Annotated in this window: 206 protein-coding genes, 1 other RNA gene and 3 pseudogenes (1 of these 210 only partly in view); 103 read left to right on the plus strand and 107 right to left on the minus strand. The window is 67.3% G+C overall.

Translation table 11 applies throughout. The features are described from left to right. Positions 1 to 440, plus strand: a 440-nt coding sequence (locus ASD72_RS12315) for an IS3 family transposase (protein ID WP_155944625.1), incomplete at its 5' end; no start/stop codon positions are given. Here ASD72_RS12315 and ASD72_RS12320 read toward each other — a convergent pair. After that, positions 423 to 1,178 carry a hypothetical protein gene (locus ASD72_RS12320; RefSeq protein WP_162250385.1) on the minus strand — a complete coding sequence of 252 codons (756 nt, stop codon included), beginning with the start codon at positions 1,176 to 1,178 and terminating at the stop codon, positions 423 to 425. The two genes, ASD72_RS12315 and ASD72_RS12320, sit on opposite strands and share 18 nt — an antisense overlap. 56 nt (positions 1,179 to 1,234) lie before the next feature. Then, on the minus strand, positions 1,235 to 1,966 hold the full coding sequence (locus tag ASD72_RS12325; protein WP_056880262.1) for a hypothetical protein: 732 nt from the start codon (positions 1,964 to 1,966) through the stop codon (positions 1,235 to 1,237). Positions 1,967 to 3,156: 1,190 nt separating this feature from the next. Between ASD72_RS12325 and ASD72_RS12330 the strand changes: the two genes are divergently transcribed. Next, the gene (locus ASD72_RS12330) at positions 3,157 to 4,263 is read left to right on the plus strand and encodes a mechanosensitive ion channel domain-containing protein (RefSeq protein WP_081420319.1); all 1,107 of its coding nucleotides are present in this window, start codon (positions 3,157 to 3,159) and stop codon (positions 4,261 to 4,263) included. A 130-nt stretch (positions 4,264 to 4,393) separates the two neighbouring features. On the opposite strand, the gene ASD72_RS12335 is transcribed toward ASD72_RS12330, so the two are convergent. The 6 genes from ASD72_RS12335 to ASD72_RS12360 all read right to left on the minus strand — a co-directional run bounded on the left by ASD72_RS12335 (position 4,394) and on the right by ASD72_RS12360 (position 12,252). Further along, positions 4,394 to 4,723: a DUF3325 domain-containing protein gene (locus ASD72_RS12335; RefSeq protein ID WP_235578005.1), complete on the minus strand. Its 330-nt coding sequence runs from the start codon at positions 4,721 to 4,723 to the stop codon at positions 4,394 to 4,396. Beyond that, a complete protein-coding gene (locus tag ASD72_RS12340) occupies positions 4,716 to 6,386 on the minus strand; it encodes a PepSY-associated TM helix domain-containing protein (RefSeq protein WP_056880265.1) in 1,671 nt (556 codons plus the stop codon). The genes ASD72_RS12335 and ASD72_RS12340 overlap by 8 nt, the downstream gene beginning before the upstream one ends. A gap of 16 nt (positions 6,387 to 6,402) precedes the next feature. Next, positions 6,403 to 6,711, minus strand: coding sequence for a hypothetical protein (locus tag ASD72_RS12345; protein ID WP_056880266.1), 309 nt, complete (start codon positions 6,709 to 6,711; stop codon positions 6,403 to 6,405). A 30-nt stretch (positions 6,712 to 6,741) separates the two neighbouring features. Further along, the gene (locus ASD72_RS12350) at positions 6,742 to 8,919 is read right to left on the minus strand and encodes a TonB-dependent siderophore receptor (RefSeq protein ID WP_235578006.1); all 2,178 of its coding nucleotides are present in this window, start codon (positions 8,917 to 8,919) and stop codon (positions 6,742 to 6,744) included. Positions 8,920 to 9,119: 200 nt separating this feature from the next. Beyond that, complete coding sequence (gene fdhD, locus ASD72_RS12355; protein WP_155944626.1) at positions 9,120 to 9,905, minus strand: formate dehydrogenase accessory sulfurtransferase FdhD; 786 nt, start codon at positions 9,903 to 9,905, stop codon at positions 9,120 to 9,122. A 40-nt stretch (positions 9,906 to 9,945) separates the two neighbouring features. Further along, positions 9,946 to 12,252, minus strand: a complete 2,307-nt coding sequence (locus ASD72_RS12360; RefSeq protein WP_056880680.1) for an FdhF/YdeP family oxidoreductase — start codon at positions 12,250 to 12,252, stop codon at positions 9,946 to 9,948. A gap of 169 nt (positions 12,253 to 12,421) precedes the next feature. On the opposite strand from ASD72_RS12360, the gene ASD72_RS12365 reads away from it, so the two are divergent. Together ASD72_RS12365 and hemN are read left to right on the plus strand one after the other, a co-directional pair. Next, positions 12,422 to 13,669, plus strand: coding sequence for an MFS transporter (locus ASD72_RS12365; RefSeq protein ID WP_056880681.1), 1,248 nt, complete (start codon positions 12,422 to 12,424; stop codon positions 13,667 to 13,669). Positions 13,670 to 13,714: 45 nt separating this feature from the next. Further along, on the plus strand, positions 13,715 to 15,121 hold the full coding sequence (gene hemN / locus ASD72_RS12370) for an oxygen-independent coproporphyrinogen III oxidase (RefSeq protein WP_056880268.1): 1,407 nt from the start codon (positions 13,715 to 13,717) through the stop codon (positions 15,119 to 15,121). Between the two features lie 597 nt (positions 15,122 to 15,718). Here the strand turns inward: hemN and ASD72_RS12375 are convergent. The 9 genes from ASD72_RS12375 to ASD72_RS12415 form a co-directional block, all read right to left on the minus strand. Next, positions 15,719 to 17,221, minus strand: coding sequence for a transporter (locus ASD72_RS12375; RefSeq protein WP_056880269.1), 1,503 nt, complete (start codon positions 17,219 to 17,221; stop codon positions 15,719 to 15,721). A 51-nt stretch (positions 17,222 to 17,272) separates the two neighbouring features. Further along, a complete protein-coding gene (locus ASD72_RS12380; RefSeq protein WP_155944627.1) occupies positions 17,273 to 17,776 on the minus strand; it encodes a hypothetical protein in 504 nt (167 codons plus the stop codon). A gap of 1 nt (position 17,777) precedes the next feature. Beyond that, positions 17,778 to 18,476 (minus strand): C39 family peptidase, encoded by a 699-nt coding sequence (locus ASD72_RS12385; RefSeq protein ID WP_056880271.1) that lies wholly within the window; start codon positions 18,474 to 18,476, stop codon positions 17,778 to 17,780. Next, positions 18,473 to 18,895: a hypothetical protein gene (locus ASD72_RS12390; RefSeq protein WP_235578007.1), complete on the minus strand. Its 423-nt coding sequence runs from the start codon at positions 18,893 to 18,895 to the stop codon at positions 18,473 to 18,475. The genes ASD72_RS12385 and ASD72_RS12390 overlap by 4 nt, the downstream gene beginning before the upstream one ends. 118 nt (positions 18,896 to 19,013) lie before the next feature. Then, positions 19,014 to 20,540, minus strand: a complete 1,527-nt coding sequence (locus ASD72_RS12395; protein ID WP_200948891.1) for a hypothetical protein — start codon at positions 20,538 to 20,540, stop codon at positions 19,014 to 19,016. Between the two features lie 212 nt (positions 20,541 to 20,752). After that, a complete protein-coding gene (gene crcB, locus ASD72_RS12400; protein WP_056880684.1) occupies positions 20,753 to 21,157 on the minus strand; it encodes a fluoride efflux transporter CrcB in 405 nt (134 codons plus the stop codon). Positions 21,158 to 21,181: 24 nt separating this feature from the next. Then, positions 21,182 to 22,549 (minus strand): replication-associated recombination protein A, encoded by a 1,368-nt coding sequence (locus tag ASD72_RS12405; protein ID WP_056880272.1) that lies wholly within the window; start codon positions 22,547 to 22,549, stop codon positions 21,182 to 21,184. Between the two features lie 33 nt (positions 22,550 to 22,582). Beyond that, positions 22,583 to 23,206: an outer membrane lipoprotein chaperone LolA gene (lolA, locus tag ASD72_RS12410; RefSeq protein WP_056880273.1), complete on the minus strand. Its 624-nt coding sequence runs from the start codon at positions 23,204 to 23,206 to the stop codon at positions 22,583 to 22,585. A 101-nt stretch (positions 23,207 to 23,307) separates the two neighbouring features. Next, a complete protein-coding gene (locus ASD72_RS12415; RefSeq protein ID WP_056880274.1) occupies positions 23,308 to 25,671 on the minus strand; it encodes a DNA translocase FtsK in 2,364 nt (787 codons plus the stop codon). 289 nt (positions 25,672 to 25,960) lie between these two features. On the opposite strand from ASD72_RS12415, the gene trxB reads away from it, so the two are divergent. The 6 genes from trxB to ASD72_RS12445 all read left to right on the plus strand — a co-directional run bounded on the left by trxB (position 25,961) and on the right by ASD72_RS12445 (position 30,602). Then, complete coding sequence (gene trxB / locus ASD72_RS12420; RefSeq protein ID WP_056880275.1) at positions 25,961 to 26,914, plus strand: thioredoxin-disulfide reductase; 954 nt, start codon at positions 25,961 to 25,963, stop codon at positions 26,912 to 26,914. 22 nt (positions 26,915 to 26,936) lie between these two features. Then, positions 26,937 to 27,821, plus strand: coding sequence for a metallophosphoesterase (locus ASD72_RS12425; protein ID WP_056880276.1), 885 nt, complete (start codon positions 26,937 to 26,939; stop codon positions 27,819 to 27,821). A 10-nt stretch (positions 27,822 to 27,831) separates the two neighbouring features. Next, positions 27,832 to 28,959: a GNAT family N-acetyltransferase gene (locus ASD72_RS12430; protein ID WP_056880277.1), complete on the plus strand. Its 1,128-nt coding sequence runs from the start codon at positions 27,832 to 27,834 to the stop codon at positions 28,957 to 28,959. Positions 28,960 to 28,988: 29 nt separating this feature from the next. Continuing rightward, the gene (aat, locus tag ASD72_RS12435; protein WP_056880278.1) at positions 28,989 to 29,735 is read left to right on the plus strand and encodes a leucyl/phenylalanyl-tRNA--protein transferase; all 747 of its coding nucleotides are present in this window, start codon (positions 28,989 to 28,991) and stop codon (positions 29,733 to 29,735) included. A gap of 86 nt (positions 29,736 to 29,821) precedes the next feature. Further along, positions 29,822 to 30,040: a translation initiation factor IF-1 gene (infA, locus tag ASD72_RS12440; protein ID WP_055943174.1), complete on the plus strand. Its 219-nt coding sequence runs from the start codon at positions 29,822 to 29,824 to the stop codon at positions 30,038 to 30,040. 196 nt (positions 30,041 to 30,236) lie between these two features. Then, positions 30,237 to 30,602: a hypothetical protein gene (locus ASD72_RS12445; protein WP_056880279.1), complete on the plus strand. Its 366-nt coding sequence runs from the start codon at positions 30,237 to 30,239 to the stop codon at positions 30,600 to 30,602. Between the two features lie 78 nt (positions 30,603 to 30,680). On the opposite strand, the gene clpA is transcribed toward ASD72_RS12445, so the two are convergent. Together clpA and clpS are read right to left on the minus strand one after the other, a co-directional pair. Then, the gene (gene clpA / locus ASD72_RS12450) at positions 30,681 to 32,960 is read right to left on the minus strand and encodes an ATP-dependent Clp protease ATP-binding subunit ClpA (RefSeq protein ID WP_056880280.1); all 2,280 of its coding nucleotides are present in this window, start codon (positions 32,958 to 32,960) and stop codon (positions 30,681 to 30,683) included. A gap of 152 nt (positions 32,961 to 33,112) precedes the next feature. Then, positions 33,113 to 33,433 (minus strand): ATP-dependent Clp protease adapter ClpS, encoded by a 321-nt coding sequence (gene clpS / locus ASD72_RS12455; protein ID WP_056880281.1) that lies wholly within the window; start codon positions 33,431 to 33,433, stop codon positions 33,113 to 33,115. Positions 33,434 to 33,540: 107 nt separating this feature from the next. On the opposite strand from clpS, the gene ASD72_RS12460 reads away from it, so the two are divergent. From ASD72_RS12460 to hflD, 4 genes are read left to right on the plus strand one after another with little or no spacing between them, the layout of a single operon-like run. Further along, the gene (locus ASD72_RS12460; RefSeq protein ID WP_155944628.1) at positions 33,541 to 34,023 is read left to right on the plus strand and encodes a hypothetical protein; all 483 of its coding nucleotides are present in this window, start codon (positions 33,541 to 33,543) and stop codon (positions 34,021 to 34,023) included. Beyond that, the gene (locus ASD72_RS12465; RefSeq protein ID WP_056880283.1) at positions 34,024 to 34,485 is read left to right on the plus strand and encodes an NUDIX hydrolase; all 462 of its coding nucleotides are present in this window, start codon (positions 34,024 to 34,026) and stop codon (positions 34,483 to 34,485) included. It abuts the gene before it with no gap. Continuing rightward, on the plus strand, positions 34,482 to 35,600 hold the full coding sequence (gene mnmA / locus ASD72_RS12470; RefSeq protein ID WP_056880284.1) for a tRNA 2-thiouridine(34) synthase MnmA: 1,119 nt from the start codon (positions 34,482 to 34,484) through the stop codon (positions 35,598 to 35,600). The genes ASD72_RS12465 and mnmA overlap by 4 nt, the downstream gene beginning before the upstream one ends. Next, positions 35,597 to 36,208: a high frequency lysogenization protein HflD gene (hflD, locus tag ASD72_RS12475; RefSeq protein WP_056880285.1), complete on the plus strand. Its 612-nt coding sequence runs from the start codon at positions 35,597 to 35,599 to the stop codon at positions 36,206 to 36,208. The genes mnmA and hflD overlap by 4 nt, the downstream gene beginning before the upstream one ends. A 64-nt stretch (positions 36,209 to 36,272) precedes the next feature. On the opposite strand, the gene acnB is transcribed toward hflD, so the two are convergent. The 3 genes from acnB to ASD72_RS12490 are packed head-to-tail and all read right to left on the minus strand — an operon-like array spanning position 36,273 to position 39,544. Further along, positions 36,273 to 38,879, minus strand: coding sequence for a bifunctional aconitate hydratase 2/2-methylisocitrate dehydratase (gene acnB / locus ASD72_RS12480; protein WP_056880286.1), 2,607 nt, complete (start codon positions 38,877 to 38,879; stop codon positions 36,273 to 36,275). Positions 38,880 to 38,939: 60 nt separating this feature from the next. After that, positions 38,940 to 39,341, minus strand: a complete 402-nt coding sequence (locus tag ASD72_RS12485) for a type II toxin-antitoxin system VapC family toxin (RefSeq protein WP_056880287.1) — start codon at positions 39,339 to 39,341, stop codon at positions 38,940 to 38,942. Continuing rightward, positions 39,338 to 39,544, minus strand: coding sequence for an AbrB/MazE/SpoVT family DNA-binding domain-containing protein (locus ASD72_RS12490; protein WP_056880288.1), 207 nt, complete (start codon positions 39,542 to 39,544; stop codon positions 39,338 to 39,340). Before ASD72_RS12490 ends, ASD72_RS12485 begins: the two co-directional genes overlap by 4 nt. Positions 39,545 to 39,770: 226 nt before the next feature. Between ASD72_RS12490 and acnA the strand changes: the two genes are divergently transcribed. Then, positions 39,771 to 42,536, plus strand: a complete 2,766-nt coding sequence (acnA, locus tag ASD72_RS12495; protein ID WP_056880289.1) for an aconitate hydratase AcnA — start codon at positions 39,771 to 39,773, stop codon at positions 42,534 to 42,536. Between the two features lie 66 nt (positions 42,537 to 42,602). On the opposite strand, the gene ASD72_RS12500 is transcribed toward acnA, so the two are convergent. Further along, on the minus strand, positions 42,603 to 45,059 hold the full coding sequence (locus ASD72_RS12500; RefSeq protein WP_056880290.1) for a prolyl oligopeptidase family serine peptidase: 2,457 nt from the start codon (positions 45,057 to 45,059) through the stop codon (positions 42,603 to 42,605). A gap of 160 nt (positions 45,060 to 45,219) precedes the next feature. Between ASD72_RS12500 and ASD72_RS12505 the strand changes: the two genes are divergently transcribed. Further along, positions 45,220 to 45,681 carry a hypothetical protein gene (locus ASD72_RS12505; protein WP_155944629.1) on the plus strand — a complete coding sequence of 154 codons (462 nt, stop codon included), beginning with the start codon at positions 45,220 to 45,222 and terminating at the stop codon, positions 45,679 to 45,681. A 3-nt stretch (positions 45,682 to 45,684) separates the two neighbouring features. On the opposite strand, the gene ASD72_RS12510 is transcribed toward ASD72_RS12505, so the two are convergent. Further along, entirely contained in the window at positions 45,685 to 46,116 is a 432-nt protein-coding gene (locus ASD72_RS12510) for a nuclear transport factor 2 family protein (protein WP_235578008.1), read from the minus strand. Between the two features lie 124 nt (positions 46,117 to 46,240). Here ASD72_RS12510 and ASD72_RS12515 point away from each other — a divergent pair, with 124 nt between their 5' ends. Both ASD72_RS12515 and ASD72_RS12520 read left to right on the plus strand, forming a co-directional pair. Continuing rightward, entirely contained in the window at positions 46,241 to 47,920 is a 1,680-nt protein-coding gene (locus ASD72_RS12515) for a long-chain fatty acid--CoA ligase (RefSeq protein ID WP_056880292.1), read from the plus strand. 269 nt (positions 47,921 to 48,189) lie between these two features. Beyond that, the gene (locus ASD72_RS12520) at positions 48,190 to 49,056 is read left to right on the plus strand and encodes a crotonase/enoyl-CoA hydratase family protein (RefSeq protein WP_056880293.1); all 867 of its coding nucleotides are present in this window, start codon (positions 48,190 to 48,192) and stop codon (positions 49,054 to 49,056) included. Between the two features lie 194 nt (positions 49,057 to 49,250). On the opposite strand, the gene ASD72_RS12525 is transcribed toward ASD72_RS12520, so the two are convergent. From ASD72_RS12525 to prfB, 4 genes are all read right to left on the minus strand, one after another. After that, positions 49,251 to 51,440, minus strand: coding sequence for an ATP-binding protein (locus ASD72_RS12525; protein ID WP_056880294.1), 2,190 nt, complete (start codon positions 51,438 to 51,440; stop codon positions 49,251 to 49,253). Between the two features lie 3 nt (positions 51,441 to 51,443). Further along, positions 51,444 to 52,583 (minus strand): two-component system response regulator, encoded by a 1,140-nt coding sequence (locus tag ASD72_RS12530; protein ID WP_056880686.1) that lies wholly within the window; start codon positions 52,581 to 52,583, stop codon positions 51,444 to 51,446. A gap of 357 nt (positions 52,584 to 52,940) precedes the next feature. Then, positions 52,941 to 54,452, minus strand: coding sequence for a lysine--tRNA ligase (gene lysS / locus ASD72_RS12535; RefSeq protein WP_056880295.1), 1,512 nt, complete (start codon positions 54,450 to 54,452; stop codon positions 52,941 to 52,943). A gap of 100 nt (positions 54,453 to 54,552) precedes the next feature. Then, a protein-coding gene (gene prfB, locus ASD72_RS12540) for a peptide chain release factor 2 (protein ID WP_155944630.1) occupies positions 54,553 to 55,678 on the minus strand; the annotation gives its coding sequence in 2 pieces (ribosomal slippage) (positions 54,553 to 55,602 and positions 55,604 to 55,678; 1,125 coding nt in all). Between the two features lie 129 nt (positions 55,679 to 55,807). Between prfB and ASD72_RS12545 the strand changes: the two genes are divergently transcribed. After that, entirely contained in the window at positions 55,808 to 57,730 is a 1,923-nt protein-coding gene (locus ASD72_RS12545) for a GGDEF domain-containing protein (RefSeq protein WP_162250386.1), read from the plus strand. Between the two features lie 54 nt (positions 57,731 to 57,784). Here ASD72_RS12545 and recJ read toward each other — a convergent pair whose 3' ends face one another. From recJ to hrcA, 15 genes are all read right to left on the minus strand, one after another. Further along, positions 57,785 to 59,506 (minus strand): single-stranded-DNA-specific exonuclease RecJ, encoded by a 1,722-nt coding sequence (recJ, locus tag ASD72_RS12550; RefSeq protein ID WP_056880298.1) that lies wholly within the window; start codon positions 59,504 to 59,506, stop codon positions 57,785 to 57,787. After that, positions 59,503 to 60,456, minus strand: coding sequence for a hypothetical protein (locus ASD72_RS12555; protein WP_056880299.1), 954 nt, complete (start codon positions 60,454 to 60,456; stop codon positions 59,503 to 59,505). Before ASD72_RS12555 ends, recJ begins: the two co-directional genes overlap by 4 nt. A 6-nt stretch (positions 60,457 to 60,462) precedes the next feature. Continuing rightward, positions 60,463 to 60,942, minus strand: a complete 480-nt coding sequence (greA, locus tag ASD72_RS12560; protein WP_056880300.1) for a transcription elongation factor GreA — start codon at positions 60,940 to 60,942, stop codon at positions 60,463 to 60,465. Beyond that, a complete protein-coding gene (carB, locus tag ASD72_RS12565) occupies positions 60,939 to 64,184 on the minus strand; it encodes a carbamoyl-phosphate synthase large subunit (RefSeq protein WP_056880301.1) in 3,246 nt (1,081 codons plus the stop codon). Before carB ends, greA begins: the two co-directional genes overlap by 4 nt. Positions 64,185 to 64,202: 18 nt before the next feature. Continuing rightward, a complete protein-coding gene (locus ASD72_RS12570; protein WP_162250387.1) occupies positions 64,203 to 66,101 on the minus strand; it encodes a S9 family peptidase in 1,899 nt (632 codons plus the stop codon). Between the two features lie 73 nt (positions 66,102 to 66,174). Then, positions 66,175 to 67,308 carry a glutamine-hydrolyzing carbamoyl-phosphate synthase small subunit gene (gene carA, locus ASD72_RS12575; protein ID WP_056880303.1) on the minus strand — a complete coding sequence of 378 codons (1,134 nt, stop codon included), beginning with the start codon at positions 67,306 to 67,308 and terminating at the stop codon, positions 66,175 to 66,177. 226 nt (positions 67,309 to 67,534) lie between these two features. Beyond that, positions 67,535 to 68,254 carry a 4-hydroxy-tetrahydrodipicolinate reductase gene (gene dapB, locus ASD72_RS12580; RefSeq protein WP_056880304.1) on the minus strand — a complete coding sequence of 240 codons (720 nt, stop codon included), beginning with the start codon at positions 68,252 to 68,254 and terminating at the stop codon, positions 67,535 to 67,537. Positions 68,255 to 68,299: 45 nt separating this feature from the next. Continuing rightward, positions 68,300 to 69,616 carry an EAL domain-containing protein gene (locus ASD72_RS12585; RefSeq protein WP_081420322.1) on the minus strand — a complete coding sequence of 439 codons (1,317 nt, stop codon included), beginning with the start codon at positions 69,614 to 69,616 and terminating at the stop codon, positions 68,300 to 68,302. A 135-nt stretch (positions 69,617 to 69,751) separates the two neighbouring features. Beyond that, the gene (locus tag ASD72_RS12590) at positions 69,752 to 70,462 is read right to left on the minus strand and encodes an MOSC domain-containing protein (RefSeq protein ID WP_056880305.1); all 711 of its coding nucleotides are present in this window, start codon (positions 70,460 to 70,462) and stop codon (positions 69,752 to 69,754) included. After that, positions 70,459 to 71,574, minus strand: a complete 1,116-nt coding sequence (locus ASD72_RS12595; protein WP_056880306.1) for a prephenate dehydrogenase — start codon at positions 71,572 to 71,574, stop codon at positions 70,459 to 70,461. The genes ASD72_RS12590 and ASD72_RS12595 overlap by 4 nt, the downstream gene beginning before the upstream one ends. 17 nt (positions 71,575 to 71,591) lie before the next feature. Beyond that, entirely contained in the window at positions 71,592 to 73,478 is a 1,887-nt protein-coding gene (locus tag ASD72_RS12600) for a DUF3857 and transglutaminase domain-containing protein (RefSeq protein WP_155944631.1), read from the minus strand. Positions 73,479 to 73,588: 110 nt separating this feature from the next. Next, positions 73,589 to 74,710, minus strand: a complete 1,122-nt coding sequence (gene dnaJ / locus ASD72_RS12605) for a molecular chaperone DnaJ (protein ID WP_056880308.1) — start codon at positions 74,708 to 74,710, stop codon at positions 73,589 to 73,591. Positions 74,711 to 74,804: 94 nt separating this feature from the next. Beyond that, positions 74,805 to 76,727, minus strand: a complete 1,923-nt coding sequence (gene dnaK / locus ASD72_RS12610; RefSeq protein ID WP_056880309.1) for a molecular chaperone DnaK — start codon at positions 76,725 to 76,727, stop codon at positions 74,805 to 74,807. 110 nt (positions 76,728 to 76,837) lie between these two features. Then, positions 76,838 to 77,359, minus strand: a complete 522-nt coding sequence (gene grpE, locus ASD72_RS12615) for a nucleotide exchange factor GrpE (RefSeq protein WP_056880688.1) — start codon at positions 77,357 to 77,359, stop codon at positions 76,838 to 76,840. 41 nt (positions 77,360 to 77,400) lie between these two features. Continuing rightward, positions 77,401 to 78,450 (minus strand): heat-inducible transcriptional repressor HrcA, encoded by a 1,050-nt coding sequence (gene hrcA, locus ASD72_RS12620; protein WP_056880310.1) that lies wholly within the window; start codon positions 78,448 to 78,450, stop codon positions 77,401 to 77,403. Positions 78,451 to 78,577: 127 nt separating this feature from the next. On the opposite strand from hrcA, the gene recN reads away from it, so the two are divergent. After that, positions 78,578 to 80,245 carry a DNA repair protein RecN gene (gene recN / locus ASD72_RS12625; protein ID WP_056880311.1) on the plus strand — a complete coding sequence of 556 codons (1,668 nt, stop codon included), beginning with the start codon at positions 78,578 to 78,580 and terminating at the stop codon, positions 80,243 to 80,245. A gap of 105 nt (positions 80,246 to 80,350) precedes the next feature. Here the strand turns inward: recN and fur are convergent, their stop codons facing one another. Next, a complete protein-coding gene (gene fur / locus ASD72_RS12630; RefSeq protein WP_056880312.1) occupies positions 80,351 to 80,755 on the minus strand; it encodes a ferric iron uptake transcriptional regulator in 405 nt (134 codons plus the stop codon). A 102-nt stretch (positions 80,756 to 80,857) separates the two neighbouring features. Here fur and bamE point away from each other — a divergent pair, with 102 nt between their 5' ends. Continuing rightward, a complete protein-coding gene (bamE, locus tag ASD72_RS12635) occupies positions 80,858 to 81,250 on the plus strand; it encodes an outer membrane protein assembly factor BamE (RefSeq protein WP_056880313.1) in 393 nt (130 codons plus the stop codon). A gap of 9 nt (positions 81,251 to 81,259) precedes the next feature. Here the strand turns inward: bamE and ASD72_RS12640 are convergent, their stop codons facing one another. Then, positions 81,260 to 81,511: an RnfH family protein gene (locus tag ASD72_RS12640; RefSeq protein ID WP_056880314.1), complete on the minus strand. Its 252-nt coding sequence runs from the start codon at positions 81,509 to 81,511 to the stop codon at positions 81,260 to 81,262. Position 81,512: 1 nt separating this feature from the next. Beyond that, positions 81,513 to 81,941 carry a type II toxin-antitoxin system RatA family toxin gene (locus ASD72_RS12645; protein WP_056880315.1) on the minus strand — a complete coding sequence of 143 codons (429 nt, stop codon included), beginning with the start codon at positions 81,939 to 81,941 and terminating at the stop codon, positions 81,513 to 81,515. A gap of 41 nt (positions 81,942 to 81,982) precedes the next feature. Between ASD72_RS12645 and smpB the strand changes: the two genes are divergently transcribed. The 6 genes from smpB to ASD72_RS12670 all read left to right on the plus strand — a co-directional run bounded on the left by smpB (position 81,983) and on the right by ASD72_RS12670 (position 87,120). Beyond that, positions 81,983 to 82,471, plus strand: coding sequence for an SsrA-binding protein SmpB (gene smpB / locus ASD72_RS12650; protein ID WP_056880316.1), 489 nt, complete (start codon positions 81,983 to 81,985; stop codon positions 82,469 to 82,471). 187 nt (positions 82,472 to 82,658) lie between these two features. Next, positions 82,659 to 83,012, plus strand: a transfer-messenger RNA (tmRNA) gene (ssrA, locus tag ASD72_RS20640). Between the two features lie 111 nt (positions 83,013 to 83,123). Further along, positions 83,124 to 83,774, plus strand: a complete 651-nt coding sequence (locus ASD72_RS12655) for a DUF3348 family protein (protein WP_056880689.1) — start codon at positions 83,124 to 83,126, stop codon at positions 83,772 to 83,774. A 16-nt stretch (positions 83,775 to 83,790) separates the two neighbouring features. Beyond that, on the plus strand, positions 83,791 to 85,866 hold the full coding sequence (locus tag ASD72_RS12660) for a DUF802 domain-containing protein (protein ID WP_155944633.1): 2,076 nt from the start codon (positions 83,791 to 83,793) through the stop codon (positions 85,864 to 85,866). Continuing rightward, on the plus strand, positions 85,863 to 86,510 hold the full coding sequence (locus ASD72_RS12665; RefSeq protein WP_056880317.1) for an OmpA family protein: 648 nt from the start codon (positions 85,863 to 85,865) through the stop codon (positions 86,508 to 86,510). Before ASD72_RS12660 ends, ASD72_RS12665 begins: the two co-directional genes overlap by 4 nt. Next, positions 86,500 to 87,120 (plus strand): DUF2894 domain-containing protein, encoded by a 621-nt coding sequence (locus tag ASD72_RS12670; RefSeq protein ID WP_056880318.1) that lies wholly within the window; start codon positions 86,500 to 86,502, stop codon positions 87,118 to 87,120. The genes ASD72_RS12665 and ASD72_RS12670 overlap by 11 nt, the downstream gene beginning before the upstream one ends. Positions 87,121 to 87,617: 497 nt before the next feature. Here the strand turns inward: ASD72_RS12670 and ASD72_RS12675 are convergent, their stop codons facing one another. Then, positions 87,618 to 88,880, minus strand: coding sequence for a DUF1343 domain-containing protein (locus ASD72_RS12675; RefSeq protein WP_056880319.1), 1,263 nt, complete (start codon positions 88,878 to 88,880; stop codon positions 87,618 to 87,620). A 138-nt stretch (positions 88,881 to 89,018) separates the two neighbouring features. Between ASD72_RS12675 and ASD72_RS12680 the strand changes: the two genes are divergently transcribed. Continuing rightward, positions 89,019 to 91,088 carry a hypothetical protein gene (locus tag ASD72_RS12680; RefSeq protein ID WP_235578009.1) on the plus strand — a complete coding sequence of 690 codons (2,070 nt, stop codon included), beginning with the start codon at positions 89,019 to 89,021 and terminating at the stop codon, positions 91,086 to 91,088. A 48-nt stretch (positions 91,089 to 91,136) separates the two neighbouring features. Here the strand turns inward: ASD72_RS12680 and ASD72_RS12685 are convergent, their stop codons facing one another. Next, complete coding sequence (locus tag ASD72_RS12685) at positions 91,137 to 93,500, minus strand: Tex family protein (protein WP_056880321.1); 2,364 nt, start codon at positions 93,498 to 93,500, stop codon at positions 91,137 to 91,139. A 154-nt stretch (positions 93,501 to 93,654) separates the two neighbouring features. Between ASD72_RS12685 and pip the strand changes: the two genes are divergently transcribed. Beyond that, positions 93,655 to 94,599 (plus strand): prolyl aminopeptidase, encoded by a 945-nt coding sequence (gene pip / locus ASD72_RS12690; RefSeq protein WP_056880322.1) that lies wholly within the window; start codon positions 93,655 to 93,657, stop codon positions 94,597 to 94,599. Between the two features lie 51 nt (positions 94,600 to 94,650). Here the strand turns inward: pip and ASD72_RS12695 are convergent. The 4 genes and pseudogenes from ASD72_RS12695 to alr all read right to left on the minus strand — a co-directional run. After that, a pseudogene (locus ASD72_RS12695) lies at positions 94,651 to 95,223 on the minus strand (OmpA family protein); the annotation flags it as partial. Between the two features lie 209 nt (positions 95,224 to 95,432). Continuing rightward, positions 95,433 to 96,893: a wax ester/triacylglycerol synthase family O-acyltransferase gene (locus ASD72_RS12700; protein WP_056880323.1), complete on the minus strand. Its 1,461-nt coding sequence runs from the start codon at positions 96,891 to 96,893 to the stop codon at positions 95,433 to 95,435. 59 nt (positions 96,894 to 96,952) lie between these two features. Next, the gene (locus ASD72_RS12705; RefSeq protein ID WP_056880324.1) at positions 96,953 to 98,371 is read right to left on the minus strand and encodes a deoxyribodipyrimidine photo-lyase; all 1,419 of its coding nucleotides are present in this window, start codon (positions 98,369 to 98,371) and stop codon (positions 96,953 to 96,955) included. Positions 98,372 to 98,400: 29 nt separating this feature from the next. Then, positions 98,401 to 99,594 (minus strand): alanine racemase, encoded by a 1,194-nt coding sequence (alr, locus tag ASD72_RS12710; RefSeq protein WP_056880325.1) that lies wholly within the window; start codon positions 99,592 to 99,594, stop codon positions 98,401 to 98,403. A 390-nt stretch (positions 99,595 to 99,984) separates the two neighbouring features. Here alr and ASD72_RS20980 point away from each other — a divergent pair, with 390 nt between their 5' ends. Beyond that, positions 99,985 to 100,386, plus strand: a complete 402-nt coding sequence (locus tag ASD72_RS20980) for a hypothetical protein (protein ID WP_056880326.1) — start codon at positions 99,985 to 99,987, stop codon at positions 100,384 to 100,386. A gap of 3 nt (positions 100,387 to 100,389) precedes the next feature. Here the strand turns inward: ASD72_RS20980 and ASD72_RS12720 are convergent, their stop codons facing one another. The 5 genes from ASD72_RS12720 to ASD72_RS12740 form a co-directional block, all read right to left on the minus strand. Beyond that, the gene (locus ASD72_RS12720) at positions 100,390 to 101,790 is read right to left on the minus strand and encodes a replicative DNA helicase (protein WP_056880327.1); all 1,401 of its coding nucleotides are present in this window, start codon (positions 101,788 to 101,790) and stop codon (positions 100,390 to 100,392) included. A gap of 202 nt (positions 101,791 to 101,992) precedes the next feature. Then, positions 101,993 to 102,442 (minus strand): 50S ribosomal protein L9, encoded by a 450-nt coding sequence (gene rplI, locus ASD72_RS12725; RefSeq protein ID WP_056880328.1) that lies wholly within the window; start codon positions 102,440 to 102,442, stop codon positions 101,993 to 101,995. A gap of 98 nt (positions 102,443 to 102,540) precedes the next feature. Further along, positions 102,541 to 102,771, minus strand: a complete 231-nt coding sequence (gene rpsR, locus ASD72_RS12730; RefSeq protein ID WP_056880329.1) for a 30S ribosomal protein S18 — start codon at positions 102,769 to 102,771, stop codon at positions 102,541 to 102,543. 11 nt (positions 102,772 to 102,782) lie between these two features. Further along, positions 102,783 to 103,211: a 30S ribosomal protein S6 gene (gene rpsF / locus ASD72_RS12735; RefSeq protein WP_056880330.1), complete on the minus strand. Its 429-nt coding sequence runs from the start codon at positions 103,209 to 103,211 to the stop codon at positions 102,783 to 102,785. A 175-nt stretch (positions 103,212 to 103,386) separates the two neighbouring features. Continuing rightward, positions 103,387 to 103,725, minus strand: a complete 339-nt coding sequence (locus ASD72_RS12740) for an iron-sulfur cluster assembly accessory protein (RefSeq protein WP_056880331.1) — start codon at positions 103,723 to 103,725, stop codon at positions 103,387 to 103,389. 111 nt (positions 103,726 to 103,836) lie between these two features. Here ASD72_RS12740 and asnS point away from each other — a divergent pair, with 111 nt between their 5' ends. From asnS to ASD72_RS12835, 19 genes are all read left to right on the plus strand, one after another. Then, entirely contained in the window at positions 103,837 to 105,237 is a 1,401-nt protein-coding gene (gene asnS / locus ASD72_RS12745; protein ID WP_056880332.1) for an asparagine--tRNA ligase, read from the plus strand. Beyond that, positions 105,237 to 105,542 carry a hypothetical protein gene (locus ASD72_RS12750; protein ID WP_056880333.1) on the plus strand — a complete coding sequence of 102 codons (306 nt, stop codon included), beginning with the start codon at positions 105,237 to 105,239 and terminating at the stop codon, positions 105,540 to 105,542. The genes asnS and ASD72_RS12750 overlap by 1 nt, the downstream gene beginning before the upstream one ends. Further along, a complete protein-coding gene (locus ASD72_RS12755) occupies positions 105,539 to 105,847 on the plus strand; it encodes a hypothetical protein (RefSeq protein ID WP_056880334.1) in 309 nt (102 codons plus the stop codon). Before ASD72_RS12750 ends, ASD72_RS12755 begins: the two co-directional genes overlap by 4 nt. Positions 105,848 to 105,854: 7 nt before the next feature. Next, on the plus strand, positions 105,855 to 106,484 hold the full coding sequence (locus ASD72_RS12760; RefSeq protein ID WP_056880335.1) for an FMN-binding negative transcriptional regulator: 630 nt from the start codon (positions 105,855 to 105,857) through the stop codon (positions 106,482 to 106,484). Positions 106,485 to 106,554: 70 nt separating this feature from the next. Then, positions 106,555 to 107,343 (plus strand): SDR family oxidoreductase, encoded by a 789-nt coding sequence (locus ASD72_RS12765; protein WP_056880336.1) that lies wholly within the window; start codon positions 106,555 to 106,557, stop codon positions 107,341 to 107,343. Positions 107,344 to 107,385: 42 nt separating this feature from the next. Beyond that, a complete protein-coding gene (locus tag ASD72_RS12770; RefSeq protein ID WP_056880337.1) occupies positions 107,386 to 108,807 on the plus strand; it encodes an aldehyde dehydrogenase in 1,422 nt (473 codons plus the stop codon). Positions 108,808 to 108,822: 15 nt separating this feature from the next. Then, a complete protein-coding gene (gene can / locus ASD72_RS12775; protein WP_056880338.1) occupies positions 108,823 to 109,497 on the plus strand; it encodes a carbonate dehydratase in 675 nt (224 codons plus the stop codon). Beyond that, a complete protein-coding gene (locus ASD72_RS12780; RefSeq protein WP_056880339.1) occupies positions 109,490 to 109,885 on the plus strand; it encodes a RidA family protein in 396 nt (131 codons plus the stop codon). The genes can and ASD72_RS12780 overlap by 8 nt, the downstream gene beginning before the upstream one ends. A 1-nt stretch (position 109,886) precedes the next feature. After that, entirely contained in the window at positions 109,887 to 110,435 is a 549-nt protein-coding gene (locus ASD72_RS12785; RefSeq protein ID WP_056880340.1) for a 3-hydroxyanthranilate 3,4-dioxygenase, read from the plus strand. A gap of 24 nt (positions 110,436 to 110,459) precedes the next feature. Continuing rightward, on the plus strand, positions 110,460 to 111,074 hold the full coding sequence (locus ASD72_RS12790; RefSeq protein ID WP_056880341.1) for a hypothetical protein: 615 nt from the start codon (positions 110,460 to 110,462) through the stop codon (positions 111,072 to 111,074). Between the two features lie 89 nt (positions 111,075 to 111,163). Next, positions 111,164 to 111,805 (plus strand): nucleotidyltransferase domain-containing protein, encoded by a 642-nt coding sequence (locus ASD72_RS12795; RefSeq protein ID WP_155944637.1) that lies wholly within the window; start codon positions 111,164 to 111,166, stop codon positions 111,803 to 111,805. Beyond that, complete coding sequence (locus ASD72_RS12800; RefSeq protein ID WP_056880342.1) at positions 111,789 to 112,196, plus strand: hypothetical protein; 408 nt, start codon at positions 111,789 to 111,791, stop codon at positions 112,194 to 112,196. Before ASD72_RS12795 ends, ASD72_RS12800 begins: the two co-directional genes overlap by 17 nt. Positions 112,197 to 112,275: 79 nt before the next feature. After that, complete coding sequence (locus ASD72_RS12805; RefSeq protein WP_056880343.1) at positions 112,276 to 113,286, plus strand: amidohydrolase family protein; 1,011 nt, start codon at positions 112,276 to 112,278, stop codon at positions 113,284 to 113,286. A 58-nt stretch (positions 113,287 to 113,344) separates the two neighbouring features. After that, positions 113,345 to 114,619 (plus strand): kynureninase, encoded by a 1,275-nt coding sequence (gene kynU / locus ASD72_RS12810; RefSeq protein WP_056880344.1) that lies wholly within the window; start codon positions 113,345 to 113,347, stop codon positions 114,617 to 114,619. Between the two features lie 76 nt (positions 114,620 to 114,695). Beyond that, positions 114,696 to 115,025, plus strand: a complete 330-nt coding sequence (locus tag ASD72_RS12815) for a GIY-YIG nuclease family protein (RefSeq protein WP_056880345.1) — start codon at positions 114,696 to 114,698, stop codon at positions 115,023 to 115,025. Positions 115,026 to 115,037: 12 nt separating this feature from the next. Further along, on the plus strand, positions 115,038 to 116,411 hold the full coding sequence (locus tag ASD72_RS12820; protein ID WP_056880346.1) for an NAD(P)/FAD-dependent oxidoreductase: 1,374 nt from the start codon (positions 115,038 to 115,040) through the stop codon (positions 116,409 to 116,411). Continuing rightward, positions 116,408 to 117,847: an exodeoxyribonuclease I gene (gene sbcB / locus ASD72_RS12825; RefSeq protein WP_056880347.1), complete on the plus strand. Its 1,440-nt coding sequence runs from the start codon at positions 116,408 to 116,410 to the stop codon at positions 117,845 to 117,847. Before ASD72_RS12820 ends, sbcB begins: the two co-directional genes overlap by 4 nt. Before the next feature lie 78 nt (positions 117,848 to 117,925). Further along, a complete protein-coding gene (locus ASD72_RS12830; protein ID WP_056880348.1) occupies positions 117,926 to 118,612 on the plus strand; it encodes a DUF2461 domain-containing protein in 687 nt (228 codons plus the stop codon). A gap of 16 nt (positions 118,613 to 118,628) precedes the next feature. Next, on the plus strand, positions 118,629 to 119,171 hold the full coding sequence (locus tag ASD72_RS12835; protein ID WP_056880349.1) for a DUF2939 domain-containing protein: 543 nt from the start codon (positions 118,629 to 118,631) through the stop codon (positions 119,169 to 119,171). A 99-nt stretch (positions 119,172 to 119,270) separates the two neighbouring features. Here the strand turns inward: ASD72_RS12835 and ASD72_RS12840 are convergent, their stop codons facing one another. From ASD72_RS12840 to ASD72_RS12855, 4 genes are all read right to left on the minus strand, one after another. Next, positions 119,271 to 120,197: a 5'-nucleotidase gene (locus tag ASD72_RS12840; RefSeq protein ID WP_056880350.1), complete on the minus strand. Its 927-nt coding sequence runs from the start codon at positions 120,195 to 120,197 to the stop codon at positions 119,271 to 119,273. A 40-nt stretch (positions 120,198 to 120,237) separates the two neighbouring features. Further along, positions 120,238 to 120,729 carry a hypothetical protein gene (locus ASD72_RS12845; RefSeq protein WP_056880351.1) on the minus strand — a complete coding sequence of 164 codons (492 nt, stop codon included), beginning with the start codon at positions 120,727 to 120,729 and terminating at the stop codon, positions 120,238 to 120,240. Positions 120,730 to 120,848: 119 nt separating this feature from the next. Further along, positions 120,849 to 121,616 carry an NAD kinase gene (locus ASD72_RS12850; protein WP_056880352.1) on the minus strand — a complete coding sequence of 256 codons (768 nt, stop codon included), beginning with the start codon at positions 121,614 to 121,616 and terminating at the stop codon, positions 120,849 to 120,851. A gap of 82 nt (positions 121,617 to 121,698) precedes the next feature. Then, positions 121,699 to 126,768: an NAD-glutamate dehydrogenase domain-containing protein gene (locus tag ASD72_RS12855; RefSeq protein ID WP_081420325.1), complete on the minus strand. Its 5,070-nt coding sequence runs from the start codon at positions 126,766 to 126,768 to the stop codon at positions 121,699 to 121,701. Between the two features lie 301 nt (positions 126,769 to 127,069). Here ASD72_RS12855 and ASD72_RS12860 point away from each other — a divergent pair, with 301 nt between their 5' ends. From ASD72_RS12860 to ASD72_RS12880, 5 genes are all read left to right on the plus strand, one after another. Further along, a complete protein-coding gene (locus ASD72_RS12860) occupies positions 127,070 to 127,780 on the plus strand; it encodes a TetR/AcrR family transcriptional regulator (protein ID WP_081420326.1) in 711 nt (236 codons plus the stop codon). Further along, positions 127,777 to 128,958 carry an efflux RND transporter periplasmic adaptor subunit gene (locus ASD72_RS12865; RefSeq protein ID WP_056880353.1) on the plus strand — a complete coding sequence of 394 codons (1,182 nt, stop codon included), beginning with the start codon at positions 127,777 to 127,779 and terminating at the stop codon, positions 128,956 to 128,958. Before ASD72_RS12860 ends, ASD72_RS12865 begins: the two co-directional genes overlap by 4 nt. A 15-nt stretch (positions 128,959 to 128,973) precedes the next feature. Beyond that, positions 128,974 to 132,141, plus strand: a complete 3,168-nt coding sequence (locus tag ASD72_RS12870) for an efflux RND transporter permease subunit (protein ID WP_056880354.1) — start codon at positions 128,974 to 128,976, stop codon at positions 132,139 to 132,141. 329 nt (positions 132,142 to 132,470) lie between these two features. Then, positions 132,471 to 133,616 (plus strand): efflux RND transporter periplasmic adaptor subunit, encoded by a 1,146-nt coding sequence (locus ASD72_RS12875; RefSeq protein ID WP_235578010.1) that lies wholly within the window; start codon positions 132,471 to 132,473, stop codon positions 133,614 to 133,616. A gap of 13 nt (positions 133,617 to 133,629) precedes the next feature. Continuing rightward, positions 133,630 to 136,833 (plus strand): efflux RND transporter permease subunit, encoded by a 3,204-nt coding sequence (locus ASD72_RS12880; RefSeq protein WP_056880356.1) that lies wholly within the window; start codon positions 133,630 to 133,632, stop codon positions 136,831 to 136,833. 50 nt (positions 136,834 to 136,883) lie between these two features. On the opposite strand, the gene ASD72_RS12885 is transcribed toward ASD72_RS12880, so the two are convergent. Continuing rightward, on the minus strand, positions 136,884 to 137,267 hold the full coding sequence (locus tag ASD72_RS12885; RefSeq protein WP_056880357.1) for a helix-turn-helix domain-containing protein: 384 nt from the start codon (positions 137,265 to 137,267) through the stop codon (positions 136,884 to 136,886). Between the two features lie 126 nt (positions 137,268 to 137,393). Here ASD72_RS12885 and ASD72_RS12890 point away from each other — a divergent pair, with 126 nt between their 5' ends. Then, positions 137,394 to 138,290 (plus strand): NmrA family NAD(P)-binding protein, encoded by an 897-nt coding sequence (locus tag ASD72_RS12890; protein WP_056880358.1) that lies wholly within the window; start codon positions 137,394 to 137,396, stop codon positions 138,288 to 138,290. Between the two features lie 60 nt (positions 138,291 to 138,350). Here ASD72_RS12890 and ASD72_RS12895 read toward each other — a convergent pair whose 3' ends face one another. Together ASD72_RS12895 and ASD72_RS12900 are read right to left on the minus strand one after the other, a co-directional pair. Continuing rightward, positions 138,351 to 140,225, minus strand: coding sequence for a DUF885 domain-containing protein (locus ASD72_RS12895; RefSeq protein WP_056880359.1), 1,875 nt, complete (start codon positions 140,223 to 140,225; stop codon positions 138,351 to 138,353). A 169-nt stretch (positions 140,226 to 140,394) separates the two neighbouring features. After that, a complete protein-coding gene (locus tag ASD72_RS12900; RefSeq protein ID WP_056880360.1) occupies positions 140,395 to 141,543 on the minus strand; it encodes an acyl-CoA dehydrogenase family protein in 1,149 nt (382 codons plus the stop codon). 130 nt (positions 141,544 to 141,673) lie between these two features. Between ASD72_RS12900 and ASD72_RS12905 the strand changes: the two genes are divergently transcribed. The 4 genes from ASD72_RS12905 (at position 141,674) to ASD72_RS12920 (ending at position 147,682) form a co-directional block, all read left to right on the plus strand. Continuing rightward, positions 141,674 to 142,603: a metalloregulator ArsR/SmtB family transcription factor gene (locus ASD72_RS12905; RefSeq protein WP_056880361.1), complete on the plus strand. Its 930-nt coding sequence runs from the start codon at positions 141,674 to 141,676 to the stop codon at positions 142,601 to 142,603. Beyond that, on the plus strand, positions 142,600 to 143,685 hold the full coding sequence (locus tag ASD72_RS12910) for a homocysteine S-methyltransferase family protein (RefSeq protein ID WP_056880362.1): 1,086 nt from the start codon (positions 142,600 to 142,602) through the stop codon (positions 143,683 to 143,685). The genes ASD72_RS12905 and ASD72_RS12910 overlap by 4 nt, the downstream gene beginning before the upstream one ends. Further along, positions 143,682 to 146,369 (plus strand): methionine synthase, encoded by a 2,688-nt coding sequence (gene metH / locus ASD72_RS12915; RefSeq protein WP_056880363.1) that lies wholly within the window; start codon positions 143,682 to 143,684, stop codon positions 146,367 to 146,369. The genes ASD72_RS12910 and metH overlap by 4 nt, the downstream gene beginning before the upstream one ends. A 119-nt stretch (positions 146,370 to 146,488) precedes the next feature. Next, positions 146,489 to 147,682 carry an MFS transporter gene (locus tag ASD72_RS12920; RefSeq protein ID WP_056880364.1) on the plus strand — a complete coding sequence of 398 codons (1,194 nt, stop codon included), beginning with the start codon at positions 146,489 to 146,491 and terminating at the stop codon, positions 147,680 to 147,682. Positions 147,683 to 147,687: 5 nt separating this feature from the next. On the opposite strand, the gene ASD72_RS12925 is transcribed toward ASD72_RS12920, so the two are convergent. The 5 genes from ASD72_RS12925 to ASD72_RS12945 all read right to left on the minus strand — a co-directional run bounded on the left by ASD72_RS12925 (position 147,688) and on the right by ASD72_RS12945 (position 151,558). Continuing rightward, a complete protein-coding gene (locus ASD72_RS12925) occupies positions 147,688 to 148,314 on the minus strand; it encodes a DUF2058 family protein (RefSeq protein ID WP_056880365.1) in 627 nt (208 codons plus the stop codon). A gap of 39 nt (positions 148,315 to 148,353) precedes the next feature. Continuing rightward, positions 148,354 to 148,590 (minus strand): SlyX family protein, encoded by a 237-nt coding sequence (locus ASD72_RS12930; protein WP_056880366.1) that lies wholly within the window; start codon positions 148,588 to 148,590, stop codon positions 148,354 to 148,356. Further along, entirely contained in the window at positions 148,580 to 149,932 is a 1,353-nt protein-coding gene (locus ASD72_RS12935) for a UDP-glucose/GDP-mannose dehydrogenase family protein (RefSeq protein ID WP_056880367.1), read from the minus strand. Before ASD72_RS12935 ends, ASD72_RS12930 begins: the two co-directional genes overlap by 11 nt. A gap of 43 nt (positions 149,933 to 149,975) precedes the next feature. Continuing rightward, positions 149,976 to 150,860: an FKBP-type peptidyl-prolyl cis-trans isomerase gene (locus ASD72_RS12940; RefSeq protein ID WP_235578018.1), complete on the minus strand. Its 885-nt coding sequence runs from the start codon at positions 150,858 to 150,860 to the stop codon at positions 149,976 to 149,978. A 134-nt stretch (positions 150,861 to 150,994) separates the two neighbouring features. Then, a complete protein-coding gene (locus ASD72_RS12945; RefSeq protein WP_056880369.1) occupies positions 150,995 to 151,558 on the minus strand; it encodes a glutathione peroxidase in 564 nt (187 codons plus the stop codon). Positions 151,559 to 151,692: 134 nt separating this feature from the next. Between ASD72_RS12945 and ASD72_RS12950 the strand changes: the two genes are divergently transcribed. From ASD72_RS12950 to ASD72_RS12980, 7 genes are read left to right on the plus strand one after another with little or no spacing between them, the layout of a single operon-like run. After that, positions 151,693 to 151,953: a hypothetical protein gene (locus ASD72_RS12950; protein ID WP_056880370.1), complete on the plus strand. Its 261-nt coding sequence runs from the start codon at positions 151,693 to 151,695 to the stop codon at positions 151,951 to 151,953. 3 nt (positions 151,954 to 151,956) lie between these two features. Then, positions 151,957 to 152,319, plus strand: a complete 363-nt coding sequence (locus ASD72_RS12955; protein WP_056880371.1) for a GntR family transcriptional regulator — start codon at positions 151,957 to 151,959, stop codon at positions 152,317 to 152,319. Further along, positions 152,319 to 153,197, plus strand: a complete 879-nt coding sequence (locus tag ASD72_RS12960) for an ABC transporter ATP-binding protein (protein ID WP_056880372.1) — start codon at positions 152,319 to 152,321, stop codon at positions 153,195 to 153,197. Before ASD72_RS12955 ends, ASD72_RS12960 begins: the two co-directional genes overlap by 1 nt. Further along, positions 153,194 to 154,192, plus strand: coding sequence for a hypothetical protein (locus ASD72_RS12965; protein WP_056880373.1), 999 nt, complete (start codon positions 153,194 to 153,196; stop codon positions 154,190 to 154,192). Before ASD72_RS12960 ends, ASD72_RS12965 begins: the two co-directional genes overlap by 4 nt. Before the next feature lie 59 nt (positions 154,193 to 154,251). Next, positions 154,252 to 154,911, plus strand: a complete 660-nt coding sequence (locus tag ASD72_RS12970; RefSeq protein WP_056880374.1) for a hypothetical protein — start codon at positions 154,252 to 154,254, stop codon at positions 154,909 to 154,911. 25 nt (positions 154,912 to 154,936) lie between these two features. After that, positions 154,937 to 155,779 carry a DUF4097 family beta strand repeat-containing protein gene (locus ASD72_RS12975; RefSeq protein WP_056880375.1) on the plus strand — a complete coding sequence of 281 codons (843 nt, stop codon included), beginning with the start codon at positions 154,937 to 154,939 and terminating at the stop codon, positions 155,777 to 155,779. 16 nt (positions 155,780 to 155,795) lie between these two features. Continuing rightward, positions 155,796 to 156,461, plus strand: a complete 666-nt coding sequence (locus ASD72_RS12980; protein WP_056880376.1) for a DUF2884 family protein — start codon at positions 155,796 to 155,798, stop codon at positions 156,459 to 156,461. Between the two features lie 44 nt (positions 156,462 to 156,505). On the opposite strand, the gene ASD72_RS12985 is transcribed toward ASD72_RS12980, so the two are convergent. Continuing rightward, positions 156,506 to 157,927 carry a class II fumarate hydratase gene (locus tag ASD72_RS12985; RefSeq protein WP_056880377.1) on the minus strand — a complete coding sequence of 474 codons (1,422 nt, stop codon included), beginning with the start codon at positions 157,925 to 157,927 and terminating at the stop codon, positions 156,506 to 156,508. A gap of 138 nt (positions 157,928 to 158,065) precedes the next feature. Here ASD72_RS12985 and purB point away from each other — a divergent pair, with 138 nt between their 5' ends. From purB to pilH, 12 genes are all read left to right on the plus strand, one after another. Next, entirely contained in the window at positions 158,066 to 159,433 is a 1,368-nt protein-coding gene (gene purB / locus ASD72_RS12990) for an adenylosuccinate lyase (protein WP_056880378.1), read from the plus strand. A 21-nt stretch (positions 159,434 to 159,454) separates the two neighbouring features. Continuing rightward, positions 159,455 to 159,853: a VOC family protein gene (locus ASD72_RS12995; RefSeq protein ID WP_056880379.1), complete on the plus strand. Its 399-nt coding sequence runs from the start codon at positions 159,455 to 159,457 to the stop codon at positions 159,851 to 159,853. Beyond that, positions 159,850 to 160,755 (plus strand): subclass B3 metallo-beta-lactamase, encoded by a 906-nt coding sequence (gene bla, locus ASD72_RS13000; protein WP_056880380.1) that lies wholly within the window; start codon positions 159,850 to 159,852, stop codon positions 160,753 to 160,755. Before ASD72_RS12995 ends, bla begins: the two co-directional genes overlap by 4 nt. An 85-nt stretch (positions 160,756 to 160,840) precedes the next feature. Continuing rightward, positions 160,841 to 162,091, plus strand: a complete 1,251-nt coding sequence (locus tag ASD72_RS13005) for a cupin domain-containing protein (protein ID WP_056880381.1) — start codon at positions 160,841 to 160,843, stop codon at positions 162,089 to 162,091. Beyond that, complete coding sequence (locus ASD72_RS13010) at positions 162,088 to 162,996, plus strand: GNAT family N-acetyltransferase (RefSeq protein WP_081420328.1); 909 nt, start codon at positions 162,088 to 162,090, stop codon at positions 162,994 to 162,996. The genes ASD72_RS13005 and ASD72_RS13010 overlap by 4 nt, the downstream gene beginning before the upstream one ends. A 188-nt stretch (positions 162,997 to 163,184) precedes the next feature. Beyond that, a complete protein-coding gene (locus tag ASD72_RS13015; RefSeq protein ID WP_056880382.1) occupies positions 163,185 to 166,013 on the plus strand; it encodes a 2-oxoglutarate dehydrogenase E1 component in 2,829 nt (942 codons plus the stop codon). A 51-nt stretch (positions 166,014 to 166,064) separates the two neighbouring features. Continuing rightward, positions 166,065 to 167,276, plus strand: a complete 1,212-nt coding sequence (gene sucB, locus ASD72_RS13020) for a dihydrolipoyllysine-residue succinyltransferase (RefSeq protein WP_056880383.1) — start codon at positions 166,065 to 166,067, stop codon at positions 167,274 to 167,276. A gap of 151 nt (positions 167,277 to 167,427) precedes the next feature. Then, the gene (gene lpdA, locus ASD72_RS13025; protein WP_056880384.1) at positions 167,428 to 168,879 is read left to right on the plus strand and encodes a dihydrolipoyl dehydrogenase; all 1,452 of its coding nucleotides are present in this window, start codon (positions 167,428 to 167,430) and stop codon (positions 168,877 to 168,879) included. Between the two features lie 107 nt (positions 168,880 to 168,986). After that, a complete protein-coding gene (locus tag ASD72_RS13030; protein ID WP_056880385.1) occupies positions 168,987 to 169,580 on the plus strand; it encodes a TIGR00730 family Rossman fold protein in 594 nt (197 codons plus the stop codon). Positions 169,581 to 169,846: 266 nt separating this feature from the next. Beyond that, the gene (locus tag ASD72_RS13035; protein ID WP_056880695.1) at positions 169,847 to 170,140 is read left to right on the plus strand and encodes a GIY-YIG nuclease family protein; all 294 of its coding nucleotides are present in this window, start codon (positions 169,847 to 169,849) and stop codon (positions 170,138 to 170,140) included. 104 nt (positions 170,141 to 170,244) lie between these two features. Further along, positions 170,245 to 171,240 (plus strand): YhdH/YhfP family quinone oxidoreductase, encoded by a 996-nt coding sequence (locus ASD72_RS13040; protein ID WP_056880696.1) that lies wholly within the window; start codon positions 170,245 to 170,247, stop codon positions 171,238 to 171,240. Positions 171,241 to 171,344: 104 nt separating this feature from the next. Further along, entirely contained in the window at positions 171,345 to 171,737 is a 393-nt protein-coding gene (pilH, locus tag ASD72_RS13045) for a twitching motility response regulator PilH (RefSeq protein ID WP_056880386.1), read from the plus strand. A 63-nt stretch (positions 171,738 to 171,800) separates the two neighbouring features. On the opposite strand, the gene cfa is transcribed toward pilH, so the two are convergent. From cfa to ASD72_RS13060, 3 genes are all read right to left on the minus strand, one after another. Continuing rightward, a complete protein-coding gene (cfa, locus tag ASD72_RS13050) occupies positions 171,801 to 172,919 on the minus strand; it encodes a cyclopropane fatty acyl phospholipid synthase (protein ID WP_056880387.1) in 1,119 nt (372 codons plus the stop codon). 7 nt (positions 172,920 to 172,926) lie between these two features. Further along, positions 172,927 to 173,739 carry a DUF3298 and DUF4163 domain-containing protein gene (locus ASD72_RS13055; protein WP_056880388.1) on the minus strand — a complete coding sequence of 271 codons (813 nt, stop codon included), beginning with the start codon at positions 173,737 to 173,739 and terminating at the stop codon, positions 172,927 to 172,929. Between the two features lie 99 nt (positions 173,740 to 173,838). Then, complete coding sequence (locus ASD72_RS13060) at positions 173,839 to 174,132, minus strand: GNAT family N-acetyltransferase (protein WP_056880389.1); 294 nt, start codon at positions 174,130 to 174,132, stop codon at positions 173,839 to 173,841. A 198-nt stretch (positions 174,133 to 174,330) separates the two neighbouring features. Between ASD72_RS13060 and ASD72_RS13065 the strand changes: the two genes are divergently transcribed. Beyond that, a complete protein-coding gene (locus ASD72_RS13065) occupies positions 174,331 to 174,534 on the plus strand; it encodes a hypothetical protein (protein WP_056880390.1) in 204 nt (67 codons plus the stop codon). Positions 174,535 to 174,678: 144 nt separating this feature from the next. Here ASD72_RS13065 and ASD72_RS21330 read toward each other — a convergent pair whose 3' ends face one another. From ASD72_RS21330 to ASD72_RS13080, 3 genes are all read right to left on the minus strand, one after another. Continuing rightward, on the minus strand, positions 174,679 to 175,356 hold the full coding sequence (locus ASD72_RS21330; protein WP_200948895.1) for a hypothetical protein: 678 nt from the start codon (positions 175,354 to 175,356) through the stop codon (positions 174,679 to 174,681). A 79-nt stretch (positions 175,357 to 175,435) separates the two neighbouring features. Further along, positions 175,436 to 176,053: a rhomboid family intramembrane serine protease gene (locus ASD72_RS13075; protein ID WP_056880391.1), complete on the minus strand. Its 618-nt coding sequence runs from the start codon at positions 176,051 to 176,053 to the stop codon at positions 175,436 to 175,438. 7 nt (positions 176,054 to 176,060) lie between these two features. Next, a complete protein-coding gene (locus tag ASD72_RS13080) occupies positions 176,061 to 177,728 on the minus strand; it encodes an MFS transporter (RefSeq protein WP_056880392.1) in 1,668 nt (555 codons plus the stop codon). Positions 177,729 to 177,942: 214 nt separating this feature from the next. Here ASD72_RS13080 and ASD72_RS13085 point away from each other — a divergent pair. After that, positions 177,943 to 179,631, plus strand: a pseudogene (locus tag ASD72_RS13085) (M14 family metallopeptidase); the annotation flags it as partial. A 146-nt stretch (positions 179,632 to 179,777) separates the two neighbouring features. Here the strand turns inward: ASD72_RS13085 and ASD72_RS13090 are convergent. The 3 genes from ASD72_RS13090 to ASD72_RS13100 form a co-directional block, all read right to left on the minus strand. After that, a complete protein-coding gene (locus ASD72_RS13090) occupies positions 179,778 to 180,530 on the minus strand; it encodes a glutathione S-transferase family protein (RefSeq protein ID WP_056880394.1) in 753 nt (250 codons plus the stop codon). Between the two features lie 51 nt (positions 180,531 to 180,581). Then, positions 180,582 to 181,466: a ZIP family metal transporter gene (locus tag ASD72_RS13095; protein ID WP_056880395.1), complete on the minus strand. Its 885-nt coding sequence runs from the start codon at positions 181,464 to 181,466 to the stop codon at positions 180,582 to 180,584. Positions 181,467 to 181,586: 120 nt separating this feature from the next. Next, positions 181,587 to 182,192 (minus strand): YdeI/OmpD-associated family protein, encoded by a 606-nt coding sequence (locus ASD72_RS13100; protein ID WP_056880396.1) that lies wholly within the window; start codon positions 182,190 to 182,192, stop codon positions 181,587 to 181,589. Positions 182,193 to 182,308: 116 nt separating this feature from the next. On the opposite strand from ASD72_RS13100, the gene ASD72_RS13105 reads away from it, so the two are divergent. Genes ASD72_RS13105 through dbpA form a run of 4 tightly spaced genes read left to right on the plus strand, consistent with a single transcriptional unit; the run spans position 182,309 to position 185,517 of the window. After that, positions 182,309 to 183,088, plus strand: a complete 780-nt coding sequence (locus tag ASD72_RS13105; protein ID WP_056880397.1) for a YbaY family lipoprotein — start codon at positions 182,309 to 182,311, stop codon at positions 183,086 to 183,088. A gap of 43 nt (positions 183,089 to 183,131) precedes the next feature. Beyond that, on the plus strand, positions 183,132 to 183,671 hold the full coding sequence (locus ASD72_RS20645; protein ID WP_235578020.1) for a ribonuclease domain-containing protein: 540 nt from the start codon (positions 183,132 to 183,134) through the stop codon (positions 183,669 to 183,671). Next, positions 183,668 to 184,102 (plus strand): barstar family protein, encoded by a 435-nt coding sequence (locus ASD72_RS13115; protein WP_056880398.1) that lies wholly within the window; start codon positions 183,668 to 183,670, stop codon positions 184,100 to 184,102. Before ASD72_RS20645 ends, ASD72_RS13115 begins: the two co-directional genes overlap by 4 nt. Before the next feature lie 38 nt (positions 184,103 to 184,140). Next, positions 184,141 to 185,517, plus strand: a complete 1,377-nt coding sequence (dbpA, locus tag ASD72_RS13120) for an ATP-dependent RNA helicase DbpA (RefSeq protein WP_056880399.1) — start codon at positions 184,141 to 184,143, stop codon at positions 185,515 to 185,517. A gap of 164 nt (positions 185,518 to 185,681) precedes the next feature. Here dbpA and ASD72_RS13125 read toward each other — a convergent pair whose 3' ends face one another. After that, positions 185,682 to 185,891 carry a cold-shock protein gene (locus tag ASD72_RS13125; protein ID WP_056880400.1) on the minus strand — a complete coding sequence of 70 codons (210 nt, stop codon included), beginning with the start codon at positions 185,889 to 185,891 and terminating at the stop codon, positions 185,682 to 185,684. 308 nt (positions 185,892 to 186,199) lie between these two features. Here ASD72_RS13125 and ASD72_RS13130 point away from each other — a divergent pair, with 308 nt between their 5' ends. From ASD72_RS13130 to ASD72_RS13140, 3 genes are all read left to right on the plus strand, one after another. Further along, positions 186,200 to 186,757, plus strand: a complete 558-nt coding sequence (locus ASD72_RS13130; protein ID WP_056880401.1) for a YaeQ family protein — start codon at positions 186,200 to 186,202, stop codon at positions 186,755 to 186,757. Between the two features lies 1 nt (position 186,758). After that, positions 186,759 to 187,940: an NAD(P)/FAD-dependent oxidoreductase gene (locus tag ASD72_RS13135; RefSeq protein ID WP_255357654.1), complete on the plus strand. Its 1,182-nt coding sequence runs from the start codon at positions 186,759 to 186,761 to the stop codon at positions 187,938 to 187,940. Between the two features lie 69 nt (positions 187,941 to 188,009). Next, positions 188,010 to 189,626 (plus strand): carboxylesterase/lipase family protein, encoded by a 1,617-nt coding sequence (locus ASD72_RS13140; protein ID WP_056880403.1) that lies wholly within the window; start codon positions 188,010 to 188,012, stop codon positions 189,624 to 189,626. Between the two features lie 3 nt (positions 189,627 to 189,629). Here ASD72_RS13140 and ASD72_RS13145 read toward each other — a convergent pair whose 3' ends face one another. The 4 genes from ASD72_RS13145 to ASD72_RS13160 form a co-directional block, all read right to left on the minus strand. Next, positions 189,630 to 190,616 carry an LLM class flavin-dependent oxidoreductase gene (locus ASD72_RS13145; RefSeq protein ID WP_056880697.1) on the minus strand — a complete coding sequence of 329 codons (987 nt, stop codon included), beginning with the start codon at positions 190,614 to 190,616 and terminating at the stop codon, positions 189,630 to 189,632. Positions 190,617 to 190,700: 84 nt separating this feature from the next. After that, complete coding sequence (locus tag ASD72_RS13150) at positions 190,701 to 191,372, minus strand: glutathione S-transferase (RefSeq protein ID WP_056880404.1); 672 nt, start codon at positions 191,370 to 191,372, stop codon at positions 190,701 to 190,703. Between the two features lie 44 nt (positions 191,373 to 191,416). Further along, on the minus strand, positions 191,417 to 192,976 hold the full coding sequence (locus ASD72_RS13155) for a YdiU family protein (RefSeq protein WP_056880405.1): 1,560 nt from the start codon (positions 192,974 to 192,976) through the stop codon (positions 191,417 to 191,419). A gap of 5 nt (positions 192,977 to 192,981) precedes the next feature. Next, entirely contained in the window at positions 192,982 to 193,731 is a 750-nt protein-coding gene (locus ASD72_RS13160) for a sulfurtransferase (RefSeq protein WP_056880406.1), read from the minus strand. Positions 193,732 to 193,819: 88 nt separating this feature from the next. On the opposite strand from ASD72_RS13160, the gene ASD72_RS13165 reads away from it, so the two are divergent. From ASD72_RS13165 to ASD72_RS13175, 3 genes are read left to right on the plus strand one after another with little or no spacing between them, the layout of a single operon-like run. Then, positions 193,820 to 194,191 carry a metalloregulator ArsR/SmtB family transcription factor gene (locus ASD72_RS13165; RefSeq protein WP_200948896.1) on the plus strand — a complete coding sequence of 124 codons (372 nt, stop codon included), beginning with the start codon at positions 193,820 to 193,822 and terminating at the stop codon, positions 194,189 to 194,191. Further along, a complete protein-coding gene (locus tag ASD72_RS13170; RefSeq protein ID WP_056880407.1) occupies positions 194,188 to 194,640 on the plus strand; it encodes an SRPBCC domain-containing protein in 453 nt (150 codons plus the stop codon). The genes ASD72_RS13165 and ASD72_RS13170 overlap by 4 nt, the downstream gene beginning before the upstream one ends. A gap of 36 nt (positions 194,641 to 194,676) precedes the next feature. Beyond that, positions 194,677 to 195,237, plus strand: coding sequence for an SRPBCC family protein (locus tag ASD72_RS13175; protein ID WP_056880408.1), 561 nt, complete (start codon positions 194,677 to 194,679; stop codon positions 195,235 to 195,237). Between the two features lie 3 nt (positions 195,238 to 195,240). Here ASD72_RS13175 and ASD72_RS13180 read toward each other — a convergent pair whose 3' ends face one another. Next, the gene (locus tag ASD72_RS13180) at positions 195,241 to 195,603 is read right to left on the minus strand and encodes a DUF6164 family protein (RefSeq protein WP_056880409.1); all 363 of its coding nucleotides are present in this window, start codon (positions 195,601 to 195,603) and stop codon (positions 195,241 to 195,243) included. A gap of 78 nt (positions 195,604 to 195,681) precedes the next feature. Between ASD72_RS13180 and ASD72_RS13185 the strand changes: the two genes are divergently transcribed. After that, a complete protein-coding gene (locus ASD72_RS13185) occupies positions 195,682 to 196,116 on the plus strand; it encodes an FKBP-type peptidyl-prolyl cis-trans isomerase (protein WP_056880410.1) in 435 nt (144 codons plus the stop codon). A 139-nt stretch (positions 196,117 to 196,255) separates the two neighbouring features. On the opposite strand, the gene ASD72_RS13190 is transcribed toward ASD72_RS13185, so the two are convergent. Beyond that, on the minus strand, positions 196,256 to 197,845 hold the full coding sequence (locus tag ASD72_RS13190) for a serine hydrolase (RefSeq protein ID WP_056880699.1): 1,590 nt from the start codon (positions 197,843 to 197,845) through the stop codon (positions 196,256 to 196,258). A gap of 97 nt (positions 197,846 to 197,942) precedes the next feature. Between ASD72_RS13190 and ASD72_RS13195 the strand changes: the two genes are divergently transcribed. Then, the gene (locus tag ASD72_RS13195; protein ID WP_056880411.1) at positions 197,943 to 199,205 is read left to right on the plus strand and encodes a TIGR03862 family flavoprotein; all 1,263 of its coding nucleotides are present in this window, start codon (positions 197,943 to 197,945) and stop codon (positions 199,203 to 199,205) included. A 174-nt stretch (positions 199,206 to 199,379) separates the two neighbouring features. On the opposite strand, the gene ASD72_RS13200 is transcribed toward ASD72_RS13195, so the two are convergent. Genes ASD72_RS13200 through ASD72_RS13210 form a run of 3 tightly spaced genes read right to left on the minus strand, consistent with a single transcriptional unit; the run spans position 199,380 to position 200,630 of the window. Then, positions 199,380 to 199,592 (minus strand): hypothetical protein, encoded by a 213-nt coding sequence (locus ASD72_RS13200; protein ID WP_056880412.1) that lies wholly within the window; start codon positions 199,590 to 199,592, stop codon positions 199,380 to 199,382. Between the two features lie 3 nt (positions 199,593 to 199,595). Then, positions 199,596 to 199,940, minus strand: a complete 345-nt coding sequence (locus ASD72_RS13205; RefSeq protein ID WP_056880413.1) for a RidA family protein — start codon at positions 199,938 to 199,940, stop codon at positions 199,596 to 199,598. Between the two features lie 30 nt (positions 199,941 to 199,970). Continuing rightward, positions 199,971 to 200,630: a DUF998 domain-containing protein gene (locus ASD72_RS13210; protein WP_056880414.1), complete on the minus strand. Its 660-nt coding sequence runs from the start codon at positions 200,628 to 200,630 to the stop codon at positions 199,971 to 199,973. Positions 200,631 to 200,808: 178 nt separating this feature from the next. Here ASD72_RS13210 and ASD72_RS13215 point away from each other — a divergent pair, with 178 nt between their 5' ends. Further along, positions 200,809 to 201,900 carry a diguanylate cyclase gene (locus ASD72_RS13215; protein WP_056880415.1) on the plus strand — a complete coding sequence of 364 codons (1,092 nt, stop codon included), beginning with the start codon at positions 200,809 to 200,811 and terminating at the stop codon, positions 201,898 to 201,900. 63 nt (positions 201,901 to 201,963) lie between these two features. Here the strand turns inward: ASD72_RS13215 and ASD72_RS13220 are convergent, their stop codons facing one another. From ASD72_RS13220 to ASD72_RS13245, 6 genes are all read right to left on the minus strand, one after another. Then, positions 201,964 to 203,745 (minus strand): GGDEF domain-containing protein, encoded by a 1,782-nt coding sequence (locus tag ASD72_RS13220; RefSeq protein ID WP_056880416.1) that lies wholly within the window; start codon positions 203,743 to 203,745, stop codon positions 201,964 to 201,966. Positions 203,746 to 203,816: 71 nt separating this feature from the next. Next, entirely contained in the window at positions 203,817 to 204,101 is a 285-nt protein-coding gene (locus ASD72_RS13225; RefSeq protein ID WP_155944639.1) for a hypothetical protein, read from the minus strand. A gap of 152 nt (positions 204,102 to 204,253) precedes the next feature. Next, complete coding sequence (locus ASD72_RS13230; protein ID WP_056880418.1) at positions 204,254 to 205,045, minus strand: SAM-dependent methyltransferase; 792 nt, start codon at positions 205,043 to 205,045, stop codon at positions 204,254 to 204,256. Between the two features lie 38 nt (positions 205,046 to 205,083). Next, positions 205,084 to 205,647 carry a GNAT family N-acetyltransferase gene (locus tag ASD72_RS13235; RefSeq protein ID WP_081420332.1) on the minus strand — a complete coding sequence of 188 codons (564 nt, stop codon included), beginning with the start codon at positions 205,645 to 205,647 and terminating at the stop codon, positions 205,084 to 205,086. 40 nt (positions 205,648 to 205,687) lie between these two features. Beyond that, positions 205,688 to 206,128, minus strand: a complete 441-nt coding sequence (trxC, locus tag ASD72_RS13240) for a thioredoxin TrxC (RefSeq protein ID WP_056880420.1) — start codon at positions 206,126 to 206,128, stop codon at positions 205,688 to 205,690. A 32-nt stretch (positions 206,129 to 206,160) separates the two neighbouring features. Next, the gene (locus tag ASD72_RS13245; RefSeq protein ID WP_056880700.1) at positions 206,161 to 207,513 is read right to left on the minus strand and encodes a M24 family metallopeptidase; all 1,353 of its coding nucleotides are present in this window, start codon (positions 207,511 to 207,513) and stop codon (positions 206,161 to 206,163) included. A gap of 146 nt (positions 207,514 to 207,659) precedes the next feature. On the opposite strand from ASD72_RS13245, the gene ASD72_RS13250 reads away from it, so the two are divergent. After that, on the plus strand, positions 207,660 to 208,733 hold the full coding sequence (locus ASD72_RS13250) for a tetratricopeptide repeat protein (protein WP_056880421.1): 1,074 nt from the start codon (positions 207,660 to 207,662) through the stop codon (positions 208,731 to 208,733). A gap of 54 nt (positions 208,734 to 208,787) precedes the next feature. On the opposite strand, the gene ASD72_RS13255 is transcribed toward ASD72_RS13250, so the two are convergent. The 6 genes from ASD72_RS13255 to ASD72_RS13280 all read right to left on the minus strand — a co-directional run bounded on the left by ASD72_RS13255 (position 208,788) and on the right by ASD72_RS13280 (position 213,075). Beyond that, entirely contained in the window at positions 208,788 to 209,225 is a 438-nt protein-coding gene (locus tag ASD72_RS13255) for a hypothetical protein (protein WP_155944641.1), read from the minus strand. A 171-nt stretch (positions 209,226 to 209,396) separates the two neighbouring features. Further along, the gene (thpR, locus tag ASD72_RS13260; protein ID WP_056880423.1) at positions 209,397 to 209,990 is read right to left on the minus strand and encodes an RNA 2',3'-cyclic phosphodiesterase; all 594 of its coding nucleotides are present in this window, start codon (positions 209,988 to 209,990) and stop codon (positions 209,397 to 209,399) included. A 128-nt stretch (positions 209,991 to 210,118) separates the two neighbouring features. Continuing rightward, positions 210,119 to 211,000 carry a helix-turn-helix domain-containing GNAT family N-acetyltransferase gene (locus tag ASD72_RS13265; protein WP_056880424.1) on the minus strand — a complete coding sequence of 294 codons (882 nt, stop codon included), beginning with the start codon at positions 210,998 to 211,000 and terminating at the stop codon, positions 210,119 to 210,121. A 50-nt stretch (positions 211,001 to 211,050) separates the two neighbouring features. Further along, the gene (locus tag ASD72_RS13270; RefSeq protein WP_056880425.1) at positions 211,051 to 211,641 is read right to left on the minus strand and encodes a DUF6151 family protein; all 591 of its coding nucleotides are present in this window, start codon (positions 211,639 to 211,641) and stop codon (positions 211,051 to 211,053) included. 103 nt (positions 211,642 to 211,744) lie between these two features. After that, the gene (locus ASD72_RS13275) at positions 211,745 to 212,674 is read right to left on the minus strand and encodes an HDOD domain-containing protein (RefSeq protein WP_056880426.1); all 930 of its coding nucleotides are present in this window, start codon (positions 212,672 to 212,674) and stop codon (positions 211,745 to 211,747) included. A gap of 134 nt (positions 212,675 to 212,808) precedes the next feature. After that, a complete protein-coding gene (locus ASD72_RS13280) occupies positions 212,809 to 213,075 on the minus strand; it encodes a DksA/TraR family C4-type zinc finger protein (protein WP_056880427.1) in 267 nt (88 codons plus the stop codon). 390 nt (positions 213,076 to 213,465) lie between these two features. Here ASD72_RS13280 and ASD72_RS13285 point away from each other — a divergent pair, with 390 nt between their 5' ends. Both ASD72_RS13285 and ASD72_RS13290 read left to right on the plus strand, forming a co-directional pair. Then, a complete protein-coding gene (locus ASD72_RS13285; RefSeq protein ID WP_056880428.1) occupies positions 213,466 to 214,323 on the plus strand; it encodes an AraC family transcriptional regulator in 858 nt (285 codons plus the stop codon). 79 nt (positions 214,324 to 214,402) lie between these two features. Then, positions 214,403 to 215,488 carry a serine hydrolase gene (locus ASD72_RS13290; RefSeq protein WP_081420334.1) on the plus strand — a complete coding sequence of 362 codons (1,086 nt, stop codon included), beginning with the start codon at positions 214,403 to 214,405 and terminating at the stop codon, positions 215,486 to 215,488. Positions 215,489 to 215,506: 18 nt separating this feature from the next. On the opposite strand, the pseudogene ASD72_RS13295 reads toward ASD72_RS13290, so the two are convergent. From ASD72_RS13295 to ASD72_RS13305, 3 genes and pseudogenes are all read right to left on the minus strand, one after another. Further along, positions 215,507 to 216,433 (minus strand): annotated as a pseudogene (locus tag ASD72_RS13295) (M14 family metallocarboxypeptidase). 63 nt (positions 216,434 to 216,496) lie between these two features. Beyond that, complete coding sequence (locus ASD72_RS13300) at positions 216,497 to 217,819, minus strand: type II CAAX endopeptidase family protein (RefSeq protein WP_155944643.1); 1,323 nt, start codon at positions 217,817 to 217,819, stop codon at positions 216,497 to 216,499. Then, a complete protein-coding gene (locus ASD72_RS13305) occupies positions 217,809 to 218,261 on the minus strand; it encodes a hypothetical protein (protein WP_155944644.1) in 453 nt (150 codons plus the stop codon). Before ASD72_RS13305 ends, ASD72_RS13300 begins: the two co-directional genes overlap by 11 nt. 142 nt (positions 218,262 to 218,403) lie before the next feature. Between ASD72_RS13305 and ASD72_RS13310 the strand changes: the two genes are divergently transcribed. Both ASD72_RS13310 and ASD72_RS13315 read left to right on the plus strand, forming a co-directional pair. Further along, on the plus strand, positions 218,404 to 219,246 hold the full coding sequence (locus ASD72_RS13310) for an MnmC family methyltransferase (protein ID WP_056880431.1): 843 nt from the start codon (positions 218,404 to 218,406) through the stop codon (positions 219,244 to 219,246). An 81-nt stretch (positions 219,247 to 219,327) separates the two neighbouring features. Beyond that, entirely contained in the window at positions 219,328 to 219,927 is a 600-nt protein-coding gene (locus ASD72_RS13315; RefSeq protein WP_056880432.1) for a DUF1579 domain-containing protein, read from the plus strand. Positions 219,928 to 219,940: 13 nt separating this feature from the next. Here ASD72_RS13315 and ASD72_RS13320 read toward each other — a convergent pair whose 3' ends face one another. Both ASD72_RS13320 and ASD72_RS13325 read right to left on the minus strand, forming a co-directional pair. Beyond that, the gene (locus ASD72_RS13320; protein WP_056880433.1) at positions 219,941 to 220,918 is read right to left on the minus strand and encodes an AraC family transcriptional regulator; all 978 of its coding nucleotides are present in this window, start codon (positions 220,916 to 220,918) and stop codon (positions 219,941 to 219,943) included. Between the two features lie 2 nt (positions 220,919 to 220,920). Next, positions 220,921 to 221,466, minus strand: coding sequence for an OsmC family protein (locus tag ASD72_RS13325; protein ID WP_056880434.1), 546 nt, complete (start codon positions 221,464 to 221,466; stop codon positions 220,921 to 220,923). A 229-nt stretch (positions 221,467 to 221,695) separates the two neighbouring features. Here ASD72_RS13325 and ASD72_RS13330 point away from each other — a divergent pair, with 229 nt between their 5' ends. From ASD72_RS13330 to ASD72_RS13340, 3 genes are all read left to right on the plus strand, one after another. Beyond that, on the plus strand, positions 221,696 to 222,529 hold the full coding sequence (locus ASD72_RS13330) for a class I SAM-dependent methyltransferase (RefSeq protein WP_056880435.1): 834 nt from the start codon (positions 221,696 to 221,698) through the stop codon (positions 222,527 to 222,529). After that, entirely contained in the window at positions 222,526 to 223,356 is an 831-nt protein-coding gene (locus ASD72_RS13335; RefSeq protein WP_056880436.1) for a class I SAM-dependent methyltransferase, read from the plus strand. Before ASD72_RS13330 ends, ASD72_RS13335 begins: the two co-directional genes overlap by 4 nt. A 162-nt stretch (positions 223,357 to 223,518) precedes the next feature. Then, positions 223,519 to 225,318, plus strand: coding sequence for a PHB depolymerase family esterase (locus ASD72_RS13340; protein ID WP_200948897.1), 1,800 nt, complete (start codon positions 223,519 to 223,521; stop codon positions 225,316 to 225,318). Between the two features lie 21 nt (positions 225,319 to 225,339). Here the strand turns inward: ASD72_RS13340 and ASD72_RS13345 are convergent, their stop codons facing one another. Beyond that, positions 225,340 to 226,662 (minus strand): alpha/beta fold hydrolase, encoded by a 1,323-nt coding sequence (locus tag ASD72_RS13345; protein WP_056880438.1) that lies wholly within the window; start codon positions 226,660 to 226,662, stop codon positions 225,340 to 225,342. Positions 226,663 to 226,884: 222 nt separating this feature from the next. Here ASD72_RS13345 and ASD72_RS21250 point away from each other — a divergent pair, with 222 nt between their 5' ends. Together ASD72_RS21250 and ASD72_RS13350 are read left to right on the plus strand one after the other, a co-directional pair. After that, the gene (locus tag ASD72_RS21250) at positions 226,885 to 227,037 is read left to right on the plus strand and encodes a hypothetical protein (protein WP_164490778.1); all 153 of its coding nucleotides are present in this window, start codon (positions 226,885 to 226,887) and stop codon (positions 227,035 to 227,037) included. Further along, positions 227,034 to 227,475, plus strand: the 5' portion of a protein-coding gene (locus ASD72_RS13350; protein WP_056880439.1) for a YaiI/YqxD family protein. 29 nt of this gene lie beyond the right edge of the window; only the first 442 of its 471 coding nucleotides appear in the window; it begins with the start codon at positions 227,034 to 227,036; the stop codon falls past the right edge of the window. The genes ASD72_RS21250 and ASD72_RS13350 overlap by 4 nt, the downstream gene beginning before the upstream one ends.

Here is a 227,475-nt window from a genome sequence, read left to right on the forward strand (position 1 = left end):
TGTACTTGGCCGTGGTGATCGACCTCTACTCGCGCGCGGTCATTGGTTGGTCGATGAAATCCAGCTTGGCGCGCGAACTGGCGATGGATGCACTGTTGATGGCCATCTGGCGGCGCCGCCCCACTTCGGAGGTTGTCATCCACTCCGACCAGGGCGTGCAATACGGTAGCGACGACTGGCGTCGCTTTTGCCGCGAGCACGGCTTGGAAGTCAGYATGAGTCGTCGCGGCAACTGCTGGGACAACTCAGTSGCTGAGTCGTTCTTCAGCAGCCTGAAGAAGGAGCGCGTACGCGGCAGGGTCTATAGCAGTCGCGAAGAAGCGCGCAGTGACGTGTTCGATTACATCGAGGTTTTCTACAATCGACAGCGCCGCCATGGACATCTGGGAGGCCTTGCGCCAATGATGTTTGAGGCGGTTAACTCAAAACAAAGCCCCTAACCGTCTACGAAAGCGGGGGCGTACCACTTTGATGGCGATGTCTGTGTTACCGAACATGCCGCGCGCCATCGTATCGTTGTAACGCGGCGCCCAATGAAGCTTGTCCGCGCTAGCCACGATGTACGCGTAAGGCGAATGTTCAAGTCCGCCGGAGTCGATGATTTCCTTGCGCACTGCCTGGCTGGTCGCATTCGCCTGCGTGTCCACAGCCTGTTGCACGGCATTCTTGGCCGACGCACCAATCGCCGCATTGCCCTTCAGCGTGACTTCTACGTCGAGCATGTCCCGATGGACGTGGTCGGAAAAGCGCCGGGTGATCTGCTCTCTTTCACTGAGTAAAAGCAACATCTTGCGGCGTTGCGACTGCCGATTGATCGGATCCTGTTCGGCAACATAGGGTCGCCAGCTGGCCCTCAGCGCGGCGGTATTGCTCTTGATGAGAAACGCAGTCTGGGCATAGAAGCGCACGATCTCGTCAGGCAGCTGAGCCTGACTTATGGCGGCCGCTTCCAACTGGAGCCTCTCGCTACTTCCATCCTTGTGTTTGGCCGCTTCAAGGGCATAGGCGCGGGCGGCATTGGCATAGACCTGATAGTGCGAGTGCTCAACATCGCGGAAGCGTGTTTCGATGTCTCGATCGGTCTCTGAGACGATCCCAGGAACCACCTTCTCAAGGCGGTCACTGTCGGCCAGCTCTGAGATCATGGCCGGATTAAGTACGCCCACTTCGATCTTCAACGAGGCGCACCCTGTCATCCAAGCCAGGCATACGGCCACTATGGCAAGGCGAGCGATCATCGTTCGGTACTCCCGTGCCGGTTGGCGGCGAACCACGCCTGGGCCTCATCAAAGCTCTGGAATCCCGTGGGTCCGTAACCGTACCCGGACGCGATGGTGTTGAGCACCCTGAGCAGAGACCGCCGAGTCACATCCTTATTTGGAGCCGCGTCACCGGGCAGCTTCTCCATGACCTTGGCGAGTTCGTCAGCGGTAGCATTGGCCATGCTCGTGGTCGCCCTATTGACGGCATGATCGCGCTGCAGGGCGTCGCGATTGACTAGGTTGGTGATTGCATCGGCAACGACCTGATTCTCACCGAACTGGCCAATTGCCTGGGTGACGCTGGAGGCGTTCGTGCTCAGGATCATCACGAAGGCGCCGTCTTCAGCCGATGGGTTCAATGGCTTGAAGGTATCGCCACTGCCCGGCAATTTCTGGCCTTCCTCAAACAACTTGCCTACACCGGTGGCGTCAGCGGCGGTTTCTTTTACCTTGACCTCATTAAAGAATAGGTCTACCGCGCGCTCGTCATAGTAGCCCGACACATAACGCGCTGACGTCATGGCACCGTAGCCGGTGACCTTCAAGCGGTAGTAGTTGGTAGGCGCCTTGGTTATGGGATCCAGCGACTGGAAGTAGTGGGTTTCCTCGAAGGTCGTCGCACACCCGGCCAGGGCGGCCGCCAGACCCGTGCCCAACAGCGTCTTTGCCAAGAACGTGCCGTTTCTTGCCCCTTGGATGCTCATCGATCCCCCTGGCTGGTGTCCCCTTAACCGATCAGACGCAACGAAGGACACGAACCGGTCGCAGTAAGCACGCTTATCTATGCATTCGTTGGCACGAGTCTTGCGCCTTGCGCGCAAGTAAACTCATTTACCGATTGAGCCCTGGGAGGGGAGCACTTGTGCCGCACGCCTTTGTTTGTCACCTCTGACCAGGCGCTCGTGCTGGCCAACTTCACTCGCGTGGATGCCAAGGTCTACTGAGACATACGCCTTGGCCCAGAAATCTGACAATAAGACGGCGACGATCTACGTCGCCGATCATGGCAAGTGGCTCGCCAAGAATGAGGTCCTGACAAGACAGTTGTAGAGGCCGGCTTCGATGTCTGCAAACCCTGATAACACTCTGGGTGAGCCGCTGGATTGATAAGACTCTGGTTGCGTACGGCATCGCCATTTGTCGGCAACGGCGAGTCTCTGAGGCGTGAGCAGGCGGGTCGGTTCTATGACAGACAAGTTGCCCTATGGGTTCTTTACCGCCGATTGCGGGGCATCTTGTAAGCACATCGCCAAGCTGTGCGGCAATTGCCGTCACCTCATCAACATCGCGGCAAGTTGTTGGCTGCAAAAAGGGCAACAACTTGCCCTTCAATTTCACCAGAATTAACTGGATCAAGCACTTAGGAATGGGGCGATTTCAGCGCGTCAGACAGCGAAGTGGGCTGGCGGGCCCGGCTTTGGGGCTGGTTCCTGAAAGGACCTCCCCGTGCCGATAAGCCCTCCAAAGGAACCTTGGAGGCTTTCGCATGTTGATGGACCAACCCCCGTGCTGGCGGCCCGGTCCGAATCGGAATCCCCGCGCTTTGGCGCACTACAACCGCGTCGTGCACGGCCACACTGAACTTCGCGCCGACTGGGCGCGGCAAGCAAGCGGCGCGCGAACAATAGACCGGCAGGACGTCCGTCTTGCGGATTCCTGGTCCGCGCAAGGACGATCCCGGACATCGCTTTCCAGTTCGTCAGTAAATCTACTGGCTCAAACTGCGTTTCTTTACTTGTCGTTGGCGGACAAGTGAAGCGTCGCTCCGCGATACGATGGAATCCGCAATTCGCACGCGGGCACCGGTACTGCCCCTGCCCCGCTGCCACCTCTCGCGTGACGCTTCGCTTTGTTACGGAGACAGGCATGCCGGCTCGCCATCGAGGACGCACGCATGGACATCCCACGGCCCTTGTACGCAATCATGCTCGTGGTCCCGGCGCCAGACCACGGTGGAACGGTCTCCAGGCTGTTTTCCTACCGGCCGTTCGACTCACTGGGTTGGGATGTTTCCGTTGGGAACCTCGTGGCGGCCTTGATTGCATTGGTCGCGATACTTGCAATGTCGTCGCTTGCCCAGGCACTTCTCAAGCGTTACGCGAGATCGCACGAGGGCGCGAACCAAGCGTCCCTCTACACGCTTTCACGGATACTGCACTACGCGATCACGGTCGTCGCCATCCTGGTCTCGTTCCACGTTGCCGGCATACCCATCAGCCAACTCGCCGTGTTCGGCGGCGCACTGGGGGTGGGTCTCGGATTCGGATTGCAGGCCATCTTCAGCAACTTCGTGGCCGGACTTATCCTGCTTTTCGATCGCTCGCTGAAGGTGGGCGACTTCGTCGAGCTGGATGGCGACACGCGCGGCGTCGTCCGCTCCATCAACATCCGGTCGACACGCATCACCACCAACGACAACATCGATGTATTGGTGCCGAACTCCGAGTTCGTGACCAAGCGCCTGGTCAACTGGACCCACGCATCGGAGCACCGGCGCATCCGTGTTCCCTTCGCGGTCGGTCCCGACGCCGACAAGGAACTGGTCAAGAAGGCCGCGCTCGAAGCTGCGTCGCGCGTCCCCTTCACCTTGTCGATGGAAGGACGGCGGCAACCGCAAGTCTGGCTCGAGAAATTTGGTGATAGCTCGTCGGACTTCGTTCTTGCCGTCTGGCTGACGGAAGCGGCGGCGCGGCGGAACTCCGCGATACGTGCCGCGTATACCTGGGAATTGGATACCGCATTGCGCAAATACGGTATTGCCGACTCGCCTTCGCAACTGGTGGTCCATCTCAAGAGCATGTTCGACTTGAGCGGAAATGATGCCGTTGAAGCCTTCCGCGGAGCCGGCACGCACCAGCAACGATCCAGGGAATCGAACAAGGCCTACCTGGCGCCCGAGGAACGGGAGATCCTTTCGAGAAACGATGCGAAGGAAGATGCACGACTCGACATGCAGGAGGACGCAGAAGCGTTGCCCGCGACCCCGCCTTCCCAGCCTTGAATGCTCACCCTTCGCGCGATCGCGCGAATCGCCTTGAAGTCGTGAGTGCGGAAACCCAGTGGATCTCAACGTCGGCCATCAGAAGAATTTCCGGCACGACTTCCCTACCGGTTGAGGCTTTGTAGTGCGATCACCGAGACCTGATCCACGGCGCCAGTAAGCGCAGCCACTGCGGTCGCCAGCTCAGGGTGAACGCGACGATCAGTGCGGCGCCCGCCAGTGCCATGAACCACACCAACACCGCCATCGTCGCGTGATCGGCAGCCAGGCACAGCGCGAATGCGGTGAGCAGCGCTGCGCTGCCGAGCCAACGCAGCCACTTCAGCGTCGTTGGTGACGGCACGTGATTCCAGGCCTGCTGCGCGTGGACCTGCATCGAGAGCGCCAGCCAGCCCATGCCGGCGCCGCTGGCGATCAGGGCGAGTGACAGCAGGCTGCCGTGGGATGCGGGATCAGGCACGCGCTGCCTCCCGCGGAGTCGCATGGCCCTGCCCGGCCTGCTGTGCGCGGCGGCGAAGTTTGACGGCCGCGAGGATGGCGATCACGCCGACCGCAAGGATGAAGAGATCGACGCCGGCCACCGGCCAGTAACCGTGTGACAGCGTACGAAACAGGTGATCGCCCGTCGTCACCCAGTTCAGGACCACCACGGATGCCGCCAGTACGGCAATCGCCCAGCACTGTTTGCGCCATGCCGGATTCGCCAGGCCACGCGCCACCGGCGCGCTGCGCAGGCCCGCATGGATGAAGGCCAGTGCCCAGGTGCCCCAGAACGCGTACCGCTCCCAATCGCCACGTGCCGGCAGGTCTTCGGGCAACAGGCGGTTGGCGGCCAGGATGCCGAGCGTCGCCAGTACCATGCCGGTCACCGTGGTCACCGCGAGCGCATCGACGATCCGCGCGCCCTGGCTGCCCATCTGCGCATGCTGGCGCTTACGCTTCTCCACGAAGAAGACGAAGCCGGTCGCGATGCACACGGCGCCCGCAAGACCGCCCAGCACGTACAGCCAACGCAGCAGCCAGTGGCGGAAGTGCTGCAGGTGCAGGCCGGTCAGGAACTCGGCCATGCGGCCGACCGGGGTGGCGGCAGGATCCTCGCGGATCAGTTCGCCGGTGGCGGCCTTGAAATGGATGCCGTCGCCGACCAAGGCGATGCGGTCGGTGCCCGCGCGGTACACGCTGACGTAGCCGTTGGCGTCGCCGACATGCTGGAGCACCAGGAAGCCAACCTCGCCCGCCTTGTCGTTGGCTTTCCAGCGGTGCTGCGCTTCGGCGACCATCGCGTCGACATTCGCCAGGCCCGCGGGAACGCCTGCGCGCTGGTGCGGCAGGCCGGTTTCGCGTGCTTCCACTTCGGCATGCAGGTCGTGCAGCTCATGCAACTGCGTGTGGCCCAGCGGGAAATAGTAGGTCGCCGCGAAGATCAGCAGGCCGGTGAGGGCGAAGAAGAAATGGAACGGCAACGCCACCACGCCGGTGAGGTTGTGCAGGTCCAGCACGCTGCGCAGGCGTGCCTTGCCCGGGCGGAAGGTGAAGAATTCGCGGAAGATCTTGCGATGCATGACCACGCCGCTGACCAGTGCGGCGAGCATCACCAGCGCGGACAGGCCCACGATGAAGATGCCCAGGTTCTTCCAGTCCAGCGTCAGGCTGTAGTGCATCGGATAGAAGAATCCGCTGCCGATCTTCAGGCGGTCGTTCGGCAACGGCGTTCCGTCGCGCGGATCGATCGTGGTGTCCGCCCAGATCGCTTCTTCGGGATCCTTCGCGTTGGGCACCTGGTAACCGGCGAACAGCGCGAGCACCGGGTCGCGGTGCGTGGTGTAGGCACTCCAGTTCACCACGGTGTCGAACCGTTCCGGCATGGCGCCGTTGACGCGCGGCGCCATCGCATCGATGGCTTTCTGCGTGGGCTGCATGCGCTCGAATGCCGGCCGCAGCACCTTCTCGAAGGACGGCATGGGTTGCGGCTCGATGCGCGTGCTGGGAATCGCCCAGCGGTCGATCTCGCGATCGAAAACCGACAATGCACCGAAGAAGAACGCCGCCATCAACACGAAACCCAACACCAGGCCGAACCAGGTGTGGAGCCAGGCCATGGCCTGTCGGAAGCTCTGGAACATGATGCCCTCCCCTGTCTCAGACCAACAGGGACTGCACGAAGGAGCCGGTGGCCGCGAGTGCGCCGCCACCGACCACCGTCACCAGCCACACCCAGCGCAGTCGACGCGCGGCGAACGCCCACAGGAATACGCCGAGGAACGCCAGCACGCCGATCATGCTGCCGAGGAACTCGGCGTCATGGAAGTCCATGCCGGCGGCGACCATCAGGCTGGCGCCGGTGGCGACGACGCCCCAGGCGAACGCGTAGCCGCCGAAGATGGCGGCCGCCACGCGGGCAATGACCTGCGCGCGTGGCGAACGGGAGGGAATCGCAGTGGTGGACATGGTGGCGTCGGCTACCTTCTTGCGGATGGATCAGAAACGGTATTCCAGGCTCAGCGACCAGTGGCGCGGCGCGCCGTAGTAGCCGATCTGGTACAGCGTGTTGATGTACTTCTCGTCGGTCAGGTTGCCGACGTTGGCGCGCAGGGTCGCATTCTCCAGGAAATCCCACGCCGCGAACGCGTTCAGCACCGCATAACTGCCCTGACGCACGGTCTGCTGCGTGTAGCTTTCGACGTTGGAGATGGCGCTCTGCCAACGGCCGCCGAGGCCGAACGAGAAAGCCTCGTAGCTCGGCAGGCGGGCGCTGAGCATCAGGTTGGCGGTGCGGCGCGGCACCCAGTTGTAGGTCAGCGTGCCTTCTTCGCCGTCCATCTTCAGGTGCGTGTAGCCGAACACCAGGTCGAGATGGTCGGTGAGCTTGCCGGTGGCTTCGAACTCCCAACCCTTCGATTCCACGTCCTTGGCGACGTAGTAGTTCATCAGGGTGTCGGGGTTGTAGCCCTGGTAGGTCGCCAGCCCTTCCTGCTTCGCGGAGAAGTACGCGAGCGTGGTCAGCAGGCGGCTGTCGAGCCACTCCGCCTTCAGGCCGGCCTCGTAGTTGACGCCCTTCGAAGGTGCCAGATAGAAGCCGTCGAAGTCGCGCTGGTCCTGCGGCTGGTAGATGTCCGAGTAGCTGACGTAACCCAGGATGTTCTCGTTGAAATCGTAGGTCAGGCCTGCGTAAGGACTGGTGTTGCTTTCGGTCTCGGCGAACGGCACGCCATCGTTGTTGCCGTCGCGGTGGTACTCGGCGAAGTTGACGCCGACGATGGCCTTGAAATCCTCGGTCAGCGCGATGCGGGTGGCACCGAACGCGCGCTTCAAACGCTGGTTGAACTCGCTCGACGGCACCTGCGCGCCCCATACCGGTTCGGGCACGGCGTCGCCCGCGTACGGGAAGCCGGGAAGCGGGCCGAACGCGGGCGAATCGAACGGGGCCGGGTTGTACCAGTAGCCCTGCTCGCTCTCCGACTGGCTGATGCCGAACATCGCTTCATGCTCGCGTCCGAACAACTGGAAGCGGCCGTTGAGGGTCACGTCGACCAGATCCGATGTCAGTTCGTCCTGGCCCTTGTAGGCCCAGCCCAGGAGACCGGTGCCGGTGACGGGGTCCAGGCCGGTCATCGAGTAGGCGAAGAACAACTCGTCGTCGTTGTCGCCCTTGCGGTGGTTGTAGGTCGCCTTCAACTGCCAGTTGTCGCCCAACTGGTGCGTGTATTCGACGAAGGCCGTCTGCGTGTTGGTGTTCCAGTATGTCCAGTCCACCGTGGCGGAGGCACCCACGTCCCATGACGGCTGCGTGCCATCGGCGTTCACGAAGGGCAGCGCGCCCCACATGTTGCCGGTGGTGTCGGCCTGCTGCCACGAGTAGCCGAATGCGAGCGTTCCGTTCTCGCCGATCTGGCCGTCGATCACCGCATAGCCGAAGGTGCGTTCGGTTTCGAAATCGCGGAGGTAGGAATCGCCCTCCTCGCGCGCCACCACCACGCGACCCGCCCAGGTACCGACATCGTTGAACGGCATGGAGTAGTCGAACTCGACGCGGCGCTCGCCCCAGGAGCCGACCTTGACGCCCACCTTGCCCTCGGCATCGTTGGTCGGGCGCTTGCGCACGTAGTTGATCGTACCGGCCGAGTTGCCGACGCCGGTCAGCAGACCGTTCGCGCCGCGGATCACTTCCAGCTTCTCGTAACCGAAGGCGTCCATCGCACCGGTGGCGATGCCCCAGTCGTTGGGCATGCCGACGCCGTCGATCTGCGTGCTCTTGATCTCGAAACCGCGCGCCAGGTAGTTGGTGCGGTTGGTCTCCCACTCTTCCACCTGGATGCCGGTGGCCAGTCGAAGGGCGTCGTTCAAGCTGTCGGCGCCGAACTGGATCATCTGTTCGTTGCTGACCACGCTGATCGACTGCGGCGTTTCCTTGATGGCCAGGTCGAGGTTGGTCGCGCCGTTGCTGACGCGGTTGGCGCGCTGGCCACGCACCAGCACGGTGTCCAGATCGGTCGCGGTCACGTCGGCGGTCGCCTGTGCTCCCGAGGCTTCCTGCGGTGCAGCGGACGCGACCAGTGGTCCGCTGGCAAGCGCCAGGCAGATGGCAACGCGCAGCGCATTGGGGAGCAAGGACGCGATGGTATCGGAAGGGGCTTGCGGGCGATTCGGCATGGACATGTGGGTATGGGAGGCTGTGGGAGATGGCGGCGCACGCTCACGCGCGCCGATGGCGCGTCGCTCGGCGGCGCGTCGTCAGCGCAAGTGGCGAAGCACCTGTTACTCCTATTAGATGCGAATGATTTTCATTTTGCAAGCGACCTGAACAGGCGCCCGACGTGCGGCCGTGCGGAAACGCGCGGCAAATGCCTCGTCTCCGGCTACGGCTGGCCCAGGGGCTGGCCCAACAGCCGCTGCGGATGGCTGTAGATCACGTGCCGTCCCACCCGCGTGAAGCCCACCAGGGTCAGCCCGCATCCGCGGGCCAGATCGACCGCCAGTGCGGTGGGTGCGGACATGGCGGCCAGCAGTGGAATGCCCGAAGCCGCGGCCTTGGCGACCATCTCGTAGCTGGCGCGGCTGGTGATGAGCGCGAACCCTTCCGCAGGATCCATCCCTTCGCGCGCCATCGCGCCGATCAGCTTGTCCAGGGCGTTGTGACGGCCGACATCCTCGCGGACCAGCCGCAGCCGCCCATCACGGTCGGCCCAGGCGGCCGCATGGATGGCGCCCGTCGCCGCGTTCAGGGGCTGCCATGCGTCGATGGCGCTCAAGGCCGCTTCAAGGGCGTCGACGTCGATGTCCGTTCCCTGCCCCACCGCTTCGGGTTGTTTGATGACATCTTCCAGGCGCCGGTGGCCGCAGATTCCGCAGCCGCTGCGCCCGGGAAGCCAGCGGGCATCGTCGTCCGGCGGACGACGGGGCAACGGTTCCCGTGTGTGGAGGTCGAGCTGGATCCCTTCGAGCAAGGTCTGCATGCCGACCGAAGCCAGTCCGCCGATCGCGATGCCCAGTTCCGTCAGCGCGAAGCCATGGGCGAAGTCCTCCAGGTCGACGGGAGTCGCCATCATCACGGCCAATGGCTCGCCATTGACGTGGATCGCGAGCGGAATCTCCTCGGCCAACTGGTCCTGCAGCGGCGTGGCGACTCCATCGCGGACGTCCATGACACCGCGTCGCGCGAGCCCTGGGGTGTGAGCGTTGCCTTCAGTCGACATCGGCGCTGGTATCGCGCGATCTGGTGATCCGCACGGGAATGGATTTGTACGCGGGCGTTCCCGACTGCGGGTCGTGGCTGTCCAGTGGCACCAGCCGGTTGCCTTCGGGGTAGTACATCGCCGCCGATCCCCGAGGCAGGTCGTACCGGACTGCCGTGAAGCCGGACACGCGGCGTGGCGCAGCATCGCTGCCAGGTACATGCGATTCGATGTCGATGCGGTCGCCGTGCCGGAGGCCACGCGCAGCCAGGTCGTCGGCGTTCATGAAGACGACATCCCGTCGCCCGCTCACGCCGCGATAGCGGTCGTCGAAGCCGTAGATGGTGGTGTTGTACTGATCGTGCGACCGGAGGGTGGTCAGCGTGAGCAGATCCTGCGCGCCCGAAGGGTCTTCGTTGAGGCCTGGCGCCACCAGGAAACGCGCCTTGCCCACCTTGCCCCAGTCGCGTTCCGATGCGCCTATGTACAGGCGGAAGCCGCCGGGCTGGCGCACGCGTGCGTTGTAGTCGCTGAAGATCGGGAACACGGCCTCGATGGCGTCGCGGATGCGGTCGTAATCCTCCACCAGCCAGTTCCAGTCCACCTTCGTTTGCGGAAGCGTGGCGCGCGCGATGCCGGCGACGATGGCCGGTTCCGACAGCAGGTGTTCGGATGCCGGCGCGAGCCCGCCTTGCGAGGCATGCACCATCGACATCGAATCCTCCACCGTCACCGACTGCAGCCCGCCCGCCTGCACGTCGCGCTCGGTGCGCCCGAGGCAGGGCAGCAGGAAGGCCTGCCGCGCCGGGATCAGGTGCGAACGATTCAACTTGGTGGCGATGTGCACGGCCAGGTCGAGGTTCCGCATGGCCGGGAGGGTGGTCTCGGGATCGGGCATCGCCACCGCCAGGTTGCCGCCCATGCAGACCAGCGCACGCGAACGTCCGTCGCGGATCGCGCGTACCGCCTCCACCGCGTCGTGGCCGTGCGTCAGCGGGAACTCGAAACCGAACCGCTGCCTGATCGCATCGACCAGCGCCTGCGTGGGTTTCTCGGTGATGCCCACGGTACGGTCGCCCTGCACATTGGAGTGGCCGCGGATGGGCGCGATGCCGGCGCCTTCACGGCCGATGTTCCCGCGCAGCAGCAACAGGTTGGCCATCTGCTGCACATTCTGGGTGCCGCGACGGTGCTGGGTCATGCCCATCCCGTAGCAGATGATCACGCGCTCCGCCTCCGCGTACAGCCGGGCGGCAGCGGAGATGTCATCCCGCGACAACCCCGACTGTTCGACGATATCGTCCCAGGCCGTGTTCGCCAGGTCCTCCCGCAAGGCGTCCAGCCCTTGTGTGTGCTCGGCGATGAAGGTGTGGTCGAGCAAGCCAGGACCGCCTGCGGCCACGTCTTCGGCATCCGCGTCGAGCAGCCACTTCATCATGCCCTTGAGCAGGGCGAGGTCGCCGCCGATCTTCACCTGGTAATACGTCTGCGCGATCGGCGTGGCGCGGTTGGTGAGCATCTCGGCCGGGTCCTGCGGCGACGTGAATCGTTCGAGTCCACGTTCACGCAACGGATTGACCGCGATGATCGGCACGCCGCGCCGTGAGATCTCGCGCAGCGTGCCGAGCATGCGCGGATGGTTGGTGCCCGGGTTGTGGCCGAAGCTGAAGAGCGCGTCGCAGTGTTCGAAGTCCTCGAGCGTCACCGTGCCCTTGCCGACCCCGATCGATTCCGGCAAACCGACGCTCGTCGCCTCGTGGCACATGTTCGAGCAATCCGGGAAGTTGTTGGTGCCGTACTCGCGCACCATCAACTGGTAGAGGAAGGCCGCCTCGTTGGACGTTCGGCCGGAGGTGTAGAACTCCGCCATGTCCGGATCCGGCAAGGCACGAAGCGCTTCGCCGATGCGGGCGAAGGCGTCTTCCCAGCTGATGGGGACATAGCGATCCGACGCCGCGTCGTACGCCATCGGATGGGTGAGCCTTCCTTCGTCCTCCAGCGCGTGGTCATTCCATGTCCAGAGCTCGGACAGCGTGTTCGCGGCGAAGAGCGCAGGCGTGGCGCGCTTGCCCGTGGCCTCCCACGACACGGCCTTGGCGCCGTTCTCGCAGAACTCGAAGGAGGAGGTGTGCCGCGGGTCGGGCCACGCGCAGCCGGGGCAGTCGAAGCCGGTCGGTTGGTTGACGCGGCGTAGAGCGGAGGTTTCGCGCCCGACGGCCATCTGGCCCTTCACCGCGCGCGCGACCGCCGCCAGCGCGCCCCAGCCGCCGGCCGCACCGTCGTATTCGTCGATTCCCGGTACCTTGCGCTCACTCATCGGGATCTCCTGCGGCATATCGGCGAAACATCGCGGAAGGATACTCCAACGCCTGCGTACGACAGGCTGGAAAGGAGATGCCGTCGCGCGTGAACTGCCCGCTCAGGATCGCATTGCTAGCATGCGCTGTATCCCCTCGCGAGAACGCCGCACCTTCGTGCTTCGCCTGTTGCTTCCCCTCACTGCGTTGCTGGCCAGTGTCGCCCTGTTGCTCGGCGGCAACGGCCTGTTGGGTACGCTGCTTGCGGTTCGCAGCCAGACCGAGGGCTGGGGTGAACAGACGACGGGCCTGGTGATGTCGGGCTACTTCGTCGGGTTCTTTCTCGGCACGTTCACCGCACCACCGCTGATACGGCGCGTCGGCCACATCCGCGCGTTCGCCTTCCACGCCGCGCTCGCCGCGGCGGCGGTGCTCGTGTTCCCGCTGTGGGCGCATCCTGTCGCGTGGATGGCGTTGCGCATCGTCACCGGCGTGGCGCTCGTGGGCCTATGTACGGTGATCGAGAGTTGGCTGAATGCGCAGTCGGCGCCGGAGCACCGCAGCCGGGTGTTCGGCGTGTACATGGTGGTGTCTTTGCTCGCACTTGCCGCGGGGCAATTGCTGCTGGATCTCCAGCCGCCGCGCAGCCCCGTGCTCTTCAGCGTGGTGGCCATCCTGTTCGCGCTCGCCATCCTACCGGTCAGCGTCACCCGGCTCTCACCGCCGCCCATCGCGGGGGCACCCCGCGCCCGCATCCTGCAGATGTGCCGCACGGCGCCGAGCGCCGCTGCCGGCGCGCTGCTCGCAGGCGTGGCGCTCGGGGCGTTCTGGGGGATGGGGGCCGTCTATGCCGCGTCGCTGGGGCTGGACCGCGCCGGCATCGGTGCGTTCATGGCGGCCACCATCCTCGGCGGCGCCGCCTTGCAGCTGCCCATCGGCCGGCTTTCCGATCGCGGCGATCGTCGCAGCATGCTGGCCGGCGTCGCGGCGTTGGGTTCGACGGTCGCCCTCTGCACGCTGCGTCTGGATACCGGTGCGCACGGTAGCGTGCTCGCGTTGTTCTTCCTGTTCGGCGGGCTGGCGTTCGCGCTGTACCCGCTGGCCGTCGCCCATCTGCTTGATCGCCTGCCGCCCGAGCAACTGCTCGCAGGTTGCAGCGCCCTGCTGCTCCTGAATGGCATCGGCGCCGCCATCGGTCCTGCGGCTGCCGGCCTGGTGATGGAACGCTGGGGGGCCCCTGCCCTGCCCGTCTTCTTTGCCGTCACGCTGGCCCTCCTGGCGCTGATCGCCGGCGGACGCCGCCTGTCGAAGGCGCGCCGCCTGCTTCATCCGGCACGCTTCCACCCCATGGTCAGGACGACACCGGTTGCGCTTGAACTGCTACCCGAGATTCCGGACCTTCCGCCGCGCCGGGCTCACGATCCGCGTTCGAATTGATCCCGATCAATGCACGGGCAAGGGCCCCGCCCTAGCCTGTGCGTCATGGGCACCGTCTCTCCTTCCCCGCTGTTCGACGCCGACCTGCTGCGGCGCTACGACACGCCGGGACCGCGCTACACCTCCTATCCGACCGCACCGCAGTTCAGCGGGACGTTCGGCGCGCAGCAGTTGCGTGAACACGCGAGCGCCAGCAACCAGGCCGAGCATGCGCGGCCGTTGTCCCTCTACGTCCACGTGCCGTTCTGCACCAGCCCGTGTTTCTACTGCGGCTGCAACCGGGTGATCACGCGCGACAAGGCGCGCGGCGAACTGTACCTGGACTATCTGTACCGCGAGATCGCCCGGATGGCGCCCCTGTTCGAGAGCGGGCGACCGGTCACCCAGTTGCACTTCGGTGGCGGCACGCCGAACTTCCTGACGCCGGCGCAGATCGCCGATTGCGTCGCCGAACTCAGGAGCCAGTTCAGCTTCTTCGCGCCGGACCTGATGGATTTCTCGATCGAACTGGACCCCCGGTCGGTCACGCCCGACGACATCGCCGAACTCGCGCGCGTGGGTTTCAACCGCGCCAGCCTGGGTGTGCAGGACTTCGACCCGGTCGTGCAGAAAGCGGTGAACCGCGTGCAGGGCATCGAAGAGACGCTGGCCATCCTCGACGCTTGCCGGGCCAATGGCATGCGTTCGGTGAACATCGATCTGATCTATGGCTTGCCGAAGCAGACGCGGGAGGGTTTCCAGCGCACGCTGGATGTGGTGCTGGAGGCGCGGCCGGACAGGATCGCGGTCTACAGCTATGCGCACCTGCCGCAGCTGTTCAAGCCGCAGCAGCGCATCGCGCTGGAGGACCTGCCGGACGCGGAAGCGAAACTCGGGCTGCTGGAGTGCGCGATCGATCGCCTGGTGGCGGCGGGCTATGTCTATATCGGCATGGACCACTTCGCCCTGCCCGACGACGATCTGGCGCGCGCCCAGGCGCGGGGCGACCTGCACCGCAACTTCATGGGATACACGACGCATGCGGAGAGCGACCTGATCGGCTTCGGCGTCAGTGCGATCAGCCATATCGGCGACAGCTTCAGCCAGAACCCGCGCGACATCGCCAGTTGGGAACGTGCCATCGATGATGGCCGCCTGCCCGTCTGGCGCGGCATGCCGCTGGATCGCGACGACGTGGTGCGGGCCGATGTCATCCAGGAACTGATGTGCCACGGTCGGCTCGACTTCGCCCGCCTCGGGCGTCGCCACGGCATCGATTTCGGCGAGTACTTCGCCGATGCCCTGCCGCGGCTGAAGATGCTGGCGGACGACGGCCTGCTGGAGTTCACCCGGGCCGGTATCCGGGCAACGCCACGCGGCCGGCTGTTGTTGCGCGTGATCGCCATGTGTTTCGACCGCTATCTGCAGGCAACGCCCGCGCCGGATGCACCGCGCTTCTCGCGCACGATCTGAGCGGCGGCGTCAGCGACACGCCTCGTTGACGCGGTCATCGAAGCGGCGACTCGTCGCCAAATCGCGTTTCAGGCCCAGGCGCTCATAAGCGCGATCACGCGCGTCCTTGGCCCGCTCGCATGCCTCCGGGTCGCGATGTATCGAGATCAAGGCTCCCTGCGCCGATCCTTTCCGGGGCGCCGCCCGGGTCCGTCCGGGCGGGACGCTGGCCATGGGTGCCCTGCCCTCGCCTGCGATTGCGACGGGTGCAGGTGGATCGGGCGGGTAGTCGCGCACCCACTCCGTGCGTTCCCTCGCAGCACACGGGGCACCCTGATAGATCGTCCGCCCGTCCGTGGTGCGGCACTTGTGGATGGGATCTCCGCCCCAGGTGGAGCTTCCGGCAGCGATGAGGATGCAGGCCAGCGCGATGCGCCAGGCACACGGAAATGGGCGCGACATGAGGGGCTCCTGGGCTCGGAGCGCGCAGCATCCGGTAGCGACGTGTCGCCCCGGGATCGGCATAGGCCGCGTCGTGCCGTCAGGATTCCCCGGCCATGGCAGGCGCCGACCGAATGGCGGGGCCCGCAGGCTTGCCCCGGATGAGCGCTCCGTGCGTCAGAAACTGATCGGCAGGCGTGCCGTCAGGGTCAGGTCCGGTGTATCGCGGGTCACACCCACGCCCAGGGCGACGTTGAGCGACGTGCGATCGCTGAAGCGATAGGTTCCGCCCAGCAGCAGCGTGCCCAAGGTCGTCCGTACCGCACCGGCGACCTCCTGCCCGTCCTGCTTCGTCTTGCCGACGATGCTCTGGTCGTAGCCGATGCTGATGGCGGCTTTCTCGTTGAGCGCCAGGCCCATGCCCACGTTGAAGCCCAGGATGTCGCCGGCCTTGATGTCGCCGAGGAACTCCGTTTGTCCGCCCAGCACGCGCCGCGACACGTCGCTGCGCTTGAAGTTGTGCAGATAGCTCAGGCTGCCGAAGAACACCACGGGGTCGGATGGATACAGCCACGTGATACCGGGCTGCACGGCATTGAAGCCGCTGCCGGTGGGCAGATCGAGGGGCAGGCCGGTACCGGTCGTGTTGGCCACGCAGCGCGTCACGCAGTCCGTCGTCACTTCGAACAGGTCTTTTCCGGTGCGGCTCTTGTAGCGCAGCCACGCGATGTAGAACGGCTTGTCCGTGCCGCCGCGATTGAGCTGGTAGCGCCCGGTGATCTCGACATCGCCGATGCCGTTGCCGCGGGCATTGAACACGCGGTCCTGGGCGGAGCCGGTGAAGATCTCGCGGCTCACGGTGTCGCTGTGGATGTAGACGTAAGGCAGCTTGGCTTCCACTTCCATGCGCCTGCTGACGCCGTAACGGCCCGTGAGTGTCGCGACCGCGGTGGTCGTCTTCACCTGGCGCACGTCGATCAGGCCGATCAGGATGGCCGGAATGATGGTGTAACCCACCAGCGCGACGCGATCGTTGGCCGAATAGCCGTACTGCAGCGAGGGTTCGACCACCAGCTTGCCCTTGGGTGTCAGCACGCCGGGCTGGTCGAAGATCTGCGCCACTTCCGGCGGACGCGAATCGCTTTCCGGTGCCTGGCCGACGCGTTCCGGGGACTGCGCCTGGGCGTTCTGCGCGCCTTGCGATTGCGCCGCCTGGCGCGCCTGCGGGGCGGCGGACTGCGCATACGCCTGTCCGGCCTGCGCATCCTGCGATGGCGGTGCGGGGCCCACGACGATGTAGGGCTGCGAGGGCGGGACGTCGCGGAAGGTCGGGGCCTGGTTGAGCGACGGTACGATCACCGGCGTCGGTGCGCCGCGTGCGCGGGCGTTGGCGAGTACTTCTTCGTTGAGCGCGTTCTGCAGGTTGAAGATCTGCTGTTCCTGCGCCTGTATCAACGCACGCATTTCTTCCAGGCGCTGCGTCTGCTCATTGAGCTGCCGCTGCAGCGTGTCGAGCCGCGCGTCGGCCGTGATCTCGTACGGTTGCAGGGGGACGGGCGGCGATTCCGCCACCGGTATCGGAATGACGCCGAGCGGCTCCTGCGCCCTCGCCTGCCCCACCACGCCCAGTCCCACGGCCAGTGCGAGCGGTGCCACCTCGATCAACGACGTCCCTTTCATGATGTTCCCCTTGAGTAGGTGATGGCGGCGTGCCTGTCATGCAGCCGGGTGTCAGGGACCGCCGGGCGCGCGGATCAGCGCGTCCGTCAGCGCGCCGTTGGCGTTGAGGTTCTGGTAAGCGCCGAGCGTGTCGGTGCCGACTTCGACACGGGTCAGCGTGCGGATGTCCTGGTCGTCGAGCGTGTTCTGGATGACGATGCCGCCGGCGATCTGCGCGGGATCGAAACGATTGCCTTCGCCGATCTGCACCACCAGCCCGCGATTGAAGTCGGCCAGGGCCTGGGCCTGCTCCGGCGTGATCCGTGCCACGTCCGGCACCTGCACGGCGATGCGTGCGGTGACTTCGCCGTTGAGATAGACCACGCGTTCGATGCCGAACGACAGCATCATGCCCGAAGGCATCTGGAAGCCTCCGCGCATCTGTGCGAGGCGGGCCGGATCCACCGGTCGCCATTCCGTGCCGAGTTCTCCACCCTGCCCGCGCGCCCCCGACGGGGCGAGCAGGACGGCCAGCAACATCGCGGCCCGCCATGCGGGATGCCGGATCCTGTCCATGTCAGATGTCTCCTGGACCGCGCCGGGGCACGGTGATGTTGCGCAGGCCATCGCGCTGGATTCCCATGTCGAGCGGCGCCGGAGGTGCGGTCTGCCAGTCGCGGGCCTGGTTGAAGCGGGCTTCCGCCCGCCGGTTGTGGACGACGAACATCACCCGGTTGTCCCATAGCGCCTCGAAGCGCGAGCGCGGCATGGCCCGGGTACCCCGTGCAGGATCGCCCAGCAATACGCGATCGTTGCGCAGTCCCTTCACGACGACGAAATGGCGGTAGCCGCGATCGTTGAGCAGCACGATCGCCGGGACGTTCTCTTCCTGCAGTTTGTCCAGCGGCAGCTCGAAGCCGTCCGCTTCGTATCCTTTCGAGCGCAGATAACGCCGCATGTCGAGCAGCGAGAAACCTTCCTTGCGGATCCTCGCCTGGTCGCCGTTGTTGTACATCTGCACGAAGACATCCACCTCGCTGACGGGGTGGCCGTACTGGTGCGTCAGCAGCGTCGCGGTCGCCGCCGAGCCGCAACTGAAGTCGTACTGTTGCGGCAACGTGGTCTTGAACCGCGCTTCCTTCAGGCTGGTCAGGCGGATCTCGTAGGCGCCGTGCGGGATGCGCAGGTCGGTGTTGGCCGCCGACGCCCCGCCGAGCACGGCGAAGGCGCACGCGAGCGCGACGCCACGCAAGTGGTGGCGCGGCTGCGATGTCATGGCGGTCCGCCGCCGGTGAAGTCGACGGTCACGATCATCGCGTTCTGGATCAGCACATTGTTGCCGGTGTTCTGGATGACGGTGTTGATCCCGCTGGCGTTGTTGAACGCGCCATCGGCGACGCTGTTCGTGCCGGTGGTGACATGGTGGGCCGTGTTGCCGTCCACCGAGCCATCGACATCGATCAGGTTGTCCACCTGCGTGCCGTCGCCGCCGCGCAGGCCCGCCAGCCGACCGGGATCGACCGTGCGACCCAACTCGCTGACCGCCTTGAACGGCACCTGCATCGGTGCGGGTGCGATGGCGGGGTCGTGCAGCGGCGCCATTTCCACCACCACATCCGCGGCCGATGCCGCGGATGCGATGGCACAGGCGCCCAGGACTGCCAGGCGCAGTCCCATCCTTTGATGCGTAAGCATGGTCAGTCTCCCTTGCCATGCGTTCCCCGTGCAGCCAGGCAACATCCCGCTGCGGGCGGGACGCTGGCGTCCGCGCGGGATGCCCCGGCCATTGATGGCCGGGGCATCTGCGGAGCGCTTATGGGCCTACGGTCAGGTTGGCTTGCACGGTGATGCCTTGCTGGATCAGCGAGGCCATGCCGCTGTTCTGCGCGGCCACCATGATGCCGGCTGCGGACTGGCCGACGCTCGTCATGTTGTTGGACATGTCGAACGTGCCGGCGTCGACGGTGAGTGCACCGCCCGCACCGCCTGCGCCACCGGTCGCGCCGTTGCCGACGCCGCCGTTGCCGTCACCGCCATTGCCGTCGCCGCCGTTGCCGACGCCGCCTGCGCCACCGGTCGCACCGACCGCGCCACTCGCGCCGTCGCCGGCCGTGGCATCGCCGTTGCTCGCGCTGGACGAAGCACCACCGTTGGTGGCATCGCCATTGGTGGCAGCGCCACCGTCGCCGCCGTTGCCTGCGGTCGCGGTCAACGTGCCGCCCGCGCCACCGGTACCGGTGCCCGCGCCGCCCGTGGACGTGGCGTCGCCGCCCGTGCCACTGCCTGAGCCGCCCGTGCCCGAACCGGCCCCACCGGTGCCGGTCCCGTCGCCCGACGTGCCCGCACCGGCCGTTGCCGTGCTGGAGCCGCCGGTCGAGGTCGCGTCGCCCGAGGTGCCTGCGCCGCCCGTGGCCGTGCCATCGCCGCTGGTGCCGTCTCCGGCGCCGCGTTCGCGCACGTTGCCGCTGCCGGCACCCGCATCGCCACCGGACGCACCGGCGATCGATCCGGTATCGCCGCTCGCGCTGCCGGCATCGCCGCCGGACGCGCCACTGGCGCCACCACCGTCGCCGCCCCAGCCGCCGGCTGAGCCACCGCGACCACGGCCATCACCGGCCGTCGCGTCGCCGTCGCCACCCCAACCGCCACCGGCGCCGCCATTCGCGCCACGGGTGTCGTAGGTACTGCCGCCACGGCCGCCGTTGCCTGCGGTCGCATCACCGATGGTCGCGCTGCCGTTGGACGAATCGCCCGCGGTCGCGCTGCCGTTGTTGGCATCGCCGCCGCTGCCGCCGTTGCCACCGTTGCCGCCATCGCCGCCGTCGCCACCGTTGCCGGTGCCACCTGCTGCGGAGCCGCCCTGGCCCTTGCCGCCGTAGCCGGCGCCGCCCTTGCCACCGTCACCACCGTCGGCGTTGCCCCAGTTCTGGGCGACGTTGCCGATGCCGTACACGGTCACGCCCGAAACGCTGCCTTCGAGCCGCGTTTCGGCCACGGCCTTGCTGTGGTTGAAGGAATTGGAGAACGTCGAGGTCGCGGTGCTGCCATTGTTGGCGGCCGTCGAGCCGTAGCCTTCTGCATTCGCGCGACCACGATTGTTGCGGTTGTCGCCGTCATGCGTGCTGTTGTCGCTGTTGTCGGAATTGTCGGAGTTGTCGCTGTTGTCGGAATTGTCCGAGCTGTCCGTGTTCGTGCTGTTGTTGCTCATGTCGACCGCGAGATTGACGAGGATGTCATCGCCTTGCCCGTTCTCGGTGTTGGTCTGCTGGGCGAATGCCTGTCCCGTCGTCCCGAGCGCCAGCAATACGGCTGATGCGATCAGTGTTTTGCGAATGCACATAGTGAGTCTCCTTGTGGCCGCTCCGGAGCCCAGGGGAAGCCCTGAAAAGCGACGGTGGTCACACTCCCACAGCATTCGTTAGCCGTTTCCGGCGCAAGCGTTAAATTGTCGTTAACCCTTCTGCCGCTCGTCCGCACGCCGCACGCAGCGGAAACAGGGAAAGGTGCGGTGTCCGGTTCCGCCGAGCGAGCCCGTTGCCGGGTGCCGGTGCTTCAGGAAGGCAGGGACAAGGTCCCGGCGACACGGGCGCCTGCCCACACCAGTACCAGGCCTGCGACGAGCGTCAGCGCGAGATAGGCCAGCATCATCGGCGGGCGCCCCGCCCGCAGGTAGACCAGGCACTCCACCATCAAGGCCGAATACGTGGTCAAGGCGCCGAGCACGCCGACCACGAGGAAGGCGCGCCAGTACACCGCGGAGGCGCCGCGTGTTTCCAGCCAGATCAGCAGGAATCCGGCGGCGAAGGAGCCGATCATGTTGACGGCGAAGGTTCCCCACGGGAAACCGCTGCCCCATTGCCGCATCAGCAGGCCACCGAGCGCGAAGCGTCCGGCCGCACCCAGTGCGCCACCGACCATCACCAGCAGCAGTTGCTGCCACCCTCCCATCGCGTTCACCGGCATTCGGCACTCCCCTGCGGACTATTCCCCGCCGCCTGCGTGCTGGCGCGCCTGTCGGCGGGCTTCGCGCAGACGGTCGAGTTTTTCCTTCAGCTTGATCTCCAGCCCGCGCTCGACCGGCTGGTAATAGACGCGCTCGCCCATCGCATCCGGGAACGCCGTCTGGTCCAGCGCGATGCCGCCGTCGGCGTCGTGGTCGTACTGGTATCCGGTGCCGTAGCCCAACGCCTTCATCAGCTTGGTCGGCGCATTGCGAAGGTGCATCGGCACGTCCTGCGTGCCGTGCTCGCGCACGTCGGCCTTGGCGGCGTTGAAGGCCATGTAACCGGCGTTCGACTTGGCGGTGCTGGCGAGATAGATGACCAGTTGCGCCAGCGCCAGGTCGCCTTCGGGGCTGCCCAGGCGTTCGTAGGTGTCCCATGCGTCGATCGCCATCTGCAGCGCGCGCGGATCGGCCAGCCCGATGTCCTCGACCGCCATGCGCGTCATCCTGCGCGCCAGGTAGGCGGGGTCGCAGCCTCCATCGAGCATGCGCGCCAGCCAGTAGACCGCGCCGTCGGGATTGGAACTGCGCACCGACTTGTGCAGCGCGGAGATCTGGTCGTAGAACTGTTCGCCACCCTTGTCGAAGCGGCGTGTACGGTCGGCCAACACCTGCACCAGCGTCTGCGGGGTGATGCGCCCGCCTTCGTCGGCCGCCAGCTCTGCGGCGATTTCCAACAGGGTGAGCGCGCGCCGCACATCGCCGTCGGCGGCGGACGCGATCTCGAGCAGTGCGGCATCTTCGACCTGCAGCCCCAGCCCGCCGAGCCCGTGCTCAGCGTCGTCCAATGCGGCCCGTAGCGCCTGCCGGATGTCGTCGGGCGAGACGGCCTCCATCACGTGCACGCGGCAACGGGACAGCAGCGCGGAATTCAGTTCGAACGACGGGTTTTCGGTGGTCGCACCGACGAAGATGATCGTGCCGCGCTCGATGTGCGGCAGGAACGCATCCTGCTGCGCTTTGTTGAAACGATGCACCTCGTCCACGAACAGCACCGTGCGCCGTCCGCCCGCGAACCGTTGCGCGGCTTCCGCCAGTACCTGCCGCACCTCGGGCAGGCCCGACAGCACGGCGGAGATCGCCTTGAACTCGGCATCCGCGTATCGCGCCAGCAGCAGCGACAGCGTGGTCTTGCCGCAGCCAGGCGGTCCCCACAGGATCATCGAATGCACGTGACCGGATTCGACCGCACGTCGCAGCGCGCTGCCCGGCGCCAGCAGGCGTCGCTGGCCGACCATTTCGTCCAGCGTGCGCGGACGCATGCGCTCGGCCAGGGGCCGCAGCGCACTGGTGTCGACGCTCAACAGGTCGGGAGAATCAGGGGAAGGACGGGACGCTCTGGGCACGCGCCCATTCTAGCGTCCCGCCATGGATGCCGGTTACGGCCCGCCCACCACGTCCACGCCCTTCCCCGGCGCGTACTTGAAGGTGCCCGCCGCGAAGGCCGGATTGCGCTTCCAGCCGGTGAAGCTGATCTCGGTGCGCTGGCCCACGGCATCCTTCACTTCCATTTTCACCAGCGTGCCGTTGGCGAACGCCAGGCGCGCGGTCTGGAAGCTGGCATCGCCTTCCTGCCTGGGCGTGAGGGTGAGCCACTGCACGCCGCCCTGCCCGGCTGCCTCAGCGACCTTGAACTGCTGGTCGAGCTTGCCGGGATCGATCAACGCCGCGAGCGGGCTGTTCTCTTCCTCGACGCCCTGCTCCCGCACGGTCGCCTGCTGCAGGTCGGGATCGTAGACCCACACCTTCTTGCCGTCGGCGACGATCAGTTGCTCGTAAGGCTTGTTGTATTCCCAGCGGAACAGGCGCGGCGCGGACAAGGCGACACGGCCGCTGGAGCTTTCCTTGAGCTTGCCGCCGCCGTCGTAGACCTTCTGGGTGAACTGGCCATCCAGCCCCTTCAGGCCGGTGGTGAACGTCTTCAGCTCATCGCGTGCCCCCGCGAGCGCAGTGGTCGCAAACAGGGCGGTGGCGAGGATGGCGTAGCGTGCGGTGCGAAGCATGGGCGTTCCGGGATGGGGGACGTTGTGAAGAGTGTGCCGTGGCGAAACTGAACAGGCTGCAGACCTGAGCGGGATGCCTACGGATGTGTTCAGGCGACGCCTCAGCGCGGCGGCGGCGGCGCCAGCACCTGGCGGTCGCCGTTGTGCTCGGGCGGCGTCACGACACCCGCGGCTTCCATGGCCTCGATCAGGCGCGCGGCACGGTTGTAGCCGATCTTCAAACGGCGCTGCACGCCGGAGATGGAAGCGCGCCGGCTCTCGGTGACGATCTTGACCGCTTCGTCGTACAGCGGGTCGGACTCGTCGCCGCCGCCGCCACCGGATTCGGGCAGGCCGGTCGGGCCGACGACGATGCCATCCCCCATGGTCTGGATTTCTTCCAGCACGCCTTCGATGTAATCGGCGCTGCCGCTGGCCTTGAGATGCTCGACGACGCGATGCACTTCCTCGTCGCTGACGAAGGCGCCGTGGATGCGCTCCGGCATCGCGGTACCCGGCGGCAGGTACAGCATGTCGCCGTGGCCGAGCAGCGTTTCCGCGCCCGACTGGTCCAGGATCGTGCGGGAGTCGATCTTCGAGCTGACCTGGAACGCGATGCGGGTGGGGATGTTGGCCTTGATCAGGCCGGTGATGACGTCCACCGACGGGCGCTGGGTGGCCAGGATCAGATGGATGCCGGCGGCGCGCGCCTTCTGCGCCAGGCGCGCGATCAATTCTTCGACCTTCTTGCCGACGATCATCATCATGTCGGCGAATTCGTCGATGAAGATGACGATGAAGGGCATCGGCTCCAGCGGGCGCGGCGCCTCGGCCAGGTCGGGGTTGGGTTTGAACAACGGGTCCATCAACGGCTGGCCCGCGTCCATCGCGTCCTTGACCTTCTTGTTGAAGCCGGCCAGGTTGCGCACGCCGACGGCGCTCATCAGTTTGTAGCGGCGTTCCATCTCCGCCACGCACCAGCGCAGGCCGTTGGCGGCCTCCTTCATGTCGGTGACCACCGGCGCCAGCAGGTGCGGGATGCCCTGGTAGACGCTGAGTTCCAGCATCTTCGGGTCGATCATCAGCATGCGCAGGTCTTTCGGCGAGGCCTTGTACAGCAGGCTCAGCACCATCGCGTTGACCGCCACCGACTTGCCCGAACCGGTCGTGCCGGCGACCAGCAGGTGCGGCATGCGCGCCAGGTCGGCCACGGTCGGCCTGCCGGCGATGTCCTTGCCCAGCGCCAGGGTGAGCGGACTGCCGGACTTGTCGTACTCCTTGGAGCGCAACAGTTCGGAAAGGAAGATCATCTCGCGGCTGGTGTTGGGGATCTCCAGGCCGATCACCGATTTGCCCGGGATCACGTCCACCACGCGCACCGATTTCACCGACAGGCCGCGGGCGATGTCCTTGTCCAGCGAGCTGATCTGGCTGACTTTCACGCCCGGCGCCGGCTCCATTTCGAAGCGCGTGATCACCGGCCCCGGATAGGCGCCGACCACCTGCACATCGATGCGGAAGTCCTTCAGCTTGAACTCGATCTGCCGTGAGAGCGTCTCGAGCGTTTCTTCGGAATACCCCTTGGTCTGCGGCTTGGGGTCGTCGAGCAACGACAGTGGCGGCAGGCCGGACTCGTCCCCGCCGGTACCGTGGAACAGCGGGATCTGCTGCTCTCGCTTGGCGCGTTCGCTCTTCTCGACCACCGCCGGTGCAGGCGGCTCGATCTTCACCGGCTCACGCTTGGCGCGCGCGATGGCATCGGTCTTGCGGACGGTTTCGCGCTCTTCGCGCATCGCGCGGGTCTGCTGCCACTCATTGGCCTGCTGGCTGCCGCGGCGGAACAGGTCCGGCAGCATCAGCACGTACTTGCCGATGCGCTCCATCACCGCGAACCAGGACAAGCCCGTGGCCAGCGTCACCGAGGTCAGGAACAGCACCAGCAGGAACAGGTTGCCGCCCAGGCCGCCGAACAGCTTCAGCAAGGACTTGCCCACCAGCGTGCCAAGGATGCCGCCGGCGCCCGCAGAGAAATGCTCGGCCGGGACGCCACGCAGGTGCAGCAGCCCGGTCGCCGAGATAAGGAAGGCCACCATGCCGATCAACCGGAGCGCCGGCCCGAGGTCGGCGTTCCCATCCCCATCGGTGTCCATGCCGAACAGGGCGATCCAGGCGATCGCACCCAGGATCAACGGAAGCAGGAAGGCGACATAGCCGAACAGCCACAACAGCATGTCCGCCAGGTAGGCGCCGGCCAGGCCGCCCATGTTGTGGACCGGCGCCGTCAGGCTGCCCGATTGCGACCAGCTGGGGTCATGCGGCGAGAACGTGAAAAGGCTGGCCAGCAAATACAGCAGCAAGGGCGCGATGGCGATCAGCGCGAGGTCGCGCCACAGGCGCTGCCGACGCGGATTGGGCGCCGTCGCCTGCTTGCGCGTAGCGGCGGGTGCCGCCTTTGATTTGCCGTTGTCCGGGAGCTGCTTCGCCACCTTTGGACCAGACCTTAGGAAATTTCTGTTAGTGATTGATAGTAAACGAATCGTGTGCCGCACAACAGCCGGTCTTCAGCAGGGTCGCAGGGACCGGCGGGAGGCCGGATAGCAAAAACGCCGCGCGGTCGCGCAGCGTCTTCGATCCATCCTTCCCGGGCCCGGCCTGCATCACCGCTTTCCATCTGCGCGCCTTGATTCGCCGGATACGCAACGCCACTCTATGTGCCTGCGGACGATGCGCTGATGCGTCGTTGCCTGCCCGTTTACCACCTTTTCGCGAGTATACATGAGCACTTCGAAGCACTGCCGCCTACTGATCCTGGGCTCCGGCCCCGCCGGTTGGACCGCCGCCGTCTATGCGGCCCGCGCCAATCTCAAGCCTGTCGTGATCACCGGACTGCAGCAGGGCGGCCAGCTGATGACGACCACGGAAGTGGACAACTGGCCGGGCGATGCGCACGGACTCATGGGTCCGGACCTGATGACGCGCATGCAGGCGCATGCCGAACGGTTCGAGACCGAGGTGATCTTCGACCACATCCACACCGCCGACCTGTCCAAGCGCCCGTTCAAACTGATCGGCGACAGCGGCGAGTACACCGCCGACGCCCTGATCATCGCGACCGGCGCGACCGCCAAGTACCTGGGCCTGGCGTCGGAAGAGGCGTTCAAGGGCCGCGGCGTTTCCGCCTGCGCCACCTGCGACGGCTTCTTCTACCGCGACCAGGACGTGGCGGTGATCGGCGGCGGCAACACCGCCGTGGAAGAAGCGCTGTACCTGGCCAACATCGCGCGCAAGGTCTACCTGGTGCACCGCCGGGACACGCTGCGCGCTGAAAAGATCATGCAGGACAAGCTGTTCGCCAAGATCCAGGCGGGCAAGATCGAGCCGGTGTGGCACCACACCGTCGACGAAGTGCTGGGCAACGAAGCCGGCGTCACCGGCCTGCGGGTGAAGTCCATGCTGGACGACAGCACGCGCGAGATCGACATCCACGGGTTCTTCGTGGCGATCGGCCACACCCCCAACACCAGCCTCTTCGAAGGCCAGCTCGACATGAGCAACGGCTACCTGAAGATCCGCTCCGGCATCGAAGGCAATGCGACCGCGACCACCATCCCCGGCGTGTTCGCCGCCGGCGACGTGACCGACCAGCACTACCGGCAGGCGATCACGTCGGCTGGCTTCGGCTGCATGGCGGCGCTGGACGCGGAGCGCTTCCTGGACAAGGACGCCTGACCCACGCCGGCGCGCATCCTGCGTGGACAAGCTGCTGATCAAGCAGTGCCTGTTCTATGGAAGCTGGCTGGCCTGGCCGGCCATCGTCTGGTTGCTGTGGCGGCTGCGCCGGCGTACCTCTCGCGCATGGTCGGCGCTGTTGCTCGCGGGCGCCCTGGTGTTCGTCTGGGCCCGTTTCATCGAACCGCAGATGATCCGGGTGCAGCACACCACCGTGGCCGGCACCGGTGCAGAGGCCCGGATCGCGCTGATCAGCGACATCCACCTCGGCGTCTACAAAGGGCCGGGGTTCCTCGATCGGCTGGTGGACCGCATCAATGCCCTGCCCGTCGATGCGGTGGTGATCGCGGGCGATGTTACCTATGAGCCCGACGATGCGTCGCTGGAACTGCTGTTCGCACCGTTGGCGCGCCTGAACGTGCCGGTCTATGCGGTCCTGGGCAACCACGACCAGCAGGCCCCCGGACCCGACATCGACCAGGTGCTCCGCCGTGCATTGGCCGCTCATCGCGTGCAGGTCATTGAAGGCCGTTTCGCGGACCTGGGCGATCTCCGGTTGGCGGGGCTCGGCGACCGATGGGCGCAGAAAGACGATGCGGGCTTCCTGGCGACGGATGCGAGGCGTCCCGTGGTCGTGCTGACGCACAATCCGGACAGCGCCATCCAATTGGGGCCGGCCGACGCCACGCTGGTCCTGGCGGGACATACGCACGGGGGCCAGATCCGCATCCCGTGGTTGTATCGCCATGTCATTCCCAGCCAGTACGGCTTCGATCGCGGCTTGCAGACGCTGAAGACGCCCCAGGGCGAAGTGCGCGTGTTCACCACGGTCGGTACCGGCGAGATCGGGTTGCCGATGCGCTTGTTCAATCCGCCGACCATCGACGTGCTGGACCTGCGCCCGTAGCATCGTGGCGATGCCGGCCGTCCGTTTCCTCGCTTCGCTTGCCGATGTGCCCGCTCCTGCCTGGGACGCGCTGCACGACGGCCGCAATCCGTTCGTATCCCACGCCTTCCTGCGCGGCCTGGAGGCGGAAGGCTGCCTGCGCGCGGACTGGGGATGGCGTCCCCACCACGCATCGTTATGGGAAGCCGACCGCCTGGTCGCCGCGGTGCCGGGATACCTCAAGGACAACTCGCATGGCGAGTTCGTGTTCGACCATGCCTGGGCGCATGCCTACGCACAGCACGGGCTGGACTATTACCCGAAATGGTTGGGTGCGGTGCCCTACTCGCCCGTCACCGGTCCGCGCCTGCTTGCGTCGGAGGTCGGCCATCGCGCGGCGTTGCTGGGTGCGATAGAGAAGGAAGCGCGTCGTCTCGGGCTGTCGTCGGCGCATATCAACTTCCACCCCGAAGCTGAAGACGCGGCGTTCCCAGACGCATGGCTGGCGCGGACCGACGTCCAGTACCACTGGCGCAACCCGGGTCATTGGCGGACGTTCGACGGATTCCTCGCCGACCTCGACCACAAGCACCGCAAGAACATCCGCCAGGAGCGGGCGAAGGTGGCGCGCACTGGCGTGACCTTCCGGGTGCTGCATGGGGACGAAGCCAGCGATGCCGATCTGCAGGCCATGTTCGGTTTTTACCTGCGCACCTTCCGCGACTACGGCAACTCGCCGGCGCTGACGCTGGGTTTCCTGCGCCACCTGGCACGTACCCTGCCGCGCAGCCTGGTGATGTTCCTGGCCGACCACGACGGCGAGGCCATCGCCGGGGCGCTCTGCCTGCGCGGTGGCGATGCGCTGTATGGCCGCTACTGGGGTGCCGCGACCGCCTTGCCCGGGCTGCACTTCGAGACCTGTTACTACCAGGGCATCGACTACTGCCTTCGCGAAGGCCTGACCGTGTTCGAACCGGGCGCCCAGGGCGAGCACAAGATCGCGCGTGGTTTCCTTCCCGCCTTCGTGCATTCCCGGCACTGGATATCCGAACCCGACTTCGCCGCGGCCCTCGCTGCCTGGTGCGAGCAGGAGACGGCGGCCGTCCACCGCTATGCACGGACGTTGCGGTCGCACACGCCCTTCAAGGGCCAGGGCTGAGTCCCCGCGGGCGCTCCTACAATCCCGGCATGAACCCACGGCCCTTCGTCCTCCCGTCCGATCCGCACGCGCCGTTCCCGCCCGTCGAGCAGGCCATGCGCGAGCCCGACGGACTGCTGGCGATCGGGGGCGACCTGTCACTGCCGCGCTTGCTCAACGCCTATCGCCACGGGATCTTCCCCTGGTTCTCCGCGGGCCAGCCGCCGCTGTGGTGGTCACCGGATCCCCGCATGGTGTTTCGCACCGATGGCGTCCGGCTCTCTTCGCGCTTCCGTCGCGCGCTCAGGCAGAACACCTGGCATGTCCGTGCCGACACCTGCTTCGAGCAGGTGATCACCGCGTGTGCCCAATCGCCCCGTCCGGGACAACGAGGCACCTGGATCACCTCGGGCATGCGGCAGGCCTACATCGACCTGCACCGGCAGGGGCATGCGCATTCGGTCGAGGTCTTCGACGGAGACACCCTGGTCGGCGGCATCTATGGCGTGGCGATCGGGCGGATGTTCTTCGGCGAAAGCATGTTCAGCGCCCGCAGCGGCGGCTCGAAAGTGGCGCTCGCATCGTTGGCGGCGCGCCTCGCCGAATGGGGGTGGCCGTTGATCGACGCGCAGGTGGAGAACCCCCATCTCGTCTCGCTCGGCGCCTCGCCCATGCCGCGTGAAGCGTTCACCGAAGCCATCGCCAGCCTCGTGGACATGCCGTCATCGGACGGCGCCTGGACGGTGCGATTCGGGGTCTGGGAGGCTTCCCGATTGGCGCAAGCGTCGGGGCCATAACGGAATTTTTGCACCTGGCGCCCGTCAGGCGTACAATGCCCGGCTTCATGGCTCACGCCATCCCTAGCGGCACAGCACAGGCATACATGTCGAAAGACGATTCCATTGAATTCGAAGGCACCGTCGCCGAGACGCTGCCCAACACCATGTTCCGGGTCAAGCTGGAGAATGGGCACGAAATCATCGCCCACATCTCCGGCCGCATGCGCAAGAACTACATCCGCATCCTGACCGGCGACAAGGTGAAGGTCGAAATGACCCCCTACGACCTGACCAAGGGTCGTATCACCTATCGCATGAAGTAATTCACTCAAGCGATTGATCTTCAAGGCGGCCTATGGCCGCCTTGCTCGTTTCTGGCGTGGCCGTGATAGACGCCGGAAGACCCCGTGACTTCTTTCATTGGGTCACTGGTCATTGGCCCCTCAGGCAGATTCGCGCGCCATGGGCCCGGACTAACGTGGGCGCCGGCCAATCCAGGCCGCCACCCGACCCCACGCCATGAACGTCCGTCCCGTCCTCTCCCTTGCCCTGCTGGGCCTGGCTTCCATCGCCTTCACCGCCTCCGCAAGCGAATCCGCCACGGAGTGCGTGGATCTGGGTTCCGACCAGGAAATCGTACGGGCTGGCAGCGGCCAGCAGATTTTCCTCCGCGACGGCCAGACCCACTACCGGATCGGCTTCGCCCGCGCCTGCGATTCCATCCAGATGACCTCCAGCGTGAAGATCACCACGGATGGGCAGGAGAACCGCCTGTGTCCGTCGGGCACCAAGGTCCGCACGAAGGAAGCGAACTGCGCGGTAAACGCGGTGGACGTCATCAGCGCCGAAGAGTTCGCCAAGCGCAAGAAGCGCGGCTCCCGCTGAGCAGCGCGTCCAGGCAACAAAAAAGGCGGCCCGTGGGCCGCCTTTTCCTGTTCCCGCGCCCTTCGCCCGGCGGGAAACTCAGACCGTCGCCGGCAGCAGTCGCTCCGGCTCCGCCTGGGCATCCACGACCAGTTCGCCGTCGCGCGCATCGATGCTGACCCGGCCGCCATTGACCAGCTTGCCGAACAGCAGTTCGTCGGCGAGCGGCCGCTTCACCTTGTCCTGGATCAGGCGCGACATCGGGCGTGCACCCATCAGCGGATCGAACCCGTGCTGGGCCAGCCAGTCGCGCGCCGCCGGCGTGGCCGACAGGCTGACGTGCTTCTCCTGCAGCAGCATCTCCAGCTCGATGATGAACTTGTCCACCACGCGCAGGATGTGGTCGAAGCCCAGGCCCTGGAACTGCACGATGGCATCGAGCCGGTTGCGGAACTCCGGGGTGAAGCTGCGGCGGATCACTTCCATCGCGTCGGTCGAGTGGTCCTGCTGCATGAAGCCGATCGTCCGCCGCGACGCCTGTGCCGCACCCGCGTTGGTCGTCATGACGAGGATGACGTTCTTGAAGTTCGCCTCGCGGCCGTTGGTGTCCGTCAGCACCCCGCGGTCCATGACCTGCAGCAGGATGTTGAAGATGTCCGGGTGCGCCTTCTCGACCTCGTCCAGCAGCAGCACGCAATGCGGCGTCTTGACGATCTTCTCGGTCAGCAGGCCGCCCTGGTCGAAACCCACGTAGCCGGGAGGCGCGCCGATCAGGCGGCTGACCGAATGCGGCTCCATGTATTCGCTCATGTCGAAGCGGACCAGCTCGATGCCCAGTTGCAGCGCGAGTTGCTTGGTCACCTCGGTCTTGCCCACGCCGGTGGGGCCGGCGAACAGGAAGTTGCCGATCGGCTTGTCCGGGTTGCCCAGACCGCTGCGCGCCAGCTTGATCGCCGATGCGAGCGTTTCGATGGCCGGATCCTGGCCGAAGATGACCATCTTCAGGTTGCGCTCCAGGTGCTGCAGCACGTCCTTGTCGGACGACGACACCTGCTTGGCCGGGATGCGCGCCATCTTGGCCACGATGGTTTCGATTTCCTCGACGTCGATCAGTTCCTTGCGCGTTTCCAGCGGCAGCAGGCGCTGGCGTGCACCGGCCTCGTCGATCACGTCGATGGCCTTGTCGGGCAGCAGGCGGTCGCCGATGTGCTTGACCGACAGGTCCACGGCAGCCTGCAGGGCGTCGTCGGCGTAGGTCACGCCGTGGTGCGCCTCGTACTTCGGCTTCAGGCCCTGCAGGATCTGGTAGGTCTCGCCCACCGTGGGCTCCACGATGTCGATCTTCTGGAAGCGGCGCGCGAGCGCACGGTCCTTCTCGAAGATCCCGCGGTACTCCTGGAACGTGGTCGAGCCTATGCAGCGCAGCTCGCCCGATGCCAGCGCCGGCTTGATCAGGTTGGACGCATCCATCGTGCCGCCACTGGCCGAGCCGGCACCGATGATGGTGTGGATCTCGTCGACGAACAGGATGGCGCCCGGGATCTTCTTGATCGAGGCGAGCACGCCCTTCAGGCGCTTCTCGAAGTCGCCGCGGTACTTGGTGCCGGCGACCAGCGCACCGAGATCCAGCGAGTAGATGACGGCGTCCAGCAGCACATCGGGTACGTCGCCCTCGACGATGCGCTTGGCCAGGCCCTCGGCCAGCGCGGTCTTGCCCACGCCAGCTTCACCCACGTACAGCGGGTTGTTCTTGCGGCGGCGGCACAGGACCTGGATGGTCCGCTCGATCTCGTCGCCACGGCCCACCAGCGGATCGATCTTGCCCTGCCGGGCGAGGTCGTTGAGGTTGCTGGCGAATTCGGTCAGGGCATCGCCCTTGCCGTCGCCGTCCGTGCCCTCGGCCTTGCCCTCGCCTTCCGGGTGCCCTGCCGTGTCGTTCTCCTCGCCCTGCTTGGCGATGCCATGGGACAGGTAGTTGACGATGTCCAGCCGGGTCACGTCCTGCTGGTTGAGGAAGTAGACCGCGTGGGAATCCTTCTCGCCGAAGATCGCGACCAGCACGTTGGCGCCGGTGACTTCCTTCTTGCCCGAGGACTGCACGTGGTAGACGGCACGCTGGAGCACGCGCTGGAAGCCCAGCGTCGGCTGGGTGTCGCGGCCGTCGTCTTCCGCCAGGCGGGACACGGAGGCCTCGATCGCCTGCTCCAGATCCGCGCGCAGGCGGCCGGCGTCCGCGCCGGTCGCCTTCAGGACGGCCTGCGCCGAGGGGTTCTCCAGGAGCGCGAGCAACAGGTGCTCGACGGTCATGAATTCGTGCCGAGCTTCACGGGCGCGCTTGTAGCACTGGCCGATGGTCTGCTCGAGGTCTTTGCTGAACATGGTTGCCTCCGGGGCCGATGCCGACAATATGCGGCTTGGCGGGCGGTTTTCCATCACCCTACCGGATTTCAGTGTTCAGGGATCGTTACCTTGTACTGCGCGGCGGCGCCCCCACACCGTTCATGCCGGACCGGCTGCCCTTGCCGGATCCCTCAGGACTTCTCCATCGTGCACAGCAAGGGATGCTGGTTCATACGGGAAAACTCGTTGACTTGGGCCACCTTGGACTCGGCGACCTCGCGCGTGTAGACGCCGCAGACGCCCCGGCCGCGCGTATGCACGTGCAGCATGACCTGGGTGGCCTTCTCCAGGTCCATGACGAAGAACTGCTGAAGGACCGTGACCACGAAGTCCATCGGCGTGTAGTCGTCGTTGAGCAGCAGCACCTGGTACAGGGGCGGCGGCGCGACCTCGGGCCGGCTGGTCTCCACCAGCAAGCCGTGGTCGCGTTCGTTTTCGTTCTTGCGGGCCATGGCGCGATTATAGGCGTTGGCGTCCCTCGCCGCCGCCGTGGCGTCCCTGCGTGGACGCCATGCGTGACCACGGCCACAATGCACACTTCCGCTCGATCGAACCCGCCATGACGTCCACGTTGCCCCGACCTTCCGCTGTCGCCCTCGCCTGCGCCGCTCTGCTCGCCGGGCCCGCCCTTGCCGCCGATGCGTCGGTGGAGGCGCGGCTGACATCCCGCGGCATGCAGTACCAACTGGATGAGGACGGCGACTACAAGGTCATCTATGCCTACCAGCAGGAGCATCGCAGCCAGCAGGTGTTCGTGTCCGGCCGCACCGAGCAGGTGAGCGGACTGACCATCCGCGAGGTGTTCTCGCCCGCAGGCCGGCTCTCCGCCGACGGCATCGACGGCGCGAAGGCGCTGGCCCTGCTGGCCGGCAGCCGGAAGAAGAAGATCGGCAGCTGGGAGCTGGAGGGCGACGTGCTGCTCTTCGTGATCAAGCTGCCCGACACCGTCGATGGCGCCACGCTGGAGGCGGCCATGGACCTTGCCGCCGAAACCGCGGACAACAAGGAAATCGAACTCTCCGGCGACAAGGACGACCTCTAAGTGAGCTACCGCGAAGGCCGCTTCTGGCAACCCGACGTCACCGTGGCCACTGTCGTGGTCCGCGATGGCAAGCTGCTGATGGTCGAGGAACGCGCGCAGGGCCGCCTGGTGTTCAACCAGCCTGCCGGCCACCTGGAACCGGATGAGAGCCTGCTGGAGGCCGCCTGCCGCGAAACCCTCGAGGAAACCGGTTGGGAAGTCGAGTTGACCGCTTTCATCGGCGCCTACCAGTGGAAAGCGGAGACTGGCCGCCACTACCTGCGCTTCGCCTTCGCCGCCACGCCGCTGCGGCACCTGCCGGAGCGTCCGTTGGACGACGGCATCGTGCAGGCGCACTGGTTGACGCCGGCCGAACTCCAGCAACAGGCCGACCGCCACCGTAGCCCCCTGGTTTGGCAGGTCGTGCAGGACTACCTCGGCGGCCGCCGGTCCCCGTTGTCGCTGCTCCAGCACGTGCCGTGAGCGCGCCGCGCATCATCGTCGGGGTCTCGGGCGGCGTCGATTCATCGGTAGCCGCCCTGCAGCTCGTCCAGCAGGGCGAAGCCGTCGCCGGGCTCTTCATGCAGAACTGGGCCGACGACGGCACGGGGGAATGCCGTGCGGAAGACGACCGCCGCGATGCGGTGGCGGTGTGCGGCCGGTTGGGCGTCCCCTTCCATTTCCGCGATTTTTCCTCGGCGTACTGGCAAGGGGTGTTCGAACACTTCCTGGCCGAGTACGCCGCAGGCCGTACGCCGAATCCGGACGTGCTGTGCAATCGCGAAGTGAAGTTCAAACACTTCCTGGACGCCGCCCGGGACCTGGGTGCCGAGAAGATCGCCACCGGCCACTATGCGCGCGTGGATGAGGTGGGTGGTCGCTGGCGCCTGCTGCGCGGCGTCGACCGCGGCAAGGACCAGAGCTATTTCCTGCACCAGTTGGGCCAGGCGCAACTGTCGGCGACGCTGTTCCCCATCGGCGAACTGCAGAAGGCGGACCTGCGCCGGATCGCACGCGAGGCCGGCCTCCAGACCCACGACAAGAAAGATTCCACCGGCATCTGCTTCATCGGCGAGCGCGATTTCCGCGAGTTCCTCGGCCGCTACCTGCCTGCGAAGCGCGGCGAGATGCGCGACCCGCAGGGCCAGGTGATCGGCGAGCATCCCGGTGTCTTCTACTTCACGCTGGGACAGCGCGAAGGCCTGCAGATCGGCGGTGTGCGCGGCCGGCCGCAGGCGCCGTGGTATGTCGTGGGCAAGGATGTCGCCCACAACGTGCTGTACGTCGATCAGGACACGCAGAGCCCGTACCTGATGTCCACGCGCCTGTGGACAGAATCGGCGCACTGGATCGCCGGCAGCCCACCCGCCGGGCGCTTCGACTGCACCGCGCAGACCCGCTACCGGCAACCGGACGAGCCCTGCCGGGTGCAGGTGCTGGACGACGGCACGGTGGCCGTGGAATTCGCCACGCCGCAGCGCGCCGTCACGCCGGGGCAGTCGCTGGTGCTGTATGACGGTGACGAATGCCTGGGCGGCGCGGTCATCGCGCGCACCGACGCCCCTCTTGAAATGAAACTCGCGGAGCAAGCAGCTTGAGCAACCGATATTCCGACCGCGTGCTGGCCCTCGCCGGGCTGGCACAGGCCCTCCACCAGGTGCGTCGCATTGCGGAAACCGGCCAGTCCGAATCCTCGGCCGTGCAGGCATCGCTGGAAAGCGTGTTCCGCATCGACGCGGTCTCCCCGATGGCGGTCTACGGCCGCCTCGGCGACATCACGCCCGGCCTGCGCGTGCTGCGCGGTTACCTGGCCAAGGAAGCGGGCGACGACGCGCTGCCTCGCCTGGCGATGTCCGTGCTGCAACTGGAGCGGCGCTTTGTCGGCGAGGACGACACGGTGCACGCCGTCGTCCGCGGTTTGAACGAGATCGCCCCGCGTGCGGAACAGCAGGGAAGCACGCATCCGGACACGCTGTCCGCGCTGGGCGGACTGTACGCCGACACCATCAGCCATCTGCGTCCGCGCGTGATGGTCCAGGGCAACCCGCACTACCTCGGCCAGCCGGGCGTGGTGGCGGAGATCCGCGCCATCCTGCTGGCCGCGGTGCGTTCGGCGGTCCTGTGGCGGCAGTTGGGCGGCTCGATGTGGGATTTCGTGCTCGGTCGCCGGCAGATGCTGGACGCCGTGGACGCCTGGCTCGACTGAGCCCAGGGAAGCGCACACGAAAAAGGCCCGACAATGCCGGGCCTTTTCGTTTCCTGCGGGGCGATCAGGCCGCCACGGTCTTGGCGACGTCCTGATATTCCTCGATCTGGTCGAAGTTCATGTAGCGGTAGATCTCGGCGCCCTTCTCGTTGATCACGCCGATGTCGGCCATGTACTCGGCCTTCGACGGGATCTTGCCCAGGCGCGAGCAGATCGCGGCCAGTTCGGCCGAACCCAGGAACACGTTGGAGTTGCGGCCCAGGCGGTTCGGGAAGTTGCGGGTCGAGGTGGAGAACACCGTCGCGCCCTCGCGCACCTGCGCCTGGTTGCCCATGCACAGCGAGCAGCCCGGCATTTCCATGCGCGCACCGGCGGTGCCGAACGTGCCGTAGACCCCTTCCTTGGTCAGTTCCGAGGCATCCATCTTGGTCGGCGGGGCGACCCACAGGCGCGTCGGGATGTCGCGCTTGCCTTCCAGCAGCTTGGCGGCGGCACGGAAGTGGCCGATGTTGGTCATGCACGAGCCGATGAACACTTCATCGATCACGGTGCCGGCGACATCCGACAGCGTCTTCACGTCGTCCGGATCGTTCGGGCAGGCCAGCAGCGGCTCGTGCACGTCGGCAAGGTCGATGTCGATGATCGCGGCGTATTCCGCGTCGGCATCCGGCTCGAGCAACTGCGGGTCGGCGAGCCACTCTTCCATCTTCTTGATGCGGCGGGCCAGCGAACGCGCATCGGCGTAGCCTTCGGCGATCATCCACTTCAGCAGCGTGATGTTGCTGGTGAGGTACTCGATGATCGGCTCCTTGTTCAGGCGCACGGTGCAACCCGCTGCGGAACGTTCGGCCGATGCGTCGGACAGCTCGAACGCCTGCTCGACCTTCAGGTCCGGCAGGCCTTCGATCTCGAGGATGCGACCGGAGAAGATGTTCTTCTTGCCCGCCTTGGCCACGGTCAGCAGCCCGGACTTGAGTGCGTAGTACGGGATCGCGTTGACCAGGTCGCGCAGGGTCACGCCCGGCTGCAGTTCACCCTTGAAGCGCACGAGCACCGATTCCGGCATGTCCAGCGGCATCACGCCGGTGGCCGCGGCGAACGCGACCAGGCCCGAGCCGGCCGGGAACGAGATGCCCACCGGGAAGCGCGTGTGCGAGTCGCCGCCGGTGCCGACGGTGTCGGGCATCAGCATGCGATTGAGCCAGCTGTGGATCACGCCGTCGCCCGGGCGCAGCGAGATGCCGCCGCGGGTGGAGATGAACTCCGGCAGCGTGTGGTGCGTCTTGACGTCCACCGGCTTCGGATAGGCCGCGGTGTGGCAGAACGACTGCATCACCAGGTCGGCGCTGAAGCCGAGGCATGCAAGATCCTTCAACTCGTCGCGCGTCATGGGGCCGGTGGTGTCCTGCGAGCCCACCGAGGTCATCTTCGGCTCGCAGTAGGCACCCGGGCGCACGCCCTGTCCGTCCGGCAGCCCGCAGGCGCGACCCACCATCTTCTGCGCCAGCGAGAAGCCCTTGCCGCTGTCGGCCGGCTGCTGCGGCTGGCGGAACAGATCCGTCGCCGGCAGCTTCAACGCTTCGCGCGCCTTCGCGGTCAGCCCGCGGCCGATGATCAGCGGGATACGGCCACCGGCGCGCACTTCGTCGAACAGCACGTCGGATTTCACCTGGAACTCGGCGATCACTTCACCATTCTTCAGCGCCTTGCCGTCGTACGGACGCAGCTCGACCACGTCGCCGTGGTTCATCTGCGCCACGTCGAGTTCGATCGGCAACGCGCCGGCGTCTTCCATCGTGTTGTAGAAGATCGGGGCGATCTTGCTGCCCAGGCAGACGCCGCCGAAGCGCTTGTTCGGGATGAACGGGATGTCCTCGCCGGTGAACCACAGCACGCTGTTGGTCGCCGACTTGCGCGAGGAGCCGGTGCCCACCACGTCGCCGACGTAGGCGACCAGGTGGCCCGGGCTTCCATCGGTACCCTTCTTCAGCGACAGGATTTCCTGGATCGGGCCGCGCTTGCCGTCGTCTTCCGGCACGAACGGCGCGTCGGGGCGCTTGTTCTTCAGCATCGCCAGCGCGTGCAGCGGAATGTCCGGGCGCGTGGTGGCGTCGGGCGCCGGCGAGAGGTCGTCGGTGTTCGTCTCGCCCGGCACCTTGAAGACGGTGACGGTCAGGCTCTGCGGCACTTCCGGCTTGCTGGTGAACCATTCCGCGTCGGCCCAGCTCTGCAGCACGCCCTGCGCGTGTGCATTGCCCTTCTCGGCCTTTTCCTGCACGTCATGGAAGCTGTCGAACATCAACAGCGTGTGCTTCAGGCCTTCGGCAGCGGTCGCGCCCAGCTCGGCATTGTCGAGCAGGTCGATCAGCGGGTGGATGTTGTAGCCGCCCAGCATCGTGCCCAGCAGTTCGGTGGCGCGCTTGGGCGTGATCAGCGGGGTCTTCTCGGTGCCGAACGCAACGGCGGCCAGGTAGGACGCCTTGACCTTCGCGGCATCGTCCACGCCAGCGGGCACGCGGTGCGTGATCAGCTCGACCAGGAACGCTTCTTCACCGGCCGGCGGATTCTTCAGCAACTCGATGACGGCGGCCGTCTGCTGGGCCGACAGCGGCAGCGGCGGGATACCCAGCGCGGCGCGCTCGGCTACGTGGTGGCGATAGGCTTCCAACATGGGTGACTCCGGTCGTTCGATGGTGCGGTGGAAAGGGGTAACGGTGTAAGCGGGTACGGCTTATTCGTTCGCGGGCACGATCAGTTTCAGGCCCTTGAAATAGTCGCGGTGGAAAGCGGTCTCGAAGGTGATCAGGCCATCGCACTGCAACAGCGCGTGCGCGCCGACCAGAAAGTCGGCGATCGGCCTCGCCTCGCCGGAGCGCTGGCGGTGACGACGCTGCATCTCGCCGGCACGGAGCGCGGACTTGGCTTCCACGGCGTGGAAGTGCACACCCATCTCCTCGACCGCCGCCAGTGCGTCGGCGCCATTGCGCAGCGAGGCGCACAGCTGGGCCAGCGCGGCATCGCAGACCACCACGCGGCCGCTGCCCAGGCTCTGGCGCAGGCCCGCTTCGACGGCATCCGCACGCGGGCCGTCGGTCAGCAACTCGATCAGGACGGGCGCATCGACGGCGATCATTCGGCGGGCGTATCCGTGCCGGGCGCGGCATCCAGAGCGAACTTGCCGCGCACGCGCGAGATCGCGTCGTCGACACTCTTCCGCAACACGATGCGGCTACCTTCCAGTTCGACCTTCAGCACGCTGCCTTTGGTGAGGCCCAGGGCATCCCGCACGGCCTTCGGCAGGGTGATCTGGCCGCGTTCCGCAACGGTGGCTTCCATCAGCGGGCCCTCTTGAGTATGGAAGAATTATACATACTTCCCTAGGCATACCCCAAACAGGCGCCTATTCTCCTGCCCCTCTCCGCCCCCGTCCCGCCTGCGGCTTTGGTCGGGTCACGGCTGTCTCAGTCTTGGCGGATAATCCGGGCAAGCATCGACAAGACGCACAGGATCGGCGGCTTATGCTGCTCCTGCGCCCCTTCCCCCAGCTACAGGAGCCTCCGCGATGAGTGATTCCTTCGCCACCCGCCGTTCCCTGGACGTTAACGGCACGTCCTACACCTACTACAGCCTGCCCGCGCTGGCCGAACGGCTGGACCCGGCTGGCGGCTTCGCCCGCCTGCCCTACTCCCTGAAGATCCTGCTCGAGAACCTGCTGCGCTGCGAGGACGGCGTTACCGTCCTGCCGGAGCATGTCCAGGCCGTCGCCGCCTGGGTGGCCACCAAGGAGCCGGACACCGAAATCGCCTTCATGCCGGCGCGCGTGGTGCTGCAGGATTTCACCGGCGTGCCCTGCGTGGTCGACCTGGCCGCCATGCGCGATGCCGTGGTGAAACTCGGCGGAAGCCCGGACCAGATCAACCCGCTGATCCCGTCCGAACTGGTCATCGACCACTCGGTACAGGTGGACGTGTTCGGCAGCCCGGAGGCGCTGGACCTCAACGGCAAGATCGAATTCGACCGCAACAAGGAGCGCTACGGCTTCCTGCGCTGGGGCCAGAAGGCGTTCGACAACTTCAAGGTGGTGCCGCCGAACACCGGCATCGTCCACCAGGTGAACCTGGAGAACCTCGCGCGCGTGGTGATGACGGGCGAGAAGGATGGCCAGGCCATCGCCTATCCGGACACCGTCTTCGGCACCGACAGCCACACCACGATGATCAACGGCATCGGCGTGCTGGGCTGGGGCGTGGGCGGCATCGAGGCCGAGGCCGCGATGCTGGGCCAACCGTCGTCGATGCTGATCCCGCAGGTCGTCGGCTTCAAGCTGACCGGCAGGTTGCCCGAAGGCGCCACCGCCACCGACCTGGTGCTGACCGTCACCCAGATGCTGCGCAAGCTGGGCGTGGTGGGCAAGTTCGTCGAGTTCTACGGTGACGGCCTGCAGCACCTGCCGCTCGCCGACCGCGCCACCATCGGCAACATGGCGCCGGAGTACGGCGCGACGTGCGGCATTTTCCCGATCGACCACGAGTCGTTGAACTACCTGCGCCTGTCCGGGCGCAGCGAAGAGCAGATCGCGCTGGTCGAGGCCTACGCCAAGGCCCAGGGCCTGTGGCATACGCCGGACAGCCCGCATGCCGAGTACAGCGCCACCCTGCACCTGGACATGGGCGACGTGAAGCCGTCGCTGGCCGGGCCCAAGCGCCCGCAGGACCGCGTGCTGCTGCAGGATGTGAAGCAGAACTTCCGCGACAACCTCAAGCCATTCGCCGATATGCGCGACAAGCGCAGCCCGGAAGTGGCGGATTTCGTTTCCGAGGGCGGCGGCTCCGCCGTCGGCAACGACGCGCTGAGCCGTGGCTATGCCGACATCGAAACCGAAGGCCAGAAGGTGCGCCTGAAAGACGGCGCGGTCGTCATCGCCGCGATCACCTCGTGCACGAACACCTCCAATCCCGCCGTGATGATCGGTGCCGGCCTGCTGGCCCGCAACGCCGCTGCCCGGGGCCTGACCCGCAAGCCCTGGGTGAAGACCTCGCTCGGCCCGGGTTCGCGTGTCGTGACCGACTATCTGGAAAAGGCCGGCGTGCTGGACGACCTGGAGAAGCTCGGCTTCTACGTCGTCGGCTACGGCTGCACGACCTGCATCGGCAATTCCGGCCCGCTGCCGACGGAAGTCAGCGCAGGTATCGCCACCGGCGACCTGGTGGTGACGTCGGTGTTGTCGGGCAACCGCAACTTCGAGGGCCGCGTGCATCCCGAAGTGAAGATGAACTACCTGGCAAGCCCGCCGCTCGTGGTGGCCTATGCGATCGCCGGTACCACCGATATCGACCTGAGCACCGAGCCCCTGGGCACCGGCAGCGACGGCCGGCCGGTCTTCCTCAAGGACGTCTGGCCCAGCAACAAGGAGATCGGCGATTTCATCGCCGCGACGATCGGCCCGGAGATGTTCGCGAAGAACTACGCCGACGTCTTCAAGGGCGATACGCGCTGGAACACCATCGCTTCACCGGATGGGGATCTGTACGCGTGGGATGGCGATTCCACCTACATCAAGAACCCGCCCTACTTCGACGGGATGTCGATGTCGATCGGCAGCATCGATGACGTGCATGGTGCGCGCGTGCTGGGCCTGTTCGGCGATTCCATCACCACCGACCACATCTCGCCCGCCGGCAACATCAAGAAGGACTCGCCTGCCGGCCGCTTCCTGATCTCGCGCGGCGTGCAGCCGGTGGACTTCAACAGCTACGGCAGCCGCCGCGGCAACGACGACGTGATGGTGCGCGGCACCTTCGCCAACATCCGGATCAAGAACCTGATGTTCGGCGGCGAGGAAGGTGGCAATACCTTGTACTTCGGCAGCGCACCGCCCGAAAAGATGTCCATCTACGACGCGTCGATGAAATACCAGGCCGACGGCGTGCCGCTGGTGGTGATCGCCGGCAAGGAGTACGGCACCGGCTCCTCGCGCGACTGGGCGGCCAAGGGCACCAACCTGCTGGGCGTGAAGGCGGTGATCGCGGAGAGCTTCGAACGCATCCACCGCTCCAACCTGGTCGGCATGGGCGTGCTGCCGCTGCAGTTCGTCGATGGCCAGAACGCGCAGTCCCTCGGCCTGGACGGTTCCGAAACCTTCGATGTTACCGGCCTGCAGGACGGCGCGGCGAAGACGGCAACGGTCACCGCGCGCAAGGCCGATGGCAAGACGGTCGAGTTCCAGGCCAAGGTCCTGCTGTTGACGCCGAAGGAAGTGGAGTACTTCCGGCACGGCGGTCTGCTGCACTACGTGCTGCGCCAACTGGCAGCGCGCAAGGCCGCCTGAGCCCGCCGTAAGCGGAAAGAAAAAGGCCGCCAGGAGGCGGCCTTTTTCATGCCTGCGGCCCGTGTCTCAGCGGGCGGCCGCCGGTGCGGCACCCGCCGCCTGCCCTTTGTTCTTCACGTAGCGCTCCAGCCACTGGTCCTGCTCCCACAGCAGGTGCAGGACCGATTCCTTCGCGGCATACCCGTGGCTTTCCTTCGGCAGCAGCACGAGGCGCGCCGGAGCGCCGAAGCCCTTGAGCGCATTGAAGTAGCGCTCGCTCTGCATGGTGAACGTGCCGGAATTGTTGTCGGCCTCGCCATGCACCAGCAGCATGGGCGTCTTCATCTTCTCCACGTGCATGAAGGGCGACATGTCGTTGTAGACGCCTGGCGCCTCCCAGTAGTTGCGCTCCTCCTGCTGGAAGCCGAACGGCGTCAGCGTGCGGTTGTACGCGCCGCTGCGCGCGATGCCGGCGGCGAACAGGTCCGAGTGCGTCAGCAGGTTGGCGGTCATGAACGCACCATACGAATGGCCGCCCACGGCCACGCGCGAGCGGTCGATGTAGCCGAGGCCATCGACGGCATCGATCGCCGCCTTGGCGTTGGCGACCAACTGGGTGATGAAGGTGTCGTTCGGCTCGTCCTTGCCCTCGCCCACGATCGGGAACGCAGCATCGTCGAGCACGGCGTAGCCCCGCGCGACCCAGTACACCGGCGAGCCGTAGCTCGGGAAGATGAACTCGTTCGGGTTGGTCGTGTTCTGGCCGGCGCTGTCGCGGTCCTTGTACTCGGTGGGATAGGCCCACATCACCAGCGGCAGCTTTTCGCGCTTGGCGGCGCGGTCGTAGCCCGCCGGCAGGTACAGCGTGCCGGTCAGCGGCAGCCCGTCCGCGCGCTTGTAGGTCAGGACTTCCTTGTACACACCCTGCAGGGCCTTGAACGGATTCTCGAAGCGCGTCACCGGTACCGGCGCGATCCGCTGCTTCAGGTGGCGCACGTAATAGTTCGGGAACTCGGTCGGCGATTCGATGCGCACCAGCGCCGTGCCCTGCACGGGGTCCAGTAGCGCCTGGATGCTCTCCTTCTGGCCTTCCAGCCGCGAGGTATACAGGCGCTCCTTCTTGCCGGTGGCCAGATCCATCCTGTCGATGAAGGGGAACTGCCCTTCGGGCGTGAAGCCGTCGCCGATCAGGTGCGCCTGCCCGTTGTCCAGCGCCAGCACGGTTTCGCCGGATGCGTTCTTCCGCGTCTCGAACTGGCCCGGATCGCTGTACTGGTCCTGGTAGCTGCGACTGACGAGTTCCCGCAGCGGTGCGCCCGGCTTCGAAGGATCCAGCACGTAGGTGCGCGTATGACGCGTGTTCCACCAATAGTCGGTGACGATCGCATGCGTATCGTCGCCCCACAGCACGCCCTGCACGCGGTCCACCGTCTTGAACAGCGATTGCGGCGCGCCGGAGAACGGTGCCTGCCAGGCGAAGGCTTCGTCGCGGAACGGCACCTCGATCGCCGGATCGCCCTTGTCGAGCGCTTCGGCCCACACCAGCGTCGCGGGTTGATCCGCACGCCATTCGACATCGCGACGACCCGCGCGCACGGCCATGAAGCCTTTCGGCAGGTTCTCCGCCAGCGGGGCATCCACGACGGTCACCGCCGGCTTGCCCGTCGTTTCCACCACCTCCGCGCGATACGGGAAGCGGCCATACGGCACCAGGTAAGAGAACGGCTTCTTCAGCGTGTGCAGCAGCACGTAGCGGCCGTCCGGCGAGAACGACTCCCCGGTGTACATCGCCGCTGCGCGCCAGAGCGTGGCGCGCCCCTTCAACGGCACGCGGTACAGCTCGGACGTGGCGAGCACAGTGAAATTGCTTTCGTCCGACGGATTCTTCAGCAGGTCCTGATAGGTGCGGTTCTGCGCCTTGCTGCCATCGCTCACCGATACCGTCGGCCCGGTCGGGACGGCGCGTGCGGTATCCAGCAGCGCCGGGCGCTGCGCGGGCAGCATGCGGACCAGCAACGCCTGGTTGTCGCGGAACCACGTCAGCGGATTGCCGACGTTGCCATTGACGCGGGCTTCGGTCAGGCGCGTCGCCTGTGCCGTGACCAGCTCAAGCACCCAGGCCTCCACGCCCGTCCGCGTGGTGTGGGTGAACGCGAGCCGGCGCTCATCGGGAGACCAGGCGAAATTCGCGAGGCGCGGATTCGCAGGCAGGCCCGCCACCTGTTGTGCGCTCCCCCCCTGCAGGCTCTGTACCTGCAGGTTGGTGAAGTACGTGGTGGTACTGGCGATGTTGGTGCGCGGGTTCACGCGCAGGCCGCCGAGGCGGAGTTCCTCATCGGACAGTTCCGCCAGCGACTTGAACGTGTCCCGGTAGAACAGCACCAGGTGCTGCTTGCGGCTGTCCGTCACCACGCTGGGTGGGCGCTGTACGTCGGCGAGTTGCAGGATCTCGGCAGGCGGCGTCTGGTACGGCAAAGCGTCCTGCGCGAAGGCGTTTCCGGCGGCCAGCCACAGGCACGCCAGGAGTTTCCAGCGAATCGACATGAGCGGTTTCCCCAATTGGATATCCGGATCATCAAGCCTTGCTCCCACGGTGGCAAGCCAGACCATCGGTGGGCGGTACCGGGCTCCACGTTGCCGGTCGGCGGTGCCCCTTGCGTTTCGGAACATGCAGGCCTTCGCCGAGGGTCGTCAGGAATTCGCCATGGCAAAGCTGGTCCTTCCAACCCTGCTGCTCATCGCCATCGTGGTCGGCATGCCGGCGCACGCGGCCGCTCCCGATGCCGACCAGGCCAGGCGCATCGCCGAACAGTTCCTCGCCACGAAGCAGGCCAGCGCCAGCCCGCAGGAAGCCTATGAGGCGGGTGACATCGCCACCGCCGATCTCGACGGCGACGGCGAGGCGGAAGTGGTCGTGCTGTGGACGATGCTGGGCCCCACGTACTGGCACCATGGCGTCACCGTGCTTGCCCGCAAGGGGCAGCGCTACGTACCGGTCGGCGACGCCGAGGAACCGCTCGGCAGCGTGGAAGGCATGCTGGTGCGCAACGGGATCATCGAGCTGAAAACGAAGTGGCCCGGGCCCAACGATGCCCGTTGCTGCCCCAGCGTGCCGAAGACACTGCGCTATCGCTGGAGCGCAGGCAGGCTCACGCCGGCGAAATAGGGCTCAGCGTGGCGCGTCCCACTGCGCATGGTGGATCCGCCAGTCGCCTTCCTCCCGGCGCCACGCGGTCGTGACGTCGTAGGTGCGCGCCTGCTCCGGGAGGAGACGGCCACTGCTGCCCGTCAGCAGCAGATGGAAGGACACGGTGGCGTTGTCGCCATCGACCCGCACCTCCAGCGGCCCGGTGGTTGCGCCCACCCTCGCGTTGGCGAACGTGCGAGCACGGACCAGGTTGTGCAGCGCAGCACGATCCATCCCGCCTGGCCCCGTGAATTCCTCACTGACGCCGTCCATGAAATCGCCTACGCGCTTGTCCTCCACCGCGACCTGCATGGCATCGAACCGCTGTCTCAGCTGTGCCTCGGGCGTCTCCGAGCGGCAGCCCACCAGCCCTGCCAGCAGCACCAGCGCTGCGGCCGCGTATCCAAGACCCATGTTCGCCATCGAAACCTTCGCCTTTTCCATCCGGAACGGTATGCTCCCGACAGGCGCCCGTGTCGGCGCTCGCCTATAAGCATGCCGAGTGGCAGCCCGAAGACCCTGGGGAGGGAGCAGAACGATGAGTCAGGAACGTCCGTGGTTCAAGAGTTACCCGCAAGGCGTGCCGCATGCGGTTGACCTGGAGCAGTACCGCTCCATCGTGTCCGTGTTCGATGAAGCGATCAGCAAGTACCGCGACCGACCGGCGTTCCGCAATTTCGGCAAGACCCTGACGTACGGCGAGATCGACGCGCTGAGCCGCCGGTTCGCGGCCTACCTGCTGGGCGAACTCAAGCTCAAGAAAGGCGATCGCGTCGCCATCATGATGCCGAACTGCCTGCAGTACCCCATTGCGATCTTCGGCGTGCTGCGCGCCGGGCTGACGGTGGTCAACGTCAACCCGATGTACACCCCGCGCGAACTGAAGCACCAGTTGACCGATTCCGGCGCGAGCGTGCTGCTGGTCGTCGACAACTTCGGCAAGACCGCTCAGGAAGCGCTGGCCGGCACGCAGGTCAAGCAGGTCATCACCACCGGGCTGGGAGACCTCGTGGGCTTCCCGAAGGGCGCCATCGTCAACTTCGTACTGAAGTACGTGAAGAAGATGGTGCCGGACTACGACATCCCCGGCACCGTGCGCTTCAAGGACACGCTGACGCTGGGCCAGTTGCACACCCTGCCCGATGTCGACATCGACTCCGGCGACATCGCCTTCCTGCAGTACACCGGCGGCACCACCGGCGTCGCCAAGGGCGCCATGCTGACCCACCGCAACCTGGTGGCGAACATGCAGCAGGCCGGCGTGTGGGTCGGCACGGGCCTGGATTACGGCAACGAGGTCATCATCACCGCGCTGCCGCTGTACCACATCTTCGCGTTGACGGCGAACTGCCTGGTCTTCATGAAGCTCGGCGGCCTCAATCACCTGATCACGAATCCGCGCGACATGCCGGGCTTCGTGAAGGAGCTGAAAGCCACGCGCTTCACCGCGATCACCGGCGTCAACACGTTGTTCAATGGCTTGTTGAATACGCCCGGCTTCGACGAGGTCGATTTCTCCAATCTCAAGATGACGCTGGGTGGCGGCATGGCCGTGCAGCGCGCCGTGGCCGAGAAGTGGAAGAAGGTCACCGGCGTGACGCTGGTCGAAGCCTATGGCCTGACCGAAACCTCGCCCGCCGCGTGCATCAACCCGATGAACCTGCAGGATTACAACGGCGCGATCGGCCTGCCGGTACCGTCGACCGACGCCTGCTTGAAGGATGATGACGGCAACATACTGCCCACGGGCGAAGTCGGTGAGCTCTGCATCAAGGGCCCGCAGGTGATGAAGGGTTACTGGCAGCGCCCCGAGGAAACGGCGAACGTCATCGATGCCGACGGCTGGCTGCACACCGGCGACATGGCGAAGATGGACGAGAGCGGATTCTTCTTCATCGTCGACCGCAAGAAGGACATGATCCTGGTCTCCGGCTTCAATGTGTATCCGAACGAAGTGGAAGACGTCATCGCCGGCATGGACGGCGTACTCGAGGTCGCGGCGATCGGCGTGCCCGACGAGAAATCGGGCGAAGCGGTGAAGGTTTTCATCGTGAAGAAGGATCCCGCGCTCACCGCCGACCAGGTCAAGGCGTATTGCCGCGACAACCTGACCGGTTACAAGCAGCCGCGCCAGATCGAGTTCCGCACCGAACTGCCGAAAACCAACGTCGGCAAGATCCTGCGCAAGGAACTCCGGGACCCGCCGAAAAGCGCCTGATCACCCTGTTCAGCTTTGAGAAAAGGCCGGCCCTGCGCCGGCCTTTTTCTTTTTGTTCAGGACTTTAGGGCTCAATTCTAGACGCCCGTCACAAATCCGGAGGCTGGCCCCTGGTTGACGTGGTTTGCTTGCCACAAGCGCGCGCGTGCACTGGATTTTAATTATTCGTTCAGGTGTAGGATCGGCGCGTGATGCCACCTGCGTCACACAAATCCGCCTCACCCGCATCCCCTGCCGCGCGGGCAAAAAACCCCTCCAAGGAGCTCTCCATGAACAACGTCGAAAAACTGCAGCGCACCCGTGCCTTCCCGACCATCCGCGTCGAGTCGGAGCCCAGCGGTGATGCCCACTGGATGTACATGCACTCCGACGTCGCACCCGGCGTCCGTCCGTGCTTCCGCAGCCAGATGCTCGACGATGTGCTGAGCTTCATGAACTCGATCACCCTGCGCGAGTCGCAGCGCCAGCCGGGCAAGTTGCGCCACCTCGTCGTCGCATCCGATGCCACGGCCTTCAACCTTGGCGGCGACCTGGAACTCTTCTCGCAGCTGATCCGCGAAAACAACCGCGACCGCCTGCTGAGCTATGCGCGCCGCTGCATCGACGGCGTCCACCACCTCAACACCGGCCTCGGTGGCGACGTCCGCACCATCGCGCTGATCCAGGGCGATGCGCTGGGCGGCGGTCTCGAGATCGCGCTGTCCTGCCACACCATCGTGGCCGAAGAAGGTGTCGACATGGGCCTGCCGGAAGTGCTGTTCGGCCTGTTCCCGGGCATGGGCGCCTACTCGTTCCTGTGCAAGCGCGTGTCCCCGCAGGTCGCCGAGAAGATCATCCTGGAAGGCAACATCTACACCAGCGACGAGCTGTACAAGCTGGGCGTGGTCGATGTACTGGTGCCGAAGGGCCAGGGTGCCGCAGCCGTCCAGACCATCATCGACAAGCAGCGCCGCTCCCCGCATGCGCACCTGGCGCTGAATGCCTGCCGCAACCTCGCGCAGCCGGTCGGCTACGACGAACTGATGGGCATCACCGAGGTGTGGGTCGATACCGCGCTGACGCTCGGCGACAAGTCGCTGAAGATGATGGAACGCATCGTGCGTGCGCAGGAAAAGCGCTCCACGCGCGCGGCTTGAGATACCTGCAGTAGTCCGCTGTTGCTGTAACGCACAGGGAATACAGGGGAAATCAGGGGGTTGAAGCGCTGCTTGCGCTTCAAGGGCGAGTCCGGATCATCGTACTCGCCTGGGACCCGCCCTTCGGGCGGGCCTGCCGCTTCCGTCCCACCCGGATTATCCGCGCAATGCGGCATCCAGGTGCCGGATCGGGATCAGGACGAAGAACCTTCGCCGCCCTTCTCGATCGCGCCACGCAACCGCTGGCGTGCTTCCAGCGCCGCACGACCATGGCTCAGGTGCGAGTTCAGCGCCGCGAGCCGATGACGCCATTCGCGCGTGATCTGCCAGTCCGCCAACCGCATCATCTCGCCTGCCGCGGCAGCGAGCTTCACCAGTCCAAGGTTGCTGGCCACGCCTTTCAGTGCGTGCGCATGCTCGCGCAGGTGCTCACCATCGCCCCGCTCCATCGCATGCGCCATGGCGCCGATACAACCATCCGCGTCGTTGAGGCACTGTTCGATGAATTCGCGTTCGAAGGCATCGCCCATGCCGAGCGCGGTGAGCTCGTCCAGCACGCTGACATCCAGCACGCCGTCGGATACTTCCGCACGCACCGGTGCGACCGTCGCCGTGGCGGACGCGCGGCCGGACGTGGCGATGTCGGCCAGTGCATCCAGCAGTCGCGAAGCGACCACGGGCTTGGCGAGGAACGCACGCGCGCCCGCCTGTTCGCAACGCTGGATGGATTCCGGGGTGACGTCGGCGCTGAGGATAAGCACCGGCGTGCGGCTGCCGCTGCCGGCCTCCATCACGCGCAGTTGCTTCAACAGGTCCAGGCCGCTCAGCCCCGGCATGTGCAGGTCGCAGATCACCGCGTCGTAGGACGCGGATTCCAGCGCATCCAGCACTTCTTCGCCACCATTCACGCAGGTGATGCGATGGCCGGCCTTCTGCAGCAGGCGCTGCACGACCATGCGGTTCGCTTCGTGGTCGTCGGCGACCAGGATCTGCATGCTGCGCACGCGGGCGCGGTGGCGCAGGAACGGATCCGAGAACGCGATGATGTTCTCGGCGCTGTTCGCGTCGGGCTCTTCCTGCAGCCATTCCGCATGTCCCTGTACCGCAGGCACGATGACACGGTCCGGCACCACATCGAATGGCAGTTCCACCCAGAAGCAGCTGCCGCGTTGTTCGTTGCTTTCGAAGCCGATCGTGCCGCCCATCGCCTCGGTGAGGCCCTTGGCGATCGTCGTGCCGAGGCCGGTGCCGCCGTAGCGGCGGGACAGGCTGACGTCGGCCTGTTCGAACGCTTCGAACAGGCGTTCGCGCAGCGCGACGGGTACGCCGATACCGGTATCGGTCACCGTGAAGCGCAGGCGCACGTGCTGGCCATCGACCAGCATCGGCGCGACGGTCAGGCGGACTTCGCCCTCGTCGGTGAACTTGACCGCATTGCCCGCGAGGTTCAGCAGGACCTGCCGCAAGTGGCCGGCGTCGCCGCGCAGCTTGGCCGGGATTGTGTCGTCCACCTGGCCTTCATAACGCACCTGCTTGCCACGGGCCTGCGGCATCAGGATCAGGCCGATGCTGTCGACCAGCTCGCGCGGCGAGAACTCGACCACGTTGAGCTTGACCTTGCCCGCTTCGATCGCGGAGATGTCCAGCACGTCCTCGACCAGGCCCAGCAAGGTCCGGGTGGAGGCCTGGATCGTCGACAGGCATTCGCGCTGCTCGGTATCCAGGCGCGTGGTGGCGAGCAGCTCGGACATGCCCGCCAGGCCATTGAGCGGCGTGCGGAACTCGTGGCTCATGTTGGCCAGGAAGCGGCTCTTGGCTTCGTTCGCGCGCCGGGCTTCGTCGGTGGCACGGGTCAGGTCGCGCAGCAGGCCCGAGAGATACATCGGCACGGCGATCAGGCCGAGCACCAGGCCGATGCCCAGTGTCGCGTTCGCGCGCCAGTAGTCGTTCATCCACACCACGGCGGCGAATGCGGTGCTGGCCATCGTGACCGCGACCACCAGGTAGCGGTTGCCGTAGCGGAGGCCGTTGCCGACGGTGATCCACATCAGCACGACGTACGCCCACGACAGCGGCTCGCCCATGCCGTTCATGGCGGCGGCCAGCAGGCCGTAGTCGGCGATCATGCCCAGTCCGCGACGGGCGTGGGACTTTCCGGGCTGGACCAGCAGCCACGCGAAGATGCCCAGGCTGTTGACGAGCCCGGAGGTGATGATGGTCAGGACGATGGTGTATTCATCGGCCGGCAGCGCTGCGCGCGACGAGGGCAGCAGCGCATAGGTCAGGATGATGGAAATCAGCGCGACGCGGATCAGCGCCTGACCATGCTCGCTGTCGCCGCGGTGCGCCAGCCGGGATCGTACCCAGGAGAAGACGTTGGACATGGCTCACTCCATCCCTGGACGGCTCTGCACCGTCGAGTAGCGTTCGCAGATGTCGTCCAAACGCGTCCGCCCGCGGATCAACGCGTCGACACATGCGGGGTCGAACAGGCGGCCACGCTGGGCGTACAGGTAAGCCAGGGCGGCGTCCTTCTCCCAGGCCTTCTTGTACGGGCGGGGCGAAATCAGCGCATCGAACACGTCCGCAACCGCGACTATCCTTGCTTCCAACGGGATCTCGTCGCCGACGAGGCCATCGGGGTAGCCGCTGCCGTCGTAACGTTCGTGATGGCGCAGGGCGATGATGGCACCGGCCTGGATGAAGCGGTTCTGGCTGCCGGACAGCAACTGGTGGCCGATCTTCGGGTGCCGGCGCATGACCTCGGTCTCGTCTTCGGTCAGCGGGCCCGCCTTCATCAGCACCGAATCCGGGATGGCGATCTTGCCCATGTCGTGCAGCGGGGCCGACATCTCGATGGCGCGCACCTCGTCCTCGGGCAGGCCAAGCTGTTCGGCGATCAGGCCGGCCACGTGCGCCATGCGCTCGAGGTAAGCACTGGTGCCACTGTCGCGGTACTCGATCGCACGGGCCAGGCGCGACAGCGTCTCGCGCTCGCGCTCCTCGACCTCATGCATGCTGGACAGCAGGCGCTGCTCCAGCGACAGGGCGCGTTGCTTCACGTTCTCGGACTGCTGGCGCAGCTGCAGCAGGTTGCGGCAGCGGGCGCGCAGTTCGCGCGGACGCACCGGCTTGACCAGGAAATCGATGACACCCGCCTCGAGGGCGGCCTGGCGGATGGGCTCGTCGCCCACCACGGTGATCAGGATGATCGCGATGTCGCGGTGCATCGGCAGCCGGCGGAACCGGCGGGCGAATTCCAGCCCATCCATGCCCGGCATGCGGTAGTCGAGCAGCAGCAGGTCGGTGCGGTTCTTCTCGCACCACTCCAGCGCGGCCAGGGGATCGCCGAAATCGTGGACGGCCAGCTCGGACGCGATGTCCTCGATGACATGGCGCAGCATCGTGCGCGCAGACGTCTGATCGTCGACGATGACGATGTTCAAAGCGTTACCCACCCCTTGGGGCCACATCAAGTGGCTGTCGGGCAAGGATACTCCGGCGGTGGCAACGCTCGCATCTAGCATGTCGGCAGTCCTGTTCGACGACACAGACCCTGGGGGGGTCCGAGATCCACGAAGGGAACCGATGCGAATCGCGGGGCCCCCTCCCCCGATCTCTATCGGCGCGGACGGCCTGAAGTTAACCGCCCTGCGCGTGAATCCACGCAGGAAGCGTGCCAGCCGGGGCCAGGGCATCTTGGGCTGGAACAACGGGACCTCCGTCACGGAATGAAGGCGTTCCGTCCATCCGTGACGGGCGACACACCTGCGGGGGCAACGGTCCGGCAGGGGTCCTGCTGCCGGGTTTGGACCTGCCGCGTCACACCGGCCGGAGCCGATACTGCCCCGGTGCGTCACTATCTTGACGCACCGGGCCTGCCGTCAACCCTGGCTTTCGGGCCGCATGTAGGGGAACAGCAGGACGTCCCGGATCGAATCCGAGCCGGTCAGCAGCATGACCAGCCGGTCGATGCCGATCCCCAGGCCGCCGGTGGGCGGCAGGCCCACTTCCAGGGCGCGGATGTAATCGGCGTCGAAATGCATGGCTTCGTCGTCACCGCCCTCCTTCGCCTGGACCTGGGCCATGAAGCGTGCGGCCTGGTCTTCGGGGTCGTTGAGTTCGGAGAAGCCGTTGGCCAGCTCCTTGCCGTTGATGAACAGCTCGAAGCGGTCGGTGTAGCCCGGGTTGTCGTCGTTGGCGCGGGCCAGCGGCGAGACCTCCACCGGATGGTCGGTGATGAAGGTCGGCTGGACCAGGGTGTGCTCCACGGTCTTCTCGAAGATCTCGAGCAGCAGCTTGCCCCAGCCATAGGACGGCTTCACATGGATCTTGAGGCGCGCGCAGTGGGCCGCCAGCGCCTCGCGGTCGGTGCAGTCGGCGGCGCTGATTTCCGGGTTGTGGTGGCGCACGGCTTCGTCCATCCGCCAGCGGCGGAAGGCGGGCTCCAGATCGATGTCCTGGCCATCCCAGGTCACCTGGCCGGTGCTCAACACCTCGTGGGCGACGTCGCGGATGACCCCCTCGGTCAGGTCCATGATCTCGGTGTACGTGGCGTAGGCCTCGTACAGCTCCAGCATCGTGAACTCCGGGTTGTGCCGCGTGCTGACGCCTTCGTTGCGGAAGTTGCGGTTGATCTCGTAGACGCGTTCCAGCCCGCCGACGACCAGGCGCTTCAGGTACAGCTCGGGCGCCACGCGCAGGTACAGGTCGAGGTCGAGCGCGTTGTGGTGGGTGGTGAACGGCTTGGCCGCCGCGCCGCCGGGGATGTAATGCATCATCGGCGTCTCCACCTCCAGGAAGCGGCGCGTGTCCAGCCATTCGCGGATCGCACGGATGATCTGCGACCGCTTGATGAACACGTTCCGCGCTTCCGGCGTGACGATCAGGTCCACGTAGCGCTGGCGATAGCGTTGCTCGACGTCCGACAGGCCATGCCACTTGTCCGGCAACGGGCGCAGCGACTTGGTCAGCAGGCGCAGGGCCCCGGCCTTGACCGACAGCTCGCCGGTGCGGGTGCGGGTCAAGCCGCCCTCGACGCCGACGATATCGCCGATGTCCCACCCCTTGAAGGCGTCGTAGGTGTCGCCCAGCGTGTTGGACTGCAGGAACAGCTGGATGCGCCCCGACTCGTCCTGGATCTGGACGAAACTGGCCTTGCCCATCACCCGCTTGGCCATCAGGCGGCCTGCCAGCTTCACGTGGCGACCCGCACTTTCCAGCGCTTCGACCGTCCACAGGTCGGCGTCGCCGTACTGCTTCTGCAGATCGTCCGCGTAGTCGCTGCGGCGGAAGTCGTTCGGGAACGCGATGCCCTGCCCGCGCAGGGCCGTCAGCTTGGCGCGACGCTCGGCGATGAGGCTGTTCTCGTCCTGCGGAGGCGTGTGGTCTGTCATGGGGTCGTGTCGGGTTCTAGAGCGTGGGAGCGACGTGAGTCGCGAGCTTTTTCGGCGGCCGTTCGCGACTTGCGTCGCGCCCACAGGGGGAACGGCCACATCAAGCGTCGATGCGTTTGGCGCCGGCTTCCAGGCCGGATTTCAGGCTGGCCTCGACGAATTCGTCCAGGTCGCCGTCCAGCACCTTCTGCGTATCCGAACGCTCGATGCCGGTGCGCAGGTCCTTGATGCGGCTCTGGTCCAGCACGTAGTTGCGGATCTGGCTGCCCCAGCCGATGTCGGACTTGGTGGCTTCCACCGCATCCCGCTCGGCGTTGCGCTTCTGGATCTCCAGCTCGTACAGCTTCGCGGCCAGCATCTTCATCGCGTTGTCGCGGTTCTGGTGCTGGCTGCGCCCGGTCTGGCAGGCGACCACGATGCCGGTCGGCACATGGGTGATGCGCACCGCCGATTCGGTCTTGTTGACGTGCTGGCCACCGGCACCGGAAGAGCGGTACACGTCGGTTCGCAGGTCGGCCGGATTGATGTCGATGTCGATGTTGTCGTCGACTTCCGGCGACACGAACACCGAGGTGAAGCTGGTGTGGCGGCGGTTGTCCGAGTCGAACGGCGACTTGCGCACCAGGCGGTGCACGCCGGTCTCGGTCTTCAGCCAGCCATAGGCGAAGTCGCCTTCCACGCGCAACGTGGCCGACTTGATGCCGGCGACGTCGCCGCCGCTGGCTTCCATCAGCTCGGTCTTCCAGCCGCGCGATTCGCACCAGCGCAGGTACATGCGCAGCAGGATTTCCGCCCAGTCCTGGGCTTCGGTGCCACCGGCGCCGGCCTGGATGTCGACGAACGCATTGGAGCTGTCCATCTTGCCGGAGAACATGCGCTGGAACTCCAGCTTGCCCACGTGCACGGCATAGCGCTCGACGTCGGCGACCACGGCCTGCGCGGTGTCCTCGTCGTTCTCCATTTCGGCCAGCTCGAGCAGTTCGGAGCCGCCCGCCAGGCCTTCCTCGATCTCGCGGATGCCGTTGACGGTCTTGTCCAGCAGCGAGCGCTCGCGGCCCAGCTGCTGGGCGTAGTCCGGGTTGTTCCAGATGTCCGGGCTTTCCAGCTCGCGGTTTACTTCTTCCAGGCGTTCGCGCTTGGCATCGTAGTCAAAGATACCCCCGGAGCGAGGCCAGCCTGTCTTGCAGGTCGGCGATGCGCTGGCGGATAGGGTTCAGCTCGATCATGGTGCGTTTGAACGGGGGGCGGAATCGGCCGCCAAGGATACCAGAGCCGGACACCTGGCCCGCCGGACGCGTTTCCGGAACAGGAATTGCATGGAAATGCAGGCCCCTGCCCCCGAGTCGTCGCTGGTCATGTCCATCCCTGTCCCGTCGTCCCGCTCCCTGCTGTCAGGCTTGCTCGGCCTGGCGATGCTGGTCGCCCTGCCCTCGTCCGCGGCGGCACCCACACCCGCACCCGCCGGGGACCGTGCCGCGCAGGTCGGCCTGTGCCTGAAGCTGCGGCGCGACGAACCGGTGAAGGCGGTCGCGCTCGCGCACCGCCTGCTGCAGGCGACGGATCTCTCGCTCGAGGATGAACTGAAGACGCTCAGCTGCCTCGGCATCGCCGCCGGCCTGAGCGGCGAACCGGAACAGGCACTGATCGCGGCCGAGCGCATGGAACGTCGGGTGGGCGAGCGTCCCGATCTCACGCCCGACCTCAAGATGCGCGCCTATTCGCATGCCGGCTCCATCTACCAGGGGGCCGGGCACATCCACAGCGCGGAAGCGGCGTACCTGCGCGCCTACGAAGTGTCCTCGCGGCTGGATGCGCGCGATGCCGCGCTGGTGCAGGCCGCCACGCTGACCAACATCGGCCTGATCCATGCGGATTACCTCGATTCGCCCGACGTGGCCGACGCGTACTACCGCAAGGCGCTGGCCGCCGCTGCCACGGTGGGTCTGGAAGACCCCCTCATCCTCCACAACCATGCGTTGAACCTGATCTCGCTGGGCCGCAACACCGAGGCCATGGCCGTCATCACGCAAGGCGAAACCATGGCCACGGCCAAGCAGGCGCATGCCGTGCTGGACCGTCTGCATGCGGAGCGTGCCGGTCTCTGGATCCTGCAAGGCAAGCGTACGCAGGCCAAACCGCTGCTCGACGCCGCAATCCGCTCACAGGAAGCCAGCCAGGATTTCCCGGGCCTGGCGGGCTCGCTGGCCAAGCGTTCGGTCCTGCAGCGGCAGTCGGGCGATGCGGCCGGCGCACTCGCCACCGCGCAACGCGCGTGGACGCTGGTCGATGGCCAGCCGCAGCCGCAGAAGCAGCGTGAAGTCCTGCTGGCGTGGATGGCCGCGCATGCGGCGATGGGCCAGTCCGACCAGGCGCTGGCCGTCGGCGCGCGCCTGCATGCGCTGGAGATGGAATCCCTGAAGCAGCAGCGCCTCGAACTGCTGGCCGACCTGCAGGCGCGCAGCGAGAGCGCCGACGCGCAGCGCGAACTGGAACAACTGCGCCATCAGGCGCAGATCAGCGCCCTGAACGACGACAAGGCGCGGCTGCTGCGCCGTGCCGGCGGCGCCTTGTTGGGGTTGCTGGTGATCGCAGGCGTCGGCTTCGGTCTGCTGCAGCGGCGCAAGAACCGCCAGTTGCGGGCCGTCAGCGCCACCGATCCACTCACCGGCCTGCGCAACCGTCGCGCCGCCGGCGACGCCCTGCAGGCCATGTCGTCGCTGCGCGCGTCCCCCGGGATGCGCCACGTGCTGTTCCTGATCGATATCGACCACTTCAAGAAGGTCAACGACGGCTTCGGTCATCACGCCGGCGACGATGTGCTGGTGGACATCGCCGATGCGCTCCGCGCCCTGTGCCGCCCCGGCGATGTGATCGCACGTTGGGGTGGCGAAGAATTCCTGATGGCTTGTCCGGACCTTACCGCAGCGCAGGCGTGCACGGTCGCCGCGCGCCTGCACGAACGCCTGGGCGGGGCTCGCGAACTCGCGCCGGGCCGCGCCTGGGACCTCACCGTCTCGCTGGGCTTCGCGCCCTTCCCGTTCTTCGAGGAAGGTCGCGAAGGTTGGGAGTACGCCATCCGGCTGGCCGATCGCGCGCTCTACGCCGCCAAGGACCGCCGCAATGCATGGGCCGGCCTGTGGGGGCGCGCCTTGCCCGAGGGCGACAGCGCGGCCGCCGTGCTCGAGGAGCCGGAGAATGCGGTGCGCAACGGTCATGTGGATCTGATGGCGAGCTACGCCATCGAGCGCTTGCCCAAGGTGGTCATGCGGGCGGCGTGATCGGCCGGGCCGCACCAGCATCCGCACAGCGGGCCATCACAGGCGCTTGAAGCCTCAGTCCGCCGCCTGCCAATGACGGATCAGCAACTGGATCCCGCGACGGTTCTGCCAGTCGTCGGTCTCCAGCTGGTACGCCGCGTGGATGCGGGGGGGCGGTGGATGGTCCTGCCAGCCGTTGAAGTGGATTGCATTCAGCGGTGCGGCATGGCCGGCGCGGCGCAGCGAGAACTTCAGGTGCTTTTCGCCGAGCACGCGCCAGTCCAGCACCTCGAAACAGCCATCGAACATCGGCTCGGGGAAGCCCTGCCCCCAAGGGCCCGCACCGCGCAGCGCTTCGGCATGGGCGCGATCGAGCTCGTCCGACCGCAGTTCGCCATCGCTCAGCAGCACTTCCTGCAGCAGTGCTTCGTCGAGCAGCGTCGAGGCCTGCGTGTGGAACGCCGCGCGGAAGGCAGGCAATGCGGTCTCGTCCAGCGACAAGCCGGCCGCCATCGCATGACCGCCGAAGCGCTGCATCAAGCCCGGGTTCGCCGCATCGATCGCCGCCAGCGCATCACGGATGTGGAAGCCGGGAATGGAGCGCGCCGAACCCCGCAGCATGCTGCTGCCCGGTTCGGCGGGGGCGAACGCGATCACCGGACGGTGCAGCCGCTCCTTGATCTTCGAGGCCACCAGCCCGACCACGCCCGGATGCCACTCGGGATCGAACAGACAGGGCGCGAGCGGCACGCTGCCTTCCGCATCGATGCGGGCCAGCACGGCGTGCGCTTCGTCCACCATCTGTTGCTGCACGCCACGGCGCTCGGCGTTGATGCCATCGAGCACGCGCGCCATCTCGGCGGCCTGGGTGGCGTCGTCCGTCAGCAGGCACGCGATGCCGAGCGCCATGTCTTCCAGCCTGCCTGCGGCGTTCAGGCGCGGCGCGATGGCGAAGCCGATATCCGCTGCGGTGAGCCGTGCGGGTTCGCGACCGGCGACGTGGACCAGCGCCTTCAGCCCGGCGCAGGCCTGGCCCGTGCGCAAACGACGCAAGCCGGCCCCCACCAGGGCGCGGTTGTTCGCATCCAGCGGCACCAGGTCGGCGACCGTGCCTACCGCGACCAGGTCGAGCAACGACGACAGGTCCGGCTCCGGACCGTCGAAGGCGCCACGTTCGCGCAGCACGCGCCGTAGCGCGAGCAGCACGTAGAACATCACCCCCACGCCGGCCAGCATCTTGCTGGGGAACGGATCGCCGCGCAGGTTCGGGTTGACGATGGCGTCTGCCGGCGGCAACGCGTCGCCGGGCAGGTGGTGATCGGTCACCAGCACCTGCCAGCCGCGCGCCTTGGCCGCCGCGATGCCGGCGTGGCACGCGATGCCATGGTCGACGGTGACCAGCAGTTCGGGCGACAGCGCCTCCAGCTCTTCGACCAGTGACGGCGACAAGCCGTAGCCGTGGACGATGCGGTTGGGCACCGCCGGCGTTACCCGTCGCGCACCCAGCAGGCAGAGCCCGCGCACGCCGACCGCGCACGCGGTGGCGCCGTCGCAATCGAAGTCGCCGACGACGACGATGTGTCGGTCCGCGGCGATGGCGTCGGCCAGCAGTGCCGTCGCGGCATCGATGCCGCCCAGCAGGTCGGGGGGCAGCAGCTGGGCAAGCCTGGGCTGCGCCTGCTCCATCGAACCAACGCCACGCGCTTCATACACGCGTTGCAGCAAGGCGGGCACGGTCGCGGGCCACGTACCCGCCACGCCCGCGTCGCGTCGCCGGATCCGCGCGACGGACTTCATGCCGGAACGTGGTCGGGGCGCAACGTATCCAGGCGCGGCAGTGCGCGGCGCCAGAACCGCCACCGCTGGTCGCGGCGGAGCGCGAACAGGGCGCCGTCCTCAAAATCGAGTGTCAACGTATCCAGTTCGCCCTTCTTCAAGGCCTCCAGCAGCGGACGCAGCGCATCACGGCACAGCAAGTCCAGGTTGCGCAGATGGCGCAGATCGATCAGCGCGTCCACCCCGCCCTCGCCACCGGCATGGCTGGCATCCACGCCGGCCGACCGGGCCAGCGCCTGCAGCAGCACGTCGTTGCCCTTCACCTGGCGGAAGCCGGTGCGGACGACGTCCGGCAGCGTGCCGGCGCCCCAGAACCACAGGGAATTGACCGGCGGCTTGCCCTGGGCCACGCGCTGCGCATTCCACGGGTGGTTATGCAGCAATACCTGCGCTTCGCTGAGCAGGGCACGCCATCGTCGGCCGGCGTCGCCGTGCGGCAGGTGCGCGAACAGGTCGTCGCCCAGCACGTCGTCGACCGGCACGAACTCGGGCAGCTGGGCGTCCAGCGGCAGGCGCAGGTACCAGCGTGCCGGGTGCGGTGCATCGAGCAGCATGCCCGCATCGCCGAAGAGCGGCTTGAGCACCGGCAACAACTGCGCGGTGTCTTCGATGGAAAGGCCCAGCGACTCGCCATGCGCGAGCATCCGCGCACCGGTCATGTCGGGCGACACCCGCACGGGATCGGCCCGCAGCCAGCGAGCACCCGCGGCATCGCCCGCATCGTGCTGCCGGGTCAGCGCAGCGATCGGCCAGTGGTCCGGCACTAGGTGGAACTGGCGCCGCAACTGCGCGCGTTCACCCGCTTCCACCCGGCTGCTGTCGCTGCGGCCCAGCGCACGCGCCACGTCGTCGGGCAGCGCCTGCCCGACGAGGCGGGTGCGCGCGGCAAGCAGCAGGGTGGCCTGGGCCATCGGGGCTCAGTCTTCGCTGTACGAGACGCCGACGATTTCGTATTCGCGCTGGCCGGCGGGCGCATCGATGGTGACGGAGTCGCCTTCGTGCTTGCCGATCAGGGCGCGGGCCAGCGGCGAGGAGATCGCGATCAGCCCCAGCTTGATGTCGGCTTCGAGGTCGCCGACCACCTGGTAGCGTTTCTCTTCGTCGGTGTCCACGTCGGCCAGCACGACCTTTGCGCCGAACACGATGCGGGAGCCGGCGTTGAGCTTGCTGACGTCGATGATTTCCGAGTGCGACAGCTCGCCTTCGAGCTGCTTGATGCGGCCTTCGATGAAGCCCTGCTGCTCACGCGCGGCGTGGTACTCGGCGTTCTCCTTCAGGTCGCCGTGCGCGCGCGCCTCGGCGATCGCGGCGATCACTTCGGGGCGCTTGACCGTCTTCAGAAGGTCCAGTTCCTGGCGCAGGCGCTGCGCGCCCTGCATCGTCAATGGGGCTCTCACCCTTGAAGCTCCTTGTGCAGTTCCTGCAACGCCAGCACCGGGCCGGTGCCACGGTATTCCAGCGAATGCACCAGCGCCTTGGCGCCAGCGACGGTGGTCGAATAGGTGACGCGGTGCTGCAGGGCCTCGCGCCGGATCGAGAAGGAGTCGGCAATGGCCTGGCGTCCTTCCGTGGTGTTGACGATATACACGATTTCGCCGTTCTTGATCAGGTCCACCACGTGCGGGCGGCCTTCCAGCACCTTGTTGATCTGGGTGCAGTCGATGCCGCGCTCGCGCAACCACGTCGCCGTACCCGCGGTAGCGACGATGGAGTAACCGCGGGCGACCAGTTCCTGCGCCACCGGCAGCACGCGCTTCTTGTCCGGGTCGCGCACCGAGATGAACACCTTGCCCACCGGCGGCGCCTTGATGCCGCCGGCTTCCTGCGCGCGCGCCATGGCGGCACCGAAGCTGCGGCCCACGCCCATCACTTCACCGGTGGAGCGCATTTCCGGCCCGAGGATCGGATCCACGCCCTGGAACTTGGCGAACGGGAAGATCGCTTCCTTGACCGAGTAGTAGTCCGGCACGATTTCCTTGGTGGCGCCCTGCCCGGCCAGCGTCTTGCCGGCCATGCAACGGGCCGCGATCTTGGCCAGCGGCATGCCGGTGGCCTTGGAGACGAACGGCACCGTGCGCGAGGCACGTGGGTTCACTTCCAGCAGGTAGACGATGTCGTCGCTGCCGTCTTCGCTGGACTGGATGGCGAACTGGGTGTTCATCAGGCCGACGACCTTCAACGCCTTGGCCAACTCGACCACCTGGCGGCGCAGTTCGTCCTGTGTCTTCGCCGACAGCGAGTACGGCGGCAGCGAGCATGAGGAGTCGCCGGAATGCACGCCGGCTTCTTCGATGTGCTCCATCACGCCGCCGATCAGGACGTTGCCTTCGGCGTCGGCGATGATGTCCACATCCACTTCGACGGCGTTGTCGAGGAAGCGGTCCAGCAGCACCGGCGAATCATTGGACACCTTGACCGCATCGCGCACGTAGCGCGCCAGGTCGGACTCGCCATAGACGATTTCCATCGCACGGCCGCCCAGCACGTACGACGGGCGCACCACCAGCGGGTAACCGATCTCGCGGGCCAGCAGCAGGGCTTCCTGGTCGTTGCGGGCGATGCGGTTCGGCGGCTGCTTCAGGCCCAGCTTGTCGACCAGCTGCTGGAAGCGCTCGCGGTCCTCGGCCAGGTCGATCGAGTCCGGGCTGGTGCCGATGACCGGCACGCCGTTGGCCTCGAGCGCACGCGCCAGCTTCAGCGGCGTCTGGCCGCCGTACTGCACGATGACGCCCTTCGGCTGTTCCAGTTCCACGATCTCCAGCACGTCTTCAAGCGTCAGCGGCTCGAAGTACAGGCGATCGGAGGTGTCGTAATCGGTGGAGACGGTTTCCGGATTGCAGTTGACCATGATGGTCTCGAACCCATCCTCGCGCAGCGCGAGCGCCGCGTGCACGCAGCAGTAGTCGAACTCGATGCCCTGGCCGATGCGGTTGGGTCCGCCGCCCAGGATCATGATCTTCTCGCGACCGGTCGGGTGCGCCTCGCACTCGTCCTCGTAGGTCGAATACAGATAGGCGGTGCTGGTTGCGAATTCGGCCGCGCAGGAGTCCACGCGCTTGTAGACCGGCTTCACGCCCAGCGCCTTGCGCAACACGCGGACGGCGGCCTCGTCGGTGCCGGCCAGTTGGGCCAGGCGTGCGTCGGAGAAACCCATGCGCTTGAGGCGACGCATGCGCGCCTTGTCCAGCGAGCCCAGACCATCGGCGGCCAGTTGCTGTTCGGTCGCGATGATCTCTTCCATCTGGTCGAGGAACCAGGGATCGATGAACGACAGCGCATGCACCTGCTCGACGCTCATGCCGGCGCGGAAGGCGTCGGCCACGTAGAACAGGCGCTCCGGGCCCGGCGCCTTCAGCTCGCGGCGCAGCTTGGCCAGATCGTCTTCGTCCGCCAGGTCCAGCCCGGTGGGGTCGAGGCCGACCTTGCCGGTCTCCAGGCCACGCAGCGCCTTCTGCAGCGATTCCTGGAAGGTGCGGCCCATCGCCATCACCTCGCCCACCGACTTCATCTGGGTGGTGAGGCGGGCATCGGCCTGCGGGAACTTCTCGAACGCGAAGCGCGGGATCTTGGTGACGACGTAGTCGATCGCCGGCTCGAACGAGGCCGGCGTCTTGCCGCCGGTGATCTCGTTCTTCAGTTCATCCAGCGTGTAGCCCACCGCCAGCTTGGCGGCGACCTTGGCGATCGGGAAGCCGGTCGCCTTGGACGCCAGCGCCGACGAACGCGACACGCGCGGGTTCATTTCGATGACCACCACGCGGCCGGTCTGCGCATTGATGCCGAACTGCACGTTCGAGCCACCGGTGTCCACGCCGATCTTGCGCAGCACCGCGATGGAGGCGTCACGCAGGCGCTGGTATTCCTTGTCGGTCAGCGTCTGCGCCGGAGCGACGGTGATGCTGTCGCCGGTGTGCACGCCCATCGGGTCGAGGTTCTCGATGGAGCAGACGATGATGCAGTTGTCCGCGGTGTCGCGGACGACTTCCATCTCGAACTCCTTCCAGCCCAGCACCGACTCTTCCACCAGCACTTCGGTGGTCGGCGACAGTTCCAGACCACGGGTCACGATATCGACCAGTTCCTCGCGGTTGTAGGCGATGCCGCCACCACTGCCGCCCAGCGTGAAGCTGGGACGGATGATGGTGGGATAGCCGACGCGGGTCTGGATCTCCAGCGCTTCCTCGAGCGTGTGGGCGACGGCGGCCTTCGGGCACTCCAGGCCAATCTCGCCCATCGCCACGCGGAACAGTTCGCGGTCTTCGGCCATCCGGATGGCATCGCGTTTGGCGCCGATGAGCTCGACGCCGTACTTCTCGAGTACCCCGTTGTCCGCCAGGTCCAGCGCGCAGTTCAGCGCGGTCTGCCCACCCATGGTGGGCAGCAGCGCATCGGGCTTCTCCTTGGCGATGATCTTCTCGACCGTCTGCCAGTTGATCGGCTCGATGTAGACCGCGTCCGCCATCTCCGGGTCGGTCATGATGGTCGCGGGGTTGCTGTTGACCAGCACCACCCGATACCCCTCCTCGCGCAACGCCTTGCACGCCTGGGCGCCGGAATAATCGAATTCGCAGGCCTGGCCGATGACGATCGGGCCTGCACCGATGATCAGGATGGTTTTGAGGTCGTTGCGCTTGGGCATGGGGGACTGCTTCCAGGGTTACTGGGCCGCGGCGGGTTGCGCCTTGGGCCCGATGTACTTGTCAAAGAACGCCAGCATCTTGGTATAGAGGTTGACGTTGTTCTGCAGGTCGCGGAATCCGTGCGCTTCCTTCTTTTCCACGATCACGTCGTCCGGCTTCTTGCCGGCCTTGGCCAGCTGTGAGATCAGGAAATGCATGTTCTTGATCGGCACGCGCACATCCTTCTCGCCGTGCACCAGCAGGATCGGCGCCTTGATGCGCTCGACGCCGAAGGCGGGAGACTGCGCCATGCGTTCGGCGGCCGTCGGCGGATAGACGTCCTTCAGGTAGTTGCGACCGCTTTCGTGGCCCATGAAGTCCGCATCGCGCTGCGCATCGAGATCGTAGACGCCCACGTAACCGACGGTGCAGCGGTACAGATCGGGTTCGCGCACGACGCTCATCAGCGCCGCGTAGCCGCCGTAGGACGCACCGTAGATGCACACGCGGTTCGGATCCGCGATGCCCTGGGCGATCGCCCACTTCACCGAGTCGGTCAGATCGTCCTGCATGGTGGTACCCCACTTGCGGTAACCCATGCCCTCGAACGCGTTGCCATAACCACCGGAGCCACGATAGTTGACCTGCAACACGGCGTAGCCGCGATTGGCGAACAACTGGACTTCCGGATTGAAACCCCACTCGTCACGCGGCCCATGCGGGCCACCGTGCGGATTGATGATCAGCGGCAATTTCTTGCCGTTGCTGTTCTTGGGGAGGGTGATGTACCCATGCAGCTCAAGTCCATCCCGAGCCTTCACCACGATGGGCTTCATCGGCGACATTTCTTCGGACTTGATCCAGCCCATGCTGGCGGTCAGGAACTGCGCCTGTCCGGTCTGCCGATCGAACAGGTACGCCTCCGGCGCCTGGACGTCGGAATACACCTGCATCATCAAGTAACGCCCGTTGTCCGAAGCGCGCTGGAAGCGCACGGCCTTGCCCGGAAACGCCTTGGTCAGGCCTGCGTAGACCTTGGTTTCCGGATGCTCCGGAGCAACCCAGTCCCAGTAAGGAACACCATCTTCGTACCACACGCCCAGCAGCGTCTTGCGGTCGCTGCTCCAAAGGTAGCCGGAAGGGCTGACGGTGCCATTGCTCGACAGCTGCGTCTCGGCCCGGGTATCGACATCGAGCAGCACAATGGATTCAGGCTTTCCTTCTGCGCCTTTCGCCATATAGACGCGCTTGTTCTGCGCGTCGAAGCCCAACGGATAGTAGGTCGCGCCATTGCGCTCGCTCTCGTGCACCAGGTTCCACTTGTCGCCATCACGCCGGTAAGTGACGTTGCGACCGTCGTTCATGGCGCCCGCAACAAAGCGCACGTTGCGATCGTGGTCGACCAAGAAGCTGCCCTGTTCGACCGGTGCACTGGCCACATTCATGATGCGGCCGTTATTGACGTTCAGCTTGAAAAGGAACGACGTCTCGACGGAGCGTTGGACCAGGATCGTATCCGGATCTTCGGGCGTCAGATCGACGATGCTGTACGTGTTGCCGTTCGGAATATCGAGTCGTCCCGTTCCATCGATGTTGGCGGCGTACATGTCGCCGCGCGCCGTCTCGAAGTCGAAACGACCCGTCTTGAACGTCACGACGAACAGGAGGCGGTTGTCGTTGACCCAGTACACCTGACGAAAGTGCCGGTTCTCGCCGTAGTCGAACTTGCCGACGACCGCCTGATCGGCAACACGCACGACGGCCAGCAGTGTCCGGTCAGCCTGGGGAACATTGATCGCCATGTGCTTGCCGTCTGGCGACAGCGACACGGTCGTGAACTGGGGATCCTTGAAGAAATCCTGGATCGGCACTTCACGCGCGAAACCCTGCAGCGGCAGCAAGGCCAGCAGCAGCAACAAACGGACCATCACTTTCATCTTCCACTCCCTGAGATGGGGCGACGTCCCCCGCCGCCCGGTACGGACAATCGATGGCACTGGGCCATCCCCCTCACGATGACCGAGCCTGCTCCATGCAGGCGACGAAACGGTCGAACAGCGGTGCGACGTCATGCGGCCCCGGAGAAGCTTCCGGATGGCCCTGGAACGAGAATGCGGGTGCGTCGGTCAGCTCGATGCCCTGGTTGGTGCCGTCGAACAGCGAACGGTGGATCACCCGTACGTTGGCTGGCAGCGAGGCCTCATCCACGGCGAAGCCATGGTTCTGCGAGGTGATCATCACCCGGCCGCTGTCGAGGTCCTGGACCGGATGGTTGGCGCCGTGGTGGCCGTGGCCCATCTTCATGGTCTTCGCACCGGCGGCGAGCGCCAGCAGCTGGTGGCCCAGGCAGATGCCGAAGGTCGGTGTCTTCTGCGCGATGAACTCGCGGATCGCGGTGATCGCGTAGTCGCACGGCTCCGGATCGCCGGGGCCGTTGGACAGGAACACGCCGTCCGGCTGCAGCGACAGCACATCGGCCGCGCTGGTCTGCGCCGGCACCACGGTCACGTCGCAGCCACGCTCGGCCAGCATGCGCAGGATGTTGTGCTTCACACCGAAATCGTAGGCCACGACCTTGTACTTGGCCGGCGCCTGCACGAAGGCATTGCGGTCCAGGTCCAACTGGCCGTCGCGCCACGGGTAGGCCTTGTCGGTGGTGACCACCTTGGCCAGGTCCATGCCCTTCAGGCCGGGGAACTTGCGTGCGGCTTCCAGCGCCTTCTCGACGTCGATGCCGTCGCCGGCCATCAGGGCGCCGTTCTGGGCGCCGCGCTCGCGAAGCAAGCGGGTCAGCTTGCGGGTGTCGATGCCCGCGATGGCCACGATGCCGCGGGTCTGCAGCCACTCCGGCAGGGCCTGCTGGTTGCGCCAGCTGCTGGGGCGGCGCGGCACGTCGCGCACGATCAGGCCGGCGCACCAGACCTTGGACGCTTCGTCGTCCTGGTCGGTGCAGCCGGTGTTGCCGATATGGGGGTACGTCAGGGTGACGAGCTGGCGGGCGTAGGACGGGTCCGTCAGGACCTCCTGGTAGCCGGTCATCGCGGTGTTGAACACCACTTCGCCGACCGAAAGGCCATCTGCGCCTACGGATTCGCCCTCGAATACGGTGCCGTCTTCGAGTACGAGAATTGCGGGTCGAGTCACTGGGTTCGCCTTGGGGTGAAGGAACCCTGCCCCACCGACTTGCGGCTGCAAGAAACCGCAGACGCGGCGTTCATCCGGTCCGTGGCGATGGGTAACAGGCGAGCGGGAATTGTACGGGGAAGCCCTGTTCAGCGCCACCGTTTTTTGCAGCCGGCCGCAGGAAACACGCCTGTCCGCGATGTTGCGTGTTCAGGTTGCGGCGCGACCCATCGCGTGACGCGATGCGTCAATCCAGCAGATCGCGCACGCGGTAGGCGCCCGGCGTACGGCCGGACAGCGCCCGCGCCACGTGCAAGGCACCGCGCGCGAAGATGTCGCGGTGGGTGGCCCGGTGGATCAGCTCGATCCGTTCGCCGAGCCCCGCAAACTGCACCGTATGTTCCCCCACGATGTCGCCGGCCCGTAGGCTGGCGTAATGCACCGGTTGCCCGCCGCTGCCTGCCGCCTGGCCCAGGGTCAATGCGGTGCCGGAGGGCGCATCCTTCTTGTGGACGTGGTGGGATTCCACGATATCGACGCCCCAGCCGGGCAGCGCCGCCGCGGCACGCTCCACCAGCTCGGCCAGCACCGCCACGCCCAGACTGAAGTTGGTTGCCCACACCAGCGGAATGCGCGTTGCGGCCGCCGCCAGTGCTGCCTGCTGGGCCTCGTCGATGCCGGTCGTACCGGACACCAGTGGCACTGCCCGCTCGACGCACAGCGCCAGGATCGGGTCGAAGCCTTCGGGCAGGCTGAAGTCGATCGCCACGTCGAACGCGGGTGCGCCCGACAGTTCCGTCGCCGCGAAATGCGGCACGCCCTCCACCACGCGCTGCGCCGGTGCACGGCGGGTGACGGCGGCGGCGACGGTGTACTGGGCAGGCTGCTCGGCAGCAAGACGAAGCAGCGCCTGGCCCATGCGGCCGGAGGCACCGTGGATCAGCAGGCGTGTGGGGGCGGTGTTCATGGGGCCATGGTAGCGGCCCCGCATGCCGTGGCGTAGCCCCACCGCTCAGCGCGTCTGCGGATATCCCAGGTGGAAGCCCTGTGCGAACGGTACGCCCAGTTGCTTGAGGGTTTCGAGCTGCCGCTCGTTCTCCACGCCTTCGGCGATCAGGTCGGCCCGCGTGCCCTGCGCGAACGTCAGCAGGGCCGCGATCAGCGCCTGCATGCGCGGCCGCTGGTCCACTTCGCGTACCAGGGTGATGTCGAGCTTGATGATGTCCGGCGCCAGCCGCAACACATGCCGGAGGCTCGCGAAACCCGCGCCGGTGTCGTCCACGGCGATGCGTACGCCCACTTCCTGCAGCGCCGACAGGCACTGGTTCAAGCGCCCGTAATCGTCCACGGCCGTGTGCTCGGTGACCTCCAGCACGAGGCGACGCGGATCATGCCCGGCGATGAGGTTCCTCAACCGCTCGCTGCACGCGGTCTCCGGCGAAATGTTGATGGAAAGGAATGACGCAGCCGGCAACACCGCCAGGTGCGTCAATGCGGCCGCGGCCGCGGCGAGCTCCAGTTCGACGCTGAGCCCACTGCGCGCAGCGTCCTCGAACCAGCGCCCCGTGGACAGGTCGTATTCCAGGGGAAACCGCGCAAGCGCCTCGTAACCGGCCACGGCGCCGTCCGCCAGGCGGACGATGGGCTGCAGGGCCATCGTGATCTGCCGTTCCGCCAGCACCTGCAGCAGGCGCTCGCGGGCGTCCTGCACATGCCTGCGATCACGCTCGCCCTGCCCCATGCGCGCTTCCAGCGCTGCGCGCATCTGCGCATGTTCGATCGCCTTGTACATGCTGGCGGCCACCAGCGTACTCAACTGCTCCAGTGTCTTGCAGGCGGTGTCGTCATAGGCGTGGGGCGTGGTGGCCAGCACCTTCAGCACGCCGACCACCTGTCCGCGGAACCGAAGCGGCGCGACCAGCATCGAGCGAAGGCCCACGTGCCGACAGGCATCGCGGTTGACACGCGGGTCGTCCTCGCTGTCGTCGCAGCGCAGCACGCGAGCTTCGGTGATGCAGCGCCCGGACAGGCTCCCTTCCACGGGAAGCGTCATGCCGATCTGGCTCTGGGCGATGCCGCTGGCCGACCAATAACGCATCAGGTCGCCATCGCGGATTTCGAGCACCGCGCCCGCCGAGCCGGTGAGCTCCTGCGCGCGATAGGTGATGGCATCGACCACATCCTGCGGTTCGGGCCCCGCCGCTGCGATCTCGCCCTGCGCCGCGACGATGCGCGTCAGCAGTGCGATGGCTTCTTCGTCGGATACGCCCGGGCCTGCTGCTGCGGGCCGCACCGACGACAACGACGCCACTTTGCGATCCCGACTCATCTCCGACACTCCTTGCGGACGATGAACATGATGCATGCCCCGATGCATGGAGGTCGTGATGCTAGAGCGACCTGTGAGGCGCTGTCGAGTAAACGTGTTTACACGAAGCCGTGTGGATGCCGCGCGACGTCAGTCTTACGGCGCGATCCCGGTCAGGCGCTTCTGCCAGTTTTCCAACGCACCTCGTTCGAGCCGTCGCTCGAACAGCGTCCGCCACGACGGCACCAACGGCAACGCGAGCAGGTCGTGCAGCACCCCGACGTCGATGGCGCGCTGGTACAGCAGATCGATGAAGCGGGAGAGCGGCCATGCAGCATAGGGACGCGCCTCGAGCATGATGGTATCGCCCTGTTGCACCTGGCCCGGTTCGATCACGCGGTAGTACCAGCCGGTACGCCCGGTGTCCTGCACGCGGCGCGCCATGTCCGGAATCCCGAAACGGTCGGACAGCTTCCAGCACGGCTGACGCGATTGCGAGACCTCCACCAGCGCCGAACCCAACCGGAAGCGATCGCCCAGGCATACGTCGGCCTCGGTCATGCCAGTGGTGCTGATGTTCTCTCCGAACGCCCCTGCCCTCGCGAGCAACGGGTGCAGCCCGACGTCTTCCCGCCAGGGCGCGTAATGGTCGCGCGGATAGTGATGGATGGCCTTGTCGGGACCGCCGTGAACCCGCAGGTCGCCCTGCTCGTCGCTGGCAAGCCCCAGCGTGGTGACGCGCTGGGGGCCCTGCACGCTCGCCTTGGCGATGGCGCTGACGCTCCCGGCACGGGTGAATGGCACGGCTTTGCCGACGAGCACATCTTCGATGACGAAGGTCGCGGCAGTAAGGAGGGGCGACGTCATGGCAGCACCCTGCCCAGTCCGCTCGCATCGATCTCGGCTGCAGCGCGTCCCAACGCCACGGCATCCACATCCGCGTCGAATCCGATCCGGAAGTGCACCTCACCTTCCGGCGTGCGCGAGGAGTGGATGGACGACAGGCTGACACCATGCCGTTCGAACACATGCAGCAACGCGCGCAGCGAGCCTGGACGATCCTCAGGCAGATGCACGCTGAGCGCTTCCCGCCCGGCGAGGTCGGCCAGCAGGTACCCGATACGCTCATAGCTGTAGTTGCTTTCCGCGAGCATCGCGGCGCCGATGGCGTCGTGGTTGTCGGAAAGGAACTCCCGGCGGAACGCCGCGCGCGCCGCGTCGCTCCCCTCGCCCACCAATTCGGCCATGCGCCCGATCTGCCGCCCCAGCGACGCCAGCACATCGCCCGCATAGGGATTGCCGAACTGGATGTCTTCGTAGATCGCAGGATTCAGCGACAGGATGCGGGCGATGATGGCGGCATCCATTTCGAACGAGGCCGAACGGAACGGCATCAGCGCCGCCAGGTCGCCGGCATGCGCGGCTTCGTGGCGCAACACGCCGGCCTGCGCCAGGTGCGTGGCGTGGACCATCGCCTGCACCAGCGCCATCACGCGGTCGTGCTGCTCGGGCGAGGCCTGCACGCATTCGGCTTCCAGCGCGGCGAGCAACGATGCGACCCAGGGTCGCCAGGTCTCCAGCCGTGCCTCGCTGACCACCATCACCCGGCCTTTCAACGTCGGCGCCTTCGGCGGTGCGGTCATCGGATGCAGGCCTACGACCTCGGCCCGCGAAGCGAGCATTGCCGCAATAGGCGCCGCCTTGATGGAGGTCACGTCCAACCACAGCCGGCCCGATTCGGCGCCGCCTGCGATATCGGCGTAGCGCGCGATCAGGGCCGCCGTGTGGCGGATGGGCGCACAGAACACGAGTACGTCGGCGCGCGCGACCAGGTCCGCTTCAGCCATGCTCGAGGCATCGGCCGGGTCGTGGCCGATGACCTCGAGGCCCATTCGCGCGTGGAAGAAGCGCGTCAGCCAGCGTCCGTACGCGCCGGCGCTGCCGACGATACCGATCAGCGGACGGGAGACGGGCGTCACGCGTGGCACCGGGGCACTCACTGCTGCGTAGCTCCTTCCGCGGTCAGGTACACGACCTGCGCACGCAGCTCGGGCATGATCTTCCGCATCACCCGGGCGAAGCCGTCGTTGTACTCCGGCGAGCACACGGGGCCGGGCGTGCGATCGTCCAGCGTGCGCCGCACGTGCAGGCGTGCGCCCTCCTGCCGGAACGTCGAGACATAACTGAGCGTACCTTCGCGCAGGCTGACGTCCTTCGGGACGGCAACGATCCGCATGGATGCCGGGAACTCGAAGGTGTACTCCTCGTCCGAATGGTAGGCACCACAGCTGCTCTCGCCCGCGGGCTGGTCGGGATCGCCGAGTTGCGAGGCCACCAGCATGGAGACCGGCGTGAAGTTGAGGAACCAGGGCTGCACCTGGAAGCCGCCACTCGTCGGGAGCATCTGGTGGACTTCGAAGTCCGCATCCATGTTGAAGGTTTCCAGCATCGGCACGGGATCGTCGTACTTCACCTTGCCGCTCGCCGTCAGCGCGCTGCTGCGGAAGTAATTGCGCACCAGCTTGTCGACATCGCTCGCCCCGACGTTGCGGAACTGCGCGCGCGCCGCGACCGCCATCCGCCCGCTCAACTCGACCCGTTGCGAGCCCTTGATCGAACCATCCGGTTGGATGCGGAGGGTCGTGTGCAGCTTCTGCCACTCCGAGCCGACCTGCGTCACCGGCGTGGTGGTGCCGTCGCGATGACCGTCCACCAGCAGTACCGGTTTGCCCGCCGCACCGTCCGGCAGACTGCCGAACGGCACCGTGGCCGCGGTGGAGTCCACGTAGAGGTCCAGGCTGGGGATGTAGTTGATCACGTGGTTGACGACCGACGCGACCGGGATGTCCGGCAACGTATACGTACCGCCGGCGTTGATGAGCGCCTGGGTACTGTCGATGCCGCGCGCCTTCAGCAGCGCCTGCAGCAGGGTCGCATGGTCCTTGCAGTCGCCCATGCGGTTGTCGAGCACCACGTCAAGATCGCGCGGGACCACCGCGCCCAGGCCGATGCAGTTGCCTGCATAGGTGATCTTGGTGGATACCCATTCGTAGAGTTTCTTCGCCGTCTCCCGCGGGTCCTTGCTCTTGCCTGCGATCTCCGCGGCAAGCGAGCGCAGCCGTGGCGTCAGCGCCGCCTTCGCATTGGCGGGGCCACCGTACGCTGCGGCGATGTCGGCGTAGCGCGCGAAGGTGGAGAACGCGTAGCCCGGATAGCGGTCGGCGGTGAAGACCGTATCGCGCAGGGTTTCGCGGTCGACCGGCTGGCGGTTGCTCCATTGCCAGCGGACGATCCGGCGACCGTCGCGGGTTTCGACCGCAGGCTGCGTCATCTGCCAGTTGCGCCAGGTGGCCTGCATGGCCTCGGGCGCGTCGATGGTCACCTTCACGTCGCCGTAGTACGCCGCGGGGCTGTAATTGCGGATCACCGAGAAGTGGCCCGGGAACATCGGCTGCGTCGCCGTCACCCGGTACGTGAAGACCGTGGTGTCGCCGACAGCGAGCTCCGGGAACACGACGGTGAGCGTCGTCTGGTCGGAGTAGATCGGCGAATCGCCTTCCCGTCCCGAACTGCTGCTGACCTGGTAGTTGCCACGCGGCACATCGACGCGGCGGCCGTCGGGCTTCAACGTGTAGGCTTCGACCACCTCGGCCTTCTGGATGCTGGTGCTGTAACTGACCGATGCATCCTTGGCCGCTTCCAGCGCGCTGTCCTTCAGCACCTTGATCGCGGTCTCCTGTTCCTGCACGAAACTGCCGTCTGCATTGAGTACGAAGCGCGTCGACTCGCGCTCGACCTGCAAGGGCCGGTCATCGGCCGCCCAGGCGGGCGCCATGACGACCAGCGCCAACCATCCCCACCCCTTCCCCATGTTCGTACGCACGCGATCTCCCTTCCTCGTGGACGTGAATGAAAACGGCCCCGGGATTGCCGGGGCCGTCGCAGGATGCCACAAGCCGCACGCGTCCGCGGGCGGCGGGGTGTCGCATGGACTCAGGACGTCATGCGGTCCCAGAACCCTTTCACGCCATCGAGGAAGGTCGCGGATTTCGGCGAGTGCTTGCGCGCTTCCTCACCGACGAACGTCGCCTCGAATTTCTCCAGCAGCTCGCGCTGCTCGGGCGTCAGGTTGACCGGGGTTTCCACCACCACGCGGCAGTAGAGGTCGCCCTCGCTGCGGCTGCGGACGGACTTCACGCCCTTGCCGCGCAGGCGGAACAGCTTGCCGGTCTGGGTCTCGGAGGGAATGCGGATCTCCGCTTCGCCATGGAGGGTCGGCACGCGTACCGTGTCGCCCAGTGCGGCCTGCGAGATGCGGATCGGCACCTCGCAATGCAGGTCGTCGCCGTCGCGCTGGAAGATATCGTGCTCGCGCACGCGCACTTCCACGTACAGGTCGCCCGGCGGCGTGCCGGGAGGTCCCGCCTCGCCTTCGCCGGTCAGGCGGATGCGGTCGCCGCTGTCCACGCCGGCCGGGATCTTGACCGACAGGACCTTCTCTTCCTCGATACGTCCGGCGCCGTGGCACTCGGTGCAGGGATTCTTGATGGTCTGGCCGCGGCCGCCGCAGGCCGGGCACGCCTGCTGCATGGCGAAGATGCCGCGCTGCATGCGCACGTTGCCCCGCCCGCCGCAGGTGCTGCAGGTCTCCACCTTGCCGTCGGCGGAGCCGGAACCGTTGCAGGGCGTGCAGGCGACGAGCGAGGGGATCTCGATCCGCTTCTCGACGCCGGCGACCGCTTCCTCCAGGTCCAGCTCCATCACGTAGCCGACATCGGCGCCACGCCGCGCGGCACGCGCGCCACCGCCGCCGAAAATGTTGCCGAAGATGTCGCCGAAGATGTCGCCCATGTCTGGGCCGCCAGGACCGCCGGCGCCGCCCATGCCGTGCTCGAACGCGGCATGCCCATGGGCGTCGTAGGTACGGCGCTTGGCCCCGTCCGACAGCACTTCATAGGCTTCCTTGCATTCCTTGAACGCGGCTTCCGCCGCGGCGTCGCCAGGATTGCGGTCAGGATGGTGCTTCATCGCGCAACGGCGATAGGCCTTCTTCAGGTCTTCGTCGCTGGCGTCGCGGGCCACGCCCAGGACTTCGTAGTAATCGCGCTTGCTCATGTGCTGTCTGGCTGATCTCGCAGGGTCGCCGGATGGCAAAACGGGAGGCCGTGGCAGGCCACGTCTCCCGTTCGCCGCATCCCGTGGGCCGGGATTACTTCTTGTCGTCCTTCACTTCGGTGAACTCCGCATCGACCACGTCGTCGGCCGGTGCCGACGAACCGCCGCCCGCGCCACCGGCACCCGGCTGTTCGCTGGAAGCGGCCGCCGCGTACAGCGACTGGCCGGCTTCCTCGAGCGCCTTGGCCTTGGCTTCGATCTGGGACTTCTCGTCGCCCTTCATCGCGGTTTCCAGGTCGGCCAGCGCCGCCTCGACCTTGCCGATCACATCGCCCGGCACCTTGCTGCCGTGCTCGGCGATCGCGCCGCGGGTGGCGTGGATCAGGCCGTCGGCGTGGTTGCGCGCCTGGACCAGTTCCTGGAACTTCTTGTCCTCTTCGCGATGCGCTTCGGCATCGGCCACCATGCGCGCGATCTCGTCCTCGGACAGACCGGAACCGGCCTTGATCTCGACCTTCTGTTCCTTGTTGGTCTTCTTGTCCTTGGCCGACACGTGCAGGATGCCATTGGCGTCGATGTCGAAGGACACCTCCACCTGCGGCATGCCACGCGGCGCGGCATCGATGCCCGACAGGTCGAACTTGGCCAGCGACTTGTTGAAGCGGGCCTGCTCGCGCTCGCCCTGCAGCACGTGCACCGTCACCGCGGACTGGTTGTCCTCGGCGGTGGAGAAGGTCTGCGAGGCCTTGGTCGGGATGGTGGTGTTCTTCTCGATGATCTTGGTGAACACGCCACCCAGCGTCTCGATGCCCAGCGACAGCGGGGTCACGTCGAGCAGCAGCACGTCCTTGACGTCGCCGGCCAGCACGCCGCCCTGGATCGCGGCGCCCAGCGCCACGGCCTCATCGGGATTGACGTCCTTGCGCGGCTCCTTGCCGAAGAACTCGGCCACCGCCTGCTGCACCTTCGGCATGCGGGTCTGGCCGCCGACGAGGATGACTTCGCCGATGTCGCTGGCGCGCAGGCCGGCGTCGTTCAGCGCGATGCGGCACGGCTCGATCGTCTTCTTCACCAGGTCTTCGACCAGCGCTTCCAGCTTGGCGCGGGTCAGCTTGATGTTGAGGTGCTTCGGGCCCGAGGCGTCGGCGGTGACGTACGGCAGGTTCACTTCGGTCTGCTGCGAGCTGGACAGCTCGATCTTGGCGCGCTCGGCGGCGTCCTTCAGGCGCTGCAGGGCCAACGGATCCCGGCGCAGGTCGATGCCCTGGTCCTTCTGGAATTCCTCGACGAGGTAATCGATGACGCGCTTGTCGAAGTCCTCGCCACCCAGGAACGTGTCGCCGTTGGTCGCCAGCACTTCGAACTGCTTCTCGCCGTCGACGTTGGCGATCTCGATGATCGACACGTCGAAGGTGCCGCCGCCCAGGTCGTAGACGACGATCTTGCGGTCGGCGCCGCCTTCACCCTTGTCCAGACCATAGGCCAGCGCGGCCGCGGTGGGCTCGTTGATGATGCGCTTGACGTCCAGGCCGGCGATCTTGCCGGCGTCCTTGGTGGCCTGGCGCTGGCTGTCGTTGAAGTACGCCGGCACGGTGATGACGGCTTCGGTGACGGTCTCGCCCAGGAAGGCTTCGGCCGTCTTCTTCATCTTTTCCAGGATGCGCGCGGAGATTTCCTGCGCCGACAGCTTCTTGCCGTCGTTGGTCTGCACCCAGGCGTCGCCGTTCTCGTGCGCGATGATGTCGTACGGGACCAGGTCCAGGTCCTTCTTCACTTCCGCGTCGGTGAACTTGCGGCCGATCAGGCGCTTCACCGCGTAGAAGGTGTTCTTCGGATTGGTGACGGCCTGGCGCTTGGCCGAGGCGCCGACCAGCACCTCGCCGTCCTTCGTGTAGGCCACGATGGAGGGGGTGGTGCGGTCGCCTTCCGAGTTCTCGATGACGCGGGCCTTGCCGCCGTCCATGATCGCCACGCACGAGTTCGTCGTGCCCAGGTCGATGCCGATGATCTTGCCCATGATGGATGTCGCTCCCTAGCGAATGCTGATGTTGGACCCGGCGATCGGCCGGGTGGATGGTCCCGATATAGGGGTGCGATGGCTCGGTTCAAGCGCCGTCGCGAGGCCGTTCAGTCGTGCTTGGCCACGACCACCAGGGCCGGGCGCAGCAGGCGGCCATTGAGCACGTAGCCCTTCTGGAACACCTGCACCACGCTGCCGGGTGCCGCGCCCGGTGCGTCGGCCTGGCTGATGGCCTGATGGTGTTCGGGGTTGAAGGCTTCCCCGGTGGGGTCCAGCAACGCGAGGCCGTTGTCGCCCGCGACCTTCAACAGCTGCTTGAACGTCAGCTCGAGGCCATCCTTGAGCGGACTCGGCTCGGCACCGGCGGCGGCCAGGCCGGCATCCAGGCTGTCGAACACCGGCAGCAGGTCGCCCAGCAGGCGCTCGTTGGCGAATTTGCGGGCCTGCTCGATGTCGCGCGCGACGCGCTTGCGCTGGTTCTCCAGGTCGGCGCGCTCCAGCAGCGTGGTGGCGCGCAACTGGTCCAGCTCGTTGCGCAGCGTTTCCAGCTCGGCCAGCAGCGCGGCATCGGTATCGGTGGACTCGGGCGCGTCGCCCGGCATGGCATCGTGGTCGTGCGGTTCGTTCATTTCGGTTCCCTGGCGGCAGGTCCAGCCGCCCAACCGGGAACCTATGGGGTCGGCGATTCCGGATTCAAGGCCGCGCCCAGGACATCGGCGGCCGCCTGCACCACCGGAATCACCCGGTCGTAGGCCATCCGCGTGGGCCCGATCACCCCCAGCACGCCCAGCACCTGGCCGCCGGCCATGTACGGCGCGGTCACCACGGAGACCCCGTCGTGCGGCGCCAGGCCGGTGTCTTCACCGATGAAGATCCGCACGCCCGGCGCGCGGATCGTGCGTTCCAGCAGCTGCAGGATCTCGCGCTTGCGGGCGAAGGCCTCGAACAGGTCGCGCAGCCGCTCCAGGTCGGCGAGCTCCTGCACGCCCATCAGGCGGGTCTGCCCGGCCAGGACCACGTCGTCGTTCGGCGGGGTGAGCGCCTGTTCGGCCAGCTCGATGGATTCGGCCAGCAGGCCCTCCATTTCGGTCTGGGCCGTGCGCAGGTCGCGCAGCAGGGTGGCGCGGATGTCCGCCAGCGGCCGGCCGGCGAACTGGGTGTTCAGGTAGTTGGAGACGCGCTCCAGCTCCGAGCGTTCGTAGGGGCGGCGGGTCTCGATGACCCGGTTCTGCACATCGTTGTCGGCGAACACCAGGATCGCCATCACCCGCTTGCCATCCAGGGGCACGAAGTCGATGTAGCGGAACGCGAACTGCTCGCGCCTGGGCACACTGACCACACCGACGAAGTGGGTCATCGCCGACAGTAGCTCGGACGCGTTGCCCAGCAGGGCCTGCGTGCCCGCACCGCTGGGGAGCTCGGAGCGCAGCCGCGCCACCTCGCCCTCGCCCAGCGACTTCACCTGCACCAGGCTGTCGACGAACACCCGGTAGCCCTGTGCGGTCGGGATCCGACCGGCCGAGGTGTGCGGCGAACTCAGCAGGCCGACTTCTTCGAGCTCGGCGAGGATGTTGCGGATCGTGGCCGGGCTGACCTCGAGCCCGGCATGCCGGGCCAGGGTCTGCGAACCCACCGGTTCGCCGTCGCGGATGTAGCGCGAAATCAGCGTGCGCAGCAGATGGCGTGCGCGCGGGTCCAGCGGGGGCGACATCGAAGACATACCGCATAGATAGCGCCAACGCAGCGCCCCCCGCAAGCACCCGACGGCCGCGTCTCGACCGGTGCGACGCCGGGCGGCGAGCATCGCGCGTCTTCGAACCGCCATCGCCCGGCCCTACACTATCGCCATGCTGACCCATCTCGCGATCAAGGATTTCGCCGTCGTCCGTGCTGCCGAACTGGAGTTCGGCGAGGGCATGACGGTCATTTCGGGTGAGACCGGCGCGGGCAAGTCGCTGCTCGTGGACGCGCTGGGCTTCCTCTCCGGGCTGCGCGCCGACAGCGGCGTGGTCCGCCACGGCGCCGAACGCGCGGAACTGTCCGCGGAATTCCAGCCGGCCGCCGGCTCGCCCGCCCTCGCCTGGCTGGCTGACCATGAGCTGGACGACGACGGTCAATGCCAGTTGCGCCGCGTCATCCGCGCCGATGGCGGCTCCCGCGCGTGGATCAACGGACGCAGCGTCACCCTGTCCCAGCTGACGGACCTGGCCGGCCGCCTGGTCGAGATCCATGGCCAACACGAACACCAGGCGCTGCTGGCCCGCCACAGCCAGTTGGAACTGCTCGACGCCTATGCCGGCAACCAGACCGAAGCGCGCGCCGTCCGCGAGGCCGCGCGCCACTGGAATGCCTTGCTGGGCGAACGCGAACAAGTATCGGGCCAGGGCGACGTGTCCGATCGCATCAACTACCTGGAGCACCAGCTCGCCGAACTGCAGCGCGAAGACCTGGCGCCCGCCGCGCTCGAAGCCCTGGTCGCGGGCCATCGCCGCCAGGCGCATGCCGCCGGCCTGATCGCCGCCTGCGACGCCGCATTGGTCGGCCTGTCGGGCGACGATGCGCCGTCGTTCTCGCGCCAGTTGCAGCACACCCGCGCGGACCTCGCCCGCCAGGTCGAACACGAACCGCGGCTGCGGGATGTCGACAATCTGCTGGAGAGCGCGACGATCCAGATCGAAGAGGCCCTGGCGCTGCTTGGCCAGGTACGCGACGACCTGGACGCCGATCCCGGCCAGTTCGACGCGCTGGAGCGCCGGCTCGCGCGCGTCCACGATCTGGCCCGCAAGCACCGCGTGCCGCTGGACGGCCTGCAGGAGCAGCACGACCGGCTGGCGATGGAACTGGAATCGCTGCGCGGTGCCGGCGAGCGCCTGCTGAAGCTCAACGATGAGATTGAGACCGCGCGCGGGCAATGGCGCACCGCCGCCAGCGCGCTGAGCCGTACGCGGCAGCGCGCCGCCAAGGCCCTGGGCGAAACCACCACCGCACTGATCGCCGAACTCGGCATGGGCGGCGGCCGCTTCGAGGTGGCGCTGGAACCGCACGACAGCGAACGGCCCGACGCGTCAGGCGCCGAACGCTCCGAGTTCCTGGTGTCGGCGAACGCCGGCCAGCCGCCGCGCCCGTTGCGCAAGGTCGCCTCCGGCGGCGAACTGGCCCGCATCTCGCTCGCCATCGAAGTCGCGGCGCTCGGCCTGGATGCGGTGCCGACGATGGTCTTCGACGAAGTCGATACCGGCATCGGCGGCGCCGTCGCGGAGATCGTCGGCCAGAAGCTGCGTGCGCTAGGCGCGCAACGGCAGGTGCTGTGCGTGACCCACCTGCCGCAGGTCGCGGCGCAGGGCCATGCGCACTACCGGGTCAGCAAGGCGCCGGTCGACGGCATGACCCAGAGCGCGGTGGAGAAGCTTGGCGCAAAGCAGCGCGAGGAAGAACTCGCCCGCATGCTCGGCGGCGTGGAAGTCAGCAAGGAAGCACACGCGGCGGCGAAGCGGCTGCTCGCCAACGCGGTCTGATCCCTTCTCTTGCTTGGTCTCGTGGGAGCGACGTCAGTCGCGAAGCCGGGTAGATAATGCCCCATCGCGACTGACGTCGCTTCCACAACCCAACCCCAATGGCGATCAGCGCTTCTTGCGCACGTAGAGCACCAGCGAGTGCTCTTCGAGTTCGTAGCCGTGCTTGGCGGCGATCTCGCGCTGCAGCTTCTCGATCTCGCTGCTTTCGAATTCGATGATCTTGCCGGTGTCCACGTCCACCATATGGTCGTGGTGGCCGCCGCGGTCCAGTTCGTAGACGGCCTGGCCGCCCTCGAAGTTGTGCTTGAGCACCAGCCCCGCCGCCTCGAACTGGGTCAGCACGCGGTAGACCGTCGCCAGGCCGATTTCGTCGCCGTGCTCCAGCAGCTGCCGGTAGATGTCTTCCGCGCTCAGGTGGTGCTGGGAGGTCTTCTGCTCCAGCAGCTCCAGGATGCGCATGCGCGGATGGGTGACCTTGAGGCCGACTTTGCGTAGATCCTGCGATTCCATGGCGTCTCCGTTCACTCTCGGTTTAGCGCCAGCTGCCTGAAGCTCGGTTGCGGCGGTCTGCGGGAGTGTATCATCGGCCCGGTTTCCCACCGTACCTGTCCCATGCGCAAATTCCTGCTGGTTGCCGTCCTCGCTTCCGCCACCGCTGGCTGCGGCATCCTCTACAAGCAGCCGATCTACCAGGGCAACCTGCTCGAGAAGACGTCGGTAGACCAATTGCAGGTGGGCCAGAGCAAGCAGCAGGTGCAGTCGCTGCTGGGCAGCCCGTCCATTTCCGATCCGTTCCACGCGCAGCGCTGGGACTACACCGCGAGCAACCGCACCAACCGCCGCGGCACGACGGAAGTGAAGAACCTGACCCTGCTGTTCAACGGCGACACCCTCGCCAGCTGGGAAGGCGAGTACTTCCCGGAAGCCGACCTGCAGCTGTCGAAGGACGTGCGCAAGTTCGGCCCGAACCTGGCCAAGGAAAAGAAGAAGGGCCGTCGCCGCTGAGGCGAGGCGTTACCTGCGCGCCCGTCGGCGGCGCGCTTCCTTCGGATCCAGCAGCAACGGGCGGAGCACCTCCACGCGGTCGCCCTCCCGCAACAGCGCGCCGCCTTCCGCCATCAATCCATGGATCGCCGTGGGTTGCGCCGGGGTGAGGCCGTCGAGCCCACTGGCTGACAGCGCGTCCGCCACCGTCGAGCCCTCGGGCAGGTCCAGCACCACCGACTCCACGCGGTGCGGCCACGCCCGGATCACCTCCACCCGCATCTCAGACGCCGCGGTCCGCGGCCCGCACGAAATCGTCGACCATGCGGTCGGCCAGGCTCTGGAAGCCCAGCGCCATCGCCGGCGCGAGCAGGCGGCTGGAAGGTTCGAACTCCAGCGTCAGCGTGACCTTGCAGGCGGATTCGTCCAGCGCGTGGAAGTCCCAGCGCCCGTGCAACTTGCGGAACGGGCCGTCGACCAGGTTCATGTCGATGCGGTGTGGCCGGTCCAGCACGTTCTCGGTGGTGAACCAGGTCCGCAGCGAACCCAGGCCCAGGTCCAGCCGGGCCACCAGCCGCTCGTCGCCCTGTTCGATCAGTTGCGCGGCGCTGCACCAGTCGAACCGGCGCGGGTAGGCCGCCACGTCGTTGACCAGGTCGAACATCCGGGTGGCCGAGTGTTCGACCAGGGCGCTGCGGCGGATCGTTTGCATGTGGCTCGCGTGAGGTTCCGCCTTCGGCGACAATAGGACGGATGGCAAAGAAACCGGACAAGAATAAAGCAACGGGCACGATCGCGCTGAACAAGCGCGCCCGGCACGAGTACCACCTGGAACAGCGCCATGAGGCGGGCCTTGCCCTGCAGGGATGGGAGCTGAAGGCCATCCGTGCCGGCCGCGCCAACATCACCGAGGCCTACGCCACGATCCGCCACGGCGAGATCTTCCTGTTCGGTGCGCAGATCACCCCGCTGATCCAGGCCTCCACCCACGTGGTGGCCGACGACCGTCGCACGCGCAAGCTGCTGCTGCACCGGAACGAGATCGACAGCCTGATCGGCAAGGTGGAGCGCGACGGCTACACGCTGGTGCCCACTTCGCTGTACTGGAAAGGCAACAAGGTGAAAGCCGAACTGGCGTTGGCCAAGGGCAAGCAGACCCACGACAAGCGCGCCAGCGAGAAGGACCGCGACTGGGCCCGCGAGAAATCGCGCGTGATGCGCCAGCACAACAAAGACGCGTGAAATCCAGGAACACGATGGGAGCGACGCAAGTCGGGAGAGGGCGTCCGGATGGCGGGATCGCGGCTTGCGTCGCTCCCGCATGACGCGTTCCACCATGTGAAGGCCGGTTGACCACCCGTCACCCCCGTCCTTGTCACCTTCGCACCCCGCCCCTACACTGGTCTTCGTCAGGACGTTTCTGACTCCCGGGGGTGCACTGGCTTCGACGGGGGTTGCGAAGTTGCCTGGTGCATGCCGAGGGGGCAGCTTTCCTCGTAAATCCAGCGGCAAAACTCTAGTTGCCAACGACGACAACTACGCTCTCGCCGCTTAAGGCGTAAGCCCTGAAACTGCTTGTGTCCGTGCTCGCAGCGTAAGGTCATTATCACGGAATCGCCGGGAGTGGCTGCCTGTCAGCACCCGGTCAACCTAAAACAGGCTGGTCCTGCGGTGCGCTTTGCCCACCGTGCTGCTGCAGGACGAGATCCAACGGCGGGATAAGCATGTAGTACCGGGGATGGAGTGCCTTCGGACGGCGGTTCAATTCCGCCCACCTCCACCATTCAGCGAAAAGGCCGGGCCCGCGAGGGTCCGGCCTTTTCGTTTCCGGCGCCCGGCGGCGGGTCATCGTGGCGGGGGTTCCTGTAAAATCCCCGCTCTTTTGAGCCGCTGCGTGACCACTTTGCAGTACCGGACGCCCACGGCGGCCCCCGCCTTCGTCCGCCTCCTCGCCCGCGTGGGCGGCGCCGAACTGCCCGATGCCGCGCCGGCGCTGTCCGAGCGCCTCGGCCAATGGATCGACTGGAACCGTGCGGTCTCGCTGTCGCGGGCGCTCGATGGCGCCGTCGCGCCCGAGGCGGGCGCTACCACGTCCGACGACGCGCATGCCGCAGCCGTCGCGCGGGTCCGTACGTCGCTGTCGGAGGCGATCCAGCGCGGCGCGCCGGTCGATGCCGGCGATGACGACTTCGCGCCCTACCGCCGCTACTGCCTCGAACGCCAGCGCGCCATGCTGACCGGCACCGGCCCGCTGCGCGGGCGCCTGCGCGATGCCCTGGCGCAGCGCGGCGGCGACCTGGCCCGCCTGGCCGAGGTCGATGCGGTGATGGAGATGACGCTCAGCCCCCGCGAGAACGCCCTGCTGGCCAACACCCCCGTCCTGCTCGGCCTCCATTTCGACCGCCTCCGCACCACCGCAGACACCGCCTCCGGCAACGTGTGGTTGCCGCTTTTCAGTCGCGACCTGCAGGACGCCCTGCTCGCCGAACTCGACCTCCGTTTCCACCCGCTCGACGCGCTGCTCGCCGCGCTTCGGCCCTCGTAATGCCTGGATGACCTTGATGAAACAGCACTTCTCCACCGCCCTCTTCCTCGCCGGCCTGGCCATCGTCGGCTGGATCGGCGTCGGCTATGTCGGCACGCATGCGCTGGGCGTGGTGGTCACCCTCGTGATCGGTGCGTGCTACGTCACCGGTGCCGTGGAGCTGCAGCGCTACCGCCAGGCGACCGCCACCCTCGCCCACGCGCTCACCGACACCGCACCGGCAGGCAGCGGACTGCAGGCCTGGCTCGCGCCGATGCATCCCAGCCTGCGCCAGGCCGTGCGCCTGCGCGTGGAAGGCGAGCGCGTCGCGCTGCCGGCGCCGGCGCTGACGCCGTACCTGGTCGGCCTGCTGGTGCTGCTGGGCATGCTGGGCACGCTGCTGGGCATGATGGTCACCCTGCGCGGCACCGGGCTGGCGCTGGAAGGCGCCACCGACATCGATGCGATCCGCGGCTCGCTGGCGGCGCCGGTCAAGGGCCTGGGCTTCGCCTTCGGCACCTCGATCGCCGGTGTCGCCGCGTCCGCGGTGCTGGGCCTATTGTCCGCGCTCGCCCGCCGCGAGCGCGTGCTGGTCGCGCAGCGCCTGGACGACGAGATCGCCACCTCGCTGCACGTGCATTCGCAGTCGTTCCAGCGCGAGACCTCATTCCGCCTGCTGCAGCAGCAGGCCGCGCTGATGCCGGAACTGGTCGAGCGCCTGCAGGCGATGGTCGCTTCCATCGAACAGCAGAACACCGACGCCGCCGCGCAGCAGTCCGCGCGCCAGGAAAGTTTCCACGCCCGCACCGAAGCCGCGCAGGCGCAACTCTCGGCCACGTTGGTCGCGTCGATGCAGGCGGGCGTCGAAGGCAGCGCACGCGCGGTCGGCGCTGCACTGCAGCCGGCGATGGAGAGCACGCTCGCCGGACTGGCGCGCGAAACCACCGCCTTGCAGCAGACCGTCGCCACCGCCGTGCAGCAGCAGCTCGACGCGCTCGCCACGGGCTTCGGTGCCGCCACCGCCGCGGCCGCCACCACCTGGGACGATGCCCTCGCCCGCCAGCAACACGCGCACGACGCGCTCGCCGCGCGCCTGCAAGGCGATGCCGAACGCCACGCCACCCAGTTCGACCAGCGCTCCAACGCCTGGCTCGATGCCGCTTCCGGCCAGCTTGCGCACACCGCCGCCACGCTCGCCGATGGCTGGACGCAGGCGCTCGCCCTGCAAGCCGCGACGGCCGACGGTATCGCTGCGCGCAACACCGATGCCCTGGCTGCGGCCGGGGCCGACTTCCGCACCCAGGCCACCGCGCTGGTGCAGGCCGTGGACGCCTCGCATGCCACGCTGCAGCAGACGCTCGCCGCGCAGGACGAGGCACGCCTCGCCGCCTGGGCGGCACAGTTGGCCACGATGAGCGCCACGCTGCGTGGCGATTGGGAACACACCGCTGGCGAAGCCGCGCGCCTGCAGCAGGAGATCTGCGATGCACTCGCACGCAGCGCCAGCGACATCACCACCCAGGCGCAGACGCACGCGCAGCAGACCATCGCCGAGATCTCGCAGCTGGTGCAGGTCGCCTCGGAAGCCCCGCGCGCCGCTGCCGACATGGTCGCCGAACTGCGCCAGAAGCTCTCCGACAGCATGGTCCGCGATACCGCGCTGCTGGAAGAACGCACCCAGATGATGGGCACGCTGCAGACCTTGCTGGATGCGGTGAACCACGCGTCCACTGAGCAGCGCACCGCCATCGACGCGCTGGTGGCCACCTCGGCCGATCTGCTGGAACGCGTCGGCACGCGCTTCACCGACCACGTGCAGGCCGAGACCGGCAAGCTCGAACACGTCGCCGCCCAGGTCGCCGCCGGTGCCACCGAAGTCGCCGGCCTCGGCGATGCATTGGGCAGCGTGGTGGAGCGCTTCGGCCAGACCAACGACGCCCTGCTCGAACGCCTGCAGGCCATCGAAGGCGCGCTGGAGCGCTCGCTGGTCCGCAGCGACGAGCAACTGGCCTACTACGTCGCGCAGGCGCGCGAAGTGGTCGACCTGAGCCTGTCCGCGCAGCGCCAGATCACTGTGGACCTGCAGCGCCTGTCCGGGGCCGAAACCGCATGAGCGTGGAAACCGGAGACGACGCCGACCTCGGCGCCCCCGTCTGGGCCAGCTTCGGCGACCTGATGTCGGTGCTGCTGGGCGCCTTCGTGCTGGTATTGGTCGGCGTGATCGCCGTGCAGGCGCAGCTGGCCCAGCGCCTGGACGAGGAAACCCGCCGCCGCGAACAGGAAGCGCAGCAGCGCAAGGCGCTGGAAGACGCGCTGGCCGCGCCGCTGGCCGAAGGCCGGGTGACGCTGGTGGACGGCCGCATCGGTATCCGCGGCAACGTGCTGTTCGCGCTGAACTCCGACCAGCTGCAACCGGAAGGCCGCGACCTGCTGAAGAGCCTCGCCGCGCCGCTCGCCGGCTACCTGCGCACACGCGAGGAAATCCTGATGGTCAGCGGCTTCACCGACGACCGCCAGGTCAGCGGCAGCAATCAGCAGTTCGCCGACAACTGGGACCTCTCCGCGCAACGCGCGCTCACCGTCACCCGCACGCTGATCGCCGAAGGCGTGCCGTCCTCGTCGGTGTTCGCCGCGGCGTTCGGTGCCGAGCAGCCAGTCAGCGCCAACACCAGCGAAGAAGGCCGTGCACAGAACCGGCGCGTCGAGATCGCGCCCATTCCCCGCCCTGCCAAGCGCAACGGCGACGATGGACGGTGACGCCCTGTCACCGGCGGCGCAGTTGCAGGCGTGGCGCGCGCAGGGTGCGGATCGCGTGGACCCCGCGCGCTTCGACATCCTGCTGGCGTTGGCCGCGCGCGTGCCCACGCAGCAGGGCGAAGCCCGTCGCCTGCTGGAAGCCCGCCTCGCCGGGCTGATGCGCGCGTACGCCGCCGGTCTCGCGCAGCGACCGGCGGCCGCACCGCCGGCCAGCGTGCGCGATTCCGGTCTGCGCGCGCTGGTCGATGCGCTTCAGGCACGCCGTGACGGCGAGCCGCTGCCCGCTACATCGCCGGTGGTGCCCTCCGCACTTACCCAGGCACGCGAAGTCTGGGCCCAGGTGCGCACCGACAGCCAACTGCGCGCCTCGCTGCACGACGTGCCCGCCGACGCCGGCCCGCTGAACTCCGGCATGCTGGTCCACCGCGCCCTGCACCTGATGCGTGCGGTATCGCCGGGCTATCTGCAGCACTTCATCGCCTACGCCGACACCCTGTCGTCGCTGGAACAACTCCAGCACGCCGCGGCACCCCTGACCGCGGCCACCGATGCGCCGCGCACCACACGCCGCGCCCCCCGCAAGAAAAAGCCCGCGGCAACGCAACCGTGACAGCCCGCGAGGGCATCTCCTGGCGATGGCGTGGGAGCGACGTCCGTCGCGATGAGGCGTTACCGGTATCCCATCGCGACTGACGTCGCTCCCACAGAAGCATGGGTTGGGTCGCTGGTCGGAGGTCACTCTGAGCGAGCGCGGGACCGCCTTCGATAGCCTTTCGGGCCCCTTCGATGGCCGTCCTCGCCAGGCACCTAGGCGATGGTGTGGGAGCGACGTCAGTCGCGATGAGGCGTTACCGGTATCCGATCGCGACTGACGTCGCTCCCACAAAGGCCGTTGTTGGATCGCGGACCGGACGTCTGCCTGATGGGGCGCGCGGGAGACCTATCGACAGCCTTTCTGGCCCTTCGATGGAGCTCGATGTGGGACAGACGGCGTTCCGAGCTCCATCCACGGGGCTCGGACACCCGACGCGTCGCACGCCGAGGCCCATCCGGGCTTATTGATCTGAAGTGAAAGCGGCGCCCGGCGATGAACGCACCCGCGCGCGCTCAGGGATACAGCAGGTGCTGCCGGCGCACCGCGTCGAACGCGGTGAGTGCCGGTTGCCAGCGCGCTTCGATGACGTCCAGGGTATCGCCGCGTGCGATGGCGGCGCGCAGGTCGCCCACGCCGGCCAGGCGGTCGAAGAACGGCGGCTCGCCGGGCAGGAAGGCGAAGTCCTCCGGGTGCTGGTCGTGCAGCGCCTTCAACACGGCCACGCCGGTGCGCACCGGGCGGAACGCGGCGCGGTCGGTCACATGCAGCTGCACGCCCGCGCAGGCCTTGCCCGCGTGCTTGGAGAACGTCGGCGTGAACCAGGTCGGCCTGAAACGCACACCCGGCAGGTCCATCGCATTGAGCCGCGCCGCCAGCGCCTGCGCATCCACCCACGGCGCGCCCACGGTCTCGAACGGCCGCGTGGTGCCACGGCCTTCGGAGACGTTGGTGCCTTCCAGCAGGCCCATGCCCGGATAGACCAGCGCGGTGTCCGGCGTGGGCATGTTCGGCGACGGCGGCACCCATGGCAGTGCGCCGCGCAGGGATTCATCGCCGCGCCGCCAGCCCTGCATCGTAACCACGTGCAGGTCGGCGCCGATGCCGAACGCGGTGTTGAACAGCGTGGCCAGTTCGCCCAGCGTCATGCCGTGGCGGATCGGGATCGGGAACTGGCCGACGAACGAGGCCAGCGCCGGGTCCAGCACCGGTCCTTCGATCAACACACCCCCGAGCGGATCGGGACGATCGGCCACGACGACGGGAATGCCGGCCCGCTTCGCCGCGCGCATCACCCCGGCCAGCGTGTACGGGTAGGTATAGAAGCGCGTGCCGACGTCCTGGATGTCGAACACCAGCACGTCGATGCCGTCGAGCATCGTCGGTGTCGGTTCGCGGTGTTCGCCGTACAGGCTGTGCACTGGCAGGCCGGTGGCGGCATCGCGTCCGGAGGCCACATGGTCGCCCGCCTGCACATCGCCGCGCACGCCGTGCTCGGGCCCGAACAGCGCGACCAGCGTGAATTCCTTGCGTTCGGCGAAGCGATCGACATCGCTGCGCACCTGGCGATCCACGCCGGTGGCGTTGGTCACCAGGCCCACGCGCTTGCCGCGCAGCAGGTCCATGCGCTCATCGAGCAAGACCTCGATGCCGGGCCTCGGCGCCGCATCCACGGGTGCCGCCGCGCCCGTGCGCGCATGGAACACACCGAGCAACAGCACCAGGCCAAGGCCCACGGGGCGCAGTGCAGCGTGCAGCGGACGAGCGAACCGGGGCATAGTGTCACGACCGTTTGCTATCGTGGTCGTGACGATAGCAGCCTGCGTGCGGCACCGTGCAAGGGGATCACCGCCGGTATCGACGCATTCTTCCGTTGTCAGGTGAGGGATCCGATGTCCCGTATGGCGAACCGCATCATGCGCAACCTGTCTTTCCTTGTGATGGCCTCCGCGGCAGTGCCCGCCGCCGCACAACCCGCCCCCAACCGCCTGGGTATCGCGCCGTCGGCGCAATCGCAGGATTTCGTGGCGAACAAGCAGCAGTTCCAGCTGCACAGCCTACTGACCGAGCAGCGCCACCCGCGCAGTTTCGACCTGAGCACGCGCATCGCCGCCGATACCGCCGACGGGCTGGCCGCGTTGCTGTCCGTGGACGAGGACATCACCGCGGCGCTGCAAGGCGTCGCCGACGATCCGGCGCGGCTGGCGGCGCTTGAGGCGGCATCGCGCGACATCACCCGCGCATTGCGCGACGGGCACCGGCTGTACTTCTACGGCACGGGCTCCACCGGGCGCCTGGCCGAGACGATCGAAAGCGGCCTGTGGCGCCCGTTCTGGCAGCGCACCGCGGCGTCGCCCGCGATGGCGAAGATCGAGGCGCGCTTCCCCGGCCTTGGCGAGCGCGTGCGTGGCGAGATCACCGGCGGCGACCGCGCGTTGATCGCGTCGCTGGAGGGCTTCGAGGACATTCCCGAGATCGGCCGCCTGCAACTGCAGGACAACGGCATCCGGCCGCAGGACCTGGTATTCGCCGTCACCGAGGGCGGCGAGACCTCCGCGGTGATCGGCACCGCGCTGGCCGCCGCCGACCAGGCCGGTGCGGATGCGCGCCGCACGTGGTTCGTCTACAACAATCCCGACGCGGTGCTGCGCCCGTTCGAGCGCAGCCGCCGCGTGCTGGACGATGCGCGCATCACCAAGATCCCGCTGCCCACCGGGCCGCAGGCGATCACCGGTTCCACCCGCATGCAGGCCACCACCACCAGCCTCTACGTGCTGGGCGTGGTGCTGGAAGACGCCACCCGTGCGCTGCTGCGCGAGGTGCTGACGGGCGACGAACTCGCCGCCCTGGGCTTCAACGACGCGGGCATCGGCGACCGCCTGCGCGGCTTCGCCGCGATCCAGCGCACGACCGCCGCCGCCGCGCCGAAACTGGCGGCTTGGACCGACCGCGAAGCGGCCAGCTACGCCGCTGGCCGCCACGCCACCTACCTGGCCACGCGCGCCCTGATGCCGGTGTTCGTCGATGTGACCGAACGCGCGCCCACCTTCCGCCTCTCGCCGCTGGACACGGTGAACGCGCCGGAGCGGCGCTCGTGGATCCAGGTGTGGACGCCGTCGGCCGATGGCGCGCAGGCCTGGCAGGCGCTGCTGCACCGCCCGTTCCACGGCCTGGACAAGGCGCTGTACCTGCCACCGTTCGAGAACGGTATCCAGGACCCGTACCTGCGCGAAGCCGCGCTGCGCGGCCTGTCGAATGCGGGCGACGAACAGCAGGCGCTGTACGACCTGTCGTACTCGCCGGCCAATGTGCAGCGCAGCGGCCCGCAGGCCGGCGATGCCGGTGCGCTGATCCTGCTGGGCGACGAAGCCCATGCCGATGCCAACCGCGCGTGGCTGCACGCCTTCGCCGCGGCCGGTGCGGAACCGGTGCTGGTCTCGGTGTCGGCACGTCCGGTGGCGAGCGACGTGCTGGCCGACGTGGCCGCCCTGCCCCGCGCCGTGCCGGTGATCGCGGTGACGGTGGCGCAGCGCGACGCCTTCGAGCTCAACCAGACCATCGCGCTGAAGATGCTGATCAACGCGCATTCCACCGGCGTGATGGCCAAGCGCGGCCGCGTGGTCGGCAACACGATGACCAGCGTGCAGCCGGGCAACCTGAAGCTGATCGGCCGCGCGACCTGGCTGATCCTCTCCCACGTCAATGCGGTGCTGGAGACGCCGGCGTGGCGCGAGGCCGGCGGCAGCACGACACCGCTGGGTTACGCCGAGGCCAATGCCGTGCTGTTCGAAGCGATCGAGCAGCGCCGCAATGCGCCGGGCGCGGGCAGCCTGCCGGAAGTGGAACTCTCGGTGGTCGCCGTCCTGGACGCGCTCAAGGCCGGCGCACCCATCGACTGGAATGCCGCCGCCACGCACCTGCGCGCGGGCGGCCTGAGCCGTTACCTCGCGCCGTACGCAACGGCGACGGGCGAACGCGCGCCCTGACCGGGCGCCCTCGCCTCTCCCGCGACGGGGAGAGGCGGACGCAACGGATCAGCCCTTGTCTTTCGCCCGCGCGAACGCGGCGGCCAGCGCGTTGTCGGCCGGCGGCGCGCTGGTCTTCGCCGGTGCAGGACCTCGGCGCTGATCGCGTGGGTTGCCGCGGTCGGGCCCGCGCGGCGGACGCGGATCGTTCGCCCGGGCTTCGCGCGGCGCCTGCGGTGCCGGCGCGTCGTCGAGGCGGCGCGTCAACGCGATGCGCTTGCGGGCCACATCGACTTCCAGCACCTTCACCTTGACGATGTCGCCGGCCTTCACGACCTCGCGCGGATCCTTCACGTAGCGGTCGGCCAGCGCGGAGATGTGGATCAGGCCGTCCTGATGCACGCCGATGTCGACGAACGCACCGAACGCCGCCACGTTGCTGACCACGCCTTCCAGGATCATGCCTTCGCGCAGGTCCTTGATGTCTTCCACCCCGTCGGCAAAGCGCGCGGCCTTGAACTCCGGGCGCGGATCGCGGCCGGGCTTCTCCAGTTCCTTCAGGATGTCGCGGATGGTCGGCACGCCGAAGCTGGCGTCGGTGTACTGCTCGGCCTTCACCGCACGCAGGAATACCGTGTCGCCGACGATCTGCTTCACCTGCCGGCCGCTGCCGGCCAGGATGCGCTCCACCACCGGATAGGCTTCGGGATGCACGGACGAGGCATCCAGCGGCTCGTCGCCATCGGCGATGCGCAGGAAGCCGGCGCACTGCTCGAAGGTCTTCTCGCCCAGGCGCGGTACGCCCAGCAGTGCCTTGCGCGTGCGGAACGCGCCATGTTCGTCGCGGAAGCGCACGATGTTCTCGGCCACCGTGGACGACAGGCCGGACACGCGCGTCAGCAGCGCCGCCGAGGCGGTGTTGACGTCCACGCCCACGGCGTTCACGCAGTCTTCCACCCGCGCATCGAGCGCGCGCGCCAGGCGGAACTGGTCCACGTCGTGCTGGTACTGGCCCACGCCAATGGCCTTGGGTTCGATCTTCACCAGTTCCGCGAGCGGGTCCTGCAGGCGGCGCGCGATCGAGACCGCACCGCGGATGCTGACGTCGAGGTCGGGGAATTCCTTCGCCGCGAATTCGGATGCCGAGTACACCGACGCGCCGGCCTCGCTGACGACGATCTTGTCCATCTTCAATTCCGGCGCCTGCTTGATCAGGTCGCCCGCCAGCTTGTCGGTCTCGCGGCTGGCGGTGCCGTTGCCGATGGCGATCAGATCCACCTGGTGCTTCGCGCACAGCGCACGCAGCACATGCAGCGATTGATCCCACTGGCGCTTGGGCTCGTGCGGATAGATCGTCGCGGTATCGACCAGCTTGCCGGTGCGGTCGACCACGGCGACCTTCACGCCGGTGCGCAGGCCCGGATCGAGGCCGAGCACGGCCTTCGGCCCAGCGGGCGCGGCCAGCAACAGATCCTTGAGGTTGTCGCCGAACACCGCGATGGCCTCGGCCTCGGCTTTCTCGCGCGCCTGGTTGAACAGGTCCAGCAGCAGGTGCATGTGCAGCTTGGCGCGCCAGGTCAGGCGGCAGGCATCCAGCAGCCACTTGTCGGCGGCACGCCCCTGCGCCGACACGCCGGCATGCACGGCCACGCGGCCCTCGGCGTGCTGATGGCCTGCCTCGGCCTCCATGCCGGGATCGAGATCGAGCAGCAGGATCTCCTCGCGGCGCGCGCGGAACAGCGCCAGCAGCCGGTGCGAGGGGATCTTCGCCAGCAGTTCGGCATGGTCGAAATAGTCGCGGTATTTCGCGCCTTCGTTTTCCTTGCCTTGCGCGACCTTCGCGCGGATCACGCCGACGTCGGTCATCCAGTGGCGCAGTTCGCCGACCAGCGCGGCGTTCTCGCCCCAGCGCTCCATCAGGATCGCGCGCGTGCCGTCGAGCGCGGCCTTGGCATCGGCCACGCCCTTCTCCGCATCGATGTACGCGGCCGCGGTGGTTTCGGGTACCTGGGTGGGATCGGCGAGCAGGCCGTCGGCGAGCGGTTCGAGGCCGGCTTCGCGCGCGATCTGCGCGCGGGTGCGGCGCTTGGGCTTGTACGGCAGGTAGAGGTCTTCCAGGCGGGCCTTGCTGTCGGCGCCTTCGATCTCGGTACGCAGTTCGTCGGTCAGCTTGCCCTGCTCGTCGATGCTGGCGAGCACGGCGGCGCGGCGGTCTTCCAGCTCGCGCAGGTAGGTCAGGCGTGTCTCGAGGTTGCGCAGCTGGGTGTCGTCCAGCCCGCCGGTGACTTCCTTGCGGTAGCGGGCGATGAAGGGCACGGTGGCGCCTTCGTCGAGCAGGGCGATGGCGGCCTTGGCCTGCGCGGTCTGTGCGCCGATCTCGGCGGCGATGGTAACGGCGATGTGCTCGGCGATCTGGGGCGTACGGTCTTGCATTGCGTCCGGAATTGGAAAACCCGATGGACCGGGTGGGACCGGGATTGTGGCAACGGATCGCCGCGCGGGAAACGGGTTGACAGCCGCGTCCGATGCGGGCTGACGGACGGAGCGCCGCTGGCTATGCTCGGACACCCCGCAAGGACCCCTGCCCATGCGCACGCTGTATCCCGAGATCGCGCCGTACCGCACGCACCGGCTCGCCGTCGATGCCCTGCACACCCTCCATGTGGAGGAATGCGGCAACCCGGACGGCATCCCCGTGATCTTCCTGCACGGCGGCCCGGGCGCGGGCCTGTCGCCGGTGCATCGGCGCTTCTTCGACCCGGGGCGCTACCGCATCGTGCTGTTCGACCAGCGCGGTACCGGGCAGTCCACGCCGTTCGGCGAGTTGCGCGACAACACCACCGCGCACCTGGTCGCCGACATCGAGGCCGTGCGCACGCACGTGGGCATCGACCGCTGGCTGGTGTTCGGCGGCTCCTGGGGCTCCACGCTGGCGCTGGCGTATTCGCAGGCGCATCCGGAACGCGCGACCGGGGTGATCGTGCGCGGCGTCTACCTGGGCCGCGAGGAAGAGAACCGCTGGTTCAATGAGGCCGACGGCGGTGCGCGATGGGTGTTCCCGGAGCGCTGGGCGCGCTACGAGGCGCACATCCCGGCCGATGAGCGCGGCGCGATGATCGAGGCGTACTGGCGTCGCATGGACGATCCCGACGCCTCCATCGCCCTTGCCGCCGCCCAGGCCTGGTTGGGCTGGGAAGACGGCGCGGCGACGCTCCTGCACGACCCGGACGCGGCACCCGATGAAGATCCCGCCAAGGTGCTCGCCAAGGCACGGATCGAAGCGCACTACTTCCGCCACAACGCCTTCCTCGCGCATGGGCAGTTGCTGCGCGACATCGGCCGCATCCGCCACCTGCCCGGCGTGATCGTGCAGGGCCGCTACGACATCATCTGCCCGCCGCGCAGTGCGTGGGATCTGGCGCAAGCCTGGCCCGAGGCGCGCCTGGAGATGGTGCTGGCCGGCCACGGCGCCACCGAGCCCGCGATCGCCGATGCCCTGGTCCGCGCGACGGACGCCTTCGCGGAGCGCTGAAACGAAGACGGGCCGCGCTAGGCGGCCCGTCGGGTACGGCATGCAGGCGGCTTACGAACGCACCGGCAGCACACGGATCTCGACACGACGGTTGAGCGCGCGGCCCGCATCGGTGTCGTTGCTCGCGACCGGATAACGCTTGCCCATGCCGACGATCTCGAAGCGCTCGCGCTGCAGGCCCTGGCCGATCAGGTAGTTGCCGACCGACGCGGCGCGCTGCTCGGACAACCGCTGGTTGACCGCGTCGGTACCGATGCTGTCGGTATGGCCGCTGACTTCCACGATGGTCTGGTTGTATTCGCGCAACGTCGAGGCGACGTTGTTGAGCGCCGGGTAGAACTGGGACTTCAGGTCGGCCCTGCCGAAATCGAAGGTCACGCCATCGGGCAGGTTGAGCTTGATGACGTCGCCATCACGGCTGACGTCGATGCCGGTGCCCGCGGTCTGGCGGCGCAGTTCGGCCTCCTGGCGGTCCTGGTAGGCGCCGATGGAGCCGCCGGCGAGGCCGCCGATACCCGCACCCACCAAGGCGCGCTGGCGACGTTCGGTGGCATCGCTGCCGCTGAGCAGGCCGGCCACCGCGCCGATGCCCGCGCCGATCAGGGCGCCGGTGCGGGTGCGATTGGGGTCGTTGGGGTCATTGGTCTGGCCGGTGTAGCTGGCGCAGCCGCCAAGCAGAGTGACAGTGAGCGCCGCCAGGGCGCCGGTCTTCAGCATCGCATTCATACATCCTCCTGATTGGCCTGCGGGGAACCTCGAACGGCCGCAAGCCTACCCAGCAAAATGTTCACAACGCGCGATTTGAGCCCTGTTCATTCAGGTGCCGTCGGGCTTCAACCCATCAGCGCCGCAGCGCCTTCGGCGTCCAGCGTCCGCTCCCAGCTCCCCATCAGCGACAGGTACAGCAGCTTCTCGAATTCGGGGCCGAAGCGCCGGATCACGGCATCGGGATCGGGGATCAGCTTGGCGTCCGCGATCAGTCCGAAGTGCACGCGGCCGTTGTAGCTGAGGATGGAAACACCAATGCCGATGGAGCCGGTCTGCGGCACCCAGAACATCATCTCCCGCAGGCGCGAACCGCCCATGTAGAGCGGCTGCTGCGGGCCGGGCACATTGGTGGCTACCGCGGTGGCCTTGCGCGAGAACAGCTCCAGCGCCACGCCCTGGATGGCCGAGGGCGCCATGCCAAGCGCCGCCAAAAGTCCAAAGGCAACAATAGCTTGGCGGGAATTCTTCAAGTCGCGCATGCACTCGGCGACGCGCTCCACGCGGCGGATCGGATTGTCCTCGCCGACCGGCAGGTCCAGGAACACCAGGCCGAAGTGGTTGCCCAGCTTGCGGGCATGTTCGAGCGGACGCAGGTTCACCGGCACCGTGGCGCGCAGGGTGACGCCATCGAGCTGCTCGCCCCGCTCCAGCATGTAGCTGCGCAGCGCGCCGGCGGCGGCGGCCATCAGCACGTCGTTGACGGTGCAGTCGCAGGCACGGCCGACGGCCTTCACGTCTTCCAGGTCGAGCGGTTCGGCCCAGGCCACCCGCTTGCTGACACCGAGCTTGCCGCGCAGCAGTGTGGGCGGGTCGTCGGAGAGCGACAGCGCGTGCAACAGTTCGCGGCCGATCTCGCCGCCCTCCCTCGCCAGCATCGTGGCCAGCGTGGGGTCCTGCATCATCTCCATGCCCTTGCCGAGCACCTTGCCGCCGATCTGCACATAGCGATCGATGGCGCCGACGCGACGCACGACCTCCGCGCCGTCCTGCTTCAGCCAAGCCGAACGCAGGTCCTTGCCGGTGTCGGGCTTGCGGCTGGTGTCGGTGAGCGACAGCAGCACCTGCACCAGGGCGATGCCATCGGCATAGCTGTGGTGGATGCGCGCGACCAGCGCCGACCCGGTGCCATAGCGTTCGATCAGGTGGAATTGCCACAGCGGCTTGGTCTTGTCCAAGGGCGTGGAGGCCATCTGGCTGGTGAAGCGCTCCAGCGCCTTCTTCTCGGATTTCGGGTCGTGCCGGCCGGGCAGCGCGGACAGGCGCACATGCCAGTCGAGATCGAAATCGGGATCGGTCACCCAGGACGCGCCGGCCGGTGTATCGACCGCCTTCTGCAGGAAGCGCGGATACGCGAGGAAGCGTTTCTTCACCACCTGCTTCAGCGTGTCGAGCGTCATCGGCTCGTCGAACATCAGCACGCCGGTGATCATCATCGGGTTCATCGGGCGGCACATCCGCAACCAGGCGGTGTCCACCCGCGACATCGGCTCGCGACGCGGCTTTGCCGGCGCCTTCTTCGTGGCCATGCTTGCCCTCCTCTCCCGCGCCGAGTGAAGCACGCGACGACGAAAGGCGTCAACGCGGCTCAGTCGCCGGTCTTGCGGTAAGCGGCCAACGCGCCTTCGCGCCCCGCAGCCAGGTCGACCAGCGGCCGGCGCGGATAATCCGGCGCGGCGCGCGCAAGCACGTCCGGTTTCTCCCACGGCGCGAAACGCAACGGCACCGGCACGTACGCCAGTTCCGGCACCCATCGCGCGATGTAGGTGCCCTTGGGGTCGAACTTCTCCGCCTGCGTCACCGGATTGAACACGCGGAAGTACGGCGCGGCATCGGCGCCGGTGCCCGCGGTCCATTGCCAACCCAAGGTGTTGTTCGCCAGGTCGGCATCGACCAGCGTGTCCCAGAACCAGCGCGCCCCGTGCAGCCAGTGGTAACGCAGGTGCTTGACCAGATAACTGGCCACGATCATCCGCACGCGGTTGTGCATGTAGCCGGTGGCCCACAGCTCGCGCAGGCCCGCATCCACGATGGGCACGCCCGTGCGTCCCTGTTGCCAGGCGGCCAGCGCGTCCGGATCGACCTTCGCCCAATCGAAATGTTCGAAGCGCGGATTGAGGTTCTGGGTAGGCGTGTGCGGGAAATGGTGCAGCAGGTGGTAGGCGAACTCGCGCCAGCCCAGCTCCCGGATGTAGCCATCCATGTCCGCGCTGTTGCCGGCTGTGCGCTCTCGCTCCAGTCCGGCGGTGATGCGCCAGGGGGCGATCTCGCCGAAATGAAGATGTGCGGACAACTTCGAGGTGCCGGTGCGGTCGGGCCGGTCGCGGTCGGTGCGATAGCCGCGCAATGCGCCGTCGATGAAGATATCCAGCGCGTCGCGTGCGCCGGCTTCGCCCGGCGTCCATGTCTCCCAGAAACCGGCATCCCAGCCGAGGGCGGGCTTCAGCTGCCAGGTGTCGAGTGCATCTCCCCGCAGCGATCCATCGAACGCCGGCAGGGCATCGGGTGCATTCCAGGGCTCCGGCGCGCGCCATTGCGCCAGCGCCGAGCGCCAGAAGGGCGTGAACACCTTGTAGGGGCCGCCCTGCTGCGTGGCCAGGTCCCAGGGTTCGAACAGCAGGCTGCCGTTGAAGCTCTCCACGCGCAACCCGCGCTCGCGCAGCGCCTTCTTCAGCGCAGCGTCGCGCGGCTGGGTAGCCGGTTCGTACTTGCGGTTCCAGAACACCGCGTCGGCACCGGTGTCCGCCAACACCTCGTCCAGCACGGCTGCACTGGCACCCCGCCGCCGCAGCAGGCGCGAGCCGCGCCTGCGCAGATCGGCATCCAGCGCGGCGAGCGAGCGATGCAGCCACGCGTCCGATGCCCCGCCCGGCGCCCACTCGCCCTCTTCGCGCGGTGCGCGGATGTAGAGCGGGATCGGCGTGAAGCCTTCCTCCAGCGCGGCACGCAGCGCCGGATTGTCGTCAAGGCGCAGGTCGTGCCGGAACCAGACGAGGGCGTGGGGCATGGAGGAACTCGCGCAGGATGACGGGACGCTTACGCAGGAGGCGCGGATCCGGATGCAGGCCCCGTGACGTACTCGCGCGGGATCCGCTCGTTCAGGCCGGTCAGGATCTCGTACGGAATCGTGCCCGCCGCCTGTGCGACGTCTTCGCAGCGGATCGATACGCCAGCCTGCTCGCCGATCAACACGACCTCGTCCTCGTTGTAGGCGGAGCCTTCCGTACCCAGGTCCACCATGAACTGGTCCATGCAGATACGACCGATGATGGGACGGCGCACGCCGCGCACAAGCACTTCGCCCCGCGATGACAACGCGCGCGGGAAACCGTCGCCATAGCCGATCGGCACGGTCACGACGCGGGTATCGCGCGGAGCAGTCCAGGTGGCGCCATAGCTGACGGTCCGTCCGGCGCGCACGATCTTGAAGTAGACGACCTGGGAGACCAGCGAGAGCGCCGGCTTCAGGTCGATCGTGGCGCGCGACGCGGGGTCGGGCAGCACGCCGTACAGCGCGATGCCAGGGCGCACCATGTCGAGCCAGGTGTCGGGGAAGTGCAGCACGCCACCGGAGTTGGCCAGGTGCCGGAGCGGCATCGGTGCGCCCAGGCGGTCGAAGTGCGCGCAGGCGTCGAGGAAGCGTTCGCGCTGCTCGGCCGTCATCGGCGACGCAGGATCGTCCGCGCAGGCCAGGTGCGAGTAGATGCCCTTCACCGTGCACCACTGCGACGCCACGGCCGCCTCGATGAACGCACCGGCGTTCTCGCTGTGTACGCCGATGCGCTCCATGCCGGTGTCCACTTTCAGGTGCACCACCGCTTTCCGCCCGGTCGCCTCGGCCGCCGCCTCGACCTGCCGCAGTTTGGCGATCGACGACACCGTCACTTCCAGGTCGTGGGCGAGGAACTGGGTCACCTGCGGCGCGTGGATGCCACCGAGCACGAGGATCGGCACGGTGATGCCGGCACGCCGCAGTGCGACACCCTCCTCCACGAACGCGACACCCAGTTGTTCGACGCCCTGCGCTTCGAGATGGTGCGCCACCGGCACCAGGCCGTGGCCGTAGGCATTGGCCTTGACGATGCCCATGACCGGCACGCCGACGTGGCCCTGGATCGCGCGCAGGTTGTGCGTCAGCGCAGCCAGATCGACATGGATGCGCGTGGGACGGTCGTTCGCTTCGGGACGCGTGTGCGGGGCTGACAAGACGGCATCCAGCGGAGTATCCATGCACGGATTGTAGCGTCCGGCGCTGCGCTCCCGTTCATGCCGGCACGAATGCGCATGCGCTAGGCTTGCGACGACTTCCCGGGATCGGCTCCGTTGGCGCTTCGTACCAGGTCCACCAGGATCGTCGTCGTCGCGGCCCTTGCGCTCGTCATCGGTGCATGGCTGTGGATGCGCGTCATGCGCATGGATGCTCCCTCGCCGACCGAGGGTCCGTCGCCTACCCTGCCCGCTATCCCCTCCACGAAAGCCTCCGACGGGCCGGCAGCCGACGCCCGCGCTCCAGCGACCCCGCCAGGTGCCGCCAACGCATCCAGGGAACCGGCCTCAGCGACAGCGGGCGCCGCGCACCTGCCTGCCCTGGCGGCGGGAGCCCGTGCCGGCGCGCGCCCGTTGTCGCCGGAAGGAGAACGCCGGCTGGAGAAATTCCTGGAAGGACTTCGGACCACAAGCTCGGACGCGAATGACTACGAAGCGCTGGGCCGTTCGGAACCTGCGGACCCCGACTGGTCGCCGCGACTGGAGGCGTTGATCCAGCAGACGATCGAGCGCCATGCCCATGAATTCGGACGCCTGGAGATCGGGCGGCCACGCTGCAGCAAGAGCCTGTGCATGCTGACGGCGGTGGCGACCACGAGGGACCCGCAGCAGCTGGCCCAGGCCGACTTCCAGCGCCTCATCTACGTGTACATGATGCCGGAGCCCTGGTTCCGCGCGTCCTTCTTCGATGCCAGCACGACCGTGGCCGGCGATGCGACCGGCGATGTCTTCGTGACCTACTTCATCCGCAAATAGCGGTCACTCGAAGCTGCCCACCGAATCGTGGGCGAGGTTGTCGAAGCGCGTGTACTCGCCGAAGAACCGCAGCTTGCAGGAACCCGTCGGGCCCGAACGCTGCTTGCCGATGATGATCTCGGCCAGGCCTTTGTCCGGCGAGGTTTCCTTGTTGTAGTAGTCGTCGCGGTAGATGAAGACGATCATGTCCGCGTCCTGCTCGATGGCGCCGGATTCGCGAAGGTCGGCCATCACCGGGCGCTTGTCGGTGCGCGTTTCCAGCGAGCGGTTGAGCTGCGACAGCGCGAGTACCGGCACGTTGAGCTCTTTCGCGAGTCCTTTCAGCGAGCGCGAGATTTCCGAGATCTCGGTGGCGCGGTTCTCGCTGTTGCCCGGCACCGACATCAGCTGCAGGTAGTCGATGACGATCAGGCCCAGGTCGTGCTCGCGTTTCAGGCGGCGCGCCTTCGAGCGCAGCACGTCCGGCGACAGGCCGGGCGTATCGTCGATGAAGACCTTGGCCTGGTCCTTGAGGATGCGGATGGCGCTGGTCACGCGGCTCCAGTCCTCGTCTTCCAGCGAACCGGTGCGCAGCCGCGTGGCGTTGATGCGGCCGACCGAAGAGATCAGTCGCATGGCCAGCTGGCCCGCCGACATTTCCATCGAGAACACCGCCACGGCCTTCTTCGACTTGATGGCGGCGTATTCGGCGATGTTCAACGCGAACGTGGTCTTGCCCATGGCGGGACGGGCCGCCAGGATCACCAGGTCGGTGGGCTGCAGGCCCGCGGTCATCATGTCGAACTCGGTGTAGCCCGTGGGCAGACCGGTCACGGTGCCGCCGCTCTCCGAACGGATGCGCAGGACCTCGAAGGCGTCCTTCAACGCATCGTTCATCGCCACGAAGTCGGTGCGGCCGCGGGCGCCCTGCTCGGCGATGGCGAACACCTTCTGCTCGGCGATCGCCAGCATCTCGTCGCTTTCCTTGCCCTCGGGCTGGAACGCGTCGTTGACGATGTCGGTGCCCACTTCGATCAGCTGGCGCATCACCGCCTTGTCGCGCACGATCTCGGCGTAGGCGGTGATGTTGGCGGCGGATGGCGTGGTACTGGCCAGTTCGACCAGATAGGCGCCGCCGGCCACCAGGTCCATCTGGCCCTGGGATTCGAACCACTCGCCCAGGGTCACGGCGTCGAACGGCCGGCTCCGCTCGGCCAGTTCCGCGATCGCACGGTAGATCAGCTGGTGGTCGCGACGGTAGAAGTCGTTGGCCGTGAGCTTGTCGTTGATGCGGTCGTAGGCTTCCGGCGCGAGCATGAGTCCGCCCAGCACCGCCTGCTCCGCCTCGGTGGAGTGCGGCGGCACGCGGAGTTGTTCGATGCGCGAATCGTGGGGATCCTGGCGGAAACCGGTGCGTGCGGACATGGGCGGTGCAAGCTCCTGCGGCGCATGCGGGGCGAAGGCCCGCACGGCCGGACATGGTAGGCAGTCCATGCCCAAGGGTGTTGCAGATAAGTATGTGGATAACCGGTGGGCATCTCAGCGCCTGCGACGGACCGGCCCCGGAAACAGAACGGGCGCCTTGCGGCGCCCGTCTGTCGGCATCACGGAATGATGCGCGGGTGGATCAGGCTTCCGCCTGGACCACGACCTTGACGGTCGTCTGCACGTCGGCGTGCAGCTTCACGACGATCTCGTACTCGCCGATGTTGCGCAGCGCGCCTTCGCCCATGATGACCTCGCTCTTCTCGAGCGGCAGGCCGGCGGCGGTGAAGGCGTCGGCGATGTCGCGCGGGCCGACCGAGCCGAACAGCTTGCCTTCGGTCGCGGCGTTGGCGGTGATCGTGACGCTCGCGCCTTCCAGCTTGGCGGCGCGGGCTTCCGCGTCGTCATGCACGGACTTGGCCTTGGCTTCGTACTCGGCGCGCTTGGCTTCGAACTCGGCGACGTTGGCGGCGGTGGCCGGCACGGCCTTGCCCTGCGGCACCAGGTAGTTGCGGCCGTAGCCCGGCTTCACGTTGACCTTGTCGCCCAGGACGCCCAGGTTGGTCACTTTCTGCAGAAGAATCAGTTCCATCGTATTGCTCCGTATTCGTTAGCAGGCGGGGCCTGCAGCGATTGGCTGTCCGAATGACAGTGGGAAGAAAGAACCTCCCCATGCGGGGAGGTCCTGGATTACACGTCGTGGTTGTCCGTGTACGGGATCAGCGCCAGGAAACGGGCGCGCTTGACCGCGGCGGACAGCTGACGCTGGTAACGGGACTTGGTGCCGGTGACGCGGCTCGGCACGATCTTGCCGTTCTCGGTCAGGTACTGGCGCAGGGTGTTGAGATCCTTGTAGTCGATCTCTTTCACGCCCTCGGCGGTGAACTTGCAGAACTTGCGGCGACGGAAGAACTTGGACATGGGTGGGCTCCTTAGGCGGCTTCGGCGTTGTCGGATTCGGTCGAAGCGGCGTTGCCGCCCTCGCCTTCATCGTCGTCACGGCGACGACGCTCGCCACGCTCGGGCTTGTCGCCCTTCTCGTCCTTGTTCTTCATGATCAGCGACTGCTCGGTATCCGGGCCATCACGCTTGATGACCAGGTTGCGCAGCACCGCATCGTTGAAACGGAAGCTCTCGACCAGCTCGTTCAGCACGGCCTGGTCGGCCTCGATGTTGAGCAGCACGTAGTGGGCCTTCACCAGGTTCTGGATCGGGTAGGCCAGCTGACGGCGGCCCCAGTCTTCCAGACGGTGGATCGTACCGTTGCCGCCCTCGATCAGCGCCTTGTAGCGCTCGATCATGGCCGGCACCTGCTCGCTCTGGTCCGGGTGGACCAGGAACACGACTTCATAGTGACGCATCGTTTTGTACCTTTCGGATGTGGGCCCGGCGGGAGAAACCCCGTGGGCGAAACAGCCCCCCGACGACCGGAACGGACGCGGTGGGGCGAGGACCCTGACGCCTGACAGGCGGCCGGGAGCAGGAAAGTATGGCAGGTCAGTCACTTAGGGGCAAGTCGTGCCCCCGGGATGCGACTCAGGCGGCGTCGGCCGCCGTGGTGAAGCTCTCGCCGCAGCCGCACTCGGCGGACGCATTGGGGTTGCGGAAGGTGAACGTCTCCGACAGCCCCTGCTTGGCGAAGTCGATCTCGGTCCCGTCCACCAGGGCGAGGCTTGCGGCGTCGACGTAGATACGGACGCCCTCGAAATCGAAGACCGTGTCGCCCTCCCGCTGGTCCCGGGCCAGGTCGGCCACGTGACCCCAGCCGGAGCAGCCGGTGCGGGTCACCCCGAAGCGCAGGCCCAACGCACCCGGCGTCTGCTCGACGAAACGCTGCACGCGTTCGAGTGCGACCGGGGTGAGGGTGATGGCCATGGGAAGCTCCTGTGCGACGGGACGATTATAGCCGCGGGTGCGCCGTCGGCCGCGCGGCTCTTGCTAAACTCCGCGTTCCATTAATAAGACTGTTACCGAAGGATTCAAGCCATGACGGTGGTAAGCGTCGAACATGCGCTGGCGGGCAAGCTCCCGGCCGGCGGCGAGGTCACGGTGCGCGGCTGGGTGCGCACGCGGCGCGACTCCAAGGCGGGCCTGTCCTTCGTCAACGTCAGCGACGGCTCGTGCTTCGCCCCGATCCAGGTGGTGGCGCCCGATTCCCTGTCCAACTACGAATCCGAGATCAAGCACCTGACCTCCGGTTGCGCCGTCGTCGCCACCGGCACGCTGGTCGCCTCGCAGGGCCAGGGCCAGAGTTTCGAGATCCAGGCCTCGTCCATCGAGGTGGTGGGCTGGGTGGAGGATCCCCTCACCTACCCGATGCAGCCCAAGCAGCACTCGCTGGAATACCTGCGCGAGTTCGCCCACCTGCGCCCGCGCACCAACCTGTTCGGTGCGGTCACCCGCATTCGCAATTCGCTGGCGCAGGCCGTGCACCGGTTCTTCCACGAGAACGGCTACTTCTGGATCAGCACGCCGATCATCACCACGTCCGACGCCGAAGGCGCCGGCCAGATGTTCCGCGTATCCACGCTCGACCTGGTCAACCTGCCGCGCGACAAGGCAGGTGCCGTGGATTTCTCGCGCGACTTCTTCGGCAAGGAAACCTTCCTGACCGTGTCCGGCCAGCTCAATGCCGAGGCGTACGCGCTGGCCATGAGCAAGGTCTACACCTTCGGCCCGACCTTCCGCGCCGAGAACAGCAACACCACGCGCCACCTGGCCGAATTCTGGATGATCGAGCCGGAAGTCGCGTTCAACGACCTGGCGGCCAACGCGCAGCTGGCCGAGGATTTCCTGAAGTACCTGTTCCGTGCCGTGCTCAGCGAGCGCGCCGACGACCTGGCCTTCATCGCCGAGCGCGTGGAACCGACCGCACTGACCCGCCTGGAAGCCTTCGTCAACTCGCCGTTCGAGCGCATCGACTACACCGATGCGATCTCGCTGCTGCAGAAGTCGGGGCAGAAGTTCGAGTTCCCGGTCGAGTGGGGCCTGGACCTGCAGACCGAACACGAGCGCTGGCTGACCGAGCAGCACGTCGGCCGTCCGGTGGTGGTGACGAACTACCCTGAACACTTCAAGGCCTTCTACATGCGCCTGAACGACGACGGCAAGACCGTCGCGGCGATGGACGTGCTGGCGCCGGGCATCGGTGAGATCATCGGCGGCAGCCAGCGCGAAGAGCGCCTGGACATCCTGGATGCGCGCATGGCGCAGTTCGGGCTGGATCCGGCGCACTACGGCTGGTACCGCGACTTCCGCCGTTACGGCTCGGTGCCGCATGCCGGCTTCGGCCTGGGCTTCGAGCGACTGGTGGTGTACGTGTGCGGGTTGAGCAACATCCGGGACGCCATCGCCTACCCGCGTGCGCCCGGTAACGCGGAGTTCTGATGATCCTGTTCTTCGCCCTCTGCTTCGTCGGCGTGGCGATCGCCGGGTTCTGCGCGTTCGTCATCTTCTGGCCGCTGACGCTGGTGCATGTCCGCGACCGCCACGGCGCGCTCGGCGCCCAATGGGGCGAAGGCGCTTTCCTGAAGCCCGTCGCCCTGCGCTGGCTGCTGGGCGGCGGCTACCGCGCGATTCCGGACCCGTCGCTGTCGGGCCTGGCCACGCCGGCGCGGATCTCGCTCTGCGTGATCCTGTTCGGCATCACGATGGCCGGCCTGCTGGCCCTGTGGGCCGAGGCATTCGCATGAATCCGTTCCTCCGCGAAGACTGGTACCTCGCCTCGCTCGGCCGCACCCTGATCTGGGCGCGCCTGCGTGTGCTGGAGGCAGGCACGGCCGAAGTGCTGGACAGCGACGGCAATACCCTGCCCTACGACAGCGAGGACAGTGCACGCGCAGCCCTGTTCGACGCGGAGTTCGTGGCCTTCGACGGCCTGGATGAAGACGACGCGCTGGCACGCGGCTTCGCCCTGACCGACGTGATGCCGCCACAGGGCGAGGAAGACACCGCGCTGATTCCCCAGATGGTGCGGTCGCTGGGCGGACGCGCCTGACACCCGCGTGTACACCCCCCGCGCCTTCGCCGAAGCTGACCTCGCCGGGCTCGACGGGCTGATCGCCCGCGATGCGTTCATCACCTTGGTCACCGTCGCAGACGGGCTGCCCTTCGTGAGCCACCTGCCCGTGCTGTATGCGCGGGATGGGGAACGCATCGTCGTGGAAGGCCACTGGGCCCGGCCGAACCCCCAGGCACGCCATGCCGGCCCCGCCCTGGTCATCGTCCACGGCCCCCACGCCTACGTGTCGCCTGGCTGGTATGCGGACAAGGAAGCAGCGGCACGCGTCCCGACCTGGAATTACGCGGTGGCGCACCTGCACGGCACACTGGAAACCACCGACGACACCGCGCAACTCGCCTCGATCGTCGACCGCCTCAGCCAGGTGAACGAGGCGCATGTTGGCAACGACTGGCGCTTCGAGCATGACCGCGACGACCATGTGCGACAGCTGCGCGGCATCATCGGCTTCCGCTTCGTCGCCGAACGGATCGAACTGAAGTTCAAGCTCAACCAGAACCATCCGGCCGCGAATGTCGAAGGTGCCGCGGATGCGCTGCAGCGACTGGGCGGCGAGGACAACCTGCAGATCGCGGCACTGATGCGCGATCGGCTCGCGCGCCGGACGGACTGAGCCCCAGCAACAGGGAGCACGCGCCCGGGCACCGGTACACTCGGCGAACTCTTCCTCCGGAACATCCCGCATGGACCTGAACCTCGCCGGCCGACACGCGCTGGTCTGCGGCGCCTCCGAAGGCATCGGCCGCGCGGCCGCTGTCGAACTCGCGCTGCTCGGCGCGGATGTCACCGTGCTGGCCCGTCGCGCCAGCGTGCTGGCCGACGTGGTGACCGCCCTGCCCATCGTCGTCGAGGGCCAACGGCACGGCGCGCTCGCGCAGGATGTCGCCGATACCGCAGCGCTCGATGCCGCCATCCGCGCACTGGTCGCCGAACGTCCGGTACAGGTGCTGGTGAACAACACCGGCGGTCCTCCTGGGGGCAAGGCACTCGATGCCGGCACCGAGGACTATCTCGCCGCGTTCCAGCGCCACCTGCTGGCCAACCAGGTGCTGGCGCAGGCCGTGGCGCCCGGCATGCGGGCCGCCGGCTGGGGCCGGATCATCAACGTGGTCTCGACCTCGGTGAAGGAACCGATCGCCAACCTCGGCGTGTCCAACACCATCCGCGGCGCGGTGGCCAGCTGGGCCAAGACCCTGTCGAAGGAATTGGGGCCGGACGGCATCACCGTCAACAACGTGCTGCCGGGCTATACGCACACGCAACGGCTGGAGCAGATCCTGCGCGACCGGGTCCAGGCCACCGGCAAGGACGAGGCGGCCATCAGCGCCGCCATGCTGGCCAGCGTGCCCGTGGGCCGCTTCGCCGATGCGCACGAAGTCGCGGCCGCGATCGCCTTCCTCGCCACGCCGGCCGCGGCGTATGTCAACGGTGTCAGCCTGGCCGTCGATGGCGGCCGCATGCAGTCCCTCTGACGCCGCCCCGGGGGGCTTGCCAGCCGGGTTAAGCTAGTGGGCATGGAACGCTACAGCCACTTCATCGATGGCGAACCGCGCACCGGAGGTGCCTGGCGTCCTGTCTTCGAGCCGGCCTCGGCCGAGGTCTATGCCGAGGTGGCCGACGGCAGCGAAAGCGATGTGCTGCAGGCCATCGATGCGGCGGAAACCGCTTTTCCGGCCTGGGCTTCCCTGCCGCCCAGCGCCCGTGCGCGCTGGCTGGAGCGCCTGGCCGATGCCCTGGAAGCCCGCCTGGACGCATTCGCTGCCGCGGAGTCGCGTGACGCTGGCAAGCCGCTGGCACTGGCGCGCGACATCGAGATTCCTCGCGCGATCGCCAATCTCCGCTTCTTCGCGCATGCGGCCACCCAGTTCGCCAGCGAATCGCACCATGGCGAAGCCGGGCTGAACTACACGCTGCGCACGCCGCTGGGCGTGGTCGCCGCGATATCGCCGTGGAACCTGCCGCTCTATCTCTTCACCTGGAAGATCGCGCCCGCGCTCGCTGCCGGCAACACCGTGGTCGCGAAACCGTCGGAGATCACGCCTGCGACCGCGACGATGCTGGGCGAACTCGCCGCGGAGATCGGCCTGCCGCGTGGCGTGCTGAACATCGTGCACGGCACCGGCCCCGCCGTCGGCGAGCCGTTGGTCCTGCATCCGGCCGTCAAGGCGGTGTCGTTCACCGGCAGTACGGCGGTGGGCCGGCGCATCGCGGGACTCGCCGGACCGCACCTGAAGAAGGTCTCGCTGGAGCTCGGGGGCAAGAACGCCACCCTGGTGTTCGCCAATAGCGACTGGCGCGCCCATCTGGACACCCTGCTCCGCTCGGCGTTCCAGAATGCGGGTCAGATTTGCCTGTGCGGATCGCGCCTGCTCGTACAGCAGGCGATCTACGAGGAATTCCGCGAAGCACTGGTCGAACGTGCGCGCGCACTGCAGGCCGGGCCGCTGGACGATCCTGCCACGCGGCTCGGCGCGATGGTGTCGCAGGCGCATTTCGACAAGGTGCTGGGCTGCATCGCCCGTGCCCGCGTCGAAGGCGGTCGCGTGCTCACCGGCGGGCACGCGCTGGACCGGCCCGGCTGGTTCATCGCGCCGACGGTCATCGAGGGGCTGGGGCCCGAGGCCATCACCAACCGCGAGGAGATCTTCGGGCCGGTGGTGACGCTTCAGCCGTTCGAAGACGAAGCCCATGCGCTCGCGCTGGCCAACGCCGGCGACTACGGCCTGGCCGCGACCGTCTGGACGCGCGACCTCGACCGCGCCCACCGCCTGGCCGCGCAGCTGCGCGCCGGCATCGTCTGGATCAACACCTGGATGACCCGCGACCTGCGCACGCCGTTCGGCGGCGCGGGCGCGTCCGGCCTGGGCCGCGAGGGCGGCCTGGAGGCCATGCGTTTCTTCACCGAACCCAAGAACGTCTGCGTGGCGTTGCGCTGAGGACGAACCAAGCGAATGTCTGACCTTTCCGAACTCGAACAACTGCTGCAGAACAACCGCGACTGGGCCGCCCGCATCAAGCAGGAGGATCCCGGCTTCTTCAAGCGGCTGTCGCAGCAGCAATCCCCGCGCTACCTGTGGATCGGTTGTTCCGATTCGCGCGTGCCGGCCAACCAGATCCTCGGGCTGGACCCCGGCGAGGTCTTCGTTCACCGCAACATCGCCAACGTGATGTCGCACGGCGACCTCAATGCATTGTCGGTGGTGCAGTTCGCGGTCGACATTCTGAAGGTCGAACACATCCTGCTGGTCGGCCACTACGGTTGCGGCGGCGTGCACGCGGCCATGACCGGCCTGCGCGTGGGGCTGGCCGACAACTGGCTGCGCCACGTGGCCGACGTGGCGATGAAGCACGCGGACCTGCTGGAACAGGTCGACACCGAATCGCTGCGCCACGCGCGCCTGTGCGAACTCAACGTGATCGAGCAGGTCTTCAATGTCTGCCAGACTACGGTCGTCCAGGATGCCTGGGCGCGTGGGCAGCCACTCGCGATCCATGGCTGGGTCTACAGCCTGTTCGACGGCCGCGTGCGCGAGCTCGGCATGGACGTGGCCAGCGTGGATGGCATCCAGCCTGCCTACCAGCGCGCCCTCGCGAGCGTACCGCCCAAGGGCAAGCGCGATGAATGACGTCGTCCAGGCGGGCGATGCGCCGAAGCCGGTCGGCCGCTACCCGCACGCGCGCCGCGTCGGCGACCTGTTGTTCCTGTCCGGGATCGGTCCGCGCGATCCGGCGACGAATGCGATTCCCGCCGGCATCGAAGCGCAGAGCCGCGCGGTGTTCGCCAACGTGCGCACGGTACTGGAGACCAGCGGCGCCCGCTGGGAGGATCTGGTGGACGTCACGGTCTACCTGACCGATATGGCAGGCGATTTCCCGGGTTACAACCAGGTCTGGGCCGACCACTTCCCCGATGCCGCGGCCGCGCCCTGCCGCACCACGCTCGGCATCACCGCTCTGCCCACGCCGATCTCGATCGAACTGAAGTGCATCGCGCACCTGCCGGAGCGTCGCTGACATGCTGCCCAACCCGCTCAACCTGCAGGCCTGGATCGAGGAACACCGCCACCTGCTGAAGCCGCCCGTCGGCAACAAGGTCATCTACGCCGGCGACTTCATCGTGATGGTGGTGGGTGGCCCGAATGCCCGTACCGACTACCACTACGACGAAGGCCCGGAGTGGTTCTATCAGTTGGAAGGCGAGATGGTGTTGCGGATCCAGGAAGACGGCGCCCCGCGCGACATCCCGCTGCGCGCCGGCGAAATATTCCTGCTGCCACCGCGCGTGCCCCATTCGCCACAGCGCATGCCCGATTCCGTAGGCCTGGTCATCGAACGCAAGCGACTGCCGCACGAAGATGACGGCTTGTTGTGGTTCTGTGAGCGCTGCAACGCAAAGGTGTACGAAGAGTATTTCCACCTCAACGACATCGAGCAGGACTTTTTCAGGGTGTTCGAGGCCTTCTACCGCAACGACGAACTGCGCACCTGCAAGGCCTGCGGACACCTGAACCCCCGGCCGAGCCACTACGAGATGCAGGCGGACTCGCAGGCCGATATCACCTGAGTCCTCAAGGAGAGAGGTCATTCCATGCACGTCTCGACTTGTCTCTTCATCGCGCTGTCTCTTCTGTCGGCAGCGCTCCCGGCAAACGCCCAGAATGCGGAGCTGGCGGCGATCCACGATGCCGACCAGGCCGCACGTTCCACGCCTGCCGAGATCGATTGGACCGTCCTCCTTCCCGAAGACAGGCGTCGCCGCGAACGTGTGCAGGAACTCCTGAGTGCAGGCGAAGCCCGCGCCGCAATCGACTATTACCACGCGGCGATGGTCTTCCAGCACGGCGAAAACCTGGATGATTTCCGGCTTGCGCATGCCTTGTCGACCATCGCGATGTCCCTGGAACCGGAAGAAAAGCAGTATCGCTGGCTGACGGCGGCATCGTGGGACAGGATCATGGCCACGCAGCTCCAGCCGCAGTGGTATGGCACCCAGTTCCATTCCGATGACAAGGGGATGTTTCTGTACCCCGTTGCTGACGGTGTCGTCAGCGACGAGGACCGAAAGGCGATGCAAGTGCCTACCCTGGCCGAGACGCGTGCACGGCTCGAAGAACTGGCCAAGATGAATGGCCAGACAGTGAATCCGGACCCACCGACCATCGAGGAACTGCGCAGGGCTAGACAAGCCTGGTCGAAGGACTAACGAGCTGCCGGCGGTCCGCGGATGCAGTGCTTGGCCCATACCGCAGCTTGCATCTGCCCAATCTGGGCATTATCGTGCCCGATATGGGCATGAACGGCACCCCCAGATCCGGGAAAGTCAGCGAAGCAGCGGCGCGCTACGCCACCGCCAGTCTGTCGGGCGCCCTCTTCACCACCACCCAGCAACGCGTGCTGGCCTGCCTGTTCGGCGAGTCCGGGCGCAGCTACGCGGTCAACGAACTGATCCAGGCGACGGGCGCCGGCAGCGGTGCGGTCCAGCGCGAACTGGCCCGTCTGGCCGGCAGCGGCTTGCTGACGGTCGAGCATGTCGGCAACCAGAAGCGCTACCGCGCCAATCCTGATGCCCCGATCCACGACGAACTGGCCTCCATCGTCCGCAAGACCTTCGGCCTGGCTGAACCGCTGCGCGAAGCGCTGGCGCCGCTGGCCGACCGCATCGACGCCGCCTTCCTGTACGGCTCCATCGCCAAAGGCAGCGACACGGCACGCAGTGACATCGACCTCATGGTGATCGCTGACGACCTGGCCTATGCCGAGGTGATGCTGGCCCTGCATCCGGTGGCCGAACGGCTGGGCCGGCAGATCAACCCTACTGTGTACGCACGCAATGAATTGCGTAGCCGCCTCGACGCCGGCAACAGCTTCGTCACCCGCGTACTGCAGCAGCCGCGCCACTGGCTGATCGGGAGCGACGATGACCTCGCCACTTGAGAAGCTGGTCACCCACAGCGGCCCGCTCAGTGCTGAGCCGCCCGACGAGAAGGAAACCGCCGGCTTGCTGCGCTCCGGACGGGCCCGGCTGGCGGATGCCCACAACGACGCGCTGTCGCTGGAAAGCCGCTTCGACCTGGCCTACAACGCCGCCCATGCATTGAGTCTGGCGGCCTTGCGTCGTGCGGGCTACCGCGCGCGCCACCGCTATATCGTGTTCCAGGTGCTGCCGCACACGCTGCAGCTCGGGCCCGAGGTCTGGCGCGTGCTGGCCAAGGCGCACGACCTGCGCAACCTGGCCGAGTACGAAGGCCACGTGGACGTGGACAAGCGTCTGGTCAACGACCTGATCGCCGCCTGCGAACGCGTCTCCGACGCGCTGGAACGATGAACGCAGACGCCTCGCACGTTTCAGCTCCGTCGCGGCACTGCAGCGCGAATCCCCGGCAGGCAGCCCCTACAATCCGACGATGCTGAAAATCGACACCCATGCGCACTTCCTGCCCCGCGACTGGCCCGACCTGGCCGCGAAGTACGGCGATTTGCGCTTCCCGGTGATCCACCACGGGGACGACGGCCGCCACCGCATCTACAAGGACGGCAAGTTCTTCCGCGAAATCTGGCCCAAGACTTGGGACCCGGAAGAACGTATCGCCGACTACGCGCGGTTCGGCGTGCAGGTGCAGGTCATCAGCACGGTGCCGGTCATGTTCAGCTACTGGGCCAAGCCGCACCATGCGCTCGAGTTGCACCAGGCGCTCAACGACCACACTGCCGCGGCCTGCCGCGCTTATCCCCGTCACTACGCCGGGATCGGCACCGTGCCGCTGCAATCGCCGCGCCTGGCCGTGCAGGAGTTGGAACGCTGCATGGACCAGCTCGGCCTGCAGGGCGTGCAGATCGGCAGCCACGTCAACGACTGGAACCTGGACGCGCCCGAGCTGTTCGAGTTCTTCCAGGCAGCCAGCGAACTCGGCGCCGCCATCCTCGTGCACCCCTGGGACATGATGGGCGCCGCGTCGATGCCGAAGTACTGGCTGCCCTGGCTGGTCGGCATGCCGGCCGAACAGTCGCGTGCGGCCTGCTGCCTGATCTTCGGCGGCGTGCTGGAACGCCTGCCGGAGCTCAAGGTGTGCTTCGCGCATGGCGGCGGCAGCTTTCCCTACACCATCGGCCGCATCGAACACGGCTTCAACATGCGCCCGGACCTGGTCGCAACGGACAATCCACGCAACCCGCGCGATTATCTCGGCCGCGTGTACTTCGACTCCTGGGTCGCCGACCCGCGTGCCCTGCACTACCTGCTGGACACCGTCGGCCACGACCGCGTGATGCTGGGCACCGACTACCCGTTCCCGCTGGGCGAGCAGGAGCCCGGCGCCGGCATCGCCGCGCTCGGCCTCGATGAGGCCCGGCAGGCGCGCCTGTACCACGGTACGGCGCTCGAATGGCTGGGCCTGCCCGCTTCCCGTTTTTCATGATCCCGTTTTCCGTCCCGGGGCTCCGCCACCGGCATCGTTCCGCCTGACCTGACTTTCCATGACCGACCCGCTGTCCCGCACCCACATCATCGCCCTGGACGCCGCCGACCCGCTGCGCGCGCTCCGCAACGAATTCCTGATCCCGCGCCACAAGCACAACGACCAGATCTACTTCTGCGGCAACTCGCTGGGCCTGCAGCCCCGAGGGGCGCGCGGGTACATCAACGAAGTGATGGACAAGTGGGCGAACGAAGCCGTCGAAGGCCACTTCACCGGCAACGCCCAATGGATGACCTACCACGAGCTGGTGCGCGAGCCGTTGGCGCGCCTGGTGGGCGCGCAGTCCGCGGAAGTGGTGGCGATGAACACGCTCACCGCCAACTTGCACCTGATGATGGTCAGCTTCTACCGGCCGACCGCCGCGCGGCCGGCGATCCTGATGGAGGCGGGTGCGTTCCCGTCCGACCGTCATGCCGTCGAATCCCAGATCCGCTTCCATGGTTTCGATCCAGCGACCGACCTGATCGAGATCACACCCGACCAGGCGGACGGCACCTTCTCGATGGCTGCCATCGAGCGTGCCATCACCGAACATGGCCCGCGCCTGGCGCTGGTGCTGTGGCCCGGCGTGCAATACCGCACCGGGCAGGCGTTTGATCTGGCGGAAATCGTCCGTTTGGGCCGGGCGCAGGGCGCCGTCGTCGGCTTCGACCTGGCGCACGCGGTCGGCAACCTGCCGCTGCAACTGCATGACAGCGGCGTCGATTTCGCGGTGTGGTGCCACTACAAGTACCTCAACTCCGGGCCCGGTGCGGTCGCCGGCTGTTTCGTGCACGAGCGGCATGCCAACACCGACCGTCCGCGCTTTGCCGGCTGGTGGGGCCACGAGAAGAACACCCGCTTCCGGATGGCGCCGGACTTCGTGCCGACGCCAGGCGCCGAGGGCTGGCAGTTGAGCAACCCGCCGATCCTCGGGCTGGCGCCGTTGCGCGCGTCGCTGGAATTGTTCGACAAGGCCGGCGGCATGGACGCGATCCGCACGAAGTCCCTCAAGCTCACCGGTCTGCTGGAAGCGCTGATCCAGGCGCGGCTGTCCGATGTCCTGCAGATCGTCACGCCCGCGGACCCCACCCGGCGCGGCGCGCAGCTGTCGTTGCGCGTGATCGGCGGGCGCGAACGCGGGCGCGAGCTGTTCGACTACCTGTTGTCGGTCGGTACCGTCGGCGACTGGCGCGAACCGGACGTGATCCGCATTTCCCCTGCTCCGTTGTACAACCGCTTCATGGACGTCCATCGCTTCATCGAGGAAGTCGAGACGTGGCGCGGCTTCTGATCAGATTCTGACGACCGGAGGCCGTCATTCCCGCGCAGGCGGGAACCCAGCGACTTTTGCTGTACGACGGACGCTTATGGAAAAGCAACCGGCAACCTACATCCTGGCGAACAGGCGCAATGGAACGCTCTACATCGGCGTCACCAGCAATCTCGTCGGACGTATCTGGCAACATCGGAATCACGCAGTACCAGGCTTCACTCATCGTCACGATGTCATATGTCTGGTGTGGTACGAGTTGCATGAAACGATGGACAGTGCGATCACGAGAGAAATGCGGCTCAAGAAATGGAAAAGGGCATGGAAGATCAGGCTCATCGAGGAATCCAACCCTTACTGGAACGATCTCTGGCCTGACATCATCGGCCAGAGCCAAGTCACTGGGTCCCCGCTTTCGCGGGGATGACGGATCAAGCCATTGGACAAGACTCACTCTCCGCGACACATCACCCTCATCGGTGCCGGCCTGGCCGGTGCACTGCTGGCCACGCTGATGGCGCGCGCGGGCTGGCGGGTCGACGTGCACGAGAAACGCGGCGATCCGCGGCTCAAGGGCTACGAAGGCGGCCGGTCCATCAACCTCGCCCTGGCCGAGCGCGGACGCCATGCGCTGCGGATGGCCGATGCCGACGGTGCGGTGATGCGCCAGGCGGTGATGATGCGCGGGCGCATGGTGCATGCGCTGGATGGCCGCCAGCAGCTTCAGCGCTACGGTCGCGACGACTCCGAGGTGATCTGGTCGATCCACCGCGGCGATCTCAACATCACGCTCCTCGATCTGGCCGAACAGGCGGGCGCGAACCTGCACTTCCACCATCGGCTCGAAAGCGTCGACTTCGATGCCTCCGTTGCGCGCTTCGTCGATGATCGCGATGGCCGCCGCATCGAGTCCGGGTTCTCCGCGCTCGTCGGTGCCGACGGCGCCGGCTCGTCCTTGCGTGCCGCCATGATGGCGCGCGAGGACCTGGGCGAACGCACCGAGTTCCTCGACCATGCCTACAAGGAACTGGAAATCCCGCCGGCGGCGGATGGCAGCTTCATCATGGAACCCAACGCGCTGCACATCTGGCCCCGCGGCCACTACATGTGCATCGCACTGCCCAACGACGAGCGCACCTTCACCGTCACCCTGTTCCTGCCGAACGAGGGCGACCCGAGCTTCGCCAGCGTGCGCACGGGCGCCGAGGCGAAGGCGCTGTTCCTGCGGGATTTTCCGGATGCCGTACCGTTGATCCCCGAACTGGAAGAGGACTGGGAAGCGAATCCGGTCGGCCTGCTCGCCACGCTTTACCTGGACCGTTGGCACCTGGGCGGCCAAGCCGTCCTCCTGGGCGATGCCGCGCACGCGATGGTGCCTTTCCACGGCCAAGGCATGAACTGCGCCTTCGAAGACTGCGTGTCGCTGGCCCGCCACCTGCAAGCCACCGAGGACCTGGCCGCCGCCTTCGCCGCCTTCGAAGCCGAACGCAAACCTGATGCACTCGCGATCCAGGAGATGGCGCTGGAGAACTACGTGGAGATGCGCGACAAGGTCGACGACAGCGGCTTCCTGCTGCAGCGCGAACTCGAGCTGGCCCTGCAGCAGCGCCACCCTGACCGCTTCGTGCCCCATTACACGATGGTCAGTTTCATGCGCATCCCCTACTCCGTCGCCCAGCATCGCAGCGAAGTGCAGCGCGCCTTGCTGGTGCGCCACACGACCGGTCGCGGGACGCTCGACCAGGTGGACTGGGCGGCCGTGGATGCGGACGTGGCGTCCACGCTCGCACCCCTGGTGGATGCGGCGCCGTGAGCGCCAGCTTCCTCTTCTACGACCTGGAAACCTTCGGCGCCGATCCGCGTCGCAGTCGCCTGGCCCAGTTCGCGGCGATCCGCACCACGCCCGCGCTGGACGTCATCGACGAACCGATCGGTTTTTTCGTGCAGCCCGCCGACGACCTGCTGCCGTCCCCGGTCGCCACGCTGATCACCGGCATCACCCCGCAACGCGCCTTGCGCGAGGGCGTCAACGAGGCGGAAGCCTTCGCCCGCATCGTTGACGAAATGGCGCGGCCCGAGACGTGCACGCTGGGATACAACAGCCTGCGCTTCGACGATGAATTCGTCCGCCATGGCCTCTTCCGCAATTTCCATGAGCCGTATGAGCGCGAGTGGCGTGGCGGCAATTCCCGATGGGACCTGCTCGACGTCATGCGGCTGATGCGCGCCCTGCGCCCGGACGGCATCACGTGGCCGCGGCGCGAAGATGGCGCCACGTCCTTCAAGCTGGAACACCTGGCACTGGCGAACCACGTGCGCGATGGCGACGCGCATGAGGCGTTGTCGGACGTCGTCGCCACCATCGGCCTGGCACGCCTGATGCGCCAAGCACAACCGCGCCTGTGGGACTACGCGCTGCAGCTGCGCGACAAGCGCTTCGCGGCACGTCTGCTGGACACCGTGGCGATGCAACCGGTCCTGCACGTTTCGCAACGCTACCCGGCCAGCCGCCTGTGTGCCGCACCGGTGCTGCCGCTGGCCCGCCACCCGCGCTTCGACAGCCGCGTGATCGTGTTCGACCTGGACAGCGACCCGGCGCCGTTGCTGACGATGTCGCCGACGGACATCGCCGACCGGCTCTACACGCCCGCTGCCGACCTGCCGGAGGGCGAACAGCGCATCCCGCTGAAGGAAGTCCACCTCAACAAGGCCCCCTCGCTGGTGGCGTGGGCGCACCTGCGCCCCGATGACCTGCAACGCATGCAGATCGATCCCGATCGCGTCGCACGCCACGCCGAAGCGCTTCGGCAGGCGGGGCCCGACCTGGCCGAGAAGGTGCGCCAGGTGTTCTCCGGCGCGCAGGAGTATCCGCCCGGCGACGTCGATGGCTCGCTGTACGACGGCTTCCTTGCCGATGCCGACAAGCGCCGCTTCACCGATGTGCGCACCACGCCGCCCGCATTGCTCGGTCAGCGGGACTTCGGCTTCCGCGACCCGCGCCTGCCCGAACTGCTGTTCCGCTATCGCGCCCGGAACTGGCCCGGGACGCTGGATGCCACCGAGCGCGCGCGCTGGGACGACTACCGGCGCACCCGTCTGCAGACCGACAGCGGACTGTCCGAGCTGAGCTTCTCGGCCTTCGACCAGGAACTCGCGGCATTGCGCACAAACCACGCAGGCGACGGCACGCGCCTAGCGTTGCTCGACCATCTGCAGCAGTGGCGCGACGACCTGGGCGGGACCCTCTGACGCCTCCCGGCGGGGATGCAGCCTTCATCGAGGACAGTCTTGTCGGCCATTTGACACCGGCATGACTACAATCGACGCATGGCCACCTATTTCTCCGACGCCAGCTTCAAGTTCCTGCGCGGGCTGGCGCGACACAACGACAAGACCTGGTTCAACACGCACAAGGCGAAGTACGAGGACCATGTCCGCCAACCGTTCCTGCGCCTGCTGACCGATCTCCAGCCCGACCTCGCCGAGGTCAGCCTGCATTTCCGGTCGGATCCCAAGACCGTCGGCGGTTCGCTGTTCCGCATCTATCGCGATGCGCGTTTCTCGAACGACAAATCGCCGTACAAGTCCTGGCAGGGCGCGCGCCTGTTCCACGAGCGCCACAAGCAGGTGCCCGCGCCCTCGTTCTACCTCCATCTGCAGCCGGGCGAGTGCTTCGTCGGTGCCGGCCTGTGGCATCCGGAGCCCGATACGCAGCGCCGCGTGCGTCAGTTCATCCTCGACAATCCCGGCAGCTGGAAAAAGGCCGCGCACGATGCGCCCTTCCGTCGCCGCTTCGAGTTCGAGGAAAGCGAGAAACTGGTGCGTCCTCCGCGCGGCTTTCCGGCCGACTTCGAGTTCATCGAGGACCTGAAGCACCGCAACTTCGTGTTCTGGCGTTCGCTCGATGGCGCGACGATGACGGGCCCGCGCCTGCGCCAGACCGTCGCCGGCGACCTCAAGGCACTGGGGCCGTTCGTGGACTACCTGTGTGCCGCGCTGGATCTGGAATTCTGAGCCGGAGGCCTTGTCGATGAAGAAATCGCTCGTGATCGGAGTGCTGCTCGCCGCGATCATCGGCTTGGCCGGCTATGTCGCTGCGGGGCCCTACCTGGCGATCCATGGCATCCGCACGGCCCTGGCCGAACAGGACACCGGCAGGCTGCAGAAGCACGTGGACTTCCCCGCGTTGCGCGTGAACCTGCGGGCGCAGGTGGAAGATGCGTTGGCGCGTCGCGCGGGCACCGACGTGGCCTCCAACCTGTTCGGCGCCGCTGCCCTGTCGATCGCCAACAGCCTGCTTGGCCGCGGCGTGGACACCCTGGTGACGCCGATGGGCATCGCCGCGATCCTGGAAGGCCGCGCAACGTGGAAACGCACGATCGGCGAGACGGTCGGCGGCGACACTTACGCCCCTGCGGTCCCGGCCGATCCGCTCAAGGAAGCGACGCACCGGTACGAATCCCTGTCCCGGTTCACGGCGACCATCCGTGATGCGGAGGGCGATCCCGTCGTGTTCGTGTTCACCCGCCAGGGCCTGCGCTGGCGGCTGACGGATATCCGGCTGCCGTTGTAAGACGGCCTCAGGCGCGGCCGCGCACCTGGAAATTCAAGAACAACAAACACCGGCAGTTCACCCTATCGGCGCGTTGCGACGCGCTCGACGTTTGCACACTCACGGTCGATCGGGGCGCGGATTCGCCACGCCGTGAGGTACATGACCGGCCGCCACGTGCTGGCGGGCGCTGTCGATGTTGTGCTGCGAGTCGTCGAAGAAGATGTCCGCGCCGAAGGCCTCCAGGAACGGACCCTTGTGGCGCCCGCCCAGGAACAGTGCTTCGTCCAGGCGCACGCCCCACTCGCGCAGCGTGCGGATCACCCGCTCGTGCGCAGGCGCCGACCGTGCCGTCACCAGCGCCGTGCGGATCGGCGAACGTTCGTCGGCCGGGAATACCTGCTGGAGTTGATGCAGCGCCGACAGGAAGTTGCGGAACGGACCGCCGGACAGCGGCTCACGCGCACGCGCCTGCTCGTGCTTGCCGAATGCCTCGACGCCCTGCTCGCGGGAGATGCGTTCGCTTTCGTCGCTGAAGATCACCGCGTCGCCGTCGAACGCGATCCGCAGCTGATGTTCGTGCCGCTGCTGCTGGGGTGCACTGGCCGGCAGGATGGTCGCGGCGGCGATGCCATGCTCCAGCGAACGGCGCACCGATTCCGGATTGGCCGACAGGAACAGATCGGTACCGAACGGCTTGACGTAGGGCCAGGTCGCCTCGCCTGCGGTGAAGGTGGCGCGCACGATGCCCAGGCCGTGGTGCTGGATGGAGTTGAAGATGCGCAGGCCGGTGTCGGCGGAATTGCGCGAAAGCAGGATCACCTCGACCCGCGGGGTGTCCTCCGGCGCGCCGGCATTGAGCGCCAGCAGTTTGCGCACCACCGGAAATGCGATGCCTGGCGCGAGGATGTCGTCCTCGTGCGCGCGCTGGTAGTCGCTGTACGCCTCCACGCCTTCGCGCTCGTAGAGCGCGTGGCTCTCTTCCAGGTCGAACAGCGCACGCGAGGTGACGGCAACGGTAAGCAAGCGGGGGGTGTTGTCGGCCATGCGCACAGTATCCGTCATCCCGGGCGCACGGCGCGAGACGCTAGCTGCCGGGCGCGACCGCGATGCGCAGTTGCGCGGGTGGTCCCCGGCGGTTGTCCGGCGTGACCGCACGCACCTCCACCACCAGGTCGATCGGCTGCTGTTGCGCAGGCGGCCCGTCCTGCCAGACGAAGACGAACTCGCTGCGGCGACCGTCGACACGACCCGCCACGGGCGTCCCGGGGAAAATGGACAGCCGGTCCTCGCCCCCGACCACGCGGAACTCGAAACCCAGGTCGCGCAACTTGTAGTCCGTGCCCCGCGGCCACTCCACGCTCACTGTCAGCAGGCCGCTGGTATCGCAGGAAGCGCGCCCGTTGATGCCGCGCGTCAGGCTGACCATCTCGAGCGCCGGTGCGCGCAAGGCGTCGCCCGCCTCCGCTGCGGGGGTGGCCGCGACGGTGAACGGCGTGGTGCCGGTGGACAGGTTGCAGGCCGCCGCATCGGCCATGACAAGACAGGCGCAGATCGCCAACGCGTATTTCAACTGCATCGGAACCCCTCCCCGGGTGGATGCGAACCGAACCGCTACGCGGCGCTGGATAGCACGCGTCGGGAGAGGCGGCAAGCCGCACTGCGGCGGAATCGCGTTGTCCCCGGGGACATTGCGACTCAGGTCATGAATTGCTCGCTGAGGATGCGCTCTTCGAGGTTGTGTTCGCGGTCGAACAACAACGTGACCATGCGGTCGCGCGATTCGCGGATGGTTACTTCGACCACGTCGCGCACCTCGTGCGAATCGGCCGTGGCGCTGACCGGTCGCTTGTACGGGTCGAGCACACGGAAACGGACTTCGGTGTCGGCCTTGAGGATGGCACCGCGCCAACGACGCGGGCGGAAGGGCGCGATCGGCGTCAGCGCGATGGTGTTCGAGCCCAGCGGCAGGATGGGACCATGCGCGGAGAAGTTGTACGCGGTACTGCCGGCCGGCGTGGCGGTCAGCACACCATCGCAGATCAGTTCGTCCAGCCGGGTCTCGCCATTGAGGTCGATGCGGATATGGGCGGCCTGGCGCGTCTGCCGGAGCAGCGAGACTTCGTTGTAGGCCAGCGACGACGTGGTGGTACCGGACTCGGTCAATGCCTGCATTTCCAGGGGACGCAGCTTGGCGGGCTCCGCCGCCGCGATCCGCTCGACCAGTCCATCTTCCCGATAGTGGTTCATCAGGAAGCCCACCGTGCCCAGCTTCATGCCGAACACGGGCTTGCCCAGCGCACCGTGCCGGTGCAGCGTCTGCAGCATGAAACCGTCACCGCCGAGCGCGCACAGCACATCGGCCTGGTCGGGCGCATGCGCACCATGCTCGGCCTGCAACGCGGCCAGCGCGTCCTGCGCCTCGGGCGTGGGACTGGCGAGGAAGGCGATGCGGGGTGTGGTCATCCGTGGCTCCATCATCAGGCCTGCACAGCGTACATAAAAAAGGCGGCCCGAAGGCCGCCCCGTGTCATCCCGCAGGCGATGCTCAGCCCTGCGATGCCAACTGCCCCAGCCGCTGCACGGCCACCGACGCGGTCGGGTAATCCAGCGTCTTCTGCGCGGCCAGCTCGTTGAGCATGTTCAACGTGAAGCGCAGGCCCGCATCGTCGCGACCCAGCCAGGCCTGGACCTTGGCGTCTGCATTGCCGCCGGGCAGCGACAGCACCTGGTTGGTCAGCGTGCGCTGGTGGGCGGCGAGTTCGTCGCGCAACACGCCACGCGCCACCGCATGCCAGCGACCGTCGACCTTGAGGGCTTCGATCTGGTCCTGCAGCCACGGCAGGTGCAGGGCTTCGCCCAGGCGGTAGTGGACCTTCGACACCTCGACCGGCTTGAGCTTGCGCGCGCGCGCCAGTTCGATGATGTCGCAGGACGGTTCCAGGTACGGCAGCGCCGCGATCTGGCCGGCGAGCGCGGGCGGCAGGCCCTTGTCCTTCCAGTCCTGCAGGCTGGCGTTGTACGCCGGGCGCAGGGAGTCCGGCAGGACGCCGTCGGCCGCACGGATCTCGTTGAAGCCGTCGTGGTAGCGCTCCACCGCGGTGGCGATCGCCGGGATCGGACCCTGGCGGGTCAGCAGCCAACGGGTGAAGTTGCGCTGCACCTGCCAGATGACCTGCAGTGCGTCGATCTGCACGGATTCGGGCACCTTGCCGTCCAGCGCGTCGATCTGGTTCCACAGCGCCCGCGCATCCAGCGTCTCGCGGGTGATGGTGAAGGCCTTGGCGACTTCCGCCGGCGAGCGGCCCGTGTCTTCCTGCATGCGCAGCAGGAAGGTGGCGCCCATGCGGTTGATGGTGGTGTTGGTGACCGCGGTGGCGATGATCTCGCGCTTCAGGCGGTGCTTCTCCATCTCCGAGGCGTACTTCTTCTGCAGAGGCTGCGGGAAGTAGCGCTGCAGCTCCTTGGACAGGTACGGATCCTCGGGGATGTCGGATTCCAGCAACTGCTGGAACGCGACCAGCTTGGAGTACGACAGCAACACCGACAGCTCGGGTCGCGTCAGGCCCTGACCGCGCGCCTTGCGCTCGGCCAGTTCGGCATCGGACGGCAGGAACTCGATCTGGCGGTCCAGCAGGCCCTGCGACTCCAGGGTCTGGATGAAGTGCTGCTTGGAGCCCAGGCGCGAGACGCTCATGCGTTCCATCAGGCTGATGGCCTGGTTCTGGCGGTAGTTGTCCCACAGCACCAGGTCGGCCACTTCGTCCGTCATGTCCGCCAGCAGCTTGTTGCGGGCATCCATCGAGAGCTTCTTCGCCTGCACCACGCCGTTGAGCAGGATCTTGATGTTCACCTCGTGGTCGGAGGTGTCCACGCCGGCGGAGTTGTCGATGAAGTCGGTGTTGAGCAGCACGCCATGCTGTGCGGCCTCGATGCGGCCGAGCTGGGTCAGGCCCAGGTTGCCGCCCTCGCCCACCACCTTGCAGCGCAGGTCGCGGCCGTCGACGCGCAGGCCGTTGTTGGCGCGGTCGCCGACGTCGGCGTGGGTCTCGCTCGCGGCCTTGACATAGGTGCCGATGCCGCCGTTCCACAGCAGGTCCACCGGCGACTTCAGGATGGCGCTCATCAGCTCGTTGGGCGTCATCGCCTTCACGCCGTCGGCGATGCTCAGCGCGGCACGTACTTCCGGCGTGATCTCGATCGACTTCGCACTCCGCGGATGGATGCCGCCCCCCTTGGAGATCAGCTTGGCGTCGTAGTCCGCCCAACTGGAACGCGGCACCTTGAACATGCGGTCGCGCTCCTTGAACGACTTCGCCGCGTCCGGGGTCGGATCCAGGAAGATGTGGCGGTGGTCGAACGCCGCGACAAGGCGGATGTGTTCCGACAGCAGCATGCCGTTGCCGAACACGTCGCCGGACATGTCGCCGATGCCCACGCAGGTGAAGTCCTGCGTCTGCGAGTCGCGGCCGAGCGCGCGGAAGTGGCGCTTCACGGACTCCCAGGCGCCGCGGGCGGTGATGCCCATGCCCTTGTGGTCGTAACCCACCGAACCGCCGGAAGCGAACGCATCGCCCATCCAGAAGCCGTGCGCGATGGCCAGGCCGTTGGCGATGTCGGAGAACGTGGCCGTGCCCTTGTCGGCCGCGACCACCAGGTACGGATCGTCCTGGTCGTGGCGCACCACGTCCACCGGCGGCACGATCTTGTTGCCGACGATGTTGTCGGTGATGTCCAGCAGGCCCTGGATGAACAGCTTGTAGCAGGCGATGCCTTCGGCCAGCACGGCATCGCGGTCGCCGCCCACCGGCGGGCGCTTGACGAAGAAGCCGCCCTTCGCGCCGACCGGCACGATGACGGTGTTCTTCACCATCTGCGCCTTCACCAGGCCGAGCACTTCGGTACGGAAATCTTCGCGACGGTCCGACCAGCGCAGGCCACCGCGGGCGACCGGGCCGAAGCGCAGGTGCACGCCTTCCACGCGCGGGCCGTAGACGAAGATCTCGCGGTACGGACGCGGCTTGGGCAGGTCGGGCACCTTCGCCGAATCGAACTTGAAACTGATCGTATGGGCGGGCTGGCCGTCCTTGCCGCGCTGGTAGAAGCTCGTGCGCAGGGTGGCTTCGATGGCGCCCATGAAGCCGCGCAGGATGCGGTCCTCGTCCAGGCTCGACACGCGATCCATCAGCTTCAGCAGCGACTGGTGCGCGGCCTCGATCTGCTGCTCGCGCTTGCCGCCACGGGCATCGACCAGGGCGGCCAGCGTCCTGGCAGCGGCTTCATCATCGCCCGCGAGCGACTTCAGTTGCGCAGCGAAGCGCTCCTGGCCCTCCTTGATCTGCGCCTTGCTCTCGCTGCCGGTCGCCGGATCGAAGCGCGCTTCGAACAGTTCCACCAGCAGGCGCGCCAACAGCGGATAGCGGTTGAGCGTTTCTTCCACGTAGCTCTGCGAGAACGGCACGCCGGTCTGCAGCAGGTACTTGCAGTAGCCGCGCAGCAGCGCGACCTGGCGCCAGGCCAGTCCAGCGCCCAGCACCAGCTTGTTGAAGCCGTCGTTCTCCGCATCGCCGCGCCAGATGCACGCGAACGCATCCTCGAATGCGGGCGCCAGGCGCTCGACGTCGAACGCGCCACTGGCCGGCTCGACTTCGAACTCCTGGATGTAGCGCGCACCCTGCGCGGTCTCGAGGCGGAACGGATGTTCCGAAATCACGCGCAGGCCCATGTTCTCCATCAGCGGCAACGCATCGGAGAGCGGGATGTCGGTTTCCTGGCGATACAGGTTCAGGCGCAGGCGGCCCTGGCCCGGCCGCTTGCGGCGCGACTCGTGCAGGCTCAGGCGTAGGTCGTCCTTGCCGGCCAGCGCGGCCAGGTGCTCGACATCACGGGCGGCGCCTTCCGGCGACACCACTTCGATATAGCCCGCCGGCAGCGCACGGCCGTAACCGCCGGCCAGCAGCAATCCCTTGGATTCGCCATGGCGCGCGATCAGGGTCTCGCGCAGGTCGTCCTGCCAGTTGCGCAACAGATGGGCGATGTCGCCTTCGAGCGATGCGGTGTCCACGTCGACCTGCTCACCGGCCTTCGGGCGGATGGTGAGGTGCAGCTGCGCCAGCGGCGACTCGCCGAGCAGCACGCTGCTGTCGACGTACTCCCCGCGCATCGCGTCCTTCAGCAGCGACTCGATGCGCAGGCGCACATCGGTGTTGAAACGTTCGCGCGGGATGTAGACCAGCGCCGAGTAGAACCGGCCATAGCGGTCGCGACGCAGGAACAACTTGCTGCGCACGCGCTCCTGCAGGCCCAGGATGCCCATCGAGGTGCGGAAAAGTTCTTCGTCGCTGGACTGGAACAGCTCTTCGCGCGGCAGGGTTTCCAGGATGTGGCGCAGCGCCTTGCCGCTGTGGCCGCTGGGCGAAAGGCCGGACTTCTGCATCACGTACTCGTGGCGCTCGCGCACCAGCGGGATCTCCCACGGGCGGCGGTTGTAGGCGCTGGAGGTGTACAGGCCGATGAAACGCTGCTCGGCGATCGGGTTGCCTTGCGCATCGAACTCCAGCACGCCGATGTAGTCCATGTTGCCCGGGCGGTGCACGGTGGAGCGGCGGTTGGTCTTGGTGAGGATCAGCGCGTCCACCGAACCGCCCTGCGGCAGGTAGTGCGCGGCCAGCGTCTTGATGTTGCGCGGCGGCGTGGTGTCGCCCTCGCGCAGCAGGCCCAGGCCGCTGTCCTCGACGGCGCCGAGGATGCCGGTGCCCTTCTCCACGCGGTACTCGCGGTAGCCGAAGAAGGTGAAATGGTCGGCGGCGGCCCAGCGCATGAACTCCTGCGCCTCGCGGCGACCGTCATCGTCCACCGGCATGCGCCGGGTCGCCAGGTCGTCGGCGAGCGCCAGCATCTTCTCGCGCATGGCGCTCCAGTCGCGGACGATCGCGCGCACTTCCTCCAGCACGGTGCGGATGCGCTTCTCGATCTGCGCCATCTCCTCGGCCGGCAGGCGGTCGATCTCGAGCAGCATCAGCGATTCGGGCTTGCCCTCGCCGACGGCGGAGACCTTGCCGGCCTTGTCGCGGGTGAAACGCACCAGCGGGTGGCCGAGCACGTGCACGCCGACGCTCATGTCGGCCAGCGCCATGCTCACCGAATCCACGAGGAACGGCATGTCCTCGTTGACGATCTGCAACACGGTGTGCGTCGACTCCCAGCCATGCGACTTCTGCGTGGCGTTGAACACGCGGACATTCGCGGTGCCCGGCTTGCGGGTACGCGCGAACGCGAGCATGTCGGTGGCGATGGCCGCCCAACCCTCCGCGCTATGGTGGGGGAACTCATCCTCCTCCATCCGCTTGTAGAACGCTTCGGTGAACGTCCGCGCTTCGGCCTGGGCCGCAGCGCCCGAAACGCGCTTGCGGATCACCTCGAGGATGGGGGACAGCGAGAACGCCTCGCTCGCCTTCGTCGCCACTGCCTTGCCCTTCGCGGCCTTCGCCGCCTGCACCGGTCGGGCCGCCACCTTCTTGGTGGGGGTCGCCTTCGGGGTCACCGACTTGGTGGCCTTGGAGGCTTCCGGTTTTGGCGTTTGTTTCGAGGCTTTTTTCGGGCTGCGTGCAGCGTTCATGCAGGGAGTGGCTCAACGATTGGTAGTCGAATGGTCATTGTATCCCCCGACACCATGACAAGACTTGCTGCGCGGCCACATAAGCATCGCTTGCAAACGCGTGCCGGATTTGTTTGGAACGCTTGCTCGGGATGGGTAGCGGATTGCCGTCGGAGGTGCACCCAGAACCATGCGGGAGCGCATGGACACCCGCGCACCCCGTCACGCCGCCATAACAAGGAGGCGTGCCTGCTTTGTGCACGGAAATGCCCTGAAATCAAGGCTGTGAAATTTGTAAACTGGACGGTATAGTCTAGTCCGCATGCGCCCTGCCCCCACCCTCTCCGCGCCCGACCAGCGTCGCTCCCGCGTCCACCAGGCCGTGCGCGAACTCATGGCCGAACAGGGCTTCCGCATCAGCATGGATGCGGTCGCGGCGCGCGCCGGTTGTTCGAAGCAGACGCTTTACGCCCACTTCGGCAGCAAGCAGGAACTGCTGCGCAGCGTGATCGCCGAGCACCAGGAACTGGCGACCGCGCAACTTTCGCCGACGGCGGAGGAGCCGCGCGAGGCGCTGCTGGCCTTTGCCGAGGAACACCTGCGCCACCTGTGCGACCCGTCGGTGGTCGCCGCCAGCCAGTTGCTGGCCGCAGAGGCGCACCAATTTCCCCAGGAAGCGCGCGACCTTTACCGCGACGCCTGCGATACTCTCGTGCAGCGCCTCGCCGCCTGGCTGCAACACGCCATGGACCAGGAATGGCTGAGGCATGACGACCCGCTCTACGCCGCGGAGTTGCTGCTCAGCATGATCGTCGGGATGGATTTCGAGCGACAACGCTTCGGCGTACCCCATCGTGCCGGCCGCCAGGCGCGCCAACGGTGGTCGGTGTTCGCGGTGGATACCTTCCTGCGTGCGTTCGCGCTTTCCCCCGACGACGAACCTGCTTCTCCGGGCCAGCCCTCTGGCCGTCGCATCCGCTCGTTGCGCCCCCTTCCCACGTCTTCAAGAAAAAGAAACGGAGCTTCCCCATGACGTCCCCCGTCCGTCCCCTTGTCCTGGCCAGCGCCCTGCTCGCGGTCCTGGCCGCCTGCAGCAAGCCCGAGCAGCAGCAGATGCCCCCGCCTGAAGTTGTGGTCGCGACCGCCACACCGCAGAACGTACCCCTGCAGCGCGATCTCGTCGGCCGTCTGTCGCCGTTCCGCAGTTCCGATGTGCGCGCCCGCGTGGCCGGCGTCGTGCAGAAGCGCGTGTACCAGGAAGGCAGCGACGTGAAGGAAGGCCAGGTACTGTTCCTGATCGACCCGGCGCCGCTGCAGGCGTCGTTGAGCGCGGCGCAGGCCAACCTCGCCTCGGCGCAGGCGACCTACGCCAATGCGAAGGTCTCCGCCGACCGTGCGCGCCAGTTGGCACCGCAGAAGTTCGTGTCCAAGTCCGACCTCGACAACGCCGAAGCCGCAGAGCGCAGCGCCGCTGCCGCCGTGCAGCAGGCGCGTGCCAACGTCGAGACCGCCCGCATCAACCTGGGCTACGCCAGCGTCACCGCGCCGATCTCCGGCCGCGCCGGCAAGCAGCAGGTCACCGAGGGCGCGCTGGTCGGCCAGGGCGATGCCACGCTGCTGACCACGATCGACCAGATCGATCCGCTGTACGCCAACTTCTCGATGAGCTCCAGCGAGCTGCAGGCCATCCAGCAGGCACAGGGCGAAGGCAAGGTCGAGCTGGCCGGCGCAGGCCAGCGCACGGTGCAGATCGTCCTCCCGAACGGCCAGGTCATCGACCAGACCGGCACGCTGGACTTCTCCGACACCGTGGTCGATCCGGCCACCGGCAGCGTTTCGCTGCGCGCCACCGTGCCCAACGCAGGCCGCACGCTGCTGCCGGGCACCTTCGTCACCCTGCGTGCGACGCTGGGCGAGCAGAAGGGCGCCTTCCTGATCCCGCAGGGCGCGGTCCAGCGCGACACCGTCAGCGCCTACGCGATGATCGTCGGCAAGGACGGCAACGTCGTCCGCAAGAACGTCGTCACCCAGCAGGCCGTGGGCGCGGACTGGCTGGTCACCGACGGCCTCGCCGCCGGCGACCAGGTGATCGTCGAGGGGCTGCAGAAGGTCAAGGAAGGCGCGCCCGCGAAGGGCATCACCGCCGAACAGGCCGCCGCCGCCAAGGCCGCGCAGGCCAAGCCGGCGCCCGCGCAAGGCAAGGCCGAGTAAGAAGGACCCTCCCCCATGCCCAAGTTCTTCATCAACCACCCGATCTTTGCCTGGGTCGTGTCGATCCTGATCTCGCTCGCCGGCGTGATCTCGATCCTCAACCTCGGCATCGAGTCCTATCCATCGATCGCACCGCCGCAGGTGACGGTCAGCGCGACCTATCCCGGCGCCAGCGCCGAAACCACCGAACGTTCGGTCACCCAGGTGATCGAGCAGCAGCTGACCGGCATCGACAACCTGCTGTACTTCAGCTCCAGCTCCAGTTCTGCCGGCCAGGCGTCGATCACCCTGACCTTCCAGACCGGCACCGACGCGGACATCGCCCAGGTGCAGGTGCAGAACAAGGTGTCCCTGGCCACGCCGCGGTTGCCCAGCGAAGTCACCGCGCAGGGCGTGGTGGTCGCGAAGGCCAACGCGGGCTTCCTGATGGTGGTGGGCCTGCAGTCCGACAACCCGAGCATCGACCGCAACCGCCTGAACGACATCGTCGCCTCGCGCGTGCTGGACCAGATCGCACGCGTGCCCGGCGTCGGCAGCACGCAGCACTTCGGTTCCGAGTACGCCATGAACCTGTGGCTGGACCCGGGCAAGCTGCAGGGCTTCAACCTGTCGGCCACCGAAGTGCTCACCGCCGTGCGTGCACAGAACGTGCAGTTCGCCGCCGGCTCGGTCGGTTCCGATCCCGCGCCCGAAGGCCAGGCCTTCACGGCGACCGTGTCCGCCGAGGGTCGTTTCACGTCGCCTGAGCAGTTCGAGCAGATCATCCTGCGTGCCAACAGCGACGGCTCCACCGTTCGCCTGAAGGACGTGGCGCGCGTCGAGTTCGGCGCCCAGAACTTCGGTTTCGACACGCAGTTCAACGGCAAGCCGGTCGGCGCGTTCGCCATCCAGCTGCTGCCGGGTGCCAACGCGCTGAACGTGGCCGAGGCCGTGCGCGCCAAGATGGACGAGCTGCAGCCCAGCTTCCCGCCGGGTGTCAGCTGGTTCTCCCCGTACGACACCACCACGTTCGTGAAGATCTCGATCGAGGAAGTGGTCAAGACGCTGATCGAGGCCGTGATCCTGGTGTTCCTGGTGATGCTGGTGTTCCTGCAGAACTTCCGCGCCACCATCATCCCCACCCTGGTCATCCCGGTCGCGCTGCTGGGCACGTTCTGGGGCCTCAGCGTCATCGGCTTCACCATCAACCAGCTGACGATGTTCGCGCTGGTGCTGGCCATCGGTATCGTGGTCGACGACGCGATCGTGGTGATCGAGAACGTCGAACGCATCATGGCGGAAGAGAAACTGCCGCCGCGCGAAGCGACCATCAAGGCGATGGGCCAGATCACCGGCGCCGTCATCGCGATCACCGTGGTGCTGGCGGCGGTGTTCATCCCGTCGGCCCTCCAGGGCGGCGCATCGGGCGAGATCTACAAGCAGTTCGCGCTGACCATCGCCATCTCGATGGCGTTCTCGGCCTTCCTGGCGCTGGGCTTCACGCCGGCGTTGTGCGCGACCTTCCTGAAGCAGCACGAGCACGACAGCCACGAGAAGAAGAACATCGTCTTCCGTACGTTCGAGAAGTACTACGGCAAGATCGAGAAGACCTATGTGGGCCACATCGGCTCGGCCATCAAGCATGCGCCGCGCTGGATGGTGGTGTTCGCCCTGCTGACGGTGCTGGCGGGCTTCCTGTTCACGCGCCTGCCCAGCAGCTTCGTGCCGGAAGAAGACCAGGGTTATGCGCTGGCCATCGTGCAGTTGCCGCCGGGCAACTCCCTGCAGAAGACCAAGCAGGTGTTCAACCAGGTCCGCGGCACGCTGCAGCAGATGGACGGCTTCGACGGCGTGATGGAGGTGGCCGGCTTCAGCTTCCTGGGCCGCGGCGAGAACGTCGGCATGGCGTTCATCCGGCTCAAGCCCTGGGACGAGCGCGACGTCACCGTGCCCGAGTTCATCCAGCAGGCCAACCAGCGCCTGTACGGCATCAAGGGCGCGCAGATCTTCGTGGTGAACCTGCCGACCATCCAGGGCCTGGGCCAGTTCGGCGGCTTCGACATGTGGCTGCAGGACCGCGCCGGCCTGGGCCAGGAAGCCCTGATGTCCGCGCGCAACCAGTTGCTGGGCGCGGCTTCGCAGGACCCGAGCCTGATGGCGGTCCGCCCGAACACGCTGGAAAACGCACCGCAGCTGCAATTGCACGTGGATCGCGTGCAGGCGCAGGCGATGGGGTTGTCGGTCAGCGACATCTACAACGGCATCCAGTTGATGCTCGCGCCGGTGTACGTGAACGACTTCTTCTATGAGGGCCGCATCAAGCGCGTGAACATGCGTGCCGACGCCGCTTACCGTACCGGCGCCGACTCGCTGGGCCGCATCTACACGCCCAGCAGCCAGCAGACCGATGCCTCCGGCGGTCGCGCGATGATCCCGCTGTCCAACGTGGTGCAGTCCAGCTGGGCGTCGGTGCCGCCGTCGCTGTCGCGCTACAACGGCTATTCGGCGGTGAACATCAACGGTTCCGCCGCGCCGGGCAGTTCGTCCGGCCAGTCGATGACCACGATGGAGCACATCGTCACCGACCAGCTGCCGCAGGGCTTCGGCTACGACTGGAGCGGCATGTCGTACCAGGAGATCCTGGCCGGCAACAGCGCCACGCTGCTGATGGTGCTGTCGATCGTGGTGGTGTTCCTCTGCCTCGCCGCGCTGTACGAAAGCTGGTCGATCCCGGTCGCCGTGCTGCTGGTCGTGCCGCTGGGTGCCCTGGGTGCGGTGCTCTTCACCATGCTGCGCCCGGGCCTGTCGAACGACCTCTTCTTCAAGATCGGCCTGATCACCATCATCGGCCTGGCGGCGAAGAACGCGATCCTGATCGTGGAGTTCGCGGTCATGGAGCGCAAGCAGGGCAAGACGCTGCGCGAAGCGGTGGTATCGGCGTCGCACCTGCGCTTCCGCCCCATCCTGATGACCTCGTTCGCCTTCATCATGGGCGTGCTGCCGATGGCGATCTCCACGGGCGCGGGCGCCAACGCACGCCACGCCATCGGCACCGGTGTCATCGGCGGCATGATGTTCGCTACCTTCCTCGGCCTGCTGCTGATCCCGGTGTTCTTCGTGTCGGTCCGGCGCATGCTGGGCGACAAGATGGACGAGCCGTCGAAGGAGTACCTGGAGGAACAGGGCAGACCCGCCTCCCGCTGATTCGACCTGTCCGCTGCGAGAAAGCCCCGGTTCTGCCGGGGCTTTTTCTTTGCATCGAGGGCGTCGTGAGCTTCCGGTTGTCCGCGATGATCCGCTTTCTGCGTGTCCGGCGGACGGCCCTGGTTGCATGCCTCATGAGGACGTTGGCGAAGCCGGTAAACGAACCGCACTTCTAGCCCGCGTCTCAAATCGTGATAATCCGGCGCTTCATGCTGTCGAACCGGGCCTCGCCCGTTCGTCGCCCTGACGACCTCCCTGACCTGCCGAAGACCTCCCCCATGACACGGAAAGACCCCAACGCACGGAAAAAGCCCTCTACCCCCCTGCGCATGACCCTCATGCTGTTGGCGGTGGTGATCGTCTTCGGCGGCGTGTTCGCTGCCAAGGCCATCATGAGCAAGGGCATGAACGCCTTCTTCGACACCATGCCCCAGCCCGCTTCCACGGTCACCGACTGGACGGCGAAGGAAGAGGAATGGGTCGACGCGCAGCAGGCCGTGGGCACGTTCGTGGCCATCAACGGCACCGACGTCACCACCGAAGCCGGCGGTGTGGTCCGCAGCCTGTCGATCGACGTGGGCAAGCCGGTCAAGGCCGGCACGGTGCTCGCCCAGCTCAACACGGCCAATGAACTGGCGGTGCTCAAATCGCTGGAAGCCTCGGCCAAGCTGGCCACCGTGCAGCGCGACCGCTGGCAGGCGCTCGCGCGCGACAAGCTGGTCTCGCAGGCCGAAGCCGAAGAGCGCGCCACGGTGGCCGCGACCTCGCTGGCCCAGGTGGAGGCGCAGCGTGCATTGATCGCGCAGAAGACGATCCGCGCACCGTTCGACGGCGTACTCGGCATCCGCCAGGTGAACCTCGGCCAGTTCATCAACCCGGGCGACCCCATCGTCAGCCTGCAGGCGCTGGACCCGATCTACCTCGACTTCACCCTGCCCGAGCGCCAGGTCGGCCAGGTGCTGCCGGGTACCGCCATCCGCGCGACCGTCGACGCGCTGCCGGGCCAGGTCTTCGAAGGCAAGGTGACCGCCGTCGAGCCGCAGGTCGATGCCGCTACCCGCAATTTCAAAGTGCAGGCCACGCTGGACAACGGCGAATACAACCTGCGCCCCGGCGCGTTCGCGCACGTCGGTTTCGACACCGGCGACAGCCGCAAGGTGGTGGTGGTGCCGCAGACGGCGATCAGCTTCAACCCGTACGGCAACGCGGTGTACGTGATCCAGGACGTGCAGCGCGCCGAAGGCGAGAAGGACGCGCAGGGCAAGCCGCTCACCGGCAAGAAGCTGGTCGTGCGCCAGCGCTTCGTGAAGACCGGCGCCACCCGCGGCGACCTGATCGCCATTACCGAAGGCCTGAAGCCGGGTGAGCGCGTGGCGACGACCGGCCTGCTCAAGTTGCGCAACGACGCCGAGGTGGTGGTGAACAACAAGGTGCAGCCGGTGACCGAGGCCCAGCCGAAGCCCGAGAACCGCTGACGGAGCGCCCGGCATGAAATTCACCGACATCTTCATCAACAAACCGGTGCTGGCGATCGTCGTCAGCCTGTTCATCCTGCTGTTCGGCCTGCGCTCGTTCACCGAATTGAACGTGCGCCAGTACCCCGAGCTGCGCAACGCCGTGGTCAACATCAGCACGGTCTACTACGGCGCCGACGCCGACCTGATCCAGGGCTTCATCACCACGCCGCTGGAGCGGGAAGTGGCGAGCGCGGAAGGCATCGAGTACCTCAGCTCGACCAGTTCGGCCGGCGTCAGCCAGATCCAGGCCTACATCCGCCTGGACCAGGACCCGAACGAGGCGCTCACCCAGATCGCCGCCAAGGTCAACAAGATGCGCGGCCAGCTGCCGCCGGAGTCCGAGGACCCGGTGATCGACCTGCAGCAGGGCCAGCAGATCGCGGCCATGTACGTCTCCTTCGCCAGCGAAACCCTGGACAACAACCAGATCACCGACTACCTGACCCGCGTGGTCCAGCCCAAACTGGTCACCGTGTCGGGCGTGCAGCGTGCCGACATCCTCGGCGCCGGCACGTTCGCCATGCGCATCTGGCTGAAGCCGGACCGCATGACGGCCCTGCAGGTGACGGCCAGCGACGTATCCACGGCCTTGTCGTCCAACAATGTGCTGGCGGCGGTGGGTTCCACCAAGGGCCAGATGGTCGCCATCGACATGACGGCCCGCACCGACCTGCGCAATGCCGATGAGTTCCGCCAGCTGATCATCCGCGAGCAGAACGGCGCCATCGTCCGGCTCGGCGACGTGGCCGACGTGCAACTGGGCTCCGAGAGCTACGGCACGTCGGTCCGCATCAACGGCGAGGCGGCGACGTTCATGGGCATCTTCGTGTCGCCCGACGCCAACTCGCTGGACGTCATCAAGAACGTACGCACGCTGTGGGACAACGAGATCGTTCCGCAGCTGCCCGAAGGCATCAAGGCGACGATCCCGTACGACAGCACCGAACAGATCCAGGACGCCATCGACGAAGTCGTCAGCACGATCGTGGAAGCGGTGATCATCGTCATCGTGGTGATCTTCCTGTTCCTGGGTTCCCTGCGCAGCGTGCTGATCCCGGCGGTGACGGTGCCGCTGTCGCTGGTCGGCGCGCTGTTCCTGATGCTGCTGATGGGCTTCACCATCAACCTGCTGACCCTGCTGGCGATGGTGCTGGCGATCGGCATCGTGGTGGACGACGCGATCATCGTGCTGGAGAACATCCACCGCCACATCGAAGAAGGCATGTCGCCCTACGACGCGGCGATCAAGGGCGCGCGCGAGCTCGCCTGGCCGGTCGTGGCGATGACCACCACGCTGGTGGCGGTGTACCTGCCGATCGGCTTCCAGGGCGGCCTGACCGGCGTGCTGTTCACCGAGTTCGCCTTCACCCTGGCGGGCGCGGTACTGCTGTCCGGCGTGATCGCGCTGACGCTCAGCCCGATGATGTGCGCCAAGCTGCTCAAGCCGCATAGCGAAGGCGGCAAGGGCAAGCTGGAGAAGTGGCTGGACACGCGCTTCGACACGCTCAACGCCGGCTACCAGCGACGCCTGCACGGCACGCTGGAAACCAAATCGGTGATCGGCGTGCTCGGCCTGCTGGTGCTGGTGTCGTGCGTGTTCCTGTACATCACCGCACCGAAGGAACCCGCGCCGCTGGAAGACGAAGGCTTCATCTTCTCGGTCGCCAGCGCCGACCCCTACTCCACCTTGGACTACGTGGAGCGCTACACCGAGGAAGTCACCTCGATCGCCAAGGGCGTGCCGGAAGTGCAGGACTACTTCCTGTTCAACGGCGGCTTCGGCGGCAGCGGCGGTGGCGCCAGCCCGATGGCGATGGCCGGTTTCGTGCTGAAGCCGTGGAGCGAGCGCGACCGTTCGACCAATGCCGTGCTCCAGCAGGAGCTGCAACCGAAGATGAGCCAGGTCAGCGGCCTGAACATCTTCGCGCTGGTGCCCCCCTCACTCCCGAGCGCGGGCGGCGACGGTGGCGGCGGCGAATTCGTCATCGGCGGCGTGGGCGAACTGAGCCAGTTGGCCGAACTCGCCGACCAGATCCTGATGAAGGCGATGGAGAGCAAGCGCTTCATCTTCCTCGACAAGGACCTGAAGATCGACAAGCCGCGCATCGAGGTCAACATCGACCGCGACAAAGCGGCCGGCCTGGGCATCGACATGCGCACGCTGGCGGCCGACATGGCGGCGATGCTGTCCGGCGGTTACACGAACCGCTTTGCGATGCAGAACCGCTCGTACCTGGTGATCCCGCAGGTGCAGCGCAGCGATCGCCTCAACGCCAGCGACCTGGAGAACTACTACACGCGCACCCGCGACGGCGCACTGATCCCGCTGTCCACCATCGTGACGCTGAAGGAAAGCGCGCAGCCGCAATCGCTCAAGCGCTTCCAGCAGTTGAATGCGGTGGCGATCACCTTCATGCCGCGTCCCGGCGTGACCAAAGGCCAAGCCTTGGCCATCCTCGATCAGGCGGCCAAAGAGGTCCTGCCGCAGGGCTACTCGGTGGATTACGCAGGCGAATCGCGTCAGTTCAAGCAGGAAGGTGCGGCGATGCTGGTGACGCTGGGACTGGCGCTGATCGTGATCTTCCTGGTGCTGTCGGCGCAGTTCGAGAGCTTCCGCGATGCCTTGATCATGCTGTTGACGGTGCCGATGGCGATCAGCGGTGCGCTGTTGACGGTGAACGCGTTGGCATTGGTCCCGGGCATCATCCAGATGATCAACGCGATCTCGGGATCATCGCTTCCCGTTCCCGAGATGGCCGGCATGAGCATCAACATCTACACGCAGGTAGGCCTGGTGACGCTGGTCGGCGTGATCTCCAAGCACGGCATCCTGATCGTGGAATTCGCCAACAAGCTGCAGGTCGAGCGCGGGCTGTCCAAGCGCGAGGCCATCGAGGAAGCAGCGGCCATCCGCCTGCGCCCGGTGCTGATGACCACCGCGGCGCTGGTGTTCGCGATGATCCCGCTGCTGATCGCCAGCGGCCCGGGTGCGGCGTCGCGCTTCTCGATGGGCGTGGTGATCGCCTCGGGCATGACGATCGGTACGATGTTCACCCTGTTCGTGCTGCCGGCGTTCTACCTGTACCTGGCACGCGACCATGCGCACGACCGCGATCGCGAGCAGGCGCAGGACGCCGACGGAGCGCTGCCCGCGGAGCCTGCAGGCGGACATTGATCCAACGATGTAGTGCAGAACCAAAAAGCCCCGGCAGTGCCGGGGCTTTTTCATTTGGGCGCGTTCGCCGCTGGCGCCACGTAGGCCTTGCGCGCGGCCCGGACTTCGTCGTGGTGCTCCGACGCCCACTGCGCCAGCATCTCCACGCGTTCGAAGAACGATTCGCCCAACGGGGTCAGCGCATAGTCGACGCGGGGCGGCACCGTGGGGAACACGACGCGGCTGACCAGGCCATCCTGTTCCAGGTGCCGCAGCGTCTGCGCGAGCATGCGCGGCGAGATGTCGGCCACGCGTTTGCGGACCTCGGAGAAACGCAGCGTGCCCATCGCCAGCTCGTGCAGCACGAGCACCGTCCAGCGGTCGCCAAGGCGGTCCAGCACATCCCGGATCGGGCAATTTTCGACAAGGATCAGGGATTGGCGGTGTAGCGTCATGAGGATCTCCGGGATCGGTTACCGCGCGGTAACCGGGTTACTTCGAACGCCCTGCTTGTACGGTCGCTCGCCATTACTACCATAGGGTAACCAATATCCTTTCCGTTACCAAACCCAGGAGCCGCCATGTCTTCCCCTACCCTGCTCGTCACCGGCGCGTCCGGCCATCTCGGCCGCACCGTGGTGCGCCACCTGCTTGAAACCCTGAAGGTTCCCGCGGCCAGCATCATCGCCACCAGTCGCAAGCCGGAGGCACTCGCCGACCTCGCCACCGCCGGCGTGACCGTGCGGGCCGCGGACTTCGATGCGCCCGCCACGCTGGCCGCCGCCTTCGCAGGCGCGGACCGGGTGCTGCTGGTCAGCACCGACGCCCTGCTGGAGCCGGGCAAGCGCCTGGCGCAGCACCGCGCCGCCGTCCAGGCGGCCGCCGAGGCGGGCGTGAAGCATGTCGTCTACACCTCGCTGCCCTCGCCGGCCACCTCGCACGTGTCGTTCGCACCCGACCATCTGGGCACCGAACAGGCGCTGGCGGCCAGCGGCCTCGGCTGGACGGTGCTTCGCAACGCGTGGTACGCCGAGAACCTGGCGTACTCGCTGCCGTCCGCGCTCGCATCGGGCGAATGGGTCACTGCCGCGGGCAATGGCGGCGTCGCCTACATCGCCCGCGAAGACCTGGCGCGCGCCGCGGCTGTCGCGCTCGCCGCCGACAGCACCGAGAACCGCACCTTCACCCTGACCGGCACGCAGGCGCTGTCCGCCGGCGATATCGCGGCGAAGGTCGCCGCAGCCACGGGCAAGCCGCTGTCCGTCGTCGGCGTCACCCCCGAGCAACTGGCCGAAGGGCTGCGCGGGCATGGTTTCCCGCCGGTGCTGGCCGATGTGTTCACGTCGTTCGATGTGGCGACGGCGGCGGGCGACCTGGGCGAAGTGACGGATGATTTCGCTGCACTTACCGGCCATGCGCCGTCGGCGTTCGACGCGTGGCTTCCCGCGCACCTCGACCTGCTGACCAAACCGCACTGATCCCTGGAACAAGAACCCCGGCCTGAGCCGGGGTTCTTTTCTTGCTGCGCGAGGAATGCCTCAGGCCTGCTTGGCCTTCTCCCTGGCGATCCACTGGTCCACGCGCCGCTCCAGCAGCGTCAGCGGCAGTGCGCCGCCGCCCAGCACGGTGTCGTGGAATCCCTTGATGTCGAACTTGTCGCCCAGTTCGGCCTCGGCCTTCCGGCGCAGTTCCTGGATCTTGATCATGCCCACTTTGTAGCCGGTGGCCTGGCCCGGCATGATCAGGTAGCGCTTCACCTCGGATTCGATCGCCGCGCGCGGTACCGCGCTGTTGGCATCGAAGTACTCCACGGCCTGCTGTTCCGTCCAGCCCTTGGCGTGCAGGCCCGTGTCCACCACCAGGCGGATCGCGCGCCACATTTCCGAGCTCAGGCGTCCGAACTCCGAATACGGATCCTGGTAGGTGCCCGGCATCTCCTTGGCCAGCCATTCCGCATACAGACCCCAGCCCTCGGCGTAGGCCGTGGTGTTGTACTGGGTGCGGAATTTCGGCACGCCGGTCAGTTCCTGCGCGATGGAGATCTGCATGTGGTGGCCCGGGATGCCCTCGTGGTACGCGATGACTTCCAGCTCCGGCTTCGGCATCGCGTTCATGTCGGACAGGTGCGCGTAGTACACGCCCGGGCGCGAACCATCCGGCGTGCCGGGGTAGTAGTGCTGCGCGGCGCCGTCCTGCTCGCGGAACGCCTCGACGCGCTTGACCACCAGGTCCGCCTTCGGCTGCAGGCCGAAATACTGCGGCAGCACCTTCTTGATGTTGTCGATGGCACGCGTGGCGTCGTCGATGTACGCCTGGCGGCCCGCGTCGGTATTGGGATACTTGAACTGCTTGTCGGTATCGATGAACGAGAAGAAAGCATCCAGGTCGCCCTTGAAGCCCACCTTGTCCTTCAGCGCCGTCATCTCGCCCTTGATGCGCTCGACTTCCTTCAGGCCCAGCGCATGGATCTCTTCGGCGCTCATGCCGGTGGTCGTCATCTGGCGCAGCTGGTACTCGTAGTACGCCTTGCCGTTCGGGTGCGTGCTGCCCACGCCGGTGGCATTCACCGCAGCCTTCGGCAGCTCTTCCCCGCTCCACGCGATCACGCGGTCGTATGCCGGCTTGAACTGCTCCAGCAGCGCCTTGCGGGCCTCGTCCTTCAACGCGGTGGCGCGGGCGGCGTCGATCTTGCTGGCCTTCACCAGCCCATCGGCCTTGGCCTGGGCATCGGCCCAGATCGCCGCGTCCGCGCCGGCCGAGAACGGTGCGCCGGTGATGACCTTCTTCGCCTGGTCGATGACGCCCTCATAGGCGAACTTGGGCGGACGGATGCCCTGCGTCGCCGAGGCGCGCGCGCGCTCCAGCAGCTGGTCGAAGGCGCGTCCGGTCGCGCTGATGCGTGCGATGTAGGCGGTGTAGTCGGATTCCTCCTCCACCTTGTGGAAGCTGATCAGGAACGTCGGCCAGAAGCCCTGCGCGCCGTTCATCTGGTCGAACGCGTAACCGTCCACCATGAAGGGCAGGCCGTCACGGGCGTTTTCGTACTGCAGCTTCCACAGGTCGTAGGACAGCTTCGCTTCGTCGTCGAGCTTGGCGTAGGCGAAGGTTTTCTCCATCTCCTCGACGCTGGCCTTCTGCCACGCGACCTGGTCGCGCGACGCCTGTTCGGACATGTCGTCCACCTGGTCGTACAGATCCTTGCGACCCTGGAAGGTCAGCTGGATGGGGCTGAACTTCAGCTGCTCTTCGTACTTCTTGTCGAACCACTCGTTCAGCCGCTTGCTCTCGGCGGCGATGTCGGCGGCGGATGCCACCGGGGCCGCGGCATCGGCGGCGCCAGCGGCCGGGGCATTGCCCTTGTCGCAGGCGGCGAGGGCCAGGGTCATGGCACAGACGATCAGGGTTTTGCGCATCGGGGTCTCCAGGAGGAAAACGGGGGACGCACCCCCGCATCAGGTCACTCTAGCGGACGGCCGGCCCCGTGGTCCCATGACCAAAGACGGGGGTCGCCGATACCCGTCTCCCGGAACGGAAAACGCCGCCTCGCGGCGGCGCTCTCCTTCAGCGGGATGGCAGTGGAACTCAGCGCAGCCCGGTCTCGTTGCGCGCGATCACCAGGCGCTGGATCTCCGAGGTGCCCTCGTAGATCTCGGTGATCTTGGCGTCGCGGAAGTACCGCTCGATCGGCATTTCCTTCGAATAGCCCATGCCGCCGTGGATCTGAAGCGCCTGGTGGGTGATCCACATGGCCGCTTCGGACGCGGTCAGCTTGGCGATGGCGGCCTCGTTGCTGAAACGCTGGCCCTGCCCCTTCACCCAGGCCGCGCGCAGCGTCAGCAGCGTGGCGGCGTCCAGCTTGCACTTCATGTCGGCGATCTTCGCCTGGGTCATCTGGAAGGTGCCGATCGGTGCGCCGAACGCCTTGCGCTCCTTCACGTACGCGATCGTCGCCTCGTATGCGGCACGCGCGATGCCGATGGCCTGGCTGGCGATGCCGATGCGGCCGGCATCCAGCACGCTCATGGCGATCTTGAAGCCCTCGCCTTCCTTGCCCAGCACGTCTTCCGGACGCACCACGTAGTCGGTGAACTCGATCTCGCAGGTGGCGGAAGCGCGGATGCCCAGCTTCGGCTCCGTCTTGCCCCGGTGGAAGCCCGGCTGGGAGGTGTCGATCATGAACGCACTGATGCCGCGCGCGCCCTTGTCGGGCTCGCTCATCGCGAACAGCACGATGTACTTCGCCACGGGGCCCGAGGTGATCCAGCTCTTCTTGCCGTTGACGACGAAGCTGCCATCGGCCTGCTTGACGGCGCGACAGCGCATCGCCGTGGCATCGGAACCGGACTGCGGCTCGGTGAGCGCGAACGCACCGATCTCGCGGCCTTCGGCGATCGCACGCACGTACTTCTGCTTCTGTTCCTCGGTACCGAAGGTCAGGATGCCGTTGCAGAACAGCGAGTTGTTGACCGACACGATGGTCGAATGCGCGGCATCGCCGGCGGCGATCTCGACCATGGCCAGCACGTAGGCGATCGGGTCCATGCCAGCGCCGCCGTACTCGGCAGGCACTTCGATGCCCATCAGGCCGTTCTCGCCGAGCAGGCGGATGTTCTCCAGCGGGAACTCGCCGGTCTTGTCGTGGTGCTCGGCGCTGGGGCCGATCTTCTCCTGGGCGATCCGGCGCGCCACGTCCTGGATCATCAACTGCTCTTCGTTAAACGCGAAATCCACGGCTACCCCTCGGCAAGCAAACTTTGAATACCAATTGTAACCCGCGGACCATCCGCGGCCGTATGCCAAGGGTTGACCCGGCCCGGGCCGGACCGTCAAAATATCTCTATATCGCGATAGGAAGATATTTATGGATCTGGAAGCCTGGTCGATCCGGCTGAAGGTCTTCGCCGACGCCACCCGTGTCCGTCTGCTGGCCCTGCTGGCCCGCGAGGAACTGACCGTCGCGGAGCTGTCCGCCATCACCCAGTTGGCGCAGCCGCGCGTGTCCACCCACCTCGCGAAGCTCAAGGAAGCCGGCCTGGTGCGCGACCGCCGCGCCGGCGTGTCCGCCTACTACCGCTTCGACGAAGACAATCTGGACACCGTCCAGCGCGAACTCTGGCGCAGCCTGCGCGACGGCAGCGACGACCCGCTGCTTCGCCAGGACGCCGAGCGCGTCGCCAGCGTGCTCGCCAACCGGGCCGCCGACCAGAACTGGGCCGACAGCGTCGCCGGCGACATGGAGCGCCATTATTCGCCCGGCCGCACCTGGGAGGCCCTGGCCCGCACCGCGCTGCCGCTGCTCGAGACCGGCGACGTGCTCGACATCGCCTCGGGCGATGGCGTGCTGGCGGAGCTGCTCTCCCCGCATTCCAACCGCTACATCTGCATCGACACCAGCGCCCGCGTGGTGGCGGCCGCTGGCGAACGTTTACGCCGTTTCCCCAACGTGGAAGTGCGTGAAGGGGACATGCATGCCTTGCCGTTCAAGGACGCCAGTTTCGACCTGGTCGTGCTGATGCATGCGCTCACCTACTCCACCAAGCCGGCGCAGGCCGTGGCGGAAGCCGCGCGGGTGCTTCGACGGGGCGGTCGCCTGCTGCTCAGCAGCCTGGCGAAGCACGAGCATCGCTCCGTGGTCGAGGCTTACAGCCACGTCAACCTGGGTTTCTCGGAGAAGGAACTGCGCAAGTTCGCCGAGAAGGCCGGGCTGGAGATCGCCAACGCCGAAACCGTCACCCGTGAACGCCGCCCGCCCCATTTCGAAGTGCTGTCGCTGACTGCCCTGAAGCCATGAAAACACTGCCCTGGTTGCATCCCACTCGCGCAGCACTGCTGCTCAAGGCGCTGGAAGAGCGCATCCTGATCATCGACGGCGCCATGGGCACGATGATCCAGCGCCACGGCCTGCAGGAAGCCGACTACCGCGGCGAACGCTTCGCGGATGGCTGCGACGCACAGCACGCGCACGAACACGGCCCAGGCTGCGACCACGACCTGAAGGGCAACAACGACCTGCTGCTGCTGACCAAGCCGGAGGTGATCGCCGGCGTGCACACCGCCTACCTCGATGCGGGCGCGGACCTGGTCGAGACCAATACCTTCAACGCGACCTCGGTCAGCCAGGCCGACTACCATCTCGAGCACCTGGTCTACGAATTGAACAAGGCCGGCGCCCGCGTCGCGCGCGCATGCTGCGACGCCGCCGAGGCCAGGACGCCGGACAAACCGCGTTTCGTGATCGGCGTGCTCGGCCCGACCAGCCGCACGGCCTCGATCAGCCCCGACGTCAACGACCCCGGCTTCCGCAACACCAGCTTCGATGAATTGCGCGGCACCTACCGCGAAGCCATCGAAGGCCTGATCGACGGCGGCGCCGATACGCTGATGGTGGAGACCATCTTCGACACGTTGAACGCAAAGGCCGCGCTGTATGCCATCGAGGAAGTGTTCGATGCGCGCGGCGGACGCCTGCCCGTCATGATCTCCGGCACGATTACCGACGCATCCGGCCGCACGCTGTCCGGCCAGACCGCGGAAGCCTTCTACACCTCCATCGCGCACAGCCGTCCCCTGTCGGTCGGACTGAACTGCGCGCTGGGCGCGAAGGATCTCCGCGAGCATGTCGATACGCTGGCCACCGTCGCCGACGCCTATGTCAGTGCGCATCCGAACGCCGGGCTGCCCAATGCCTTCGGCGAGTACGACGAGACGCCCGAAGAGATGGCGGCGACGCTGAAGGAGTTCGCCGAGTCGGGCCTGCTCAACCTCGTGGGCGGCTGCTGTGGCACCACGCCGGCCCACATCAAGGCGATCGCCGACGTCGTTGCCGGCTTGCCGCCCCGCCGCCTGCGCGCTGCCCTGGAGCAGGCCGCATGAGCACCGCCGCGCGCCACACGCGCCTGTCCGGCCTGGAGCCGCTGGTCATCACGCCGGACCTGCTGTTCGTCAACGTGGGCGAACGCACCAACGTCACCGGCAGCGCCCAGTTCCGCAAGCTGGTGAAGGAAGAGCGTTACGAGGAGGCCGTCGAGGTCGCGCGACAGCAGGTGGCGAGCGGTGCGCAGATCCTCGACGTGAACATGGACGAGGGCCTCATCGATTCCGAGAAGGCGATGGTCCGGTTCCTCAGCCTGATCGCCTCCGAACCCGACATCGCGCGCATTCCGGTGATGGTGGACTCGTCCAAGTGGAGCGTGATCGAGGCGGGCCTCAAGTGCCTGCAGGGCAAGGGCGTCGTCAACTCGATTTCGTTGAAGGAAGGCGAAGAAGCCTTCATCGACCATGCCCGCAAGGTGCTGCGCTACGGCGCCGCCGCGGTCGTCATGGCGTTCGACGAGACCGGACAGGCGGACACCTGCGCGCGCAAGGTCGAGATCTGCACGCGTGCTTACCGCATCCTGGTCGATGACGTGGGCTTCCCGCCGGAAGACATCATCTTCGACCCCAACATCTTCGCCGTCGCCACCGGTATCGAGGAGCACGACAACTACGCGGTGGACTTCATCGAAGCCACGCGGATCATCAAGCAGACCCTACCCCACTGCCATGTGTCCGGCGGCGTGTCGAACGTGTCGTTCTCCTTCCGCGGCAACGAGCCGGTACGCGCGGCGATCCACTCGGTGTTCCTGTACCACGCCATCCAGGCCGGCATGGACATGGGGATCGTCAACGCCGGCGGTCTTCCGGTTTACGACGACCTGGACGCAGAGCTGCGCGAGCGCGTGGAAGACGTGGTGCTCAACCGCCGCAAGGACGCCACCGAACGGCTGCTGGAAATCGCCGACCGCTACAAGGGGAAGAAAGGCGAAGCCCCGGTGGAGAATCTCGCCTGGCGCGAGAAGCCGGTCCGCGAGCGCCTGGCGCACGCCCTGGTGCACGGCATCGATGCCTTCGTCGAAGAGGATACCGAAGAAGCCCGGCAACAGGCTTCGCGTCCCCTGGATGTGATCGAAGGCGCCCTGATGGACGGCATGAACGTGGTCGGCGACCTGTTCGGCGCCGGCAAGATGTTCCTGCCGCAGGTGGTGAAGTCCGCGCGCGTGATGAAGAAGGCCGTGGCCTACCTGCTGCCCTATATCGAAGCCGAGAAACTGCGTACCGGCGATGCCGGCAAGTCCAACGGCAAGATCGTCATGGCCACGGTCAAGGGCGACGTGCACGATATCGGCAAGAACATCGTCGGCGTGGTCCTGGCCTGCAACAACTTCGACGTGGTCGATCTGGGCGTGATGGTGCCCACGCAGAAGATCCTCGACACCGCGCGCGCCGAGAACGCCGACCTGATCGGCCTGTCCGGCCTGATCACGCCATCGCTGGAGGAAATGACCCACGTGGCGCGCGAGATGCAGCGGCAGGGTTTCGAAACGCCGCTGCTGATCGGCGGCGCGACCACGTCGCGCGCGCATACGGCGCTGAAGATCGACCCGCATTACAAAGCCCCCACCGTGTGGGTGAAGGATGCCTCCCGCGCCGTCGGCGTGGCGCAATCACTGATCTCGCGCGACATGCGCACGGCCTTCGTGGCCGCCAACGATGCCGACTACGCCGAAATCCGCGAGCGCCACAAGAACCGCGGCGATGCGAAGCGCCTGGTGTCGCTGGAGAAAGCGCGAGGGCAGAAGTTCGAAGGCGGCTGGGCCGACTACGTGCCGCCCGCGCCGCGCCAGCCGGGCCTGCACGTGTTCGACGACTATCCGCTGACGGAACTGGTCGATTGCATCGACTGGACCCCGTTCTTCCAGGCCTGGGAGCTGGCCGGCAAGTTCCCGGCGATCCTGACCGACGACATCGTCGGCACCCAAGCCAGCGAGTTGTACCGCGACGCGCGCGCGATGCTGGACCGGATCGTCTCGGAGAAATGGCTGACCGCGAAGGCCGTGTTCGGCCTGTGGCCGGCGAACAGCGTGGGCGATGATGTGGAACTGACCCACGACGGCCGCACCGAGCGCCTGCACTTCCTGCGCCAGCAGGTGGACAAGCCCGCGGACCGTCCAGACTTCTGCCTGGCCGATTTCATCGCACCGAAGGACTCCGGCCGGCAGGACTGGATCGGCGCGTTCGCGGTCACCGCCGGCATCGGTATCGACGCGCATGTCGCGCGCTTCGAAGCCGACCACGACGACTACAACGCGATCCTGCTGAAGGCGCTGGCCGACCGTCTGGCCGAAGCGCTGGCCGAACGACTGCACCTGCGTGTACGCACGCACTTCTGGGGCTACGTCGCCGACGAAGCGCTCGACAACGACGCGTTGATCGCGGAGAAATATGTCGGCATCCGCCCGGCGCCCGGTTACCCCGCCTGCCCCGAGCATAGCGAGAAGGGCGCGCTGTTCCGCCTGCTCGATGCCGGAGCGAACGCCGGCATGTCGCTGACGGAGAGTTTCGCGATGCTGCCGACGGCGGCCGTTTCCGGCTACTACTTCAGCCACCCGCAGAGCCAGTATTTCGTGGTCGGGCGGGTGTCGAAGGAACAGGTGGCGGACTATGCGAAGCGCAAGGGCGTGGAGATCGCGCAGGTCGAGCGCTGGCTGGCCTCTAACCTGGACTACGATCCGGAGTGAAGCCGGGTGCTCCCGGCTAGAATGCGCCACCCTCCCCGTGGCCACCGCATCATGCCGTCGCTCCTTCCCGCCTGCCCAAGCCTGGTGACGCCTGTCGCGGGCGCGACCCGGCGCGCGCGATGAAGGCCGCCAAGGACCCATCGGGCTATCCCGCGGCGAAGCTGTCCAGCTTCTACTTCTTCTACTACGCCGTGCTGGGTGCGTTCACACCCTACTGGAGCCTGTACCTGGAGTCGCGCGGGCTCGGCGTCACCGCCATCAGCGTGCTGATGAGCCTGTGGTACGCCACCCGCATCGTCTCGCCGACGCTGTGGACCACGCTCGCCGCGCGCTCGCCGCGCCCGATCCGCTGGCTGCACCTGGGGTGCGCGCTGGCCGTGGGCAGCTTCGCCCTGTTCCTGCTGCCATGGCGTTACGTGGGCCTGTTCGCCGTGATGACGGCGTTCTGCTTCACCTACAACGCGGTGATGCCGCAGTTCGAGTCGATCACGATGTCGCACCTGGCGACGCGCAGCGATCGCTACGGCCTGATCCGCGTCTGGGGGTCGATCGGCTTCATCGTGGTGGTGGCGTCGTTCGGTTGGCTGATCGATGCGCGTCGGCTGGGCATCGGCGCCCTGCCCTGGCTGATGTTGCCGGTGCTGGCGGCCGTGCTGGGCTCCGCGCTGCTCAACCGTTACGCGCACGAGCCGGAAGCCCCGCCTGCGGCAGCAGGCGACGGCTTCCGCGCGCGCCTGCGGCAGCCCCGGGTGATCGCCTTCTTCGTCGCCGCCTTCCTGACCCAGATCTCGTTCGGCCCTTTCTACACGTTCTTCTCGATCTATCTTTCCGAGCACGGCTACACCACGGCCACGCAAGGCGTGCTCTGGACCGTGGGCGTGCTGGCGGAGATCGTGGTGTTCTTCCTGTCCAGCCGCATCTTCCGGCGCTGGGACGCGTCGCGCGTGCTGATGCTGGCGCTGCTGAGCGCCTCGGTGCGCTGGCTGGTGACGGCAATGTTTCCCGACAACATGCCGGTGATGGTGCTGGCGCAGCTGACCCACGCGCTCAACTTCGGCGCCTTCTTCGCCGCGGCCATGCAATTGCTGGTGCGCTTCTTCCCCGGCCGCCTCAATGGCCATGGCCAGGGCGTGTTCTACGGTCTGTCGTCCGGCGTCGGCGGTGTCTGCGGCGCACTGCTCGCCGGGCAGCTGTGGCGCTTCGGTGGCGAAACCGCCTTCATGGCGTCGTCCGGTATCGCCCTGCTCGCCGCGGCGATCGTGTGGCGGTGGCTGGTCCGCACGGATACGCACCCGGGCTCAAGCGGCGGCTGACGCCCTCACCACACCAGGTCGTCGGGCACCTGGTATTGCGGATCGGCGTAGGGATCGTCCCCCGCCGGCGCATTCGGATCGACCTTCAGGGCGACGGCAGGCGCAAAGATCGCTTCGGCCTCGGCCAGCACGGCGGACGAGACCAGCAGGTAGCGCCCGTTCTGCTGCACCACGCCGAGTTCGCCGGCATTGAGCGCCTTCAGCTGGTCGGCATTGACGTAGATGCGCTTGATCTTGCCGCCGTAGGGGAAATGGCGGGCGATGTCGGCTTCGGCATCGTTCAGCGCCTTGTCCTTGAGGAAGTCCTCCAGTTTCGCCTTGGCTTCGCGACGCAGGCGCGCTTCTTCCTGCTTCACCCGTTCGGCCTCGATCCGCTCATCCTTCTCGCGCTGCGCACGGATGGCGTAGGCCTTGGCCAGGTCGATGTCTTCCTGCGACCTCGGCTTGCGCGATTGGCCTTGCGGAGGACGCGGCTTGCCGGCGTGGGCTGGACGCGGCGGCGCGGCGCCCTTCCCGGGCGGCTTCTGGCCGGGTTTGCGCGCATCGGGCTTGCGCGTGTCGGGCTTGCGCTCGGGCTTGGGCGCCGGCTTGAAGCCCAGGCCCAACAACTGGTCTCGGAGGGAATCGCTCATCGGTCTATCGGGGGGAGAACGTACTGTCCCCACAGCGTATCAATAATGGGGCGGCGGCGGCTCGTTGGCGGGGTCCTCGAACAACGAGGACCGCACCTTGCCCAGCTCTTCCACCATGTGTCGCAGCAACAACGCGGTACGCTGGTTCTCGACGCGCGCGTCGGCGAGCGCTTCGCTCAGTTCGCCCAGCGCGTGCTCCTGGAACGCGAGGCGCGTTTCCAGCTCTACCAGGCGCTGCTCCAGCGCGTCGCGCTGGAGTGGCAGGTCAGCCTGCATGTATCGATCTCCCTCGTCCGATGCCGTAATAGGCGATGCCGGCGGCCTCGACCTCGGCGGGATCGTAAAGGTTGCGGCCATCGAACACCACGGCATCGGCCAAGGTCTCGCGCAGGCGGGCGAAATCCGGGCTGCGGAACTGCTTCCACTCGGTCACTACCACCAGCGCATCGGCACCCTCCAGCGCCGCGCGCGCATCGGTGCACAGCACCAGGTCCCCGCGCTCGCCGAAGACGCGGCCGGCCTCCTCGCGGGCTTCCGGGTCGTAGGCCCGCACGTTCGCACCCGCCTCCCACAACTCGGCCAGCAGCCGGCGGCTGCTCGCTTCGCGCATGTCGTCGGTATTGGGCTTGAACGCCAGGCCCCAGACGGCGAAGGTCTTGCCACGCACGCCCTCATCCTCGCCACGGTCGTAGTGGCGCTGGATCAGTTCGAACAGGTGGCCCTTCTGGCGTTCGTTGACGCCTTCCACGGCCTGCAGCAGTTCGGGTGCGTAGCCGTGTTGCTGCGCGGTCTTGGCCAGCGCCTGCACGTCCTTGGGAAAGCACGAGCCCCCGTAGCCGGCGCCGGGGTAGATGAAGTGCCAGCCGATGCGCGGGTCCGACCCGATGCCCTGGCGCACCTGCTCGACGTCCGCACCCACGCGCTCGGCGATGTTGGCGATCTCGTTCATGAAGCTGATCTTCGTCGCCAGCATCGCGTTGGCGGCGTACTTGGTCAGCTCGGCCGAGCGCACATCCATCACCACGATGCGCTCGTGGTTGCGGTTGAACGGCGCGTACAGCCGGCGCAGCTTGTCCACCGCCTGCGGGCGCGCCGCACCGATGATGATGCGGTCCGGCCGCATGCAGTCGTTGACCGCATCGCCTTCTTTCAGGAATTCCGGGTTGGACACCACGTCAAACGCCACCTCGACGCCACGCGATGCCAGTTCGGCCTCGATCGTCGCCTTGACCTTGTCCGCGGTACCCACCGGCACGGTGGATTTGTTCACCACCGTGCAGGGCCGCTCGATGTGGCGACCAATCGTCCTGGCCACGGCCAGCACGTATTGCAGGTCGGCGCTGCCGTCCTCGTCCGGCGGGGTGCCCACCGCGATGAAGAGCACGTCGCCATGCGCGATCGCCGCGGCCGCCTCGGTCGTGAAGCGCAACCGGCCCGCGGCGTGGTTGGCCTTCACCATCGGCGACAGGCCGGGCTCGTAGATCGGCACGATGCCCTGGTTCAGGCCGTCGACCTTGGCCGGGTCGATGTCGACACAGACCACGTCATGCCCGACGTCCGACAGGCACGTGCCTGTCACCAACCCAACGTAACCCGTGCCGAAAATGGCTACTCGCATGCTGCGGCCTCCTGGACCCCGTCGCGGCTATTGCAACCGACGACTATTGCAGGATGCCCATCAGCTCCACGTCAAACGTGAGGGTCGCGTCCGGGCCGATCTTGCCGCCGGGTGCGCCGCTCGCGCCGTAAGCCAGGCCGGAGGGAATCCAGAAGCGGTACTTGGCGCCGACCGGCATCAGCGAGACGCCTTCGGTCCAGCCCGCGATCACGCCATTGAGCGGGAATTCGGCCGCCTGGCCACGCTCGTACGAACTATCGAAGACGTCGCCGCTCAACAGCTTGCCTTCGTAGTTGACGCGCACGCGGCTCGTCGGCATCGGGCGCTGGCCGTTGCCCTGGCGCAGCACCATGTACTGCAGGCCCGACGGCGTGGTGATCACGCCCGGCTTGCTCTTGTTCTCGGCGAGGAATTTCGCGCCCTCGTCACGGTTGCGCTGGGCGACGCCCGCCTGACGCTTGGTCAGGTAGGCCTTCATCTCGGCCTGCGCCTGCTCGAGGGTCAGCAACGGTGTCCCACTCTTGCCGGCGACGGCGCGCACGGCCTGTGCAAGCACGGCCGGATCGACTTCGTCCTTGAACGGCAACAGCGAAGGACCGACAACGTACGTACCGAGGAACAGGCCTACCTTGGTCTTGTCGACCGGCGGCGGTGCGCTGCCCGGCGGCATGCCGGGAATCGGCTGGCCATCGGCCACGGCGAGATTCACGCGCAGCAACTGGTCGGTGGCCTGCGCTTCCTGTTCGGTGATCAGCGGGGGCTTGCCCGCGAACGTGTTGACGATCGCGCGCTCAAAGGCTGCGGTGTCGAGGAACGCACCCACGGGCTGCAGCGAGCTGCCGACGTCCACGCCGATGGCGTAGCTGACCTTGTCGCGCTCGGTCACCAGCGCGGTTTTTTCCTGTGCAGACACGCTGCCTCCCAGCATCGAAAACGAGATTCCCAACAACGCGGCAATGCCGCGGACCGACCGCTTCATCCTTCTCACTCCTGGAGCCTGCGCCGGGAAGATGGCGCCAACCTCTTATTGTGGCATGCCCGCCGCCTTCCACGGCGGCAGCGTCAACGCTTTGCGCGCGGCATCGCCAGCTCGCGTTCGATGGCGGCGACCAATGCGGGATCGTCGGGCTTGATCTTGCTGGGGAAGTTCGCGACCACGCGCCCGTCGCGCGAAATCAGGTACTTGTGGAAATTCCAGCCCGGCGCGGTGCCGGTGGTCTGCGTGAGCGCCTTGTACAACGGTGTGGCGTCATCGCCGATCACGGACACCTTTTCGAACATCGGGAACTTCACGCCGTAGGTAAGCGTGCAGAACTCCTGGATTTCCTTCTCGGTGCCGGGTTCCTGGCCCTTGAAGTCGTTCGACGGGAAGCCGAGTACCGCGAAGCCCTTCGCCGCGTAGTGCTGGTGCAGGGCTTCCAGGCCCTCGTACTGGGGCGTGTAACCGCACTTACTGGCGGTATTGACCACCAGGAGCACCTGCCCGGCGTACTGTTTCTTCAGGTTCACGGGGGTCTTCCCGGTCAACGGCCGGTAGCTGACGTCCAGCAGACCGGCTGCCAAAGCGATCGAAACGGCGCCAAGGAGCGCCACAAAAGCAATGTATTTCAGCAACTTGGATGTCATGACCCACTCCGCTAGTACGAACATGACAAGTATGCCTTCAGTTGGGTGACAAAACCTTGCAAGGGAGTTGACGCCCTGTGTTTTGGTGTTATAGTTGAATACAACACCACTCACCCAACGCAGCGGGGGATGCCATGAACCAGAAACTGACCCACACACTGCCCAGCCTGGCCGTCGGCGGCCTGCTGCTGGCGATCGGGGTGCTGGCGACCGTCACCGGTGCCCGCACGGCCGAGGTGGAATCCGCCGCGCTGGTCGGCGCGCTGGAATCCGATGCCCGCGAGATCGCAGGCGATGACCGCAACCCGGAGACGCGGCAGCACAAGCGCCGCGCCCGGGCCTCGCTGGCCATGCCCTACTTTTCCTTTGGCCAATCGCTGCGTCCGAGGAGCTGAGCCATGACGTCCATCCAATGGAGCGACGGCGCTCCCATCTACCGCCAGCTGAAGGATCGCGTGATCGCGATGATGCTGGACGGGATCCTGAAGCCGGGCGACGCCCTGCCCTCCGTCCGCCAGGTGGCGGCGGAGTACCAGCTGAATCCGATTACCGTATCGCGCGCCTACCAGGAACTGGCCGATGAGGCCCTGGTGGAGAAGCGCCGCGGCCTGGGCATGTTCGTCACCGACGAAGCGTCCAAGAAGCTGCGCGGCACCGAGCGCGAGCGGTTCCTGACCGAAGAGTGGCCGGCCGTCGCCGAGCGCATCGAGCGCCTGGGCCTGTCCATCGAAGAGCTGCTGCAATCCAAGGGGAACAAGTGATGAATGCCGCAATCGCCAACACCGTGGTCAATGCCCACGGTCTACGCAAGGCCTACAAGAACAAGCTCGCGCTGGACAACACCAGCTTCGAGATCGAAGCGGGCAAGATCATCGGCCTGATCGGTCCGAACGGCGCGGGCAAGACCACTGCGCTCAAGGCCATCCTCGGGCTGACGCCGTTCGAGGGCCAGCTGAAGGTGCTGGGCCTGGATCCGCGCAAGGACCGCGACGAACTGATGAAGGACGTCTGCTTCATCGCCGACGTCGCCGTGCTGCCGCGCTGGATGAAGGTCAAGGAGGCCATCGACTTCGTCGAAGGCGTGCACCCGCGCTTCGATCGCGCCAAGTGCGAGCGCTTCATCGCCAACACCCAGCTCAAGCCCAACCTGCGCGTGCGCGAGATGTCCAAGGGCATGATCGTGCAGCTGCACCTGGCGCTGGTCATGGCCATCGACGCCAGGCTGCTGGTGCTGGACGAGCCCACGCTGGGCCTGGACATCCTCTACCGCAAACAGTTCTACCAGCGCCTGCTGGAAGACTATTTCGATGAGCAGAAGACCATCATCGTCACCACCCACCAGGTCGAGGAGATCGAACACATCCTCACCGACGTGATGTTCATCCGCGACGGCAAGATCGTCCTGACCTCGCAGATGGACGAAGTCGCCGAGCGTTACACCGAAGTGCTCGTCAGTGGTGGAGACGCGGCCGACCAGGCGCGCGCTCTGAAACCGATCGACGAGCGCGCCCTGCCCTTCGGCAAGACCGTGTTGCTGTTCGACGGCGTACCGAAAGCGCAGCTCGCCCCGCTCGGCGAGACCCGCACCCCCGGCCTCGCCGACCTGTTCGTCGCCATCATGAAAGGAACCTACGCATGAACGCCGTGACTTCGACGTTGGGCAAACCCTCCAAGCCGGGCGCGTTCAAATGGCTGATCAAGCGCGAGTTCTGGGAGAACCGCGGCGGCTTCTTCTGGGCACCCGTGATCACCGGCGGCATCTTCGTGGTGCTCAACCTGATCCTGGCCGTCATCGGGAGCATCGCCGCGCGCGGCTCCATGGACGGCGGCGGCTTCAGCGTTGAGGAAGCGCCCCGCAAAGCGGAGATGATCGTCGGCGGCATCGGCGACGGCATGCTGCTCGGTGGCGTGATCCTGGCCTGCGTGGTGCTGGCGTTCGTGGTGTTCTTCTACGCCCTGGGCACGCTGTACGACGATCGTCGCGACCGCAGCGTCCTGTTCTGGAAGTCGCTGCCGGTCTCCGACACCCACATGGTCCTGTCGAAGCTCGCCTGGGCATTGGTCCTGGCGCCGCTGCTGGCCGTGAGCGTCGGCATCCTGATCGGACTGTGCATGTGGCTGATCTCGGCGCTGACCATCAGCATCAACGGTCTGCCCGCCGGCGGCGCGATCTTCACCCACTCGCATCCGCTGCGCGTCATCGGCGGCGTGGTCAGCTCGCTGCCGGTCTACATGTTCTGGTCCCTGCCGGCGATCGGCTGGCTGATGTTCTGCTCCGCCTGGGCACGCAGCAAGCCGTTCCTGTGGGCCGTGCTGGTGCCGGTGCTGGCCTGCGTGATCATCAGCATGACCGACATCTTGCCGGGCCTGAAGATCCGCCACGACCTGGTCTGGTACACGGTGGTCTACCGCGGCCTGTTGAGCGTGGTGCCGGGCGCCTGGTTCCCGACCTTGCAGGGCGGTGCCGCCAACCCGCACACCGAGATCAACACGCCTGACGAACTGGCCAACGCGATCGACCTGACCCGCAGCTGGCAAGCCTTCGCCTCGGCCGACCTGTGGATCGGCGCCGCCATCGGCGTGGCCCTGATCGTCGGTGCAATCTACCTGCGGCGCTGGCGCGAAAGCGAATAAGCCCGACCCCGGTGGCGGCTTCGGCCGCCACCTTTCCAAGACACCCGAGAGGACGACCCATGCCCCGCACGCCTGCCCTCCTGCGCACGCTCCCCTTCGTTGCCATGATCGCACTGGCCGCCTGCCAGCCCGCACCGGACAAGAACGACAACGCGCCGACCGGCATCGCCGCCAAGGCGATGGACGAAGCCCGCAAGGGCCTGGGTGAAGCCAGCCAGGAACTGCAGAAAGCCCAGAGCGAGATCGACGCGGCGCGCCAGAAGCTGGCCACCGAGAACCTCACGCTCAACCGCAACGAGAACCAGAACCTGCCCAAGGCGGAGATCACCCCGGCGGGCGAGCTGCTGATCGAGGGCAAGTCCGTGGCGACCACGCCCGAGCAGAAGGAAAAGGTACTTGCCTACCGCGGCGCCATGATCACCGTGGTCGGCGACGGCATGGCGATCGGCATGGAAGGCGCAAAGGTCGGCATCGATGCCGCCGCCAGCGCGCTCAAGGGCGTCCTGGCCGGACAGTCCGGCGACGAGATCGGCAAGCAGGTCGGCGCGGAAGCGAAGACCAAGATGAAGCCGATGGTCGACCAGCTCTGCGGTCGCCTGCCGGCGCTGCTCACCGCGCAGCAGGCGCTCGCGGCCTCCGTGCCCGAGTTCAAGCCCTATGCCAGCATGGACCAGGCCGACGTCGACGACTGCGCCAGCCAGTCCGACTGGGACTTCTGATTTCCGCGACACGGAGAACCACCGCATGCGCATGACGACCGCCACCCCGATCCTGTTCCTTGCGACCGCGCTGCTTGCGGCACCCGCATTCGCGCAGGACGAACACTGCAAGCATTCCGCCCCGCGCCAACTGAAGCTCGACACCGCCGGCGCCAAGGCCGTCGTGTTCGACATCGGCCACAACGACCTGCGTGTCGACGCGTCGCCGGGCGCGGCGGTTTCGCTGCAAGGCAAGGCGTGCGCTTCCCAGGCCGATGCGTTGCCGAGCCTGAAGCTGACCCAGGAGCGCGTTGGCGACAAGCTGGTGGTCCGCGCGTGGCGCGAGGGCCGTTTCAGTGGCGTGTTCTTCGGCAACAACTACGCGTACCAGACGCTGTCGGTGACCCTGCCCGACACGCTGCCGGTACAGCTCAAGGTCGGTTCCGGCGACGCCAGCGTGACCGGCGCAGCGGTGCTGAGCGCTGACGTCGGCTCCGGCGATGTGGTGGCGCGCGGCATCCGCGGCCTGGCCGCTGTATCCGTCGGCTCCGGCGACATCGAACTCGACGACGTCGGGGCGTTGCGTGTGATTTCCATCGGCTCCGGCGACGTCACCGCGCGCGGTGTACGTGGCGCCGTGCACGTCGGCAGCATCGGTTCGGGCGACTTCACCCTCGTACGCGGCACCGGCAACGTCGAGATCGGCTCGATCGGTTCCGGCGACGCCGAATTGCGCGATGTCGGCGGCGACGTCGTGGTCGGGTCGGTCGGCTCCGGCGGTGTCGAAGCCCGCAATGTCGCAGGCGCGCTCACCGTGCGCTCGGTCGGCAGCGGCGACGTGCACCACGAGGGCGTGAAGGGCGCCGTCGATCTCCCGAAACACCATTGATTTCCAAGGAACGACCATGACCCGATTCGCACCGCTCGCCCTTGCGATTTCCGTCGTCTTCCTGGCCGCCTGTTCCGGCAAGGACAAGGCGCCCGACACCGGCAGCCGCATCGAAGCCTCGGGGGCGTTGTGGGGCCAGAGCATCACGCTCAACACGACCGGCCAGCCGAAGGCGGAAATCTCCGCCAAGGGCGACTTCATCATCGCCGGCAAGCAGGTGGAGGTGAACGACGCACAGCGCGCCCTGCTGGTGGCCTACCACCGTGAACTGGGCGGCATCGCCGATGCCGGCATCGCGACCGGCAAGGAAGGCGTCAAGCTCGCCGGCAAGGCCGTGGGCGCCGCGGTGAAGGGCATTTTCAGCGGCAATCCGGACCAGATCGACAAGGAGATCGAAGCCGAGGCCAAGAAGGTCGAAGACGAAGCGATGAAGATCTGCGACCGCCTGCCGGGCCTGTACAAGGCGCAGCAGGAACTCGCCGCCGCCCTGCCCGCGTTCCAGCCCTACGCCACGATGGACGAAGGCGACGTGGAAGACTGCCGCACGGACCAGAACGACAGCCACGAGGCCGGCGAGGATGTCGGCCGCGCCATTGGCCAGGCGATCAAGGGCGAGACAGACGCCGAAAAGAATGCCGCCGCTGAAGCCGATGCCGCCGCGGCGGAGCCCGCCAAGCCCTGACTCCGCCGTAGACCGTCTGCCGCCGCATAGCGGCGGACGGGGTTTCAGCCGCCGCCGCCACCCGCCTTGCCGTGGATGCCGCCCTTGGCCAGCACGGCCGGGTCCAGCAGTGGCTTGAGCGTCTTCTCCGGCAAGCCGGTGACCTCGCGTGCCACCTCCAGCACCGGCCGGTTCTGCTTGTAGGCCTGCTTGGCGATCGCCGCGCCTTTCTCGTAGCCGATCACCGGGTTCAGCGCGGTGACCAGGATGGGGTTGCGGTCCAGCGCTTCCTTCACCCGATCGCCCCGCACCTTCAACCCCGCGATGCAATCGTCGGCCAGCAGTCGCGACACGTTCGACAGCAGCTGCATCGCATCCAGCAGGTTGTGCGCGATCAGCGGCAGGGTGACATTGAGCTGGAAGTTGCCGGTCTGGCCCGCCACCGTCACTGCGGTGTGGTAGCCCATGACCTGCGCGCAGACCATCACGGTCGCTTCGGGAATCACGGGATTCACCTTGCCCGGCATGATCGAACTGCCGGGCTGCAGTGCAGGCAGTTCCACTTCACCCAGGCCGGCCAGCGGCCCGGAGTTCATCCAGCGCAGGTCGTTGGCGATCTTGGTCAGCGCGACGGCCAGCGCACTGAGCTGGCCCGAGAGTTCGACCGCGTCGTCCTGCGCCGCCAGGCCCTCGAACTTGTTGGCCGCGCTTTCGAAGCGGGTACCCGTGCGGGCCGACAGTGCCTTGGCCACCCGCGTGCCGAAGCGCGGATCGGCATTGATGCCGGTACCGATCGCCGTGCCGCCCAGCGGCAAGCGGCGCACGCGCTTGAGCGTGTCTTCGATCCGTGCCTGCGCCGACGACAGCTGCGCCGACCAGGCCGAGAACTCCTGGCCGAAGGTCAGCGGCATGGCATCCATCAGATGGGTGCGACCCGTCTTGACCACCTTCCCCAACGCACGGCCACGCGCATCGATGGTCCTGCGCAGGTGCTTGATGGCCGGCAGCAGGTCTTCCACCGCCGCCAGCTGCGCGGCGACGCGGATCGCCGTGGGGATCACGTCGTTGGAGCTCTGGCCGAGGTTGACGTGATCGTTCGGGTGCACCTGCGCCTTGCCCGCGCGCGAAGCGAGGTTGGCGATCACCTCGTTGGCGTTCATGTTGGACGAGGTGCCGGAACCGGTCTGATAGACGTCGATCGGAAAATGCGCGTCGTGCGCGCCCTCGGCAACCTCGAGCGCGGCGCCCTGCACGGCCTTCGCGATGCCCTTGGGCAGCAGGCCCAGGCCCGCATTGACCTCGGCCGCCGCCGCTTTCACCAGTCCCAGCGCGCGGATGAATCCACGCGGCATCGGCCGGCCGGAAATCGGGAAGTTCTGCACCGCGCGCTGCGTCTGCGCGCCCCAGAGAGCCTCCGCAGGCACCTGCAGCTCGCCCATGCTGTCGTGTTCGACGCGGGTCCGGCCCACGGTCTTCTTGCTGGTCATCACCGTCTCCTGGAAGGAATTCACGGCTTGCGCGCCGGCGAGGGCCGGTGGCTGGCGGGGGCCGACAGGATACGCGAGGCCGGTTCGGCCGCTTCCCGGGGTAAAATGAAACGATCCTTTTCAGCCCTCCCCGCCCCCATGTCGGAATCGTCCCTGCTCGCCCTCTCTCCGCTCGATGGCCGCTACGCCGGCAAGGTCGATGCGCTGCGCCCGATCTTTTCCGAGTACGGGCTGATCCGTGCCCGCGTGAAGGTGGAGGTCGAGTGGCTGCTGGCGCTGGCCGCGGAGCCGGGCATCGTCGAACTGGCCGCCTTCTCCGACGGCGCGAAGGCCCGCCTGCGCGCGCTGGCCGACGGCTTCAGCGTCGCCCATGCCGCCCGGGTCAAAGAGATCGAGCGCACCACCAATCATGACGTCAAGGCGGTGGAGTACTTCATCAAGGAGCAGTTGAAGGACGATGCCGAACTCGCACCGGCGCTGGAGTTCGTCCATTTCGCTTGCACCAGCGAAGACATCAACAACCTGTCTTACGGCCTGATGCTGGAACAGGCCCGCCGCGAGGTGCTGCTGCCCGCGCTGGACGGCGTCGCCGGCATGCTGCGCACGCTCGCCCATGCGCAGGCCGCGCAGCCGATGCTGTCGCGCACGCACGGCCAGACCGCTTCCCCGACCACGCTGGGCAAGGAGATCGCCAACGTCGTCGCCCGCCTCGAGCGCCAGCGTGCGCAGATCGCCGCGGTGGAACTGACCGGCAAGATCAACGGCGCGGTGGGCAACTACAACGCGCATGTAGCCAGCTACCCGGACGTGGACTGGCCGGCGTTCGCGCAGCGCTTCGTCGAAGGCCTGGGCCTGGTGTTCAACCCCTACACCACCCAGATCGAGCCGCACGACAACGTCGCCGAGATCGGTGATGCCGCACGCCGCGCCAACACCATCCTGGTCGACCTGGCCCGCGACATCTGGGGCTACATCTCGCTGGGCTACTTCAAGCAGCGGCTCAAGGAAGGCGAAGTGGGCAGTTCCACCATGCCGCACAAGGTCAACCCGATCGACTTCGAGAATGCGGAAGGCAACTTCGGCATCGCCAACGCGCTGTTCGAGCATTTCAGCGCCAAGCTGCCGATCAGCCGCTGGCAGCGCGACCTGACCGATTCCACCGTGCTGCGCGCCCTAGGCACCGCCTTCGGCCATACGCAGGTGGCGCTGGATTCGCTGGCCAAGGGCCTGGGCAAGCTGGAAGTGAACCCGCAGCGCCTGAACGCCGACCTCGATGCCGCCTGGGAAGTGCTGGCCGAGGCCGTGCAGACCGTCATGCGCCGCCACGGCCTGCCGAACCCGTACGAACAGCTGAAGGCGCTGACGCGCGGCCAGGGCATCACCGCCGATTCGATGCGCAGCTTCATCGAGTCGCTCGACCTGCCGGCGGACGCCAAGCAGCGCCTGCGCGAGATGACGCCGGGCAGCTACACCGGCCTGGCCGAGCGCCTCGCCCGGGACATCTGACCTGCGGAGGCGGGAACGGCGATGCACCTGTTGATCAACATCGACGTCCCCGATCTTCCCGCTGCGGAAGCGCTGTACACGCGCGCCTTCGGGCTCTCCGCCGGGCGACGCTTCGGCGATGGCGGCGTCGAGCTGTTGGGGGCGCAGGCACCGATCTATGTGCTGCAGAATGCGGCCGGGTCCGTCGCCGCTGCCGAGGCGCGCCGCGACTACACCCGCCACTGGACGCCCGTGCACCTGGACGTGGTGGTGGACGCCCTTGAACCTGCCCTGGAGCGCGCCCTCCGGGCCGGACTGGTGCAGGAAGCCGAGATCCGCGACGCGAACTGGGGCCGCATCGTCCGCCTGGCCGACCCGTGGGGCCACGGCTGGTGCCTGCTGCAGTTCGTCAACCGCGGCTACGACGAGATCGCCACATGATGTTCCGCTCCTTCCTGCTTGGCGGCCTGCTTGCCTGGGCACTCCCGTCCGCCACGCTCGCGGCCGATGCGCCCGCCGCCAAGGCCTGCGCCGATGATGCCGGCTGGAACGATCCCGCGACGCCCTTGCGGGTCTACGGCAACACCTGGTTCGTCGGCACCTGCGGGATCAGCGCATTGCTGGTGACGTCCGATGCCGGCCACATCCTGATCGATGCCGCCACGCCGCAGGCCGGCCCGCAGATCCTGGCCAACATCCGCACGCTCGGCTTCAACCCCGAGGACGTGCGCGCGATCGTGTTCTCGCACGAACACTACGACCATGCCGGCAGCCTGGCCGAGTTGCAGCGCGCCACCGGTGCGCCCGTGTACGCACGTGCGCCCGCCGTCGGCACGTTGAAGCGCGGCACCCCGGACCGCAGCGATCCGCAGCTCGAGGTATCCGAACCCATCGCCCCGGTCGAGCGCGTCGTCACCCTTACCGACGACGGCGTCGTGCGCGTCGGGCCGCTGGCCCTGCAAGCCGTCGCTTCGCCCGGCCACACACCCGGGGGCACCAGTTGGACCTGGCGTTCGTGCGAAGGCGATGTCTGCCACCAGATGGTCTATGCCGACAGCCTGACCGCGATCTCCGACGACGTGTACCGTTACAGCGACGAGCAGGCACACCCGGGCTACGTGGCCGCATTTCGCGACACGCTGGCACGGATCGCCGCGCTCGACTGCGACGTACTGATCACGCCCCACCCCTCGGCAAGCAGGCTGTGGTCGCGGATGGGTCCCGGCGCCCGCGCGCCGCTGTCCGATACCGGTGCCTGCCGTGCGTATGCGAACACCGCCACCCAGCGCCTCGACAAGCGCCTGGCCGACGAAGCCGCCATGACGACGCCCGCCCATCCTTGATCGGCATCAATGCCCGGCGCGTCGCTTTCGGCGACGCTGACCTCCCCCTTCCCTGCACGACGCGTTGCCGCGTGAATACGACCCGATGAACAAGAAGACTTCCGCCCGTGCCCCTTCGCTTCCATTCGAGATCGACGCCACGCGCGAACATCCGCTGGGCATGCCTGCCGAGCGCTTCCTGCGCGATTACTGGCACAAGCGCCCCCTGCTGATCCGCAATGCCTTCCCCGGTTTCGAAACTCCGGTGCAGCCGGAAGACCTGGCCGGCCTGGCCTGCGAAGAGGGCGTGCTGGCGCGGATGATCAGCCTGGACCGCGCCACCGGCGCGTGGGATGTCCGTACCGGTCCGTTCCAGGAAGAGGATTTCCCCGGCCTGCCCGACCACGACTGGACCCTGCTGGTGCAGGACGTGGACAAGTGGGATGCCGACGTGCGCGCGCTGCTGGACCAGTTCCGCTTCCTGCCGCGGTGGCGCGTGGACGACATCATGATCAGCTTCGCGGCCACCGGCGGCTCGGTCGGCGCACACGTGGATCATTACGACGTGTTCCTGTTGCAGGCGCAGGGCGAGCGCCGCTGGGCGATCGACGCCAGCGTGGCGATGGGCAAGCCGGCACCGGATCTCGGATTCCAGGAAGACGTGGCGATCAAACTGCTGCGGCAGTTCGACCCCACCCACGAATGGGTGCTCTCGCCCGGCGACATGCTGTACCTGCCGCCGCTGGTCCCGCACCACGGCGTGGCGGAAAACCCCTGCCTGACGTTCTCGGTGGGCATGCGTGCGCCGTCGTCGGCCGAACTGATCGGCGACTACCTGGACACGCTGATCGCCGATGCCGACGAGGCCGTGCGCTACCACGACGAAGACCTGGCCACCCCGCAGGACCCCAACGAGATCGACCCGCGCGCCATGGAGCGCGTGGTCGAGGCCTTGAACGCGCTGCGCATGAACGATCCCGACCTGGTCGGCGACTGGTTCGGCCGTTTCATCACCACCTATCGCGCCTCCGGCGACGTGATGCCGTCGCCCGATGCGCCTTCGCGGATCGAGATGGAGTGGGACCTGCAGCAGGGCGCACGCCTGCTGCGGCACCCGTTCTCGCGGTTCGCCTGGCGCCGGCGCAAGAAGGGGGCCACCCTGTTCTGCAACGGCCTGGACTACGCCCTGCCGGTCAAGGAGGCGCAGGCGCTGGCCGCACTGGAAAGCCTCGACGGCCCGACCTATGGCGCCTTGAGTGAGGCAGGCCGCGACGCGGTGATGGCGCTCGCGGCGCAGGGCCATTACCAGCTGGCCCTGGACGACGACGACCCGGCCTCCGAGGACCAAGACCCATGACCACCCCGGATTTCCGCATCGAGGCGGCCGACTACGCCGCCACGCTGGACGACCTGCGGCGCGTCCGCGACGTGGTCTTCATCGAGGAGCAAGGGGTGCCGCGCGACCTCGAGCAGGACGCGCTCGACCCGCTGTGCCACCACGTGATCGCCCGCGATCCCCACGGCGCGCCCATCGGCACCGCCCGCCTCACCCCGGACCACCGGATCGGGCGCATGGGCGTGCTCTCCGCCTGGCGCGGCCGAGGCGTTGGCGAGGCCCTGCTCCTCGCGCTGCTGGCGGAAGCCCGCCAGCGCCAATGGCCAACGGTGTCCCTGCATGCCCAGGTGGATGCCGAACGGTTCTATGCCCGACATGGCTTCCTGCCCGAAGGCGAGCGTTTCGTCGAGGCCGGCATCGAGCACCAGGGCATGCGCCGGGTGCTGGGCGGCACCGCCACCATCGCCCACCGGGCCGAAGCCGTCGCGATCACCACCGCCGTCATCGTGCAGGCGCGTCGCTCGCTCTCGATCTACAGCCGTGCGCTGGATCCGGGGCTGTGGGACGCGCCGCCCGTGCTGGATGCCCTGCGCCGGTTCGCCACGCACCGCACCGGCGTGCAGGTCCAGGTCCTCCTGCAGGATGCGGCGACGCCCCAGCATGCTTTGGCGCCCCTGATCGGCCTGGGCCAGCGCCTGCCCAGCGTGTTCGCCTTCCGCGACGTGCAGGACCCCGTGGACCTGCCCTATACCGCGGCCTTCGTCGCCAACGACGACCATGGCTACTACTATCGCCCGCTCGGCCATCGCTTCGATGGCGAAGCGGGCCTGGAGCATGCAGGACGCGCCCGCCAGCTGCGCGACGAGTTCACCCAGATGTGGGAACGCGCGCGTCCTGTCACGGAATTCCGCGCACTCGGCCTCTGACAGAGACCTCAGGGAACGCACCGCGCGCCCCTTCGCGGGCCCGTGTCCTGCGTCTTTAGTCCAATCCGGTTACGCCCCCTTCCCGGCATGGGGGTATAATTTCTGGGTTTTCGTCCATGTCCGTCGGACATCGCGCGACATGGACCGTAAGCGCCTCCTCGACTACCCCACAGCACGCCATCGCCATCGTGGACAATCTCCTGAAGCAGTTCGCGCAATCCTCGCAGCTCAACGGAGGCAATGCCTCCTACGTCGAAGACCTGTACGAGCAGTACCTCGTCGCCCCGGACAGCGTGGGCCCCAAGTGGAAGGCCTACTTCGATGGCTTCAAGGGCCATGAAGCCGGTGACGTACCGCATTCGGTCGTCATCCAGCAGATCACCGACGCCGCCCGCCAGGCCGCCAACAACGGCCACGTCGTGGCCGCTGGCGGCGACGAACGCGAGCGCAACGTCGGCCGCCTGATCACGGCTTACCGTTCCCGTGGCCACCTGGGGGCGCAGATCGACCCGCTGGGCCTGACCCCGCCGGTCAACCCGCCGGATCTGGAGCTGTCCTTCCACGACCTGTCCGACAAGGACCTGGACAACGAGTTCAGCACCGGCAACGTCGGTGGCCATGCGCGGATGAAGCTGCGCGACCTGCTGGCCCGCCTGAAGGCGGCCTACACCGGCCCGATCGGTGTGGAGTTCATGCACATCCCGGAAGTCGAGCAGCGCCAGTGGCTGTACCAGCGCCTGGAGACGGCCGGCGGCCAGTTCGGACTGTCCGAAGACGCCAAGCGCCGCACGCTCGAACGCCTGACCGCTGCCGAGGGCCTGGAGCGCTACCTGCACACCAAGTACGTCGGCCAGAAGCGCTTCTCGCTTGAAGGCGGCGATGCGCTCATCCCGCTGCTGGACACGATGATCCGCAGTGCCGGCGAAGGCGGCGTCAAGGACATCGTCGTGGGCATGGCCCACCGCGGCCGCCTCAACGTGCTGGTGAACACGCTGGGCAAGAGCCCGCGCAAGCTGTTCGACGAGTTCGAGGGCAAGTTCGAGCACGACAACAGCCTCGCCCATGCCGGCGACGTGAAGTACCACATGGGTTTCTCCGCCGACATCGCCACACCGGGCGGCCCGGTCCACCTGGCGCTGGCGTTCAACCCGTCGCACCTGGAAATCGTGGATCCGGTCGTAGCCGGTAGCGTGCGCTCGCGCCAGGAGCGCCGCACCGACGCCGCGCGCCAGACCGTGCTGCCGATCATCATGCACGGCGACGCCGCGTTCGCCGGCCAGGGCGTGGTGATGGAGCTGTTCCAGATGTCGCAGGCGCGCGGTTTCGCCGTCGGCGGCACGCTGCACATCGTCATCAACAACCAGATCGGCTTCACCACCAGCAACAAGGAAGACTCGCGTTCCACGCTGTATTGCACGGACGTGGCCAAGATGGTCGGCGCGCCGGTGTTCCATGTGAACGGCGACGATCCGGAAGCCGTGGTGTTCGTGGCCAAGATGGCCTACGACTTCCGCCAGCAGTTCAAGAAAGACGTCGTGATCGACCTGGTGTGCTACCGCCGCCACGGCCACAACGAAGCCGATGAGCCGGCCGCGACCCAACCGGTCATGTACCAGACCATCCGCAAGCACGCGACCACGCGCGAGATGTATGCCGCCAAGCTGGAAGGCGCGGGCATCATCCCGGCCGAAGGCGGCAAGGCGCTGGCCGACGAGTACCGCAACAAGCTGGATTCCGGTGAGTACACCACCGAACTCGCCAAGCAGAAGGGCGATGAACTGGCGATCGACTGGTCGCGCTACCTGTCCGGCAAGCTCAGCGACCCGGTCGACACCAAGGTGAAGCGCAAGTCGCTGGATTCGCTGGCGAAGATCATCACGACGATCCCGGCCGGCGTGGCACTGCACCCGCGCGTGGCGAAGATCTACGAAGACCGCGTGAAGATGGCCGCTGGCGCACAGGCCGCCGACTGGGGCTTCGCCGAAAACCTCGCCTACGCCACGCTGCTGGCCGAAGGCAACGGCCTGCGCCTGGTCGGCCAGGACGCGGGACGCGGCACGTTCTTCCACCGCCACGCGATCCTCCACGACCAGAAGACCGACAGCTACTACCTGCCGCTGCGCCAGCTGGTGGAACAGCCCGAGCAGGCCACCATCATCGACTCGCTGCTGAGCGAAGAAGCGGTGATGGCGTTCGAGTACGGCTTCTCCACCACCGACCCCAACACCCTGTGCATCTGGGAAGCGCAGTTCGGCGACTTCGCCAACGGCGCGCAGGTGGTGATCGACCAGTTCATCGCCGCGGGCGAAGCCAAGTGGGGCCGCATCAGCGGCCTGACCCTGCTGCTGCCGCACGGTTACGAAGGCCAGGGCCCCGAGCACAGCTCGGCACGCCTGGAGCGCTTCCTGCAGCTGTGCGCGCTGGAGAACATGCTGGTCTGCGTGCCCACCACGCCGGCCCAGGCGTACCACATGCTGCGCCGGCAGATGCGCATGACCACGCGCAAGCCGCTGATCGTCATGACGCCGAAATCGCTGCTGCGCCACAAGCTGGCCGTGTCCACGCTGGATGAGCTGGCCAACGGCGAGTTCCAGCACCTGATCCCGGACGCCGCCGCCGACGCCAAGAAGGTCAAACGCGTCGTCGCGTGCTCGGGCAAGGTCTACTACGACCTGCTGGAAGATGCGCAGAAGCGCGGCCAGGACGACGTGACCATCCTGCGCATCGAGCAGCTCTACCCGTTCCCGCGCGAACAGCTGGCTGCCGAGCTCAAGCGCTATGGCAAGGCCACCGAGCTCATCTGGTGCCAGGAAGAGCCCCAGAACCAGGGCGCCTGGTACCAGATCAAGCACCACCTGCAGGCCTGCCTGGCCGACAAGCAGACGCTGCACTACGCGGGCCGTCCGCGTTCGCCCTCGCCCGCTGCCGGCCATTTCGCCGAGCACGTCGAGGAGCAGCTGAAGCTGGTCGCCGATGCGCTGGTCAACAAGCTCGGCAGCGACAACGTCGCCGAGTAAGCACGTCTCCACATTCCAACGAACAACAACACCACCAGGACGCCCCATCCAATGGCCACTGAAGTCAAAGTTCCGGTTCTTCCCGAGTCCGTCTCCGACGCCACCATCGCCGCCTGGCACAAGAAGGTGGGCGATGCCGTCAAGCGCGACGAGAACCTGATGGACCTGGAAACCGACAAGGTCGTCCTGGAAGTGCCCTCGCCCGTCGACGGCGTGCTGAAGGAGATCAAGTTCAAGGAAGGCGACACGGTGACCAGCCAGCAATTGCTGGCGATCATCGAGGAAGGCGCCGTGGCAGCCGCCGCGCCGGCGCCCGCGGCTGCTGAAGCACCGAAAGCCGAAGCGGCTCCACCACCGGCCGCCAAGACCCAGCTTCAGGACCTGCCCAAGGCCGCCGCCGCCGCAAGCGGCGCTGACGCGCTGCCCCCGGGCGCACGCTTCACCGCCATCACCCAGGGCATCGATCCGGCCGCCGTGGAAGGCACCGGTCGCCGTGGCGCCGTGACCAAGGAAGACCTGGTCAATTACGCCAGCGGCAAGACCGCGGGCGTGTCCGGTGGCGCGCGTCCGGAAGAGCGCGTGCCGATGACCCGCATCCGCACCCGCATCGCCGAGCGCCTGATGCAGTCCAAGAACTCCATCGCCATGCTGACCTCGTTCAACGAAGTCAACCTGGGCAAGGTCATGGAAATGCGGAAGGAACTGCAGGACGACTTCGTGAAGGCCAACGGCATCAAGCTCGGCTTCATGAGCTTCTTCGCCAAGGCCGCCGCCAACGCGCTGCAGCGCCACCCGATCGTCAATGCGTCGGTCGACGGCAACGACATCATCTACCACGGCTACTCCGACATCTCGATCGCCGTCTCCACCGAGAAGGGCCTGGTCACCCCGGTGCTGCGCAATGTCGAGCGCATGGGCTTCGGCGACATCGAGAAGGGCATCGCCGAGTACGCCAAGAAGGCGCGCGACGGCAAGCTGGGCCTGGAAGACCTGCAGGGCGGTACGTTCACGATCACCAATGGCGGCACCTTCGGTTCGCTGATGTCCACGCCGATCGTCAACCCGCCGCAGAGCGCCATCCTGGGCATGCACGCCATCAAGGACCGCGCCATCGTCGAGAACGGCCAGGTCATCGCCGCGCCGATGATGTACATCGCCCTGTCCTACGACCACCGCATCATCGACGGCAAGGACGCGGTGCTGTTCCTGGTCGACATCAAGAACCAGTTGGAAAACCCGCACCGCATGCTCCTGGGCATGTGATCGGCGTGAGCCCCTCTCCCACCGGGAGAGGGGTTGGGGTGAGGGTCCGGCAGCCGCCGCGTCCTGCAGCATCCCCACTCCGCCGCACCCTCATCCGGCGCTTCGCGCCACCTTCTCCCGACGGGAGAAGGGAAATGCAAAGGACTTCCAAATGGCTGAACAATTCGACGTCGTCGTCATCGGTGCCGGTCCGGCCGGCTACCACGCCGCCATCCGCGCCGCGCAGCTGGGCATGAAGGTCGCCTGCATCGACGCCGCGCTGGGCAAGGACGGCAAGCCCGCGCTGGGCGGCACCTGCCTCCGCGTGGGTTGCGTGCCCTCCAAGGCGCTGCTGGATTCCTCGCGCCAGTTCTGGAACATGGGCCACCTGTTCGGCGACCACGGCATCAGCTTCAAGGACGCGAAGATCGACGTCGAAGCGATGGTCGGCCGCAAGGACAAGATCGTGAAGCAGTTCACCGGCGGCATCGCGATGCTGTTCAAGGCGAACAAGATCACCCCGTACTACGGCTTCGGCCAGCTGCAGCCCGGCAACGTGGTCAAGGTCAAGCAGCACGACGGCAGCGACGTCGAGCTCAAGGGTACCAACGTCATCATCGCCGCCGGTTCGGATTCGATCGAGCTGCCGTTCGCGAAGTTCGACAACGACACCATCGTCGACAACGTCGGCGCGCTGGACTTCACCGAAGTGCCGAAGCGCCTGGCCGTGATCGGTGCCGGCGTGATCGGCCTGGAGCTGGGCAGCGTGTGGAAGCGCCTCGGCGCCGAGGTCGTGATCCTGGAAGCGCTGCCGGAGTTCCTGGCCGCCGCCGACACCGAGATCGCCAAGGTCGCCGCCAAGGAATTCAAGAAGCAGGGCCTCGACATCCGCCTGGGCGCCAAGGTCAGCAAGACCGAGGTCGTGTCTGGCAAGGGCAGCGGCAAGAGCAAGCAGAAGGAAGTCGTGGTCACCTACAGCGACGCCGAAGGCGAGAAGACGCTGACGGTGGACAAGCTGCTGGTCGCCGTGGGCCGTAAGGCCGCAAGCAAGGGCCTGCTGGCCGACGGCACCGGCGTGAAGCTGACCGACCGCGGCCAGATCGAAGTCGACGACCACTGCCACACCGGCGTGGACGGCGTGTGGGCCGTCGGCGACTGCGTGCGCGGCCCGATGCTGGCGCACAAGGGCTTCGAGGAAGGCATCGCCGTGGCCGAACTGATCGCGGGCCTGCCGGGCCACGTCAACTTCGACACCGTGCCGTGGGTGATCTACACCGAGCCGGAAATCGCCTGGGTCGGCAAGACCGAACAGCAGCTCAAGGCCGAGGGCGTGCCGTACAAGGTCGGCACCTTCCCGTTCGCCGCCATCGCGCGCACCGTGGCGATGGGCGAACCGGCCGGCCTGGTGAAGGTCATCGCCCACGAGGAAACCGACCTGATCCTGGGCCTGCATGCCGTGGGCGTGGGCGTGTCAGAACTGGTGCACGAAGGTGTGATCGCGATGGAATTCAAGGGCTCGGCCGACGACCTGGCGCGCATCTGCCATGCGCATCCGACCTTGTCGGAAGCCATCCACGACGCCGCGATGGCCGTGCACAAGCGTTCGATCCACAAGGCCAACTGAGGCCGCACGGCAGCCGCGCATCGCGTGGCCACCGAGACGACACCGCATGCGCCAGGCGAAGCCTGGCGTTTTGCGTTTCTGACAACAGGCAACACAGGACACCGACCATGAAGAGCATCTGCGTCTACTGCGGCTCCAACGCCGGCAGCAAGCCGGCCTATACCGAACGCGCCATCGCGCTGGGCGACCGCATCGCGAAGGAAGGCATGCAACTGGTCTACGGCGGTGGCAACGTCGGCCTGATGGGCATCGTGGCCGATGCGGTACTCGCGGCCGGAGGCGACGTCATCGGCGTGATCCCCGAGCAACTCGTAGGCTGGGAAGTCGCGCACAAGGGCGTCACCCGCCTGGAAGTGGTCGCCAACATGCACGAACGCAAGAAGCGCATGTTCGACCTGTCCGACGCCTTCGTCGCCCTGCCCGGCGGCTTCGGCACGCTCGACGAAATGTTCGAGATGCTGACCTGGCGCCAGCTCGGCATCGGCGACAAGCCTTGCGCCTTCCTCGACGTGGAAGGCTTCTACACCCCGCTGATGGGCATGATCGACCGCATGGTCGAGGAACGCTTCCTGCACCCGGAACAGCGCAACGACCTGTGGCATGGCGACGATCTCGACGCGATGGTCGCCTGGATGCGCGCCTATTCGCCGGCGCAGGCGGACAAGTGGATGGATGAGAAGCGGCGAAAGTCGTTGCGTTGAGCTGTGGATCGTCGGCAGGCGAAGGAAGCGTCTTTTCGGTTGACCGCTCGCCGACAAGTCGCTGGGTCCCGGCTTTCGCCGGGATGACGGCGATGTGTTCTTCGCTCGTCATGCCTGGTGCCGGTCCACCAACGGATATGGTCGGTCAGCACAGATTCCCCAGCCGTCATCCCGGCGAAAGCCGGGACCCAGCGACTTGCGCTTGAACGTGACAAGCATTCGGGTCGATGATCAAGCGTGTCGCCGACATGGGCAAGGAGCGCCCTGTGCGCCAGCATGCCCCCTACGTCTACATCCTCGCCAGCCGCCGCAACGGAACGCTCTACATCGGCGTGACTTCCGACCTGCCTTCGCGCGTCTGGCAGCACAAGACCGATCAGGTCCCCGGCTTCACCCGGCGCTATCGCATCCACACGCTCGTCTGGTACGAAGCGCATGAGACCATGCAATCCGCGATCTCGCGCGAAAAGGCGCTGAAGGAATGGAAACGTGCGTGGAAGATCGAGCTGATCGAGGACCGGAATCCGTACTGGCGTGATCTCGATGGCGAGATCGCATGAAGCAACGTACGAAAGTCGTACGGCGTCGCCTTGGCTTTTCTTCCGTGCGCCAGCAGAATCGACGCCACTGGGTCCCGGCGTTCGCCGGGATGACGGAGCACACCATGACGTCGGCCACTTCCTTCAACGCCTTCCGCATCCACAACGATGACGCCGGTTATCGCGCCGGCATCGAGACGCTGACGCTCGACGGATTGAACCCGGGTGAAGTCGTCGTCAAGACCGCTTACTCCTCGGTCAACTACAAGGACGCGCTGGCCGGTACCGGCGAAGGCAAGATCCTGCGGCGCTTCCCGCTGGTCGGCGGTATCGACGTCGCGGGCCATGTGGTGGCCTCGACCGACCCCGCGTTCAAGGAAGGCGACGCCGTGCTCGTCACCGGCTGCGGCCTCAGCGAGACACGCGACGGCGGCTATGCCGAGTACGCACGGCTGGAAGCCAGGTGGGTCATTCCCCTGCCCGCCGGCCTGAGCCTGCGCGAAAGCATGATCCTCGGCACGGCCGGCTTCACCGCCGCACTGGCCCTGTTCCGCATGCGCGAGAACCGGCAGACGCCCGACCTGGGCCCGCTCGCCGTCACCGGCGCCACCGGCGGTGTGGGCTCACTGGCCGTGGACATCTTCAGCAAGGCCGGATTCGAGGTGCACGCGATCAGCGGCAAACCGGAGAACACCGGTTACCTGACCTCGATCGGCGCCCGCCAGGTCCTCGGACGGGACGCCCTGGCCACGACACGCCCGATGGAATCGGCGCGCTTCGGCGGCGGACTGGACAACGTGGGCGGCGCGATGCTCGCCAGCCTGCTTGCGCAGACCACGCCCTACGGCAACGTGGCGACCGCGGGGCTGGCGGCCAGCCACGACCTGCCTACCACGGTGATGCCCTTCATCATCCGCGGTGTATCGCTGCTGGGCGTGGCCTCCGCGGGCACCGCACGGGACGTTCGCGAGGCGGTCTGGGCCCATTTGGGCAGTGACTGGAAGCCGGCCCACCTGGACACCATCTGTACCCGGGAAACCACCCTGGACGGGCTGCCCGAGGTCTTCCGGACGATGCTGGCGGGCCGGTCCTTCGGCCGCACGCTCGTGCGAATGGGATGAACGGCAGTGGCGGCGCGACAGGCGTCATACCCTGGCCGCGATCCCCATTTGTCTTGTCCCAAAGTCGCTCTACAATCCTCGGCGGGGACAACTTGGGGAACTCCATGGCAAAGATTCTGATCGTCGACGATTCACCGTCGCAGTTGCTCGGCATCCAGCGCATCGTCGAAAAGCTGGGGCACGAGTCCATCACCGCCGAAGACGGCGCCGCGGGCGTGGAAGTCGCCAAGCGCGAACTGCCCGACATGGTCCTGATGGACGTGGTGATGCCCAACCTGAACGGGTTCCAGGCCACGCGGACACTCAGCCGCGAAGCCACGACCAAGCACATCCCGGTGATCCTGGTGACCACCAAGGACCAGGACACGGACCGCATGTGGGGCCTGCGCCAGGGCGCCAAGGCCTACCTGACCAAGCCGTTCTCGGAAGACGAACTGGCCGAGGTCATCGAGCGCATCTTCAACGCGCGCGAACTGCCCTCGCCGCCGTCCACCTGACGCCGCGGCCTCGCTGCATACCGAAGAGCAGGCGCGAGCCTGCTCTTCTCGTTTCAGGCCCTGTCAGCGCGGTGCGACGTATCCGCCGCGCACACCGCGGGGCGACAGCACCAGTTGCCACAACTGCGAGCGGCGGCTGCGGAACGTGGCCATCGAGGCGCTCAGGTAGAAGCGCCACATCCGGCGGAAACGCGTGTCGTAGCGCGGATCGAGATGCACCCATGCGGCTTCCACGTTGCTCCGCCACGCCTCCAGCGTGCGGTCGTAGTCGGCGCCGAAACTGTGCCAGTCCTCCAGCACGAACCTCCCTTCCATCGCATGGGTGATCTGCGCCGCGGACGGCAGCATCGAGTTGGGGAAGATGTAGCGCGCGATCCACGGGTCGGTGCGGTGCACCGAGCGGTTCGTGCCGATGCTGTGCAGCAGGAACAGGCCATCGGCGGGCAGGCAGCGGCGGACGACGTCGAAGAAGGTGGCGTAGTTCTTCACCCCGACGTGTTCGAACATGCCCAGCGAGAACGCCGCATCGAAGCGCTCGTCGAGATCGCGGTAATCCCACAGGCGGATCTCGATCGGCAGGCCCGCGCACAGCCCGCGCGCGTACTCGGCCTGCTCGGCCGAGATGGTCACGCCGACGCCGCTGACGCCGTACCGCTCGGCCGCGAACTTCAACGCCTCGCCCCAGCCACAACCGATGTCGAGCACGCGCATGCCGGGGACCAGTCGCAACTTGCGGCACACCAGGTCCAGCTTGGCCTCCTGGGCGGCGTCCAGTTCCACGGCGTCGCGCCAATAGGCGCAGCTGTAGACCAGGCGACGACCGAGCATGGCCGCGTACAGGTCGTTGCCCAGATCGTAATGGCGGCGACCGACCTCGCCGCTACGACGGCGCGACTGCAGGTTGGTCAGGCGTGCGCGCAGCGCATCGAATATCTCGCCCGGCCCATGCATGCGCTCGTCCAAGCGCGCATCCAGCAGGCGGAACAGCAGGTCGTCCAGCGCGTCCGCGTCCCACCAGCCGTCCATGTAGCTTTCACCGAGCCCCAGCGAACCCTGGCCGAGCACGCGCGCATGCACGCGGGCGTCGTTGACCCGGAAGTCCCATGGCCGGCCGCCATCGATCCGCACATCCGCTTCGGCCAACAGGGATCGCATCCTGTGCTCGAAGCGGGCGTGCGACATGGCGGACTCAGCGGGCGAACAGCCCCGCGTACTCCGGTGCGATGTGCGGAAGCAGGACCGCCGCTGGCACGTCGACGGTCTGCGTGCCGTCCGCGTACGGCCCCACCTGGTAAGGCGGGAACACGAAACGCAGGGCGGTGATGTGGCCGGCAGCGTCGAGCACCGGCACGAATTCGCTGAAGTTGCGGGGCTCGGGCTCCGTACCCTCGTCGATCATCCGCGAGGTGCTCTTGATGAGCGCGGCACGGTCCACCGGCGCCAGTTCGTCTTCGTCCGCGCGCGTGACCACGGCGGTGTGCAACTGCTCGCGCACGTAATCGCTGATGGCCTGCCAGCCCTTGGCGCCCGTCACGAGGGCCGCCGACGTGAGGCGCTGGTCCTGCTGCGGCAGCCAGACGAAACGCGCGATCAGCGGCTGGCCATGCGCGCCGCCGGTGTAGCGGCTGCCGTCGGCGGCGACCGCCACGATCTGCGGTGTATCCACCACTTGCTCGAACGCCAGCGACAGCTCATAGGGCGCCGAGGGTTTGTCGTTGCCGAAAGCCTCCACCGCCTCCATCAACTCGGCCCGCTCGGCGGCCGCGTAGTCGGCCAGCGCCTTCGCCAGACCGGGATACCGGTTCACCGACGCGGGATAGCTGATACCCACCACATAGTGGTCGGTGGTTTCGATGACGTCTTTCAACCCGACCGGCGCCGTCGTCGTGTCGGGGGTGGTCCCCGCCGCCGGAACAGCCGGGGCGTCGGCCGGCGCGCCGGACGGGGATTCGCGCTTGCAGGCCGCCAGCGAGGCGGCCGCCAGCAGGGCCAGGCAGGCCATGCGCAGGGTGTGGGGGGTCTTCCAGGGGGACACGTTCGGGCTCCTTCCGCGTGTGATGGCCGTCATTCTAGGGCGCACCACCCGTGACCTGCAGCAGGTTCACGCATCGACAAGCCCAGCGTATTCAGGATGACGCTCGACATAGGCCGCGGAATAGGAGCAAGCAGGCACCACGCGCCAACCCTGCGCTCGCGCGTGATCCAGCGCCGCCTTGACCAGGGTCGCGGCGACGCCGCGCCCGCCGATCTGGTCGGGCACCCCCGTGTGGTTGATGATCATCCGGCCGTCCCGCAGCGAATACAGCAATTCGGCCTCGTAGCCGTCCAGCAGGGTGTGGAAACGGCGGGCATCGGGGTCGTGATGCACATCCGGGGAACGCGGGTCAGCGGTCATGGGATCTCCGTGGCGGGGGGCTCATGGGCATTGTGACGCACTGCCCACCGGGGGCTGAGGCAAAACTGACGCAACACGTCACATTCATCCTTGTGAAAGGATTCAGGGCGCGCCTGAAACGTGATCGACTTCGCGAAACGAGAGTTGGCACGATTGCTGCGTGTGTAGGGCCATAGACCCGCACTTCGGAGTTCCGCCATGAGCCTGATCGAAGAATTGCCCGACGTCTCCAACGCCAGCGACTTCACGCTGCTTGAAGGCCTGTTCCAGCTCACCGTCACCGGCCACACCAGCGACTGGGAGTTCGAGCGCCTCAACAACGCGGTGTACGAGCGCTTGATGTCCGCCTACTCCAGCGCCGAGATCGGCAGCGTGCACGCCGTGCACTCGTTGATGGACTGAGCAGGAAGACGCTTCTTTCTACCGGGTGCTCCGGCGCGGCGCAGGGGTCCGCCTTCGGGTGCGACTGCCGCGCCGGAGTCCCGTCCCTCCCGCCCTCGCGGGAAGCACCTGATACATCCCACTCGTTTCGTCGAAGCCGCGGCATCACTCGCCGCGATGATCGCGCTTGCCCTGGTTGCGCCGGTCCTGCGTGCCGGCGCTGCCCTGGATGGCCTTCATCCGGCTCTCCGCGGCATGCAACTCCAGCGCCTTGCCAGCGGCCTCCGACGACACGAAACCGGCACCCTGCGTCGACCCGTGGCCGTCCTCGTCCAATTGCTGCCACGGTGCCGGCTGGCGATCGTGCTCCTGCTTCTGTTCCAGCAACGCCTTCGCTGTCGCGAGCGCCTGTTCGGGCGTGATCTTCTTCGGTACGCGTTTGCGTGCCGGTGCCTTGCGCGGTGATGTCGCGACCTTCCGCGGCTTCACGGCCGGCGTAGCGCGCGAGGCCGTGGCGGTCTTCTTCACCACCTTCTTCGCGACCTTCCTGGCCGCCGTCTTGACGACGGCTTTGCGTGCGACCTTCTTTACCGGTTTCTTCGCGGGCGCGCGTTCGGCCGCGTTCTTCCGGGGCGTCTTCTTCGCTGCCGCCTTCTTCGCGACCTGACGGACTGCGGTCTTCTTGACCGCTTTCTTCGCGGCCTTGCTGGCCACTTTCTTCGTCGTGCGGGCGGCCGTCTTCTTCACGGCTTTCTTCGTAGCTTTCTTTGTGGCTTTCTTCGCCACTTTCTTCACCGCCTTCCTGGCGGCCTTCTTGCCCGTCGCCTTGCGTGCCGTTGCCATGTGCTGCTCCACGTGGGGACATGACACGGGAATAGCATGGAGAACCTTCAGTGCAGGTGATCGCTACCGCAATGGCGACTTAACCGAAGCTGGGCCGCGACAAGGCGCCGATGAAGTGGGTCAGCACGGCCGGCTCCAGCGCGACCAGGAACAGGATGCCGTACGCCGCTCCCGCCAGATGGGCACCGTGGTTGATGTTGTCGCCGCCGCGCTTGTCCATCCAGATGCTGTACGCGATGTAGAGCACGGCGAACACGATGGCCGGCATGGGGATGAAGAACACGCCGATCATCGCCCACGGATCGATCAGGATGTACGCGAACAACACGGCGGACACCGCGCCGGACGCGCCCAGGCTGCGGTAGTTCGGGTCCTTCTGGTGCTTGAGGTAGGTGGGCAGGATCGACACCACCAGCGCCGAGAAATAGAACGCCACGAAGGTCAGGCGGCTACCGCTCAGCTGGGTGATGATCTGTTCCATCAACCGGCCGAAGAAGAACAGCGTGAGCATGTTGAACAGCAGGTGCCAGACATCGGCGTGGATGAACCCGTAGGTCACCAGCCGGTCGTACTGGCGGTGGCGGTCGATCGCCGGTGGCCAGAGGATCAATCGCATCAGCAGCGACGGCGTGCGGAACGCGATGAAACTGACCACGCAGGTGACCGCGATCAGCAGCAGGGTGATCGGTGCGCTCATCGTGTCCTCAAGCCGCGGTGCGGTAGTTGTCCTGCATCGGATAGGTACGGGCGTAGAGCGCGAACGCCAACGCGGCCACGAACGCGAAACCGGCGAAGAAGAACATCAGGAAGGCGTTCTCCGTCCAGCCTTGCCCCTGGATCCAGCCGATCACGGCCGGGTCGCGCACGCTGGCATTGGTCAACAGCACCCACAGCCCGCCGAAGGTGCTGGTCAGGTACCAGAACGCCATGATCACGCCCTTCATCGTCATCGGCGCCTGGCTGTACGCGAACTCCAGCGCCGTCGCGGATACCAGTACCTCGCCGAAGGTGAGCAGCAGGTAGGGCAGCGTCTGCCATGCGAGCGAGACCTTCTCGCCATCGTCCATCTGCAACTGCAGCAGGCCGGCCACGATCCAGGACAGCGCCGAGATCGCGATGCCCCACCCCATGCGCCGCAACGCGGTGACGTTGAACCCCATGCGGCGCAGCGCCGGGTACAGCACCAGGTTGTTGAACGGGATCAGCAGCATGACCATCAGCGGGTTGAGCGACTGCATCTGCGCGGCGGCCGCGGAGATCTGCTTGGTGTACTCCTCGGTGCCCATCAGCGCGGTGGGCGGCTGGATCAGGAAGCTCGGCCACCACCATGCGTCGCCTGGCACGAACATCGCACGCCCCTGGATCACCCAGGTCGAAGCCTTCTGGTCGAACAACGACCAGAACGGCGTGACCAGCGCGAACACGATCAGGATGCGAAGCACCGAACGCACGCCTTCGATGGCAGCATCCGGATGCAGCCCGCGCGCGCGCTCGAGCTGCAGCGACGCGCCGAACCCGACGCCCGCGATCACCGCGCCCAACGCCAGGCACGCCGTAATCACGAATCCCCATGCCTCGGGCCATGCCGCGACCCCGGCGAACTTCAGCGCCCACAGCGCCAGCATCACCACGGCGCCGATCACGCCGACGGCCGCGACCAGCGTGCCGATGCCCACCCCTTTGCCCAGCAACGCGCTGCGCACGATGTTGAGGAAGGAGTCCGGATCGGTTCCGCGCGACGGCGGCACGTTGACGTACTTCTTGCGTCCTGCCCAGAAGATCAGCGTCGCGATGAACATCAGGATGCCCGGGATACCGAAGGCCCACGCCGGGCCCCAGTTGCGCAGCACCAGCGGCATGAGCAGCGAGGCGAAGAACGAACCGAAATTGATGATCCAGTAGAAGGCATCGAAGACGACCTTCGCCTTGCTCTTGTTCGTCTGGTCGAACTGGTCGCCGCAGAAAGTCACCACCAGCGGCTTGATGCCCCCCGAGCCCAGTGCGATGAGGAACAGTCCGGTGTAGAAGCCGGTCGCATGGCTCTCGAACATGGCCAGGCACGCGTGGCCGGCGCAGTAGATCAGCGAGAACCACAGAACGGTGTTGTACTTGCCGAAATAGCGGTCCGACAGCCAGCCGCCCAGCAGCGGAAAGAAATACACGCCGATCACGAAGCTGTGGAACAGGTCCTTCGCCGCGCCTTCGCGCGCCGCCTGGTCCGGCAGGTAGGCCAGCAGCACCGAACTGATCAGGAACGGCACCAGGATGTTGCGCATCCCGTAGAAGCTGAACCGCTCGCACGCCTCGTTGCCGATGATGTAGGGAATCTGGCGGGGCATGCGACCCGGGCTGGCTTCTGCGCTCGTGCTCATCCGATCTTCCGGTGAAAAAGTCCCGGAAGGTTACCGTATTGGCCCGCGGCGGGTCGAACCTCCAGACCTGCCTTCGCCCGTGCAACAGGGACTGGGACTGACCGCGATTGCGGGGCATCATGCGCCCTGCCCTGTTCAGGATACGACCATGCTGCGACCGTTCTGCACCACGCTGCTGCTGGCCCTCATGCCGCTCGCAAACGCCCAGCCCGCCCTGACCACGGTGTCCGAACGCTCTGGATTCATCGACACCGGCCGGTACGACGAAGTGATCGCCCTCTGCGATGCCTTCGCACGGCAATACCCCAAGGCCGTGCGATGCACCACGTTCGGCACCACGCCGGAGGGCCGGCCGATGAAGGCATTGGTCGCCTCCACCAGCGGTGCGCTCACGCCGGAACAGGCGCAGCGCCGCCAGTTGCCCGTCGTGCTGGTACAGGGCGGCATCCACGCCGGTGAGATCGATGGCAAGGATGCCGGCTTCCTCGCGCTGCGCGAGGTGCTGGAAGGAAAAGCCGCCGCAGGCGCGCTCGACAAGCTGGTCTGGGTGTTCGTGCCGGTGTTCAACGTCGATGGCCACGAGCGCTTCGGCGCCTGGAACCGGCCCAACCAGCGCGGCCCCCGGGAAATGGGCTGGCGCACCACCGCGCAGAACTACAACCTCAACCGCGACTACGTGAAGGCCGACACGCCGGAGATGCAGGCCATGCTGCAGCTGGTGCAGCGCTGGGACCCGATCGTCGCCGTGGACCTGCATGCCACCAACGGCGCGCAGTTCGAGCACGACATCTCCATCCAGGTCGAACCCGTGCATGCCGGCGATGCCGGATTGCGCAAAGCGGGCCTCGCACTGCGTAGCAGCGTGATCGACGATCTCGCCAAGCAGGGTTCGCTGCCGCTGCCCTACTATCCCTCCTTCGTCGTGCAGGACGACCCCACGTCCGGCTTCGAGGACGGCGTGCCGCCGCCGCGCTTCTCGCACGGCTACTTCTTGCTGCGCAACCGCATCGGCATGCTGGTGGAAACGCACTCGTGGAAGGAGTATCCGGTACGCGTGCGGATCACCCGCAACACCGTCGTCTCGGTGCTGGAGCACGTCGCACGCGACGGTGCCTCCTGGCTGGCCGCGGCGAAACAGGCCGATGCGTCCGCCACGCAGCTGGCCGGTACCGCCGAGCCGCTGGCCTGGGTGGCGGCACCGACGTCGCGCACGGTCGACTTCCGCGGCTATGCCTACACGCGCACGAAATCCGAGGTGTCCGGCGCGCTGATGACGCACTACGACGAGACCACGCCCCAGGTCTGGAAAGTACCGCTGAAGGACGACATCCGTCCCGGCCTCGTCGTGGAAGCGCCGCGTGGCGGCTACCTGGTCCCCGCAGCGGACGCCGCGTGGGTCGCGGCCGTGCTGAAGACGCACGGCGTGGCGTACCGCCTGCTCGGCAAGCCGTGGCAGGGCGACGCGCAAGTGTTCCGCGCGACGAAGAGCAGCTTCGGTGGCACCTCCGTGGAAACGCACCAGCGCCTGGCCGTCGAGGGCGACTGGACGCGCGAACAGCGCACCACGCCGACCGGTGCGTTGTTCGTCCCGATCGCACAAGCCAAGGCACGCCTGGTGATGGCGCTACTGGAGCCGAAAGCCCCGGACTCGCTGCTTGCGTGGGGCCGTTTCAACAACGCGTTCGAGCGCAAGGAGTACATGGAGGACTACGTGGCCGAGAGCGTGGCGCGCGAGATGCTCCGCGACCCTGCGGTGAAGGCCGAGTTCGAGCGGCGGCTGCGCGAAGACAAGGCCTTCGCCAACGATCCCACTGCGCGCCTGGAGTTCTTCTACCGCCGCCACCCTTCCTGGGACGAGCGCTACCAGCTGTACCCGGTGTTGCGGGTGGATGCGGCGCCTTGAGCCCGCTCAGCTTCCTGTAGGAGCGACGTCAGTCGCGACCCTACAAATGCCATGTCCGTGGCAATGAGCAAGACCGTTGGCGTCATGACGCTGCAGGTGTGCGGTCGCGACTGACGTCGCTCCTACAGAAGAGCGATAACGCGACTTCACCCCAACCGCATCACCCCATAACGCGGCGCCGCGTTGCCGCACGTCGTCTCGGTGAGCGGCGCCCCCATTCCGGCGAGTACAGCGCGCTGCTCGGGCAAGGGCGTGCGCAGCGTGCGATCCTCGAACGCGGCCAGCCTGGCGAACGCCGGCAGCGCAAGCGCGCGATCGAGAAAGGCCGCCACGCGCGGCCACCGCTGCGCGTCCACCTGGTATTTCACGAACACGGCATTGCGGAAGAAGCTGGCGATGCTGATGTCGGCGATCGACAGGTCACCGAAGATCCAGCCCGCTTCCGGCAATCGCGCTTCCAGGTAGTCCAGTGCGACCGGCAACTCTTCCTCGCGCGCCTTGCGGAAAACCTCCTCGTCCGTTCCTTCGTTGAACAGGAAGCGGCGCACGCCTTTCTGGAAGAACATCCGCCAGATCACCACGTCGCCGAGGTAGGAATCCGCGTACTCCTCCAGCCAGCGCGCCTTCGCGCGCTCCACCGGATCGGCCGGATACAGCGACGGCGACGGGAAGCGGTCCTGCAGGTATTCGCAGATCACGGTCGAATCGTTGAGCACCAGATCGCCATCGATCAGCACCGGGATGCGGCGCAGCGGGCTGAGTTTGCTGAAGTCCTCGTCGCCCACGAACGGGGCGATGGGGTCGATGCGGTAAGCAATGCCCTTCAGCTCCAGGCAGACCAGCACTTTCCGCACGTACGGCGAGATGTAGTTGCCGATGATCGTCAGCGCTTCCGCCATGTCGCTGCTCCGTTGGGGTCGCACGCAGCGTGCGCACTCTCCGCAGCCGGGTCAACCCAGGGCGGTGTCCAGCGCCATCATCAGGCAGAAGCCGATAGCCAGGCCCCATGAGGCAATCGCGCCGTGGCCGTGGCGATTGGACTCCGGGATCACGCTATGCCCCACCGCGATCAGCATCGCGCCTGCCGCGAAAGCCAGGCCCCACGGCAGCAGCATCGAGGACAGGCCCACGGCCCACGCGCTGGGCACGGCCGCCAGCGGTTCGGCCACGCCAGACAGGGCCCCGATGAAAACCGCCTTGCTGCGCGCCATGCCGGCCGTCGCCAGCACGAGCGCCACCACCAGGCCTTCGGGCACGTCCTGCAACGCGATGCCCATGGCGAGTCCTTCCGCGCCACTCAACCGACCGCCCGCCGGCACACCGACCGCCATGCCCTCGGGCACGTTGTGCAGCACGATCGCCAGGACGAACAGCATGACCCGCGACGGCACCAGATGCCGCTGCGCATCCAGGGGATCGTCGACCAGCACGCGATCCATCACCAGCAGCACGCCCGCGCCGAGCAGCACACCACCGCTGACCAGCGCCGCGGCGCCCCACGGCGAGTAACCCGCGCCGGTGGCCGCCTCCAGGCCCGGCAGCACCAGCGAGAATGCAGTGGCGGCCAGCATTACGCCGGCACCGAATCCCAGCAGGCCATCGGAGACACGCTGTGGAATCGCCCGGACGATCAGCACCGGCAGCGCCCCCAGCGCGGTTGCCAGGGCGCACAATGCGCCGCCTCGCACGGCCTGCCGCACGCCCCCCGCGGAGGGATCGGCGGACATGCCGACCACGCACCAGAGCGCGACCGCGATGATCGCGGCCACGGCCAGCAGATACGGCCAGGACGTCTGCGTGCGGGTATGGGCGAACGGCTGCAGGACGCGGTTCATGCCGGGGTCTCCGGGGCGCGATGCGTTTCGTCGTGTCGCGGCATCGTAGCGCCGCCCCGCTCGCCGCTGTCATCGCAAAACTGAATCGGTGCGATGGACGCGCTCAATCTCCGGCGTGGCTCATCCGCGCCGCTCGTACTTCCAGTTCCGGGTCTTGCCCTCCGCCAGCCAGGCGATGGCCTGTTCTAGCCGGCGCGCCCGCGTCTCCGCGCGCTTGGCTTCGGTGATCCACTCGATGTAGTCGCGGCGTGCGCTGGGGCTGAAGCCATCGAACGTCGTCTTCGCAGCGGCGTTGCCGGCCAGCGCATCGCGCAGGTCGGCGGGCACGCGAAGGGTCGGCCGGGCCGCCCGTTCGGTGCGCTGCGTCCCGGGTTTCCCGCCCGCATCGATCAGAGCCATCGCCTTGCGGACGAGCGCGATCAAGGTGCGCTTGGCGGGAAAGTCGCGGACGGTCGTCATCTTGCCGAAGCTGCCCATGCCGGTCCGCTCGCCGGTGTCCATCACCTGCGCGTGCTGCCAGAAACCGAACGACGCATGCTGCTTGAAGGCCGCCATGCCGCACAGGATGCGCCCTCCGTACTGGAACGTCGGCATGCCCCACTTCACCGTTTCCTCCACCTGTGGGCACGCCTCGTGCACAACGGCGCGCGCATGCATCAGGATCGGTTGGGCGAAGTCGGCGGCCTTGGCGATGTAGGCGTCCACGCGCGGATCGGTCGTCGGCATGTCGGGCTTTCCGAGGGGCTGGCGCACTGTAGCGCGGCCCACGGCCTGCCCGCATTGACGAACCATTACACGACGGATGGCTATGCTGGGCCACCTCGAACGCGGGAGCGCCCTCGATGATCCGTCCCCTGCTGGCCGTCGCCTGTCTGTCGCTGGCGGCGTGCACGCCGCGCCCCAACACCCATCCGGGCTCACCGACGCCTGCGGCCGACACGCCGCACCCGACTGCCACCCTCGAAGGCCGCGCCACCTACCTGGAACGGATCGCGGCGCCGCCCGGCGCACGCCTGAGCGTGCAGTTGGTCGACGCGCAGTTGGCCGATACTCCGGCGGCCGTTGTCGCCAGCCAGGAATTCACCGACCTGTCCGGCTCGCCGTATGCCTTCTCGCTGACCTACGACCCGGCGAAGCTCCGGCCCAACGGCCAGTACGGCCTGCATGCCGGCCTGCGCGATGCGCAAGGGAAGCTGTGGTTCGTCACCGATACCCGCGTGCCGGTCACGCTGGGCACGTCGTCCCCGGTGGAATTCCGCATGGTGCGCGCCGGTGGCGACCCGGTCCCGCCGACCGGCTCCCCTTGGGATCAGGCGAAGGCGCGTGGCATCGTCTTCCGCGGTATCGGCACCGAGCCCGGCTGGCTGGTCGAAGTGGGCAGCGGCCCCACCCCGCCGCTGCATGCGGAACTCGATTACGGTGAGCGCGAGGTCGATGTGGCGCAGCTGGATCGCATTCCGGATGGCTACCGCGGCAAGACCGCCGACCAGGCCAGCGTATCGCTGACCACCCGGCGCGAGGCCTGCAGCGACGGCATGAGCGATACCGAATACCCTGTTTCCATGACCCTGGTTGTCGGCGAACAGACCTATCGCGGCTGCGGCCGCTTCCTCAACGAATGAGCCCCCGATGAGCCGACGCTCCCGCCGCCGCCAATCTTCCGGCCTGCGCCTTCCCCTGCTCGCTTTCGTCGCGCTGCTCCTGATCGGTGCCGGCGCCTGGTGGTGGTCGCAGCGCGATGACGCACCCGACGCACCGGCCGTCGTCGCCACGCAGGAAGCCGGCGATCCGCAACGGATCAACGAAACACTCTCGCTGCCACCGGTCGAGGACACGCGGCCGGGCGGCCTCGCCGGACAGGTACCGACGGTCGAACCGGAACCCGCGCGTGCGGCCACGGTGCCGGCGACGGATGCGCTGCCCGCCTTCCTCCCACCCGAGGCGCGCGCCACGCTGACCCTCATCCAGCAGGGTGGCCCTTTCCCGCACCGGCAGGATGGCGCCGTCTTCCAGAACCGGGAAGGCCGCCTGCCGCGCCAGGCACGCGGGTACTACCACGAGTACACGGTGGATACGCCGGGCCTCGATCATCGTGGTACGCGTCGCATCGTCACCGGCGGGAACCCGCCGAGCGAGTACTACTACACCGACGACCACTACGACAGCTTCCGCCGGTTCGAAATCGGCCAGGGCAGCGTCCCATGAGCGACTCCGGCTTCGATCCCGGCCTGACCGATCCCGCGCACGCCGGCGTGTTCTTCGTCACCGAGGACGATCTTGGCGCGCTTGCCGCCGTGGGGCGCGATGCCGGCCTGCTCGCGCGCCGCGTCGATCTTTCCGGCTGCGATGGCAAGGCCGCGCTGCTGCTGCGCATCGCCACGGTGTTGGACTTCCCCGATACCTCGGGTCGCAACTGGGATGCGCTGTCCGACAGCCTGCGGGATCTCTCCTGGCTGCCCGCGCCCGGCTATGTGCTGCTGTTCGAGGAAGCCCATGCGCTGCGCGAGCGCAACGAAGACGATTTCGACACCCTGCTCGACATCCTGGATGAAGCTTCCCAGGCATGGGCCGCCGACGAGGTGCCGTTCTGGGCCTTCATCGCGTTGCCGGAAGAGGATTTCCCGGACCTGCAGTAACCACCGGCGAGGCGGGCGCCGATCTGCGAAAATGGCGCATGCACGATTTCTCCCATCTCCCGCTGTCGCCCGGCCTGCAGCAGGGCGTCGACGCCCTCGGCTACACCCAGCCGACCCCCATCCAGGCGCAGAGCCTGCCCGCCATCCTCGACGGCCGCGACGTCATCGCGCAGGCCCCCACCGGCAGCGGCAAGACAGCCGCGTTCGGTATCGGCCTGTTGCATCGGCTGGACCTGGCCACCGTGCGCACCCAGGCGCTGGTGCTGTGCCCGACGCGTGAACTCGCGGACCAGGTCGCGCAACAGGTGCGCAAACTGGCGGTGGGCCTACCGAACCTCAAGGTACTGACCCTGTGCGGCGGGCTGCCGCTGGAACCGCAGATCCGTTCGCTGGAAGCGCACGACCCGCACGTGGTGGTCGGCACGCCGGGCCGCATCCAGGAACTGCTGCGGAAGAAAGTGCTGCACCTGGGCGGCATTCGCACGCTGGTGCTGGACGAGGCGGACCGCATGCTGGACATGGGATTCGAAGAACCCATCCGCGAAATCACCGGCAAGACCCCGAAGGACCGACAGAGCCTGCTGTTCTCCGCCACCTTCACCGACGCCATCCGCGCGATCGCCCGCAATACGCTGCGCGACCCTCTGGAAGTGACGGTGGATGCACCGCAGGAACAGGCCGCGATCGAGCAACGCTTCGTGCAGGTCGAACCGGCACGCAAGCAGATCGCGCTGGCCGGGCTGATCGCGCAGCAGCGCGTGGAAACCTGCGTGGTGTTCTGCAACATGCGCAAGGATGTCGACGAAGTCGCCGGTTCGCTGCAGCACTTCGGCTTCTCCGCCCTCGCGCTGCACGGCGACATGGAGCAACGCGACCGCGACGAAGTGCTGGTGCGTTTCGCCAACCGCAGCTGCAACGTGCTGGTGGCCAGCGACGTGGCCGCGCGCGGACTGGACATCGAGGACCTGGGCCTGGTGGTCAATTTCGACATGCCCAGCGATGCCGACACCTACATCCACCGCATCGGCCGTACCGGCCGCGCCGGCCGCGAAGGCCTGGCGATCAGTCTCTGCACGCCGCGCGAACTGCCGCGCGCGACGATGCTGGAGGAGCGCCTCGGCGCGCCGTTGCTGTGGGACCGCAATGTGCCGACCGCCCCCAAGGCGCATGCCGCGCCGCCGGCGGCGATGACCACGTTGCGGATCGACGCCGGCAAGACCGACAAATTGCGTCCGGGCGATGTGCTTGGTGCGCTGACCGGCGACGCGGGGCTGTCCGCGGCGGCCATCGGCAAGATCAACGTTTTCCCCACCCGCACCTATGTGGCGGTCGCGCGCGACAAGGCGGGCGCGGCACTGGCGCGGCTCAACGCGGGCAAGATCAAGGGCCGCAGCTTCCGCGTGCGCAAACTCTGACGCTTTGGTGATGTGGGAGCGACGTCAGTCGCTATCACCGGTCGGGAAACGATGCGGGTGCGTCGTCGCGACTGACGTCGCTCGCACAGCAGCAAGACCGCACAAACAAAAACGCCGGCGCTTGCGCACCGGCGTTTTCTTGAACCGTAGGGTTCAGGGCTGGATTACAGCGCCTGCACCTGGTCGGCCTGCATGCCCTTCTGGCCCTGCACGGCGACGAAGGTGACCTGCTGGCCTTCCTTCAGCGACTTGAAGCCATTGCCCTGGATCGAGCGGAAGTGCACGAACAGGTCGGGGCCGCTCTGCGGGGTGATGAAGCCGAAGCCCTTGGCGTCGTTGAACCACTTGACGGTGCCGGTCTGACGATCAGACATCTTTACTAACTCCTGAAACATGGATGAAAGGACCACGATTCCAGCATTGGCTGGAACGGGACTGGGTTTGCAGGCGTTGGTAAAGCGGGAAGATGTAGCAGATGTATCTACCGCATCAGGCTCACGATTCACGGTGACCCTGGCAAGCACAGTGCCGCGCACTCTACCGGGGTTTGGTTGCAAAAGCGAATAACTTTCACGCCGAACCTGAACAGGGCGCCGGCACCCGTCCCTGTAACCGGTTGCAGCCGCCCCGGCGGCGCCGGGCATGCGGCGTATCATGGCGCCCCTTTTGCCCGAACCCCGCCATGGCGCTCAAAGCCACCGTCGTCAAAGCCGAACTGCAGGTCAGTGACATGGACCGCCATTACTACGGCGGCCACACCCTCACCCTGGCGCAGCATCCGTCGGAGACCGACCAGCGGCTGATGGTCCGCCTGGTCGCCTTCGCCCTGTTCGCGGATGAGCGGCTGGAATTCGGCCGCGGCCTGAGCACCGATGACGAACCCGACCTCTGGCGCAAGGACTACACCGGCGACATCACCCAGTGGATCGACCTGGGCCAGCCCGACGAATCCCGTATCCGCAAGGCCTGCGGGCGGGCCAACGAAGTCATCGTGGTGAATTACAGCGGCCGCGCGGCCGATGTGTGGTGGGAGAAGAATGCCAGCGCCCTGGCCCGCCACGCCCACCTCACCGTCATCGACCTCCCCTTTCCCGCGGTCGAGACCCTGGAAACATGGATGGGCCGCACCATGCGCTTCAACGTGATGATCCAGGACGGCGAACTGCACTGGATGGGAGACGAGGGGACGCTGGATCTTCGCCCCGTGGTGCGCCAGGCCGGCACCGCGCGCGGGCGCTGACGTGCTGCCCACCCACGACGTGCTGGTCATCGGCGGCGGTGCCGCCGGGCTGATGACCGCCCTCACCGCCGGCCAGCGCGGCCTGCGCGTGCTGGTGGTCGAGCACGCCAACAAGGTGGGCAAGAAGATCCTGATGTCCGGCGGCGGGCGCTGCAATTTCACCAACACCGGCACCACGCCAGCCAACTTCCTATCCGCCAACCCGCATTTCTGCAAGTCGGCGCTCGCCCGCTACACGCCCGCCGATTTCATCGAGATGGTCGAGCGGCACCGAGTCGCCTACCACGAGAAGGAACTCGGGCAGCTGTTCTGCGATGTCTCTTCCAAGCTGATCGTGAAGATGCTGGTGGACGAGTGCCTGGCCGCCGGCGTCCGCATCGAGACGGATTGCCGTGTGGAACGCATCGAACAGGCCGACGGCGTGTTCCGCGTGGACACCTCGCTGGGCCGCTTCGCCGCACCGTCGCTGGTCGTCGCCACCGGCGGGTTGTCGATCCCGAGCATGGGCGCCACCGGATTCGGCTACGAGCTGGCCAAGCGGTTCGGCCACGACGTGCTTCCCACCCGCGCGGGGCTGGTGCCGCTGACGCTCACCGGCAAGCACCAGGAGCGCCTGGCCGACCTGAGCGGCGTGTCCTTCCCGGTGGAAGCACGCTGCGGCAAGGCCCGCTTCCGCAACTTCGTGCTGCTGACCCATCGTGGGGTCAGTGGCCCGTCGATCCTGCAGATTTCCTCCTACTGGCAGCCCGGCGACGACCTGCGCCTGGACCTGTTGCCCGACCACGATGCGCTGGACTGGCTGCTGGCACAGCAGAAGCAGCGGCCCGACGCCGAACTGAAGACGGTCCTGTCCGACGTGCTGCCGCGCCGCTTCGCGCAGCGCCTGTGCGAACTGTGGCTGCCCAACCGGCCGATGAAGCAGTTCAACGCGCCGCAGCTGAAGGAGGCCGCCACGCTGCTCGCCGACTGGCCGCTGGTCGCCAGCGGTACCGAGGGCTACCGCACGGCGGAAGTGACGCTGGGCGGCGTGGATACCGATGGCGTGTCCAGCAGCACGATGATGTCGAAGCAGGTGGCCGGCCTGTTCTTCGTTGGCGAAGTGCTCGACGTCACCGGCTGGCTGGGCGGCTACAACTTCCAGTGGGCCTGGGCCTCGGGCTACGCCGCCGGCATGGCGGTCTGACGCACTGCGGCGTTCCCGTCCGCGCCTGCCTTGCTACTCTTTGGAAACCGGTGTCATTCCAGGGTTTCCATGGGTTCTTCCGACTTCGCCCCACCGCGCCGCCGCTTCCTGATCCAGTCCGCCGGCACGTCCATGCTCGTCGCCCTGGCGACGGCGCTACCCGTCGGCACCCGGGCGACGCGAGGCGCTCCCGTCGCCACGACGCGCAGCGGTCGCATCGCCGGTCGGACCGAACGTGGCATCCATGTGTTCCGGGGCGTGGCCTACGGCGCGGATACCTCGACACGCCGCTTCCAGCGCGCTTCCCGCGAGCTGGCATGGACCGGCGTGCGCGATGCGACCCGCCACGGCGCCTCCGCCCCGCAGCGCGGTGACGCCGACGGTCAGCCGATCAGCGAAGACTGCCTGTTCCTCAACATCCACACGCCAGCACTGCGGGACGGGCGGAAGCGCCCGATCCTTTTCTACATTCATGGCGGTGGCTACAACAACGGCTCCGGCTCGCATCCGCTCTACGACGGCGTGAACCTGTGTCGTCGCGGCGATGTCGTCGTGGTTACCGTCAACCACCGGCTCAACGCATTCGGCTATCTCTACCTGGGCGAGAGCGGCGACGAACGCCTGCGCGATGCCGGCAACGCGGGCCAGCTGGACCTGATCGATGCGCTGCACTGGGTACGCGAGCATGCACACGAATTCGGTGGCGATGCCGGCAACGTCACCGTGTTCGGCCAGTCCGGCGGCGGCGCCAAGATCGCCACCCTGATGGCGATGCCGGAGGCCGACGGCCTGTTCCACAAAGCGATGACGATGAGCGGCCAGCAGGTCACCGCCGCCGGTCCGCGCGCCGCGGCGCAGCGCACGGCGCTGTTCCTCGCCGAGCTGGGGTTGGGTCCGGGCGACACCGACGCGCTGCTGGCGATGCCGATGGCGCGCCTGCTGGAGGCGACGCGCATGCGCGATCCATCGCGCGTGGAGAACACGTCGCTCTACTTCGGCCCCGTGCTGGATACGCACAACCTCCCGCGGCATCCGTTCTACCCCGATGCGCCTGCGCAGTCGGCCCGCATCCCGATGATCATCGGTAACACGCGGGACGAAACCCGCGCATTCCTGGGCAACGACGAGGCGAACTTCGCCCTGACGTGGGACGCGCTGCCGCAGAAGCTGCGCGAACAGCAATACGTGGATCTGTCCCCGGACGTGGTCATCGCGGAGTACCGCCGGCTGTATCCGGACTACACGCCATCGGAGGTGTTCTTCGCCGCCACCACGGCCGGCCGCTCCTGGCGCGGCGCCGTCATCGAGGCCGAAGCGCGTGCGTTGCAGGGCGCGCCCGCCTGGGTCTACCAGCTGGACTGGCGCTCGCCCGCCGAGGGCGGCCGCTTGCGTGCCTTCCACACGCTGGACATTCCGCTGGTCTTCGACAACGTCGCGGCAGAGGGATCGAAAACCGGCGACGACGCGCGCGCCCACGCGATGGCCTCGCGCATGAGCGAGGCCCTGATCGCCCTCGCCCGCCACGGCGACCCCAACCACGCCGGCCTGCCGGCCTGGTCGCCGTACACGCTGCCGCAGCGGCAGACGATGATCTTCGACGACGCTTCGCGGTTGCAGGACGACCCGCGCGGCGGGGAGCGGCGACTCTACGAACAGGTGCCGTTCGTGCAGCGCGGCACCTTCTGAGCGTCAGCCGCCGGCCATCACCTCGGCGGCGATCTCGAACGATCGCAGCCGCTTGGCGTGATCGAAGATGTTGGCGGTCAACATCAGTTCGTCGGGGCGGTGCCGCTGGATGAAGTCCGCGATGCCCTTGCGCACGGTGTCGCGGCTGCCGATCACGGCGCAGGCCAGCGCCTGCGCCACGCCTGCTTTTTCGTGTGGCTCCCAGAACGTGTCGATGTCGTCGATCGGCGGCGGCACGAGGCCGGCGCGGCCGCGCCGCAGGTTGACGAAGGCCTGTTGCTGGGTGGTGAACAGATGCTTGGCTTCGGCATCGGTCTCGGCCGCGACCACGTTCAACGCGAGCATCGCATGCGGCTTCGGCTGCCGCTTCGACGGACGGAAGTCGCGGTGGTACAGCAGCAGTGCCTGGTCCATCGCATCCGGCGCGAAGTGCGACGCGAACGCATACGGCAGGCCGAGCGCGGCCGAGAGCTGCGCGCCGAACAGGCTGGAGCCCAGCAACCACACCGGCACATCCAGGCCTGCGCCCGGCACGGCGCGCACCGCCTGGCCTTCCTGCACCGGTTCGAAGTAGCGCAGCAGCTCCTGCACATCCTGCGGGAACTGTTCGGCGCTGTCGAAGTAGCGACGCAACGCGCGGGCGGTGGGCTGGTCGGTCCCGGGCGCACGGCCCAGGCCCAGGTCGATGCGGCCCGGATACAGCGAGGCCAGCGTGCCGAACTGCTCGGCCACCTGCAGCGGCGAGTGATTGGGCAGCATGATGCCGCCCGCACCGACGCGGATCGTCGACGTGGCGCCCGCCACATGGCCGATCAGCACCGCCGTCGCCGCGCTGGCGATGCCCGGCATGTTGTGGTGCTCAGCCAGCCAGTAGCGCGTATACCCCCAGCGCTCGGCGTGCTGCGCCAGGTCGCGCATGTGGACGAAGGCCTGCGTGGTGTCGCTGCCCTCGCAGACGGGGGCGAGGTCGAGGAGCGAATACGGAATCATGGGGCTACCGGCGATGGCGATGCCATCGTCATGGGGCCGCACGCGGCGCGATTCCACCGCAACGGGCGGGATGCTGTATCCCGCTCATCCCAGCAGATCGAACGGGCCACCCTGCTCCAGGGCGCGCTGGTAGGCCGGTCGCGCGTGGATGCGCTGCAGGAAGACGGCGAGGTTCGGATACGTCTCCAGGCCGGCGCGCACGGCGGCGGCTTCGACCGGGAAACTCATCTGGATGTCGGCCGCGCTGAACTGCTCGCCTGCGAACCACGCCGCCTTGCCGAGTTCGCTTTCCATGTAGCCCAGGTGGAGCTTCACCTGCGGCCCCACGAAGGTCTTCAGCGCCTTGTCGGCGATGCCGCGCGCGATCGGCCGGGCGAAGAACGGCATCGGCGCTTTCTTCAACCGCGAGAACACCAGGCTCAGCAGCATCGGCGGCATCGCCGAGCCTTCGGCGTAGTGCAGCCAGTAGCGATAGCGCAGATGCTCCGCCGTGCCGGGCGACGGCGCGAAGCGGCGTGCGGCGTCGTAGCGCTCCACCAGATATTCGAGGACCGCGCCGGATTCGGCCAGCACATGCTCGCCATCCACCACGACCGGCGATTTGCCCAGCGGATGCATCTTCTTCAACTCCGGCGGTGCCAGCATCGTCTGCGGGTCGCGCTGGTAGCGCACCACCGTGTAGTCCAGCCCGAGTTCCTCCAGCAGCCAGAGCACCCGCTGGGACCGGGAATTATTGAGGTGGTGGACAGTGATCATGCCGACGCTCCGTGGGGATGCGGCATGCTATCGCGCGCCGGCCCTCAGGAACTGCACGACAGCATCGAACACCCCGCGCGGTCGCGGGCCCAGTCCGGCCGGCGTTGCGCGAACCGCTCGCGGCCCGGCTGGTCGTTGTAGGGCCGGCGCATGACGTCTAGCAGTTCGTGCACGGCCGACAGGTCGCCGGCTTCCGCCGCGTCGATCGCCTGCTGCGCGAGATAGTTGCGGAGCACGTAGCGCGGGTTGGCCAGGCGCATCCGCTCGCGCCGTGTCGCGGGATCCAGCGGATCGTCTTCGATCCGTCGCGCGTGCGCCGACAGCCACTCGCGCAGCACGGGTGCCACCGTCTCGCGCTTGGCCGCATCGTAGAAGGCAGCGTCGAACGCCGACAGCGAGGCATCGCCCAGATCGGCACCGATCAACGCCCGGAAGAACAACGTCATGTCGATCTCGCCTTGCTGCAGGATGGCTTGCAGCGCAAGCATGTGCTCCGTATCGCCGTCCCGATGCGCCGCCAGCCCGAGTTTGCGCACGGTGTTGTCGCGCTCTTCGCGTGCGTGGGTGTCGGCGAACCGTTGCAGTCCGTCCTGCAGGGCATCGACACCATCGAACAACGGCGACAGCGCATGGGCCAGGCGGGTCAGGTTCCATCCCGCCACGCGCGGCTGCCAGCCGAAGCGATAGCGGCGACCCTGCGCATCGGTGATATTCGGCGTCCAGTCCGGGTCGTAGTCATCGATCCAGCCGTACGGACCGTAGTCGATCGTCAGGCCCAGCACCGACATGTTGTCGGTGTTCATCACGCCATGCACGAAGCCCACGCGCATCCAGTGCGCCACCATCACCGCCGTGCGTTCGCAGACCTCGGCGAACCAGGCGCCGTAGAGCGCTTCGCCCTCGCCCTCCAGGTGCGGGAAGTCACGCCGGATCGTGAAATCCACCAGCGTGCGCAGCACGTCGGTTTCACCCCGCGACATGGGCAACTGGTAGTGACCGAAGCGCAGGAAGGAAGGCGCCACCCGGCAGACCACCGCACCGGGTTCGGCCACGGGGTGACCGTCGTAGAACATGTCGCGCACGACCTGTTCGCCGGTTCCCACCAGGCTGAGCGCGCGCGTGGTCGGCACGCCCAGGTGATGCATGGCCTCGCTGCACAGGAACTCGCGGATCGATGAGCGCAGCACCGCACGCCCATCGGCGGTACGCGAGTACGGCGTCGGTCCGGCGCCCTTGAGCTGCAGTTCCCAGCGCTCACCACGCGCATTGACCACTTCGCCCAGCGTGATCGCACGCCCGTCGCCCAGCTGCCCGGCCCAACTGCCGAACTGATGGCCGCCGTAGTTGCCGGCGTAAGGCTGCATGCCCGGCAGCAGGGCGTTGCCACCGAAGACCTGGGCGAAGTCGGGCGAGGCGACATCGGCGGCATCGAAGCCGACCAGCGCCGCCACCTCGGGCGAATGCGCCAGCAGTACGGGTGCAGCGACCGGCGTCGGCGCCACCGCCGACCACAGCGCGGCACGCACGTCGCGGCGATGCGGGGACTGTTCCGGATCGCCCGGCAGTTCTCCGATGTAGCGGTTGTCGAAGCGCAGCGCGTGCATCGCGCTCACGCGGCGTCGGCCGCGGCGTCCACCAGCGGCGTGAGGTCCGGATGCAGCGCGACGCGCTCGTCGAAGACGAAACAGGCACCGTCGTAGCCGAAACCGCCCACCTGCTCGAAATAACCGAGGATGCCGTCATCCAGCTGCAGCACGTTCTCCATGCCATCGGCCTGCATCCACAAGGCGGCCTTCTCGCAGCGGATGCCGCCGGTGCAGAAGCTGACCACGGTGGCGTCCTTCAGGGCTTCGCGATGGGGATCCAGCGCGGCCGGCAGATCGGTGAACTTGTCGATCGGCAGCGTCAGCGCGCCAGCGAAGGTGCCGTAAGCCACTTCCTGCGCGTTGCGGGTGTCCAGCATCACCACGCGCCGACCGGCGTCGTCGTGGCCCTGCGCCAGCCAGCGGGCCAGCGTGCGGGGCTCGATGGTCGGCGCACGCGCGTCTTCCGGCGTGGTGCCGGGGCGGCGGAAACTGATGATTTCCGGCTTCACCTTGATCTTGAGCCGCGCAAACGGCACCTGCGCGCTGGTGCTGTACTTGACCCGCAAGCCGGCGAAGCGCGGGTCCGCATGCAACGGCGCGAGGAACGCGTCGATGGCGTCGGCGGACCCGGCCAGGAACAGGTTCACCCCCTCGCCCGCCACCAGCACCGAGCCACGCAGCGCCAGCGCCTCGGCGCGTTCGCGGAGCTCGGCCGCGAATGCCTCGGGGGCGTCGATGGGCGTGAAGTGGTAGGCGGCGATATTGGTGACCATGCGGTGATTTTACCGTCCGTCGGCGCCTAGCCCCTTCATTCAACCAGATGGTTGACAGTTGCCAGGCCGCGCCTCAATACTCAACCACATGGTTGAACATGACTCCTCCCGACTCGACGCCGTCTTCCACGCCCTCGCCGACGGCACTCGCCGGCGGATGCTGCGCAGCCTCGGCGGACAGCCGCGCAGCGTGGGCGAACTGGCGGCGCCCTTCCATATCTCGCTCGCCGCGGCCTCCAAGCACATCAAGGTGCTGGAACGCGCCGGGCTGGTGACGCGGCAGATCCGGGGACGCACCCATCTCTGCCACCTGCAACCGCAGGCGCTCGCCGAAGGCCAGGCGTGGCTGCGCCATTACGAGCAGTTCTGGAACGACCGCCTGGACGCGCTCGATGCGGTTCTGCAGGCCGACACCGACACGACGGCCTCACCCGCGACCCGACGGAGGAAACAGTCGTGACCGCACGCCCCTCCCCCGACACGGTAGACGTCACCGTGCAGCGGCACTTTTCCGCGCCCGCGGAACGCGTGTTCGATGCCTGGCTCACGCCGCGCTTGCTGGGCCAATGGATGTTCGGACCGGGCGTGCGCGACGAGAAGGTGCTGCGATTGGATGTCGATCCGCGCGTCGGCGGTCGTTTCTCGATACTGGTCGAACGTCATGGCACGCGCATCGACCATGTCGGCGAATACATCGTGATCGAGCGTCCGCATCGGCTGTCTTTCACCTGGGGCATCGCGGGCGAGTCCGACCAGGACGGCAGCCGCGTGGACATCGTGATTTCGCCCGTTCCGACCGGGTGCGAACTCCGCCTCACCCACGCCCTGCCGCGCGCCTGGGCGGACTACGCCGAACGTACGCAACAGGGTTGGGCGCACATGCTCGAAGCGCTGCACGCGCTGTTCTGATCCCGCCGCAACACCCCTTACGACATCGGAGTTCGCATGAACGACATCAACGCCGGTTTCGGCACGCTCATCGCCCCCAACACCTTGCGCCTGCAGCGTTCGCTGCCGGGCCCCATCGAACGTGTCTGGCACTACCTCACCGACAGCGACGCGCGCGGCCGCTGGCTGGCCAGCGGCCCGATGGACCTGCGCGTCGGCGGCGACGTGAACCTGGTGTTCCACCACGACGACCTCTCCGACGTGCAGGTGCCCACGCCCGAGCGTTACCGCACGGAGGACGGTTGCCACCATCAGTCCGGCCGCATCACCGCATGCGAGCCGCCGCGCCTGCTGGCGCACACCTGGGGCGAAGCGGATGGCACGTCGTCAGAGGTACGCTTCGACCTGGAGGCACAGGGCGACCGCGTGCTGCTGACCATCACCCACAGCCGCCTGCCCGATCGCGATGCGCTGCTCAGCGTCTCCGCCGGCTGGCATGCGCACATCGGCATCCTGATCGATCACATGGAAGGCCGCGCGCCCGCCAATTTCTGGACCACGCACGAGGCGCTGGAAGCCGACTACGCGCAACGCCTGCCGCGCGAGGCCGCGGCCTGAGCCTCAGAGCAGCAGCCAAGGCAGGGCCAGCGTCACCGCCACGATGAAGAGCATCGCGGCAAGGACGCCGACGACGTAAAGCGGGCGATCACGAAGCAGTCCGCCGAACGTCTCCGCGCGCCCTTCGCGCTCAGCGGTGGCGCGCTCGGACCGCGCGTGGTCGCGCCGCTGCGCCTGGTAGCCGGCCATCAGGGTCTTCGCGCGCGCCAGCTGGTCGGCGTCCTCGATCCACAATCCGCCCGCGGAAATACCCCAGGGGCTCGGCTGCGTTTCGTAGAAGTCGATCGCGTTCGTCCGCAGCAGGTCGCGCACGTCGTCGGCTTCATCGGCCGGTACGTTGCGCAGGTTGAGGAAGAGTTTCGCCATGGCCACAGTGTAGCCGGTCAGCTTCGGGCGCAGCCGCGTGCGCTACCCTGCACGCTCCCCGATTTTCCAGGATGATCGATGCGCTCCCTGTTGCTCGCTGTCTCGCTGACCTTCCTTGCCGCCTGTGCTCCGTCCGGCCCGCCGCCGGGTGGCAGCGTCGCCGAACTCCAGCGCCTGGATACCCAGGCAGGCAGCGGCGCCGTGGCCACCAGCGCCAGCGACGTCACCGTGCACTACACCGGTTGGCTGTACGACGAGAACGCGCCCGACAAGCACGGGATGAAGTTCGACAGCTCGGTGGATCGCGGCGAACCGTTCACCTTCCTGCTCGGCGCAGGCCAGGTGATCCGCGGATGGGATGAAGGCGTCGCCGGCATGAAGGTGGGCGGCAAACGCACGCTGTTGATCCCGTCGGACCTCGGTTATGGCAGCAGCGGCGCAGGCGGCGTGATCCCGCCCGGCGCCTCGCTGGTGTTCGACGTGGAACTGCTGGACGTCAAGCCGCACGAGTGACGGCCCGAGAGCTACTGTAGGAGCGACGTGAGTCGCGACCGCGAACAATCAATGCACGGAAACCTTCTGGACCTTGCTCCGGAAAATGGTGGCTTCAGCCGTGCAGTCGCGACTCGCGTCGCTCCTACAGAAGCGCTGCCTACTCCACCGGCGCCAGTCGCAGATCGTGGAAGTCGAAGCTGAAATCCGTCAGCGGCGAGATGGCTTCCATCCGGGCTTCGCGGATACCGCCATCGGGTTTCAGCGAGAAGGTCAGGAAGGCATCGGCGTTGAGCCAGCGCTCCCGCCAGCGCACCACGAAGGTGTCGTGCTGCCAGGGCTGGAGGTCACCGACCAGCTCCGGCGTGCGACTGAAGCGCAACACCAGCCCTTTGCCCTCCTGGGCCACGGTGACGTCGCCGTACCACGGGTCGCGCAAGGTGCCGGCGTACTTCGCCAGCGGCAGCGACGGTTTCGACGTCGCATCGCGCGCGGCCTGCAGCTTCTGCCAGTGTTCGTCGGCGTTGTCGTTGGCTTGCGCCACCTGCGCCTGGTAGGCGGCCAGCCAGTCGGTGCCGCTGTTGGCAAGGTAGGCGTCCAGCACTTTCAGGGTGATCGCGTGGAACGCGGCGCCCACTTCCTGGTTCGTCAGCACCACCACGCCGAGCTTCTGTTCCGGCACCAACGTCACCCGCGAGACCATGCCCGGCCAGCCACCGGTGTGCCACACCAGCTTGCGGCCCTGGAAGTCGGACACCATCCAGCCTTCGCCGTAACCGAGGAAGTTCGGCTTCGCGGCCTTCAGGGCTTCCACCTTGGGCTCGGAGATCGGGATCGGCGTGACCAGCGACCACATCGCCTTCTGCCGGGCGGGCGTGAACAGGGCCTGCTCCCGCCCCTTCGCATCACGGTAGGTGCCGCCGGCCAGTTGCGCATTCATCCAGCGCGCCATGTCCGACACGCTGGAATACACACCACCGGCGCCGGCCACGTTCTTCCACGTCATCCGCGGGGCCGGCTGCAGCGTGGTGAAGTCGGCCTTGGCATGGCCGGTGGCGACATTGTCGCCCGCCTTCAGCGCATCGCTGTTGTAGCGCGTCTCGCGCATACCCAGCGGCTGGAAGATGCGTGCACGCAGGAACTGTTCGTACGACTGCCCGCTGGCCTGCTCCACCACCAGTTGGGCGATGCCGTAGAGGATGTTGTCGTAGGCGTAGCGCTCGCGGAAACCGCCGGTCAGCGGCACGTCGCGCAGGCGCTCGGCCACTTCGCGATTGCTGTAGGTGGTGGTGGGCCAGTACAGCAGGTCGCCCGCGCCCAGCCCCAGCCCGCTGCGATGGACCAGCAGATCGCGGATGCGCATCTCACGGGTCACGTACGGGTCGGCCATGCGGAACCACGGCAGGTGGTCGATCACACGGTCGTCCAGCGAGAGCTTGCCCTCGTCGGCCAGCATCGACAGCGACGCCGAGGTGAAGGCCTTCGTATTCGAGGCGATGGCGAACATCGTGTGGGCATCGACCTTCGCCGGCTTGCCGAGCTCGCGCTCGCCCCAGCCCTTGGCCAGCACCACCTCGCCGTCCTTCACCACCGCGACCGCGATACCGGGCACGTCGAACGCCTGGCGCACAGACTCGACGTAGGCGTCGAGGTCCTGCAATGCGGGCGGTGGCGCGGCGTCTTTCGCGAAAGCGGCCGGCGCAGCCAGGAACAGCAGCAGCAAAGCGCGGCGCAGGGCCGCAGGCGACATCGGATACATCCACCATTCCCGTCCAGGAGCTTCCTGCGACGATACCGCACGCAGCGCGGCTGTCGGGAGCCCTTGCTGCGCACGGCATACTATGCGGATGCCTTCACCGAGCTCCGACACCCCGCCCTCCACGCCCACGGTTGCCGTCGTCGGCGGCGGGCCCGCTGGCCTGATGGCAGCCGAAACCCTGCGCGCAGCGGGCTTCCAGGTCGATCTCTACGATGCCAAGGGCTCGGTGGGCCGCAAGTTCCTGATCGCCGGCAAGGGCGGCATGAACCTCACCCACTCCGATCCCTTCGCTGTTTTCGTCGCGCGCTATGGCGAACGGGCGAACGAAGTCGGCGCATGGCTGCAGGCGTTCGATGCCGATGCGCTACGCGCCTGGGCACGCGGGCTCGGCGTGGAGACCTTCGTCGGCACGTCCGGGCGCGTGTTTCCCACCGACCTGAAAGCGGCCCCGCTGCTGCGCGGCTGGGTGCGCCGCCTGCGCGAACAGGGCGTGCGCTTCCATGTGCTGCATCGCTGGCAGGGCTGGGACGAAACCGGCGCGTTGCGCTTCGCCACGCCGGAAGGCGATCTCTGCGCGCAGCCCGACGCCGTCGTGTTGGCGACGGGGGGCGGCAGCTGGCCGGAACTGGGCTCGGACGGCGCCTGGGTCGATGCCCTGCAGGCGCGTGGCGTCGACATCGCGCCGCTGCAACCATCCAACTGCGGTTTCGACATCGGCTGGAGCGAGCATCTGGCCACGCGCTTCGCCGGCGAACCGCTGAAACCGGTCACCGCGCACTGGCACGCAGCCGACGGCACCCCGCACCAACGCCAGGGCGAGTGCGTGATCACCGCGACCGGTATCGAAGGCAGCCTGGTCTATGCACTCTCGCCGCTGCTGCGCGACGCCATCGCGCGCGACGGCCACGCCACCCTGGTGCTGGACCTGCTGCCCGGGCGCGAGGAGCGCGACCTCGTGCGTCGCCTGGCCAAACCGCGCGGCTCGCGCAGCCTGAGCGAGCACCTGCGCCGGGAAGCTGGCGTGAGCGGCGTGCGTGCGGCCCTGCTCTACGAAGTGCTGGACAAGGCGGCGCTGGCGGATCCCGCGCGGATCGCCCGCACGCTGAAGCGGTTCCCGTTCCGGCTGCAGCGCGCACGCCCGATCAAAGAGGCCATCAGCAGCGCGGGCGGTGTACCGCTGGAAGCGCTGGACCGGGGCCTGATGCTGCGCGGTCTGCCCGGCGTGTTCGCCGCTGGCGAGATGCTCGACTGGGAAGCACCCACCGGCGGCTACCTGCTGACGGCGTGCTTCGCCAGCGGCCGCCAGGCCGCACGCGGCGTGATCGACTGGCTGGCGCAACGCAACGCCTGAGTGGTCGTCCGCAGGGGCTGCGGCGCGCACCCCGGGAAGTGCGTGCCGCAGCGGCTGCGGAACGTGGACGCACGATACGCGAGCCGTTGTTGAAGTCCGGTTAGCGTTTGAAAGCAGTTTTATTACAGACATTTACGGCTGGATGTGCATGCTGTGCCTCAGGCCACTGAATGCTCATTCAGACTCTTCCGTCGCACCCTGATGTGCGGGGCCTTCGCGCCGCGCCTTGGCGGCGACATGCATGTTGTCGACCAGGTTGGGATAGCGCCGGCCCGCCGCTTCGGCGCGGGCGCGGGCTTCTTCCACCTGTACCGCGGTGAGCTTGACGCCCCCGCCACGGCGCTTCGGCGCAGGACGTTGCCACGGGCCGGGCTTGCGCGTCGCCATCGATCAGACCGCGGCCGTCACCACGATTTCGATCAGCCACCCCGGCCGCGCGAGGTGCGCCTGCACGGTTGCGCGCGGCGGTGCGTTGCCCTCCGGCACCCACGCATCCCAGACCCGGTTCATCGCCTCGAAATCCTGCAGGTCCTTGATGAAGATCTCCGCGCGCAGGATCTTCGCCTTGTCGCTGCCCGCACGCGCCAGCAGCGCGTCGATCTCGGCGAGCACCTGCTGGGTCTGCCCGGCGATGCCCTGCGTGGCGTCTTCCGCCACCTGCCCCGCCAGGTAGATCACGCCGTTGTGGATGGCCATTTCGGAGAGGCGTGCGCCTACGTCGAACCGTTGGATCATGTGGGGATCTCCTGTGTGATTACCTGAAGCTTAGCGCCACGCCTCGGTGCCCGCACGGCGGGCGGCACGCCAGAGCCACGTACCCGCCAACAGCATGGCGGAGACGATCAGCGCGATCAGCAGTTTCTGCACCCAACCCTTTCCGGCCGGCGCCCACAGCGCGTGCACCCACAGCAAGGCGAAGCACGCGAGCGACCAGGCCGCGGCCAACGGGAAATGCGGCCGCCACGCCGCATCGAGACGGAAGCGCCACGCCTGCAGCACCATGCCCGCGGTGACGCTCAGGAACGCCGTGATCGCACAGGTGTGGTGGAACCAGACGTGAAACTCAGGCGCGATCGCGGGCAGCCACGAATCGCCCACCGCCACGCCAGCGAGCGCGGCAGCGCCGAGGGCGAACAGCACTACCGGAGCGCCGCTCCGCGCCTGCGGTGCCAGTTGGGCACGCAGGCCCCACGCCAGCAGCACGATGGTGGCCGCCAGCAGGCAATAGGCCGACCGCAACAGCAGACCGTAGGGACCGCTCAGATATTGGCTGAGGGTGGCCTGGGGCCAGGCCAGATCGTGGCGGACGATCTGCAGCGCCCCCGCCACCAGCAGAAACAGGATCGCCCCGGTGATCGCCAGCGCCGCCGTCAGCCGGATCGTACGGGCCTGCGGGGTGGAAGCGGTCGGTGCGGCATCGGGCATGAGCGGACCTCGGCAGGTGTCGAACCGATTATCCGACAGCGCTCAAGTTCGCCGGTTTCGGGCCGTTGTCGTGGGCAGAAGTCCGTGGCGTGCCCGCCGTCACGGTTTGACCTACACTCCAACCTCTCCCGGGGCACCGGGGGACTGGCCGCCACGAGCGAGGGGACTCCACGCGCCAATGCCGTTCGACGTATCGCCATCCGGCGCCCACCCGGCGCGCCACCACGCCCAGCGCCTGCCCCGCCGGATCTACCGGCTGCGCATGCTGGGCATGGGCCTGGCCGCCCTGCCCGTCGGCGCCGTGCTGCTGGAAAACGGCGCGGGCTGGGGGGCGTGGGCGTGGCTGGGCTTCACCGCCCTGCTGTGGCCGCAACTGGCCTACTGGCTCGCGCTGCAGCACCGCGAACCCTTCCGCGGTGAAATCCGCAACCTGCTCTTCGACTCGATGCTGGCCGGCATGTGGGTGCCGTTGATGGCGTTCAACCTGCTGCCGAGCGTGTTGCTCGTGACCCTGGCCACCGTCGACAAGATCAGCACCGGCATCGATCGCCTGTGGTACTGGTCGCTGCCGCTGATGCTGGCCGGCGCGCTGCTGGCCGGTGCGCTCACCGGTTTCGAACTGCAACCGGTGACCAGCATGCCCGTGATGCTGGCGTGCCTGCCGATGCTGCTGATCCACTCGATCGCCGTGAGCCAGGCCAGCTACCGCCTGGTGCGCAAGGTGAAGCGGCAGAACCGCTTGCTGGACGAGCTCAGCCGGCGCGACACCCTCACCGGGCTGGACAGCCGCGGCCACTGGCAGGAACAGGCGTCGATGCTGCTGGCGCAATGCGCGGAAACCGGCGAGCAGGCCACGCTGATGATGATCGACATCGATCACTTCAAGGCCATCAACGACCGCCACGGCCATGCCGCCGGCGACGATGTGCTGCGCGCGGTCGCCGGCGTGATCCAGCACAGCATCCGTACGCTGGATTGCGCGGGCCGGCTGGGCGGCGACGAGTTCGCGGTGCTGCTGCGCGGGAGCGACCTGCGGGCCGCCGAGAACGTGGCGCAGCGTATCCGCGAAGGCGTGGAAGCCCTCCGCCTCCAGACCGCGCCCGGCCTGCACCCGACGGTCAGCCTGGGGCTGGCGTGCGCCGACGCCCCGTCCGCCGGGCTGCGCGCGTGGCTGGAAGCGGCCGACCGCGCGCTTTACCGCGCCAAGAGCAACGGGCGCAACCAGTGGGCGGTGCACGAAGCGCTGCACGCGGCCACCGTTACGCCCTGACGCACCGCCAGGGCATTCCTTCCATCCGTGTTTGCGCGGACCGCCGCCCGGGCGGTCCGGCGGTCAGGCGCCGACGTTGTGTTCGGCGCGGCCTTCGCGCGTGGGCAGTTCCAGCACGTTGCTCGCTTCGCGGGCGTGTTCCTGCGCGGGCTCGTAGACGCAGACGCGGTTGCGGCCCAGGTGCTTGGCGCGATACAGCTGCTTGTCAGCGTGCGAGAGCAGCTTGGCCAGGCTGTAGCCGGACTGCATGCTGGAGGTCACGCCGAAGCTGCCGGTGATGGCGAACACGTGGCTGGTCTCGCGCGTGTCGATCTGGGCCAGCCGCACGCGGCAGTCCTCGGCCACGCGGGCGGCGGCGCGCAGGTCGCAGCCGTACATCAGGATGGCGAACTCTTCGCCACCCAGGCGGCCGATCACGTCGATGCGGCGGCAGAAGCCCTTGCTGGCCTCGGCGACTTCCTTCAACGCCCAGTCGCCAGTGCCATGGCCAAAGCGGTCGTTGATGTTCTTGAAGTGGTCCAGGTCGAACATGATCAGCGCGGCCTGTTCGCCATTGCGGGCGCATTCGGCCAGCGCGCGTTCGGCGCGGATGGTGAAGTGGTGGCGGTTGCAGATGCCGGTCAGGGCGTCGGTCTCGGCCATCTTCTTCAGCGACAGCTGCACGCGCTTGATCTTGAACGCCCAATAGCCGATGGAGGCCACCAGCACGATCAGCAGGATCACGATCAACCGCGTGTTCTGCGCCGCCTGCTGGTCCACCTTGCGCTGCAGCTGCAGCACCTGGTTCTGCTGGTCGAGCAGATCGATCTGCTGGGTTTTCTGCAGCGTCTCCTGGCGGACGATCTGGTAGGCCAGCTCGCGGGTTTTCACCTCATCGAGGTAAGCCTTGTCCGCATCCGCATAGTTCTTGTAAGCCGCCAGTGCGAGTTCCGGACTACCCCGGCGTTCGGCGATCTCGTAGATCGCACGGTAGGCCTTCACCAGCGGGAGCGAACTCTGGATGCTCTTGCTATGCACCAGCGTATCCAGCGCATACCGCTCCGCCATCGAAATGTTGCCCTTCTCCAGCAGCAGTTCCGCCAACGTGGCCTTGACGTCTGCGATCAGGCGGGGGTAGCGAGTGCGCTCGACCTCTGCCAGATGGGATTCGAGCAGCTTGATGGCATCCTCGCGACCACCACGCAGGACGAGCGCGCGCGCCAGCGTGATGCGCATGAAGCTCGCCGCGGCGAGTTCCCCCTGACCAAGGCACTGGGCGATGCCTTTCTCGATCGCTTCTTCCCTGGGCTCGGTCTTCGACAGGTTCTGCTGCGCATCGAGGTAGACCTGCCGAGCGAGGCATTCGGTGCGGGGATCGGGTTCGTCGACGAGGATCTTGTCGGCGAACTGCAGCGCTTCCTCGTACTGACCGATCTGGCTGTTGATGGTTGCGGCCACGCCCAATCCCTGGTGCCGCAACTCCTTGGAGCTGACGGACCCGAGGAGCTTCAAGGTCCGTTCCAACTGCCTCAGGCCGTCGGTAAATTTCCGGTTGATCGCATAGGCATTGACGATCAGGGCACTGGCCCGGAACTGGACGTCCGGATCGGTCGAGGTGCCGAGCAGGTCCCGCGCGGTCCGGATCGCCTGCTCATGCTTCCCCTGGAAGACGAGCGCATAGGCGTTTAGGTAGCGGATCGCATCCTGTTGGCGTGGAGTTGCCTGCTCGAGGGAAACATTGAGTTCCTCGAGCAGGCGCTGGAACCGCTGGTGATCCGCACTTTTCGTCTGTTCGGCCCTGTCGATCAAGGCCTGGATGTCATCGGAGGCATACGCACTCCCTGCCGCCAAGAAACCGGCCAGCATCCAACAAAGACGTACAGCGACATTCCTGATCACCATCATCTTCTCCACGATGTCCCCTGCGGGGGGACTTCTTACTCTTCCTGGGGAGCCTCGCCGCCTTCGTCAGGCAGATCAGCATCCGGCTGGCCTTCGTCCTCGCGGGCCGGCGATTCTTCCGGGGCCCACACCATGCAGATCATGTTCTCGCGGACACCAAAGACGTCCGCCACTATCCGGCTGTCCTGCCCCATGAGGGCCGCCTTCTGTTCTTCATGCAATCCGGACGCGTTCAGCGCGGCGGCGAACCGGCTCTCACGCTCGGCACCAAAAATGGGCTGCTGGCCCATGGTCTCCAAAAGACGGATCAGATTCGACACAAGTCCCCCAAGAAATGAATTGAAATCAGGTCGCGCCGCTGTGTACTCCGCCCGACGTCTTCCCCTGGTCCGACGTTCAGCTGCTGCGACTCACAGAAGATACGCTGATTCCTGACGCGACTCCACCCGCGGCGGAGCCTTGCCCGCCGGCTTCAGGCTCCGCGAACCAGGGACAGGACGCGGGCCTGGACCTCCGTATTGGGGATCAGTGGCGTGCAGGGAGGTACCACCAATGTGGACGCCAACGTCAGCGCAGCCCCCGGCAAGGCCTCCAGGGGCAGCCTGTGCACGCGCGGGAGCGCCTGAGGCAGCGTCGCGGCCTCGTACACGATCACCTCGTGTCGTGCCGGGTACTGGGTCTGCAGCAGGTCGACCAGGATATCCAGCAAGGCCGCGTCCTGGGAGAAGCGCTTCAAGGACGGGTCCCCTGCGACCCCCACCTGCCAGAGCACCAGGAAGGCGGAGGTGTCGATCACCCTCCGGTAGAACATGAACTGGCTGGCCTCGAAGTGCTGGCAGCCCACCGTCCCGGGATCGATGCCGAGATCCGCATAGAGGCAGTCTTCCGCCGATACTGCGGCCTCCATCACCGCTTCGTGGCCGGCTTCCCTGGCAAGCGCGACGGCGCGATGGGGCACCACCGCGAAAACACCCGGATGCCCGTAGAACGCTCCGCATACCCGCTTGCCTGCCTTTACCTCCACCAGCATCGCCTCAACCATCTCGCGATAGGTGTCGGTCCTGGGTTTACCCTCGCCGTAGAACGGTTGAAGGCTCCGGACATCCGGATTCATCCCCTGCACCCACAGCTCCACCAGCGGGTCCGACACCGCGACGAACACCACATCCGCCTGTTCGATGTGAGCGCGCGCGCGCGGGCCGATGTGTGCGCCCAGCGTCATCCCCACGCCGACGCAGGCCAGGCTCCCCGTGCCATCACTCATCCGACTTCATCCCCCTGCGAAAACGCAGAGTATCGTCGCTACCCGACACTCGACCCAAGACCTTCGGCCCAGGTAGCGCGGCTGAGGTGCCAGTGGATCCGGTCGGGATGCCCCGGCACCTGATCGAACCCGAGCTTGTGCATCAGGCCGATGGACCTGTGGTTCACCGGCAGTTGGCAGCCGAACTGGGCAGCAAGGCCAAGATGCCGGAAGCCCTCGTCGCGTATGCACGCAAGCGCCTCGTAGGCGTAGCCCTTACCTTGCTGCGGGGAGACGATGATCGAACCGATTTCAGGCATGCCCTCCCTGGTCACGAGCCCGACAAGCCCGACCTCCTCGCCCGTCACCCGTTCCGTCGCCACCCACAGCCATGCCGTCGGCGCTGCCTGCTCCATCATCGCAAGGCTCGCGCGAAAGGCGCGAGCTGCCGCTTCCGGATCCAGCGGCGCGCCGGCATGCGCCATGAGTTCTGCATCACCGAACCACGCGCAGTAACGGTGCGCATCCGACCCCTGCAAGGGTCGAAGCGACAACCGGTGTGTCGTTAGGGCCCGAGCGCCAAGGGTGCCTGCGGGAGATTCGATCTGTAACGACAGGCTCATGACGCTTGAGACGAGCCGGCGGGCGGGCACAGGCGCTTGTTCACCCCACTTGCCCTCGCACCCACCGGACGATCGCCTCCGTCGCCATCGCGCCGCTCTGCCGGGCGATCTCGCGCCCGCCCTGCAGCAGGACCATCGTGGGGATGCTGCGGATGCCGAAGCGGTTGCCCAGCCCTGGGCATGCTTCGGTATCGACCTTGGCCAGGCGCATCGCCGGTTCGAGCACGCCGGCCGCCTGCTGGAAATGCGGGGCCATCTGCAGGCAAGGCCCGCACCAGGGCGCCCAGAAATCCACCAGCAGCGGCAGCGTGCTGCGCAGCGCGTGGCGGTCGAAGTCCGCCTCGCCCAGCGCCAGCGGCAGTCCGGTGAACAAGGGATGGTGGCAACGCCCGCAGCTCGGCGCCTCCGCCAGCCGCGCCGGCGGCACACGGTTCATCGCCGCACAGTGCGGGCAGGCGATCAGGTGGGCGTCGGCGCTCATGCGGGCATCCTACCGTCCGTGCGTCCGGCGCGTCACCGCACGACGTGCCAGACCACCTGGCGCCCCGCCAGATAGACCACCTTGCGCCCATCGAACACGGCCATCTGCTCCAGCTTGACCTGCACGTTCTGCCCATCCCACTCCGGAACGCGCGCCTTCACGTTGCCTTCGATGGCGTAGACGGTATCGGCATGCAGCGGCCAGTCCCCCTGCCCCACGGTGGGCCCCTGGTTGTCCCACATGCCGATCGTCGGCCCCGGCGCATGCCCGACGAAACCCACCGGGTGCGAATAGGTCGCCGCCCGCAGGCCCTGGCGCGCCGTCTCGCGTTGCGTCGCCGCCAGGATCTCGTTGCCGGTGCGACCCGCGACGAACTGGCCCGTCAGTGCGTCCTGCCAGCGGTTGCCCTGGGCGAGCGCAGCGCGCAACCCGGCGGGCGCCTCCGTTTCACCGGCGCGCGCCACGTAGGCCATTTCCTGCGTATCGGTACACAGCTTGAGGTAGCACAGGCCCACATCGGTATGCAGCACGTCGCCGGGCTGGATGACGCCTTCCTCGCCGCAGAACGGTGCGTCGTCCGCACAGACCGTTCCCGCACGCTGGAAGTTGACGTCCGGCATGAACCACGGCGCCAGCCCCAGCGATTCGAAGCGCTCGCGGATGTACCACGCCACATCGTCCGTCGTCGTGACGCCGGGGGTGATGACCCGGCTGGAGAAGGCTTCGGCGACCACGCCGCGCGCGAGCGACACGATATGCGGATACGCCGCGAGTTCCGCAGGGCTGCGCGTCTCCATCCAGCGCACGACCAAGGCTTCCGCCGGCACCAGCCGATCGTGCAGCGCGGCCGGCAGCACCGATAGCAACCGCTCATGCAAGGCATGCGTCAGGCCATCGGCGATCGCCCAGTCGCCGGAGACGTTGATGCCGATCCTGCGCGGGTCCCGCGCGGCGATCAGCGCGCCCAACGCCTCCCACTGCGTCTTGAGGTCGCCGCCCGACCACGTCGTGTCGTAAGGCGCGCCGAACGGATAGCGGTTGATGGAGAGCCGCTGCACGCTGCCATCCGGTTGGCGATGGAATACCAGCATCGTCGTGCGGCGCGCCGCATGCGCCGGCTGCGGGACGAGGGTGAAGTACACCGGGTCTTCCGCATACTCCCGCGCGATCACCACCCACATGTCGAGGTCGGCTTCCTTCATCAGGCGAGGCAGCAGCGTGTCGAGCCGCTCGCGGAGCATGCGGTTCTCCGGCTCCACCCGCTCCCGCGGCGACAGCACCGCCCCGACGGTGACCCCGTCCCGACCCTGCTCCGGTACCGATGCCGCATGGGTGGTCGGCGCCAGGCCGGCCAGCAACAGGAACAAGGGGATGGCAGTGCGCATGCGGTGGGCTTCCTGCGAAAGGGCCATGACGCTAGCCGCCCCGCCATGACGGCGTCAACGCAGCCAGACGGTCCATGCCGCACTGCGATGCGGGACTACACTCGGGCCACGCGGACGCGTCCCGATGCGGGACCCGGAGGTGGGCGATGTGGACGAAGTGGCTCGGCACCCTGCTGCTGGCGTCGTCGGCCCTGTCGGCGTTCGCGCAGTCCGTCGCGCCCCCTGCCCCCGCCGACGTGCTCGCGGTACCGGAACCCCTGCGCCAGCAGTTCCGCGAACAGGTCCTCGAACGCGCGCGCGCACCGAGTGCGCGCCTGGAGCGGATGGTCGATTTCCTGTTCAGCCCACAAGGCCTGGGCATGCGCTACGAACCCGACGCCAACCACACCGTGGCCGAGGCCTACGCCACGCGCCAGGCCAACTGCATGAGCTTCACCCTGCTGACGGTGGCGCTGGCACGCGAGGCCGGCCTGGACGCCTATGCCCAGCAGGTCGACGAGACCCTGGCGTGGCGCCAGGACCACAACACGCTCTACCGCACCCAGCACGTCAATGCCGGCGTGCGCATCCGGGAGCGAAAGTTCACCGTGGATGTGGCCTGGAACGAGGTCATCACCCGCAGGCCGCCGGAACCCATCCGCGACGACCGCCTGGTCGCCCATTACTACAACAACCGTGCGGCGCAGCTACTGGAACAGGGCGCGCTGGCGGCTGCCCTGCGCCATGCCGAGATCGCGCTGACGCTGGACCCGGACTACGCGACCACCTGGAGCAACACCGGCGTGATGTACCTGCGCGACGGCGACGAAGCGCGCGCCGAGCAGGCCTACCGGCATGCCCTCGCACTCGATCACGACAATCCCGGCGCGCTGTTCAACCTGGTGGCGTTCTACCAGCGTGCGGGCGATACAGACGCGGCACGACCGCTGCAGAAGCGACTCGACGCGGTACAGGCCCGCGATCCGTTCCACCATTTCCTGCTGGCCGCCGGCTTCGAACGCGATGGCGACCTCGAACGCGCGGCCGGGCACTACCGCAAGGCCATCCAGTTGTACGACGGCGAACACCGGTTCCACTTCGGCCTGGCACGGGTGTACTTCCAGCAGGGCGACCACCGCCGTGCGAGCCGCGAGTTGGCGCGTGCCCGCGAACTCAGCCAGGGCGATACCCGTGCGCTCTACCAGGCCAAGCTGGATACGCTGCGCAGGCAGGGGCATTGAGCGGGGATTCGAAATCGCGGGGCCTGCTCCATGGCGTGGCCCCGCGCAACACCGTTACTTCAATTTCAACTCGCGGATCAATTGGCTGCCGAGGATCTGGCGCATCTTGCCGCGATCGGCGAACGCCGTGTTCGCCTGCGCCGTGTTCTGCCCCGTGACCTTGCTGGACACGGCTTCCGAGCGATCCCGCAGGCCATCGAAGGCCGCCATGTTGGGATAGACCACGGTCAGGTAGAGGTCCGGGTCTTCCGGACGCCGCGGATCGGCGGCATAGATCGTGTAGCCGAGGATGATGCCCGCGTCCTTCTGCGCATCCATGACGCGCTTGTACTGGGTCTGCAGGTGATTCATGTAGTTGTCGAACTGACCGTCCTTGATCTTGACCGCCGTGACTTCCATGACCGGCCCCTCGGTGTAACTGCGGTCCTGCGCAGACAGCGGGAATGACAGCGCGCACAGCAACAGCGCCCACAGCATCGGCAAGCGTCTCATGTCGGTGTCCTCGTTCAAGGTTGCCCGGAGGATTCCGGGTGTCCTCCCGAACGCAACCGGGCACGCACAGTCGGACACCCGAAGCGGGGATCGCCGTGGCGGGCCGACAGGCGCACGCATGGGCAACGCTGTATTACAGATTCTCACTGCCCGCAGGGGCGGGCGCCTCCCCTACTCCGCCAGGGACCACTCACCCAGGTGGGCATAGTCCGCTTCGCCTTCGATGCTCTGCAGCAGGTGCACCGCCTGCGGATGCAGCACCATCGGCACGACGTCCACCGGCGCAGTACGCGGAGGCACATAGGCCAGGGTCAGGTGCGGGACGAAACTGCGGCCGACGTGCTGCTTGAAGCCTGCACGCAGCAGGCGCTGCTGCAGGCTGCGCCAGAACGCCACGACCGCTGGCGAGGGCTGCAGCGCCGCGAGCGTCAGTGCCGGGTTCTTCGGGTTGCCCAGGCACAGCAGGTGGTCCAGGGTGATGCCCACCGGTTCCGGCTGCCAGTCGCGCATGGCTTCGTGCGCCGCGGCCACCATGTCCTCGCGCGGCCCGTCGCTTTCGCCCAGGAAATGCAGGGTCAGGTGGTAGCGTTCCGGCCGTACCCAGCGCGCCTGCGGGTATGCGCCCTTGAGGTCCTCGGCCCGGTGCCGGAGCGACTCGCATTCGCCCGGCGATGGCACCAGGGCGAAGAACAGGCGATGCAGCCGGCCCGGCTGCGGGCCGCCGAACAGATCGCCTTGCTGGGAGGACGCGGGTGTGGCGGGCATGACGCGAACGGCATAGGGACGACGACGATGCCGCGCATCATCGGCGCGATGGCCATAACCTGCAACCCGCGGAGGCGAGCGGGACACGGGCGTCGTGCCTTGCCCTGCCTGTCACCGGCCAGCGCGTATCAGCCCTGCAGTGATTTTTCGAACCAATGGTCCGCATAAGGGTTGTCGTTGTAGGCCGGAATCTCCCGATAGCCGTTGCGCACGTAGAGCGCCCGCGCTTCGACCAGCGTGCGGTTGGTGTCCAGGCGCACGCGCCCGAGTCCGAACGCATGCGCCTGCGCTTCCAGTGCATCGAGCAGGCGCTGCGCCACGCCCAGGCCACGCGCCCCGGGCGCGACCCACATGCGCTTGATCTCACCTGTGCGCTCGCCCGTCACCTTCAATCCGCCGCATCCGATCGCCCCGCCATCCAGCCAACCCAGCAGGAACACACCCTGCGGCGGCACGAGTTCGTGCGGATTGGCCGAGACGCTGCGCGCGGCGTCGAAGCCGGTCTCGAAGCGGGCATCGAGCTCATCGAGGTAGGCGCGGAGGCAGGCTTGCGCCTCCGCGCTGGCCGGATCCGCTACCCGGATCTCCACCGAGGAGGCACGCAGCAGCGCCTCCACTTCGTCCATCGCCGCAAGCATGCGCGTGCGTTGCCGTTCCGACAGCGGCGCCAGCAGGGCATCGGCCAGCGCCTGCGAATCGCGGTCCAGCGCGTCCACTTCGCGACGCCCCTTGGCGGTCAGCGCCACGCGGCGGGCGCGCGCATCCGCGGGGGACGCCTGCACCCGGACCAGGCCCTGCGCTTCCAGCGCGCGCAACAGCCGGCTGGCATAGCCCGAGTCCAGCGCCAGGCGCGCACGCAGGTCGCGCACGTCCGCACCCTCGCGCCCCACCTCGAACAGCAGGCGCGATTCCGCCAGCGGACGGCCGTGCCCGAGGTAGTCGTCGGTCAGCACGCCGATACGGCGGGTGACGGTGCGGTTGAAACGCCGCAGGCGCTGGGTGTCGTCCATTACCTGACTTTAGTCAGGCAAATATCCGGGGTCAATCCGGAAGACACCGATCAGCCGGTTTGCACCCCCACCGCGTCGCGCTCACCCGCGCTGAGCGGATAGGCCGTGCGCAGGGTCTGCCCCGAGGGGCCGAAGAACAGGCTGGGGACCTGTTGGCGGAGTCGGGCGCCCAGGATGCCGGCGGCGATCCGTGCACCGCCGAGCACGAACGCCATGGGGGTACCGCGGACCTCGCCGATGGCGGACCCCGCGTTGAGCACGATCCGGCCCGGAGGTCCGAAGACGGCATCCACCTCCGCCACCGGCATCAGGCAGGCCGTCACCATGCCCACGTAGGCCACGCGGCCGTCGTGTGGCGTATTGCCGAGCGGCGTACGGCAACATGCCGCGTACCAGCGGAACAGCCCGCCTTTGCGCAGGCACAGACCGGCGATATGTTCCTCGCCGGCGGTGAACCGCACGGCGAGCGGATTCATCGCCACGATGTCGGTGCCGCCATGCGCGTCCACCAGACCGGGCTGGCCCAGATGGCGCGCGTAGGCCTGGCAATCCCTGCAGTAGCACGTGGCGCGCACGTAGGCGCGATCGGTAGCGACGATCCCTGTCACCTGCCCGCAGCGGCAACGCAATGCCAGCGTCATCGGTACACCTCGCGTGATCCCTGACGATGCAGGAATACCGCAGCGGATATGAGCGCGACGTCAAACCACGGCCCGCTGCCTGACTGGCACTGCAACCGCGTGGTCAGGCGGCGGCGTCGACCCGGGCGGACGCCATCGCGGCGCTGGCGTGCGGGGCGGCGACCGCCAGGGCGCGACCCAGGCCCGTCATGCGCACGGTGTCGCCGAGCGCCTGGTCATCCAGGCCCTGCAGCAGGCGTTCGGACATGCCCCACTCCCGCGCCACGGCACGCCCCAGGCGAGGCGACGCATCCTGCAGGAGGCGCGCGGCGACCCCGGCATCCGGCATTCCGCCCTGCGTACACGCATCGCGGAGCGCCTGCGCCACGAGGATGGCGCCGAGCCCCTGCAACAACGCGAGGAGTTGTGCGGCGAACGCGTCTTCGCGCTCCACCGTCTTCGCGAACTGCGCTGCGGCCAGGGCCGTGCGCTGCGTGTGGTCCCAGATCAGGTCGGGCAACGCGCCCAGGGCACCGCCATCCATCCGCATGACCGGCTGCATCACCGCCATCGCCACGAGTTGGCGGAGCCCTTCCGTGCCGACCAATGCGACCGCGCGATCCAGGTTCTCCACGGGCGCGGGTTGCGTGCGATAGAGCGCGCTGTTGGCCAGCCGGAGCAGGTGCGCCGCCAACGCCGGATCGCGCGCGATCACACCGGCAATCTCGCGGCCGGAGGCATCGTCGTCGTTGAGGGTGCTCAGCAACTGCGGCAGCAACTGCGGCCGGCGCGGCAGCCGCTGGGGGGCTTCGGCAAAGCGGGCCAATGTCTGTTCGGCGGCATCCCGCACGGACGCACTGGCCTCGGGCGACAGGGAGGCTGGCTGGCCCTCGTAGGCCAGTTCAAGCAATGCACCTGCCCAGTTGCGGTCGACGGCGGGCGCCGTGGTCTCGGCCGCTGCGGCGCGCGGCCGCGTTGTCGAGCCACCACGCGGCGCGACGACCGGCGTGCGCCCGCGTTGCCACCACGATGTCAGTGCCCCCAGCAGTGCCACGCGCGCCCCCAGACGTACCCGTTAAGGCGGTAGCGGCGGATCCATGCGGAACTTGAGGAGGATTCAAGAGGACATCGCTGCGCCCTTGCAGGAAGGTCATGCAGATCGGTTTGCGCGGCGCGCTCGCGAAAGCATCAGCGCAACTGGCTGTCCTTGCTGCCGCGCCGGTTGTAGAGGCCGGCCGCCTGCTCGTCGTGGTCGGCCGCTTCCTGGCAGCCCACGCACAGGCGCACGCCCGGCACGGCTTTCTGGCGCGCGAGTGGGATCGGCTTGTCGCATTCTTCGCAGTGGCTGAGGCTGGGCCCCTTGGGGAGCGCACGACGCGCCCGCTCGATGCCGTCCTTCACGGTCGCATCGATCTGGTCCTGTACCGCACCATCGCCTGCCCATCCGGTCGCCATGACCCACTCCCGCAACGCCACTTTCCGCGCAGCCTACACCCGGCGACCTGACTCGTGCCCGGTTCTCAGTCCGACCAGCTCGGCCCGGCGAGGTACATGCTGGAACTTGCAGCCGACCAGCACGCCGACTGCCACGATCAATCCTGCACGCAAGACCTGATGCATGGGCCCATCCTCCGGAGCGAATCGTCCACCAGGACAAGACGCTGCGGCTTCAGGCGCACGGCCACGGAAATCGCACCGTTCGCCACGTCCGCGCGTGAAGCAGACGAACGGCAGGCCGCGTCGCCCGGCTTTCGTCGCCTCCTTCCCGGTTTCGTCGCACCGCGCCTGCCTTTGCCGGGGCTACCTGCCAGAGTCGAAGGAGCCCACCCGCGTCCACGAGATCGCATGCCCATCGCCGCCGGCGCCTCCCGCTCGCCCACTCCGCACGCCGTCGTCGCGGTGCCCGCCGATGCCACACGACGCGCGGGCAGCCTCGGGGCGGGAACCGTCCGCCACCTCGCCAACGGCGTGCAGATCGCGCGGCTCGTGCCGACGGTGCCGGCCCGCGCACTGGCACGGCACACCCACGACGACGCACACCTGGTGCTGCTCCTGCGCGGTCGCTACCTGACCTCCGCGACAGGCGGCCTGCCGGAATGCACGCCGGGCACGCTGGTCTACACACCGCCTGCCACCACGCACCGCGACCACTTCCATGATCTGGAGGGCGAGTTCATGACCATCGCGCTGCCTTCGACGATGGAAGGGAGGTTGCGGCATGGCCTGGACCAGGGCGCCGTGCGCGCGGAACGCCGCGCACAAGCCTTCGCGCAGGGTCTTGCCCAGGCGTGCACGGACTGGCGGGGCGACGATGGCCTGCTGGCGGAAGCACTGTTCGACGAGATGCTCGACGCCATCGCCAGCCCCGTGTCGGCATTCCGTGGCTGGCCCGCCTGGTTGGCACGCGCCGAGGCCTGGCTGCACGACCACCACGACACACCCGCCGACACCGCCACGCTGGCGCACGCCTGCCAGGTGCATCCCGTGCACCTCGCGCGGGTGTTCCGTCGTCGCCACGGCTGCACGCCCACCGAGTATTCGCGTCGCCTGCGCGTGGCGCGCGCCGCGGGCATGCTTCGGCAAGGTCGCGCCACCGTGGCAACGATCGCCGCCGAGTGCGGCTTTGCCGACCAGGCGCATTTCCACCGCCTGTTCGTCCGCGCCTACGGCATGCCGCCGACGGCCTTCCGGTCGACTGTCTGAACGAACACGTTGCCGGCGTGCAAGTCGTCCACCTCCCGCGCCGGCATCGTGGCGCCTCTCCCCTTCACAGGACCCGTCCATGCGCCGCCTGATCATCCCGTTGCTGCTGTCGTGCACCCTCTTCATCCCGCCCGCGGACGCCGCGGACTGGCCGCAGGGCCGGCCGGCCGAACATGGCCTGGACGCCGCGGCACTCGCCGAGATGGAGCGCGTCATCGCCGCCGGCGAATTCAAGCAGGTCACCAGCGTGCTCATCGCCCGCGATGGCGTGCTGGTGTACGAGCGCTACTTCGACGAGGACGGGCGCGAGGCGGGGCGCAATACACGCTCGGCCACCAAGACCGTGGCGGGCATGCTCACGGGCATCGCGGTCGGCCAGGGCAAGCTGGAAGGCGCGCAGGCGCGGGTCCTGCCGCTGTTGAAACGACCGCCGCCCGCCCTGCCCGATCCGCGCAAGGACGCGATCACCGTCGAAGACCTGATGACGATGTCCTCGGCGCTGGAATGCGACGACTGGAACACTTGGTCGCGCGGCAACGAGGAGCGCATGTACCTGATCGAAGACTGGGTGGGCTTCTACCTCGACTTGCCTGTCCAGGGCTACGCCGCCTGGATGACACCGCCCAAGGACGCGCCGTACGGCCGCAGCTTCCGCTACTGCACCGCCGGGGTCACCACGCTGGGGGCGGTGGTCCAGGCCGCGGCCGGCGAACCCTTGGCCACCTTCGCGCAGCGCACGCTGTTCGATCCGCTCGGCATCGCGGCGCCCGCCTGGCAATTCTCTCCGCAGGGGCTCGCGCAGGCGGGCGGCGGATTGGGATTGCGCAGCCGGGACCTGCTTGCGCTCGGTGAGTTATACCGCAACGGCGGACGTTGGCACGGCAAGCAGATCGTGCCCGCCGCCTGGGTCGCCGATTCGGTCCGCCCGCACGCGCGCATCGAAGACGGCATCGATTACGGTTACCTGTGGTGGCTGCACCACGAGACCAGCGGCGGCCGCACGTTCGATTCGTATGCGATGAACGGCACCGGCGGCAATACGGTGCGGGTATTCCCGGCACAGAAGCTGGTGGTCGTGGTCACCACCACCAACTACCAGGTGCAGAACGCGCCGCGGCTGACGTTCCGCCTGATGACCGAGAAGCTGTTGCCGGCCGTCGAATGAGCGAGGGCTGGCCCGTCCTTACGGATGGGCCAGCGCGTAGTCGATCGCGGCGACCACGGCCGCGACCTGCGCGTCGTTGCATTGCACCGGGGTGGCCTTCGGGCTGTCCGGGTAGACCTCGGTGATGGTGGTGTAGCGCGCCTCGGTGATGCCGGTGCACAGGCCCAGCGACTTCACCGGATACTCGATCACGCCTTCGGCCACCACCGGCGATCCGATGATGTCGCCCTCGGCGTCGGCCGGGGCGATATGGGTCACCTGCGCCACGGCGGCGATCACCGCCCGCTGGAACGCCGGCTGCCGGTTCTCGCTGTCGTCCACCAGGTAGAAGCCGTCCGGAATCTCACCGGGCTCGAACGGCTTGCCATCGCGCGCGGCGAGCGCGGGGCGGAACTCGGTTTCGTCGCTGTCGGTGGTCTCGTGCAGGTCGATGTGCATCAGCACGCGATCCTTCACCGGCGCCACCAGCGCGATCAGGGCCGCGGATTCCTGCGCGGGGCTGTCCACGCGGAAGGAGCGGTTCGGGTCCAGCGCATCGGCGTTCCAGCGGTGGATGCGCTCATACCCCCACGGGCTCACGCAGGGCACGACCAGCAGATTGGCGAGGCCGGCTTAATCGGCGGCGCGCTGTTCCAGGAACTGCAACGCACCGTGCACGCCACTGGTTTCATAACCGTGGACGCCACCGGTGACCAGCATCAGCGGCAGCGTGTCGTTCCAGTCGCGGCTGCGCACCGCGTACAGCGGATAGCGTTCGCCCGGACCATAGTCCAGCGTGCCGTAGGTCTCCACGTCGAAACGCTCGCGCAGGCGATCGAGGGAGGCCACCACGTCATCCGCATAGCGGCGCCGCACGCGCTGCTGCGCGCGCCATGCGGCCTTCTCCACCGCGCCCCAAGGCGTACCCGGCGTGCCGATGGGGTGGAAACGTTCGATCGTGTGCATGGCCGTGGATCCGGGAAGAGGCGCGCACTATAACAACCCGATCCGCCCGCAGCCGAGCGATGGCTATGTCGCCAACAGGAAGAAGACCCCGTTGTTGATGGCATGCAGCACGATCGCCGGCACGAGCGAACCGGTCCTTCGCACGAGCATTCCCGCCAACAATCCCATGGCGAAATAGAAGAAGAAGCGCGGCATGTCGTTGTGGATGCCGGCGAACAACAATGCCTGGAGGACGTTGGACCAGCCGAAGCTGATATGGCGCGCCATGCCCCCCAACAACATGCCTCGGAACACCAGTTCCTCGACGATCGGCCCCAGCACTGCGATCAGGAGGAACGTCAGGGCGGGCCCATAGATCGACTGCCCACCTTGGAGGAGGCGTTCGATCGCTTCCGTCTGCTCAGTGCGACTGTCTTCCGCACGCCACTGGAGCCAGGCACCTTGCAGGTAGATCACGGCATACAGCATCACCAGCGCGGCAAGCAGCCACGCCACCTGCCGCCACCAGGTGATGCGGCCGGTGAAGCCCCCGCGCCCGAGGCACCAGGCGACAGGTGCCAGCAACGCAGGGCTTGCGACGGAACTCCAGAGATTGATCCTGGCGAACGCATCGGCGTCCGGCAGAACGTCGCCGGTGAAAAGGCCGGCAATCGAGCGTGGCTCGACCACGCCGGCGATCACGAAGGGCAACGCCAGCATGAGTGCCATGCCCCACCAGGCGTGCCGCAACCCGATACCCGGGAACAAGGCGACGGGCGCACGGCCCTGCACGCGTCGCGCCAGCCCGCGGTAATGCACCGGAACGAGGAGCATCAGCGGCAACAACGCCAGGGCCAGCAGGATCCCGCCGGACATCAGGGCCATGCCGAGCATCGGAAGTCGGAAGACGGAGGCTGGATGTTGGTTCGCCAGCACGGCGAAGCGTTCCAGGTGGGTCGCGATCCCGTCGGTGTCGGTGATGTCGATCTGCGCGATCGCCGCCGGGATATCCGCCTGCGCCAGCGCGACGTCGAAACGCGCCCGGGCTTGATCGTCGCCCTCGCCGGCCGTCTCCAGCGCGCGACGGGCTGCCGCCAGGTCGCCCGCATTGAGATGCGCGCGCGCCACCAGCGCGCCATCCAGGACGAACTCCTTTCCGTCGTACCGCCGCAGTTCCTCCAGGGCGATGCGGGCGTCCTTGATCTTCAACGCCGCCGCCAACCGCTTGTCCGCGCGCCATGCGTCGGTCGCGGCGGGCGAGTCGCGCAGCAGGCGTGCGGCACCCGCCTCGTCCCGCTTCGCCAGCACGGCGTCGACTGCCAGCGGGACACTGTTGGACTCCCCGAGGCGGGCAGCCCGCAGGGCCATCTCCGCCGCCTTCTCGCCCTGCTGAAGACTATCGAGCAACAAGGACTGCCTGGCGTAGAGCGCGGCCCGCAGGGGGGGTGGGCCATGCGGTCGCACGGTCGATCAGGGCAGCCCCTTCTGCGACCGCGTCCTCGCCCCACATCTGCTGGTAGAGGAACAACTGCGCCTCGGGCGTATCTGCCCAGCGCTGCCGGAGACGTTCGAGGCATGCCTCGTGGTCATCGGAGGCGGACGCGATCCAGTCGCCGTAGTCTTCTTCGGTGTAATTGCCGATGAATCGGCACCGGGCGACCAACGACGCGGCACCCGAAGATTCGGAGGCATCGAAGCGGGCCAGCATTTCGCGGTATGCCGTCTCCTTCGCATTCGTCACGGCTTCGAGCGCCTGGTCGTGATCCGGCACCGGTACGGACCCGGACGACGGCATCACCGCCTCCGCATGCGCAACTCCACCCCCGCTGAGCAGCAGCAACGCTGCCATGCACCACCGACGCATCCCCATGCGTGCCCCCTGTGCCGTCCGGTCGCGATGGTAGCAGTTGTCAGTGGCGTGCCAACCGCGTCCAATAGCGCCCTCGAAATCCAAGACCGCCCATCGAGGCGGCACGCCCGGACCTTCCCGCATGCCCCACTACACCGGCCCCCTCCTCACCCGCGACGCCGCGAACGCGCTGCGTGCCGCGCGCGATCGTGGCGACGGCGTCTGGCCGGGTTCGTTCGACCTCGGCCGAACGCAGGGCGAAGCCCGCCTGGGAACGGACGCATGGCAGTGGAAGGAGGCGACGTACCCGTATCCGGAAGGCCTGAAGGACCGCACGCTGTACCACTGGGACGGCGAGGACTTCGCGCCGATCTCGCGCTTCGCCGGTTCGCTGATCAAGCTGGTGCCCACCGAATGGGGCGTACCCACCTTCGAGATCGACGGCATCAAGATGCTGCCGACGTCGAAGGAATCCCCACTGGACGACGCGCAGCGCAAGGTCGCGCTGGTGGAACCGCGCGGCAAGGTGGTGCTGGATACCTGCGGTGGACTGGGCTATTTCGCCGCCTGCTGCCTGGCGGCCGGCGCGGCGCGCATCCGCTCGTTCGAAAAGAACGAAGACGTGCTGTGGCTGCGCACCCTCAACCCGTGGTCGCCGGACCCGGAGGCGCCCGAACACGACGACCGCCTCGAACTGGCGCATGCGGACGTGTCGCGCGCCATCGTCGATATCGCAGACGCGTCCGTCGATGCCGTGCTGCACGATCCGCCGCGCTTCGGCATCGCCGGAGAGTTGTATTCGCAGGCGTTCTACGACCAGCTCGCGCGCGTCCTGCGCCGCGGCGGCAAGCTCTTCCACTACACGGGCAGCCCCAACAAGCTCACCAGCGGCCGCGACGTGCCGGGCGAAGTCGCGAAGCGGTTGGAAAAGGCAGGCTTCAAGGCGCAGCGTGCACTGGACGGGGTGGTCGGCCTGCGCCGCTGAGCACAGGCGCGGCGGTCTTCACGCCGGCTGAGCGCGGCTGGGCGCACAACGGCGCCACCGCCATGCCCGGGAGGGGCCGCCATGCACCGCACCACCCTGTTGACCTCCGCCGTTTCCGCCCTGCTCCTCGCAGGTTCCGCGACTGCCCAGGACAAGCCGCCGGCGATGACGCCGGAGATGCAGGCCATGATGGAGGCTTACCAGAAGGCGGGCACGCCCGGCATCGAGCACGGCAGGCTGGCGTCGATGGCCGGCACCTACGACCTGGTCGTGAAGAGCTGGTACGCACCCGGCGCCCCGCCCAGCACCGATGGCGGCACCGCCACGCGCAAAATGATCCTCGGCAACCGCGTGATGCTGGAGGAAGTGACCTCGCAGATGATGGGCCAACCCTTCAGCGGCCGGGGCCTGCACGGGTTCGACAACGTCACCGGCAAGTACTGGGGCACCTGGAACGACAGCATGAGTACCGGCCTGATGGTCAGCGAGGGCGCCTGCGATGCGCAGTTGAGCTGCACCTATACGGGCACCCACCACGACGCGGTGACCAAGAAGCCGCAGAGCAGCCGCATGACCACGCGCTGGACCGACAAGAACACCGAGATCCTGGAAATGTTCGGTCCCGGCCCGGATGGCAAGGAAACGAAGATGATGGAGATCACCTACAAGCGGCGGCCATGACCAATGCGCGCGATCAGGCGTGCGCGGCCTGGCCGGCATCGGCCAGGTTGCGTCGCCACGCGGCCGGCGGTTGCCCGTATTCGCGACGGAACGCGCGGCTGAAGGACGTGTCGTTCTGGTAGCCCACCTCTTCGGCCACCCGCGACAGCGGCGCATTGCTGCGGCGGAGCAGGTTGGCCGCCATCAGCATCCGCCACTGGGTCAGGTACTGCATCGGCGACGTACCCACCAACTGCTGGAATCGCTCGGCCAGCACCGACCGTGACGTGCCGGCGACGCGCGCCAGGTCGGCGAGCGTCCAGTCGCGGCAGGGCTGCTGGTGCAGCGCATTCAGCGCCTTGCCGACGACACGGTCGCCCAGGCCCGCCAGCCAGCCGGCGTGGCCTTCGTGCTGGTGCACGTAGCGGCGCAGCACTTCGATGAACAACAACTCCGCCAGACGCGACAGCAGGCTGGCCCCGCCAGGGCGCGGCGTGCGCGCTTCGGCCAGCGCATAGCGCACGGACGATTCGAGCCATGCGCCGGCATCGGAATCGCGCAGGCTGATCCGCACCACGGGCGGCAGACCGTCCAGCAGCAAGCGCGCGAGCCGGGTATCGCAAGCCAGGTAGCCGCAGACGATGCGGGTCGGTGCGCCGCCACCGCCGTAGGCCAACCGTCGAGGACGGCTTGAAAACAGTTTCTTGAGATCGGCCGCGCCGCGTGGCGGCGGCAGACCTGGTGCGGATGCCATGCGATGCGCGGCGCCACCGGGAAACATCACCACATCGCCTTCGCGCACGGCCAACGGGGGCATGCCTTCCATCTCCACCAGGCACTCGCCTTCGGTGACCAGGTGGAAGATCACCACCTGTTCGGCCGTCGGATCGAGCCACGGCGCCGCCAGCGCGGCCTTCGGCGACTGGTAGCACCAGGGCGCACTGAAGCGGGCGTTGACGAAGAACGCACCGGACATCTGCACGACGCGCAGGATTTCCGACAACGCATCCATGCTCAGGCGGCTCGTGCGGGCGTGGTCGCCACGTCGACGGTCAGCGGCGGTTGCCCCAGCAACGCGCCCTGCATGGGTGATCGGCGCAGCGCTTCGTGCACGACGGCTTGCAGTCGTTCCGCTTGCACGTCCTGCGCATGCAGCACCACCTCCACGCGCATCGACGCCGGGCCCGCGCCGATCGGCGCGCCATCGGCGTCGCGCATGCCGAGCAGGCCGCGCGTATCGGAGCGACTACCGACGTCCACTTCCAGATGATCGAGCACGATGCCCTGTTCGGCGGCGACCATCGCGATCGCGGTCGCGGTACACGCCGCGATGCCGACGCGGAAGAACCAGCCCGGCGATGGCCGGTCGCCGGTGCCGCCCAGTTCCACCGGCATGTCGGATTCGATGCGCGTGCCGCTGGCGTGCGCCGCCACGATCCGCGCCCCGTGCTGCCACGACGCGCGAGCCGCCACATCGTCGTGCAGCCCCATGTCGGGGCGGCGGGTGAACACGCTGACGGCGCGTTGCATCGCCTGGGCGATGTCGTGGGAAGTACTCATGGCGCGGGGAACTCCATCGAACGGCAGGGGCTGGCGGATTCTGAGCGCAACAACGCGGCGCGGGATGGCACGCGGCCAGCCGCCGGACGATCGGCAAGGAATCGCGGAAGGCGGGGAAACCGCGCTGCCGTCGCCGGACGCCCGGCCAGGTCCGGCAGACGCCCCGTCAGGACGGCACCCCCGTGCGACCGGCACGCTGCGCCCCTCCCAACCCTGGAGTGTCCCCCGCATGAACGCCGCTGCCGTCTCCCTCCCCACCCTGCCCGACCTGAACGCCCTCAAGCAGCGCCAGCAGGCCGCCTGGTCCAGCGGCAACTACGCCGTCGTGGGCACCACCCTGCAGATCGTCGGCGAACGCCTGGCCGAAGCGGTCGACCTGCGCTGGGACGAACGCGTACTCGACGTCGCCGCCGGCAACGGCAACGCGACGCTGGCGGCGGCACGCCGCGGTGGCCAGGTGGTGTCCACCGACTACGTCCCCGCATTGCTCGACCTGGGCCAGGCACGCGCCGATGCCGAACAGCTGCAGGTCGCGTTCGCCGAAGCCGATGCGGAAGCGCTGCCGTTCACCGATGCCAGTTTCGACGTGGTGCTGTCCACGTTCGGCGTGATGTTCACCCCCGACCACGCGCGCGCGGCCGGCGAACTGGCGCGCGTCTGCCGACCGGGCGGTCGCATCGGCCTGGCCAACTGGACGCCAGAGGGCTTCATCGGCCAGATGTTCAAGGTGCTCGGCCGCCACCTCGCACCGCCGGCCGGCGTGCAGCCGCCGTCGCTGTGGGGCACCACCGCGCACGTGCAGTCGCTGTTCGGCGACCGCGCCGGCGCCATCGGCGTCACCGCGCGCATGTTCAATTTCCGCTACCGCGATGCGGCCCACATGATCGACGTGTTCCGCACCTGGTACGGGCCGGTGCAGAAAGCCTTCCAGGCATTGCCTGCCGGAAAGGCGGTCGAACTCGAACAGGACCTGCACGCGCTGATGGACCGCATGGATCGCGGCAACGGCAACGGCCTGGTCATCCCCAGCGAGTACCTCGAAATCGTGGTCGTGCGCCGGTGAAGGACCATGCGCGACTGCAGCGGCGGGTCCAGCGCTACGGCTGGGACCTCGCCGCCTCCCGCTACGACGCGCTGTGGCAGGCGCAGCTGTCGGACGCGCACCGCCGGTTGCTGGCGCTGGCGCCAGCGGCCCCGGGCGAATCCGTGCTCGACGTGGCCTGCGGCACCGGCGTGATGGCGTTGGCCGCGGCGGAAGCCGTCGGCCCCGACGGCCGCGTGGTCGGCGTGGACATCGCAGAGCGCATGGTCGGCGAAGCCAACGCCCAAGCGCGGGCGCGCGGCCTGCACCACGCGCGCTTCCTGCGCATGGATGGCGAGGCGCTGGACACCTCGGGTGTCGGTTTCGACCTCGCGTACTGCGCGCTGGGCCTGATGTACATGCCCGACCCCGACCAGGCGATGGGCGGTATCCACGCGGCGCTGCGCCCGGGCGGCCGCGTCGCGGTGGCGGTCTGGGGCCAGCGGGCGCGCTGCGGCTGGTCGCCGGTATTCCCCATCGTTGACGACGAGGTCGCCAGCGACGTGTGCCCGCTGTTTTTCCAGCTCGGTCATGAAGGCATGCTCACCGATCTCTGCGCACGTGCCGGCTTCGTCGATGCGGAAGAGCATCGCGTCGAAGCGGTGCTGGCCTACGCCGATGATGAAGACGCCTGCGATGCCGCCTTCGTCGGCGGTCCGGTGGCAATGGCGTGGTCGCGCTTCGACGAAGCGACCCGCCGGCGGGTCCGCACGCGCTACCTGCAGGCGATCCAGCCGTGGCGCGTCGGCCAGGGCTACCGCATGCCCGGCGAGTTCGTCGTGGCCACGGCGCGCCGACGCCCGGGCTGACGGCACGCAGGCACCTTCACCGGGCCCGCGTCACGCTTGCGCGATGGTGCGCTGCAGCTTTCCCCTTTGGCCAATGCCCGGGGGTGGAGGCCTGTGGCCCACTGCCGGCACTTCACACCGGAGGTGCCGTCGATGTCGATCGCTGCGCTGTTGTGTCGTTCCGTGTCCCGCTCCCGTGTTCGTCGCGCGGGCCTGCTGCTCTCTTCCCTCTTCCTGATGCTGGCCAGCGGCCACGCGCTGGCATTGACCGAGGTCACCGGCTTCGGCAGCAATCCCGGCAACCTGCGCATGCACAAGTACGTGCCCACCGGTCTGCCGGCGGATGCGCCGCTGGTGGTGGCGCTGCACGGCTGCGCGCAGTCAGCCTCCAACTACGATGCCGAAACCGGCTGGGAAATGCTGGCCAACCGCTTCGGCTTCGCCCTGCTGTTGCCCGAACAGCGGACCGGCAACAACAGCAGCCGTTGCTTCAACTGGTTCGAGACCGCCGACACCACGCGCGGCCAGGGCGAACCGCTGTCGATCAAGCAGATGGTCGACCGCATGATCGCCGACCATGCGGTCGATCCCGCGCGCGTGTACGTGACGGGCCTGTCCGCCGGTGGGGCGATGACCTCGGTGATGCTGGCCACGTATCCCGACGTGTTCGCTGGCGGCGCCATCGTCGCAGGCATTCCCTACCGGTGCGCGACCACCCAGACCGCCGCCTTCAGCTGCATGAATCCCGGCAGCGACCTGACGCCCGCGCAATGGGGGGCGAAGGTGCGCGCGGCCAGCAGTTGGACCGGCCCCTGGCCTCTCGTCTCGATCTGGCATGGCGATGCCGACTACACCGTGCGCCCCGCCAACCTCACCGAGAGCCTGGACCAATGGGCCGACGTGCACGGCATCGATACGGTGGCCGATGCCACCGACACCGTCAGCGGCTATCCGCACAAGGTCTACAAGGACGCGGCCGGCACTGCGAAAGTGGAGACCTACGTCATCACCGGCATGGGCCACGGCACACCGGTGGATCCGGGCACCGGCGAGACGCAATGCGGCACGGCCGGCGCCTACATCCTCGACGTGAACCTCTGCTCGAGCTACCACATCGCCCGCTTCTTCGGCCTCGACAACCTGGACGGCGTACCGCCGACCGTCGCCCTCACCTCGCCTGCGAATGGCGCGACGGTCGCCGGCACGGTGACGCTGGCAGCCACCGCCAGCGACGACATCGGAGTGGCACGCGTGGACTTCCTGCTGGACGGTGCGCTGCTCGGCAGCGATGCCAGCGCTCCCTACAGCCTGGCGTGGAACAGCAGCGGCGCCAGCGATGGCGCACATGTGCTGCAGGCGCGCGCGCTCGACCTCGCCGGCAACACCGGCACGTCCGCCGCGGTCAACGTCACCGTCAGCGGCGGCACCGGCGGCGGCTCGCCGGTCACCGTGGTGTTCAACAACGAAGACGCGAACGACGGCTACGTGAAGGCCAGCGCCACCGGCGGCAGTCCGGCCGTGGGCACACTGGAGGCGTATTACGGCCTGGCGATCGGTCGCGGTACCGATGGTAACCACAACCGCGCGGTGTTGTCCTTCGATACGTCATCGCTGCCGGACAACGCGGTGGTCACCTCGGCCACACTGACGGTCGCTTACCGCAGCGCCAGCGGCGATCCGTGGAGCAATCCGGCCGGCAACACCCTGGTGGTCGATGTGCGCAACGGCTGCCTCGGCGCGTGCACGATCGAAGCGGCGGACTGGGCCGCGACCACGACCACATCGAACAGTGCACAAGTGCCGGCCTTCAGCGGCGGCAACCAGACCAGCACCGTGTTCGATACCGACGGGCGCGCCGCGATCAACCGCAGCGGCCGCACGCAACTGCGGTTGCGCTTCAGCGCGAATCCGACCGCGACGCACTACCTGTGGATCGACCGCGGCGCGACCGCCAAGCTCTCGATCACCTACACCCTGCCCTGAGCGGCCAGGCCTGCCGCCGCGTCACGGCGGCGGCAGGATCTTCCAGAACATGCCGGCGCCCAGCTTCACCGACTGCAGCGGCTTGCGCTGCGCGGCCGGCTGGTTGGCGCGGAACATCTCGCGGATGTCGCCCATCACCTTGTCCGATTCCATGAAGTAGGAATGCGCCAGCACGCTCTCGTCCACGCCGGAGACGTCGATGGTGTCCACGCCGGAGACCAGCACCACGCCCTCGCTGGTATCGCCGGCGCGCGGCCCGCGGTTGACCTGCTTGGACGCCTTCAGCGCCAGGTCTTCCGACGAGGCGTAGAGCGTGACGCGTCCACTCGCCTGCTGCAGGGCGGGCGCCAGCTCGGTGCGGAACACCTTCGCATCGATATCCGGCGCGGCCAGGATGATGCCGCGGAAGCGCCCGCGCAGTTCCGGCCGGCGGGTGACCAGGTTACGCACCGCCTGGGTCAGCCCGCGCGTGCCCATGCTGTGGCCGATCACGTACAGGTTCTGCGCACCCGAACGATCGGCCAGGTCCGACAGGAAATTCTCGATGTAGGGCACCGAACGCGCGATGCTCTGCTCGTCGGTGAAATAGCCCGACAGCGCGGCTTGCGAGGGCCAGCTGTAGAACACCGGCGCACCGTCGAAGCGCAGGTCGTACGCAAGCTGCGCGGTACGCCGCGCGGCATCGCGGAAGCTGACGTTGTACCCGTGCACGAACACGAAGGCATTGCTGCCGCGCGACTCGCCGACACGGCCATACAGGCGCGCGAAGAACGGTGACTTATCCAGCCGTCCGACGTCCTGCAGGATGACGTGCTGCTTGGGGTCTTCCTTGAATTCCAGCAGGTACCAGCGCGGCGACTCGAGCTCGCCCGCCACGTGCGACTTCGGGATGCTGATCCGCGCCGTGCCGTAGGTGAGCTGCCGCGCCAGCGATGAGGTGAAGCGATCGCCCGGCGGCAGCGAGGAGAACGCTGCCGACGGAACCCGGTTGGTGGCGTAGAAGACATCGACGTTGACGAAATCCTTCTCCGGCGCCTTGCCGGCCTGCGCGGCCTCACGGGCACGTGCTGCGCGCTCGGCCGCTTTGCTGGCCGTCTCATCCCGCTGCTGGCGGGCGCGCGCTTCGGCCTCGGCGGCAGCGGCCCGGCGCTGGGCCTCGGCGAGCGCGGCCGCTTCCGCAGCGCTGCTGGGGGGCGGAGGGGGAGGCGGAGGTGGCGGCGGAGGGGGTGGAGGCGGCGGCGCCGGGGTTTCCGCCGGTGGAGGCGGCGGCAGCTCGTGGATGACGCGTTTGGAACAGCCAGCCAGCACCAGGGCCGCCAGCACCAGGCAGAGGATCCGCCGCATTGTTCACCCCATGGAAGGACGTCCTGACCGCCCCAGTCCCCGGGGGCGGCCGACGCTGCGATGGTATAGCAGCGTGAGGGCCGGCCGCGAGCCACCCTCGGGAACCCTTCCTGGACGCCGGTCGCGCCCGATCCATTCGCCATGCGTCGCGCGGGCGGCTATCGTGTGCGGGTATGGACCGCCTTCCGGCAGGTCCCCCTCCCTCACCTGGACGACATTCCCATGCCCGCACCCAACTATTCCTTCGAGAAACGACAGCGCGAGCTGGCCAAGAAGAAGAAGAAAGAAGAAAAGGACGCGAAGAAGCGCGCCGAGCGCGATGCGGCCCGGACCGATGCCGGTCCCGAGGACGCACCGGCCGACACCCCGGAATGAGCGAGGCAGCGGCACCGCCACCGCAGGTCTGGGTGGATGCCGACGCCTGCCCCGGCCCCGTCAAGGACATCCTCTTCCGCGCCGCCGAGCGCGCACAGGTGCAGGTGACCCTGATCGCCAACCAGTGGCTGCGCACACCGCCCTCGCGCTTCATCCGTTCGCTCCAGGTGCAAGGTGGCTACGACGTGGCCGACGATGCCATCGTCGAACGGGCGACGTCCGGCGACCTGGTCGTCACCCAGGACATCCCGCTGGCGGCGCGCGTGCTGGCCAACGGCGCACAGGCGATCAATCCGCGCGGCGACCGCTTCACGCCCGACAACATCGCCGAACGCCTGTCGATGCGGAACTTCATGGACGAACTGCGCGGATCCGGCGTACAGACCGGTGGCCCGGCCGCCTTCAACGCACGCGACCGCCAGGCCTTCGCCAACCAAC

Origin of the sequence: Pseudoxanthomonas sp. Root630, from assembly GCF_001427585.1 — a bacterium.
In the GTDB taxonomy this organism is placed as follows: domain Bacteria; phylum Pseudomonadota; class Gammaproteobacteria; order Xanthomonadales; family Xanthomonadaceae; genus Pseudoxanthomonas_A.

Excerpts from the sequence above, each read along its gene's own strand:
- ASD72_RS12385 (WP_056880271.1), bottom strand. The coding sequence starts at position 18,476 with ATGACATCGCAGCCGCGCCACCACTTGCGTGGCGTCGCGCTCGCGTGC.
- ASD72_RS13175 (WP_056880408.1), top strand. The coding sequence starts at position 194,677 with ATGAACGACATCAACGCCGGTTTCGGCACGCTCATCGCCCCCAACACC.
- ASD72_RS12840 (WP_056880350.1), bottom strand. The coding sequence starts at position 120,197 with ATGGCCGACAACACCCCCCGCTTGCTTACCGTTGCCGTCACCTCGCGT.
- metH (WP_056880363.1), top strand. The coding sequence starts at position 143,682 with ATGAGCACCGCCGCGCGCCACACGCGCCTGTCCGGCCTGGAGCCGCTG.
- ASD72_RS12700 (WP_056880323.1), bottom strand. The coding sequence starts at position 96,893 with ATGGCCACGAAGAAGGCGCCGGCAAAGCCGCGTCGCGAGCCGATGTCG.
- ASD72_RS12800 (WP_056880342.1), top strand. The coding sequence starts at position 111,789 with ATGACCTCGCCACTTGAGAAGCTGGTCACCCACAGCGGCCCGCTCAGT.
- ASD72_RS12685 (WP_056880321.1), bottom strand. The coding sequence starts at position 93,500 with ATGCAAGACCGTACGCCCCAGATCGCCGAGCACATCGCCGTTACCATC.
- ASD72_RS13215 (WP_056880415.1), top strand. The coding sequence starts at position 200,809 with ATGCCGTTCGACGTATCGCCATCCGGCGCCCACCCGGCGCGCCACCAC.
- ASD72_RS12590 (WP_056880305.1), bottom strand. The coding sequence starts at position 70,462 with ATGACGTCGCCCCTCCTTACTGCCGCGACCTTCGTCATCGAAGATGTG.
- ASD72_RS13095 (WP_056880395.1), bottom strand. The coding sequence starts at position 181,466 with ATGAACCGCGTCCTGCAGCCGTTCGCCCATACCCGCACGCAGACGTCC.
- ASD72_RS13060 (WP_056880389.1), bottom strand. The coding sequence starts at position 174,132 with ATGACCGCTGACCCGCGTTCCCCGGATGTGCATCACGACCCCGATGCC.
- ASD72_RS21330 (WP_200948895.1), bottom strand. The coding sequence starts at position 175,356 with ATGGCAACGGCACGCAAGGCGACGGGCAAGAAGGCCGCCAGGAAGGCG.
- ASD72_RS12995 (WP_056880379.1), top strand. The coding sequence starts at position 159,455 with ATGCACCTGTTGATCAACATCGACGTCCCCGATCTTCCCGCTGCGGAA.
- fur (WP_056880312.1), bottom strand. The coding sequence starts at position 80,755 with ATGGAATCGCAGGATCTACGCAAAGTCGGCCTCAAGGTCACCCATCCG.
- ASD72_RS13040 (WP_056880696.1), top strand. The coding sequence starts at position 170,245 with ATGACGTCGGCCACTTCCTTCAACGCCTTCCGCATCCACAACGATGAC.
- aat (WP_056880278.1), top strand. The coding sequence starts at position 28,989 with ATGAACCCACGGCCCTTCGTCCTCCCGTCCGATCCGCACGCGCCGTTC.
- ASD72_RS12795 (WP_155944637.1), top strand. The coding sequence starts at position 111,164 with ATGAACGGCACCCCCAGATCCGGGAAAGTCAGCGAAGCAGCGGCGCGC.
- ASD72_RS12865 (WP_056880353.1), top strand. The coding sequence starts at position 127,777 with ATGACGTCCCCCGTCCGTCCCCTTGTCCTGGCCAGCGCCCTGCTCGCG.
- ASD72_RS13190 (WP_056880699.1), bottom strand. The coding sequence starts at position 197,845 with ATGTCGCCTGCGGCCCTGCGCCGCGCTTTGCTGCTGCTGTTCCTGGCT.
- ASD72_RS13105 (WP_056880397.1), top strand. The coding sequence starts at position 182,309 with ATGATCCGTCCCCTGCTGGCCGTCGCCTGTCTGTCGCTGGCGGCGTGC.
- ASD72_RS13125 (WP_056880400.1), bottom strand. The coding sequence starts at position 185,891 with ATGTCTGATCGTCAGACCGGCACCGTCAAGTGGTTCAACGACGCCAAG.
- ASD72_RS12720 (WP_056880327.1), bottom strand. The coding sequence starts at position 101,790 with ATGTCCGCACGCACCGGTTTCCGCCAGGATCCCCACGATTCGCGCATC.
- lolA (WP_056880273.1), bottom strand. The coding sequence starts at position 23,206 with ATGCTTCGCACCGCACGCTACGCCATCCTCGCCACCGCCCTGTTTGCG.
- ASD72_RS12930 (WP_056880366.1), bottom strand. The coding sequence starts at position 148,590 with ATGCAGGCTGACCTGCCACTCCAGCGCGACGCGCTGGAGCAGCGCCTG.
- ASD72_RS12660 (WP_155944633.1), top strand. The coding sequence starts at position 83,791 with ATGAAACAGCACTTCTCCACCGCCCTCTTCCTCGCCGGCCTGGCCATC.
- ASD72_RS13100 (WP_056880396.1), bottom strand. The coding sequence starts at position 182,192 with ATGCCGACGACCGATCCGCGCGTGGACGCCTACATCGCCAAGGCCGCC.
- purB (WP_056880378.1), top strand. The coding sequence starts at position 158,066 with ATGTCGGAATCGTCCCTGCTCGCCCTCTCTCCGCTCGATGGCCGCTAC.
- ASD72_RS12755 (WP_056880334.1), top strand. The coding sequence starts at position 105,539 with ATGAATCCGTTCCTCCGCGAAGACTGGTACCTCGCCTCGCTCGGCCGC.
- ASD72_RS13270 (WP_056880425.1), bottom strand. The coding sequence starts at position 211,641 with ATGACGCTGGCATTGCGTTGCCGCTGCGGGCAGGTGACAGGGATCGTC.
- ASD72_RS12940 (WP_235578018.1), bottom strand. The coding sequence starts at position 150,860 with ATGCTGGGAGGCAGCGTGTCTGCACAGGAAAAAACCGCGCTGGTGACC.
- alr (WP_056880325.1), bottom strand. The coding sequence starts at position 99,594 with ATGGATACTCCGCTGGATGCCGTCTTGTCAGCCCCGCACACGCGTCCC.
- ASD72_RS12460 (WP_155944628.1), top strand. The coding sequence starts at position 33,541 with ATGACGTCCACGTTGCCCCGACCTTCCGCTGTCGCCCTCGCCTGCGCC.
- ASD72_RS12780 (WP_056880339.1), top strand. The coding sequence starts at position 109,490 with ATGAATGACGTCGTCCAGGCGGGCGATGCGCCGAAGCCGGTCGGCCGC.
- ASD72_RS13285 (WP_056880428.1), top strand. The coding sequence starts at position 213,466 with ATGCCCATCGCCGCCGGCGCCTCCCGCTCGCCCACTCCGCACGCCGTC.
- ASD72_RS12815 (WP_056880345.1), top strand. The coding sequence starts at position 114,696 with ATGGAAAAGCAACCGGCAACCTACATCCTGGCGAACAGGCGCAATGGA.
- ASD72_RS13305 (WP_155944644.1), bottom strand. The coding sequence starts at position 218,261 with ATGGCAGCGTTGCTGCTGCTCAGCGGGGGTGGAGTTGCGCATGCGGAG.
- thpR (WP_056880423.1), bottom strand. The coding sequence starts at position 209,990 with ATGCCCGCCACACCCGCGTCCTCCCAGCAAGGCGATCTGTTCGGCGGC.
- ASD72_RS12680 (WP_235578009.1), top strand. The coding sequence starts at position 89,019 with ATGCGCAACCTGTCTTTCCTTGTGATGGCCTCCGCGGCAGTGCCCGCC.
- hemN (WP_056880268.1), top strand. The coding sequence starts at position 13,715 with ATGGGCACCGTCTCTCCTTCCCCGCTGTTCGACGCCGACCTGCTGCGG.
- asnS (WP_056880332.1), top strand. The coding sequence starts at position 103,837 with ATGACGGTGGTAAGCGTCGAACATGCGCTGGCGGGCAAGCTCCCGGCC.
- ASD72_RS13235 (WP_081420332.1), bottom strand. The coding sequence starts at position 205,647 with ATGAGCCTGTCGTTACAGATCGAATCTCCCGCAGGCACCCTTGGCGCT.
- ASD72_RS12325 (WP_056880262.1), bottom strand. The coding sequence starts at position 1,966 with ATGAGCATCCAAGGGGCAAGAAACGGCACGTTCTTGGCAAAGACGCTG.
- ASD72_RS12395 (WP_200948891.1), bottom strand. The coding sequence starts at position 20,540 with ATGTGCATTCGCAAAACACTGATCGCATCAGCCGTATTGCTGGCGCTC.
- ASD72_RS13325 (WP_056880434.1), bottom strand. The coding sequence starts at position 221,466 with ATGAGTACTTCCCACGACATCGCCCAGGCGATGCAACGCGCCGTCAGC.
- ASD72_RS12890 (WP_056880358.1), top strand. The coding sequence starts at position 137,394 with ATGTCTTCCCCTACCCTGCTCGTCACCGGCGCGTCCGGCCATCTCGGC.
- ASD72_RS12510 (WP_235578008.1), bottom strand. The coding sequence starts at position 46,116 with ATGGGTCTTGGATACGCGGCCGCAGCGCTGGTGCTGCTGGCAGGGCTG.
- ASD72_RS13080 (WP_056880392.1), bottom strand. The coding sequence starts at position 177,728 with ATGAGCACGAGCGCAGAAGCCAGCCCGGGTCGCATGCCCCGCCAGATT.
- ASD72_RS12485 (WP_056880287.1), bottom strand. The coding sequence starts at position 39,341 with ATGATCGCCGTCGATGCGCCCGTCCTGATCGAGTTGCTGACCGACGGC.
- ASD72_RS13030 (WP_056880385.1), top strand. The coding sequence starts at position 168,987 with ATGAAGAGCATCTGCGTCTACTGCGGCTCCAACGCCGGCAGCAAGCCG.
- ASD72_RS12375 (WP_056880269.1), bottom strand. The coding sequence starts at position 17,221 with ATGAAAGGGACGTCGTTGATCGAGGTGGCACCGCTCGCACTGGCCGTG.
- ASD72_RS13150 (WP_056880404.1), bottom strand. The coding sequence starts at position 191,372 with ATGATCACTGTCCACCACCTCAATAATTCCCGGTCCCAGCGGGTGCTC.
- cfa (WP_056880387.1), bottom strand. The coding sequence starts at position 172,919 with ATGTCGCACGCCCGCTTCGAGCACAGGATGCGATCCCTGTTGGCCGAA.
- ASD72_RS13165 (WP_200948896.1), top strand. The coding sequence starts at position 193,820 with ATGGTTGAACATGACTCCTCCCGACTCGACGCCGTCTTCCACGCCCTC.
- ASD72_RS12490 (WP_056880288.1), bottom strand. The coding sequence starts at position 39,544 with ATGGAAGCCACCGTTGCGGAACGCGGCCAGATCACCCTGCCGAAGGCC.
- ASD72_RS13115 (WP_056880398.1), top strand. The coding sequence starts at position 183,668 with ATGAGCGACTCCGGCTTCGATCCCGGCCTGACCGATCCCGCGCACGCC.
- ASD72_RS13090 (WP_056880394.1), bottom strand. The coding sequence starts at position 180,530 with ATGGCGGAAGCGCTGACGATCATCGGCAACTACATCTCGCCGTACGTG.
- can (WP_056880338.1), top strand. The coding sequence starts at position 108,823 with ATGTCTGACCTTTCCGAACTCGAACAACTGCTGCAGAACAACCGCGAC.
- sucB (WP_056880383.1), top strand. The coding sequence starts at position 166,065 with ATGGCCACTGAAGTCAAAGTTCCGGTTCTTCCCGAGTCCGTCTCCGAC.
- ASD72_RS12585 (WP_081420322.1), bottom strand. The coding sequence starts at position 69,616 with ATGAGTCGGGATCGCAAAGTGGCGTCGTTGTCGTCGGTGCGGCCCGCA.
- fdhD (WP_155944626.1), bottom strand. The coding sequence starts at position 9,905 with ATGGACGTCCGCGATGGAGTCGCCACGCCGCTGCAGGACCAGTTGGCC.
- ASD72_RS12920 (WP_056880364.1), top strand. The coding sequence starts at position 146,489 with ATGAAGGCCGCCAAGGACCCATCGGGCTATCCCGCGGCGAAGCTGTCC.
- ASD72_RS12505 (WP_155944629.1), top strand. The coding sequence starts at position 45,220 with ATGGCAAAGCTGGTCCTTCCAACCCTGCTGCTCATCGCCATCGTGGTC.
- pilH (WP_056880386.1), top strand. The coding sequence starts at position 171,345 with ATGGCAAAGATTCTGATCGTCGACGATTCACCGTCGCAGTTGCTCGGC.
- ASD72_RS13290 (WP_081420334.1), top strand. The coding sequence starts at position 214,403 with ATGCGCCGCCTGATCATCCCGTTGCTGCTGTCGTGCACCCTCTTCATC.
- recJ (WP_056880298.1), bottom strand. The coding sequence starts at position 59,506 with ATGAAGTCCGTCGCGCGGATCCGGCGACGCGACGCGGGCGTGGCGGGT.
- ASD72_RS12885 (WP_056880357.1), bottom strand. The coding sequence starts at position 137,267 with ATGACGCTACACCGCCAATCCCTGATCCTTGTCGAAAATTGCCCGATC.
- ASD72_RS12740 (WP_056880331.1), bottom strand. The coding sequence starts at position 103,725 with ATGGCCATCACCCTCACCCCGGTCGCACTCGAACGCGTGCAGCGTTTC.
- dnaJ (WP_056880308.1), bottom strand. The coding sequence starts at position 74,710 with ATGAGCAAGCGCGATTACTACGAAGTCCTGGGCGTGGCCCGCGACGCC.
- kynU (WP_056880344.1), top strand. The coding sequence starts at position 113,345 with ATGACCGACCCGCTGTCCCGCACCCACATCATCGCCCTGGACGCCGCC.
- ASD72_RS12520 (WP_056880293.1), top strand. The coding sequence starts at position 48,190 with ATGAACAACGTCGAAAAACTGCAGCGCACCCGTGCCTTCCCGACCATC.
- recN (WP_056880311.1), top strand. The coding sequence starts at position 78,578 with ATGCTGACCCATCTCGCGATCAAGGATTTCGCCGTCGTCCGTGCTGCC.
- ASD72_RS12530 (WP_056880686.1), bottom strand. The coding sequence starts at position 52,583 with ATGCTAGATGCGAGCGTTGCCACCGCCGGAGTATCCTTGCCCGACAGC.
- rpsR (WP_056880329.1), bottom strand. The coding sequence starts at position 102,771 with ATGTCCAAGTTCTTCCGTCGCCGCAAGTTCTGCAAGTTCACCGCCGAG.
- ASD72_RS12945 (WP_056880369.1), bottom strand. The coding sequence starts at position 151,558 with ATGACATCCAAGTTGCTGAAATACATTGCTTTTGTGGCGCTCCTTGGC.
- ASD72_RS12960 (WP_056880372.1), top strand. The coding sequence starts at position 152,319 with ATGAATGCCGCAATCGCCAACACCGTGGTCAATGCCCACGGTCTACGC.
- ASD72_RS12380 (WP_155944627.1), bottom strand. The coding sequence starts at position 17,776 with ATGGACAGGATCCGGCATCCCGCATGGCGGGCCGCGATGTTGCTGGCC.
- ASD72_RS12705 (WP_056880324.1), bottom strand. The coding sequence starts at position 98,371 with ATGCCCCACGCCCTCGTCTGGTTCCGGCACGACCTGCGCCTTGACGAC.
- ASD72_RS13280 (WP_056880427.1), bottom strand. The coding sequence starts at position 213,075 with ATGGCGACCGGATGGGCAGGCGATGGTGCGGTACAGGACCAGATCGAT.
- ASD72_RS12545 (WP_162250386.1), top strand. The coding sequence starts at position 55,808 with ATGTCCATCCCTGTCCCGTCGTCCCGCTCCCTGCTGTCAGGCTTGCTC.
- ASD72_RS13065 (WP_056880390.1), top strand. The coding sequence starts at position 174,331 with ATGAGCCTGATCGAAGAATTGCCCGACGTCTCCAACGCCAGCGACTTC.
- ASD72_RS13185 (WP_056880410.1), top strand. The coding sequence starts at position 195,682 with ATGCGCTCCCTGTTGCTCGCTGTCTCGCTGACCTTCCTTGCCGCCTGT.
- ASD72_RS12970 (WP_056880374.1), top strand. The coding sequence starts at position 154,252 with ATGCCCCGCACGCCTGCCCTCCTGCGCACGCTCCCCTTCGTTGCCATG.
- ASD72_RS12350 (WP_235578006.1), bottom strand. The coding sequence starts at position 8,919 with ATGTCCATGCCGAATCGCCCGCAAGCCCCTTCCGATACCATCGCGTCC.
- ASD72_RS13140 (WP_056880403.1), top strand. The coding sequence starts at position 188,010 with ATGGGTTCTTCCGACTTCGCCCCACCGCGCCGCCGCTTCCTGATCCAG.
- ASD72_RS12640 (WP_056880314.1), bottom strand. The coding sequence starts at position 81,511 with ATGCGGGTGGAGGTGATCCGGGCGTGGCCGCACCGCGTGGAGTCGGTG.
- ASD72_RS21250 (WP_164490778.1), top strand. The coding sequence starts at position 226,885 with ATGCCCGCACCCAACTATTCCTTCGAGAAACGACAGCGCGAGCTGGCC.
- ASD72_RS12870 (WP_056880354.1), top strand. The coding sequence starts at position 128,974 with ATGCCCAAGTTCTTCATCAACCACCCGATCTTTGCCTGGGTCGTGTCG.
- dapB (WP_056880304.1), bottom strand. The coding sequence starts at position 68,254 with ATGAACACCGCCCCCACACGCCTGCTGATCCACGGTGCCTCCGGCCGC.
- hrcA (WP_056880310.1), bottom strand. The coding sequence starts at position 78,450 with ATGTCTTCGATGTCGCCCCCGCTGGACCCGCGCGCACGCCATCTGCTG.
- acnB (WP_056880286.1), bottom strand. The coding sequence starts at position 38,879 with ATGTTGGAAGCCTATCGCCACCACGTAGCCGAGCGCGCCGCGCTGGGT.
- dbpA (WP_056880399.1), top strand. The coding sequence starts at position 184,141 with ATGCACGATTTCTCCCATCTCCCGCTGTCGCCCGGCCTGCAGCAGGGC.
- ASD72_RS12855 (WP_081420325.1), bottom strand. The coding sequence starts at position 126,768 with ATGAACGCTGCACGCAGCCCGAAAAAAGCCTCGAAACAAACGCCAAAA.
- ASD72_RS12905 (WP_056880361.1), top strand. The coding sequence starts at position 141,674 with ATGGATCTGGAAGCCTGGTCGATCCGGCTGAAGGTCTTCGCCGACGCC.
- ASD72_RS13245 (WP_056880700.1), bottom strand. The coding sequence starts at position 207,513 with ATGCGCACTGCCATCCCCTTGTTCCTGTTGCTGGCCGGCCTGGCGCCG.
- ASD72_RS12875 (WP_235578010.1), top strand. The coding sequence starts at position 132,471 with ATGACCCTCATGCTGTTGGCGGTGGTGATCGTCTTCGGCGGCGTGTTC.
- ASD72_RS12770 (WP_056880337.1), top strand. The coding sequence starts at position 107,386 with ATGGAACGCTACAGCCACTTCATCGATGGCGAACCGCGCACCGGAGGT.
- rplI (WP_056880328.1), bottom strand. The coding sequence starts at position 102,442 with ATGGAACTGATTCTTCTGCAGAAAGTGACCAACCTGGGCGTCCTGGGC.
- ASD72_RS12670 (WP_056880318.1), top strand. The coding sequence starts at position 86,500 with ATGGACGGTGACGCCCTGTCACCGGCGGCGCAGTTGCAGGCGTGGCGC.
- ASD72_RS12895 (WP_056880359.1), bottom strand. The coding sequence starts at position 140,225 with ATGCGCAAAACCCTGATCGTCTGTGCCATGACCCTGGCCCTCGCCGCC.
- ASD72_RS12980 (WP_056880376.1), top strand. The coding sequence starts at position 155,796 with ATGACCCGATTCGCACCGCTCGCCCTTGCGATTTCCGTCGTCTTCCTG.
- ASD72_RS12360 (WP_056880680.1), bottom strand. The coding sequence starts at position 12,252 with ATGAGTGAGCGCAAGGTACCGGGAATCGACGAATACGACGGTGCGGCC.
- bamE (WP_056880313.1), top strand. The coding sequence starts at position 80,858 with ATGCGCAAATTCCTGCTGGTTGCCGTCCTCGCTTCCGCCACCGCTGGC.
- ASD72_RS13180 (WP_056880409.1), bottom strand. The coding sequence starts at position 195,603 with ATGGCGAAACTCTTCCTCAACCTGCGCAACGTACCGGCCGATGAAGCC.
- ASD72_RS13220 (WP_056880416.1), bottom strand. The coding sequence starts at position 203,745 with ATGCTGGCCGGTTTCTTGGCGGCAGGGAGTGCGTATGCCTCCGATGAC.
- ASD72_RS12845 (WP_056880351.1), bottom strand. The coding sequence starts at position 120,729 with ATGCAGTTGAAATACGCGTTGGCGATCTGCGCCTGTCTTGTCATGGCC.
- ASD72_RS13155 (WP_056880405.1), bottom strand. The coding sequence starts at position 192,976 with ATGCACGCGCTGCGCTTCGACAACCGCTACATCGGAGAACTGCCGGGC.
- ASD72_RS13010 (WP_081420328.1), top strand. The coding sequence starts at position 162,088 with ATGACCACCCCGGATTTCCGCATCGAGGCGGCCGACTACGCCGCCACG.
- ASD72_RS12985 (WP_056880377.1), bottom strand. The coding sequence starts at position 157,927 with ATGACCAGCAAGAAGACCGTGGGCCGGACCCGCGTCGAACACGACAGC.
- ASD72_RS12340 (WP_056880265.1), bottom strand. The coding sequence starts at position 6,386 with ATGTTCCAGAGCTTCCGACAGGCCATGGCCTGGCTCCACACCTGGTTC.
- ASD72_RS12955 (WP_056880371.1), top strand. The coding sequence starts at position 151,957 with ATGACGTCCATCCAATGGAGCGACGGCGCTCCCATCTACCGCCAGCTG.
- ASD72_RS12805 (WP_056880343.1), top strand. The coding sequence starts at position 112,276 with ATGCTGAAAATCGACACCCATGCGCACTTCCTGCCCCGCGACTGGCCC.
- ASD72_RS13075 (WP_056880391.1), bottom strand. The coding sequence starts at position 176,053 with ATGAGCGCACCGATCACCCTGCTGCTGATCGCGGTCACCTGCGTGGTC.
- ASD72_RS13255 (WP_155944641.1), bottom strand. The coding sequence starts at position 209,225 with ATGAGACGCTTGCCGATGCTGTGGGCGCTGTTGCTGTGCGCGCTGTCA.
- ASD72_RS13205 (WP_056880413.1), bottom strand. The coding sequence starts at position 199,940 with ATGATCCAACGGTTCGACGTAGGCGCACGCCTCTCCGAAATGGCCATC.
- ASD72_RS12390 (WP_235578007.1), bottom strand. The coding sequence starts at position 18,895 with ATGCTTACGCATCAAAGGATGGGACTGCGCCTGGCAGTCCTGGGCGCC.
- ASD72_RS13005 (WP_056880381.1), top strand. The coding sequence starts at position 160,841 with ATGAACAAGAAGACTTCCGCCCGTGCCCCTTCGCTTCCATTCGAGATC.
- ASD72_RS12790 (WP_056880341.1), top strand. The coding sequence starts at position 110,460 with ATGCACGTCTCGACTTGTCTCTTCATCGCGCTGTCTCTTCTGTCGGCA.
- ASD72_RS13320 (WP_056880433.1), bottom strand. The coding sequence starts at position 220,918 with ATGGATGCGTTGTCGGAAATCCTGCGCGTCGTGCAGATGTCCGGTGCG.
- ASD72_RS12925 (WP_056880365.1), bottom strand. The coding sequence starts at position 148,314 with ATGAGCGATTCCCTCCGAGACCAGTTGTTGGGCCTGGGCTTCAAGCCG.
- ASD72_RS12880 (WP_056880356.1), top strand. The coding sequence starts at position 133,630 with ATGAAATTCACCGACATCTTCATCAACAAACCGGTGCTGGCGATCGTC.
- ASD72_RS13330 (WP_056880435.1), top strand. The coding sequence starts at position 221,696 with ATGAACGCCGCTGCCGTCTCCCTCCCCACCCTGCCCGACCTGAACGCC.
- ASD72_RS12910 (WP_056880362.1), top strand. The coding sequence starts at position 142,600 with ATGAAAACACTGCCCTGGTTGCATCCCACTCGCGCAGCACTGCTGCTC.
- ASD72_RS12850 (WP_056880352.1), bottom strand. The coding sequence starts at position 121,616 with ATGACCACACCCCGCATCGCCTTCCTCGCCAGTCCCACGCCCGAGGCG.
- ASD72_RS12750 (WP_056880333.1), top strand. The coding sequence starts at position 105,237 with ATGATCCTGTTCTTCGCCCTCTGCTTCGTCGGCGTGGCGATCGCCGGG.
- clpS (WP_056880281.1), bottom strand. The coding sequence starts at position 33,433 with ATGGCCCGCAAGAACGAAAACGAACGCGACCACGGCTTGCTGGTGGAG.
- grpE (WP_056880688.1), bottom strand. The coding sequence starts at position 77,359 with ATGAACGAACCGCACGACCACGATGCCATGCCGGGCGACGCGCCCGAG.
- rpsF (WP_056880330.1), bottom strand. The coding sequence starts at position 103,211 with ATGCGTCACTATGAAGTCGTGTTCCTGGTCCACCCGGACCAGAGCGAG.
- infA (WP_055943174.1), top strand. The coding sequence starts at position 29,822 with ATGTCGAAAGACGATTCCATTGAATTCGAAGGCACCGTCGCCGAGACG.
- lpdA (WP_056880384.1), top strand. The coding sequence starts at position 167,428 with ATGGCTGAACAATTCGACGTCGTCGTCATCGGTGCCGGTCCGGCCGGC.
- ASD72_RS12935 (WP_056880367.1), bottom strand. The coding sequence starts at position 149,932 with ATGCGAGTAGCCATTTTCGGCACGGGTTACGTTGGGTTGGTGACAGGC.
- ASD72_RS13055 (WP_056880388.1), bottom strand. The coding sequence starts at position 173,739 with ATGGCCTGCCTGGCCCTGCTGGCGGCCGCCTCGCTGGCGGCCTGCAAG.
- ASD72_RS13130 (WP_056880401.1), top strand. The coding sequence starts at position 186,200 with ATGGCGCTCAAAGCCACCGTCGTCAAAGCCGAACTGCAGGTCAGTGAC.
- ASD72_RS13310 (WP_056880431.1), top strand. The coding sequence starts at position 218,404 with ATGCCCCACTACACCGGCCCCCTCCTCACCCGCGACGCCGCGAACGCG.
- ASD72_RS12950 (WP_056880370.1), top strand. The coding sequence starts at position 151,693 with ATGAACCAGAAACTGACCCACACACTGCCCAGCCTGGCCGTCGGCGGC.
- ASD72_RS12965 (WP_056880373.1), top strand. The coding sequence starts at position 153,194 with ATGAACGCCGTGACTTCGACGTTGGGCAAACCCTCCAAGCCGGGCGCG.
- ASD72_RS13230 (WP_056880418.1), bottom strand. The coding sequence starts at position 205,045 with ATGAGTGATGGCACGGGGAGCCTGGCCTGCGTCGGCGTGGGGATGACG.
- carB (WP_056880301.1), bottom strand. The coding sequence starts at position 64,184 with ATGCCCAAGCGCAACGACCTCAAAACCATCCTGATCATCGGTGCAGGC.
- ASD72_RS12665 (WP_056880317.1), top strand. The coding sequence starts at position 85,863 with ATGAGCGTGGAAACCGGAGACGACGCCGACCTCGGCGCCCCCGTCTGG.
- ASD72_RS12445 (WP_056880279.1), top strand. The coding sequence starts at position 30,237 with ATGAACGTCCGTCCCGTCCTCTCCCTTGCCCTGCTGGGCCTGGCTTCC.
- ASD72_RS13250 (WP_056880421.1), top strand. The coding sequence starts at position 207,660 with ATGTGGACGAAGTGGCTCGGCACCCTGCTGCTGGCGTCGTCGGCCCTG.
- clpA (WP_056880280.1), bottom strand. The coding sequence starts at position 32,960 with ATGTTCAGCAAAGACCTCGAGCAGACCATCGGCCAGTGCTACAAGCGC.
- acnA (WP_056880289.1), top strand. The coding sequence starts at position 39,771 with ATGAGTGATTCCTTCGCCACCCGCCGTTCCCTGGACGTTAACGGCACG.
- trxB (WP_056880275.1), top strand. The coding sequence starts at position 25,961 with ATGAGCACTTCGAAGCACTGCCGCCTACTGATCCTGGGCTCCGGCCCC.
- ASD72_RS12785 (WP_056880340.1), top strand. The coding sequence starts at position 109,887 with ATGCTGCCCAACCCGCTCAACCTGCAGGCCTGGATCGAGGAACACCGC.
- lysS (WP_056880295.1), bottom strand. The coding sequence starts at position 54,452 with ATGACAGACCACACGCCTCCGCAGGACGAGAACAGCCTCATCGCCGAG.
- ASD72_RS12835 (WP_056880349.1), top strand. The coding sequence starts at position 118,629 with ATGAAGAAATCGCTCGTGATCGGAGTGCTGCTCGCCGCGATCATCGGC.
- ASD72_RS13345 (WP_056880438.1), bottom strand. The coding sequence starts at position 226,662 with ATGCGGCGGATCCTCTGCCTGGTGCTGGCGGCCCTGGTGCTGGCTGGC.
- ASD72_RS13315 (WP_056880432.1), top strand. The coding sequence starts at position 219,328 with ATGCACCGCACCACCCTGTTGACCTCCGCCGTTTCCGCCCTGCTCCTC.
- ASD72_RS12525 (WP_056880294.1), bottom strand. The coding sequence starts at position 51,440 with ATGTCCAACGTCTTCTCCTGGGTACGATCCCGGCTGGCGCACCGCGGC.
- bla (WP_056880380.1), top strand. The coding sequence starts at position 159,850 with ATGATGTTCCGCTCCTTCCTGCTTGGCGGCCTGCTTGCCTGGGCACTC.
- pip (WP_056880322.1), top strand. The coding sequence starts at position 93,655 with ATGCGCACGCTGTATCCCGAGATCGCGCCGTACCGCACGCACCGGCTC.
- ASD72_RS12515 (WP_056880292.1), top strand. The coding sequence starts at position 46,241 with ATGAGTCAGGAACGTCCGTGGTTCAAGAGTTACCCGCAAGGCGTGCCG.
- ASD72_RS12500 (WP_056880290.1), bottom strand. The coding sequence starts at position 45,059 with ATGTCGATTCGCTGGAAACTCCTGGCGTGCCTGTGGCTGGCCGCCGGA.
- ASD72_RS13210 (WP_056880414.1), bottom strand. The coding sequence starts at position 200,630 with ATGCCCGATGCCGCACCGACCGCTTCCACCCCGCAGGCCCGTACGATC.
- ASD72_RS13200 (WP_056880412.1), bottom strand. The coding sequence starts at position 199,592 with ATGGCGACGCGCAAGCCCGGCCCGTGGCAACGTCCTGCGCCGAAGCGC.
- trxC (WP_056880420.1), bottom strand. The coding sequence starts at position 206,128 with ATGAGCGCCGACGCCCACCTGATCGCCTGCCCGCACTGTGCGGCGATG.
- ASD72_RS13145 (WP_056880697.1), bottom strand. The coding sequence starts at position 190,616 with ATGATTCCGTATTCGCTCCTCGACCTCGCCCCCGTCTGCGAGGGCAGC.
- ASD72_RS13160 (WP_056880406.1), bottom strand. The coding sequence starts at position 193,731 with ATGGTCACCAATATCGCCGCCTACCACTTCACGCCCATCGACGCCCCC.
- ASD72_RS12675 (WP_056880319.1), bottom strand. The coding sequence starts at position 88,880 with ATGCCCCGGTTCGCTCGTCCGCTGCACGCTGCACTGCGCCCCGTGGGC.
- ASD72_RS13195 (WP_056880411.1), top strand. The coding sequence starts at position 197,943 with ATGCCTTCACCGAGCTCCGACACCCCGCCCTCCACGCCCACGGTTGCC.
- ASD72_RS12645 (WP_056880315.1), bottom strand. The coding sequence starts at position 81,941 with ATGCAAACGATCCGCCGCAGCGCCCTGGTCGAACACTCGGCCACCCGG.
- ASD72_RS12830 (WP_056880348.1), top strand. The coding sequence starts at position 117,926 with ATGGCCACCTATTTCTCCGACGCCAGCTTCAAGTTCCTGCGCGGGCTG.
- smpB (WP_056880316.1), top strand. The coding sequence starts at position 81,983 with ATGGCAAAGAAACCGGACAAGAATAAAGCAACGGGCACGATCGCGCTG.
- ASD72_RS12860 (WP_081420326.1), top strand. The coding sequence starts at position 127,070 with ATGCGCCCTGCCCCCACCCTCTCCGCGCCCGACCAGCGTCGCTCCCGC.
- ASD72_RS12430 (WP_056880277.1), top strand. The coding sequence starts at position 27,832 with ATGCCGGCCGTCCGTTTCCTCGCTTCGCTTGCCGATGTGCCCGCTCCT.
- ASD72_RS12330 (WP_081420319.1), top strand. The coding sequence starts at position 3,157 with ATGGACATCCCACGGCCCTTGTACGCAATCATGCTCGTGGTCCCGGCG.
- ASD72_RS12975 (WP_056880375.1), top strand. The coding sequence starts at position 154,937 with ATGCGCATGACGACCGCCACCCCGATCCTGTTCCTTGCGACCGCGCTG.
- ASD72_RS12570 (WP_162250387.1), bottom strand. The coding sequence starts at position 66,101 with ATGAAAGTGATGGTCCGTTTGTTGCTGCTGCTGGCCTTGCTGCCGCTG.
- dnaK (WP_056880309.1), bottom strand. The coding sequence starts at position 76,727 with ATGGGCAAGATCATCGGCATCGACCTGGGCACGACGAACTCGTGCGTG.
- ASD72_RS12345 (WP_056880266.1), bottom strand. The coding sequence starts at position 6,711 with ATGTCCACCACTGCGATTCCCTCCCGTTCGCCACGCGCGCAGGTCATT.
- ASD72_RS12765 (WP_056880336.1), top strand. The coding sequence starts at position 106,555 with ATGGACCTGAACCTCGCCGGCCGACACGCGCTGGTCTGCGGCGCCTCC.
- ASD72_RS13265 (WP_056880424.1), bottom strand. The coding sequence starts at position 211,000 with ATGGACGACACCCAGCGCCTGCGGCGTTTCAACCGCACCGTCACCCGC.
- ASD72_RS12555 (WP_056880299.1), bottom strand. The coding sequence starts at position 60,456 with ATGGCCCAGGCCACCCTGCTGCTTGCCGCGCGCACCCGCCTCGTCGGG.